General features: G+C 73.9%; 210 protein-coding genes and 3 pseudogenes (1 of these 213 cut by a window edge). 131 read left to right on the forward strand and 82 right to left on the reverse strand.

Annotation, left to right across the window (positions count from 1 at the left end):
• Positions 1-894 carry the 3' portion of an RNB domain-containing ribonuclease gene (locus IRY44_RS15475; RefSeq protein WP_194801102.1) on the forward strand. The gene continues 543 nt to the left of window position 1, outside the view, so only the last 894 of its 1,437 coding nucleotides appear in the window; its start codon lies off the left edge, out of view; its stop codon occupies positions 892-894.
• A 66-nt stretch (positions 895-960) separates the two neighbouring features.
• Positions 961-1,659, forward strand: a complete 699-nt coding sequence (npdG, locus tag IRY44_RS15480) for an NADPH-dependent F420 reductase (protein WP_194801103.1) — start codon at positions 961-963, stop codon at positions 1,657-1,659.
• Between the two features lie 46 nt (positions 1,660-1,705).
• On the opposite strand, the gene panB is transcribed toward npdG, so the two are convergent.
• Complete coding sequence (panB, locus tag IRY44_RS15485; protein WP_194801104.1) at positions 1,706-2,551, reverse strand: 3-methyl-2-oxobutanoate hydroxymethyltransferase; 846 nt, start codon at positions 2,549-2,551, stop codon at positions 1,706-1,708.
• Positions 2,552-2,670: 119 nt separating this feature from the next.
• Positions 2,671-4,431 (reverse strand): NAD+ synthase, encoded by a 1,761-nt coding sequence (locus IRY44_RS15490; RefSeq protein WP_194801105.1) that lies wholly within the window; start codon positions 4,429-4,431, stop codon positions 2,671-2,673.
• Positions 4,432-4,637: 206 nt separating this feature from the next.
• Here IRY44_RS15490 and glnA (IRY44_RS15495) point away from each other — a divergent pair, with 206 nt between their 5' ends.
• The 4 genes from glnA (IRY44_RS15495) to IRY44_RS15510 all read left to right on the forward strand — a co-directional run bounded on the left by glnA (IRY44_RS15495) (position 4,638) and on the right by IRY44_RS15510 (position 7,677).
• Entirely contained in the window at positions 4,638-5,987 is a 1,350-nt protein-coding gene (glnA, locus tag IRY44_RS15495) for a type I glutamate--ammonia ligase (protein ID WP_194801106.1), read from the forward strand.
• 81 nt (positions 5,988-6,068) lie between these two features.
• Positions 6,069-6,494: a DUF350 domain-containing protein gene (locus IRY44_RS15500; protein ID WP_194801107.1), complete on the forward strand. Its 426-nt coding sequence runs from the start codon at positions 6,069-6,071 to the stop codon at positions 6,492-6,494.
• 32 nt (positions 6,495-6,526) lie between these two features.
• Positions 6,527-7,219, forward strand: coding sequence for a WYL domain-containing protein (locus IRY44_RS15505; RefSeq protein WP_194801108.1), 693 nt, complete (start codon positions 6,527-6,529; stop codon positions 7,217-7,219).
• 95 nt (positions 7,220-7,314) lie between these two features.
• Positions 7,315-7,677, forward strand: coding sequence for a VOC family protein (locus tag IRY44_RS15510; protein ID WP_194801109.1), 363 nt, complete (start codon positions 7,315-7,317; stop codon positions 7,675-7,677).
• Positions 7,678-7,824: 147 nt separating this feature from the next.
• On the opposite strand, the gene IRY44_RS15515 is transcribed toward IRY44_RS15510, so the two are convergent.
• Positions 7,825-8,355 (reverse strand): hypothetical protein, encoded by a 531-nt coding sequence (locus IRY44_RS15515; RefSeq protein WP_194801110.1) that lies wholly within the window; start codon positions 8,353-8,355, stop codon positions 7,825-7,827.
• 181 nt (positions 8,356-8,536) lie between these two features.
• Here IRY44_RS15515 and IRY44_RS15520 point away from each other — a divergent pair, with 181 nt between their 5' ends.
• Positions 8,537-9,442: a virginiamycin B lyase gene (locus tag IRY44_RS15520; RefSeq protein WP_194801111.1), complete on the forward strand. Its 906-nt coding sequence runs from the start codon at positions 8,537-8,539 to the stop codon at positions 9,440-9,442.
• A 146-nt stretch (positions 9,443-9,588) separates the two neighbouring features.
• Here IRY44_RS15520 and IRY44_RS15525 read toward each other — a convergent pair whose 3' ends face one another.
• Entirely contained in the window at positions 9,589-10,464 is an 876-nt protein-coding gene (locus IRY44_RS15525) for an LD-carboxypeptidase (protein WP_228532215.1), read from the reverse strand.
• A 112-nt stretch (positions 10,465-10,576) separates the two neighbouring features.
• On the opposite strand from IRY44_RS15525, the gene IRY44_RS15530 reads away from it, so the two are divergent.
• Positions 10,577-11,344, forward strand: a complete 768-nt coding sequence (locus IRY44_RS15530) for a type 1 glutamine amidotransferase (RefSeq protein WP_194801112.1) — start codon at positions 10,577-10,579, stop codon at positions 11,342-11,344.
• Positions 11,345-11,346: 2 nt separating this feature from the next.
• Positions 11,347-14,370: a bifunctional [glutamine synthetase] adenylyltransferase/[glutamine synthetase]-adenylyl-L-tyrosine phosphorylase gene (locus tag IRY44_RS15535; protein WP_194801113.1), complete on the forward strand. Its 3,024-nt coding sequence runs from the start codon at positions 11,347-11,349 to the stop codon at positions 14,368-14,370.
• A 216-nt stretch (positions 14,371-14,586) separates the two neighbouring features.
• Here the strand turns inward: IRY44_RS15535 and IRY44_RS15540 are convergent, their stop codons facing one another.
• On the reverse strand, positions 14,587-16,221 hold the full coding sequence (locus IRY44_RS15540; RefSeq protein WP_194801114.1) for a hypothetical protein: 1,635 nt from the start codon (positions 16,219-16,221) through the stop codon (positions 14,587-14,589).
• A 36-nt stretch (positions 16,222-16,257) separates the two neighbouring features.
• Between IRY44_RS15540 and mptB (IRY44_RS15545) the strand changes: the two genes are divergently transcribed.
• A complete protein-coding gene (mptB, locus tag IRY44_RS15545) occupies positions 16,258-17,670 on the forward strand; it encodes a polyprenol phosphomannose-dependent alpha 1,6 mannosyltransferase MptB (RefSeq protein WP_228532180.1) in 1,413 nt (470 codons plus the stop codon).
• 11 nt (positions 17,671-17,681) lie between these two features.
• Positions 17,682-19,169 (forward strand): polyprenol phosphomannose-dependent alpha 1,6 mannosyltransferase MptB, encoded by a 1,488-nt coding sequence (gene mptB, locus IRY44_RS15550; protein WP_194801116.1) that lies wholly within the window; start codon positions 17,682-17,684, stop codon positions 19,167-19,169.
• An 80-nt stretch (positions 19,170-19,249) separates the two neighbouring features.
• Here mptB (IRY44_RS15550) and glnA (IRY44_RS15555) read toward each other — a convergent pair whose 3' ends face one another.
• On the reverse strand, positions 19,250-20,674 hold the full coding sequence (gene glnA, locus IRY44_RS15555) for a type I glutamate--ammonia ligase (protein WP_013287749.1): 1,425 nt from the start codon (positions 20,672-20,674) through the stop codon (positions 19,250-19,252).
• A gap of 129 nt (positions 20,675-20,803) precedes the next feature.
• Between glnA (IRY44_RS15555) and IRY44_RS15560 the strand changes: the two genes are divergently transcribed.
• Positions 20,804-21,259, forward strand: a complete 456-nt coding sequence (locus IRY44_RS15560; protein ID WP_228532181.1) for an RDD family protein — start codon at positions 20,804-20,806, stop codon at positions 21,257-21,259.
• A gap of 61 nt (positions 21,260-21,320) precedes the next feature.
• Here IRY44_RS15560 and IRY44_RS15565 read toward each other — a convergent pair whose 3' ends face one another.
• Positions 21,321-22,010 (reverse strand): DUF4191 domain-containing protein, encoded by a 690-nt coding sequence (locus IRY44_RS15565; protein ID WP_013287747.1) that lies wholly within the window; start codon positions 22,008-22,010, stop codon positions 21,321-21,323.
• A 213-nt stretch (positions 22,011-22,223) separates the two neighbouring features.
• Here IRY44_RS15565 and IRY44_RS15570 point away from each other — a divergent pair, with 213 nt between their 5' ends.
• Positions 22,224-22,394: a hypothetical protein gene (locus tag IRY44_RS15570; RefSeq protein WP_194801117.1), complete on the forward strand. Its 171-nt coding sequence runs from the start codon at positions 22,224-22,226 to the stop codon at positions 22,392-22,394.
• Between the two features lie 152 nt (positions 22,395-22,546).
• Complete coding sequence (locus IRY44_RS15575; RefSeq protein WP_370584955.1) at positions 22,547-25,471, forward strand: AAA family ATPase; 2,925 nt, start codon at positions 22,547-22,549, stop codon at positions 25,469-25,471.
• A gap of 58 nt (positions 25,472-25,529) precedes the next feature.
• On the opposite strand, the gene IRY44_RS15580 is transcribed toward IRY44_RS15575, so the two are convergent.
• Both IRY44_RS15580 and lipA read right to left on the reverse strand, forming a co-directional pair.
• The gene (locus IRY44_RS15580; RefSeq protein ID WP_228532182.1) at positions 25,530-27,224 is read right to left on the reverse strand and encodes a DUF423 domain-containing protein; all 1,695 of its coding nucleotides are present in this window, start codon (positions 27,222-27,224) and stop codon (positions 25,530-25,532) included.
• Positions 27,225-27,284: 60 nt separating this feature from the next.
• Positions 27,285-28,274 (reverse strand): lipoyl synthase, encoded by a 990-nt coding sequence (gene lipA / locus IRY44_RS15585; RefSeq protein ID WP_194801120.1) that lies wholly within the window; start codon positions 28,272-28,274, stop codon positions 27,285-27,287.
• 412 nt (positions 28,275-28,686) lie between these two features.
• Here lipA and aspS point away from each other — a divergent pair, with 412 nt between their 5' ends.
• Positions 28,687-29,973, forward strand: coding sequence for an aspartate--tRNA(Asn) ligase (gene aspS, locus IRY44_RS15590; protein ID WP_194801121.1), 1,287 nt, complete (start codon positions 28,687-28,689; stop codon positions 29,971-29,973).
• A 456-nt stretch (positions 29,974-30,429) separates the two neighbouring features.
• Here aspS and IRY44_RS15595 read toward each other — a convergent pair whose 3' ends face one another.
• Genes IRY44_RS15595 through IRY44_RS15605 form a run of 3 tightly spaced genes read right to left on the reverse strand, consistent with a single transcriptional unit; the run spans position 30,430 to position 33,333 of the window.
• Positions 30,430-30,822, reverse strand: a complete 393-nt coding sequence (locus IRY44_RS15595) for a VOC family protein (RefSeq protein WP_194801122.1) — start codon at positions 30,820-30,822, stop codon at positions 30,430-30,432.
• Between the two features lie 5 nt (positions 30,823-30,827).
• The gene (gene lipB / locus IRY44_RS15600) at positions 30,828-31,469 is read right to left on the reverse strand and encodes a lipoyl(octanoyl) transferase LipB (RefSeq protein WP_194801123.1); all 642 of its coding nucleotides are present in this window, start codon (positions 31,467-31,469) and stop codon (positions 30,828-30,830) included.
• Positions 31,470-31,521: 52 nt separating this feature from the next.
• Positions 31,522-33,333 (reverse strand): DUF2079 domain-containing protein, encoded by a 1,812-nt coding sequence (locus IRY44_RS15605; protein WP_194801124.1) that lies wholly within the window; start codon positions 33,331-33,333, stop codon positions 31,522-31,524.
• Positions 33,334-33,506: 173 nt separating this feature from the next.
• Between IRY44_RS15605 and IRY44_RS15610 the strand changes: the two genes are divergently transcribed.
• Positions 33,507-34,742: a PHB depolymerase family esterase gene (locus IRY44_RS15610; RefSeq protein WP_194801125.1), complete on the forward strand. Its 1,236-nt coding sequence runs from the start codon at positions 33,507-33,509 to the stop codon at positions 34,740-34,742.
• Positions 34,743-34,770: 28 nt separating this feature from the next.
• On the opposite strand, the gene IRY44_RS15615 is transcribed toward IRY44_RS15610, so the two are convergent.
• From IRY44_RS15615 to IRY44_RS15650, 8 genes are all read right to left on the reverse strand, one after another.
• Positions 34,771-35,670 carry a TIGR01777 family oxidoreductase gene (locus tag IRY44_RS15615; RefSeq protein ID WP_194801126.1) on the reverse strand — a complete coding sequence of 300 codons (900 nt, stop codon included), beginning with the start codon at positions 35,668-35,670 and terminating at the stop codon, positions 34,771-34,773.
• Positions 35,671-35,762: 92 nt separating this feature from the next.
• The gene (locus tag IRY44_RS15620; protein WP_194801127.1) at positions 35,763-36,185 is read right to left on the reverse strand and encodes a type II toxin-antitoxin system VapC family toxin; all 423 of its coding nucleotides are present in this window, start codon (positions 36,183-36,185) and stop codon (positions 35,763-35,765) included.
• Positions 36,175-36,444, reverse strand: coding sequence for a type II toxin-antitoxin system Phd/YefM family antitoxin (locus IRY44_RS15625; RefSeq protein ID WP_194801128.1), 270 nt, complete (start codon positions 36,442-36,444; stop codon positions 36,175-36,177). Before IRY44_RS15625 ends, IRY44_RS15620 begins: the two co-directional genes overlap by 11 nt.
• A 74-nt stretch (positions 36,445-36,518) precedes the next feature.
• Complete coding sequence (locus tag IRY44_RS15630; protein WP_194801129.1) at positions 36,519-37,529, reverse strand: aldo/keto reductase; 1,011 nt, start codon at positions 37,527-37,529, stop codon at positions 36,519-36,521.
• 11 nt (positions 37,530-37,540) lie between these two features.
• On the reverse strand, positions 37,541-38,488 hold the full coding sequence (locus IRY44_RS15635; RefSeq protein ID WP_194801130.1) for an LLM class flavin-dependent oxidoreductase: 948 nt from the start codon (positions 38,486-38,488) through the stop codon (positions 37,541-37,543).
• A gap of 69 nt (positions 38,489-38,557) precedes the next feature.
• Complete coding sequence (locus IRY44_RS15640; RefSeq protein ID WP_194801131.1) at positions 38,558-39,436, reverse strand: oxidoreductase; 879 nt, start codon at positions 39,434-39,436, stop codon at positions 38,558-38,560.
• Between the two features lie 73 nt (positions 39,437-39,509).
• On the reverse strand, positions 39,510-40,844 hold the full coding sequence (locus IRY44_RS15645) for a low temperature requirement protein A (RefSeq protein WP_194801132.1): 1,335 nt from the start codon (positions 40,842-40,844) through the stop codon (positions 39,510-39,512).
• A gap of 44 nt (positions 40,845-40,888) precedes the next feature.
• Positions 40,889-41,455: a TetR/AcrR family transcriptional regulator gene (locus IRY44_RS15650; protein WP_194801133.1), complete on the reverse strand. Its 567-nt coding sequence runs from the start codon at positions 41,453-41,455 to the stop codon at positions 40,889-40,891.
• Between the two features lie 147 nt (positions 41,456-41,602).
• Here IRY44_RS15650 and IRY44_RS15655 point away from each other — a divergent pair, with 147 nt between their 5' ends.
• Positions 41,603-42,547 carry an SDR family NAD(P)-dependent oxidoreductase gene (locus tag IRY44_RS15655; RefSeq protein WP_194801134.1) on the forward strand — a complete coding sequence of 315 codons (945 nt, stop codon included), beginning with the start codon at positions 41,603-41,605 and terminating at the stop codon, positions 42,545-42,547.
• A 61-nt stretch (positions 42,548-42,608) separates the two neighbouring features.
• Here the strand turns inward: IRY44_RS15655 and sucB are convergent, their stop codons facing one another.
• Positions 42,609-44,447, reverse strand: coding sequence for a 2-oxoglutarate dehydrogenase, E2 component, dihydrolipoamide succinyltransferase (gene sucB, locus IRY44_RS15660; RefSeq protein ID WP_194801135.1), 1,839 nt, complete (start codon positions 44,445-44,447; stop codon positions 42,609-42,611).
• A 66-nt stretch (positions 44,448-44,513) separates the two neighbouring features.
• Positions 44,514-45,905, reverse strand: coding sequence for a dihydrolipoyl dehydrogenase (gene lpdA, locus IRY44_RS15665; protein ID WP_194801136.1), 1,392 nt, complete (start codon positions 45,903-45,905; stop codon positions 44,514-44,516).
• A 178-nt stretch (positions 45,906-46,083) separates the two neighbouring features.
• Between lpdA and IRY44_RS15670 the strand changes: the two genes are divergently transcribed.
• Positions 46,084-46,413 carry a hypothetical protein gene (locus IRY44_RS15670; protein WP_064448299.1) on the forward strand — a complete coding sequence of 110 codons (330 nt, stop codon included), beginning with the start codon at positions 46,084-46,086 and terminating at the stop codon, positions 46,411-46,413.
• Between the two features lie 55 nt (positions 46,414-46,468).
• Here IRY44_RS15670 and IRY44_RS15675 read toward each other — a convergent pair whose 3' ends face one another.
• Positions 46,469-48,037 carry a leucyl aminopeptidase gene (locus IRY44_RS15675; protein ID WP_194801137.1) on the reverse strand — a complete coding sequence of 523 codons (1,569 nt, stop codon included), beginning with the start codon at positions 48,035-48,037 and terminating at the stop codon, positions 46,469-46,471.
• A 166-nt stretch (positions 48,038-48,203) separates the two neighbouring features.
• Between IRY44_RS15675 and gcvT the strand changes: the two genes are divergently transcribed.
• Complete coding sequence (gene gcvT, locus IRY44_RS15680; RefSeq protein WP_194801138.1) at positions 48,204-49,328, forward strand: glycine cleavage system aminomethyltransferase GcvT; 1,125 nt, start codon at positions 48,204-48,206, stop codon at positions 49,326-49,328.
• Between the two features lie 43 nt (positions 49,329-49,371).
• Here gcvT and IRY44_RS15685 read toward each other — a convergent pair whose 3' ends face one another.
• The 3 genes from IRY44_RS15685 to IRY44_RS15695 all read right to left on the reverse strand — a co-directional run bounded on the left by IRY44_RS15685 (position 49,372) and on the right by IRY44_RS15695 (position 53,539).
• On the reverse strand, positions 49,372-50,661 hold the full coding sequence (locus IRY44_RS15685; protein ID WP_194801139.1) for a DUF2314 domain-containing protein: 1,290 nt from the start codon (positions 50,659-50,661) through the stop codon (positions 49,372-49,374).
• A gap of 63 nt (positions 50,662-50,724) precedes the next feature.
• On the reverse strand, positions 50,725-51,498 hold the full coding sequence (gene cobS, locus IRY44_RS15690) for an adenosylcobinamide-GDP ribazoletransferase (RefSeq protein WP_194801140.1): 774 nt from the start codon (positions 51,496-51,498) through the stop codon (positions 50,725-50,727).
• The gene (locus tag IRY44_RS15695; protein ID WP_194801141.1) at positions 51,488-53,539 is read right to left on the reverse strand and encodes a bifunctional adenosylcobinamide kinase/adenosylcobinamide-phosphate guanylyltransferase; all 2,052 of its coding nucleotides are present in this window, start codon (positions 53,537-53,539) and stop codon (positions 51,488-51,490) included. Before IRY44_RS15695 ends, cobS begins: the two co-directional genes overlap by 11 nt.
• 302 nt (positions 53,540-53,841) lie before the next feature.
• Between IRY44_RS15695 and IRY44_RS15700 the strand changes: the two genes are divergently transcribed.
• Positions 53,842-54,042 (forward strand): hypothetical protein, encoded by a 201-nt coding sequence (locus IRY44_RS15700; protein ID WP_194801142.1) that lies wholly within the window; start codon positions 53,842-53,844, stop codon positions 54,040-54,042.
• Positions 54,039-54,833 (forward strand): site-2 protease family protein, encoded by a 795-nt coding sequence (locus tag IRY44_RS15705; protein ID WP_194801143.1) that lies wholly within the window; start codon positions 54,039-54,041, stop codon positions 54,831-54,833. Before IRY44_RS15700 ends, IRY44_RS15705 begins: the two co-directional genes overlap by 4 nt.
• Positions 54,834-54,885: 52 nt before the next feature.
• On the opposite strand, the gene IRY44_RS15710 is transcribed toward IRY44_RS15705, so the two are convergent.
• Together IRY44_RS15710 and IRY44_RS15715 are read right to left on the reverse strand one after the other, a co-directional pair.
• Positions 54,886-55,884 carry an aldo/keto reductase family protein gene (locus IRY44_RS15710; protein WP_194801144.1) on the reverse strand — a complete coding sequence of 333 codons (999 nt, stop codon included), beginning with the start codon at positions 55,882-55,884 and terminating at the stop codon, positions 54,886-54,888.
• Between the two features lie 25 nt (positions 55,885-55,909).
• Positions 55,910-57,787 (reverse strand): WG repeat-containing protein, encoded by a 1,878-nt coding sequence (locus IRY44_RS15715; protein WP_194801145.1) that lies wholly within the window; start codon positions 57,785-57,787, stop codon positions 55,910-55,912.
• Between the two features lie 3,576 nt (positions 57,788-61,363).
• Between IRY44_RS15715 and IRY44_RS15720 the strand changes: the two genes are divergently transcribed.
• Genes IRY44_RS15720 through IRY44_RS15730 form a run of 3 tightly spaced genes read left to right on the forward strand, consistent with a single transcriptional unit; the run spans position 61,364 to position 64,045 of the window.
• On the forward strand, positions 61,364-62,215 hold the full coding sequence (locus tag IRY44_RS15720; RefSeq protein ID WP_194801146.1) for an ABC-2 family transporter protein: 852 nt from the start codon (positions 61,364-61,366) through the stop codon (positions 62,213-62,215).
• 55 nt (positions 62,216-62,270) lie between these two features.
• Positions 62,271-63,071 carry an ABC transporter permease gene (locus IRY44_RS15725; protein WP_194801295.1) on the forward strand — a complete coding sequence of 267 codons (801 nt, stop codon included), beginning with the start codon at positions 62,271-62,273 and terminating at the stop codon, positions 63,069-63,071.
• A complete protein-coding gene (locus IRY44_RS15730; RefSeq protein ID WP_194801147.1) occupies positions 63,068-64,045 on the forward strand; it encodes an ATP-binding cassette domain-containing protein in 978 nt (325 codons plus the stop codon). Before IRY44_RS15725 ends, IRY44_RS15730 begins: the two co-directional genes overlap by 4 nt.
• On the opposite strand, the gene IRY44_RS15735 is transcribed toward IRY44_RS15730, so the two are convergent.
• Positions 64,029-64,589 carry a helix-turn-helix domain-containing protein gene (locus tag IRY44_RS15735; protein ID WP_194801148.1) on the reverse strand — a complete coding sequence of 187 codons (561 nt, stop codon included), beginning with the start codon at positions 64,587-64,589 and terminating at the stop codon, positions 64,029-64,031. The genes IRY44_RS15730 and IRY44_RS15735 overlap by 17 nt on opposite strands.
• A 67-nt stretch (positions 64,590-64,656) precedes the next feature.
• Here IRY44_RS15735 and IRY44_RS15740 point away from each other — a divergent pair, with 67 nt between their 5' ends.
• Positions 64,657-65,505 (forward strand): AzlC family ABC transporter permease, encoded by an 849-nt coding sequence (locus IRY44_RS15740; RefSeq protein ID WP_228532185.1) that lies wholly within the window; start codon positions 64,657-64,659, stop codon positions 65,503-65,505.
• Positions 65,499-65,807 (forward strand): AzlD domain-containing protein, encoded by a 309-nt coding sequence (locus IRY44_RS15745; protein ID WP_194801149.1) that lies wholly within the window; start codon positions 65,499-65,501, stop codon positions 65,805-65,807. The genes IRY44_RS15740 and IRY44_RS15745 overlap by 7 nt, the downstream gene beginning before the upstream one ends.
• Positions 65,808-65,814: 7 nt before the next feature.
• On the opposite strand, the gene IRY44_RS15750 is transcribed toward IRY44_RS15745, so the two are convergent.
• The 3 genes from IRY44_RS15750 to nadA form a co-directional block, all read right to left on the reverse strand.
• Positions 65,815-66,420, reverse strand: coding sequence for a DUF3043 domain-containing protein (locus tag IRY44_RS15750; RefSeq protein ID WP_194801150.1), 606 nt, complete (start codon positions 66,418-66,420; stop codon positions 65,815-65,817).
• Between the two features lie 79 nt (positions 66,421-66,499).
• On the reverse strand, positions 66,500-67,855 hold the full coding sequence (murA, locus tag IRY44_RS15755; RefSeq protein WP_135241354.1) for a UDP-N-acetylglucosamine 1-carboxyvinyltransferase: 1,356 nt from the start codon (positions 67,853-67,855) through the stop codon (positions 66,500-66,502).
• 214 nt (positions 67,856-68,069) lie between these two features.
• Entirely contained in the window at positions 68,070-69,245 is a 1,176-nt protein-coding gene (gene nadA, locus IRY44_RS15760; RefSeq protein ID WP_194801151.1) for a quinolinate synthase NadA, read from the reverse strand.
• A gap of 43 nt (positions 69,246-69,288) precedes the next feature.
• On the opposite strand from nadA, the gene IRY44_RS15765 reads away from it, so the two are divergent.
• From IRY44_RS15765 to IRY44_RS15780, 4 genes are all read left to right on the forward strand, one after another.
• Positions 69,289-70,449 (forward strand): glycerate kinase, encoded by a 1,161-nt coding sequence (locus IRY44_RS15765; protein WP_194801152.1) that lies wholly within the window; start codon positions 69,289-69,291, stop codon positions 70,447-70,449.
• A gap of 140 nt (positions 70,450-70,589) precedes the next feature.
• Positions 70,590-70,958 carry an iron-sulfur cluster insertion protein ErpA gene (gene erpA / locus IRY44_RS15770; RefSeq protein ID WP_013287705.1) on the forward strand — a complete coding sequence of 123 codons (369 nt, stop codon included), beginning with the start codon at positions 70,590-70,592 and terminating at the stop codon, positions 70,956-70,958.
• A gap of 178 nt (positions 70,959-71,136) precedes the next feature.
• On the forward strand, positions 71,137-72,111 hold the full coding sequence (locus IRY44_RS15775) for a carbohydrate kinase family protein (RefSeq protein WP_194801153.1): 975 nt from the start codon (positions 71,137-71,139) through the stop codon (positions 72,109-72,111).
• Positions 72,108-72,650: an ATP-binding protein gene (locus tag IRY44_RS15780; protein ID WP_135241351.1), complete on the forward strand. Its 543-nt coding sequence runs from the start codon at positions 72,108-72,110 to the stop codon at positions 72,648-72,650. The genes IRY44_RS15775 and IRY44_RS15780 overlap by 4 nt, the downstream gene beginning before the upstream one ends.
• Here the strand turns inward: IRY44_RS15780 and IRY44_RS15785 are convergent.
• Both IRY44_RS15785 and IRY44_RS15790 read right to left on the reverse strand, forming a co-directional pair.
• Positions 72,647-72,871 carry a sulfurtransferase TusA family protein gene (locus IRY44_RS15785; protein WP_194801154.1) on the reverse strand — a complete coding sequence of 75 codons (225 nt, stop codon included), beginning with the start codon at positions 72,869-72,871 and terminating at the stop codon, positions 72,647-72,649. The genes IRY44_RS15780 and IRY44_RS15785 overlap by 4 nt on opposite strands.
• 55 nt (positions 72,872-72,926) lie before the next feature.
• Positions 72,927-74,078 (reverse strand): cysteine desulfurase family protein, encoded by a 1,152-nt coding sequence (locus IRY44_RS15790; RefSeq protein ID WP_194801155.1) that lies wholly within the window; start codon positions 74,076-74,078, stop codon positions 72,927-72,929.
• 171 nt (positions 74,079-74,249) lie between these two features.
• Here IRY44_RS15790 and coxB point away from each other — a divergent pair, with 171 nt between their 5' ends.
• Both coxB and IRY44_RS15800 read left to right on the forward strand, forming a co-directional pair.
• Entirely contained in the window at positions 74,250-75,221 is a 972-nt protein-coding gene (gene coxB / locus IRY44_RS15795; protein WP_194801156.1) for a cytochrome c oxidase subunit II, read from the forward strand.
• A gap of 10 nt (positions 75,222-75,231) precedes the next feature.
• Positions 75,232-75,660: a cytochrome c oxidase subunit 4 gene (locus tag IRY44_RS15800; protein WP_013287699.1), complete on the forward strand. Its 429-nt coding sequence runs from the start codon at positions 75,232-75,234 to the stop codon at positions 75,658-75,660.
• Between the two features lie 416 nt (positions 75,661-76,076).
• On the opposite strand, the gene IRY44_RS15805 is transcribed toward IRY44_RS15800, so the two are convergent.
• From IRY44_RS15805 to IRY44_RS15820, 4 genes are all read right to left on the reverse strand, one after another.
• A complete protein-coding gene (locus IRY44_RS15805) occupies positions 76,077-76,286 on the reverse strand; it encodes a hypothetical protein (protein ID WP_194801157.1) in 210 nt (69 codons plus the stop codon).
• 135 nt (positions 76,287-76,421) lie between these two features.
• Complete coding sequence (gene trpD / locus IRY44_RS15810) at positions 76,422-77,468, reverse strand: anthranilate phosphoribosyltransferase (RefSeq protein WP_194801158.1); 1,047 nt, start codon at positions 77,466-77,468, stop codon at positions 76,422-76,424.
• A gap of 81 nt (positions 77,469-77,549) precedes the next feature.
• On the reverse strand, positions 77,550-77,948 hold the full coding sequence (locus IRY44_RS15815) for a hypothetical protein (RefSeq protein WP_194801159.1): 399 nt from the start codon (positions 77,946-77,948) through the stop codon (positions 77,550-77,552).
• 104 nt (positions 77,949-78,052) lie between these two features.
• Entirely contained in the window at positions 78,053-79,006 is a 954-nt protein-coding gene (locus IRY44_RS15820) for a cytochrome c oxidase assembly protein (protein ID WP_194801160.1), read from the reverse strand.
• Positions 79,007-79,114: 108 nt separating this feature from the next.
• Here IRY44_RS15820 and IRY44_RS15825 point away from each other — a divergent pair, with 108 nt between their 5' ends.
• From IRY44_RS15825 to IRY44_RS15845, 5 genes are all read left to right on the forward strand, one after another.
• Positions 79,115-79,714, forward strand: a complete 600-nt coding sequence (locus IRY44_RS15825; protein WP_013287694.1) for a heme-copper oxidase subunit III — start codon at positions 79,115-79,117, stop codon at positions 79,712-79,714.
• A gap of 72 nt (positions 79,715-79,786) precedes the next feature.
• Positions 79,787-80,620, forward strand: a complete 834-nt coding sequence (locus tag IRY44_RS15830) for a cytochrome c (protein WP_013287693.1) — start codon at positions 79,787-79,789, stop codon at positions 80,618-80,620.
• A 67-nt stretch (positions 80,621-80,687) separates the two neighbouring features.
• Positions 80,688-81,776: a ubiquinol-cytochrome c reductase iron-sulfur subunit gene (locus tag IRY44_RS15835; protein WP_194801161.1), complete on the forward strand. Its 1,089-nt coding sequence runs from the start codon at positions 80,688-80,690 to the stop codon at positions 81,774-81,776.
• Positions 81,773-83,404: a cytochrome b N-terminal domain-containing protein gene (locus IRY44_RS15840; RefSeq protein ID WP_194801162.1), complete on the forward strand. Its 1,632-nt coding sequence runs from the start codon at positions 81,773-81,775 to the stop codon at positions 83,402-83,404. The genes IRY44_RS15835 and IRY44_RS15840 overlap by 4 nt, the downstream gene beginning before the upstream one ends.
• Before the next feature lie 207 nt (positions 83,405-83,611).
• Positions 83,612-84,280, forward strand: a complete 669-nt coding sequence (locus tag IRY44_RS15845; RefSeq protein WP_120568762.1) for a DUF4142 domain-containing protein — start codon at positions 83,612-83,614, stop codon at positions 84,278-84,280.
• Between the two features lie 61 nt (positions 84,281-84,341).
• Here IRY44_RS15845 and IRY44_RS15850 read toward each other — a convergent pair whose 3' ends face one another.
• From IRY44_RS15850 to IRY44_RS15870, 5 genes are all read right to left on the reverse strand, one after another.
• Positions 84,342-84,629: an Lrp/AsnC family transcriptional regulator gene (locus IRY44_RS15850; protein WP_013287689.1), complete on the reverse strand. Its 288-nt coding sequence runs from the start codon at positions 84,627-84,629 to the stop codon at positions 84,342-84,344.
• Between the two features lie 52 nt (positions 84,630-84,681).
• Positions 84,682-85,557 (reverse strand): NTP transferase domain-containing protein, encoded by an 876-nt coding sequence (locus IRY44_RS15855; RefSeq protein ID WP_194801163.1) that lies wholly within the window; start codon positions 85,555-85,557, stop codon positions 84,682-84,684.
• Complete coding sequence (locus IRY44_RS15860) at positions 85,554-86,081, reverse strand: NUDIX hydrolase (protein ID WP_194801164.1); 528 nt, start codon at positions 86,079-86,081, stop codon at positions 85,554-85,556. The genes IRY44_RS15855 and IRY44_RS15860 overlap by 4 nt, the downstream gene beginning before the upstream one ends.
• A 39-nt stretch (positions 86,082-86,120) precedes the next feature.
• On the reverse strand, positions 86,121-87,908 hold the full coding sequence (locus IRY44_RS15865; RefSeq protein ID WP_194801296.1) for a bifunctional (p)ppGpp synthetase/guanosine-3',5'-bis(diphosphate) 3'-pyrophosphohydrolase: 1,788 nt from the start codon (positions 87,906-87,908) through the stop codon (positions 86,121-86,123).
• Between the two features lie 129 nt (positions 87,909-88,037).
• On the reverse strand, positions 88,038-89,792 hold the full coding sequence (locus IRY44_RS15870; protein ID WP_145823167.1) for a DEDD exonuclease domain-containing protein: 1,755 nt from the start codon (positions 89,790-89,792) through the stop codon (positions 88,038-88,040).
• Positions 89,793-89,919: 127 nt separating this feature from the next.
• Between IRY44_RS15870 and IRY44_RS15875 the strand changes: the two genes are divergently transcribed.
• From IRY44_RS15875 to IRY44_RS15890, 4 genes are all read left to right on the forward strand, one after another.
• Positions 89,920-91,317 (forward strand): NYN domain-containing protein, encoded by a 1,398-nt coding sequence (locus tag IRY44_RS15875; protein WP_194801165.1) that lies wholly within the window; start codon positions 89,920-89,922, stop codon positions 91,315-91,317.
• 208 nt (positions 91,318-91,525) lie between these two features.
• A complete protein-coding gene (locus tag IRY44_RS15880; protein ID WP_194801166.1) occupies positions 91,526-91,750 on the forward strand; it encodes a hypothetical protein in 225 nt (74 codons plus the stop codon).
• A gap of 344 nt (positions 91,751-92,094) precedes the next feature.
• Positions 92,095-93,354, forward strand: coding sequence for a M48 family metallopeptidase (locus tag IRY44_RS15885; protein ID WP_194801167.1), 1,260 nt, complete (start codon positions 92,095-92,097; stop codon positions 93,352-93,354).
• Positions 93,351-94,475 (forward strand): glycosyltransferase family 4 protein, encoded by a 1,125-nt coding sequence (locus tag IRY44_RS15890; protein ID WP_194801168.1) that lies wholly within the window; start codon positions 93,351-93,353, stop codon positions 94,473-94,475. Before IRY44_RS15885 ends, IRY44_RS15890 begins: the two co-directional genes overlap by 4 nt.
• Before the next feature lie 96 nt (positions 94,476-94,571).
• Here the strand turns inward: IRY44_RS15890 and IRY44_RS15895 are convergent, their stop codons facing one another.
• The 5 genes from IRY44_RS15895 to IRY44_RS15915 form a co-directional block, all read right to left on the reverse strand.
• On the reverse strand, positions 94,572-96,248 hold the full coding sequence (locus IRY44_RS15895; protein WP_228532242.1) for a bifunctional diguanylate cyclase/phosphodiesterase: 1,677 nt from the start codon (positions 96,246-96,248) through the stop codon (positions 94,572-94,574).
• Between the two features lie 76 nt (positions 96,249-96,324).
• Positions 96,325-97,137, reverse strand: a complete 813-nt coding sequence (locus IRY44_RS15900; protein ID WP_194801297.1) for an SAM-dependent methyltransferase — start codon at positions 97,135-97,137, stop codon at positions 96,325-96,327.
• Between the two features lie 195 nt (positions 97,138-97,332).
• Positions 97,333-98,001 carry a response regulator transcription factor gene (locus tag IRY44_RS15905; protein WP_013287678.1) on the reverse strand — a complete coding sequence of 223 codons (669 nt, stop codon included), beginning with the start codon at positions 97,999-98,001 and terminating at the stop codon, positions 97,333-97,335.
• Between the two features lie 7 nt (positions 98,002-98,008).
• A complete protein-coding gene (locus IRY44_RS15910) occupies positions 98,009-99,703 on the reverse strand; it encodes a GAF domain-containing sensor histidine kinase (RefSeq protein WP_194801170.1) in 1,695 nt (564 codons plus the stop codon).
• Between the two features lie 14 nt (positions 99,704-99,717).
• A complete protein-coding gene (locus IRY44_RS15915) occupies positions 99,718-101,520 on the reverse strand; it encodes an AMP-dependent synthetase/ligase (RefSeq protein WP_194801171.1) in 1,803 nt (600 codons plus the stop codon).
• A gap of 166 nt (positions 101,521-101,686) precedes the next feature.
• Here IRY44_RS15915 and IRY44_RS15920 point away from each other — a divergent pair, with 166 nt between their 5' ends.
• From IRY44_RS15920 to IRY44_RS15945, 6 genes are all read left to right on the forward strand, one after another.
• On the forward strand, positions 101,687-102,163 hold the full coding sequence (locus IRY44_RS15920) for an SRPBCC family protein (RefSeq protein WP_194801172.1): 477 nt from the start codon (positions 101,687-101,689) through the stop codon (positions 102,161-102,163).
• A gap of 21 nt (positions 102,164-102,184) precedes the next feature.
• Positions 102,185-102,820 (forward strand): hypothetical protein, encoded by a 636-nt coding sequence (locus tag IRY44_RS15925; protein WP_194801173.1) that lies wholly within the window; start codon positions 102,185-102,187, stop codon positions 102,818-102,820.
• 73 nt (positions 102,821-102,893) lie between these two features.
• Positions 102,894-103,841, forward strand: coding sequence for an ROK family glucokinase (locus tag IRY44_RS15930; protein WP_013287673.1), 948 nt, complete (start codon positions 102,894-102,896; stop codon positions 103,839-103,841).
• Position 103,842: 1 nt separating this feature from the next.
• Positions 103,843-104,541 (forward strand): endonuclease/exonuclease/phosphatase family protein, encoded by a 699-nt coding sequence (locus tag IRY44_RS15935; protein WP_194801174.1) that lies wholly within the window; start codon positions 103,843-103,845, stop codon positions 104,539-104,541.
• A 380-nt stretch (positions 104,542-104,921) separates the two neighbouring features.
• Complete coding sequence (locus tag IRY44_RS15940) at positions 104,922-106,328, forward strand: NAD(P)/FAD-dependent oxidoreductase (protein WP_194801175.1); 1,407 nt, start codon at positions 104,922-104,924, stop codon at positions 106,326-106,328.
• Entirely contained in the window at positions 106,325-107,152 is an 828-nt protein-coding gene (locus tag IRY44_RS15945; protein WP_194801176.1) for an alpha/beta hydrolase, read from the forward strand. The genes IRY44_RS15940 and IRY44_RS15945 overlap by 4 nt, the downstream gene beginning before the upstream one ends.
• Before the next feature lie 15 nt (positions 107,153-107,167).
• On the opposite strand, the gene IRY44_RS15950 is transcribed toward IRY44_RS15945, so the two are convergent.
• Positions 107,168-108,586 carry a trehalose-6-phosphate synthase gene (locus tag IRY44_RS15950; protein WP_194801177.1) on the reverse strand — a complete coding sequence of 473 codons (1,419 nt, stop codon included), beginning with the start codon at positions 108,584-108,586 and terminating at the stop codon, positions 107,168-107,170.
• Between the two features lie 174 nt (positions 108,587-108,760).
• Positions 108,761-109,600, reverse strand: a complete 840-nt coding sequence (locus IRY44_RS15955; RefSeq protein ID WP_194801178.1) for a DUF308 domain-containing protein — start codon at positions 109,598-109,600, stop codon at positions 108,761-108,763.
• Between the two features lie 187 nt (positions 109,601-109,787).
• Here IRY44_RS15955 and IRY44_RS15960 point away from each other — a divergent pair, with 187 nt between their 5' ends.
• Complete coding sequence (locus IRY44_RS15960; protein WP_194801179.1) at positions 109,788-110,483, forward strand: 1-acyl-sn-glycerol-3-phosphate acyltransferase; 696 nt, start codon at positions 109,788-109,790, stop codon at positions 110,481-110,483.
• 3 nt (positions 110,484-110,486) lie between these two features.
• Here IRY44_RS15960 and IRY44_RS15965 read toward each other — a convergent pair whose 3' ends face one another.
• A complete protein-coding gene (locus IRY44_RS15965; protein WP_194801298.1) occupies positions 110,487-113,954 on the reverse strand; it encodes an adenylate/guanylate cyclase domain-containing protein in 3,468 nt (1,155 codons plus the stop codon).
• A 139-nt stretch (positions 113,955-114,093) separates the two neighbouring features.
• Between IRY44_RS15965 and IRY44_RS15970 the strand changes: the two genes are divergently transcribed.
• Positions 114,094-114,336, forward strand: a complete 243-nt coding sequence (locus tag IRY44_RS15970; RefSeq protein ID WP_194801180.1) for a hypothetical protein — start codon at positions 114,094-114,096, stop codon at positions 114,334-114,336.
• 78 nt (positions 114,337-114,414) lie between these two features.
• Here IRY44_RS15970 and IRY44_RS15975 read toward each other — a convergent pair whose 3' ends face one another.
• A complete protein-coding gene (locus IRY44_RS15975) occupies positions 114,415-115,107 on the reverse strand; it encodes a Crp/Fnr family transcriptional regulator (RefSeq protein ID WP_013287664.1) in 693 nt (230 codons plus the stop codon).
• 247 nt (positions 115,108-115,354) lie between these two features.
• Here IRY44_RS15975 and IRY44_RS15980 point away from each other — a divergent pair, with 247 nt between their 5' ends.
• The 4 genes from IRY44_RS15980 to proC all read left to right on the forward strand — a co-directional run bounded on the left by IRY44_RS15980 (position 115,355) and on the right by proC (position 118,525).
• Positions 115,355-115,858 (forward strand): polyadenylate-specific 3'-exoribonuclease AS, encoded by a 504-nt coding sequence (locus IRY44_RS15980; protein ID WP_013287663.1) that lies wholly within the window; start codon positions 115,355-115,357, stop codon positions 115,856-115,858.
• Positions 115,859-115,916: 58 nt separating this feature from the next.
• Positions 115,917-116,420 (forward strand): pyridoxamine 5'-phosphate oxidase family protein, encoded by a 504-nt coding sequence (locus tag IRY44_RS15985; RefSeq protein ID WP_194801181.1) that lies wholly within the window; start codon positions 115,917-115,919, stop codon positions 116,418-116,420.
• Positions 116,421-116,598: 178 nt separating this feature from the next.
• Positions 116,599-117,627 carry a 6-phosphofructokinase gene (locus IRY44_RS15990; RefSeq protein WP_030273929.1) on the forward strand — a complete coding sequence of 343 codons (1,029 nt, stop codon included), beginning with the start codon at positions 116,599-116,601 and terminating at the stop codon, positions 117,625-117,627.
• A 79-nt stretch (positions 117,628-117,706) separates the two neighbouring features.
• On the forward strand, positions 117,707-118,525 hold the full coding sequence (gene proC / locus IRY44_RS15995; protein ID WP_194801182.1) for a pyrroline-5-carboxylate reductase: 819 nt from the start codon (positions 117,707-117,709) through the stop codon (positions 118,523-118,525).
• Positions 118,526-118,528: 3 nt separating this feature from the next.
• Here the strand turns inward: proC and IRY44_RS16000 are convergent, their stop codons facing one another.
• The gene (locus IRY44_RS16000) at positions 118,529-118,939 is read right to left on the reverse strand and encodes a DUF1275 family protein (RefSeq protein ID WP_228532188.1); all 411 of its coding nucleotides are present in this window, start codon (positions 118,937-118,939) and stop codon (positions 118,529-118,531) included.
• 38 nt (positions 118,940-118,977) lie between these two features.
• Here IRY44_RS16000 and IRY44_RS16005 point away from each other — a divergent pair, with 38 nt between their 5' ends.
• The 10 genes and pseudogenes from IRY44_RS16005 to IRY44_RS16050 all read left to right on the forward strand — a co-directional run bounded on the left by IRY44_RS16005 (position 118,978) and on the right by IRY44_RS16050 (position 128,682).
• Entirely contained in the window at positions 118,978-120,393 is a 1,416-nt protein-coding gene (locus tag IRY44_RS16005; protein WP_194801183.1) for a sugar porter family MFS transporter, read from the forward strand.
• A gap of 93 nt (positions 120,394-120,486) precedes the next feature.
• Positions 120,487-120,789: an urease subunit gamma gene (locus tag IRY44_RS16010; RefSeq protein WP_013287657.1), complete on the forward strand. Its 303-nt coding sequence runs from the start codon at positions 120,487-120,489 to the stop codon at positions 120,787-120,789.
• Between the two features lie 43 nt (positions 120,790-120,832).
• Positions 120,833-121,168, forward strand: a pseudogene (locus tag IRY44_RS16015) (urease subunit beta); the annotation flags it as partial.
• Between the two features lie 197 nt (positions 121,169-121,365).
• On the forward strand, positions 121,366-123,084 hold the full coding sequence (locus IRY44_RS16020) for an urease subunit alpha (protein ID WP_194801185.1): 1,719 nt from the start codon (positions 121,366-121,368) through the stop codon (positions 123,082-123,084).
• Between the two features lie 59 nt (positions 123,085-123,143).
• Positions 123,144-123,707 (forward strand): urease accessory protein UreE, encoded by a 564-nt coding sequence (ureE, locus tag IRY44_RS16025; RefSeq protein ID WP_013475749.1) that lies wholly within the window; start codon positions 123,144-123,146, stop codon positions 123,705-123,707.
• Between the two features lie 16 nt (positions 123,708-123,723).
• Positions 123,724-124,401, forward strand: coding sequence for an urease accessory protein UreF (locus IRY44_RS16030; RefSeq protein WP_223201363.1), 678 nt, complete (start codon positions 123,724-123,726; stop codon positions 124,399-124,401).
• 30 nt (positions 124,402-124,431) lie between these two features.
• Positions 124,432-125,061 (forward strand): urease accessory protein UreG, encoded by a 630-nt coding sequence (gene ureG / locus IRY44_RS16035; protein ID WP_013287653.1) that lies wholly within the window; start codon positions 124,432-124,434, stop codon positions 125,059-125,061.
• A complete protein-coding gene (locus tag IRY44_RS16040) occupies positions 125,058-125,975 on the forward strand; it encodes an urease accessory protein UreD (RefSeq protein WP_194801186.1) in 918 nt (305 codons plus the stop codon). Before ureG ends, IRY44_RS16040 begins: the two co-directional genes overlap by 4 nt.
• 18 nt (positions 125,976-125,993) lie before the next feature.
• A complete protein-coding gene (yut, locus tag IRY44_RS16045; RefSeq protein ID WP_194801187.1) occupies positions 125,994-127,064 on the forward strand; it encodes an urea transporter in 1,071 nt (356 codons plus the stop codon).
• Positions 127,042-128,682 carry an ammonium transporter gene (locus IRY44_RS16050; RefSeq protein WP_194801188.1) on the forward strand — a complete coding sequence of 547 codons (1,641 nt, stop codon included), beginning with the start codon at positions 127,042-127,044 and terminating at the stop codon, positions 128,680-128,682. The genes yut and IRY44_RS16050 overlap by 23 nt, the downstream gene beginning before the upstream one ends.
• 431 nt (positions 128,683-129,113) lie before the next feature.
• On the opposite strand, the gene IRY44_RS16055 is transcribed toward IRY44_RS16050, so the two are convergent.
• Positions 129,114-129,905 carry an inositol monophosphatase family protein gene (locus IRY44_RS16055; protein ID WP_356987660.1) on the reverse strand — a complete coding sequence of 264 codons (792 nt, stop codon included), beginning with the start codon at positions 129,903-129,905 and terminating at the stop codon, positions 129,114-129,116.
• The gene (locus IRY44_RS16060; RefSeq protein ID WP_051611420.1) at positions 129,902-130,735 is read right to left on the reverse strand and encodes a DUF5919 domain-containing protein; all 834 of its coding nucleotides are present in this window, start codon (positions 130,733-130,735) and stop codon (positions 129,902-129,904) included. The genes IRY44_RS16055 and IRY44_RS16060 overlap by 4 nt, the downstream gene beginning before the upstream one ends.
• A 228-nt stretch (positions 130,736-130,963) precedes the next feature.
• On the opposite strand from IRY44_RS16060, the gene IRY44_RS16065 reads away from it, so the two are divergent.
• From IRY44_RS16065 to IRY44_RS16095, 7 genes are all read left to right on the forward strand, one after another.
• A complete protein-coding gene (locus IRY44_RS16065) occupies positions 130,964-131,218 on the forward strand; it encodes a hypothetical protein (protein WP_194801189.1) in 255 nt (84 codons plus the stop codon).
• The gene (locus tag IRY44_RS16070) at positions 131,215-131,571 is read left to right on the forward strand and encodes a hypothetical protein (RefSeq protein WP_113972722.1); all 357 of its coding nucleotides are present in this window, start codon (positions 131,215-131,217) and stop codon (positions 131,569-131,571) included. Before IRY44_RS16065 ends, IRY44_RS16070 begins: the two co-directional genes overlap by 4 nt.
• On the forward strand, positions 131,568-132,641 hold the full coding sequence (locus tag IRY44_RS16075; RefSeq protein WP_370584960.1) for an FAD-binding oxidoreductase: 1,074 nt from the start codon (positions 131,568-131,570) through the stop codon (positions 132,639-132,641). The genes IRY44_RS16070 and IRY44_RS16075 overlap by 4 nt, the downstream gene beginning before the upstream one ends.
• Positions 132,641-132,967, forward strand: a complete 327-nt coding sequence (locus tag IRY44_RS16080; RefSeq protein ID WP_104114577.1) for a DivIVA domain-containing protein — start codon at positions 132,641-132,643, stop codon at positions 132,965-132,967. Before IRY44_RS16075 ends, IRY44_RS16080 begins: the two co-directional genes overlap by 1 nt.
• Before the next feature lie 35 nt (positions 132,968-133,002).
• The gene (locus IRY44_RS16085; protein ID WP_018785307.1) at positions 133,003-133,353 is read left to right on the forward strand and encodes a DUF2203 domain-containing protein; all 351 of its coding nucleotides are present in this window, start codon (positions 133,003-133,005) and stop codon (positions 133,351-133,353) included.
• A 167-nt stretch (positions 133,354-133,520) separates the two neighbouring features.
• The gene (locus IRY44_RS30710) at positions 133,521-133,715 is read left to right on the forward strand and encodes a hypothetical protein (protein WP_228532189.1); all 195 of its coding nucleotides are present in this window, start codon (positions 133,521-133,523) and stop codon (positions 133,713-133,715) included.
• Between the two features lie 106 nt (positions 133,716-133,821).
• A complete protein-coding gene (locus tag IRY44_RS16095) occupies positions 133,822-134,625 on the forward strand; it encodes an SGNH/GDSL hydrolase family protein (protein WP_043329427.1) in 804 nt (267 codons plus the stop codon).
• A gap of 72 nt (positions 134,626-134,697) precedes the next feature.
• Here the strand turns inward: IRY44_RS16095 and IRY44_RS16100 are convergent, their stop codons facing one another.
• Positions 134,698-135,186 carry a glutathione peroxidase gene (locus IRY44_RS16100; RefSeq protein ID WP_194801190.1) on the reverse strand — a complete coding sequence of 163 codons (489 nt, stop codon included), beginning with the start codon at positions 135,184-135,186 and terminating at the stop codon, positions 134,698-134,700.
• Positions 135,187-135,329: 143 nt separating this feature from the next.
• Between IRY44_RS16100 and IRY44_RS16105 the strand changes: the two genes are divergently transcribed.
• From IRY44_RS16105 to IRY44_RS16120, 4 genes are all read left to right on the forward strand, one after another.
• A complete protein-coding gene (locus IRY44_RS16105; RefSeq protein ID WP_194801191.1) occupies positions 135,330-136,964 on the forward strand; it encodes a glycosyl hydrolase family 18 protein in 1,635 nt (544 codons plus the stop codon).
• A 173-nt stretch (positions 136,965-137,137) separates the two neighbouring features.
• The gene (locus IRY44_RS16110; RefSeq protein WP_194801192.1) at positions 137,138-137,671 is read left to right on the forward strand and encodes a hypothetical protein; all 534 of its coding nucleotides are present in this window, start codon (positions 137,138-137,140) and stop codon (positions 137,669-137,671) included.
• 57 nt (positions 137,672-137,728) lie between these two features.
• Positions 137,729-139,135, forward strand: a complete 1,407-nt coding sequence (locus IRY44_RS16115) for a class II 3-deoxy-7-phosphoheptulonate synthase (protein WP_013475760.1) — start codon at positions 137,729-137,731, stop codon at positions 139,133-139,135.
• Positions 139,136-139,145: 10 nt separating this feature from the next.
• Positions 139,146-140,165 carry a low specificity L-threonine aldolase gene (locus tag IRY44_RS16120; RefSeq protein WP_194801301.1) on the forward strand — a complete coding sequence of 340 codons (1,020 nt, stop codon included), beginning with the start codon at positions 139,146-139,148 and terminating at the stop codon, positions 140,163-140,165.
• Between the two features lie 71 nt (positions 140,166-140,236).
• On the opposite strand, the gene IRY44_RS16125 is transcribed toward IRY44_RS16120, so the two are convergent.
• Together IRY44_RS16125 and pknB are read right to left on the reverse strand one after the other, a co-directional pair.
• The gene (locus IRY44_RS16125) at positions 140,237-141,106 is read right to left on the reverse strand and encodes a deoxyribonuclease IV (protein ID WP_194801193.1); all 870 of its coding nucleotides are present in this window, start codon (positions 141,104-141,106) and stop codon (positions 140,237-140,239) included.
• On the reverse strand, positions 141,103-143,088 hold the full coding sequence (gene pknB / locus IRY44_RS16130; protein ID WP_194801194.1) for a Stk1 family PASTA domain-containing Ser/Thr kinase: 1,986 nt from the start codon (positions 143,086-143,088) through the stop codon (positions 141,103-141,105). Before pknB ends, IRY44_RS16125 begins: the two co-directional genes overlap by 4 nt.
• 130 nt (positions 143,089-143,218) lie before the next feature.
• Between pknB and IRY44_RS16135 the strand changes: the two genes are divergently transcribed.
• Entirely contained in the window at positions 143,219-143,599 is a 381-nt protein-coding gene (locus IRY44_RS16135; protein ID WP_135241310.1) for an Rv2175c family DNA-binding protein, read from the forward strand.
• 179 nt (positions 143,600-143,778) lie between these two features.
• On the opposite strand, the gene IRY44_RS16140 is transcribed toward IRY44_RS16135, so the two are convergent.
• The gene (locus tag IRY44_RS16140) at positions 143,779-144,861 is read right to left on the reverse strand and encodes a polyprenyl synthetase family protein (RefSeq protein WP_194801195.1); all 1,083 of its coding nucleotides are present in this window, start codon (positions 144,859-144,861) and stop codon (positions 143,779-143,781) included.
• A 63-nt stretch (positions 144,862-144,924) separates the two neighbouring features.
• A complete protein-coding gene (locus IRY44_RS16145; RefSeq protein ID WP_194801196.1) occupies positions 144,925-146,328 on the reverse strand; it encodes a helix-turn-helix transcriptional regulator in 1,404 nt (467 codons plus the stop codon).
• Positions 146,329-146,555: 227 nt separating this feature from the next.
• Here IRY44_RS16145 and metF point away from each other — a divergent pair, with 227 nt between their 5' ends.
• Both metF and IRY44_RS16155 read left to right on the forward strand, forming a co-directional pair.
• A complete protein-coding gene (gene metF / locus IRY44_RS16150; protein ID WP_194801197.1) occupies positions 146,556-147,473 on the forward strand; it encodes a methylenetetrahydrofolate reductase [NAD(P)H] in 918 nt (305 codons plus the stop codon).
• A 44-nt stretch (positions 147,474-147,517) separates the two neighbouring features.
• Positions 147,518-148,207 carry a CDP-alcohol phosphatidyltransferase family protein gene (locus IRY44_RS16155; RefSeq protein ID WP_194801198.1) on the forward strand — a complete coding sequence of 230 codons (690 nt, stop codon included), beginning with the start codon at positions 147,518-147,520 and terminating at the stop codon, positions 148,205-148,207.
• A 33-nt stretch (positions 148,208-148,240) separates the two neighbouring features.
• Here the strand turns inward: IRY44_RS16155 and IRY44_RS16160 are convergent, their stop codons facing one another.
• From IRY44_RS16160 to IRY44_RS16185, 6 genes are read right to left on the reverse strand one after another with little or no spacing between them, the layout of a single operon-like run.
• Positions 148,241-149,728: an NAD(P)/FAD-dependent oxidoreductase gene (locus IRY44_RS16160; protein WP_194801199.1), complete on the reverse strand. Its 1,488-nt coding sequence runs from the start codon at positions 149,726-149,728 to the stop codon at positions 148,241-148,243.
• Between the two features lie 12 nt (positions 149,729-149,740).
• Positions 149,741-150,868: a glycosyltransferase family 2 protein gene (locus IRY44_RS16165; protein WP_194801200.1), complete on the reverse strand. Its 1,128-nt coding sequence runs from the start codon at positions 150,866-150,868 to the stop codon at positions 149,741-149,743.
• Positions 150,865-151,674, reverse strand: coding sequence for a carotenoid biosynthesis protein (locus IRY44_RS16170; RefSeq protein ID WP_194801302.1), 810 nt, complete (start codon positions 151,672-151,674; stop codon positions 150,865-150,867). Before IRY44_RS16170 ends, IRY44_RS16165 begins: the two co-directional genes overlap by 4 nt.
• A 5-nt stretch (positions 151,675-151,679) precedes the next feature.
• Positions 151,680-152,234, reverse strand: coding sequence for a GNAT family N-acetyltransferase (locus IRY44_RS16175; protein WP_120568805.1), 555 nt, complete (start codon positions 152,232-152,234; stop codon positions 151,680-151,682).
• On the reverse strand, positions 152,231-152,962 hold the full coding sequence (locus tag IRY44_RS16180) for a monooxygenase (RefSeq protein ID WP_194801201.1): 732 nt from the start codon (positions 152,960-152,962) through the stop codon (positions 152,231-152,233). Before IRY44_RS16180 ends, IRY44_RS16175 begins: the two co-directional genes overlap by 4 nt.
• Positions 152,959-153,447 (reverse strand): YbaK/EbsC family protein, encoded by a 489-nt coding sequence (locus IRY44_RS16185; protein ID WP_135241301.1) that lies wholly within the window; start codon positions 153,445-153,447, stop codon positions 152,959-152,961. Before IRY44_RS16185 ends, IRY44_RS16180 begins: the two co-directional genes overlap by 4 nt.
• A 512-nt stretch (positions 153,448-153,959) precedes the next feature.
• Between IRY44_RS16185 and IRY44_RS16190 the strand changes: the two genes are divergently transcribed.
• The 9 genes from IRY44_RS16190 to IRY44_RS16230 all read left to right on the forward strand — a co-directional run bounded on the left by IRY44_RS16190 (position 153,960) and on the right by IRY44_RS16230 (position 164,620).
• Positions 153,960-154,463 carry an SAV_6107 family HEPN domain-containing protein gene (locus IRY44_RS16190; RefSeq protein WP_194801202.1) on the forward strand — a complete coding sequence of 168 codons (504 nt, stop codon included), beginning with the start codon at positions 153,960-153,962 and terminating at the stop codon, positions 154,461-154,463.
• A 139-nt stretch (positions 154,464-154,602) separates the two neighbouring features.
• On the forward strand, positions 154,603-155,364 hold the full coding sequence (locus tag IRY44_RS16195) for a hypothetical protein (RefSeq protein ID WP_194801203.1): 762 nt from the start codon (positions 154,603-154,605) through the stop codon (positions 155,362-155,364).
• The gene (locus tag IRY44_RS16200) at positions 155,361-157,085 is read left to right on the forward strand and encodes a DNA polymerase Y family protein (protein WP_194801204.1); all 1,725 of its coding nucleotides are present in this window, start codon (positions 155,361-155,363) and stop codon (positions 157,083-157,085) included. Before IRY44_RS16195 ends, IRY44_RS16200 begins: the two co-directional genes overlap by 4 nt.
• Positions 157,086-157,178: 93 nt before the next feature.
• A complete protein-coding gene (locus IRY44_RS16205) occupies positions 157,179-160,529 on the forward strand; it encodes an error-prone DNA polymerase (RefSeq protein ID WP_194801205.1) in 3,351 nt (1,116 codons plus the stop codon).
• 96 nt (positions 160,530-160,625) lie between these two features.
• Entirely contained in the window at positions 160,626-160,805 is a 180-nt protein-coding gene (locus IRY44_RS16210; RefSeq protein ID WP_013287622.1) for a hypothetical protein, read from the forward strand.
• Positions 160,806-160,836: 31 nt separating this feature from the next.
• Entirely contained in the window at positions 160,837-161,568 is a 732-nt protein-coding gene (locus IRY44_RS16215; RefSeq protein ID WP_194801206.1) for a methyltransferase domain-containing protein, read from the forward strand.
• Positions 161,565-162,752 (forward strand): alkaline phosphatase family protein, encoded by a 1,188-nt coding sequence (locus tag IRY44_RS16220; protein ID WP_194801207.1) that lies wholly within the window; start codon positions 161,565-161,567, stop codon positions 162,750-162,752. The genes IRY44_RS16215 and IRY44_RS16220 overlap by 4 nt, the downstream gene beginning before the upstream one ends.
• A 91-nt stretch (positions 162,753-162,843) precedes the next feature.
• The gene (locus IRY44_RS16225; RefSeq protein ID WP_194801208.1) at positions 162,844-164,103 is read left to right on the forward strand and encodes a DNA polymerase IV; all 1,260 of its coding nucleotides are present in this window, start codon (positions 162,844-162,846) and stop codon (positions 164,101-164,103) included.
• A 115-nt stretch (positions 164,104-164,218) separates the two neighbouring features.
• Entirely contained in the window at positions 164,219-164,620 is a 402-nt protein-coding gene (locus IRY44_RS16230) for a DUF3040 domain-containing protein (RefSeq protein WP_128139017.1), read from the forward strand.
• Positions 164,621-165,436: 816 nt separating this feature from the next.
• Here IRY44_RS16230 and IRY44_RS16235 read toward each other — a convergent pair.
• The 3 genes from IRY44_RS16235 to IRY44_RS16245 are packed head-to-tail and all read right to left on the reverse strand — an operon-like array spanning position 165,437 to position 170,274.
• The gene (locus IRY44_RS16235) at positions 165,437-167,902 is read right to left on the reverse strand and encodes a DUF3488 and transglutaminase-like domain-containing protein (protein ID WP_194801209.1); all 2,466 of its coding nucleotides are present in this window, start codon (positions 167,900-167,902) and stop codon (positions 165,437-165,439) included.
• Positions 167,903-167,918: 16 nt separating this feature from the next.
• Positions 167,919-169,217 (reverse strand): DUF58 domain-containing protein, encoded by a 1,299-nt coding sequence (locus IRY44_RS16240; RefSeq protein ID WP_194801210.1) that lies wholly within the window; start codon positions 169,215-169,217, stop codon positions 167,919-167,921.
• Position 169,218: 1 nt separating this feature from the next.
• Complete coding sequence (locus IRY44_RS16245; RefSeq protein ID WP_013287615.1) at positions 169,219-170,274, reverse strand: MoxR family ATPase; 1,056 nt, start codon at positions 170,272-170,274, stop codon at positions 169,219-169,221.
• Between the two features lie 397 nt (positions 170,275-170,671).
• On the opposite strand from IRY44_RS16245, the gene leuS reads away from it, so the two are divergent.
• On the forward strand, positions 170,672-173,512 hold the full coding sequence (gene leuS, locus IRY44_RS16250) for a leucine--tRNA ligase (protein WP_194801211.1): 2,841 nt from the start codon (positions 170,672-170,674) through the stop codon (positions 173,510-173,512).
• Positions 173,513-173,600: 88 nt separating this feature from the next.
• On the opposite strand, the gene IRY44_RS16255 is transcribed toward leuS, so the two are convergent.
• From IRY44_RS16255 to IRY44_RS16265, 3 genes are read right to left on the reverse strand one after another with little or no spacing between them, the layout of a single operon-like run.
• Positions 173,601-174,287 (reverse strand): TVP38/TMEM64 family protein, encoded by a 687-nt coding sequence (locus IRY44_RS16255; RefSeq protein WP_370584961.1) that lies wholly within the window; start codon positions 174,285-174,287, stop codon positions 173,601-173,603.
• Between the two features lie 29 nt (positions 174,288-174,316).
• Positions 174,317-175,039 carry a type 1 glutamine amidotransferase gene (locus tag IRY44_RS16260; protein WP_013287612.1) on the reverse strand — a complete coding sequence of 241 codons (723 nt, stop codon included), beginning with the start codon at positions 175,037-175,039 and terminating at the stop codon, positions 174,317-174,319.
• Entirely contained in the window at positions 175,029-176,276 is a 1,248-nt protein-coding gene (locus tag IRY44_RS16265; RefSeq protein WP_128138608.1) for a MurT ligase domain-containing protein, read from the reverse strand. Before IRY44_RS16265 ends, IRY44_RS16260 begins: the two co-directional genes overlap by 11 nt.
• A 355-nt stretch (positions 176,277-176,631) precedes the next feature.
• On the opposite strand from IRY44_RS16265, the gene mraZ reads away from it, so the two are divergent.
• From mraZ to IRY44_RS16390, 25 genes and pseudogenes are all read left to right on the forward strand, one after another.
• Positions 176,632-177,063, forward strand: a complete 432-nt coding sequence (gene mraZ / locus IRY44_RS16270; protein WP_073831045.1) for a division/cell wall cluster transcriptional repressor MraZ — start codon at positions 176,632-176,634, stop codon at positions 177,061-177,063.
• Between the two features lie 204 nt (positions 177,064-177,267).
• Complete coding sequence (gene rsmH / locus IRY44_RS16275; protein ID WP_194801303.1) at positions 177,268-178,377, forward strand: 16S rRNA (cytosine(1402)-N(4))-methyltransferase RsmH; 1,110 nt, start codon at positions 177,268-177,270, stop codon at positions 178,375-178,377.
• Positions 178,374-178,955: a hypothetical protein gene (locus tag IRY44_RS16280; protein WP_194801213.1), complete on the forward strand. Its 582-nt coding sequence runs from the start codon at positions 178,374-178,376 to the stop codon at positions 178,953-178,955. Before rsmH ends, IRY44_RS16280 begins: the two co-directional genes overlap by 4 nt.
• A 3-nt stretch (positions 178,956-178,958) precedes the next feature.
• Complete coding sequence (locus IRY44_RS16285; protein ID WP_194801214.1) at positions 178,959-181,172, forward strand: penicillin-binding protein 2; 2,214 nt, start codon at positions 178,959-178,961, stop codon at positions 181,170-181,172.
• A gap of 52 nt (positions 181,173-181,224) precedes the next feature.
• Positions 181,225-182,787: a UDP-N-acetylmuramoyl-L-alanyl-D-glutamate--2,6-diaminopimelate ligase gene (locus tag IRY44_RS16290; protein WP_194801215.1), complete on the forward strand. Its 1,563-nt coding sequence runs from the start codon at positions 181,225-181,227 to the stop codon at positions 182,785-182,787.
• On the forward strand, positions 182,784-184,193 hold the full coding sequence (gene murF / locus IRY44_RS16295; protein ID WP_194801216.1) for a UDP-N-acetylmuramoyl-tripeptide--D-alanyl-D-alanine ligase: 1,410 nt from the start codon (positions 182,784-182,786) through the stop codon (positions 184,191-184,193). The genes IRY44_RS16290 and murF overlap by 4 nt, the downstream gene beginning before the upstream one ends.
• A complete protein-coding gene (gene mraY / locus IRY44_RS16300; protein ID WP_091420798.1) occupies positions 184,190-185,317 on the forward strand; it encodes a phospho-N-acetylmuramoyl-pentapeptide-transferase in 1,128 nt (375 codons plus the stop codon). The genes murF and mraY overlap by 4 nt, the downstream gene beginning before the upstream one ends.
• Before the next feature lie 152 nt (positions 185,318-185,469).
• Positions 185,470-186,972 carry an FtsW/RodA/SpoVE family cell cycle protein gene (locus IRY44_RS16305; protein ID WP_370584962.1) on the forward strand — a complete coding sequence of 501 codons (1,503 nt, stop codon included), beginning with the start codon at positions 185,470-185,472 and terminating at the stop codon, positions 186,970-186,972.
• Complete coding sequence (murG, locus tag IRY44_RS16310; protein ID WP_120568825.1) at positions 186,972-188,078, forward strand: undecaprenyldiphospho-muramoylpentapeptide beta-N-acetylglucosaminyltransferase; 1,107 nt, start codon at positions 186,972-186,974, stop codon at positions 188,076-188,078. The genes IRY44_RS16305 and murG overlap by 1 nt, the downstream gene beginning before the upstream one ends.
• A 31-nt stretch (positions 188,079-188,109) precedes the next feature.
• Positions 188,110-189,591 carry a UDP-N-acetylmuramate--L-alanine ligase gene (murC, locus tag IRY44_RS16315; protein WP_194801217.1) on the forward strand — a complete coding sequence of 494 codons (1,482 nt, stop codon included), beginning with the start codon at positions 188,110-188,112 and terminating at the stop codon, positions 189,589-189,591.
• Entirely contained in the window at positions 189,588-190,406 is an 819-nt protein-coding gene (locus tag IRY44_RS16320) for a cell division protein FtsQ/DivIB (protein WP_194801218.1), read from the forward strand. Before murC ends, IRY44_RS16320 begins: the two co-directional genes overlap by 4 nt.
• Before the next feature lie 247 nt (positions 190,407-190,653).
• On the forward strand, positions 190,654-191,769 hold the full coding sequence (gene ftsZ / locus IRY44_RS16325; RefSeq protein ID WP_030500246.1) for a cell division protein FtsZ: 1,116 nt from the start codon (positions 190,654-190,656) through the stop codon (positions 191,767-191,769).
• A gap of 9 nt (positions 191,770-191,778) precedes the next feature.
• Positions 191,779-192,525, forward strand: a complete 747-nt coding sequence (locus IRY44_RS16330) for a YggS family pyridoxal phosphate-dependent enzyme (RefSeq protein WP_194801219.1) — start codon at positions 191,779-191,781, stop codon at positions 192,523-192,525.
• 193 nt (positions 192,526-192,718) lie between these two features.
• Positions 192,719-193,420 carry a cell division protein SepF gene (locus tag IRY44_RS16335; protein ID WP_194801220.1) on the forward strand — a complete coding sequence of 234 codons (702 nt, stop codon included), beginning with the start codon at positions 192,719-192,721 and terminating at the stop codon, positions 193,418-193,420.
• Positions 193,421-193,448: 28 nt separating this feature from the next.
• Complete coding sequence (locus tag IRY44_RS16340) at positions 193,449-193,754, forward strand: YggT family protein (protein ID WP_013287596.1); 306 nt, start codon at positions 193,449-193,451, stop codon at positions 193,752-193,754.
• Between the two features lie 41 nt (positions 193,755-193,795).
• Positions 193,796-194,602, forward strand: a complete 807-nt coding sequence (locus IRY44_RS16345) for a DivIVA domain-containing protein (protein WP_194801221.1) — start codon at positions 193,796-193,798, stop codon at positions 194,600-194,602.
• 498 nt (positions 194,603-195,100) lie between these two features.
• Positions 195,101-195,523 (forward strand): annotated as a pseudogene (locus IRY44_RS31290) (hypothetical protein); the annotation flags it as partial.
• Between the two features lie 2 nt (positions 195,524-195,525).
• A complete protein-coding gene (locus IRY44_RS16355; RefSeq protein WP_194801223.1) occupies positions 195,526-195,834 on the forward strand; it encodes a DUF167 domain-containing protein in 309 nt (102 codons plus the stop codon).
• Between the two features lie 22 nt (positions 195,835-195,856).
• Complete coding sequence (locus tag IRY44_RS16360) at positions 195,857-197,362, forward strand: potassium/proton antiporter (protein WP_194801224.1); 1,506 nt, start codon at positions 195,857-195,859, stop codon at positions 197,360-197,362.
• Between the two features lie 224 nt (positions 197,363-197,586).
• A complete protein-coding gene (locus IRY44_RS16365) occupies positions 197,587-198,006 on the forward strand; it encodes a TraR/DksA C4-type zinc finger protein (RefSeq protein WP_018785248.1) in 420 nt (139 codons plus the stop codon).
• Between the two features lie 68 nt (positions 198,007-198,074).
• Positions 198,075-198,677, forward strand: a complete 603-nt coding sequence (gene lspA, locus IRY44_RS16370) for a signal peptidase II (protein ID WP_194801225.1) — start codon at positions 198,075-198,077, stop codon at positions 198,675-198,677.
• Positions 198,674-199,618: an RluA family pseudouridine synthase gene (locus IRY44_RS16375; protein ID WP_194801226.1), complete on the forward strand. Its 945-nt coding sequence runs from the start codon at positions 198,674-198,676 to the stop codon at positions 199,616-199,618. Before lspA ends, IRY44_RS16375 begins: the two co-directional genes overlap by 4 nt.
• Before the next feature lies 1 nt (position 199,619).
• Entirely contained in the window at positions 199,620-200,468 is an 849-nt protein-coding gene (locus IRY44_RS16380; RefSeq protein ID WP_194801227.1) for a hypothetical protein, read from the forward strand.
• Between the two features lie 140 nt (positions 200,469-200,608).
• Positions 200,609-202,138, forward strand: coding sequence for an ATPase (locus tag IRY44_RS16385; protein ID WP_194801228.1), 1,530 nt, complete (start codon positions 200,609-200,611; stop codon positions 202,136-202,138).
• 48 nt (positions 202,139-202,186) lie between these two features.
• On the forward strand, positions 202,187-203,026 hold the full coding sequence (locus IRY44_RS16390) for a DUF2567 domain-containing protein (protein WP_194801229.1): 840 nt from the start codon (positions 202,187-202,189) through the stop codon (positions 203,024-203,026).
• Here IRY44_RS16390 and IRY44_RS16395 read toward each other — a convergent pair.
• The gene (locus tag IRY44_RS16395) at positions 202,992-203,696 is read right to left on the reverse strand and encodes an LON peptidase substrate-binding domain-containing protein (protein ID WP_194801230.1); all 705 of its coding nucleotides are present in this window, start codon (positions 203,694-203,696) and stop codon (positions 202,992-202,994) included. The two genes, IRY44_RS16390 and IRY44_RS16395, sit on opposite strands and share 35 nt — an antisense overlap.
• Before the next feature lie 108 nt (positions 203,697-203,804).
• Here IRY44_RS16395 and hisD point away from each other — a divergent pair, with 108 nt between their 5' ends.
• The 12 genes from hisD (at position 203,805) to hisF (ending at position 212,031) form a co-directional block, all read left to right on the forward strand.
• Positions 203,805-205,130 (forward strand): histidinol dehydrogenase, encoded by a 1,326-nt coding sequence (gene hisD, locus IRY44_RS16400; RefSeq protein WP_194801231.1) that lies wholly within the window; start codon positions 203,805-203,807, stop codon positions 205,128-205,130.
• The gene (locus IRY44_RS16405; RefSeq protein WP_194801232.1) at positions 205,127-206,200 is read left to right on the forward strand and encodes a histidinol-phosphate transaminase; all 1,074 of its coding nucleotides are present in this window, start codon (positions 205,127-205,129) and stop codon (positions 206,198-206,200) included. Before hisD ends, IRY44_RS16405 begins: the two co-directional genes overlap by 4 nt.
• A complete protein-coding gene (gene hisB, locus IRY44_RS16410; protein WP_013287582.1) occupies positions 206,197-206,808 on the forward strand; it encodes an imidazoleglycerol-phosphate dehydratase HisB in 612 nt (203 codons plus the stop codon). The genes IRY44_RS16405 and hisB overlap by 4 nt, the downstream gene beginning before the upstream one ends.
• A gap of 117 nt (positions 206,809-206,925) precedes the next feature.
• The gene (locus tag IRY44_RS16415) at positions 206,926-207,093 is read left to right on the forward strand and encodes a hypothetical protein (protein WP_167796924.1); all 168 of its coding nucleotides are present in this window, start codon (positions 206,926-206,928) and stop codon (positions 207,091-207,093) included.
• On the forward strand, positions 207,093-207,713 hold the full coding sequence (gene hisH / locus IRY44_RS16420; protein WP_194801233.1) for an imidazole glycerol phosphate synthase subunit HisH: 621 nt from the start codon (positions 207,093-207,095) through the stop codon (positions 207,711-207,713). Before IRY44_RS16415 ends, hisH begins: the two co-directional genes overlap by 1 nt.
• Before the next feature lie 31 nt (positions 207,714-207,744).
• Positions 207,745-208,065: a hypothetical protein gene (locus IRY44_RS16425; RefSeq protein WP_194801234.1), complete on the forward strand. Its 321-nt coding sequence runs from the start codon at positions 207,745-207,747 to the stop codon at positions 208,063-208,065.
• A 19-nt stretch (positions 208,066-208,084) separates the two neighbouring features.
• A complete protein-coding gene (gene priA, locus IRY44_RS16430) occupies positions 208,085-208,813 on the forward strand; it encodes a bifunctional 1-(5-phosphoribosyl)-5-((5-phosphoribosylamino)methylideneamino)imidazole-4-carboxamide isomerase/phosphoribosylanthranilate isomerase PriA (RefSeq protein WP_018785235.1) in 729 nt (242 codons plus the stop codon).
• A complete protein-coding gene (locus IRY44_RS16435; protein WP_194801235.1) occupies positions 208,810-209,226 on the forward strand; it encodes a RidA family protein in 417 nt (138 codons plus the stop codon). Before priA ends, IRY44_RS16435 begins: the two co-directional genes overlap by 4 nt.
• Positions 209,227-209,308: 82 nt before the next feature.
• Positions 209,309-209,752 carry a MarR family winged helix-turn-helix transcriptional regulator gene (locus tag IRY44_RS16440; protein WP_194801236.1) on the forward strand — a complete coding sequence of 148 codons (444 nt, stop codon included), beginning with the start codon at positions 209,309-209,311 and terminating at the stop codon, positions 209,750-209,752.
• Position 209,753: 1 nt separating this feature from the next.
• Positions 209,754-210,179, forward strand: a complete 426-nt coding sequence (locus tag IRY44_RS16445; protein ID WP_091045350.1) for an organic hydroperoxide resistance protein — start codon at positions 209,754-209,756, stop codon at positions 210,177-210,179.
• Positions 210,176-211,177, forward strand: coding sequence for an NADP-dependent oxidoreductase (locus IRY44_RS16450; protein ID WP_194801237.1), 1,002 nt, complete (start codon positions 210,176-210,178; stop codon positions 211,175-211,177). The genes IRY44_RS16445 and IRY44_RS16450 overlap by 4 nt, the downstream gene beginning before the upstream one ends.
• Before the next feature lie 86 nt (positions 211,178-211,263).
• Complete coding sequence (gene hisF / locus IRY44_RS16455; protein ID WP_194801238.1) at positions 211,264-212,031, forward strand: imidazole glycerol phosphate synthase subunit HisF; 768 nt, start codon at positions 211,264-211,266, stop codon at positions 212,029-212,031.
• Between the two features lie 8 nt (positions 212,032-212,039).
• Here the strand turns inward: hisF and IRY44_RS16460 are convergent, their stop codons facing one another.
• Both IRY44_RS16460 and IRY44_RS16465 read right to left on the reverse strand, forming a co-directional pair.
• Positions 212,040-212,501 (reverse strand): hypothetical protein, encoded by a 462-nt coding sequence (locus tag IRY44_RS16460; protein WP_128137455.1) that lies wholly within the window; start codon positions 212,499-212,501, stop codon positions 212,040-212,042.
• Positions 212,502-212,617: 116 nt separating this feature from the next.
• A complete protein-coding gene (locus IRY44_RS16465) occupies positions 212,618-213,253 on the reverse strand; it encodes a YitT family protein (protein WP_194801239.1) in 636 nt (211 codons plus the stop codon).
• Positions 213,254-213,312: 59 nt separating this feature from the next.
• On the opposite strand from IRY44_RS16465, the gene IRY44_RS16470 reads away from it, so the two are divergent.
• Together IRY44_RS16470 and IRY44_RS16475 are read left to right on the forward strand one after the other, a co-directional pair.
• Positions 213,313-214,764 (forward strand): PLP-dependent aminotransferase family protein, encoded by a 1,452-nt coding sequence (locus IRY44_RS16470; protein ID WP_135241258.1) that lies wholly within the window; start codon positions 213,313-213,315, stop codon positions 214,762-214,764.
• A 111-nt stretch (positions 214,765-214,875) separates the two neighbouring features.
• The gene (locus tag IRY44_RS16475; RefSeq protein WP_194801240.1) at positions 214,876-216,147 is read left to right on the forward strand and encodes a low temperature requirement protein A; all 1,272 of its coding nucleotides are present in this window, start codon (positions 214,876-214,878) and stop codon (positions 216,145-216,147) included.
• Positions 216,148-216,210: 63 nt separating this feature from the next.
• Here the strand turns inward: IRY44_RS16475 and IRY44_RS16480 are convergent, their stop codons facing one another.
• The 3 genes from IRY44_RS16480 to IRY44_RS16490 form a co-directional block, all read right to left on the reverse strand.
• Positions 216,211-218,037, reverse strand: coding sequence for a long-chain fatty acid--CoA ligase (locus IRY44_RS16480; RefSeq protein ID WP_194801241.1), 1,827 nt, complete (start codon positions 218,035-218,037; stop codon positions 216,211-216,213).
• A gap of 139 nt (positions 218,038-218,176) precedes the next feature.
• A complete protein-coding gene (locus IRY44_RS16485) occupies positions 218,177-219,127 on the reverse strand; it encodes a terpene synthase (protein WP_194801242.1) in 951 nt (316 codons plus the stop codon).
• Between the two features lie 128 nt (positions 219,128-219,255).
• Positions 219,256-219,885 carry a TIGR03085 family metal-binding protein gene (locus tag IRY44_RS16490; RefSeq protein WP_194801243.1) on the reverse strand — a complete coding sequence of 210 codons (630 nt, stop codon included), beginning with the start codon at positions 219,883-219,885 and terminating at the stop codon, positions 219,256-219,258.
• Between the two features lie 193 nt (positions 219,886-220,078).
• Between IRY44_RS16490 and IRY44_RS16495 the strand changes: the two genes are divergently transcribed.
• Together IRY44_RS16495 and IRY44_RS16500 are read left to right on the forward strand one after the other, a co-directional pair.
• The gene (locus tag IRY44_RS16495) at positions 220,079-221,947 is read left to right on the forward strand and encodes an ABC transporter ATP-binding protein (RefSeq protein WP_194801244.1); all 1,869 of its coding nucleotides are present in this window, start codon (positions 220,079-220,081) and stop codon (positions 221,945-221,947) included.
• The gene (locus IRY44_RS16500) at positions 221,944-223,734 is read left to right on the forward strand and encodes an ABC transporter ATP-binding protein (protein ID WP_194801245.1); all 1,791 of its coding nucleotides are present in this window, start codon (positions 221,944-221,946) and stop codon (positions 223,732-223,734) included. Before IRY44_RS16495 ends, IRY44_RS16500 begins: the two co-directional genes overlap by 4 nt.
• Positions 223,735-223,775: 41 nt before the next feature.
• Here IRY44_RS16500 and rpsD read toward each other — a convergent pair whose 3' ends face one another.
• The gene (rpsD, locus tag IRY44_RS16505) at positions 223,776-224,384 is read right to left on the reverse strand and encodes a 30S ribosomal protein S4 (protein ID WP_194801246.1); all 609 of its coding nucleotides are present in this window, start codon (positions 224,382-224,384) and stop codon (positions 223,776-223,778) included.
• A 67-nt stretch (positions 224,385-224,451) separates the two neighbouring features.
• Between rpsD and IRY44_RS16510 the strand changes: the two genes are divergently transcribed.
• The gene (locus IRY44_RS16510) at positions 224,452-225,183 is read left to right on the forward strand and encodes a DUF2470 domain-containing protein (protein ID WP_194801247.1); all 732 of its coding nucleotides are present in this window, start codon (positions 224,452-224,454) and stop codon (positions 225,181-225,183) included.
• A 16-nt stretch (positions 225,184-225,199) separates the two neighbouring features.
• Here the strand turns inward: IRY44_RS16510 and IRY44_RS16515 are convergent, their stop codons facing one another.
• Genes IRY44_RS16515 through IRY44_RS16525 form a run of 3 tightly spaced genes read right to left on the reverse strand, consistent with a single transcriptional unit; the run spans position 225,200 to position 227,267 of the window.
• The gene (locus IRY44_RS16515; protein ID WP_194801248.1) at positions 225,200-225,796 is read right to left on the reverse strand and encodes a TetR family transcriptional regulator; all 597 of its coding nucleotides are present in this window, start codon (positions 225,794-225,796) and stop codon (positions 225,200-225,202) included.
• Positions 225,793-226,548 (reverse strand): ABC transporter permease, encoded by a 756-nt coding sequence (locus tag IRY44_RS16520; RefSeq protein WP_194801249.1) that lies wholly within the window; start codon positions 226,546-226,548, stop codon positions 225,793-225,795. The genes IRY44_RS16515 and IRY44_RS16520 overlap by 4 nt, the downstream gene beginning before the upstream one ends.
• The gene (locus IRY44_RS16525) at positions 226,545-227,267 is read right to left on the reverse strand and encodes an ABC transporter ATP-binding protein (RefSeq protein WP_194801250.1); all 723 of its coding nucleotides are present in this window, start codon (positions 227,265-227,267) and stop codon (positions 226,545-226,547) included. The genes IRY44_RS16520 and IRY44_RS16525 overlap by 4 nt, the downstream gene beginning before the upstream one ends.
• A 110-nt stretch (positions 227,268-227,377) precedes the next feature.
• On the opposite strand from IRY44_RS16525, the gene IRY44_RS16530 reads away from it, so the two are divergent.
• Together IRY44_RS16530 and IRY44_RS30715 are read left to right on the forward strand one after the other, a co-directional pair.
• Positions 227,378-227,767, forward strand: coding sequence for a MerR family transcriptional regulator (locus tag IRY44_RS16530; protein ID WP_064445250.1), 390 nt, complete (start codon positions 227,378-227,380; stop codon positions 227,765-227,767).
• A 152-nt stretch (positions 227,768-227,919) separates the two neighbouring features.
• A pseudogene (locus tag IRY44_RS30715) lies at positions 227,920-228,567 on the forward strand (phosphoribosyl-AMP cyclohydrolase); the annotation flags it as partial.
• Positions 228,568-228,647 lie beyond the last annotated feature (80 nt).

The following is a 228,647-nucleotide window of genomic DNA, read 5'->3' on the forward strand; positions in this document are numbered from 1 at the left end:
GAGCCGATCGCCCTGCTGCCCGAGGTCGGCGCGCTGCTCACCGCGCGGGGCCTGAGCCGGGGCGCGATCAACCTGCCGCTGCCGGAGCAGGACGTCGAGCCCGACGGCGACGGGTGGCGGCTGGTGCTGCGCGGCCCCGGCCCGATGGAGGAGCACAACGCGCAGATCTCGCTGCTGACCGGGATGGCCGCCGCCGACATCATGCTGGCCGGCCGGATCGGGCTGCTCCGCACCATGCCCCGGCCCCGGCCCGAGGCGGTCGAGCGGCTGCGGCTCGCCGCCGACCCGCTCGGCGTGCCCTGGCCGGACGGCACCCCGGTGGGTCAGGTGCTCGACGGGCTGGACACCTCCCAGCCCCGGGTCGCGGCCTTCGTCGACCAGGCCGCCGAGCTGATGCGCGGCGCCGCGTACACCGCATTCGACGGGGAGCTGCCCGAGCAGCCCGGGCACGGCGGGGTGGCGGCCGCGTACGCGCACGTCACGGCACCGCTGCGCCGGCTGGCCGACCGCTACGCCACCGAGGTCTGCCTGGCGCTGCACGAGGGCCGCGAGGTGCCCGAGCAGGTCCGGGCCGCGCTGCCGAAACTGCCCGAGGTGATGGCCGCGACCGACCGCACCGCGGGCGCCGCCACCCGTGGCGCGGTGGAGCTGGCCGAGGCGGTGCTGCTCGCGCACCGGGTGGGGGAGACGTTCGAGGCGGCCGTGCTCGACGTGGACGAACCGCGCCCGGCGGGCAACGGCCGCCCCGGCCGTCCGCCCGGCGGCACGATCGCGCTCGACGAGCCGCCGGTGCGCGCCCGCTGCACCGGTGAGCTGCCGCTTGGCGAACGCGTCCGGGTACGCCTCACCGCCGCCGACCCGGCCCAGCGCCGGGTCGCCTTCGAACGGGCGTGACCAGCGCGGCGATTGTCACAGCATCGGGATGCACCGCACGCGGTCCCGCTTTGCGAGGATGAGCGCATGGCTTACGACGCGACCACGCTGCCCGACGTCTCCGGGCTGACCGTCGGCATCATCGGTGGCACCGGCGACCAGGGGCGGGGTCTCGCCTACCGGTTCGCCCGGGCCGGGCAGACCGTGCTGATCGGCTCCCGCACCGCCGAGCGGGCCACCCAGGCCGCCGCCGAGATCGCCGCGCTGCCCGGGATCCCGGACGGCGCTCTGGTCTCCGGCGGGGACAACGAGGACGTCGCCCGGCGCAGCGACGTGGTGATCGTCGCGGTGCCGTGGGACGGGCACGCGGCCACCGTCGCCGCGCTCGCCGGACCGCTGGCCGGCAAGATCGTGGTGGACTGCGTCAACCCGCTCGGCTTCGACAAGCAGGGCCCGTACGCGCTCGCCGTCGCCGAGGGCAGCGCCGTGCAGCAGGCCGCCGCGCTGCTGCCCGAGTCCCGGGTCTGCGCCGCGTTCAACCACGTCAGCGCGCCGCTGCTGGCCGACCCGGAGATCGACCGGATCGACCTGGACGTGCTGATCTGCACCGAGGACCGGGAACTCGTGGGCGTGGTCGGCGCGCTGGCCGCGCGGATCCCCGGCATGCGGGGCATCTACGCCGGGCGGCTGCGCAACGCCCACCAGATCGAGGCGTTCACCGCGAACCTGATCGCGATCAACAAGCGCTACAAGGCGCACGCCGGCATCCGGGTCACCGACCTCTGACGAGCGCGGCGGGAACCGGCCGGCGCCGGCTCCCGCCGTACCCGCCTCAGAACGTGTGCTCGGCCGCCGGGAACTCGCCGTCGCGCACCTCGTCGGCGAACCGCCGGGTGGCGTCGGTCAGCGCGCCCGCCAGGTCGGCGTACCGCTTCACGAAGCGCGGCGCCCGGCCGGTCCGCAACCCGGCCATGTCCTGCCAGACCAGCACCTGCCCGTCGGTGTCCGGGCCGGCCCCGATGCCGACGGTGGGGATGGGCAGCTCGGCGGTGACCCGCTTGGCCACCTCGCCCGGCACCATCTCCAGCACCACCGCGAACGCGCCCGCCTCGGCCACCGCCCGCGCGTCGGCGAGCACCTCCTCGGCGGCCTCGCCCCGGCCCTGCACCCGGTAGCCGCCGAGCGTGTGCTCGCTCTGCGGGGTGAAGCCGATGTGCGCCATCACCGGGATGCCGGCGCCGGTGATCGCCTCGATCTGGGCGGCGCAGCGCCGCCCGCCCTCCAGCTTCACCGCGTGGCAGCCGCCCTCCTTCATGAACCGCACCGCGGTGCGCAGCGCCTGCGCCGGCCCCTCCTCGTACGAGCCGAACGGCAGGTCACCGACGATCAGCGAGTGCTTCGTGGCGCGGACCACGGCGCGCACCAGCGGCAGCAGCTCCTCGGCGGTCACCGGCAGCGTGGTCTCGTAGCCGAAGACGTTGTTCGCCGCCGAGTCGCCGACCAGCAGCACCGGGATCCCCGCCTGGTCGAAGATCGAGGCCGTGTACTGGTCGTACGAGGTCAGCATCGCCCACCGCTCGCCGCGCTCCTTGGCGGCGATCAGGTCGCGGGTGCGTACCCGCCGGGTGGCCGGCCCGCCGTAGAGGGCGGTCACCTCGGCCGGGGTGGACTCCACCATGACAATCTCCTTCCTCGAGGCCGCGCACGCGGTCCCCGGGTTCCCCGCGATCGTCGCACCGGGCGGCGGGCCGCGGGCAGGTCGGAGTGGAGGATGTCACTCCCCGGCCGGGGAAGGGGTCAGCCGTCCTCGCGCCACCGGTTGGTGATCGGCAGCCGCCGGTCCCGCCCGAACGCCTTCATGGAGATCTTGGTGCCGGGCGCGGACTGCCGCCGCTTGTACTCGGCGGTATCCACCATCCGCAGCACCTTGTCCACCACGGCCGGGTCGTGGCCGGACTCGACCAGGCCGTCGCGGCCCAGGTCGCCGTCGACGTAGCCGATCAGGATCGGGTCGAGCACGTCGTAGTCGGGCAGCGTGTCGCTGTCGAGCTGGCCGGGGCTCAGCTCGGCCGACGGCGGCTTGCCGATCGAGTTCTCCGGGATCGGCGGCGTCTGCCCGCGCCGCGCCGCGTCCGCGTTGCGCCACTTCGCCAGCCGCCACACCAGCGTCTTCCAGACGTCCTTGACCGGGTTGTAGCCGCCCACCGAGTCGCCGTAGAGCGTCGAGTAGCCCACCGCCAGCTCGCTCTTGTTGCCGGTGGTGAGCACCAGGTGGCCCTCCTGGTTCGACAGCGCCATCAGGATCACGCCGCGTACCCGGGCCTGGAGGTTCTCCACCGCCACCCCGGACAGCGACATGTTCGCCAGGAACGTGTCCACCATCGGCTGGATCGGCTCGACCCGGTAGTCCAGGCCGGTGCGCTTCGCCAGGTCCTCGGCGTCGGTGCGGGAGTGCTCGGATGAGTGCTGGCTGGGCATCGAGACGCCGACGACCCGCTCCGGGCCGACCGCGTCCACCGCGATGGCCGCCGCCACCGCCGAGTCGATGCCGCCGGACAGGCCGAGCACCACCGAGGGGAAGCGGTTCTTGTCGACGTAGTCGCGCAGGCCCAGCACCAGCGCGTGCCACACCTCGGCCTCGTCGGCGACCGGCTCGATGATGCCGCCGTCCGCAGCCGGTCCGGCGGGCGCGGCCGGGATCGCCGGGATGTCGTGGCGGGCCACGCGCATCCCGTCGCTCAGCGCGCCGGTCCCGCCGGGCGCACCTGCCGCCGCCGGCAGCTCCAGGTCGTGCACCAGCAGGTGCTCGACGAACTGCGGCGCCCGGGTCAGCAGCGTGCCGTCCGCGGCGACGATCATCGAGTCGCCGTCGTAGACCAGCTCGTCCTGGCCGCCGACCATGTTCACGTACGCGATGGCGGCCCCGGCCTCGGCGGCGCGCCGGCGGACCAGCGGCAGCCGCACGTCGTCCTTGTTCAGCTCGTACGGCGAGCCGTTGATGCTCAGCACCAGCCCGACGCCGGCCTCCCGGGCCACCGCGAACGGGCCGCCGGCCTGCCACAGGTCCTCGCAGATGGTCAGCGCCACGTCCACCCCGCCGACGCGCACCACTGTCAGCGTGTCGCCGGGGACGAAGTAGCGGTCCTCGTCGAAGACGCCGTAGTTGGGCAGGTGGTGCTTGAAGTAGGTCGCCACCACCTCGCCCCGGTGCAGTACCGCCGCCGCGTTGCGGGCGCCCTTGCCCGGCTGGGCGTCGGAGCTGACCTGCGGGGGGCCGTCCGCGTCCAGGTAGCCGACCACCACTGGCAGCTCACCGAGACCGTCGGCGGCCAGGTCGGCGGCGAGCCGGTGCAGCGCGGCGCGGGACGCGGCCACGAACGAGCGGCGGAACACCAGGTCCTCGACCGGGTAACCGGTGAGCATCAGCTCGGGGAACAGGACGAGCTGGGCGCCGGCCTCGGCGGCCTGACGGGTCCACGAACGGACCAGGCCGGCGTTGCCGGCGAGATCGCCTACCGTCGGGTTGACCTGGCACAGGGCGAGACGCAGGGTGGGCATGCCTCCATCTTCCCCCAGCCGTCCGGGCCGAATCCGACAGGTCGCGGGATACCGGGGGCGGCCCCCGAGCGCATCCCGGCGGGCCGGACACGGCGGGACGGCCGGCCGGGGAGGGCGTAACGTCGGCGTAACGAGCCCGGTGGAGACTGGGCGGTCAGGCCGGGCCGGCCCGACCGGTGCGGACGTACGTGTCACGAGGGGTGGAAGTGGACCGTCAGCAGGAGTTCGTCCTCCGCACGCTGGAAGAGCGGGACATCCGTTTCGTCCGGCTGTGGTTCACCGATGTGCTCGGCACGCTCAAGAGCGTCTCGGTGGCCCCGGCGGAGCTGGAGGCGGCCTTCGACGAGGGCATCGGGTTCGACGGCTCCGCGATCGAGGGCTTCGCCCGGGTCTTCGAGTCGGACATGGTGGCCATGCCGGACCCGACCACGTTCCAGGTCTTCCCGTTCGAGGGCGGCGTCAGCGGCGAGAGCGCCCGGATGTTCTGCGACATCTCGCTGCCCGACGGCAGCCCTTCCTGGGCCGACCCGCGGCACGTGCTGCGCCGGATGCTCTCCCGCGCCGCCGACAAGGGCTTCACCTTCTACACCCACCCGGAGATCGAGTTCTTCCTGCTGGAGAACGGTCCGCAGGACGGCTCGGTGCCCGTCCCGGTGGACACCGGCGGCTACTTCGAGCACACCACGCACGCCGTCGCGCGGGACTTCCGCCGCCAGGCCGTGCTGGCGCTCGAGCGGATCGGCATCTCGGTGGAGTACAGCCACCACGAGGTCGCCCCCGGCCAGCAGGAGATCGACCTGCGCTACGCCGACGCGCTCACCACCGCCGACAACATCATGACGTTCCGGCACGTGGTGAAGGAGGTCGCGCTCTCCACCGGCGTGCAGGCCAGCTTCATGCCGAAGCCGTTCACCGACCAGCCGGGCAGTGGCATGCACACGCACCTGTCGCTGTTCGAGGGGGAGCGCAACGCGTTCCACGACGCCGGCGACCCGATGAAGCTGTCCAAGGTCGCGAAGTCGTTCATCGCCGGGCTGCTCACCCACGCCCGGGAGTACACCGCCGTCACCAACCAGTGGGTCAACTCGTACAAGCGGCTGTTCCCGCAGGCGCTGCCGGACCGGATCACCGAGAGCCCCGCGTACGTCTGCTGGGGTCACCTGAACCGGTCCGCGCTGGTGCGGGTGCCCGCTTACGGCAAGCCGAACTCGGCCCGGGTCGAGGTCCGCTCGCTGGACTCCGCGACCAACCCCTACCTCGCGTTCGCGGTGATGCTCGGCGCCGGCCTCAAGGGCATCGAGGAGGGCTACGAGCTGCCCCCGGGCGCCGAGGACGACGTCTGGTCGCTGAGCAGCGCCGAGCGCCGGGCCATGGGGTACGAGGCGCTGCCGGAGAACCTGGCCGAGGCGATCGACGTGATGGCCGGTTCCGAGCTGGTGGCCGAGGTGCTCGGCGAGCACGTCTTCGACTTCTTCCTGCGCAACAAGCGCTCCGAGTGGGAGCAGTACCGCCGCGAGGTCACCCCGTACGAGCGGCAGCGCTACCTCTCGCTCTAGATCACGCTGGCGCGGTGCCGCTATCGTCTGCGGCACCGCCCCGGCACCACCGCCGGGCGGGCGTGAGCCGGGGAGGCGTTGGTGCTGGGAGATCTGCTCGACGGGGCGTGGCAGAGCATCGTGTTCGGGATGGTCGGGGTCGCCCTGATGGCCGCCGGATTCCTGCTCGTCGACCTGCTCACCCCGGGCAAGCTGCGGGAGCTGATCTGGGTGCGCCGCAACGGCAACGCCGCGCTGCTGCTCGCCGCCAACCAGCTCGGCATCGCCGGCATCGTCTTCACCGCCGTGCTGACCAGCTACAGCTCGTTCACCAAGGGGCTCGCGTCCACCGTGGTGTTCGGGCTGGTCGGCCTGCTGGTGATGGCGGTGGCCTTCCTGGTGCTGGACCTGCTCACGCCGGGCAAGCTGGGCGACGTCATCGCCGCCGACGAGCCGCACCCGGCCGCCAAGGTCAGCGCCGCCACCCACTTCGGCGCCGCGCTGATCGTCTGCGCCTGCATCGCCTGAGGGGTGTCGTACCCCCGGGTTAGCGTCCGGGGGTGAACCGCACCGACCGCCTCTACGCCCTGGTCGAGGAGCTGCGGGCGGTCTCGCCGCGCCCGCGCAGCGCGACCTGGCTGGCCCGCCGCTTCGAAGTGAGCACCCGCACCGTCGAGCGCGACATCTCCGCGTTGCAGGGCGCCGGGGTGCCGATCTGGGCCGAGCCGGGCCGCACCGGCGGTTACGTGGTCGACCGGGCCCGCACGTTGCCGCCGGTCAACCTGACACCGGCCGAGGCGGTGGCGATGGCCGTCGCGCTGCACCGGCTCGGCGGCTCACCGTTCGCCCCGGCGGCGGGCGCCGCGCTGCGCAAGCTGGTCGCGGTGATGCCGCCGGCCGCTGTCGCCGAGGCGCACCAGCTCGCCGGCCGGGTGCACCTGGTCGGGGACGGGCCGGGCACGCCCGTCCCGGCCGCCGTCGCCGACGCGGTCGCCGCCGGGCGGGTGCTGCGCCTGCGGTACGCCGACCGCGGCGGCGCCGATTCGGCGCGCGACGTGGAGCCGCTGGCCTACCTGGGCAACTCGGTGCACTGGTACCTGGTCGCCTGGTGCCGGCTGCGCGACGGTGTGCGCTGCTTCCGCACCGACCGGATTCTGTCGGTGCACCCGCTGGCCGAGCCGGTGACCCGGGAGTGGCGTCCCGGCGACCTCGACGTGCCGGTCGACCGGGTGCGCCCGCTCACCCTGGTCTGATCCGGGTGGAAACACCGACAGGACGTTGTCGTGGCCCGGTACGAGGCTGAATCCTGACGACGCCGGCCGACCGCCGGCGCGAATGAGGAGGAAGCATGTCCAGCACGCCCGTGACCTGGTTCGAGATCGGCTCCGACCGCCCGGACGAGGCGCAGCGGTTCTACACCGAACTGTTCGGCTGGAGTTTCGAGCAGGGCGGCCCGGGCGGGTCGTACCGGCAGACGACGGCCGGTGGTGAGCCGGGGATCGGCGGCGCGATCCGGGGCACCGACGACGGCAACTACGCGACCTTCTACGCCCAGGTGGCCGACGTGGCGGAGACCTGCCGCCGGGCCGAGGAGGCCGGCGGCGCCGTACTGACCGCACCGATGACCACGCCGGCCGGCCTGGTGCGCGCCACGCTGCGTGACCCGTCGGGCAATCTGTTCGGCGTCTTCACCCCGCCCGCCGAGGGCTGACAGTACGTCGGGTGTGGTCGTCGTCGGGACTGCCGTACCGGAACGGCTTGGTGGCGGTGCCCGTTCGGGCACCGCCACCGGGGGTGGCCCCGCTCAGCTCCGGCCAGGAGGAGGGAACGGCCGGTGAGGGGCGGCGGGGCCACCGCGTCACTTGCCGCCCTGGCCCTCCTGCTCGGCCTCGGCGCCCTGGTCGGCCTTGTCGCCGCCCTTGCCGTGGTGGCCGGGCCGGCCGTCGTGGCCGCCCTTGCCCGGGCCCGGGAACACGCCCGCCTCGGCGGCCTTGAGCACCGCGTCGGCCTGCTCCTGGGTGAGCTTGCCGTCGGTGACGGCCTGGTCCAGCCGCTCCTTCAGCGCGGCCTGCCGGTCCTCGGTCGACGGCCGCTCCGGCCGCTCCGGACGGTCGCCCTGGCGCTGCTCGTGCAGCTTCTCCAGCGCCGCGGTGACCTTGTCGGTCGGGACGCCCAGCTCCTCGGCGAGCGCCTCGGCGAACTCGGCCTGCCGGTCGGCGTGCTTCTGGCGGCGGTCGTCACCCTGGTCGGTGGTGCTGCTGGCGCTCGAAGACGGGTTCGGGCTCTTGTCGTCGGCGAGCGCCACCGTCGGGGCGGCGATCCCGACGCCGAGCACACCGGCGGCGGCCAGGCCGGCCAGCAGGTGCTTCTTCGACATCGTGCGGATCATGCGATTCTCCTGTTCGGTGGTGGTGCGATGACGTCACCGACAGTGGTCGCCGGAACTGAGGGCAACCCGTGGCGAACCTGTCAGCGAGCTGGCAATCCCGTCCGAAAGGCCCGAATTATTCGTGTTGCCGGTGCGCCGTAGCGCCCGCGAGGCTGGGCGAAACCCGACGAAAGGCCACTCGATGACACAGCCCGCCATCCGTGAGATCCCGCTCACCGGACCGGGCTCCGGCCCGTACTCGATCACGGTCGGGTCCGACGGCGCGCTCTGGCTGGCGCTGGCCGGCTCCGGCGGCGTCGCCCGGCTCGGTCTCGACGGTGCGGTACGGACCTACCGCGACGACCCGCCCGGCAGCCGCCCGCTGATCATCGTCGGCGGCCCCGACGGCGCGCTCTGGTACACCCGCTCGGGCGACGACCGGCTCGGCCGGATCACCGTCGACGGCGAGACCGGCTCGGTGCCGCTGCCGCCCGGCTGCGGCCCCTGCGGGCTGGCGGTGGGCGCGGACGGCGCGCTCTGGTACGCCGGGATGAGCGACGACACGGTCGGCCGGGTGAGCGTCGACGGGGAGGTGGCGTCCTTCCCGCTGCCGGTCGACAAGGGTTTCCCGTCGATGCTGGCGGCCGGCCCGGACGACGCGCTCTGGCTCACGCTCAACCAGGCGAACGCGGTCGCCCGGGTGGACCTGGACGGGAAGGTGGCAGTGCATCCGCTGCCCACCGAGGCGGCCGGGCCGGTCGGCATCACCCGCGGTGGCGACGGCGCGCTCTGGTTCGTCGAGATCGTCGCCGGGCAGCTCGGCCGGATCACGCCGGACGGGCGGATCGACGAGTTCCCGCTGCCGGATCGGGCGGCGCGCCCGCACGCGATCGTCGCCGACCCGGCCGGTGGCTGCTGGTTCACCGAGTGGGGCGCCAACCGCATCGGCCACATCGACCCCGACGGCCACATCACCGCCCACGCCCTGCCGACCCCGGCGTCCGAACCCCACGGCCTCACGGTCACCCCCGACGGCGCGGTCTGGGTCGCCCTGGAGATCGGCGCCGTGGCCCACCTGACCCCGCCCGCCTCGCTCACGCCGCGCTGATCACGCCGCCCCGGCCGCGTTGATCATGAAGTTAGTGGCAGTTGTGGATCTCCAGACCGCCGCTAACTTCATGATCGTCGGGTCGGGTCGGGTCGGGTCGGGTGGGGTGGGGTGGGGCGGTGCCGGGCCGGGTGGGGCGGCGGGCGTCAGCTGACGGCGGCGGTGGCCGTCAGGGTGCCTGTGGTGGCGTCGAGCAGGGCGGGGGTGCCTACCGGGACGGTGAGCTGGTTGGGGCCGTGGCCGATCGGCAGGCCGCCCAGGACCGGCACGCCCAGGTCGCCCAGCCGGTCGGTGAGCACGTCCACGACTGTGGTGTCCCAGCCGTCCGCGCACTCGGTGAACTGGCCGACCGCCACCCCGGCGATACCGTCCAGCGCACCGCAGCGGCGCAGGTGGGTGAGCATCCGGTCGATCTTGTACGGCGGTTCCTGCACCTCCTCGACCAGCAGGATCGCCCCGGTCAGGTCGGGCATGTCCGGCGTGCCGACGGAGGCGGTGATCAGGCACAGGTTGCCACCGATCAGCCGGCCCTCGGCCCGCCCGGGCACCCGCACCGGGTACGTCTCCTCCGCCTCGGCCGCCGCCACCGTGACCGGTTCAGTGCTGGTCAGCGCGGCGTGCAGCGACTCCGCCGAGCGGACCGGCGTGCGCTCGTCCCGCCACGCGGCGCCCGGCCCGTGCACCCCGGCCAGGCGGGCGCCCCGCCACAGCGCGAACTGCAACGCGGTGATGTCGGAGAACCCGGCCACCACCTTCGGATCCCGGCGTACCGCGGCCATGTCGATCAGGTCGACCACCCGCTGCGCGCCGTAGCCGCCCCGGGTGCAGATCACCCCGCGGATCTCCGGGTCGGCGAACGCCGCGTTCAGGTCCGCGGCCCGCAGCGCGTCGTCGCCGGCCAGGTAACCCCGCCTGGCGTACGCGTTGGGCGCGGGCACCGGCCGCAGCCCCCACCCGGTGAGCAGCTCGATGCCGCGGGCCACCCGTTCGGGACGGGTCGGCCCGGACGGGGACACCAGCATCACCGCGTCGCCGGGACGCAGGGCCGGTGGGCGCAGGCAGTCGTCAGGCACGATCGGAGCCTAGGGCCTGCCGGACCGTGCTCTGTCGGCCGCACCGGTTAGCCTCGACGTCGTGGCGACCGCGCTGGTGATCGAGAACGACCCGACCGACGACCTCCGCCGCCTGGGGGAGTGGCTCACCGAAGGGGGCCTTGAGCTGCGCGTGCTGCGTCCGCACGCCGGTGACCCGCTCCCCGACGACCTGGAGGGGTACGCCGCGCTCGTGGTGCTCGGCGGCGACCAGCAGGCATACCCGGGGTCCGACGGCGCTCCGGGCGCACCCTGGTTCCCGGCGCTGGAAGGGCTGCTGCGCAAGGCGGTCCGCAAGCGCGTGCCCACGCTGGCGGTCTGCCTCGGCGCGCAACTGCTCGCCACCGCGCACGCCGGCCGGGTCGAACGCAGCCCGTCCGGCCCGGAGGTCGGGCCGGCGCTCGTCGGGCGGCGCGACGCCGCCGAGGACGACCCCCTGTTCCGGTACGTGCCGCTGATGCCCGACGTGCTCCAGTGGCACGCCGACGAGATCACCGAGCTGCCGCACGGCGCGACGCTGCTCGCCGCGTCCACCCGCTACCCGCACCAGGCGTTCCGCCTCGGCGACCGGGCCTGGGGGCTGCAGTTCCACATCGAGTGCGACACCGCGATGATCGCCGAGTGGTCCCGCGACTCGGCCGTGCTGGCCGAGCTGGGCTACGACCCCGAGCTGGTGGTGGCCGCCTGCGACCGGGTGATGGCCGACGTCGAGGAGGCGTGGCAGCCGTTCGCGATCCGGTTCGCCGCACTCGCGCTCGGCGAACTCGGCGACGACAACCCGCGCCGCAGCCTGCCGCTGCTCGGGGCCTGACGGTGACCCGGCCGGCCCGCGGGCGCCTGGCCCGCTACGGATTCGCCGAGGGTGACGGCGCCACCCGCGCCGCCGACCTGCTCGGCCCGGACGGGCTCGCCCTGTGGCGGCCCGACACCCAGGAACCCGCCGACGAACGCGCCGCCGAGCTGCTCGGCGCGCTGTCCCGGGCCGCCGACCCGGACCTGGCCCTGCGTCAGCTGCACCGGCTGGTCGAGTCCGAGCGGCGCTCCGGCGACGAGGTGGCCGTACGCGACGCCCTGGCCGCCGACCCCGGGCTGCGCCGCCGGCTGATCGCGGTGCTCGGCGCGTCCTCCGCGCTCGGTGACCACCTGGTCGCCAATCCCGGGCAGTGGGCGGTGCTGGCGACCGAGCCGGACGGGCTCGCCCCCACCGCGGACGGCCGGCTCGACCTGAGTGTCGCCGCCCGGCTCACCACCATGACCGGCGCGGTTCCGCTGCTGCGGCAGGCGTACCGACTCGCGCTGCTGCGGATCGCGGCGGCCGACCTGACCGGCGGGCGTGGCCTGGAACAGACCATGGCGGCGCTGTCCGGGCTGGCCGACGCCACGTTGGCCGCCGCCTACGACATCGCCGCCGACGAACTCCCAGAGGGCACGCCGCGTCCCCGCCTGGCAGTCGTGGCGATGGGCAAGTGCGGTGGCGACGAGCTGAACTACGTCTCCGACGTCGACGTCATCTTCGTCTCCGCCACCGACGACGACCTGCCCGCCGCGACCCAGATCGCCACCCGGCTGATCCAGATCTGCGGGCTGGTGGCCTGGCCGGTCGACGCGGCGCTGCGGCCCGAGGGCAACCGGGGGCCGCTGGTCCGCACGCTCGCCAGCCACCTCGCCTACTACAAGCGCTGGGCGCGCACCTGGGAGTTCCAGGCGCTGCTCAAGGCCCGCCCGGCCGCCGGTGACCTGGAGCTCGCAAAGGAGTGGATCGACGAGCTGGCCCCGCTCGTGTGGACCGCCGCCGAACGCCCCGAGGCGGTCGAGGACGTCCGGTCCATGCGCCGCAAGATCCTCGACAACGTGCCGCCCAAGGAGCTGGAACGCGAGATCAAGCGCGGTCCGGGCGGGCTGCGCGACATCGAGTTCGCCGTCCAGCTGCTCCAGCTCGTGCACGGCCGGGGCGACGAGTCGCTGCGGGTGCCCGGCACCGTGCCGGCGCTGCGCGCGCTCGTCGCCGGCGGCTACGTGGGCCGCGCCGACGGGGAGGCGTTGCTGCGCGGCTACCGCTTCCTGCGCGCCGTCGAGCACCGGCTCCAGCTCCAGGCTCTGCGCCGCACCCACACCGTGCCGACCGAACCGGCCGCGCTGCGCTGGCTCGCCGCCGCGCTCGGCTACGTGGCCACGCCGGGCCGCAGCGCCGTCGAGGAGTTCCGCGCCGAGTGGGTCACCCACGCCACCGAGGTACGCCGGCTGCACGCCAAACTGCTCTACCGGCCGCTGCTCGAATCCGTGGCCCGCGTACCGGCCGAAGGGTTGCGCCTCACGCCCGAGGCGGCCCGGCACCGGCTGGAGGTGCTCGGCTTCGCCGACCCGGCCGGCGCGCTGCGGCACCTGCAGGCGCTCACCGGCGGCGTCAGCCGTACCGCCGCCATCCAGCGCACGCTGCTGCCGGTGCTGCTCGACGAGTTCGCCGACGCCCCCGAGCCGGACCGCGGTCTGCTCAACTACCGGCAGGTCTCCGACAAGCTCGGCAGCACCCCCTGGTACCTGCGCCTGCTGCGCGACTCCGGCCCGGTGGCGCGCCGGCTGGCCCGGGTGCTGTCCTCGTCCCGGTACGCGGCCGACATGCTGGCCCGCGAACCGGAGGCGCTGCGGCTGCTCGCCGAGGACAGCGAACTGACCCCGCGTCCACGGGAGACCCTCGTCGAGGGCTTCGCCGCCGCTGCCGCCCGCCACGACGACCCGGTCGAGGCGATCCGGGCGGTCCGCGCGCTGCGCCGCCGGGAACTGGTCCGGATCGCCGCCGCCGACGTGCTCAGCCACGCCGGCTCGCTCGCACCGCTCACCTCGCGCCCGGTCGGCGGCGGGGAACGCCGGCCCACTGTGGTGGACGTGACTGCCGTCGGCACCGCGTTGTCGCACGTCGCCGACGCCACGCTGGCCGCCGCGCTGCGCGCCGCCCGTACCGTCCACCCCGGACCGCCCGGCCTGCGCTTCGCGGTGATCGGCATGGGCCGGCTCGGCGGGTACGAGTCGAACTACCTCTCCGACGCCGACGTGCTGTTCGTCTACGACCCGCCGCCCGGGGTGGAGGAGAGCGCGGCGAGCGCCGCCGCACAGGCCATCGCCGAGGAACTGCGCCGGCTGCTGTCCGCACCCGCCCCCGACCCGCCGCTCGGCGTCGACGCCGACCTGCGCCCCGAGGGCCGGCAGGGTCCGCTGGTTCGCAGCCTGGCCGCGTACGCGCAGTACTACGCGCGCTGGTCCCGGGTGTGGGAGGCGCAGGCGCTGCTGCGGGCCCGGTTCGTCTGCGGCGACGCCGACCTGGGCGCCGAGTTCGAGGCCATGATCGAGCCGGTGCGCTACCCGGCCGAAGGGCTGAGCCGCGAGCAGGTGGTGGAGATCCGCCGGATCAAGGCGCGGGTGGAGACCGAGCGGCTGCCCCGCGGTGCCGACCCGGCCACCCACACCAAGCTCGGCCGGGGCGGGCTGGCCGACGTCGAGTGGGCGGTGCAGTTGCTCCAGCTGCGGTACGCCGGTCAGGTGCCCGCCCTGCGCGGCACCCGTACGCTGGACGCCCTCGCCGCCGCCCGCGACGCCGGGCTGCTCGACCCGTCAGACGCCGCCGAGCTGGCGGCCGGCTGGACGCTCGCCGCCGAGGTGCGCGACGCGTTGATGCTGGTACGCGGCCGGGCCGGGGACCAGTTGCCCCGGCACGGGGTGGAGCTGGCCGGTGTGGTGCGGCTGCTGGGGCGCGAGGACCAGGGCGAGTTCCTCGACGAGTACCTGCGCACCGGCCGCCACTCCCGCACAGTCGTCCAGCGAATCCTGGAGTCCCCCCTCTAGCCCACGCCGCCCCCTCCCGCCGCGCCCTCCCACCCCGCCCTCCGCGCCCCGCACACCGCGCCGCGCGGCGATCTTGCAGTTACGGCCCCGCGCAGGCCGGATAGGCCCGATTTGCCGGGGCGGAAAGCGCAAGATCGCCGCGCTCACGCCGCGCCGCTGAATGCTCATCTCGGCGGGATCGGGATCGGGATCGGGATCGGGGGAGGGGACGGTGGGTCAGCTTGTGACGGTGTAGGTGCCGGGTCGGGGGACCGTCACCGTTGTCCACTTGCCGTCTCGGGTGACCTTGGCGTTGTTGGAGGCCGTGAGCCAGGGGGTGTGGCGGACGCGGATCGGGATCGGGCCGGGGGTGGGGGCGCGGAACGTGATCGAGGCGCCGTCCTGGCGGACCAGCTCACCAGGTGCGCCGACCAGCGGGGTGGGGTCGGCGACCGCGTACAGCTTCCAGTGCCGGTCGGACCAGACCTCGGTCAGGTACGGCTGGCCCGTCTCCACCAGCTTCGCCTCCGACGCGCCCACCCAGGAGAACTCGGCGTCGGGCACCGCCACGTACTGCACCGCGTTGTCGGCCAGCCAGTCCCGGTAGGTGATCGGGGTCAGCGGGATGCCGGTGCCGTCCGCGCCGGGCACCGTGGTGAAGAACAGCGGATTGCGGTCGATGTCTGCCTGCCGAAGCCAGCCCCGCGCGAGCGGCACCTCGCCCATGTGGGCCGCCTCCCAGTAGTTGCGGGTCGGCGGCACCTCCACCCGCCCGGTGAGCCCGCGCCGGGCCAGCTCCGCGCGCAGCGGCGCGAAGTACGCCGGGTCGGCCGTCGGGTCGTCGGCGCTGCGCAGGTCGGCGGTGACCACCGGCGGCTGCCACCAGCACACCACCGCCAGCAGCGCGGCAAGCCCGACCGCCCCGGCGACCCGGGAGCGCCGACCGGCGGCGCGAAGCCGACCGGACAGCGGGGTGGGGAGCGGCGCGGCGGCGGCCAGCACCGGCAGCGCGAACATCACCACCAGGCGGGTGGCGTTCAGGCCGACCGGCGTGTGCAGCAGCGCCGACGCCAGCACCCCGGCCGCGGACAGCAGCGCGCCCACCCGCACCGGCCGGTACGCGACGAGAGCCGTCACGACCAGGCTCGTCACCACGGCGTGCACGGTGTCGGCAGTGCTGATGTTCATCCAGCCGCCCTCGCCGAACAGCAGTCCGGTCACGGCGAGCGGCGCGGCGGCCGGTACGGCGAGCAGCAGGCCGTCGGCGTACCGGCGGGTCAGCAGCAGCGCGACGCCGGCGAGCCCGACGAACAGCCCGGCCACCGGACTGGCCGCGGAGGCGAGCATCGCGGCGGCACCGGCGGCGACGGCCGCCCAGACGTTCCGGCCGCCACCCGCTGCACCGGCCGGGTCGGCAGCGGCACCGGCGGCGAGGCGGGCGCGGCGGGCGGGGACGGTGAGCGCGAGCAGCGCGGCCAGGCCGAACGCGACGCCCAGGGCGTACGTGACCCGGCCGGACACCAGGTTGCCGGCGATCGTGACCACACCGACCAGGCTGCCCAGCAGTGGTCGGGGCACCCGGGTCCGCACCAGCAGGGCGGCGAACGCGGTGGCGGAGGCGAGTAGGGCGAGCGCGCCGGTGACGCGTACCCCGAGCAGCGCCATCAGCGGCGGCGAGACGAGGCTGTAGCCCCACGGGTGCACGCCGCCGTACCAGCGCAGGTCGACCAGGGCGGCCCCGTGGTCGGCGAAGAAGCCGGCGCGGGCGGCCTGCGCGGACAGGTCCGAGCCGGTGGCCGGCAGCGTGAGGTAGAGCACGCATAGGACGAGCGCCGACACGGCGGAGACCGCCACCACCCGACCGCCCCGCATGCCCACCTCCTGATCGCGAACCACCGTACTGGCAGCATGTCGGACGTGCCTCACCACCTCTCGCGCTGGATCGGCCTGGCGGGTTCGGTGCTGCTCGCCGTGGCCGCGTACCTCGGTGGCGCCCTGCCCGACGGCGAGTTGCGTCCCACCCCGGTCAGCATCTGGCAGGGCCCGAACGGGCCGCTGATCATCGGGTTGTGGCTGGTCGGCACCGGGCTGCTGGCGTGGGCCTGGTGGTCGCTGCGGGACAGCGTGCCGTCGGCCCGCTGGGTGCTGGTCACCGTGGCCCTGTGGCTGCTGCCGATGCTCGTCGCGCCGCCGCTGGGCAGCCGGGACGTGTACGCGTACGCGTGTCAGGGCGCCAGCTTCTCGGCCGGGATCAACCCCTACGAGCAGGGCGTGTCCGCGCTGCCCTGCCCCTGGCTGGACACCATCTCCTACATCTGGCGGGACACCCCGGCACCGTACGGGCCGCTGTTCGTGCTGCTCGCCGGCGCGGTGGTGGAGGCCACCGGCTCGCTGCTCGCCGCCGTCGCGCTGTTCCGGGTGCTCGCCGTGGCCGGGGTGGCGCTCACCGCGTGGGCGCTGCCGGTGCTGGCCCGCCGCTGCGGGGTGCCGCCGCGCCGCGCGCTCTGGCTGGCGCTGGCGAGCCCGCTGGTGCCCGTGCACCTGGTGTCCGGCGCGCACAACGACGCGCTGATGATCGGCCTGCTCGTGGCCGGGCTGGCGGTGGTGGCGGCCCGTCCGGGCCGGCCCGGACCGCTGCTCGCCGGTGGGGCGCTGCTCGGACTGGCCGCCGCCGTCAAGGTCACCGCGCTGGTCGTGATGCCGTTCGCCGCGCTGGCCGCGATCGTCGGGGCGTACCGGATCAGGACGCTGGTGCGCGACGGCGGGTGGGTGGTCGGCGGCTCGCTCGCCGCGCTCACCGCCGTGACAGTCGCCTCCGGGCTGGGGCTGGGGTTCGTCAGCGGGCTGGAACAGGGCGGGCTGGTGGTGGCCTGGACGTCGCCGCCGACGGCGGTGGGGCAGACCGTCGGCTACCTGCTCGCGCCGTTCGGTGTGCACGTCGACGCGCTGCCGGTGACCCGGGCGATCGGCATGGTCGTGCTGGTCGCCGTGCTGATCTGGCTCTGGTTCCGGTCGTTCCGTCGCGGTGAACCGTTCTGGCACGCCGGGCTGGCGCTGACCGCCACCGTCGCGCTCTCTCCGCTGTTCCACCCCTGGTACTGGCTGTGGCCGCTGGCCGTGCTCGCCGCCACCGCGCACCGCACGCTCTGGTTCTCGATCGTCACAGTGGTGTCGTCGTTCCTGGTGCTGGCCGACGGCACCGGGTTGGCCCGGTATTCCAAGATGCCCGGTGCGCCCTTGATGACCCTGTTCGTGATCGGGGTGGTCGTGTGGTTGGTACGGTCGGCTCGCAAGGGCCGGCAGCCGGTTCCCGTGGACTGAGGAGTGTGCCGGTGAGCGAGCCCGACGGACCCGTCCGGCCGATCGCCGCCGGTCTCGCCCGCTACACCGGCCTCGCCGGGGCCGTGCTGCTCACCGTCGCCGGATGGCTCGGCGGCGCGCTACCAGGCACGCCCCCGCGCGGCACGCTCGCCGCGATCTGGGCCGCACCGCACGGGCCGGTGACGCTCGGCTGCTGGCTGGCCGGGACGCTGCTGCTGGTGGGCGCCTGGTGGTCGCTGCGGTGGGGCGCACCGTCCGGCCGGTGGGCGTACGTGACCGCCGGGCTCTGGTCGCTGCCGCTGCTCGCCGCGCCGCCGATCGGCAGCCGCGACGTCTACTCGTACGCCTGCCAGGGCTGGACGTGGACGCAGGGGCTCAGCCCGTACCGGGTGGGGGTCGCGGCGGCCGGCTGTCCGTGGACCGACTCGGTGTCGCCGATCTGGCGGGACACCCCGGCGCCGTACGGGCCGTTCTTCGTCCTGCTGGCCGGGCTCGCGGTCCTCGCCGGTGGCGGCCTGATCGGGACGGTCGTGGCGCTGCGGCTGGTAGCGGTGGCCGGTGTGCTGCTGGCCGCGCTCTGCCTGCCCGGCCTGGCCCGCGCCGCCGGGGTACCCACCCGCCGGGCCGCCTGGCTGGTGCTCGCCTGCCCGCTCGTCGGGATCCACCTGGTGGCGGGCGCGCACAACGACGCGCTCGCGCTCGGGCTGCTCCTGCTGGGCCTGCTGGTGCTGGTCCGCCTGCCGGGTAAGCCGCGCGCGCTGCTGGTGGCCGGGGTGGTGCTGGGCCTGGCGGTGGCGGTGAAGGCGGTCGCGGTGGTGGCGCTGCCGTTCGCGGCCCTCGCCGCCGTGCTCGGCCGCTACACCTGGCGGGCGCTGCTACGCGACGGCGGGCAGCTGGCTGCGTCGGTGCTCGGCACGCTGCTGGTCGTCTCGCTCGCCACCGGCCTCGGGCTGGGCTGGGTGGGAGGGCTCGGCCACAGCGGCGACTCGCAGCAGTGGACGTCCCCGCCCACCGCCGTCGGATTCGTGATCGACTACGCCGGTGAGCTGGCCGGCCTGCGGCCGGCGGCGGTGCCGGTGGCCCGGGCGGTCGCGCTGGTGCTGCTGGCCGGGACGCTGGTGGCGCTCTGGTGGCGGGCGTGGACGACGCTGCGGCGGCTCAACGACGCCCGGCAGCGGGTGGCCCGGCTGACGCTGGCCCGCCCCCGGGTGGCGCTGCTCGGCGCGGGGCTGGCGCTCGCCGCCACGGTGCTGCTCGCCCCGGTCTTCCACCCCTGGTACGCGATCTGGCCGCTGACAGTGCTCGCGGTCGCGGCGGTGCCGCTGGCCCGGCAGGTCTGGTTCGTGGCGCCCTGCGCGGTCGCCTCGGCGCTCACCCTGCCCGACGGATCCAACCTGGCCCGGTTCAGCAAGGCGCCGGGCGCGGTGCTGATGACGGCGCTGGTGGTGGTCGTCGCGGTGGCCGGTGTCCGGGCCGCGTTGCGCCGCCGTACCGCGTGAACGGCCGAACCGCGCCGCGCGAAACGGCCGGGCCGGCTCCGCCATCGCGGAGCCGGCCCGGCCGGTGCTGACGAGCGTGCTCAGCAGTCGAAGTACATCGCGAACTCGTGCGGGGTCGGGCGCAGACGCACCGGGTCGACCTCGTTGGCCCGCTTCCAGTCGACCCAGGTGGAGATCAGGTCCGGCGTGAACACGCCGCCGTCGAGCAGGTAGTCGTGGTCGGCCTCGAGCGCGTTGAGCACCTCCGGCAGCGAACCCGGGACCTGCTTGACGTCGCCCCACTCCTCCGGCGGCAGGTCGTACAGGTCCTTGTCGATCGGCGCCGGCGGCTCGATCTTGTTCTTGATGCCGTCCAGGCCGGCCATCATCATGGCCGAGAACGCCAGGTACGGGTTGCTGGACGGGTCCGGCACCCGGAACTCGACGCGCTTGGCCTTGGGGTTGCTGCCGGTGACCGGGATGCGGGTGCAGGCGGAGCGGTTGCGCTGCGAGTAGACCAGGTTGACCGGCGCCTCGAAGCCCGGCACCAGACGACGGTAGGAGTTCACCGTCGGGTTGGTGAAGGCCAGCAGCGACGGGGCGTGGTGCAGCAGGCCGCCGATGTACCAGCGGGCGGTGTCGGACAGGCCGGCGTAGCCGGTCTCGTCGTAGAACAGCGGTTCGCCGCCGCGCCAGAGGCTCTGGTGGGTGTGCATGCCGGAGCCGTTGTCACCGAACAGCGGCTTGGGCATGAACGTCGCGGTCTTGCCGGCGGCCCAGGTCTCGTTCTTGACGATGTACTTGAACAGCTGGAGCTGGTCGGCGGCGTGCAGCAGGGTGGAGAACTTGTAGTTGATCTCCGACTGGCCGGCGGTGCCGACCTCGTGGTGCGAGCGCTCGACGGTGAAGCCGCCGTCGACGAGGCGCCGCACGATCCGGTCACGCAGGTCGGCGTAGTGGTCCACCGGCGGCACCGGGAAGTAGCCGCCCTTGTAGGCGGTCTTGTAGCCGCGGTTGCCGCCCTCCTCGATCCGGCCGCTGTTCCAGGCGCCCTCGATCGAGTCGATGTAGTAGAACGACTGGTGCGCCGAGGTCTCGTGACGGATCGAGTCGAAGATGTAGAACTCCGCCTCGGCGCCGAAGTAGGCGGTGTCGGCGATGCCGCTGGCGGCGAGGTACGCCTCCGCCTTCTTCGCCACGTTGCGCGGGTCGCGGGAGTACGCCTCGCGGGTGAACGGGTCGTGGATGAAGAAGTTGAGCGCGAGCGTCTTCTGGGCCCGGAACGGGTCGATGAAGGCGGTGGCGACGTCCGGCAGCAGGAGCATGTCGGACTCGTGGATGGCCTGGAAGCCGCGGATCGAGGATCCGTCGAAGGCGAGGCCGTCGGTGAAGACGCTGTCGTCGAACGACTCGACCGGCAGGTTGAAGTGCTGCATCACGCCGGGCAGGTCACAGAAACGTACGTCGACGAACTTCACGTCCTCGTTGGCGAGGTATCGCAGGAGTTCCTCGGAATTGGCGAACACACGTCCTCCTGGCAGGTCCACTCCGGTAGCTGGCTACTGGCGACGCTATGGCCGGGGGGTTGCCCTGCCGTGTCTCGTCTGTTTCCGCCGTGTTACGTCGCTTGCGGAGCGTCATCTCGGCACGCTGTGATGCTGAATGTCGTATTTTCCGTCAGAGGTCGAGGCGGCGCTACCCTGGCCGCTGTGACCGATACCGCCGCCACACCGGTGCCGCCCGCCACCGACCCCGCCTTCACCCCGCCCAGCCTCGGCCGCCGCTTCGGCGCCCTGATCATCGACTGGGTGCTGTGCCTGATGGTCGCCCGGGCCTTCTCCGACCCGGTCCGCGACGGCTGGCCGCCGGTCCTGGTACTGATTCTGGAGTACGGCTTCTTCCTCGGCCTGTTCGCCCAGACCCCCGGCATGTTCCTCACCCGGCTGCGCTGCGTGTCCTGGGCCGACGGCGGCCGGATCGGGCTGCTCCGCGGACTGCTGCGCGGCTTCCTGCTGGCCCTCGTGGTGCCGGCGCTGCTGATGGACGAGCACCGGCGCGGCCTGCACGACCGGCTCTCCGGGTCGGTCGTCACCGACGCCCCGCGCCGCTGACCCGCACGACGAAGGAGCCGGCCCCGCACGGGGACCGGCTCCTTCTCGCGTACGCCGGAAGTCAGCGACCCCGGGTCTGCCGGAACGCGCCACGCGCCGGCCGCATGTTCTTCGGGATCGCGCCCTTGGGCATCTGCGGCCGCGCGGTGAGCGCCTTGAGCCGCTTGTCGAGCGCGTTGACGTCCTTCGGGGAGAGGGCACGCGGCAGCCGCATCAGCGTCATCCGCAGCTTGCGGACGGGCAACTCACCCTCGCCCTGCCCGATCACGTAGTCGTGCAGCGGGGCGGTGCCGATCACCTTCGCCAGGCGGCGCTTCTCCTGGCCGAGCAGGCCGCGGACGCGCTGCGGGTTGCCCTCGGCCAGCAGGATCACGCCCTGCCGGCCCACCACCAGGTGCACCATGTCCATCTGGGTGGTGGAGCTGACCGCCGGGGTGACCCGCCAGTCGCCGCGCATGCTCTCCATGATCTGTGCCGCCGCGCCCGGCTGCCCCTCGGCGGCGTTCATCATCGCCTTGTTCGAGCGCAGGTTGAGCACGATCAGCACGGCCAGCAGGGCGAGCAGGATGCCGATCGGCAACCAGATCCAGCCCCAGGCGATCACCGCGACCACGGTGAGCGCGAGCGGGATCAGCACCGCCGCCGCGGTCAGCGGCGCGAACCACTTGTCCTGCTTGGCGGTGAACCGGAACACCATCCCGATCTGCTTCAGCCGCTGGCCGAACGAGACCTTCTCCTGGGGCTTTGCCATACCGCAGAGTCTAGTGGTCGGCGCGCACCCCGTTGATCCGTGGCCGCCCCCTGCGCCGAGGGCTGAGTACCTTACCGCCGCTCCGTCCCGGACCGGCCCGCCGGTAAGGAGGCCGGACGGCCGAAGATCAGGCGGCGTACCCATGCCCCGGGGGCACCTTCGCGCGGAGAGTCGATCTCGACAGGGAGACACCGCACGACAGGGAGATCCGAGATGTTCGGCAACGACGCAGACCTCATCCTCAGCATCCACCGCAGCCACGCCGCCGAGCTGCAGGCCGACGCGGCTCAGGACCGGCTCGCCCGGTCGCTGCCACGCCGGCACCCGCGCGGCTGGCTCAGCCGCCGCCGGCACAACGCCCGCCCCGCCGACGCCCGCCGGTGACCGCACCGGCGGCCGTCGCCGGGATCGTGGGCGCGGCCGGTGCCGCAGGGAAGGTCGCCGGTCCGGCCGTCACGGGGGCGGCCGGACCGGCGGCTACGCGCGGTCCGATCGGCCCGGTTGGGCCGTCGGGGGCGCGTGGCATGCTCGACGGCGTGACCGTACGCGCTGCCAGCACCGTCCTCGTCGGCCGCCGGCCCGAGCTGACGGCGCTCGGCGACGCGCTGACCCGGTCCCGGTCCGGCGAGCCGACGACGGTGCTCGTCGGCGGCGAGGCGGGTGTCGGCAAGACCCGGCTGCTGGAGGAGTTCGGCACGCAGGTGGACGCCGCCGGCGCGCGCCTGCTCGTCGGCCAGTGCCTGGAGCTGGGCGAGGCCGGTCTGCCGTTCGCCCCGTTCGCCGCCGCGCTGCGCGACGTGCTGCGCCACGACGGGCCGGCCGCCTTCGCCGGTTACGAGGCGGAGTTCGCCCGGCTGCTGCCCGAACTGGCCCGGATGCCCGCAGGCGTCGCCGCGCCCGCCGGGCCGGCCCTCGCCGACACCCCGCGCGGCTACCTGTTCGACCTGGTCGCCGACCTGTTCCGGCGGATCGCCGAGGAACGCCCGCTGGTGCTGGTGATCGAGGACCTGCACTGGGCCGACCGGTCCACCCGGGATCTGATCGGCTTCCTGGTGCGGGCCGCCCGCGCCACCCGCCTGCTGGTCGTCTGCACGTACCGCACCGACGAACTGCACCGCGGGCACCCGCTGCGGCCGTTCCTCGCCGAGCTGGACCGCGTCCGCGGCGTGGACCGGATCGAGCTGGGCCGCCTCGACCGCGACGGCACCGCCGCCGTACTGGCCGACCTGCTCGGCATCGAACAGATCGCCCGGACCGTCGACGAGGTGCACGAACGCACCCAGGGCAACCCGTTCTTCATCGAGGAACTGGCCGCCGCCGGAGGGCCGGTCGGCTGCGCGGCCATCCCGGAGACGCTGCGCGACCTGCTGCTGGCCCGCGTCGACCGGCTGCCCGAGCCGGCCCAGCGGGTGCTGCGGATCGCCGCCGCCGGCGGGACCCGCTTCGCCCACCAGCTGCTCGCCGAGGTGGCCGGCCTGCCCGAGGCCGAACTGGAGGACGCGCTGCGCGCCGCCGTCGCCGGGCAGCTCGTGGTGGCCGACCCGGACGGCGACTACGAGTTCCGGCACGCGCTGGTCCGCGAGGCCGTGCACGACGACCTGCTGCCCGGCGAGCACGCGCGGCTGCACGCCCGCTACGCCGCCGCGATCGAGGCCAATCCGCACCTGGTCGCCGCCGGCCGCGCGCCGGCCGAGATCGCCCACCACTGGTACGCGGCACACGACCACCCCCGCGCGCTCACCGCCGCCCGGGTCGCCGCCGAGGCGGCGGCCGAACGGTACGCGTACGCCGAGCAGAGCCGGCTGCTGGAGCGCGTCCTCGAACTGTGGGAGCAGGTGCCCGACGCCGCCAACCGGCTCGGCATGGACCACCTGCGGGTGCTGGAGGACACGCTCACCGCGGCGGTGACCGCCGGAGACCTCAGCCGGGCGCTCACCCTCACCCGGGCGGCGCTGGCCGAGGTCGACTCCGACGCCGAACCGCTGCGCGCCGCGCGCCTGCTCGACCATCGGGGCCGGTTGTTCGCGCTGCTCGGCAAGAGCGACGGCGCGACCGAGCTGCGCGAGGCGTACCGGCTGGCGGCGGGCGCGCCGCACGGCCCGGAACGGCTCGGTGTGCTCGCCGACATCGCGTCGCACCTGATGAAGGTCGACCCTCGGGAGGCCGCCTCGGTCGCCACCGAGGCCGCGGCCGGCGCGTCCGAGGTCGGCACCGAACTGGTGCTGCTGCCCACCCGGATCGCCCTGCTGCACCGCATCGACGGCACGCCGGAGGTGGGACTGGCCGAGCTGCGCCGGGTGGAGGCGCGAGCCCGGGCGGCAGACGACTCGTGGGCCCTGGTCAGCGCGCTGGTCTTCCTCTCCGACGTGCTCTACGAACTGGGCCGCTACGACGAGTCCGAACAAGCCGCCGCGGCCGGGGTGACCGAGGCGCGCCGGGTCGGCATCAGCCGCTCGATCGGGGCGTACCTGCTGTCGAACCGGGCCGAGGCACTGATCGCGCTGGGCCGCTGGGACGAGGCGGACGCCACCTGCGCCGAGGCGGCCCGCATCGACCCGCCCGGCGTGTCCGGGCTGCACTGGCTGCAACTGCGCGCCGGGCTCCACCTCGCCCGCGCCCATCCGGGCGCGGACGAGGTCGTCGGGCGGGCGCTGGCGTTCCTCGGCCGCCCGTACCTCTGGCCGAACCACCGGCTGCCGCTGCACGAGCTGCGCGTGGAGGCGGCGCTCGCCGCCGACGACAAGCCCGAGGCGGTACGCGCGGCGCGCGCCGCCCTGGCCGACGCGCACCTGGCGGACCTGCCCCGCGAGGGCTGGCCGGTGTTGAACGCGCTGGCGCGTACCGCCGCGCTGACCGGGGACGCGATGCTCGCTGCCGAGGTGTCGGCGGTGGCCGCCGCGCTGCCGGCCCGGCACCCGGCCGAGCACGCCCACGCCGCCCACGTCACCGCGATCCTCGGCGGTACGGCGCCCACCGCTCCCGCCGAGGCGCTCGCCGCCTGGCGGGTGGCCGTGGCGGCGTGGCGGGCGGCCGGGCAGCCGTACCCGCTGGGCCGGGCGTTGCTCGGGCTGGCCGAGGCGGCCGCGGCGGCGGGCGAGCGGGACGAGGTGGCCGCCGCGGTACGGGAGACGGCCGAGCTGGCCGCCCGGCTGGGCGCCACCCCGCTGGGCGAGCAGGCGGCGACGCTTGCCCGCCGGGTCGGGCTGCGCGGCACCGGGCGACCCGGGCCGGACCTGCTGACCAGCCGGGAACAGGAGGTGCTGCGGCTGGTCGCCGAGGGGCACAGCAACAGCCGGATCGCCGAGCGCCTGTTCATCTCGCCGAAGACGGCGAGCGTGCACGTGTCCCGGATCATCGCCAAGCTCGATGTGACCAACCGGGTGGAGGCCGCCGCGCTGGCGCACCGCCTGGGCCTGCTCGACCGGCCGTCACCCGCCCCGGCCCAGCGCCGCGTCCGGTAGCGCGCCGGTCCGTGCCGCGTCGGCCGGGCGCCGGGCCGGTAACCGCGCCGGGTCCGGGTCAGCGGCGCGGCAGGTAGATCCGCCAGCCGGCCACCGTGACGACGTCGAGCGCGCCCGACTCGGCGCCGACGCGTTCGTCCAGCCGCGCGGCCAGCGGCGAGCCGGCCGGTGCCACCCACGCCGCGTCCGGGTCGGCGGCCACCTCCCGCCGGTACGCGGGCAGCCTGTCGAAACCGGGGCTCAGGTCGTCGTCGACCACGGCGCAGAGCACGTTCTCGCCGGTCGCGTAGGTGAGCCGGTTGCACGTCCAGTAGCCGCCGCGGACGTTCCGCACGTCGAGCGCGCCGAGCGTGTCCACGAGCGACCGGTGCCGGTCGGCCTCGGCGTGCACGGCCGGCGCGGTCCGCACCACGTCCACAGTGGCCGCCGCGCCGGTGCCGAGCACCCCCGCGAGCACCGCCAGTGCCCCCGCCCCCGCCACTCGGGCCCTCCTCCCGGCCGCCCGCCCGCCGGTCGCCTTGATCGACTCCACTTCGGGGAGATGGCGGTATCCGCTCTCCTCCGATACCGCCACCTCGGCGAACTTGCGGAGCCCCGTCAGCCGGCGGGCGGCCTGCCACAGTGGCCAGAACAGGGCGGGCACGGCGACCGCCAGGCACGACAGGTAACGGCTGCTCTCGATCGGCGTCTGCCCGGCCGCGTTGCTCACCGCGTACGCCCCGAGCACGCCCGCCGCCCCGCCGAGCAGCGCCAGCCGCACCCCGGCCGACACCCGCTCCGCCGAGCCCGGCCCGCCGGGGCGGAGGGCGTGCCACGCGGTGAGGGCGGCGAGCACCAGCAGCACCGGGAACGCGACGGCCCACCAGAGCTGCCAGGTGGCACACCGGCCGGGGGAGCAGAAGCCCATCGCCAGCGGCGGCCCGAGCACCAGTGCGCCGTGCAGCCGGTCCGCCCAGTCCGCCGGCGCACCCGTGCCACCTGCGGCCAGCACCGCGGCCACCGGGTTGCGGCCGTGCCGGATGCTGTCGGCGAGCATCGGCGCCGCACCCAGCAGCAGCGTGCCCGCCAGCACCACCCCGGCCCGGCCGGCCAGTTCCCGCCACCGCCACGCCACGAGCAGCACGCCGAGCGTCAGCACGTACGGCAGGATCAGCGGGTCCACCCAGAGCAGCACCCCCGAGACCAGTCCCCAGGCCGCCCAGCGGGGCAGCCGCGCGCCCGCCCCGGTCACGCAGAGCCCGACGGTGAGCAGCGCCAGCGCGGCGCCGGCCGGGTTCAGCTCCGGATAGCCGCCACCGGCGATGAGCTGGTTCTTCACCACCCGGTCCGAGCCGAGCGCCAGCACGGCCACGACGAGCAGGGCGTACCAGCGGTCACCGCCGAGCCGCCGGGTCAGCCGCCAGGACAGCAGCAGGAACAACGCGTACAGCGCCAGCGTGGGCAGCCGCAGCACGAGCACCGACGGCCCGGCCAGCGCGACCAGCGGCGCGGCCAGGTACGCCTCGAGCGTGCCCATGTAGGCCTGGCCGTAGAACCACACCGGGAAGCCGTCACCGCGGGCGACGTGCAGGGCGGCCAGCCCCATCGTCGCCTCGTCGCTGTTTGTGGGCGGTACGTCGGCGAACAGCAGCGCCAGCCGGTGGCCCACACCGGCGAACCCGACGAGCAGGGCGAGCAGCGTCGGCAACGGCAGCCGCCGGGGCGTACGAGGGCGCACGGATTCGCGTGGCTTCTCGCGTACCCCGGCGGTCATGCCTGTGATCATGGCATCCGGCGGGCGGCCGGCGGACGGTGACGCGGTCGACGGCCGGCCTCAGCCGGCGACGGCGACCTCCTGGCGGGCGGCGAGCGCCTGCTGGTAGAGGCGGCCCGCGCGGTACGACGAGCGGACCAGCGGGCCGCTCATCACGCCCGCGAAGCCGATCTCCTCGGCCTCCTCGCGCAGCTCGACGAACTCCTCCGGCTTGACCCAGCGGGTCACCGGGTGGTGCCGGGGGGAGGGGCGCAGGTACTGCGTGATGGTGATCAGCTCGCAGCCCGCCTCGTGCAGGTCGCGCAGCGCCTGGGACACCTCGGCACGCTCCTCGCCCATGCCGAGGATCAGGTTGCTCTTGGTGACCAGGCCGTCGGCCCGCGCCTGGCGGATCACGTCCAGCGAACGCTCGTAGCGGAACGCCGGGCGGATCCGCTTGAAGATGCGCGGCACCGTCTCCACGTTGTGCGCCAGCACCTCGGGCCGCGAGCCGAAGACCTCGGCCAGCTGCTCGGGGACGGCGTTGAAGTCGGGGATCAGCAGCTCGACACCGCAGCCGGACTGCAGGGCGTGGATCTGCCGGACCGTCTCGGCGTACAGCCAGGCGCCGCCGTCGGGCAGGTCGTCGCGGGCGACGCCGGTGATGGTCGCGTAGCGCAGGCCCATCGCGGCGACCGACTCGGCGACGCGCCGCGGCTCGTCGGCGTCGAACTCGGCCGGCTTGCCGGTGTCGATCTGACAGAAGTCGCAGCGCCGGGTGCACTGGTCACCACCGATGAGGAAGGTGGCCTCCCGGTCCTCCCAGCACTCGTAGATGTTGGGACAGCCGGCCTCCTGGCACACGGTGTGCAGCCCTTCGCGCGAGACGAGCCCGCGCAACTGGGTGTACTCCGGGCCCATCTTGGCCTTGACCTTGATCCACGGCGGCTTGCGCTCGATCGGCGTCTCGGCGTTGCGCGCCTCGATCCGCAGCATCCGCCGCCCCTCCGGGGCGACAGTCGCGGTGCGCGCTGGCTGCTCAGTCGTCGGCGCGGATTGCTCGATCGTCACAAAACCGAGCGTACGCCGGTCGGTGCCGGTCGATGAACGAGGGCGACGGCCGTCACGCCGGAATGGCTGTGACACCGGACACCAGGGGCGAAAAAACCCGGTCACAGCGCGGCGCGTGCAGTGCTAGCGTGCCGGGCAGAGCTGTGACGGAGCCGAGTAACGGACCGATCCGCCAGTCGAGAGAGCCGCCGGTTGCTGCGAGGCGGTCTGGCGCCGGTCCGCGAAGACCCTCCCGAGCTGCGGGAAGAACGGCGCGTCGCGCCCAGTAGAGCCCGCCCGGCCGGCCCCGGTGAAAAGGCGACGAACGAGGCTCCCGCCCAGGCGGGGGCGAAGGTGTGGTGGCACCGCGAGGCTCCCGCTCGCCCACACCTCCCTGGGGATCGCGTTGCGATTGGTCAAGGAGGTAGTCGTCGTGCAACGCATCCTGTCCACGGAACTCCCCGCCCATGTGGGCGCCACCGTGCGGCTCGCCGGCTGGGTCCACCGCCGCCGGCTGCTCAAGTCGGTGGCCTTCCTGATCCTGCGGGACGCCGCCGGGCTCGCCCAGGTGGTGGTCGCCGCGCCCGCCGTGCGCGAGCAGGTCGAGGCGCTCACCGAGGAGACTGTCGTCGAGGTGGCCGGCACGGTGGTCGCGAACGCCACCGCGCCCGCCGGGGTCGAGGTCGTCGAGCCGACGGTACGTCCGCTCGGGCCGCCCGCCGTCCCGCCCCCGTTCGACCTGTACCGGCCGGTGCTCACCGCCGGCCTGCACACTCAGCTCGACCACGCACCGGTCGCGCTGCGGCACCCGGCCCGCTCCGCCGCGCTGCGGATCTCGGCGGCGGCCGTGTCCGGCTTCCGGGCCACGCTCGACGGGCAGGACTTCGTCGAGGTGCACACGCCGAAGGTTGTCGCCTCGTCCACCGAGAGCGGGGCGAACGTCTTCGCGCTGGACTGGTTCGGGCGGCCCGCCTACCTGGCCCAGTCGCCGCAGTTCTACAAGCAGCTCATGGTCGGCGTCTTCGAGCGGGTGTACGAGGTGGGGCCGGTGTTCCGCGCCGAGCCGCACGACACGGTGCGCCACCTGGCCCAGTACACGTCGCTCGACGTCGAGCTGGGGTTCGTGGCCGACCACCGGGACGTGATGGCGGTGCTGCGGGAGACCCTGGCCGGGATGGTGGCGACCGTGGCCGACCGGGCCGGCGGCGCGCTGGCCACGCTCGGCGTGACGGTGCCTGGGGTGCCGGCCGAGATCCCGGCGGTGCACTTCACCGACGCGCTGACGATCGCCGGCGCGCCGCCCTCCGAACCCGACCTGGCCCCGGCGCACGAGCGGGCGCTGGGGGAGTGGGCGCTCCGCGAGCACGGCAGCGACTTCCTCTTCGTCACCGGCTACCCGATGGCGAAGCGCCCGTTCTACACCCATCCGGACCCGGCCCGGCCGGCGTACTCGAATGGTTTCGACCTGCTGTTCCGAGGCGTGGAGCTGGTGACCGGCGGGCAGCGGCTGCACCGGCACGCCGACTACCTGGCCGCCCTCGCCGCGCGGGGCGAGCCGGTGGAGCCGTACGCGGGGTACGTGGACGCGTTCCGGCACGGCATGCCGCCGCACGGCGGTTTCGCGATCGGGCTGGAGCGGTTCGTCGCCCGGCTCACGGGCGCGGCGAACGTCCGCGAGGTGACCGCCTTCCCGCGCGACCTGCACCGCCTCACGCCCTGACGGCCGCGGTGGCGGGGCGCGGCTCGCCGGAGCCGTCGGTCGAGCCGCCGGCCTCCGCAACCGGCTCGGATCGGTCGCAGAGAGTGATGGAAGGTCGCGCAGGCTTTGCGGTGACGCTCGGTGATGGGGCATCCGGAGTCGTCGAGATGCCCTTTGCCGCGGCGAATCCCGCTGAGCAGGTGTTATGGCGAACGACCGTCGGGCGGGAGGGAAGGGCGTCTGCGCACTTTGCTCTGCAGCCACGGGCGCAACGATCAACCGTGAGTGACCGTTGCGGATCCGGCTGCAGAGCAAAGTCGGCGAGAGGTCACATACCGCGGATTCAGGTTTGTCACTTACCGTGACCGATGGCGAGGCGGTCCTGGGCGGGTGGCGACCCGGACCGGTCGGCCACCGCGCACCGAGCGGATGCGCGATGGCCGGGGGCGGGAGCACGCGGAGGGGAAGGGGGAGCGGTCAGGCCGGGCCGAGCAGGTCCCAGGGGTTGCCGGCGATGTCGCGGAAGACCGCGACCCGGCCGTACGGCTCGGTGCGGGGCGGCCGGACGAACTCGACGCCCGCGTCGGCCATCCGGCGGTACACCGCCTCGAAGTCGTCGACCTGGAGGAAGAAACCCACCCGGCCGTGGGTCTGGTCGCCCACCGCACCGGCCTGGTGCTCACCGTCGGCACGGGCCAGCAGCAGGCCGGTGCCGCCGCCCGGCGGGCGTACGACCACCCAGCGCTTGGGCCGGCCGTCGTTCGTCAGCGAGGGCTTGTCCTCGGCCAGCTCGAACCCGAGCACCTCGGTGAAGAAGGTGATCGCCGGGTCGTACTCGGCCACCACGAGCGTGACCAGGTCGAGCCGCACCGGGCTCAGACCTGCGTCAGCGTCGGCAGGTGCCGCTCGACCACCGGCAGCACGTCGGCGACGGTGATCGGCCGGCCCAGCTCGGCGGTCAGCGAGGTGACCCCGGCGTCGCGGATGCCGCAGGGCACGATCCGGTCGAAGAAGCCCAGGTCGCAGTCGCAGTTGATGGAGAAGCCGTGCAGCGTGACGCCGCGCGCCACCCGGATGCCGATGGCTGCGACCTTGCGGGCCGGGCCCCGGTCGTCCTCCGGCACCCACACGCCGCTGCGCCCCTCGACCCGGCCGGCGGTCAGCCCGAACTCGGCGCAGACGTCGATCAGCAGCTGCTCGGTGCGCCGGACGTACGCGACCACGTCGACCGGGTCGGGTAGCCGGACGATCGGGTAGCCGACGAGCTGCCCCGGACCGTGCCAGGTGATCTTTCCGCCGCGGTCCACGTCCACCACCGGGGTGCCGTCCATCGGGCGGTCCCACGGCTCGGTGCGCTTGCCGGCGGTGTAGACGCTGGGATGCTCCAGCAGCAGCACCGTGTCGCCCTGTTCGCCGGCCACCACCGCCTCGTGCAGCCGGCGCTGCTCGTCCCAGGCGGCCTGGTAGTCGAGCAGGCCGGCGCGGACGGCGGTCAGCCCGGAAGTCGTCACGCTCACCCGTCCAGCCTAGTCCCGCCCTCCGGGAACCGGACCCGTGAGCCTCGTCGCGTCAGTCCGGCACCCGCCACAGCCAGACGTCCTCCACCCGCTCGGGCGGGCCGAGCAGAGCGGTGGCGGTGCGCCGCAGCGCCTCCTCGTCGACGTCGAACTTCGCGCCGTGCACCCGGTCGGGAAGCACCACCGCCTGGACGCCCCAGTAGCGCAGGTCCGCCCGGGACTCGCGGATGCTGCCGTCGGTGATGATCGGCACCAGCCCGGTCCGGCCCGCCTGGTCCATCAGCGAGTCGAAGGTGCGCGGCACCGGGCCGATCCGGCCCCGGCCCTCCGGGCCGCCCGGCCCGAGGAAGAAGCCGGACGGGATCCGGAACTCACCCTGCCGGTGGGCGAGCGCGTACGCCTGCCACCGCTGCCCGTCCGGGTAGACGTCGACGGTCAGCGGCAGCGGGGTCAGCACCCCGTCGGGCGGGACGTAGCGCTGCCAGGCGCCGCTGGTGATGAACGCCGGGATCGGCTCGCGGACGCTTGTCAGCAGCGGAATCGGCACCAGCGGCAGCAGCGCGGCGGCGAAGCCCAGCGCCCAGGCGAGCCCGCTCACCCGGTGCCGGGGCGGCCGGGCGCGCAGCGAGTCGATCGCGTACGCCAGCAGCAGGCCGATGACCGGCGCGACGACGAGCGCCAGCCGGGACGGCAACGCCGCGTTGATCACCGGCAGGTTGTCCAGCACCCCGAACGGCAGCGTCTGGTCGAAACGCCGGCCGTTCCACTTCACCGTCGGCCCCCACGACAGCACCGCGAAGACCACTGCGGTCACGCCGAGGGCGGCCAGCGTGGCCCGGAACGCGCGGTCCGCGCGCCGCCACAGCAGCGCGAAGCAGGCGACGGCGAGCAGGAGCAGCGGTACGCCGAAGAACGAGTTCTCCTCCGTCGGGTTGGGCGCCAGCGACGTGCCCCACCCGGCCCAGCCGGCGAGCGACCGGCGCGGGTACGAGCCGTACGCGGCGATGTCCTCGGAGTGGATCAGCGGGTCGAACCCGGTGCCGTGGAACCGTTGCGGTCCGAGGAAGTGCAGCCAGAGCGGGTACGCCAGCAGCGCCCCGGCGACGAGGGCTGTCACGCCCAGCCCGGCCGCCATCCGGGGCAGCGCGGCGCGTACCTCGGACCGGCGGGCCGGGTGCAGCGCCCACACGGCGAGGAAGACGCCGAGCGCCAGCGCGGTGAAGAACAGCCCCTCGGCGGCGATCGAGAACGCGACAGCCACCAGCAGCCCGAGCACGATCCCGCCGGTGACCGCCCGGCCCGGACGGCGCAGCCGGAACACGCCCCAGATCAGCAGCGGCACCAGCCAGCCCGCGGTCCAGTTCAGGTGCGCGTTGGCGTGCGACACCATCGCCGGGCAGAAGGCGATGAACAGCGCGCCCACACCGGCGGCCAGCCGGCTGCGGACCAGGTGCCGGCTGAGCAGCCAGTACCAGGCCACCGCCGTCGCGGCCAGGTTGAGCGTGAGGATGACCAGGAACGTCGCGGGCGGCCCGATCAGGTACGTGAGCGGCGCGAAGACCGCCGCGTACACGGTGATCGAGGTGTTCACCGCGAGGTTCACCCCGTCCGGGACATTGATCAAGGTGGTGTACAGCGGGTTCTGCCCGTGGGTCAGCGCGTGCCCGCCGAACGCCAGCAGCCATTCGAACAGCGCCTGGTCGCTGGAGTTGACGGTGATCGCGCGGCTGTTCGGATCCCGCCACATGCCACTCGTCACCCAGAGGGCCAGGGCCAGCGCGGCGAGCGTGACCAGCAGGTCGGCGCGCCGGTCGCGGACGCGTGTCGGCGCCGGGCCGGCGGCCGGGGACGGGGAGGAGGGCACGCAGCGGACGTTACCAACCGGACCTGGGCAGACCGCCCGGACACGGAACTCGCCGCACACTTCGGTGGTCGTGAATGTGTGAGTGGCGGCCATTCCGGTGTGACGAAACGCGGCCGTAACGTCGCGGCAACTCGGAGGTGACTCAGTTCACATTCCACGATCGGGAGGTCTCCGTGCCCCGCTCCTCTTCTCTCATCGCCCGCGTCGCCGGGGCGGCGGCCGGGGTCGTGCTGGCCGCGGCCACCGCGCTGGTAGCCGCCCTTCCCGCCCAGGCCGCCTCGCTGACCCAGGTCACCGGGTTCGGCTCCAACCCCGGCAACCTGGCCATGTACGCGTACCGCCCGGACGGCCTGGCCGCCGGCGCGCCCGCCGTGGTGCTGCTGCACGGCTGCGTGCAGAACGCCTCGACGTACGTCGCCAACTCCGGCTGGCAGAAGTACGCCGACCAGTGGAAGTTCACGCTCATCGCGCCGCAGCAGCCCAGCGCCAACAACGCCAACTCCTGCTTCAACTGGTTCGAGACCGGTGACACCGCGCGCGGCCAGGGCGAGGCGCTGTCGATCAAGCAGATGGTCGACTACGCCAAGACCACCTACGGCACCGACGGCGCCCGGGTCTACGTCAGCGGGCTGTCCGCAGGCGGCGCGATGAGCGCGGCCATGCTCGCCGCCTACCCGGACGTCTTCGCCGGCGGCTCGATCGTCGCCGGCATCCCGTACCGCTGCGCCACCAGCACCGTCACCGCGTTCAGCTGCATGAACCCGGGCGTGGACAAGACCCCGGCGCAGTGGGGCGACCTGGTCCGCGGCGCGTACGCCGGATACACCGGGAAGCGCCCGCGGGTGGCGATCTGGCACGGCACCAGCGACACCACTGTGGCGACCGCGAACGCCGCCGAGTCGCGGGACCAGTGGACGAACGTGCTGGGCGTGTCGACCACCCCGGCCAGCACGTCCACGCTGCCGGCCGGCACCAGCCTGGAGGTCTACGGCAACGACCAGGTCCGCCTCTACCGGGTCTCCGGGATGGGCCACGGCACCCCCGTCGACCCGGGTACGGGCGCGGACCAGTGCGGCACCGCCGGGGCGTACTTCCTGGACACCATCTGTTCGACGTACCGGGACGCGGTCTTCTTCGGGCTCGGCGGTGGCGGCGCCTCGCCGAGCCCGACCCCGACGGCCACCGCGTCACCCACCCCGACCGCGTCACCGACCGTGTCGCCCACGCCGACCGGCGCACCGGTCTGCGTCACCGCGAGCAACTACGCGCACGTGGTGGCCGGGCGGGCCTACCAGTCCGGCGGGTACGCCTACGCGCTCGGCAGCGGGCAGCGGATGGGCCTCTACAACACCTTCTACACGAGCACGCTGAAGCAGACCGGGCCCGCGTACTGGGTGATCGGCTGCTGATCCGCCGCGTCGCGCCGCCCTCGCCCGCTCACTCGGTCAGGGCGGCGCGCAACGCGCCCGCCAGGTCCGGGTGTGCCCACGGGAACCCGGCCCTGTCGAGCACGGCGGGCAGCACCCGCGCGCTGGTCAGCGCCTCCTGTGCGAAACCGCCGAGTGCCACCTTCAGCGCCACCGCCGGGATCGGCATGATCGCCGGGCGGTGCAGCTGGCGGGCCAGCTCCTTGGTGAACTCGGCGTTTGTGACCGGCGCCGGGCCGACCACGTTCACCGCGCCGGCGATGCCGTCGCGGGCCAGCAGGAACTTCGCGGCGTCGAGCCAGTCCCGCATCGAGATCCACGGCAGCCACTGCCGCCCGTTGCCCAGCTTGCCGCCGACACCGAGGCGGAACGGCAGCAGCTGCGGCTTGAGCAGGCCGCCGTCGCGGTGCAGCGGCAGTCCGGTACGCAGGCGCACCACCCGTACGCCCGCGTCCTCGGCCGGGCGGGTCGCGGCCTCCCAGACCCGGCAGACGTCGGCGAGGAACCCCTCACCCGCAGGCGCCTCCTCGGTGACCGTCCGGTCGCCGGTGTTGCCGTACCAGCCGACCGCGGAGGAGTTCAGCAGCACCGCGGGCCGGTCGGCGGCGGGTAGGCCGGCGATCGTGATGGCGAGCGTGGTGGTGCTGTCCACCCGGCTGGTCCGGATCAGCTTCCGGTACTCGTCGTTCCAGCGTTTGTCGCCCACCCCGGCGCCGGCCAGGTTCACCACCGCGTCCGCGTCGGCGACGCACTGCGGGTCCAGTTGCGCGGCGGACGGGTTCCACTGCCGTTCGGCGGGGGTGCGTGGCGGGCGGCGGACCAGGCGGGTGACCTGGTGGCCGTCCGCGGTGAGGCAGTCGACCAGTCGGGTGCCGAGGAAACCGGACGCGCCGGCCATGAGGATCCGCATGCTCACATCTTCGAGTACGCGGCGCGATTCGGATGCGTTGAGCGAAATCACTCACTCGTCACGCCCCACCCGTCACGCGCCGACGGCCGGCCTCAGCCGGTCGGCCTGCTGACCGGATGCACGGTGATCAGACCGTCGAGCCCGCGGAAGTCGGCGGGGTTCGTGGTGTAGAGGGGAAGCGCGTTTGCGTGTGCGACGGAGGCGATCATCAGATCCGCTACCCGGCGCCGCGTTCCCCGCCCGGCGGCGAGCACCGCCGCCGAGACCAGACCGAAGGCCCGCGCCGCCTCGGCGTCGAACGGAAGCGGCTCGAAGGTGGCCTCGACGTGCTGCAGGACGCTCATCCGGCGGGCGCGCTCGCGCGGATCGTCGGTGTGATGTGGACCGGCCGAGAGTTCGGCAAGCGTGACCGCGCTGATGACCATCTCGTCGGGCAGTTCCGCCCCGTCGAGTCCGCCCAGATGGATGACGATGTTGGTGTCGATCAGACCGCGGACGGGGAGGTCACCAGTCACGGCTGGCCAGCTCCTGGTCGATCCCGCCGTCGAGGTCGGCCCGGAAGCGTGCCTCGTCCAACCGGGGCGCGCTGGCGAAGGCCGCGAGAACCTCGGCTCGCGGGACGAACGTGCGCCGCCGGATCGGGATCAAGCGTCCGATCGGCGTGCCGTTGCGGGTGATGGTGAAGGACTCTCCGCGCTCGACTCCGCGCATGATGGCGCCGGAGTCGTTGCGCAGCTCACGTTGGGTGATCTCGCGATGAGCGTGCTCGGCCACACCGGCAGCCTACCGCCTGTGTGCTACGAAGTGCTACACACCTTGCGGTGTGGCTGCCGGTGCGGTCGAGCGGGTCAGGCGTCGGCCGGGGCGGTACGCAGCTCGGCGAGCAGGCGTTCCACCTCGGCGAACGCGTCCTGCGGCAGCGGCCCGTACGCCAGCGCTCCCAGGTTCTCCTCGGCCTGCGCGACGGTGCGGCAGCCGGGGATGGGCAGCGTGTGCGGGCTGCGGGCGAGAAGCCAGCCCAGCGCACCCTGGGCCAGCGTGCGGCCGTCGGCGGTCAGCGCCTCACGGACCCGGGCCACCCGCTGCGCCCACTCGGCGCGCGGTACGCCGCCGGCGAACCAGTCCAGCCACTCCGGTGCCACACCGCGTACGTCGTCGCCGCCCCGGGCGGTCGGCGCGTCCTGGTACTTCGCGGTGAGCAGGCCCATCGCCAGCGGCCCTCGATTGAGGCTCGCCAGGTCGAACTCCGCGCACACCGCGAGCATGGCGGCGTTGTCCCGCAGCACCGACTGGTCGTGCTGGATCGCCGCGCAGTGCGGTCCGGCCTCGGCGAAGGCGCGTGCCGAGGCGGGGTCGTCGGTGCTCCAGCCGTACGCCCGGATCTTCCCCTCCGCGACCAGGTCCTCCAGCGTGCCGACGAGGTCCAGCGCCCGTGGCACCGGCAGACCGCCCAGGTGGAGCTGGTAGAGGTCGACGTGGTCGGTGCCGAGCCGGCGCAGCGAACCCTCCAGGCTGCGCCGCGCGTACTCGGGACTGGCGTCCTCGCCGAGCGCCTGGCGGGTCTCCTCGTCGGTGGGGTAGCCGAACTTGGTCGCGATGACCGCCCGGTCCCGGCGGCCCGCCAGCGCGCGCCCGAGTACCCGCTCGCTGTGCCCGGCGCCGTAGTTGCTGGAGGTGTCGAACAGCGTCGCGCCCAGGTCGAGAGCCCGGTGGACGGTACGCACCGACTCGTCGTCGTCCACCTCGCCCCAGCCGAGCGGTTGGGTGCCGTCCCAGAGCGGGCCGCCGATCGCCCAGCAACCCATGCCGATCGCGCTGACCTCGATGCCGCTGCGGCCCAGCCGTCGTGTCGTCGTCATGCGCCAAGTGTTCACTTTCGAGTGTGCTCGAAGTCCAGCTCTTTTTCCGCCAGCCGGGGCAGGAGCGGGGCGAGCGCGTCGACGGCTCCGGCGCGTACCACGAAGCGGGTGACGCCCCAGCGGCGCCGGTGCCCGGCGACCGCCGAGACGATCTCGTCGGGCGTGCCGGCCAGTACGAACGGGGTGGCCAGCACCTCCGCCGGGGTGAGTCCGGTCTCGGCGGCCGTCTCGGCGGCGGCCGCCTCGGCGTCGTCGGTGACGGCGACGTGCTGGACCAGCGCCTCCAGGACCGGCGGTGTGTCCCGGCCGGCCGCCCCGGCCGCCACGTGCGCGAGCTGCGCCTCGATCTGGTCGGCCCGCCAGCGGACGGTGTGCTGGTGGCCGTCGGGCAGCGTCCGGCCCAGGCCGGCCAGGCCGACCACGTCGGCGTGCCTTCCGGCCCAGCGCAGCAGCGTCGAGTTGGAGGCGCCGACGGTCAGCGGGATCCGGTCCTGCACCGGGCGGGGCCGGTCGAGCCGTGCCGCGTACGTCGCCAGGTCCTCGGTGTCCACAGTGACCTCGTCGCCGGCCAGCAGTGCCCGTACCGTCTCGGTCACCGCGACGCAGCGGCGGACCCGGCCGGCGACGTCCGGGCGCTCGCGCCCGACGGCCCGCCACTCGGCCGGCGTGTGGCCGGCGCCGACGCCGAACCGGGCCCGCCCGCCGGAGACCACGTCCAGTGTGGCGACGTCGGCGGCGAGCAGGATCGGCTCGCGGACGCCGGCGTTGGAGACGTACGAACCGAGGCCCAGCGTGCTGGTCACCGCCGCCGCGGCGGCCAGCGCGACGAACGGCGACGCGCAGGAGCCGGGGTGGTCGGCCGCGAACAGCGCGTCGAAACCGGCCGCCTCGACGGTACGGGCCAGCTCGGTCCAGCTCGCCGCGTCGGTGGGCTGGGCCTGTACGGAGAAAGTCGCCATCGCCTCAGCATCGGCGCGCGCCGGGCCGCAGGCCACCCCGCACGCGCCGATTCTGCCGACGGCCGAACGTCACACCGCGTCGAGGCGGGCCAGGTCGGCGGGGGACAGGCGCAGCGCGGCGGCGGCGACGTTCTGCTCCAGGTGCGCCGGGTCGCCGGTGCCCGGGATGGCCAGCACGTTCGGGCCCCGGGCCAGCGTCCAGGCCAGCCGGACCTGAGTAGCCGTCACGCCGTGCTCCCGGGCCACCGCGAGCACCTCCGGGTGCTCCTCGCCGGTGGCGCCGGCCTCCCGGCCGCTGGTGACGAGGGAGAAGAACGGTACGAAAGCGGTGCCGTGCGCCGCGCAGTCGCGGATCAGCTCGTCGTGCTGACGGCGGTAGCCCAGGCCGTACGAGTTCTGCACGCACACCACCGGGGCGATGGCGCGCGCCTCGGCGACCTGGTGCGGGCGTACGGCGGAGACGCCGAGGTGCCGGATCAACCCGGCGTCGCGCAGCTCGGCGAGCGCGCCGAAGTGCTCGGACAGCGGCTCCGGGCCGTGCACCCGCAGGTTCACCACGTCCAGGTGGTCGCGGCCGAGCTGACGCAGGTTCTCCTCCACCTGCCCGCGCAGCTGGTCCGGGCGGGCCGCCGGCAGCCACTGCCCGGACGGGTCCTTGCCCGGCCCGACCTTGGTCACGACTACCAGATCCTCCGGGTACGGCCACAGCGCCCGGTTGATCAGCTCGTTGGCCGAGCGCAGCGGCGAGAAGTAGAACGCGGCCGTGTCGATGTGGTTGACGCCCAGCTCGACGGCGCGGCGCAGTACGGCGACGGCCCGGTCCCTGTCGCTCGGGCTGCCGTCGGCGTTCGCGGTCAGCCGCATCGCGCCCAGGCCCATCCGGTTTACGGTCAGGTCGCCGAGCTGCCAGGTGCCGGCCGCGCCGGCGTGGACGGTGTCGATGGTCATGTGGCCCCCGTATCCCTCGTCTGCGGCCCCACTGCGGGGCCGACAGGTACCACGGGGGCGAGGGGCAGCCGGTTCACTCGCCTTCGTCGCGGTCCTCGGGCTTCTCGAGCCAGCGGGCCCGCCAGGCCGCCTCGTGCTTCTCGTGGCTGGTGCGTTCCTCGAAGACCAGCTTGCGCAGCGCCTGCCGGCCCTCGGCGAAGACGATCACCTCGACGGCCACCATACCCACGGTGACGGCGGTCAGCATGCCCAGCGCGGCCAGCCCCGGCACGCGCTCCGCGACCGGGATGAGCACGCCCAGCAGCAGCGCCGCGCCGATCCGGGTCCAGCTCAGCGTGCGCAAGGTACGCAGCTGGAACAGCATGTTGCCGCAGAGGTAGCAGATGACGCCGCCGTAGAGCAGCGGTACGCCGGGGCCGTGTGCCGGCTCGCTCGGCGGCACGTTCGGGTCGGCGATGCCGTGCACGATCGTCTCGGCGCCGAGCGCGAACAGGATGATGCCCGCGATCATCGGCAGGAACAGGTACGCGTACGCGTCCCGGGCCATCGCCACCCGGGGGCCGTCCTGCGCGACGTGCAGGGCGATCCGGGCGGCCGGCCCGACCATGTCGTAGTGCGCCCACCAGAGCGCGGCGGTGAAGAAGATGCCGAGTACCGCCGCGGCCACGGCCGGCCAGGTGGGCGGCTGGCCGAGCAGGTTGCTGCCGACGCCGACCGAGATCACGGACTCGCCCAGCGCGATGATCAGGATGAGGTCGTACCGCTCGGTCCAGTGTTCGGCGGACGCGACGCCCCAGCCCCAGGTGCCGGCGATCATGCCGCTGCCGTACTGGAGCAGGACGACCCCGCCCCACAGCACGTCGCGGAGCACCGCTGCGGAGAACAGGTCGTCGATCCTCGGCGGCAGCAGCGCGGCGACCAGCAGCAGCGCGGTGCTGCCGAGCAGTTCCGGAGCGAACCGGAGGAGTTGCCGGCGCTCGTTCGGGCTGTCCCGGACGGCGTGCCGGTAGAGCAGCAGGTGCACCAGCCGTAGGACGGTGTAGCTGAGCGCCGCGACCATCGGCCCGGCCGCGTTGCCGCGCGGGTCGCGGAACGCGTTCGGCAGCGAGAGCGCGAACGTGAACAGCGCGGCCATGCCGACGGTCATGAGCACCGGGACGAAGCCCTCGCCGAGGCGTACCCGGGTGGCGACCACGCTGTGCACCACCCACGACCACCACAGCACGGCGAGGACCAGCAGCGCGTGCAGCAGCGCCCCGCCGGTCACCTGGAGGGCGGTGGCCCGGGTGATGATGAAGAACGAGAAGACGAAGACCAGGTCGAAGAAGATCTCGAACCGGTCGACCCGGGCGCCCGGGGCCACCGGCACCGCCGGCCCCAGGCGTCCCCGCCACCGGTTCGAGCCCACCGGCCGAGTCTGTCAGCGCAGGTCGGGCCGGGTGGCCGATTCGGTCAGCCCGGCCGGTGGCGCAGGCCGTCCATCAGCAGGTCGAGCAGGCGGCCGGCCTGGGCGCGCTGGTCCGGTTCGCCCGCCACCAGGGAGACCCCGCTGAGGCTGGCGAGCACGTCGGCGGCGGCCACGTCGGCGCGCAGGACACCGGCCGCCGCGCCGGCCGCGAGCAGTTCGCCGAGTGCGGCCAGCAGCCGGTCACGGCTCTGCGCGTACGGGTTGGCGCCGGAGGCGATCACCAGCCGCAGCGCGTCGGCCATGCCCCGCTTGGTGGCGAGGTAGTCGACGAACCGGTCCATCCAGGCGCGCAGCGCCGCGTCGGCGGGTTCGGTCGCGAGCAGCGCCGGGGCGGCGTCGCAGAGCTTCTCCAGCTCGTTGCGGTACGCCGCCTCGATCAGCGCCTCCCGGCTCGGGAAGTGGCGGTAGAGCGTGCCGATGCCGACGCCGGCCTCCTTGGCGACCCGGTCCAGCGTTACCTCGGGGCCGTCCTGGGAAAACGCCTGGACCGCGGCGTCCAGCAGCCGCTGCCGGTTGCGCAGCGCGTCCGCGCGCAGCGGTCGGTCGGGCACGGGCTCTCCTCCCTCGACCGGGTCGCCGGCCCGGCACGATGGTAACCGGAGTGTCCTCCGGTTATGCTGGCGGAGTAACGGAGGATCCTCCGCTTCTCATCGTAGCGGGCGGACATCGGTCCGCGTCGCCGTCGACAAGGATGGACCATGACAACCCCGACACCAGTCACCACCCCGTTCTCCGCCGAGACCACAGCCCTGGAGGTGGTCCGCGACCTGGACCTGACCGGCCGGCGGGCCGTCGTCACCGGCGGCGCGTCCGGGATCGGCGTGGAGACCGCCCGGGCGCTCGCCGCCGCCGGGGCGGACGTCACACTCGCCGTCCGCAACACCGAGGCCGGGCAGCGTGCCGCCGCCGAGATCACCGGCGCCACCGGCAACGACCGGATCCTGGTCGCCCCGCTCGACCTGGACGATCTCGCGTCGGTCGCCGCGTTCGTCCGGAACTGGGACGGGCCGCTGCACATGCTCGTCAACAACGCCGGGATCATGGCGTCGCCCGAGATGCGTACCGAGCAGGGCTGGGAGATGCAGTTCGCGACGAACCACCTCGGCCACTTCGCGCTCGCCACCGGGCTGCGCCCGGCGCTCGCCGCGGCCGACGGGGCGCGGATCGTCTCGGTCAGCTCGGCCGCGCACCTGCGCTCACCTGTGGTGTTCTCCGACATCCACTTCCGGCAGCGGCCGTACGACCCGTGGCTGGCGTACGGGCAGTCCAAGACCGCGAACGTGCTGTTCGCGGTGGAGGCGACCCGTCGCTGGGCCGACGACGGCATCTGGACCAACGCGCTGATGCCCGGCGCGATCCGGACCAACCTGCAGCGCTACATCACCGAGGAGGAACTGGTCCGGATGCGCGCGCAGAGCGGTGGCGGCGCGGCCTCGTTCAAGACCCCCGAGCAGGGCGCGGCGACCTCGGTGCTGGTCGCCGCCTCACCGCTGCTCGACGGCGTCGGCGGCCGGTACTTCGAGGACTGCCAGGAGGCCGGGCCGAACCAGCCGGGCACGCGGACCGGCTGGGCCCCGTACGCCCGGGACCCGGAGGCCGCCGAGCAGCTCTGGACCGTATCCGAGGAGCACCTGAAGGGCTGAGGCCGCACACGACGAAGGGGGCGCGCGGCATGTCGCCGCGCGCCCCCTCGCCGTACGGGATCTACAGACCCAGCTCGGCCTCGAAGTTGCCGCCCTCCAGCCGCTGCTTCACAGCGGTGAGGAAGCGGGCCGCGTCGGCGCCGTCGATCAGCCGGTGGTCGTACGACATGGCCAGGTAGACCATCGACCGGATCGCGACGACCTCACCCAGCTCCGGGTCGTTGACCACGACCGGGCGCTTCACCACGGCACCCGTGCCGAGCATCGCCGACTGCGGCGACGGCACGATCGGGGTGTCGAACAGCGCGCCCCGGCTGCCGGTGTTGGTGATCGTGAAGGTCGCCCCGGCCATCTCGTCCGGAGTGATCTTGTTGGCCCGGGTGCGCTCGGCCAGATCGGCGATCCGCTTGGCGATGCCGCCCATGTTGAGGTCGCCGGCGTTGTGGATGACCGGCACGAGCAGGCCGCGCTCGGTGTCCACCGCGATGCCCAGGTGCTCGGCGGCCGGGTAGGTGATCGTGCCGCCGTCCAGGTCCATGCTGGCCTGGACGATCGGGTACGTCTGGAGCGCCTCGATCGCGGCCAGCGCGAAGAACGGCAGGAAGGACAGCTTCACGCCGTGCTTGGCCTGGAACGAGTCCTTGGCCCGCGCCCGCAGCTTGGCGACCTTGGTGACGTCGACCTCGACGACGGTGGTCAGCTGCGCCGTCTCGTGCAGCGACTGCTGCATCCGCTTGGCGATGGTGGCCCGGATGCGCGGCAGCTTCTCCGTGGTGCCCCGCTTGGCGCTCGGCTCCGGCTTGGCGGCCGGCTTTGCCGGGGCCTCGGTCTTGGCGGCCGGCGCGGCGGCGGCCGGCTCCGGCTTGGCGGCCTTCGCCTTCTCGGCCGCCTCCAGCACGTCCTGCTTGCGGATGCGACCACCCACGCCCGTGCCCTTGAGCGAGCCCAGGTCCACGCCGTGCTCGGCGGCGAGCTTGCGCACCAGCGGCGTCACGTACCCGGCGGAGTCCTCGCCGAACTCGGCCGGAACGCTCGGACGCTGCGCGGCGGCCGGCGCGGACGGCTGGGCCGCCGCCTCGGCCTTGGCCGGCTGCGCTGCCTTCTCCGCCTCAGCGGCCGGCTCGTTGTAGGACGCGCCCGGCGTCGGCTCCTCGACCTTCGGCTCCGGCTTCGGCTCGGGCTTCGCCTCGGCCTTGGGCTCCGGCTTGGGCTCGGGCTTCGGCTCCGCCTTCGCGGGGGCGGCACCGGCCACCCCGACGATCGCCAGCACGGCGCCGACGTCGGCGGTCTCGTCCTCGGCGACCTTGATCTCCTGCAGCGTGCCGGCGACCGGCGACGGGATCTCGGTGTCGACCTTGTCGGTGGAGACCTCCAGCAGCGGCTCGTCCACCTCGACGGTCTCGCCGACCTGCTTGAGCCAGCGGGTGACCGTACCCTCGGTGACGCTCTCGCCCAGGGCCGGCATGGTCACCGGCGTGCCCTCGCCCGACGACGCGGCGGGCTGGGCCGGCTCCTCGACGGCCGGCTGCTCGGCCTCGGCGCCCGGCTCGGCGGCGGCCTGCTCGGCCTCCTGCTCCGGCTCGGGGCCGGTGCCCTCGGCGGCGGCCGTCGGCTCGGTGGCCGGCTCGGCCTTCTCCGTGGGAGCCGCGCCCGCGTCCTCGCCCTCGCCGGCGATGACCGCCAGCTCGCTGCCGACCTCGGCGGTCTCGTCCTCGCCGACCACGATCCGGCTCAGCACGCCCGCCGCGGGGGACGGGATCTCGGTGTCGACCTTGTCGGTCGACACCTCGAGCAGGGGCTCGTCGACCTCGACGGTGTCACCCTCCTGCTTGAGCCAGCGCGTGACGGTGCCCTCGGTGACGCTCTCGCCGAGCCGGGGCATGGTGACCGATACCGGCATGTTCTCCAGACTCCTTCATTCCCCTGGTGGGATCATCGCCCGTCGCCGGACGCCGCGGTTGTCGTGTCAGGCGTGCGCGTGCAGCGGCTTGCCGGCCAGGGCCAGGTGCGCCTCGCCCAGAGCCTCGTTCTGCGTCGGGTGGGCGTGCACGAGCTGCGCCACCTCGGCCGGGTACGCCTCCCAGTTGTAGATGAGCTGCGCCTCGCCGATCAGCTCACCGACCCGGGCGCCGACCATGTGCACGCCGACCACCGGGCCGTCGTCCACCCGGACCAGCTTCACGTGGCCGGCGGTCTTGAGGATCTGGCTCTTGCCGTTGCCGCCCAGGTTGTAGTTGTAGGTCTTGATCTTGTCGGCGCCGTACTGCTCCTTGGCCTTCGCCTCGGTCAGGCCGACCGACGCCAGCTCCGGGTCGCAGTAGGTGACGCGCGGGATGCCGGCCTCGTCGATCACGGCCGGGTTCTTCCCGGCGATCTCCTCGGCGACGAAGATGCCCTGCTGGAAGCCGCGGTGCGCGAGCTGCAGGCCGGGCACGATGTCGCCGACCGCGTAGACGTTCGGCACGCTGGTGCGCAGCCGCTCGTCGGTCAGCACGTAGCCGCGGTCCATCTTGACGCCCTGCTCCTCGTAGCCGAGGCCGGCGGTGTTCGGGCCGCGGCCCACGGCGACCAGCAGCAGCTCGGCCTCGACCGTGTCGCCGCCCTGAATGGTCAGCTTCACGCCCTTGTCGGTCTTCTCGACCTTCTCGAACGGCTTGCCGACCTTGAAGTTGATCTTCCGCTTGCGGAATGCCCGCTCCAGCGCCTTCGACGACTCCTCGTCCTCGGCGGCGACCAGGCGGGGCAGCGCCTCGACGATGGTCACGTCCACGCCGAAGGACTTCCAGACGCTGGCGAACTCGACGCCGATCACGCCGCCGCCGAGGACGATCGCCGACGACGGGACGCGGTCCAGGGTCAGGGCGTGGTCGCTGGTGATGATCCGCTCACCGTCGACGTCCAGGCCGGGCAGGCTCTTCGCGTACGAGCCGGAGGCCAGCACGACGTTGCGGCCGGTGTAGCGCTTGCCGTCCACCTCGACGACGTTCTTGCCGACCAGCTTGCCCGCGCCGGCCACGAAGGTGATCTTCTTGCTGTTGCCCACCAGGCCCTGGAGACCCTTGTACAGGCGGGAGATCACGCCGTCCTTGTACGAGTTGACCGCCTTCATGTCGATGCCGACCAGTTCGGCCTTCACGCCGAACTGCTCGGACTCGCGGGTCTGGTCGGCGATCTCGGCGGCGTGCAGCAGCGCCTTGGTCGGGATGCACCCGTTGTGCAGGCAGGTCCCGCCCAGCTTGCTCTTCTCGATGAGGGCGACGGAGAGGTCCAGCTGGGCGGCACGCAGCGCCGCCGCGTAGCCGCCGCTACCACCTCCGAGGATGACGATGTCGAAGGTCGTGTCGTTCGGCTCGCTCACATCCAACTCCCAGGTCGCGTCACTGCATCGGGGGTTACGGCGGAGTAACAGGCACACCCCACCTCGGTCATCTTGTCACCACCACGGACCGAGCGCGTACCGAGGTGCCCAACGACACGTCGGTGACACGTACCCTTGGCACCGTCTTCGATGACGGCTTGGGGGAGGAGTGGATTCGGTGGGGCTGTTCCGACGACGCAAGCGGGCGGCCCCGGCGAGCCGCGACCGCGCCGCCGACCGCGCCGATCTGGACCATCTGGAGAACTTCGTCCGGACCCGCAAGGGCGTCGAGGCGTACATCGAGCCTCGTACGACTGTCACCGAGACCACGATCATGCTGATCGCCGACGACGGCGAGTGGACCCGGCGGCGTGTCGGCGGGCCGGACGAGGCCCGCCGCTGGGCGCACCGGATCGCCATTCCGATTTACGACGTGCGGCTGATGGGCTATCCGCAGCGCATGCGCGACTACAACGAGCGCCGCAAGCGCCGCCCCGAGCTGTACTGAGACCACGCGAAAGGGGCCCCCGGCGACGCCGGGAGCCCCTTGTCGTACACGTCGGTCAGCCGTTGGTGGCGACGTCCTCGACCAGGTGCACGAGCGTACGCACCGGCACGCCGGTGCCACCCTTGGTCCAGTAGCCGGTCGCCTCGCCCGAGTGGTAACCCGGACCGGCGATGTCGATGTGCGCCCACGCCACGTCGTCGGTGACGAACTCGCGCAGGAACACGCCGCCCTGCAGCATGTGCCCGGCCCGGTCCATCCCGGCGTTGACCTGCGAGATGTCCGCGACGTCCGACTCCATGCCCTTGCGCACGTCGTCCGGCAGCGGCATCGGCCAGGCCGGCTCGCCGGTCGCGTCACCTGCCACCCGTACCCGCTCGCACAGCTCCGGGGTGCCCATCACACCGGCGATCCGCTTGCCCAGCGCGATCACCTGGCCGCCGGTCAGCGTGGAGGTCTCGAACAGGTAGTCCGCGCCGTCCGCGCAGGCCCGCGCCATCGCGTCGGCCAGCACCATCCGGCCCTCGGCGTCGGTGTTGAGCACCTCCACCTTCTTGCCGTTGAACATGCTGATCACGTCGCCCGGCCGGTAGCTGGTGCCCGACGGCATGTTCTCCGCCATCGGCAGGTAGCCGGTGACGGTGACCGACGGCTTGAGCGCCGCGACCGCCAGCATGGCCGCGCCGACCGCCGCCGCGCCGGCCATGTCCGACTTCATCTCCCACATGCCCTGCGCCGGCTTGATCGAGATGCCGCCGGTGTCGAACGTGATGCCCTTGCCGACAAGCGCGACCCGCTTGCCGTTGCCGCCGCCGGCGGGCGTCCAGGTGAGCTTCACCAGCCGCGGCGGGGCCTCGGAGCCCTGTCCGACGGCGAGGATGCCGCCGTAGCCGCCGGCCTTCAGCGCCGCCTCGTCCAGCACCTCGACCTCCAGCCCCGCCTCGCGGGCGGCGGCGGAGACGACGTCGGCGAACGCCGGGGGACGCAGCTCGTTCGGCGCGGTGTTGACCCAGTCCCGGCTGGTCCGCACCGCGCCGGCCACGGCCTGCGCCCGCGCGATCTCGGCCTGGGCGGTCGCGTCCGCCGCGTCCGGCACCGCCACCAGCACCTCGGCCACCGGCTCACGCCGGGCCGGCTGCGGCTTGGTCTTGTAGCCGGCGAACCGGTAGCCGCCCAGCAGCGCGCCCTCGGCGACCGCGCGCAGCGCGGCCGGGGCGTCGGCGTCGTCGGGCAGCGGCAGGGCCAGCGCGACGCGCGGGGCTCCCGCCAGCGCCCGCACCGCGGCACCGGCGGCCCGGCGCAGCGACTCCGGCGCCGGAGCGGCGCCCGAGGGCTCGGGGCCGAGGCCGACGGCGACGACCAGCGGCGCGGTCACGGTGCCCAGCGTGGCCAGCTTGATCACCTCGCCCGGGCCACCTGTCGCGCCGAGCAGGGCCAGCGTCTCGGTCAGCTTTCCGTCGAACGCGGCGGCGATGCTCTCCCCGCCGGTGGCCAGCAGCAGGGCGTGGGCGGGTGCGCCGCTGCCCGGCTCGGTGGTCTGGCTGTGCACGCCGATCACGATCGCGTCGACGGCGAGTTCGGCGGGGTCGGTGTCGACCAGGCTGAGGGTGGTGCGGGGCGATGTCACGAAAGCTACTCCGGGCGGGCCGGGCCGGCCGCGTAGTCGCGTACCGGCGATGAAGGTCTCTCCGGCGGCAACCTACCCGCCGGGAGGCGTGGCTGTCCCGCCGATGCGTGCCGACGGGATCCCGCCGATGCTAACCACAGCGGTCCGGGCCGGTAAGTTGCCACCCATGACCGAGGTGACCTCCGACGCCGCCGAGACCCGGCTGCGCCGCTCCCCGCTGCACGAGCGGCACACCGCGCTCGGCGCGAAGTTCGCCCCCTTCGGGGGCTGGCAGATGCCGCTGGAGTACGCCGGTGGCGGCGTGCTCAAGGAGCACACGGCCGTCCGCGAGGGCGTCGGCGTGTTCGACGTCTCGCACCTGGGCAAGATCCGGGTCACCGGGCCGGGCGCGGCGGACTTCGTCAACGCCTGCCTCACCAACGACCTCGGCCGGATCGCCCCCGGCCAGGCGCAGTACACGCTCTGCTGCGACGACGCCACCGGCGGCGTGGTGGACGACATCATCGCCTACCTGCACGCCGACGACCACGTCTTCCTGATCCCCAACGCCGCGAACACCGCCGAGGTGGCCCGCCGGCTGCGCGCCGCCGCGCCCGCCGGCGTCACCGTCACCGACGAGCACGAGGCGTACGCGGTGCTCGCCGTCCAGGGACCGCGCTCGGCGGACCTGCTGGGCGCGCTCGGCCTGCCCACCGGCCACGACTACATGAGCTTCTCCACCGCCACGCTCGACGGGGTGGAGCTGACCGTGTGCCGCACCGGCTACACCGGCGAGCTGGGCTACGAGCTGGTCGTACCGGCCGAGCACGCGGTCGCCGTCTGGGACGCGCTCTTCGCCGCGGCAGGCGACGTACGCGCCTGCGGCCTGGCCGCCCGGGACACGCTGCGCACCGAGATGGGCTACCCGCTGCACGGGCAGGACCTGTCCCCGGAGATCACCCCGGTGCAGGGCCGCTCCGGCTGGGCGGTGGGCTGGGACAAGCCGGCGTTCTGGGGCCGCGACGCGCTGCGCGCCGAGAAGGCCGCCGGCCCGGCCCGTACGCTGCGCGGCCTCACCGCCGTCGACCGGGCCATCCCGCGCCCCGGCATGGCCGTGTACGCGGGCGACCGCCAGGTCGGCACCGTCACCAGCGGCACGTTCAGCCCGACGCTCAAGCACGGCGTCGCGCTGGCGCTGGTCGACACCGACCCGAAGCTTGCCGACGGCGACGCGCTGGAGGTGGACATCCGTGGCCGCCGCGCCCGGATGCGCCTGACCCGGCCGCCGTTCGTCAAGCCCTCGGTGCGCTGAGCCCCGAGGCGGACCCCCCCCTCGGTGCGCTGAGCCGCGCGGGTCAGTCCTCGCCGCGCTCCCCGGCGTCGAGGACTGCCTGCGTCCAGCCGCCCTCCAGCACGCCGGTGCCGTCCAGCACGGCCCAGTCGACGACGTCCGTCGCCTCCACCACCACCGGCGAGCCGATCCGCACGCTCGGGTCGGTGTTGGCGTCGCTGGCGCTGGCGCCGACGATCCGTTCCGGGGTGTCCCACGAGGTCACCCCGGCCCAGACGTACTCGGGGCCGTCGTCGCCGGGCAGGCCGTACTTGACCACGAGCTGGCTCTCCTCGGGCAGCCGCCCGGCCAGGAACCGGGCCCGGATGTCGCCGAGCGCCTCCCGGGCCGTCTCCACCGCGCGGCTCATCGCGTCGCCGGTGCGGGTGTAGCGCACGTCCGGCTGGATGCCGTTGAACAGCGTCGCGCAGGCGGCGGCGAAGTAGCGGCCGGGCGGACCCGGATGCCCGGGCGGCGGGTTCAGGCTCAGGAACGAGTCGGCGTCCGGGTCGGTGGCCGGGTCCAGCTCCAGCCGCAGCAGCACCGGTGCGGTCGCGCCGTGCTGCTCCGGATTGCCGTACGCCACGGCGATGTCGTGCCCGGTCACCGTGGCCAGCACCGGAAGCTGCACGAACGCCGGCACCTCCTCACCGGTGAGCCCGTCGGTCCAGTCCCGCAGCAGCCGCCGGGCCGCGCCGGTCATCACCGCGCCCCACGCCCGGGTCAGGTGGTCCGGCACGCCCTGGGCCTGCAACTCCAGCAGCCCGAACCGGCGCAGCCCCTTCGTGGTGAACCAGAGCCCGTCGGAGTCCGAGGAGTAGGGCACCAGCACCCAGTCGACGAGCCGGATCCGGCCCTGCTCGTCGGGCAGCGAGCGCAGCGCCGCCGCCGGGTCGAGGAATTGGAGCCCGAAGACGTCCACCACGTCCCCGCCGACGGTCTCGGCGACCGCGGCGGCCACCGCGCGGGCGGCCCACTCGTGCGCCGGCGGCCAGCCCGGCCGGTACTCGGCCTGCACCACCACGAGGTGGGTGGCGGCGGCCAGCCGGGCCAGCTGCTCCTCGGTGGCGCCGAACGCGGTGAGCAGGTCCGGCGGCAGCTCGGGGAACTCGTCGACGGTGCGGGTGTCCACCGTCATCAGCGGGCTGTCGAGCATCTGCCGGGCCAGCCCGTGCACCGGTTCGGCGAGCCGGCCGGCCAGCCCTTCCACTGCTGTCTTCGGGCTCACCTTCGGCAGCCCCGTGATCGGTACCAGGTACGTCGCGTCGAGCGACTCGGGCACCGGTACCGGCAGGAAGTCGTCCGTGATGAGCATGCCGTCCCCCTCGACCGCGCCGGTGCACTCGCCCCGAACGCTACCCGCCCGGACCGGTGGCGCTCAGCCGGTCAGCACCAGTCCCAGGTAGGACAGCGTGGTGACGATCTCCACGAGCGCCCCGAGCACGTCGCCGGTGATGCCGCCGAAGCGGCGTACCAGGTGCCGCAGCAGCCCGGCCGCGACGGCGAGCGCGGCGAGGACGGCGAGCGGACCCTGCCACGGACGGTCCGGCACCGCGGGCACCGCCGCCAGCGCGACGGCGACCGCGCCGAGCGCCGGCGCGGCCCACCCGACCGTGCCGGCGACGAGCGCGCCCAGGCCCTCCGGCCGGGCCGCCGGCACGCCGCGCCGGCAGGCCAGGCCCACGGCGAGCCGCCCGGCCGCGGTGGCCGCGACCACGGCGGCGAGCGCGGCGAGCGCGTCCCGGCCGGCCAGCTCCGCGAGCACCGCGCTCTGCAGCAGGAGTACGACCACCAGCGCGACCACCCCGAACGGGCCGACGTCCGGCTGCTTCATGATCTCCAGCGCGGCCGGACCACGCCGGTACGAGCCGAGCGCGTCCACGGTGTCGGCCAGCCCGTCCAGGTGCAGGCCCCGGGTGAGCAGCGCGCCCAGCCCCACGGTGACCACCGCGGCGACGAGCGGTGGCGCGAGCGCCCCGGTGAGCAGCAGCACCCCGCCGAGTACGGCGCCGAGCAGCGCCCCGACCAGCGGCGCGAGCGCCATCGCGGTACCGGCGGCGGCCCGGTCGACCCGGCCGGCGCGTACCGGGAGGGTGGTGAACGTGGTGAACGCCAGCCGGATGCCGTCGGCGAGCCGCGCCTCAGTCGGCACGTCGGCCGGGGAAGACCGGCTCGTCGGACCCGATCGTGGTCGGTCCCGGCCCGGCCGGCTCCGGCTCGGTGAAGTCCGGTTCGGCCCCGCCGCCGGTCCAGTCGTCGTCGCCGGTGGGCTCGCCGATACCGGGGCTGGTGCGGTCGCCGACGGCGTCGTCGGTGTCGCTGTCGCCGGGGCCGCCCAGCGACGGGTGCACCGGCAGCGTGGCGGCGAGCGTCAGCGCGGAGCGCAGCAGCGGCAGCGCGGCCAGCGCGGTCGCCCCCTCGCCCAGGTCGAGCCGCAGGTCCACCAGCGGCGTCAGGCCGAGCACGTCGGCGGCGAGCCGCACGCCCGGACGGCCGCCGTGGTCGGGCAGCAGGCACCAGTGCCGCGCCTGCCCGGCCAGGTCGCGGCTGACCATCGCGGCGGCGGTGCCGACTGGCCCGTCCAGCAGTACCGGCACCTTGCGGGCGGTGGCGCCCAGCAGCACGCCGGTGGCCAGCGCGATGTCGCCGCCGCCCAGCTCGGCCAGCACGTCCTTGGCCTCCCGGGCGGAGCGCCGGGTGCGGTGCAGCGCGTCCCGCACCGCCGCGCAGCGGACCATCCAGGCGGTGTCGTCGATCTCGCCCTGCTCGGTGATCACCCGGCCGAGCACCGTCGGCGGCTCCGCGCCGGCGGTGGCCGCGAGCACCGCCGCGGCGGCGGCCTCGGCGCCCGCGCCGCACGCGGCGAGCACCAGTAGCTGCACCCCGGCGTCGGCGGCCTGCTCGGCGAGCCGCCAGCCGTAGCGCAGCGCCGCCTCGACCTCGTCGGCGGGCAGGGCGGGGCCGTCCTCCATCGGCGCCGAGACGGGCGCCTCGACGATCTGCAGCCCGGCCCGGTTCTCGGCGGCGAGCCGGGCCAGCGCGCCCCGGCCGGCCCGGGCCTGCCGGGCACGGCGGGCCGACTCACCGGGCGTCGCGCCGGCCGACGCGCCGCCCTCGTGGTCGCCCTGGATCAGCAGTACGCGCACCGAGTCCCACGGACGCGGCGTGGAGGTGCCCTGGGTGGCGGCGGCGAAGCCGACCACCTGCTCCAGCACGCCGAGACCGGCACCGGGGATGTCGAGGGTGGCGAGCCGGTCGACCGCCTGCGGTCCGGTGTAGTCGTCGGGCATCGGCAGTTCCATGCCCGGCTGGATCACCAGGCCGGTGGCGATCATCGGCAACGCCATCGTGGGTGCGGCCCAGTCGCCCGTACTCGACGAGTCGTGTGCGGCCGGGGCGGGCACCGGGGCGGCGGCGGGGGTGAGCACCTCGGGCAGCGTCACGTCCCCGGCGCCGAAGTCGGCCCGGCCGGACGTGGTCCGGGAGGGCGCGGTCTCGGGCGCTGCGGTCTGGGCCGGCGTGGCCTCGGGGGCCCCGGCCCAGGGCGCCGGGGCGTGGCCGCGATCTGTCCTGGGCGTCGTGGCGCGGCCCGGCTCGGCCTCGGGCGACGTGGCGGCGGGCGGCACGGCGTGCGCGGGGGCCGGGGTGGCCGGCTTCAGCCAGGCGGTCTGACCGGCGACGACGAGCGCGACCGCGTCGCAGGCGTCGGCGACCGCGCGGTTCGTGGCGCCCAGCGCGTCGGTGAACGCCCGGCCCAGCGGCGTGGTGGGCACCAGCGACAGGCCCACCTCGGGGCTGACCAGCACCAGCCGGGCCGTGCTGGACCGCACCGCCCCGGCCAGCTCGGCGATCGTCGCGGTGTCGTCAGCGGGCTGGTGGGCCGGGTCGAGCAGCACTGTCACCCAGCCGCCCAGATCGTCCACGAGCAGCGTCTCGTTCGGCCCGGCGGCGGCGATCACCTCGACCAGCCGGCCCGGGTCCGCAGCGGTCTCCTCGGTGCTCCAGCTCCCCGGCCGCCGGGCGCGGTGCGCCGCGAGGCGGGTCGCCCACTCGGTGTCCTCCGGATCGCCGGCCGGGGCGGTGGCCACGTACCGGACCGTGGGCGCGTCGGCGACCAGTGACTCGGCGAACTCGGACTTGCCGGAGCGGATACCGCCGAGCACCAGGAGGGTGTGCCACCCGTCAACGGACATGCCCGTACCTTAGTTCGCCCGCCCGCGTTCCGGGCAGCTCGCCCCTCCCCACCCCCGCCCCGCCCGCGCCCCACCCTCTCCCCGCCCGCGCCCCACCCTCTCCCCGCCGCCGATCTTGCACTTGCGGCCCCCGGGATGCCGGGAATGACCGCTCTGCCGGGGCACCAACCGCAAGATCGACGGTGCGGTGGGCGGGGCAGGTCGGCATGATCCATGTGGTGACGGGCCGTCGTCGGCGGGGCCGACTAGGCTTGCGGAGGTTTGGCGTCCCACGGGACGACGGCGGCGAGGGGAGACGCGGCATGGCGTGGAGCTGGCGGTACGAGGGCACGAACGGCGACGCGGCCGACGGGCCGGCCGAGTCGTTCACGAGCCAGGCGGACGCCGAGTCGTGGATCGGCCAGACCTGGCGGGAGCTCGCGGCATCCGGCGTCACCACGGTCGTGCTGGTCGAGGACGACCGGGTGGACTACCGGATGAGCCTGCAACCCCCGGCCGAATGACGGGCTACGACCGCCCGGGCGAGCCGCTGATCCTCGGCGTGCCCCGGGCGGCGTTCCGGCCCAGCCCGATCTTCCTGGCCCTGGTGGCGCTGTTCGTCGCCGCCGGGGTGATGACGTGGAACCGGTACGGCAACGTCGGCTTCGACGTGTTCCTCTTCGTCGTGTCCGGCTGGCTGGTCTCGCTGTGCCTGCACGAGTACGCGCACGCCGTGGTCGCGTACCGGTCCGGTGACCGGGACACCGCGCACCGCGGCTACCTCACGCTGAACCCACTGAAGTACACCAGCCCGCTGCTGTCGATCGTCCTGCCGGTGGTCGTGGTGCTGCTCGGCGGCATCGGCCTGCCCGGCGGCGCGGTCTGGGTGGACCGGCACGCGATCCCCGGCCGGCTGCGGCACACGCTGGTCAGCCTGGCCGGTCCGGCGACCAACGTGCTGTTCACGCTGGTGCTGGTCGCGGCGGTGGCGTGGGGGCCGGAGCTGGGCGGGCCGCTGGAGTTCTGGGCCGGCGTCGGGCTGCTCGCGTTCCTCCAGCTCACCGCCAGCGTGCTCAACCTGCTGCCGGTGCCCGGTCTGGACGGCGGCAACATGCTCCAGCCCTGGCTCAGCCCCGCCTACCGGCGGATGTACGACCTGTTCGCCCCGTACGGCTTCATTCTGCTCTTCGCGCTGCTGTGGAGCCCGCAGATCAACCGGGCGTTCTTCGGCGCGGTCTTCGCCGTCGGCGACGCGCTCGGCCTGCCGCGCGAGCTGTACCAGATCGGCTACGCCCTGATCCGCTTCTGGGAGTAGCCGGCCCGGTCGTTCCCGGGCCGGTGCGAGCCGGCCCGGGAACGACGCGAGGTCACGGGCGCTGAGCCGGGCTCTCGGTCTTCGCCGGGTCCCGCTCGGTGACCGGCTCGACGATCTCGTCGATCGCCTTGAGCAGGTCGGCGTCGAGCTTCACGCCCGCCGCCTTCACGTTGTCGTGCACCTGCTCCGGCCGGGACGCGCCGATGATCGCCGAGGAGACGTTCGGGTTCTGCAGCACCCAGGCGACGGCGAGCTGCGGCATGGTCAGCCCGGCCTGCTCGGCCAGCGGCTTGAGCCGCTGCACGCGGGTGAGCACGTCGTCGGTCATGAACCGGGCGATGAACCCGGCACCGGACTTCTCGTCGGTGGCGCGGGAGCCGGCGGGCGGCGGCTGGCCCGGCAGGTACTTGCCGGACAGCACACCCTGGGCCATCGGCGACCAGACGATCTGGCCGATGCCCAGCTCCTCGCTGGTGGGGACCACCTCGGTCTCGATGACCCGCCACAGCATCGAGTACTGCGGCTGGTTCGAGATCAGCGGGATGCGCAGCTCACGGGCCAGCGCGTGCGCCTCACGCAGCTGGGACGCCTTCCACTCGGAGACGCCGATGTAGTGCGCCTTGCCGGAGCGGACGACGTCGGCGAAGGCCTCCATCGTCTCCTCCAGCGGGGTGCTGTAGTCGTAGCGGTGGGCCTGGTAGAGGTCCACGTGGTCGGTCTGGAGGCGACGCAGCGAGCCGTCGATCGACTCCATGATGTGCTTGCGGGACAGACCCCGGTCGTTGCGGCCGGGACCGGTCGGCCAGTAGACCTTGGTGAAGACCTCCAGCCCTTCGCGACGCTCGCCCTTGAGCGCGCGGCCGAGCACCGACTCGGCGCGGGTGCCCGCGTACACGTCGGCGGTGTCGAAGGTGGTGATGCCGCTGTCGATCGCGGCGCGGACGCACGCGACCGCCGCGTCCTCCTCGACCTGCGAGCCGTGGGTGATCCAGTTGCCGTACGAGATCTCGCTGACCATCAGGCCGGAACGGCCCAGGTGACGGAATTCCATGCTCCCGACCCTAGACCTGCCCGGGTCAGAGCACCGGGCTGGCGTCGGCGAGCAGCCGGTCGATCTCCGCGACCACCGCCGCGCGCCCCGGGTGCACCGGGTCGATGAGCGGCTCGCCGCGCCGGTCCAGCGCGCCCCACCGGCCCGACTCGGCGGCGACCAGGAACGCCACCGGGTGCACCACCACCGTCGGGTACGCCGGTGGCACCACCACCCGGCCGGTCCGGTCCACCACGCCCCGGCGGCCGGCCAGCTCGACCACCGCCAGTCCGTCGGCGGTGAACCCGTCGACCTCACGCCCGTCCGCGAGCGGCGTGCCGAGACGGTGGTAGCGGGTCGGCACCACCACCTCGCCGGTCAGGTCCACCGCGCCCCAGCCGCCGTTCTGCCGTACCGCCGCCAGGCCGTTGCGGAACGGCCTGGCCTCCTCGTACCCGGGTGGGATCTTCACGATGTTCATCCGGTCGACGGCCATCCACCGGCTCTTGCCGTCCATCGACACCCAGGACAGCCCGTCCGAGAAGGGCACCACCGCCCGGTAGCCGTTGTTCGCCTCGATCAGCGCCGCGCCGGACGGGTCGATCAGCGCCCACCGGGACGCCTCCGGCCGCCGTACCCAGGCCAGTCCCTCGTGGAACGGCTGCGCCTCGGCGTACCGGTGCGCGATGACCATCTCGCCGTCGGCGTCCGCGTACCCCCAGAGCTCCTGCTCCTCGTCGAACGTCGGCATCGGCGGACGCGGCGTGCCGAGCACCTCCTCGGGCCGGCGCGGCGCGGGCCCGAAGCCGTCGGCGGCGGCCCGCGTCGCGACCGCGTCCAGCGCGACCTCGACCCGGGCGTTGAGCTGCGCGTCCTCGCCGTGACGCAGGTCCAGCGCCCGCTCGAAGTGCAGGCACGCCTCGGTCAGCCGGCCCTGGTCGAAGCAGCACCGCCCGGCGTGCTCGTGCAGCAGCGCGCGCAGCCGGTCCGGCAGCTCCGGCGAGTTGGCCTCGGCGAAGAGCCGGTCCGCCTCCGCGTGGTCGCCCCGCCACCGCAGCGCCTCGGCGAGACGCGCGCGGGCCAGCGCGGTCCGCCGGAACTCGCCGGTGGCCTCCGCGTACGTGACGGCCAGCCGCGCGTCCCCGAGCGCGTCGTCCAGGTCACCGAGGATCCGCGACGCCACCGCGCGCAGGCTGAGCAGCCGGGCCCGGCTGCGGTTGTCGAGTGTGGTGTCCAGCTTGCCGGTGAGCCCGTCCCGGATCACCCGCAGGTGCGCCGGGTCGGGGGCCCGCTCGCGCAGCGTCAGCGGATCCAGTTCCCAGCCGACCGCCGCGAGGGCCTGCTCCGGGTCGACGGAAGGCGGCGGTTCGGCGTCCACCGCAGGTTCGGCGTCCGCCGCCGGTTCGGCGCCGTCGTGGGCTCCGACTTCGGGGGTACGCGGATCCTGCGCGTCGCCTTCGTCTTCGCCGTTGGTGTGCTCGGCGCTGCCGGCGTGTTCGGCGTCGTGCTCGGTGCCGGCCGGGGTCGGTTCGGTGTCTTCGGCCTGTGCTTGCGCCTGTTGCGGGAGCGCGGCGGCGGTGGCGTCCGCATCAGCGGCCGTGGCGACCGGCTCCGGGGTGGACGGTGTGGGCGGGGAGTGGCCGGTGCCGTCGGCCGCCGCTGGTTCCCGGGCTGTGCGGTCGGCGATGGTCTCCCGCGTCGTCTCGTCGGCAGTGGTCTCCGGTGCCGCGCCGTCCTGCCGGGCCTCGGTGGTGCCGGAGGTGGCGACATCGTTCGGATTGCGCTCCGGCGGAGGGCTGGACTGCTCGGGTGCCGTAGCAATCGCGTCGTGCGGCTCGGGCTCGGCAGGCGGGCCGTCGGGTGCGGGGACGCTGGTGTCCGCCGTCGTCGGCTCGGCCGGCGGCGGGGTGATCGGCGCGGGCACGGGTTCGGCCGGTGGGCCGGTGGTCGTTGTGGCATCGGCCGGTGCGCCGGCAGTTGACGCGGTAGCTCCTCCGGACCGGGCACGGCGGGCATCGGCGTCGTCCAGGGCGGACGCGGTGACGACCGGTGCGGGGTCCGGCGCCGGTTCAGGCGCGGGTGTGGGTGCGGTCGAGTCGGCAGTGGACGCCGGTGCTGGAGGCACCACGGCATCGAGTTCCGGAGACTTCCTCCCGTCCGTTGTGTTCGTCTCCGCCGAAGCCTCCGCCGGCACGATCGACTCCTGGCCGGCTAGAGATCTTGGTACGAAAGGGCCCCCAGAGGGGCCGAAATCGTCCAAGATCTCCGGCTTCGGAGCTTCGGCGGGCTGGTTCGGGCGGAACCATGCCTCGGCGCCGGGAGACGGCGGAGGTGTCTTCTCCGCCGGTCGGCCGTTCTCCGACGGCTTGTCACTCCGGCCGGAGGACGCCTCGGCTCCGAGCCGGTCCGCGCCCTGTGCGGGCCGGGTGTCGGCGTCGGCTTCCGGAGAGACGATGTCCGTAGTGGACGCGGCTTTCACGTCCGCTTCGGCATCGGGCCGGCCTCCGTCTGAGCGGGACTCGGGCCGGGTGACTGCACCGGCCTGCCGGTCGCCGTCCTCGACCGGGACGTGCACATCGGTCTCGGGCTGGCCGGTGCCGGCGGTCGGCGTGGCCTGGGTGACCGTCCGGGGCTGCGTCGTCTCGGCGTGCGCGTCGACCGCCCGACGGTCGGTGTCCGTGCCAGGCGTAGTCGGGGTGCCGGGCGAGGTTCGGGGACGCGGGTCGGCTACCGGGCGATCGGCCCTCATGTCCGGGACCGCGCGGGCGCTCGTGTCGGGCGTCGCGCCGGAGTACGCGCCGGATCCCGGACCGCCAGTGCCTGTCCCGGTGCCCGTGCCCGTCCCCGTCCCGGTGCCCGTGCCGGTGCCCGTGGCCGGCTCGGGTCGGGTGCCCACTCCGGGGGTCGCTCCGGCGTCGGCTTCGAGGCGGTCGGCGTCCGTGTGCGGAACGGGACGGGCGCTCGTGCCTGCCGTGGGCCGAGCCGCCTGTGCTTCCGGTTCGGCGGGGCGCGGCGCCGGTTCGGCGGGGCGCGGCGCCGGTTCGGCGGGGCGCGTCTGTGGGACAACCGGTGGTGGCGCGGTCGGACCGGCCTGGGCGGGGCCCGGATAGGTGGGCGGCGCGGGACGAGCCGGCGTGGCCTGGGTCGGCTGGGCGGGACCGGCCGGAGGAAGTCCCTGACGTTCCTCGGTCCGGCCCGGCGCCGGCGTCCGGTGCTGCTCGTCCGAACCGGCTGGTGGCACGGGCCGCAGCGGGGCCGGGCCGGTCGACGGCGAGCCGTCGCCGGGGCGCGCGGGCGTACGCGGTGCCGACAGTGAATCCGGTACCGCCGGGGCAGGGCGGGCACGGTCGTCGGAACGCGCGGCCGCCTGGTCCGGGGTGTCCGGACGGCGCTCGTCGGGCCGTACCGGCCACTGCTGCGGCCGGGACTCGGAACGCGCGGCGACCTCGCCCGGCCGGTGACGGTCCTGCTCCGGCTGCGACCGCCCGGTCTCGGGGCGGGTCGGGGCGGTGGGCGGCCGGGTGGCGTGGGTACGCGGACCGGTGCCGTCGGGCTGCGCGCCCGTACCGGCAGGCCGAGCGTCGCGTGGGTCCGGACGGACGGGACCGTCCTGCCCGGGACGCCGCGCGTCGGGGCGTGGACCGTCGGCGGGCGGCATCGGGTGCCGGGGCGGTACGGGCCGCTCCGCGGGTGGGCGGTGCCGCTCGTCCGGCCGGTACGCGTCGGGCTCCGGCCGGGGGCGGGGCTCGATGACGGGCCACTCGCCCTGGTGCGGGCGCGGCCGACGCTGGTCGGCGCCCGGTCGCGCCGGGGCGGACGCTTGCGGGTCGGCCGGGCGGTGTCCCTGCGCGCCGTACCGGTCGGGCTCGCTCTGCGGCGCGGGCCGCCCGTTCCCGGGTGCCCGGCGCTGGGTCTCTGGGTACGCGGCGGCCTCGCGGCCCGGCGCACGGTCGTCCCACCGGCCACCGGCCGGGTCGCGCCGGTCCGCCGGGAGACGTGGGCCGGGCTCGCGCCAGCCGTCACGCGCGGACTCGCGCCGGCCGTCGTGGCCCGAACCGCCCCAACCAGGGCCGCCGTGGCCCGGCTCGCTCCAGCCTGGTTCGCGCCGGCCGTCACGAGCCGGATCGGCCCAGCCCGGTTCGCGCCGACCCGGCTCGACCCGGCCGGCAGCGCTGCGCTCCGAGGGCGGCACGGCCTCGTCCCGCCCCTCCACGCCGGGACCGCGCCCCCCACGGGCGGGATCGACCTGTGACGGCTCCGGGAAGGGGCCGCGACGCCCGTCGGGCAGGGGACCGCCACGCGCGGCGGGGGAGTGGTCACGACGAGCGTCGGGCGCTTTGCCCCACCGGTCGCCGGAAGCCGCCGGACGGCCGTCGGCCGGGGTGCGCCCGCCGTCCGCCGGGCGATCGGCCCGGTGCGGAGCCTCGTTCGGCTCCGGCATCCAGCCCGGCTGGGCGACCCGACGGGGCGGGCCGTCGGGGTGCACCCAGCGTTGGTCGAGCCGCTCCGGCGGCGGACCGGGACGGTGGGGCCGGCGGCCGTCCGCGCCGGGGCCGTCGGGATACCCGCGCCGCTCGTCCGGCCCCGCGGCGCGCTGCCCGCCGGGACCGGCGGAACCGATCGGGTACGCCCCGCGCGAGGCACCCGGCCCGTCCAGGTACGTGCCGCGTGGTCCCGCCGATCCGTCCGAGTGCCCGCCGCGCGGTACCGCATTGTTCGGGTGCGCGCCGCCTGGACCTGCCGGTCCGTCCGGGTGCGCGCCGCGTGGCCCGGCGGGGCTTGTCGGGTGCACGCCGGGCGGGACCGCGGGACTGATCGGGTACGCCTCGCGCGGCGCCGCCGGACTGGTCGGGTACGCGCCGTGCGGACCGGCCGGGCTGACCGGGTACGCGTCCGGGCCCGCGCGGTGCGCCTCGCGCGGGCCGGCCGGGCTGACCGGGTCCGCCCACCGTGGACGAGCGGAGCCGGTCGGAGACGCATCGCGCGGACCGGCACCGACGGGGTGTGCGCCGCGCGGACCGGCCGGACTGACCGGCTCACCGCCGCGCGGGGCGGCCGGGCTGACCGGATGACCACCGGCCGGACTCACCGGGCGCCCGCCCTCGTACCCGGAGGGCCGGGAACCGGCGGGACTCACCGGGTACGTCTCCTCGTCCGGCGCGGGACTGACCGGGCGTACCTCGGCCCGGCCGATCACGGCGCGCGGACGCGGCGTCAGGTTCTCGATGCCGATGTCACCCGGGTAGCGCTGCCCGGGGAACTGCGGCTGCCACTCGTGGGTGGGCTCGGCGGCCCAGGCCGGTTCGGCCGGCTCGCGCCAGCTCCCCCAGCCGCTCATCGGCAACCCCTCCGGCCGCTCGCGCGGGACGGCCCCGGGGCCGGCTCGCGTCGCTCGCTCACGGCGGTGTCACCTCATTGGAAATTCTCGCGCTGGGGCGCCGGACGTGCCGGTACAGTCGCCCGGTCCAGCACGTCATGGCTGCGGAAGGAGGGTAACGGCGTGGGCTCGGTCACCGCCACTGTGGCACCACCCACCGGCGCACACGTTACCCCATGGTTTCGGACATTCGGCGCGATCGCGGCGGCCGGGTTCCGGCGGCACGCGACCTACCGTCAGGCCGCCCTGGCGGGGTTGTGCACCAACACCGTGTTCGGCTTCCTGCGGTGCTACATCTTCCTCGCGGCGACGGGTGCGGCGGGCACCGTGGCCGGCTACGACGGGGCGCAGCTCGCCACGTTCGTCTGGGCCGGCCAGGGTCTGCTGGCGGTGATCGCGATCTGGGGCTGGACCGATCTGGCCGACCGGATCCGTACCGGCGAGGTCGCCGCCGACCTGTTGCGGCCGGTGCATCCGGTGACCAGCTACCTCGCCACCGACCTGGGCCGGGCCGGGTTCGCGTCGCTGGCCCGGCTGGTGCCGCCGCTGGTGGTCGGCCCGTTCTTCTTCGCCGTGTACGTACCCCGGCACTGGGCCACGGTGCCGCTGTTCCTGCTCTCCGCGCTGCTCGCGGTGGTGGTCTGCTTCGGCTGCCGCTACCTGGTCAACGCGACCGCGTACTGGTTGCAGGACGTCCGGGGCCCGATGATCCTGTGGACGCTCGGTTCGGGCGTGCTGGCCGGGCTCTACTTCCCGCTCGGGTTCCTGCCCGGCCCGCTGGAGGCGGTCCTGCGGTACGCCACCCCGTTCCCCAGCATCCTCCAGGTGCCGCTGGACGTGCTCGTCGAGCGGGAGCCGATGGCCACCGGTCTCACCCTGGTCGGGGTGCAGGCCGGCTGGGCGGTGCTGCTGCTGGCGCTGTGCCGGCTGGTGCAGCGCCGAGCCGAGCGCCGCCTGGTGGTCCAGGGTGGCTGAGCGCGGCAGCGCCCCCAGGGTGGCTGAGCGCGGCAGCGCGCCCAGGGTGGCTGACCTGGCTGAACTGCGCGCGTACCGGGCGCTGCTCGGTGCGCAGGCGCGCTCGCAGGCGGCGTACCGCACGTCGTTCGTGGTGGACCTGGTCGGCAACGTGGGCGCCACCGTGTTCGACGTGGTCACCGTCCTGGTGATCTTCGGCGTGACGCGGGAGCTGGGCGGCTTCACGCTGCGCGAGACGCTCGTCGTGGTCGGCCTGTCGTCGTGCGGCTTCGCCACCGCCGACCTGCTGGTCGGCAACATCGAACGGCTTCCCCGGTACGTGCGCACCGGCCTCTTCGACGCGGTGCTGGTCCGCCCGCTCGGGGCGCTGCCGCAACTGCTGCTGATGGATCTGCCACTGCGCAAGCTGTCCCGGGCCGTGTTCGGGCTCGCCGTGCTGCTGTTCGCGCTCATCTCGGCCGGCATCGACTGGACGCCGGGGCGGATCGCGCTGGCGGTGGTCGCCCCGGCGGCCGCGGTGGTCTTCTTCGGCTCGGTCTTCGTGCTGACCGCGACCGTGTCGTTCTACTGGGTCGACTCGGGCGAGCTGGCGAACGCGGTCACCTACGGCGGGCGCGACTTCACCTCGTACCCGGTCACCGTGTACGGCGGGTGGTTCCGCGCGCTGTTCGCGTACGGGATGGGGTTCGCCTTCGTCAGTTACCACCCGGCGCTGGCGCTGCTGGGCCGCGCCGACCCGCTCGGCCTGCCGCAGTGGACGGGCTGGGCCGCGCCGGGCGTCGCGGTGGTCGCCGCGGCGCTGGCCGCCCTGGCCTGGCGCGTCGGGGTCCGTCACTACCGGAGTACGGGGTCATGAGCGTCATCGAGATGGACGGCCTGCGCAAGGAGTTCACGGTCCGGGTGAAGGCCGGTCCGCTGCGGCGCGAGAAGCGGACGGTGACCGCCGTCGACGGGGTCGACCTGCGGGTGGAGCGCGGCGAGATGCTCGGCTACATCGGCCCGAACGGCGCCGGGAAGTCGACCACGCTGAAGATGCTCACCGGTGTGCTGACGCCGTCGTCCGGGCGGGCCCGGGTGTGCGGGCTGCGCCCGGTGGCCGACCGGACGCGGTTGGCGCTGCGTATCGGGGTGGTGTTCGGGCAGCGCTCGCAGCTCTGGTGGGACCTGCCGCTGCGGGACTCGTTCGACCTGCTGCGGCACGTCTACCGGGTGCCGGCCGGCGAGCACGCGGCCCGGCTGGCCCGCTGCCGGGACCTGCTCGACCTGGACGGGTTCCTGGACACTCCGGTCCGGCAGCTCTCGCTGGGTCAGCGGATGCGCGGTGAGCTGACCGCGGCGCTGCTGCACGGCCCGGAGGTGTTGTTCCTGGACGAGCCGACGATCGGCCTGGACGTGGTCAGCAAGCAGGCGGTACGCGGTTTCCTGGCCGAGCTGGGCCGGGCCGGGGACACCACGCTCGTGCTGACCACGCACGACCTGGCCGACATCGAGCGGCTGTGCCGGCGGCTCGTGGTGATCGACCACGGGCGGGTGGTGCACGACGGGTCGATCGCGGAGCTGCACCGCCGGTACGGCTCGCGCCGGATGGTGGTCGCCGAGCTGGACGCGGCGCTGCCCGAGCCGCCGGTGCTGCCCGGCGCGCCGGTGCAGCGGGTGGAGGCGGACGGGCGGCGGCTGGTCTTCGCGCTGGAACGGGCGAGCGTCGCCGAGGTGGTGGCCGGGCTGGCCGGCCTGACCACGCTGCGGGACATCTCGATCGTGGAGCCGGACATCGAGGAGGTGGTGACCCGGCTCTATCGGGCGCCGGCCGCGGTCACGGGTGCTCCATGACGAGTACGGCGAAGGTGCCCGGGGCCAGCGCCTCGTAGCGGTGCGGGGTGTCGCCCGGGAAGGTGGCGTAGTCGCCCGGTTCCAGCTCGACCAGGTCGCTCTCGGGGCCCACGCGCATCCGCCCGGCGGCTACCACGACGTGCTCGACGCTGCGCGGGGTGTGCGCCTCGGCGATCCGTACCGCGCCGGGTTCCAGCTCCATCACGTAGACGTCCCGGCGGGCGTGCGGCGCTCCGGCGGCGAGCAGGGTGGCCGAGAAGTCGGCGTGCTCGGAGCGGATCCGGGGCCCCTGCCCGGCCCGGACCACCCGGACGGCGGCGGTGGGTGGTTCGACCAGGCGGCTGAACGGTACGTCGAGCGCCACGCCGAGCGCCCAGAGCGTCTCGACGCTGGGGTTGCCGGACCCGGACTCCAGCTGGGACAGGGTGGACTTGGCGATGCCGGCGCGGCGGGCCAGTTCGGTGAGCGACAGCCCCGCCCGCTCGCGCTCGCGGCGCAGCGCGGCGGCGATGGTGGCGAGTGGGGGAGCGGGGTCGATCGCCATGTGTTCGCTCCATCGGTCGTTTTGTTCGGTTTGACGAACCAGCGGGCTCCCGTTCAGGATAATGGACATGCGTACGGCAGATCGAACGGGCGACGCCCGGGTGCTCCGCGACGTCGCCGCCATCGGCGCGGCGATGTTCGCCGTGGGCGCCTCGTTCGGTGCCGTGGCGGTGGCCGCCGGCCTGCCCGTCTGGGCCACGCTCGCCATGTCCGCTGTCGTCTACGCCGGTGGCGCCCAGTTCATGGCCGTCGGGCTCGTCGCGGCCGGCAGCCCGTTCGCTGCGGTCCTCGCCGGCCTGCTCCTCAACGCCCGGCACCTGCCGTTCGGCCTGGCCCTCGGCGGTGCGCTCGGCACCCGGCGCGCGCAGCGGCTGCTCGGCAGCCACCTGATGACCGACGAGGCGACCGCGTTCGCGCTGGCCCGCCCGGCCGGTCCGCAGCGGCGGCGGGCGTTCTGGCTCGCCGGGGTGCTGCTGTTCCTGGCCTGGAACGCCGGCACCGCGCTCGGCGTGCTCGCCGGTGGCGCGGCCGGCGACCCGGCAACGCTGGGACTCGATGCCGCGTTCCCCGCGGGGCTGGCCGCCCTGCTGCTGCCCAGCCTGCGCGACCGGGAGACCCGCCGGGTGGCGGTCCTCGGCGCCGGCCTGGCCGTGCTGGCCACCCCGCTGCTGCCGGCCGGGCTGCCGGTGCTGCTCGCGCTCGCCGCGCTGGTCCTGCCGCTGCTGGCCCGCCGCCGCCCACCCGCTTCGCCGGCCGCCGACCCGAACCCCGCGTCCGCCGACCGGTCCGTCGTGCCGTCCGACCCGGACGCCGCGCCGGGCGGCGGTCCCGTCGCCGTGCCGGACGCGGCCGGCGGCGGACCGGTGGACGACGGCGGGGCTCGGCGGAGTGCGCGGGCCGGGGAGGTCTCGTGCTGATCGCCGTGATCCTGGCGCTGGCCGCCGGCACCTACGGTTTCCGGGTCGCCGGGGTGCTGCTGCGGGACCGGCTGGACCTGCCCGAGTGGTCCCGTCACCTGCTGCCGGTCGGCGCCGCCACGTTGCTGGCCGCGCTCGCCGCCACCGCGGCGCTCACCGAGGCCGGCGGCTTCGCCGGTTACGCCCGGCCCGCCGGGGTGCTGGTCGGCCTGGTGCTCGCCTGGCGGCGGGCGCCGTTCGTGCTGGTCGTGGTCGCGGCGGCGGCCACCACCGCGGTGCTGCGCCTGCTCGGCGTGGCCTGACGCCGGGTCAGACCTTGTCGCCGATGTTCACCCGGGGCGCGGGAGCGCGCATCCGGCGGAACGTGATCGACCGCATGATCGCGTAGAAGTAGAGCGAGCCGAGCTTCTCGGTGCTCTTCGGGAAGCGCTCGCGGACCAGCCGCTTGATCTTCCGGGAGATCAGGATCGAGTCGATCAGCACGCCGAGTGCCAGCGCGCCCCAGAGCACGTTCGACAGCAGCCGCACGATCGGCGGCATGGCCTGGTTGGAGCCGAACAGCACGATCAGCGCGCCGCCGAAGAACCAGGTGCCGATCGTACGGCGGGAGTCGACCACGTTGCGGGCCAGCAGCCGCTCGGGGCCGCGGTCACGCGGGCCGCCCTCGCGGCGGAACTCGGCGGCGGCCTCGGCGCGGGCGGCGCGGCGCTGCGCGCGGGCCTCCTCCTTGGTCAGCGGCTTCGCCGGCGCGGTCGGCCGGCGACCGGCGACCGGGCGCTTCGGCGTGACCTGCCCGAGTTCCTTCTTGCTGGGCGTGTAGCCCCGGGGGCGGGCGGCGGACTCCTCGTCGGTCGTCACCGTGGTGACGGACTCCTCGACGAGGTCGGCGGGCTTGCGGCGAAACAGCGACGGCACGCGGCAAGGGTAGCCAACCGGCCGCGCCCGGTGCACATCACGGGTGCACCGGGCGCGGCCGGACGAGTGAACGGGACGGTCAGGGACGCTCGACGTGCGCGCCGAGGTCGGCCAGCTTGGCCTCGAAGTCCTCGTAGCCACGGTTGATCAGGTCCACGCCGTACACCCGGGAGGTGCCCTCGGCGGCCAGCGCCGCGATCAGGTGGCTGAACCCGGCACGCAGGTCCGGGATGACCAGGTCGGCGGCGTGCAGCTTGCTCGGCCCGGCGATCACCGCGGAGTGCTTGAAGTTGCGCCGGCCGAAGCGGCACGGGGTGCCGCCGAGGCAGTCCCGGTAGACCTGGATGTTGGCGCCCATCGTGTTCAGCGCCTCGGTGTAGCCGAGCCGCTGCTCGTAGACCGTCTCGTGGACGATCGACAGGCCCCGGGCCTGGGTGAGCGCGACCACCAGCGGCTGCTGCCAGTCGGTCATGAAACCGGGGTGCACGTCGGTCTCCAGCGCCACCGCGTTCAGCTCGCCGCCCGGGTGCCAGAACCGGATGCCGCCCTCCTGGCCCGGGCTGCCGCCGCGGGGCGGGCGCAGGTCGGTGACCTCGTACTCGCCGCCGACCGACCGGAAGATGTTCAGGAAGGTCATCATGTCGGCCTGCTGGGCACCAAGCACCTCGACGTGACCGCGGGTGGCCAGCGCCGCCGCCGCCCAGCTGGCCGCCTCGATCCGGTCCGGGATCGGCCGGTGGGTGTAGCCGTGCAGCTTCTTGACGCCCTGGATCTCGATCACCCGGTCGGTGTGCACCTTGATGATCGCGCCCATCTTCTGCAGCACGCAGATGAGGTCGATGATCTCCGGCTCGACCGCCGCGTTGCGCAGCTCGGTGACGCCCTCGGCCATCACCGCGGTGAGCAGCACCTGCTCGGTGGCGCCCACGCTCGGGTACGGCAGCGCGAACTTCGTGCCGTGCAGCCCGTTGGGCGCGGACAGGTGCAGGCCCTCCGGCGTCTTCTCGACGGTGGCGCCGAACTCGCGCAGCGCCTGGAGGTGGAAGTCGATCGGGCGCGGGCCGATGTGGCAGCCGCCCAGGTCGGGGATGAAGGCGTGGCCGAGCCGGTGCAGCAGCGGGCCGCAGAACAGGATCGGGATCCGGCTGGACCCGGCGTGCACGTTGATCTGGTCGGTGCTGGCGCTCTCGACGTTCGAGGGGTCGAAGACGAGTTCGCCCTCCTCCACGCCGTCGCTGACCTTGACGCCGTGCAGGCCGAGCAGACCGCGGACCACCTCGACGTCACGGATACGCGGCACGTCGAACAGCCGGCTCGGTGTGTCGCCCAGCAGGGCGGCCACCATCGCCTTGGACACCAGGTTCTTCGCGCCGCGCACGCGGATCCGCCCTTCAAGCGGAGTGCCTCCGTGTACGACCAGGACGTCGTCGGTCAACGCAACCTCCAGCGCGTTGGGTGCTGCCGTGTCTAGTGATGGGTGCACGAAGTTCATCGCTACCCGGAACGCGGTCATGGAAAAACGGGCCGCGTGTGTCGTCGCCCCGGCAGCATAGCCCTCCGTGACGGGAATGGAATCGGTCACATCGCCAGCGAGGGCACGAACCGGGGTGTCCGGTGCGTTTCCGTGCCAGCGGGGTCACCGACGGTGATCAGGCTCCCGGAAGGGCGAGCATCTGGTCCAGCGCCGACCGGGCGTGTCGGGCGGTCTCCGGGTCCACCGTTATCTGGTTGACCACGCGCCCGGCGACTAGTTCCTCCAACGCCCAGACCAGGTGCGGCAGGTCGATCCGGTTCATCGTCGAGCAGTAGCAGACCGCCCGGTCGAGGAACATGATCTGCTTGTCCGGGTGGGCCAGGGCGAGCCGGCGCACCAGGTTCAGCTCGGTGCCGACCGCCCACGCCGAGCCGGCCGGGGCCGCCTCGATCGTCCTGATGATGAACTCGGTCGAGCCGACCAGGTCGGCGGCGTTCACCACCTCGTGGCGGCACTCCGGGTGCACCAGCACGTTCACACCCGGCACCCGCTCGCGGACGTCCTTGACGCTGTCGAGCGTGAACCGGCCGTGCACCGAGCAGTGGCCGCGCCACAGGATCATCTTCGCGTCCCGCAGCTGCTCCGGGGTCAGCCCGCCGTTCGGCTTGTGCGGGTCGTAGAGCACGCAGTCGTCCAGCGAGAAGCCCATCTCCAGCACGGCGGTGTTGCGGCCGAGGTGCTGGTCGGGCAGGAACAGCACCTTGCGGCCCTGCTCGAAGGCCCAGTCCAGGGCCCGCTTGGCGTTCGACGAGGTGCAGACCACGCCGCCGTTGCGGCCGACGAAGCCCTTGATGTCCGCCGAGGAGTTCATGTACGTCACCGGCACGGTCTCGGCCGCGATGCCCAGGTCGGTGAGCGTGTCCCACGCGGCCTCGACCTGCGACAGCACCGCCATGTCGGCCATCGAGCAGCCGGCGGCGAGATCGGGCAGGATCACCTTCTGCGCGTCCGAGGTGAGGATGTCCGCGCTCTCCGCCATGAAGTGCACGCCGCAGAAGACGATGTACTCCGCGTCCGGGCGCGCCGCCGCCTCCCGGGCCAGCTTGAACGAGTCGCCCGTCACGTCGGCGAACTGGATCACCTCGTCGCGCTGGTAGTGGTGGCCCAGGACGAACACCTTCGTGCCGAGCGCGGCCTTCGCGGCGGCGGCGCGGGCCACCAGGTCGGGGTCGCTCGGCGCGGGGAGATCACCCGGACACTCCACGCCACGTTCGGTGGCGGGGTCGCTGCCGCGGCCGAGGAGCAGCAGCGCCGTGGCGGTGTTGGACGGCTCAACCCAGGTCGAAGTCACGACCCCATGGTCCCACAGCGCGCCCGCGCCGCAGCCGCCTCGGATGTGGCCTGCCACACTGCTGCGCATGCGCGTGCTGCTCTGTCCGGACAAGTTCGCCGGCACGCTGCCGGCCCCCGACGTGGCCGCCGCGGTGGCCGACGGCTGGCGTGACGTGGCCCCCGGCGACGACCTGCTGGCCCGGCCACTCGCCGACGGCGGACCGGGGTTCGTCGACGTGCTCGCCGGAGCGCTGGGCGGGCGCCGGGTGCCGGTGCCCACCGTCGACCCGCTGGGCCGCCCGGCCGCCGGTGAGATCCTGCTCACCGACGACGGCACGGCGTACCTGGAGAGCGCCCAGGCGTGCGGACTGCACCTGCTCACCGCCGCCGAACGCGACCCGAAGGCGACCACCTCGTACGGGCTGGGGCTGCTCGTGGCCGCCGCGGTCGAGGCGGGCGCGCGGACCGTGGTGGTGGGGCTGGGCGGCTCGGCCACGAACGACGGCGGCGCCGGGATGCTCGTCCCGCTGGGCGTCACGCCGCTCGACGGCGCCGGCTGGGCCCTGCCGTACGGCGGCGCGGCGCTGGCCGAGGTGGCCGCGCTCGACGGGGAGCCCCGGCTGCGCGGCACGACGCTCGTCGCCGCCACCGACGTCGACAACCCGCTGCTCGGGCTGCACGGCGCGAGCAGCGTCTTCGGCCCCCAGAAGGGCGCCGACCGGGCGGACGTGCTGCTGCTGGACGCCGCGCTGACCCGCTGGGCGGAGGTGCTGACCGAACGCCTGCCCGGCTGCCCGTCCGGGCTGGGCGCGCTGCCCGGCGGCGGCGCCGCAGGCGGCCTCGGCGCGGCGGTGCTGGCGCTCGGCGGCCGGTGCGAATCGGGCATCGGCCTGGTCACCCGCGCGGTGAAACTGGACGCCGCGCTCGACGCCGCCGACCTGGTGATCACCGGCGAGGGCTCGTTCGACCACCAGTCGCTGCGCGGCAAGGTGGTCGCCGGAGTGGCCGGGGCCGCCCGGGACCGGGGCGTGCCCTGCGTGGTGCTGGCAGGACGGGTGAGCACCGGGCGACGGGAGGCCGCGGCAGCAGGCGTCACCGAGGCGTACAGCCTGGTCGAGCACTTCGGCGGCGAGGAACACGGGGGAGTGGACGCGGCGATGACCCGCCCGGCCGAGGGGCTGCGCGCACTCGGCGCCCGCCTTGCCCGGCAGTGGAGCCGCTGACCGGTTCCGCTGGTCACGCCGCCGGGTGGCGGCGCCGGAGGCGGCGTACGATCGAAAGACGGACCACACCGGGAATCACTGGCGGACGTGCGGCGTTGGCCAGGACGTCCGGACCTCATACCGCGCAGGGAGACTTCCACGTGACCACGCCAGCGCAGACCGAGTCGACCGAGGCCAAGGCCCCCAGCACCGTCGTCCTCACCGACGTCGCGGCGCAGAAGGTCAAGGCCCTGATCGAGCAGGAGGGCCGCGACGACCTGCGGCTCCGGGTCGCCGTGCAGCCGGGTGGCTGCTCCGGCCTGCGGTACCAGCTGTTCTTCGACGAGCGCTCGCTCGACGGTGACGTCGTCACCGACTTCGACGGTGTCGAGGTCGTCGTCGACCGGATGAGCGCCCCCTACCTGGCCGGCGCCACCATCGACTTCGCCGACCGGATCGACGCCCAGGGCTTCACCATCGACAACCCGAACGCGGGCAACTCCTGCGCCTGCGGCGACTCCTTCAGCTGAGTCGACGACCGACCGGCAGCGGCGGGCCGTCCCGGGTGGGGCGGTCCGCCGCTTCGTCGTACCCCGGGGGTGTGACGCCCGGATGTGCGCTGATCGACCGGTTGGTGACCGACCGCCGTCCGTCCGGTCCGGGGGCCGGTAGGCTGACCGCGCCGTGCTCCCGACCCCGAGGGTTGACATGAAGATCGCCGTGACCGGCTCGATCGCGACCGACCACCTGATGAGCTTCCCCGGCCGCTTCGCCGATCAGCTCATCGCCGACCAGCTCGACAAGGTCTCGCTGTCCTTCCTCGTCGACGAACTGGTGCTCCGGCGTGGCGGCACCGCGGCGAACATCGCCTTCGGCATGGCCCAGCTCGGCCTGCGCCCGGTGCTGCTCGGCGCGGTCGGCGCCGACTTCGCCGACTACCGCTCCTGGCTGGAGCGCCACGGCGTCGACTGCGACTCGGTGCACGTCAGCGAGATCGCGCACACGGCACGCTTCGTCTGCACCACCGACACCGACATGTGCCAGATCGCCTCCTTCTACGCCGGGGCGATGAGCGAGGCCCGCAACATCGAGCTGGCCCCGGTGGCGCAGCGCCTCGGCGGGCTGGACCTGGTGCTGGTCAGCGCCAACGACCCGGCCGCGATGATCCGGCACTCCGGCGAGTGCCGGGACCGCGGCTACGCCTTCGTCGCCGACCCGTCGCAGCAGCTCGCCCGGATGGACGGCGCGGACGTGCTCGGCCTGATCGACGGCGCCGACTACCTGATGACAAACGAGTACGAGAAGTCCCTGCTGCAGAGCAAGGCCGGCCTCTCCGACGAGCAGCTGCTGGACCGGGTCAAGGTGCGGGTCACCACGCTGGGCAAGCAGGGCGTGGAGATCGCCGGTCGGGAGGTCGGCACGATCCGGGTGCCGATCGCGCGGGAGATCCAGGCGGTCGACCCGACCGGTGTCGGCGACGGCTTCCGGGCCGGCTTCTTCGCCGCGCTCGACTGGGGCGTCGGCCTGGAGCGCGCGGCCCAGGTCGGCTGTCTGCTGGCCACGCTCGTGCTGGAGAACTTCGGCGGCCAGGAGTACGAGGTCCGCCGCGACCTGTTCGTGAAGCGACTCGCCGAGTCGTACGGTGACGCGGCCGCCGAGGACGTCCGGCCGCACCTGCTGTGACCGGCCCGGCCGGCGGGGTGGACCCGGAGGTCCGCCCCGGCACCGGCGGCCCGGTCCTCGTCGCGTTCGCCGGGCTGCCCGGTGTGGGCAAGACCACCCTGGCCGCCCGGGTCGGCGCCGCCCTGCGCGCCCCGGTCCTGCCGGTCGACCCGGTCGAGCGGGCCCTGCACCGCTACGGCCTCACCGGCGACGTACCCGGCATGGCCGCCTACGGCGCGGTCGCCGGGCTGGCCGAGGTGCAGCTCGGCCTGGGGCTCAGCGTGGTGGTCGACGCGGTGAACCCGGTCGCCAGCGCCCGAGGGCTCTGGCACGACGTGGCCGAGCGGGCCGGTGTGCCGCTGCGGGTGATCGAGGTGCACTGCGGCGACGAGGAGGAGCACCGCCGCCGCGTCGAGGCCCGCCCGCCCGAGGAGCACGGCACCTGGGAGCAGACGCTGCGCCGCCGGGCCGAGTACGAGCCGCTGATCGGCCCGCGCCTGGTGGTCGACACCGCCGTGGCGGCCGACCCGTTGCCGGGCATCCTCGCGTACCTGCGCTAACCGCTCACCCGGACGTCGTAGGCGGGGCCGGGGTGCGCGTCGAGGAACTCGTGGCCGCGCATCCGGCACCACGCCGGGATGTCGACGGCCGCCGCCGGGTCGTCGGCCAGCACCCGCACCACCGCGCCGGCCGGCAGGCCGGGCACCAGCCGGGCGAGATTGATCACTGGCAGCGGGCAGCGCTGCCCCCGGCAGTCCAGCACCTCGTCCGGCTCGCTCACAGTGCCGTCTCCGTTCCCGACTGCGGGGCTCGCAGGAGCGGCTCACTCCTCGCGCTCACAGGTCCGTCACCCCTGCTTCCACCCGCAGGTCCGCCACGATCCCGGGCAGCTCGGCCAGGAACCGCTCCACGTCCGCCTCGGTGGTCTCCCGGTGCAGCGACACCCGTACGTTGCCGTGCGACAGCACCCCCATCGCCTCCAGCACGTGTGACGGGCGCACCGTCGACGACGTGCACGACGAGCCGGAGGACACCGCGAACCCGCGCCGGTCCAGCGCGTGCAGCAACGCCTCGCCGTCCACGTACAGGCAGGAGAACGTCACCAGGTGCGGCAACCGGTCCACCGGGTCGCCGACCACCTCCACGTCCGGCACCTCGGCCGCCACCCGCGCCCGGATCCGGTCGACAAGCGGACCCAGCCGGGCCGCCTCGGCCGCCGCGTCGGCCGCCGCCGCGCGCAGGCTCGCCGCCGCCGCCACCACCGCCGGCAGGTTCACCACCCCGGGGGTACGTCCCGACTCCCGCTCGTCGGCCGGGTAGGGCGACTCCCACCGGGTGCCCTTGCGCACCACGAGCAGCCCGACGCCGGGCGGCCCGCCCCACTTGTGCGCGCTGGCGCTCAGCACCGACCAGCCCGCCGGCAGCGGTGCCCGGCCGGCCAGCTGCGCCGCGTCCACGTACAGCGGTACGCCCGCCTCGGTGCACGACTCCGCCGCGGCGGGCACCGGCTGCACCGTGCCCACCTCGTGACTGGCAGCGATCAGCGCGGCGAGGGCCACGCCGGGCGCGGCCACCGCCGCCGACCAGGCGTCCAGGTCCAGCCGGCCCGACCGGTCCACGGGTACGGACACCGCCGTGCCGCCGGCCGCCGTGTGCCGCTGGGCGGCGTGCAGCACCGCCGAGTGTTCGATCGCCGAGTGCACAAGCGTCGCCCCGGCCCGCCGGCGCCCGGCCAGGCCACCGAGTACTGCGGCGTGCGCTGCCGTCGTACCGCTGGGGGTGAAGGACAGCTCGTCGGCGCGGACGCCGAGCGTCTGCGCGGCGGCCTCCCGCGCGGCGTCGAGGAGCTGGCGGGCCCGGCGGGCCGCCGAGTAGAGCCGGGCCGGGTCGGCCCAGCCGTCGTCCAGGGCGGCCAGCATCGCCTGCCGCGCGACCGGATGCAGCGGCGCCGCGGTGGCGGCGTCCAGGTAGACCGGGGAGGCGCTCATGGGGTTCCACGCTATCGCCCGGTTACGCCCAAGATCCCCCCGATGGGGGTGGACAGCGACCCCAAGACGGCCTGGCCGGTCATGGTCGAGTAATCTGCGACCGTCGGTGACGCCTTTGCCGTCGGTGTCAAGGAGAACAACCGCCGCGGCGCGCTAGGGAGGCAGGACCAGGTGGTCGCAAGGAGTTCGGAGGTACGGCGCTCGGCCGTACGGCACAGCGCTTCCCCGGGGGCCGGTGGACGCCGGCGGCGTGGTGCTGGTCGAATCGCCGGGCTCGGTCTCGGCGCGGCGGCGCTGCTGGTCTCGCTCACCGGCTGTGACGTCGGCAAGACGTTCGGCGGGTTCGGCTGGCCGCAGGGCGGCATCACGCCAGAGTCGCACCGCATGTACGACCTGTGGATCGCGTCCTGCATCGCGGCGCTCGCCGTCGGCGTGTTCGTGTGGGGCCTGATCTTCTGGTGCGTGGTCCGCTACCGCAAGCGCGGCAACGAGCTGCCGGTGCAGACCCGCTACAACCTGCCGATGGAGTTCCTCTACACCATCGCGCCGATCCTCGTGGTCTCCGTGCTCTTCTACTACACGGCGGTCGTGCAGACCGACGTGAACAAGGAGTCGAAGAACCCGGACGTCACCGTCGAGGTCGTCGCGTTCAAGTGGAACTGGCAGTTCAACTACCGCGACGGTCAGGGCCCGGAGGCCAACACCGTCGCCTCGGTGCTCGGCACCAGCGAGGTCATCCCGGTGCTGGTGCTGCCCAGCGGCCGCTCGATCCGCTTCGAGGAGACCAGCCGCGACGTCATCCACTCGTTCTGGGTGCCGGAGCTGCTGTTCAAGCGGGACGTCATGCCGGGCAACGTGCGCAACACGTTCGAGGTCTCCAGCATCGACCAGGAGGGCGCGTTCGTCGGCCGCTGCGCCGAGCTGTGCGGCAGCTACCACGCCTTCATGAACTTCGAACTGCGGGTCGTGTCGCCGGAGAAGTACGACCAGTTCCTGGCGGCCAAGAAGGCCGGCAAGTCGACCCAGGAGGCGCTCGGCGCGATCGGTGAGCCGGAGTACGCCACCGAGACGAAGCCGTTCGACACCCGGCGCGACGTGAACAACTTCAACCCGTCCGACGCGTCGGCCGGCGCGGGAAGCTGAGGGGTTCGGCATGAAGACCGAGTGGAAGATCTTCCTGACCATCGCCACGTTCCTCCTCGGCGCGACGATCCTCTACGGCGCCTGGACGTACGCCGACAGCGGCGGCCACGTCGAGTGGATCGGCACTGTGGCGCTGCTGCTGTCCTTCCTGCTCTGCGCCATGTGCGGCGGCTTCTTCTGGTTCGTCTCCCGCCGTATCGACCTGCGCCCCGAGGACCGGCCGGACGGCGAGATCGCCGACGGCGCCGGTGAGGTCGGCTTCTTCAGCCCGGGTAGCTACTGGCCGTTCGGGCTGGCGCTGGCCGCCGCGATCGCCGGTCTCGGCCTGGTGTTCTGGCAGTTCTGGCTGCTGGGACTGGGCCTGGTGGCGGTCGTCCTCGCCACCTGCGGGCTGCTGTTCGAGTACTACTCGGGCACCCGCCGCACCGCCGAGCACTGACCCGAAGCACAGTCGCAGGCCCGCACCCCCTCCCGGGGTAGCGGGCCTGTCGCTTTCCCCCCGTGCCTGCCCCGCGCGCCGTCCCCGCGCGCTGCCTGCGTCGATCATGAAGTTGACGGCACCGGCGGTCCCTTTTGTCCCCGCCAACTTCATGGTCACCGCCTGATGCGGTCAGCCTGGCGCTCTCCCGCTCACCTCCGACGCGCACTGCCTGGCTCACGCTGCGCTGTTCCATTCGCCGAAGAGCACCGTTCCACTCACCAGGACCACACGAGATCTTGGAAGGAAACGGCCTCCATGAGGGCCGTTTCCTTCCAAGATCTCGCCGCGCGCCGTGGCCCGAAGGGGCACGGCGCGGCTCGGGAGGAGCGTGGGCGGCTCGGGAAGGGCGAAGACGGGCGCCGAAGGGGTGGAGGTCAGGCGGCCTGGGGGTGGGATGGGCGGCGGGAAGCGCGGCGGCTCGCCAGGCGGGTCTCGCGGAACGTGAACGTGGCGATCACCACTGCCGCGCCGCAACCGGTGCAGATCAGCTCCGGGCAGTCGGCGCCGTGCCCGTCGCCGCACGGCGGCGCCTCGAACAGCACGACGCCCTCGCAGGTGTCACAGTGCAGCTCGCGGTCAGACACGGGTGGCTCCTCTCGCTCCGGGCATCGGCCGGGGCGGGAAGCCGCCGGTCGGTGGACCGAAGACCGAAAACGGATAGACCGAAAACGGAGAATAACTCCCGTGTAGTTTGGCACGCGGGTACGACACCAACGGCATCAGGCCGCGCGTGCCACCTCGAGCCAGCGGTCCAGCGCTGCCGCCGCGGCACCGGAGTCGACCGCCTCGGCGGCCCGGTCCAGGTTGGCCCGCAGCACCTCGTGCAGATCGCCGTCGAGCGGCCCCTGGGTGGCAAGCGCGACGGCGGCGTTGACCAGCACCGCGTCCCGTACCGGCCCGGTCTCGCCGGCGAGCAGGCGCCGGACCACGTCGGCGTTGTAGACCGCGTCCCCGCCGCGCAGGTCGGCCAGGGTGGCCCGGGGCACACCGAGGTCCGTAGCGTCCAGCACGGCCTCCGTGACGGTGCCCTGCTGCGCCACCCAGACCCGGGTGGGGGCGCCGGTGCTGAACTCGTCCAGGCCGTCCTCGCCGCGTACCACGATCGCGGAGTCACCCCGGGCCGCGAACACGGCGGCCATCACCGGGGCCATCCGCTTGTCGAAGCAGCCCACCGCGCCCGCACGGGGCCGCGCCGGGTTGGTCAGCGGGCCGAGGAAGTTGAACGCGGTGGGTACGCCGATCTCGCGCCGGACCGGGCCGGTGTGGCGCATGCCGGGGTGGAAGCGGGCGGCGAAGCAGAAGCCGATGCCGGCCTCGGTCACGCAGCGGGCCACCTGCTCGGGTGCCAGGTCGAGGGGTACGCCGAGCTGCTCCAGCACGTCGGCGGTGCCACACGAGGAGGAGGCGGCCCGGTTGCCGTGCTTGACCACGCGGACCCCGGCCCCGGCGACCACCAGCGCGGCCATGGTGGAGATGTTCACCGTGTGGGCGAGGTCGCCGCCGGTGCCGACCACGTCCAGCGCGCTCGCGCGTACGTCCTCGGGCAGGTGCACCGGCACCGCGCGGGTCAGCATGGTCTCGACCAGGCCGCCCAGCTCGGCGGGGGTCTCACCCTTGGTGCGCAGCGCCACGGCGAACCCGGCGATCTGCGCCGGGGTGGCCGAGCCGGCCATGATCTCGCCCATCGCCCACGCGGTGTCGGCGGTGGAGAGCTCCTCGCCGCGCAGCAGCGCGTTGAGCAGAAGCGGCCAGGTCCGTTCGCCCATGACGGGCCTCCCGAGCGGCGTGAGGAATGCGGTTGGGGCGCGCCACGGCCGCGTCGCCGTGGCGCGCGAAGACCGGCGGGGTCAGGCTGCGGCGTGGGTGCGGCGCAGCAGCTCCGCCACGGTGCTGCCGGCGACCACCGGGTCCAGCGGGTGGGTCAGCGTGGCGTCGACCTCGGCGTACGCGGCCAGCCAGCGGTCGGCGGCGCGGGCGAGCACCACGCAGGTGGGCGGCGCGTCGTCCCGGTCGTCCTTGATCTGGCGGGCGATGCCGATGCCGCCGCCCGGGGTCGCCTCGCCGTCGAGCAGGAGCAGGTCGATCTCGTAGTCGTCGACCAGCCGGATGCAGGCGTTGTAGTCGTCGGCCTCGACGAACTCGATCTCGAGCCCGGGCGCCGGCCGGGTGCCCACGGCGAGCCGCATCCGGTCGCGGACCTTCGGGTCGTCGCTGTAGAGCAGGACGGTGCAAAGACGATCGCTCATCGTGACGTGGCTCCCACCTCGTAGCTGCCCGCTGATCGTAGCGGTCGTCACATCCGGGCTGTCGCCCCGCCCGGCGGGCTCGGGGCGTACCCCGGAACGGGCCGTCAGGCGCTCGTCTCCGCGGCGCGCTGGCGGGCCTCCTGGCGGTCCAGCTCGCGGTCGAGCCGCCGGGCCTCGCGCTCGGACTGCTTGACCCACTGGACGACCAGGACGGCGAGCATGGTGACGCTGACGAACTCGCCGCCGGCCCACAGGATCCCGCCCGCGACCACCTGGTCGTTCCAGGGGTCGGACCAGGACAGGTTGAGCGACGGGTACCAGTCGCCGCCGAACAGCGTGGTGCTCTGCATGATGGTCAGGCCGAGGACGGTGTGGAACGGCACCGAGAGCAGCATGAGCAGCGCGCGGCCCGGGTACGGCCAGCGGCCGGGCAGCGGGTCGAGGCCGAGCAGCGGCCAGAAGAAGACGCAGCCGGTGGCGATGAAGTGCGCGTGGACCAGCTCGTGCGCCCACTCGTGGCGCAGGGTGAACTCGTAGAGGTCGGTGAAGTACAGCGCGAACGGGTTCACCACGAAGATGGCGAACGCCACAAGCGGGAAGCTGTAGATCCGGATCACCTTGCTGTGCACGATCGCGAGCAGCCGCTTGCGGGGCCGTGCCGGCAGCGTGCGCAGCGCCAGCGTCATCGGGGCGCCGAGCGCCAGGAAGATCGGCGCGATCATGGACAGCACCATGTGCTGCACCATGTGCACCGAGAGCAGCGCGGTGTCGTACGCGCCGAGGCCGGTGAGCGTGACCAGGGCGATGCCGCCGAGGCCCGGGCCGAGGAACGACACGGTACGGATGACCGGCCAGCGGTCGCCGCGCAGCCGCAGCCGGTGCACCCCGTAGAGGTAGAGGCCGGCGGCCAGGACGATGCCCAGCGTGAGCCAGCTGTCCAGCCGGGTCTCCGTGAACACCCGGGTCACGGTGAACGGCGGCGGGGCGCCCTCGCCTCCCGCCGCCAGCGTCGCCGGAACAGCCGAGGTGACGGCGCGGATCTGATCGACGTGCAGCACGCTTTTCAGGGTAGGTCAGGCGAAGCGGACCACCACGATCGGGCCACGGAAGGGCCGGGTTTGCCACCCCGCTGATCGTCGGTCCCGGTCAGGGGCAATAATGACCGCGTGACTGCGGCCCCAGCCATTGACAAGAGCCGGATCCACTCCCTGACCCGACCCAACATGGTCAGCGTCGGGACGATCGTGTGGCTCTCCAGCGAACTCATGTTCTTCGCGGCGCTGTTCGCGATGTACTTCTCCATCCGCGCGGCGGCGCCGGAGCAGTGGGAGAAGCACACCGAGGTGCTGAACATCCCGTACGCGACCACGTTCACGGTGATCCTGGTGCTCTCCTCGATCACCTGCCAGATCGGCGTGTTCGCGGCCGAGCGCGGTGACGTCCACGCTCTGCGCCGGTGGTTCACGATCACCTTCGTGATGGGTCTGATCTTCGTGCTCGGTCAGCTGAACGAGTACCGGACCCTGGTGCACGAGGGTGTGAAGATCAACGAAGACGGTTACGGGTCGATGTTCTACCTCACCACCGGCTTCCACGGTCTGCACGTGACCGGCGGTCTCATCGCCTTCGTGATCTTCATGATCCGTACCACGATGGGCCGGTTCACCCCCGCCCAGGCGACCTCGGCGATCGTCGTGTCCTACTACTGGCACTTCGTGGACGTCGTGTGGATCGGGCTCTACGCCATGATCTACTGGCTCCAGTGATCTTGGCGCGTCACGAACCGCGCCGCTGCTCCGTCCCCTGAGACAAGGTCCAACCGGTTAAGGACACAGGTCATGACTTCTGACAACGACCGCCGACGCGGTCTGCTCGCGCGGCTGCGCGGGCGGCCCGTAGCGCGCAGCAGGGGCCGCCGCCGGCTGGGTGCCGCGGTCCGGCTGTTCGCCGCGCTGATGCTGGCCGGCGGTGCCTACACCGTCTTCGCCCCCGGCGTGCAGGCGCAGGACAACCCTCCGTTGACCGCCGCAGGCAACGAGGGCAAGGCGCTGTTCGACGTGAGCTGTGTGACCTGTCACGGTCGCAACGCCCAGGGCGTCGAGGGCCGCGGTCCGAGCCTGATCGGCGTCGGAGCGGCCTCGGTGGAGTTCCAGGTCAGCAGCGGTCGCATGCCGATGGCCCGGCAGGAGGCCCAGGCCATGCGCAAGCCGCCGCAGTTCACCGACGAGCAGGTGCGCCAGCTCGGGCAGTACATCCAGGAGCTCGGCGGCGGCCCGGAGGTCCCCAACGGCGACCTGCGTGAGGGCGCCAACCTGTCCACCGGTGGTGAGCTGTTCCGGATCAACTGCTCGCAGTGCCACGCCTTCAGCGGCGGCGGCGGTGCGCTGTCCTCCGGCAAGTACGCGCCGAGCCTGGCGCCGGCCAGTGACCGGCAGATCTACGCCGCGATGCTGAGCGGCCCGCAGAACATGCCGGTGTTCGGCGACAACCAGATCACGCCCGAGGAGAAGGCGGACATCATCGCCTACATCCAGGAGACGCTGAAGCACGACGGCGACCCGGGCGGCTTCAACCTGGGCCGCTACGGCCCGTCGACCGAGGGTCTCGCGATCTTCCTGGTCGGCATCGTCGCGCTGGTCTTCGCGAGCCTGTGGATCGCGGGCAAGTCGTGACCGGACGGATCAATGCTTCCAGTGCTGTGGCGCCGGCCCCCGGCGTCACCCGTAGCGAGGTGACGGCATGAGCACCCACACCGAGCACCAGGCCCAGCAGGGCCCGGAGCCGCTCGACGTGAACGACCCCCGGCTCTCCCGGTTCGACATCGTCCAGGAGGGCGCGCGGCGGGACGACATCGAGATCGTCCACTACGAGCCGCAGGTGGTCCCGGGCAGCAAGGCCGAGCGCCGGCTGACCCGCACGGTCGCCCTGATGTTCCTGCTGACCGGCGTCTTCGCGACGGCCTTCCTGGTGGTCTACATCTGGTGGCCGTGGCAGTGGGAGCCGGGTACCGGCGGCGACAAGCTCTACACGCCGCTGCTCGGCCTGACCCTCGGCCTCGCGCTGCTGGGCATCGGCTTCGGCATCCTGACCTGGGGCAAGAAGCTGCTGCCCAAGGAGGTCTCGATCCAGGACCGGCACGACCAGGCCGACGACCCGGAGGGTCGCAAGATCACCGGCGAGACCATGCTCTACCTGGCCGACGAGATGGGCGTACGCCGCCGGCCGCTGCTGGGCATCTCGCTGCTCGCCGGCCTGGCGCCGGTGGGCGCGGTGGCCGCGGCACCGCTGATCGGTGGCCTGATCGAGCAGCCGCACAAGAACAACCAGATGTTCACCACCGGCTTCCAGCCGGGCGAGGGCGGCAAGAAGATCCGGCTGATCCGTGAGGACGGCCGCCCGATCCGCCCGGCCGACGTCAGCGTCGGCGGCCAGCTGACCGTGTTCCCAGGCATCGACGGCGGCGTGAGCAACCTGCACGCCGACTCGCCCACCCTGCTCATCCACCTGCGGGAGGACGACGCGCAGAAGTCGCGCGCCGCGAACGAGCGCAAGGGCCACGGCGACTACATGTGGGGCAACTACGTCGCGTTCTCCAAGATCTGCACGCACGCGGGCTGCCCGGCCAGCCTCTACGAGCAGCAGACCAACCGCCTGCTCTGCCCCTGCCACCAGTCGCAGTTCCTCATCACCGACAACGCCAAGCCGATCTTCGGCCCGGCGAACCGGCCGCTTCCGCAGCTGCCGATCGAGGTGGACGAGGAGGGCTTCTTCGTGGCGAAGTCCGACTACACCGAGACCATCGGTCCCGACTTCTGGGAGCGGCCATGAAGCGCCGAAAGTTTGATGCGGCCGCGCTGCCGGCCAAGAGCGCGCGGGCGGTGGACGACCGCTTCCAGGTGGCCACGCCCCTGCGCAAGCTGCTGAACAAGGTCTTCCCCGACCACTGGTCCTTCCTGCTCGGCGAGATCGCGCTGTTCTCGTTCATCGTCCTGCTGCTCACCGGCGTCTTCCTGACGTTCTTCTTCGAGCCGGCTATGACCGAGGTCATCTACAACGGCAGCTACGCGCCGCTGCGGGGCACCCCGATGTCGGCCGCCTACGCCTCCAGCCTGGACATCTCGTTCGATGTCCGGGGTGGTCTGATCATGCGGCAGATGCACCACTGGTCGGCCCTGCTGTTCATGGCCGCCATCGTGGTCCACATGCTGCGGGTCTTCTTCACCGGCGCGTTCCGCAAGCCGCGTGAGACCAACTGGATCATCGGCTCGCTGCTGTTCTGGGTCGGCTTCCTGGCCGGCTTCACCGGCTACTCGCTGCCGGACGACGGCCTGTCCGGCACCGGTCTGCGGATCGCCTCCGCGATCATCCTGTCGATCCCGGTGATCGGCTCCTGGGTCAGCTCGTCGATCTTCGGCGGGGAGTTCCCCGGCACCATCATCATCAGCCGCTTCTTCATCGCCCACGTGCTGCTCGTCCCGGGTCTGCTGGTGGCGCTGATCAGCGTGCACCTCGGCCTGGTGTTCAAGCAGAAGCACACCCAGTGGCCCGGCCCCGGCCGGACCAACTCCAACGTGGTCGGCGAGCGGATGTTCCCGCGCTACGCGCTCAAGCAGGGCGGCTTCTTCATGGTCGTCTTCGGCGTGATCGCGCTGATGGGTGGCCTGTTCCAGATCAACCCGATCTGGCTGTTCGGCCCGTACGAGGCGTGGGTGGTCTCGGCCGCCAGCCAGCCCGACTGGTACGTCATGTTCCTCGACGGCTCGACCCGGCTCATGCCGGGCTGGGAGATCCACATCCCGATCGGCAACGGGTACGTCATCCCACCGTTGTTCTGGCCGACTGTGGTGCTACCCGGAATCCTGGTCGGCCTGTCGACGATGTATCCGTTCCTGGAGGCGCGCCGCCTCAAGGACTACAAGCACCACAACCTGCTCCAGCGGCCCCGGGACGTTCCGGCCCGGACCGCCGTGGGCGCCATGGCGCTCGCCTTCTACATCGTGCTGACCCTCTCCGGCGCCAACGACGTCATCGCGGACAAGTTCCACATCAGCCTGAACGCGATGACCTGGGCCGGCCGGATCGGCCTGCTGATCCTGCCGCCGATCGCGTACTACGTCACGTACCGGATCTGCCTGGGTCTGCAGCAGCACGACCGGGAGGTGCTGGCGCACGGCGTGGAGACCGGCATCATCAAGCGGCTGCCCGACGGCCGGTTCGTCGAGGTCCACCAGCCGCTCACCTCGGCCGACGGCCACGACGGTCACCCGCCGGCGCTGGACTACGTCGGCTGGGTGGTGCCGAAGAAGATGAACCGGCTCGGTGCCCTCGGCCCGGCGATCCGGGGCTTCTTCTACCCGATCGAGAAGCCGGCCGAGGCGCCGGTCTCGCCGGGGCACCCGCCGGTCGAGGCCCGGCCGGAGCGGGAGGAGATCGGCAGCGGCGAGAGCCGTCGCTGACCTCCCCGTACGACTGACAGTGGCGCCCGCCGGATCATCCGGCGGGCGCCACTGCCGTTTCCGCCCGGTCGTCCCGTTCCCTCCCGCGCACGCCGGGAGGCCGGTGCGCGGACGGCCGTCGCCCCCGACACGGACGGGTGGAATCGCAGGAATAACCCCGGTCAGCCGGGTATCCGTGCGGTCCGACGTCTCATGGGGGAGGAACGAATGTTGGGAATCAAACGCCTGGGCCTGCTGGCCGCGCTGGTGGTCGTGGGGCTGGCGCCCGCCGCCGCGTCGCAGGCTGCGGCGCAGCCGTCGACGCAGGACACGCAGTACCTGCAGGCGGTGCACCAGGTCAACCTGTTCGAGATCACCGCCGGTAACCTGGCCCAGCAGAAGGGTCAGAACCAGCAGGTCAAGGACCTGGGCAAGATGTTCGTGACGGACCACACCCAGCTGGACCAGACGGTGCAGTCGACCGCGCAGCAGCTCAACGTGCAGTTGCCGGCCGACCCGACCGCCGACCAGCAGAAGGTCCTGGACAAGCTGAACAACCTCAGCGGGGCCGAGTTCGACAAGGCGTGGGTGACCGCGCAGCTCGCCGGCCACGTCCAGGCGATCCAGGCCACCCAGACCGAGATCTCGCAGGGCTCGGAGCAGTCGGTGGTGCAGATCGCGCAGGACGCGCTGCCGGTCCTCCAGGCGCACTACGACGCGCTCGTGGCCCTGGCCCAGACCTTGGGCGTCCCGGTTCCGCAGACCAGCGCCAGCGGCACGCCCAGCCCGGGCGGCACCACGTCCCCGGGTGGCACCGAGTCGCCGGCTCCGGGCGGCACCGAGACCGAGGAGCCCGCTCCGGGCACCACGGAGACCCCGGTGCCCAGCCAGAGCTGACGTACCGCACGGTCCACGGTGGCCGGTCCGCCCGCGAGGGTGGGCCGGTCACCGGCTCGTGTCAGTCGGCGTTCGCCAGCCCGATCGCGAACGCCTCCTCCAGGTCGTGCTGGGAGTAGGCGCGGAACGCGATGTGCGACTCGGTGTTCAGCACGCCCGGCACCTTCGAGATGCTGCCGGCGATGACCTGGGCGATCTGCTCGAACTCCCGGACCCGGACCATGGCGATCAGGTCGACGTGCCCCGCCACCGAGTAGACCTCGCTGACGCCGGGCAGGTTGGCCAGGGTCTCGGCCACCTCGGGGATGGAGTCGGTGGCGCAGTCGATCAGCACGATCGCGGTGATCACGGGACGGTTCTCCGTTCGTCGGCGACGAGGCCCATGCTAGAGCCCGCGCCCCTCACCGCGCCGCCGGGACGGTCAGGTCGTCACCGGCCCGGATCACCTCGCGCAGGCGTTCCCCGGCCGCGACGCTCGCGCCGGGCCACACCACCGACCGGTCCACGTCGCCGTGCACCAGCGCCCCGGCGCCGACCACCGAGCCGGTGACCCGGCCGGTCACCGTCGCCGCCGGGTCCACCAGCCCGTCCGGGCCGGCCGCGTGCAGGTTGGCGGCCAGGTAGTCGGCCGGGGTGCCGGTGTCGTAGAACGTGCCTCGGTAGGGCACGACGGTGAGCGCCCCGGCGGCCTCCGCGGGCCGCCACACCGCCCGGACCAGGTCGCCGAACGTGGCCGGCAGGTCGCGGACCAGCCGCCACGGCAGCAGCGAGAAACCCACGAACTCGTGGCCGTCGAAGGTTCCGGGGGCGTGCGGGTCGTCGGCGGGCCGGCCGAGCAGGCGTACGCCGTGCCCGTCCCACCCGTCCAGCAGCGCGGCGATGTCCGGGCCGGGCGGGGCCTGCGGGTCGGACAGGTACGCGTCGGCGTTGCCGACCAGCACGCCCCGGCCGTCGATCCAGTCCCGCAGCCGGCCCACGCCCCCGGCGGTGCCCAGCGGGGCGTCCGGCTCGACCGACAGGTGGGCCCGTCCGCCGACCCGCGCGACCACCTGGTCGCCCAGGTAGCAGGCGTTCACCGCGACCCGCTCCGGGCCGGTCAGACCCAGCCCGGCCAGCCGGGCCAGCGCCCGGTCCAGCAACGGGACGTTCCCGACCGGGCAGAGCGCCTTGGGTACCCGCTCGGTGAGCGGGCGCAGCCGGGTGCCCTCACCCGCTGCAAGCACCACCGCGCACACCTCGACCCCCGGTGCCGCGGTGCCCGCGTACGGGGTGCTCACGCGGCCGGTGGGTGTTCGCCGGCGCGCGGGCCGATGCCGTAGTAGCCGAGCAGGTTGGCGGTGGCGCGGCTGAGCCGGGGCAGGTCGTCGAGCGGATGGAAGGCGGCCTCGAACACCTCGGCGCCGTCCACCTTCAGCTCGGTGGTCGACGCCGGCACCTCGGCCTCGAAGACGACGTCGACCCAGCCCTTGGCGTGCACCACCGCGTTCGGCACCGCCGGGCGCAGCGCGTCGGGGGACAGGCGGACGCCTGATTCCTCGTACAGCTCGCGGGCGGCGCCCACCACCGGGGCCTCGCCGCGTTGCAGCAGCCCGGCCGGGAGCGTCCAGCTGTAGCCGGGCGGCTGGCGCAGCAGCAGGATCCGGCCCGCGCCGGTGGCCTCCGTGTCCTTGACCAGCGTGACCGCGCCGACGACGTACTTCGGTACGGCCAGCCGGACCAGCCGCCGCCGCAGCGGGACCGGAAGCCGGTAGAAGATCTGGTAGCCGAGGGCCCGTCCGGTGGCACGCGCGCGGGGGATCATGTCGTCCAGGCTAGTGGTCCCGGCGCGGACCGGCTCCGTCTACTGCCTGTGGTCGACCAGATCGATCAACTGCTGGACCACCGTGTCCGGCTCGACGGTGCGGTCGAAGACCGCCACCAGCAGCGTCTCCAGGTCGGGGTAGCCCAGTTCCTCGGACAGCCGCAGCAGCGGCAGGTCGCTGGCCAGGCCCCGGTTGTGCTTGCGCAACGCCAGGCCGATCGAGGCCCGGCCGAGCCGGACCTTGTCGGCGATCGAGATGCCCGGCTCGGTGTGCTCGGCGAACCAGCGGTTGATCTGCATCTGGGCGTGCGGGGACTTCACGAAGCCCAGCCACTCCCGGCGCGGGCCGCGCGGGGCCACGTCCGCCTCGAAGCCGCTCTCCGCGTCGTTCTCGGTGAAGATCTCCACCACGTCGCCCTCCTCCAGTTCCGAGGAGAGCGGTGCCAGCCGGCCGTTGATCCGGGCGGCCAGGCAGTGGTCGCCGCGCTCGGTGCCCAGCTCGTACGCGAGGTCGACCGGCGTGGCCCCGGCCGGCAGCACGACCTGCCGCCCGTCGGCCACCACCTGGATCTGCGCCTCGGACAGGTCGCAGCGCAGCGACTCCATGAACTGGGTCGGGTCGACCGTCTCCTGCTCCCAGTCGAGCACCCGGCGCAGCCAGGCCAGCTCGTCCGCCCGGTCGGCGCCCCGGCCCGCGGCCCGGGGGAACCGGTAGTGGGCGGCTACGCCGTACTCCGCGGAGCGGTGCATCTCGGTGGTGCGGATCAGCACCTCGACGGTGCGGTCCTGCGGGCCGCAGACACTCGTGTGCAGGGATCGGTAGAGGTTGTTCTTCGGGGAGGCGATGAAGTCCTTGAACCGGCCCGGCACCGGCCGCCACAGCCCGTGCACGGCGCCCAGAGCGGCGTAACAGTCGGTCGCCGGACCGTCCACCACGATCGCGATGCGGGGCAGGTCGAACGGGGCGGCGTGGTCGCCGGCGACGGTGTCCTTCCAGATCGAGTAGAGGTGCCGGGGGCGGGGGGAGACGTCGGCGTCGACCCGGTTGCGGCGCAACGCCGCCCGGGTGCGCGCCACCACGTCGGCCAGGTAGGCGTCCCAGCCGGGCCGGTCGTGCACGAACCGGGCGATCCGCGCGTGCTCCTCCGGCCGCAGGTGCAGCAGCACCACGTCGTCCAGTTCGCGTTTGAGGGTCTGGATGCCCAGCCGGTCGCAGAGCGGGACCAGCACCTCCTGGGTCTTGCGGGCGATCCGCTCCCGGGAGGCGGCCGAGCGTACGCCGAGCGTCCGCATGTTGTGCAGCCGGTCCGCCAGCTTGATCACCAGCACCCGGACGTCCTTGCCGGCCGCCACGATCATCTTGCGGACGGTCTCCGCCTCGGCGGCCTTGCCGTAGAACGCCTTGTCGAACTTGGTCACGCCGTCGACCAGGTGGGCGACCTCGCGGCCGAAGTCCTCCTGGAGCGCCTGGAGCGTGTAGCGGGTGTCCTCCACCGTGTCGTGCAGCAGCGCGGCGACCAGCGTGATGGTGTCCATGCCGAGGTCGGCGCAGATCTGCGCCACCGCCAGCGGGTGGGTGATGTACGGCTCGCCGCTCTTGCGGAACTGGCCGCGGTGCATGTTCTCGGCGATCGTGTAGGCCCGGCGCAGTACCGAGGCGTCGGCGCTCGCGTGGATGCCGCGATGGGCGCGGACCAGTGTGGTGACCGGGTCGCCGTCGGCAGTGGGCCAGGTGAGCAGGGAACGCAGGCGGCGGGTGAGCGGTAGTTCGCCCTGGGCAGGGAGCGCGCCACCCAGGGCGGCGCCGTGTCCGGCGTCGACGTCCACCTGGGACACCTCCTCACCCCGGCCCTCGGCCACCGGGGACCGGCGGCCGGGAGCAGAGCCCGCGAATCGGGCAGGTCTGCACTCCTTTAACAGACTAAGGGAGTCGAGGTAGTCCGATCGGTCAGTTGGTCATGAGCGTTCGGTCGAGAGTTTGGCGGATCCGCCGTTCTCCGCCTTCGTCAGCAGGTCGCGGAAACGCCCCGCGCCGGCCACCGGCGAGGCCCACCCGTCTGTCGTCTCGACCAGCCGGGTCTCCGGTCGTTCCAACCAGGACAGGATCCGCTCGGTCTCCTCGGCGGTGGCGGCCGGCACCGGGCCGTGCCCGGGCAGCACCGTCTCGGCGGTGGCCCGGATCGCCGCGATCGTGGGTCGCGGATGGACACCCGGCGGGGACACCCCGGCCCCGGCGAGCCGGCCGTGCCGCACCAGCGCCAGCTCCCAGCCACCCCGGGCGGCCGGGCGGGCGGCGGCCAGCTCGGCGATGCCGGTCAACGCGGCCAGCCGCTGCATCCGGACCGCCGCGCGCAGCACCGCCACCAGCCGGCCGCGCACCACCGCCGCCTCCTCGTACCGCCGGGCGGCCGACAGCACCTCGATGCGGGCGAGCAGCGCGTCCACCACCACACCGGGGTCGTCGCTGGTGGCGGTGCGGAACGGGGTCGCCGCCGCGTCGTCGTACTCCTCGGGGGTGATCCGGTGCTCGCAGGGCGCCGGGCAGCGACCCAGCTCGGCCAGCGCGCAGGCCGGCATGGTGGTGCGCCGGGAGAGCCGGTGCGTGCACTGCCGCAGCGGCACCGCGTCGTGGAAGCCGGCGGCGGCCAGCTCCGCCGCCTGCCGGGACCGGAACGGCCCCAGGTAGGCGGTGTCGGTGGGCGCGATGTCGCGCACGATCGACAACCGGGGGTACGCCTCGTCGGTGAGCTTCAGCCACACCTGGCGCTCCGGATACTTCGACCGGCGGTTGTACGGCGGCGCGTGCGCCGCGATCAGCCGCAGCTCGCGGACCTCGGCCTCCAGCGAGTGGGCGCACTCGACCGCCTCCACCCGCTCGGCGGCGGCGAGCATCTCGGAGATCCGGGCCCGCTTCTCCGCGGCGGTGAAGTAGCTGCGGACCCGGGTGGCGATGTCACCGGACGTGCCGACGTAGAGCGGCCGGTCGTCGGCGGCCCGGAAGATGTAGACGCCCGGCACCTTCGGCAGCCCGTCGGCGAGGTGCCGCTTGCGGCGCTGGGTGGGGGTGACCGCGCGGGCGAACTCGATCGCCTCGCCGACCGTGCCGACCCGGTGCCCACCGAGGCGGCCGATCAGCCCGTGCAGCACGTCGACGGTGGCCTTGGCGTCGTCGAGCGCCCGGTGGGTGGGCTGGGTCGCGGTGCGGAAGTAGGCGGCGAGCGTGCCCAGCTTGCGGTTGGGCACCTCGTCGCGGGTGAGCACCCGCCGGGCCAGCGCGGCCGTGTCCAGCACGCGGGGGTTGGGCCAGCGGTAGCCGTGCTTCGCGCAGGCCGCCTTGAGGAAGCCCACGTCGTACGGCGCGTTGTGGGCGACGAGCACGGCGTCGCTGATGAACTCCAGGAAGCTCGGGAGCACCTGCTCGATCGGCGGGGCGGGCAGCAGCATGGCCTGGGTGATGCCGGTGAGCACGGTGATGAACGGCGGGATCGGCACGCCCGGGTTGACGAGCGTGGCGAGCACGCCCAGCTCCTCGCCGCCGCGCACCTTCACCGCGCCGATCTCGGTGATCCCGCCGCCGTCCGGAGCGCCGCCGGTGGTCTCCAGGTCGACCACCACGAAGGTGGTCGCGTAGAGCGGCAGCGCCGGGTCGACGCCGCTGCCCGCCGGGTCCAGGCCGGCCAGCGACTCCTGGACGTACTCCGCTCGTGTCACCCGCGGGACGCTAGCGGCACGGTCCGACACTCCCGTCACTGCGGCCCCAGGAGATACCACGGGGGTACGATGAGAGATCGGCTCACTCACCGGGCGGTGGGCCCGTTCGGGGTGGGAGACTTGCCTCATGCCCCTCAGCGAGCCGTACGACGACCACTCCTCCGTGGAGGAGCCGGTGGTCGGCGTGCCCGCCGATGAGGACGCGCCACCGGCGATCGAGCCCGAGCCGGTGCTGCCCGAGCCGGTCCGGCAACGGATCGTCACGCTGACCGCCGCCGTGCTGCCCGGCCTGCCCGCCGACGAGGTGCCGGTGCCGCTGCGGCGGGTCGCCAAGTTCGCCCCCAACCGTCGTGCCCGCCTCGGCGCGCCCGCGATCGCCGCCCAGCTCACCGCCGACCCGCTGTTCCGGCAGCGGATCACCGCCCGGGTGCTCGCCGACGCCGGCGACCTCGGTGCGGCGGTGGTCGACGGCACCGCACCGGCCGCCGCCGACCCGGTCGAGGTGGCCGCCCTGGCCTACCTGGCCCGGCCCCGCGGCTGGCGGGACCTGATCGAGGCCAGCGGCGAGGCGGTACGCGCCGAGGCGGACAGCGCGGTCGTGGCCGAACTGGTCCGCGAGGCCGAACAGCGGGCCGCCCGCGCCGAGCACGACCGCGCGGTGGCCCGGGTCGAGGCGGAGAAGCTGCGCGACGAGCTGGCCCGGGTCCGGGAGGAGCTGGGTCAGCTCCGCGAGGAGGCCCGCCAGCTGACCCGTACCCTGCGGGAGACCCAGGCCCGCGAGCGCAAGGCCACCGAGATGCTCGCCACCGAGCGGGGACGGGCGGCCCGTGCCGCCGCCGACGCGGACGCCGAGCTGCGCCGCGCCCGGGCCCGGCTGGCCGAGGCGGAGGCCGCCGCAGGCGTGGCCCGGGCCAGCGCCAAGGAGGCCCGCTCGGTCGACGACGCGCGGCTGTGGCTGCTGCTGGAGACGATCGGCCAGGCCGCCGTGGGGCTGCGCCGCGAGCTGGCGCTCGACCCGGTGGACAAGCTCCCCGCCGACTTCGTCGCCGACGCGTTCGCCGAGCAGCCGGGTGCCGCCCAGGCCGGCCCGTCGACGCGGGCCCGTGACACCGACGACCCGGCCCGCCTCGACCAGTTGCTCGCGCTGCCGCGGGCGCACCTCGTCGTGGACGGCTACAACGTGACGAAGCGAGGCTTCGGCGAGATGTCGCTGGAGCAGCAGCGCAAGCGGCTGATCACCGGGCTGGGCGGGATCGCCGCGCAGACCGGGGACGAGGTCACAGTCGTGTTCGACGGCGCCGAGCGGATCCACGGACTGCCCCCGGCGCCGCGCGGCGTGCGGGTGCTGTTCTCCCGCAAGGGCGAGACCGCCGACGAGCTGATCCGCCGGCTGGTCCGCGCCGAGCCGGCCGGCCGGCCGGTGGTGGTGGTCTCCTCGGACCGCGAGGTCGCCGACGGGGTACGCCGGCACGGTGCGTACCCGCTGGGCGCCGACTCGCTGCTGCGGCGCCTGGCCCGGTCCTGAGCCTTCTCTCTCCCCCTTGATCGACTCCAGATCGGGGGAGTGGTGGGGTCGGACGCGTGCTGATCGCGCCACTTCGGCGTACTGGTTCTGCTTCGCGGCGGCTGCTGCCTCGTTGTCCGGTTCTGTCGTACCGGGGCGTTAGCGTCCTGGTGACCGACGGTGGTGGTTCCTTCCCCGAGCGCCACCGGCGACCCGTCAGGAGGCGTTGATGCTGATCGACTGCGACACCTGCGGCAACCGCGGCGCCGGCTGCTCCGGCTGCCTGGTGACCGCACTGCTCGACTCCGACCCGGCCGACCTGGGCCCGGCCGAGCACCGGGCGATCGAGGTGTTCGCGCGGGCCGGCTTCGAGGTGGACGTGCTGCCGTCGGCGCCCGCCGAGGCGCCGGCGCCGATGCCCCGCCGCCCCGGCCGTCGTCGCCGGGTCGCCTGACGCTGCCCGCTGCCCGCCGGCTTCCGCCTGCCGCTGAAGGAGGGCCGCCCCGGGGTGCTCGAGGCGTCCGTCGGGATCACCCCGTCCACCTTCTCGTCCCCAGCCCGGCAAGGGCCATCGATCTTGGAGTTGTGGTGCCCAGGATGTCCGGGTAGTCACGTTTGTCAGCCGCCACAACTCCGAGATCGGCGCGCGGGTGGGCTGGGGCCGCGCGCGCGGGGCGGGGCGGGCGGGACCGCGTGGCGGGCACGGCGGTCCCGCTTGCGCGGCCGGGCAATAGGATGAGCGGTCACGGCGGGAGGGGGCGGGATGACGCGGACCGGGCACGACGGCGGGATGGGGCGGTGACCCCGCGCGCCTGGGCGCTGCTGACCCTGGGCGGCCTGGTGGTCGCGCTGCTCGTGGCGGTGGTGCTGCTGGTGCCGTGGAGCCGCCCGCCGGCGCCCCGCGCCGACCAGCTCGCGGCACTGCGTGACCTCCCGGCCGAGCAGGTGACCCGGGGCCGGGCCTTCCACGGCGCGCTGCGCCCGGCGGCCTGGTCGGCGCTTGCGGTCGGGCTGGTGGTGGCGTTGCTGCTCGGGCTGACCCCGCTGGGCGGGCGCCTGGTCGAACTGGTCGGCCGGCCCTTCGGCGGGCACTGGGTCGCGCAGGCAGTGCTCGGCGGGCTGGCCGTCATGTTCCTCGCCGACCTGCTCACGCTGCCGTTCGCGGCCTGGCGCCGCACCGTGCTTGTCCGCTACGGGCTGAGCACCCAGAGCTGGGGCGGCTGGGCCGTCGACCTGCTCAAGTCGTACGCGGTCAGCGCGGTGATCGGCGCGCTGGTCCTGCTCGGCTTCTACACGGTGGTGCGGCTCGCCCCGCGCTGGTGGTGGGCGTTCGGCGCGGCCGGAGCGGCGGCCCTTGTGGTGGTGCTGTCGTTCGTGCTGCCGGTGCTGGTCGAGCCGGTGTTCAACCGGTTCACCCCGATGGAGCCGGGTCCGCTGCGCACCGAGCTGACCGCGATGGCCGCCCGGGACGGCGTGCCGGTGCGCGACGTGCTCGTCGCCGACGCGTCCCGGCGTACCAGTGCGGTGAACGCGTACGTCTCCGGGCTCGGCCCGACCCGGCGGGTGGTCGTCTACGACACGCTGCTGCGCGAGGCGGAACCGGCCGAGGTGACGAGCGTGGTCGCCCACGAGCTGGGGCACGCCAAGGACCGGGACGTGTGGACCGGCACGGTGCTCGGCGCGCTCGGCGCCGCCGCCGCCGTGGTGGCGCTCTACCTGATCGGCTCGTGGACGCCGCTGCTGCGGCTCGCCGGCGTCGACTCGATCGCCCATCCGCGGGCGTTCCCGCTGCTGATCGCGCTGGTCACGGTCGCCGGGCTGCTCGCCACCCCGGCGCAGGCGCTGGTCTCGCGCCGGATCGAGGCCCGCGCCGACGCCCACGCGCTGGCACTCACCGGCGACCCGGCGACGTTCGAGGCGATGCAGCGACGACTGGCCGGGGTCAACCTGGCCGACCCGGACCCGCCGCGCTGGGAGCGCCTCTGGTCGGCGACCCACCCGTCCACCGTGGAGCGGATGGCCGCCGCCCGCGCCTACGCCAGGGAGTCCGGCCGATGAGCCGCACCTTGCTGATCACCAACGACTTCCCGCCGCGCCCCGGCGGCATCCAGTCGTTCGTCCACAACCTCGCCGTGCGCCAGCAGCCCGGCTCGGTGGTGGTGTACGCGTCGAGCTGGCGCGGGGCGGAGAAGTTCGACGCCGACCAGCCGTTCGAGGTGGTCCGGGAGCGGACCCGGGTGCTGCTGCCCACGCCGCTGATCGCCCGGCGGGCGGCGCGGCTGGCGCGCGCGTACGACTGCGACACCGTGTGGTTCGGCGCGGCGGCCCCGCTGGGGCTGCTCGCCGCTGGCCTGCGGCGGCGGGCCGGGATCCGCCGGGCGGTGGCGCTGACCCACGGGCACGAGGTCGGCTGGGCGGCGCTCCCAGGCGCCCGGTCGGCGCTGCGCCGGATCGGGCGGGGCGTGGACGTGACCACCTACCTCGGCGAGTACACCAGGGCGCGGCTGACCCGCGTGCTGGACGGGCTGACCGAGCTGCGGCGGCTCGCGCCCGGCGTGGACGTGGACACCTACCACCCGGACGTCGACGGCGGGCGCGTCCGGTCGCGGCTCGGGCTGGCCGACCGGCCGGTGGTGGTGTGCGTGTCGCGGCTGGTGCCCCGTAAGGGCCAGGACATGCTGATCCGCGCGCTGCCGGAGATCCGCCGCCGGGTGCCCGACGCCGCGCTGCTCGTGGTGGGCGGCGGCCCGTACCGCTCGACGCTGGAGAAGCTGGCCCGGCAGACCGGGCTGGAACGCGACGTGGTCTTCACCGGCTCGGTGCCCTCGGCCGAACTGCCCGCGCACTACGCGGCCGGCGACGTCTACGCGATGCCGTGCCGCACCCGCAACCGGGGCCTGGACGTGGAGGGCCTCGGGATCGTCTACCTGGAGGCGAGCGCGACCGGGCTGCCGGTGGTGGCCGGGGACTCCGGCGGGGCCCCGGACGCGGTCCGCGAGGGGGAGACCGGGTACGTGGTCGGCGGCCGGGACGTGGCCCAGCTCGCCGACCGGGTGGCCACGCTGCTCGCCGACCGGGATCTGGCCCGGCAGTTCGGCGCGGCCGGCCGCGCCTGGGTGGAGCGGGAGTGGCGCTGGGAGACGCAGGCGCAGCGGATGGCCGCCCTGCTGGCCGGCTGACCGCATGCCAGCCGGACCAGGAGCCCGCGTGCCAGCCGGATCAGGGCACCGCGGGCCGGCCCGGTCAGGCGGCGGCCGGGTCAGGCGACGGCCGCGTCAGGAGGCCGCGTCGACGTGGGCGGGCACCCGGCCCAGGTGCGGCGCGGCCGGTCCGGGGCGGCCGAAGTGCCAGCCCTGGCCGGCGTCGCAGCCGATCGTGCGCAGCCGGTCGGCCTGGTCGGCCGTCTCCACGCCCTCGGCGGTGACCGTCAGGTCCAGCGCGTGCGCCAGCGAGACGAGCGAGGCGAGGATCCGCTCGTCGGTACGACTGCCCGGGGCGCGCAGGCCGGTCACGAACTCGCCCGCCACCTTCAGCTCGTCGACCGGCAGGTCCCGCAGGTACGCGAGGTTGCAGTAACCGGTGCCGAAGTCGTCGATGGCGACCCGGACCCCGAGGTCACCGAGCACCCGTAGCGCGCGTACCGGCTCGACCACGGTGCTCATCATGGTGCTCTCGGTGATCTCCAGTTGCAGCCGGTGCGGCGGCAGGCCGGTGCGCCCGAGCACACCGCGTACCTCGGTCACCAGGTCGGTGCGGTGCAACTGCCGTACGGCGAGGTTGACGCTGACGAACGGCGCGTCGCCGTCCACGCCGGGCCAGGTGCCCGCCTCGCGGCACGCCTCGGCCAGCACCCAGCTGCCGAGCCGGACGATCAGCCCGGTCTCCTCGGCCAGCGGGATGAAGCTGTCCGGCCGCAGCACGCCCAGTTCCGGGTGACGCCACCGCACCAGCGCCTCCATGCCGAGCACCCGCCCGTCGCGCAGCGACGTCAGCGGCTGGTAGTCGAGGTAGAACTCGCCCCGGTCCAGCGCGGCGGGGATCGCCGCGGACAGCGCGTACCGGGCCAGCTCGCGGCGGTTGCGGTCGGCGTCGAACAGCGACCAGCGGGCTCCGCCGGCGGCCTTGGCCCAGTGCAGGGTGCTGTCGGCCGCGCGCATCAGGTCCATCGGCGAGGTGCCCGCGACCGGGCGCTCCACGATGCCGATGCTCGCGGACACGGCCAGCTCGTGGCCGTCGACGAGCGCCGGCTCGCGTACCGCGGCGAGCGCCGTCTCGGCGACCTTCACCGCGTCGTCGGTGCCGGCGCTGCGCTCGACCAGGATCACGAACTCGTCGCCGCCGAGCCGGGCCACCAGGTGTTCGCCGAGCGCCCGGTGCAGGCGCTGGGCCACCGTCACCAGCAGCGAGTCGCCGATCTGGTGGCCGAGGGAGTCGTTCACGACCTTGAACCGGTCCAGGTCGAGGAAGCAGACGCCGACCCGGTCGGCGCCCCGTCCGGGCGCGGTGATCGCGGCGGTCAGCCGTTCGGTGAACAGCGTGCGGTTCGGCAGGCCGGTGAGCGGGTCGTGGGTGGCCTGGTGCCGGAACCGGGCCTCGCTGTCGCGCAGCGCCCGTTCCGCCTGCGCCCGGGCCATCATGGCGGCCCGGCGGATGGACTCCTGCTCGTCCAGCGTGCGGTCGCGCAGGGCGCGGGCGTACCCGGTGGCGACGGTGGCGAGCAGCCGCGCCATCCGGTCCTCGACGTCGTCGACGACCAGGTCGAGGTCGCGGACCAGGCGCAGCTGGATGACCTCGACGGTGCGGCCCAGCCCCTCCGCGGAGGCGATGTGCGCCTGCACCAGCTCCGCGCCGACCTGCTGGCCGATCCGCAGGTCGAACGGCTCGGCGCGCAGCGCCTGGGCCAGCCGGTCGGTGAGCCGTTGCAGCATCTCCTCCAGCTGCGACTGGGTCATCGGCAGGTAGCTGGTGCCGGACACCGCCTTGGCCCAGGCCCGGGCGAAAACGCCGGGCCTGCTGCGGGTCGCGTCGTCACCCACCGAGCCGCCCGACCCCGCCCATGAACACGGCCCGTTCGGCGTTCTCCGCCTGGTCGGGGGAGTCCGGCCGCCACTGCGGCACCCACACCACACCCGGGTCGACCAGCTCGAAGCCGTCGAACAGCGCGGTCATCTCGGCCCGGCTGCGGATCCAGAGCTGGCTGTCGGTACGCCGGTAGACCCGCTCCGCCTCGGCCCGCTCGCCGGTGCCGTCGCGGCCCTCCTCGCTGGCCTGGGAGAGCACCAGGTGGCTGCCGGGTGCCAGCGCTCCGCGCAGCGTCCGCAGGATCTCCTCGGGGCGGTCGGCGTCCGGGACGAAGTGCAGCACCGCCACGATCATCACGGCGACCGGCCGGGTGAAGTCCAGCAGCCGGGTGACCTCCGGGTGGGACAGGATCGCCTCCGGGTTGCGCAGGTCCTCCTGCAGCACTGTGGCGTTCTCGTTTCCGGCCAGGATCTCCTGGCTGTGCGCCACCGCCACCGGGTCCACGTCGACGTAGACCACGCGCGAGTCCCTGTCGATCCGCTGGGCGATCTCGTGCACGTTGCCGACGGTCGGGATGCCGGAGCCGATGTCGAGGAACTGGCGGATGCCGGCCTGGGCGAGGTACTGCACCGCCCGGCGCAGGAACGCGCGGTTGGCCTGCGCCATCAGCGGCGCCTCCGGCACCGCCTCCACCATCGCGCGGGCGGCCGCCCGGTCGGCCGCGAAGTTGTGCGAGCCGCCGAGGTAGTAGTCGTACATGCGGGCGACGCTGGGGCGCTCGATGTCGATCGTCTCGGGTGCCCAGTCCGGCCGCTGCATGTCCTGCCCCTCGGGTGTCGGCGACACGCGGTCGTCACCGCCGCGCGGATCACCCGGGTATTCTGCCCCTCCGCCGTCGCGCTGCAAAGACCGCCGTCACTGCGCGTCCGGCCGGTCACCGTCAGCGACCAGCCGGGACCGGAAACGCCGAGAGGCCCGCGTCCGTGGCGGACGGGGCCTCTTCGGCGGTACGTGTCAGAACTTCGGCGCGTCGGGGGCCTCCAGCAGCCCCAGCCGCAGCGCCGTCATCAGTGCCTGCGCCCGGTTGGCGGCGCCCAGCTTCTCGTAGAGCTTGGAGATGTGGGTCTTGGCGGTCGACTCGCTGACGAACAGCTGCTTGGCGATGCCGGCCACGCTCATGCCGTCGGCGAGCAGCCGCAGCACCTGGCCCTCACGGGGGGACAGCTGCGGACCGGACGGCGCCAGCCGGCGCTTCATCGCCTCGGCCAGGTCGGCCGCGGTGAACGCGCTGGGGGAGGAGGCGGCGTGCCGGGCGGCGGCCACCACCTCGTCGGCCGGGGCGGTCTTCGGCACGAATGCGCTCGCGCCCGCCTCCAGGGCACCGAAGAGCTGGTCGTCACCGGCGTACATGGTGAGCACGACGATGCCCATGGACGCGCTGGACTTGCGCAGGGCGCGGGTGGCCTCCAGGCCGCTGCCGTCGGGCAGGCGGAGGTCCATGATCACCACGTCGGGCTGGAGCGCGCCGGCCTGGCGCACGCCCTCCGCCGCGGTGGCCGCCTCGCCCACGACCTCGAACTGACGGTCGCGCTCGAACGCGTGACGCAGCCCCTTGCGGATGAGGTCGTGGTCGTCGACCAGGAGAACCTTGGTACGGGTGGCCGGTGTCGGACTGCTGGTCATCCTCGGGTTACTCCCCTTCTGCTGCTGCGGCGCTGCCGCGCACCTTATCGCGCCGGGGCGACGAACCGAGCACCACCGCCACAGTCGTCCCACTCGGCTGCCGCGGCCTGATCTCCAACCGGCCTCGGATACGTTCCGCCCTCTCGGCCATGATCGCAAGGCCATAGTGCCCGTCCGGGCGCTGGTCACCGATGCCGTGACCGTCATCCGACACTTCGATTCGGGTGTACGGGGGATCCACCTCGCACGTGACCCACAGGTTCGACGCGCCGGCGTGCTTGCGCGCGTTCGTCACCGCCTCCTGCGCGATGCGCAGCAACTCGGCCTCGGTGGCGGCGGGCAGCCGGGCGGTGGACTCGTCCAGCGACAGGTGCACCCGCAGGCCACCGGACGCGCCGACGGTGCGGGCGTACTCGGCGATGGCGGCGGCCAGGCCACCGTGCCGGTCCACCTCGCTGCGCAGCTCGAACAGGCTCAGCCGCAGCTCGGTGATCACCCGGGTGACCTCCTGGCGCAGCGTGCGCAGCGAGTCGGCGGTCTCCTCGGCGTCCTCGTGCACGGTGGCGAGCGCGTTGTCGATGCCGTACCCGACCATGACCAGTTCCTGGGCGACCCCGTCGTGGATCTCCCGGGCCAGCCGCTGCCGCTCCTCGTTCGTCGCCAGCGAGCGCACCTCGTCGAAGAGCAGCGCCGCCTCCAGCCGCAGCGCCGCCGGGCCGGTCAGCGCCGTCACCCGGGACACCACCGGCGGCGGGTACGCGGCGGCGGTGTCCGCCTCGATCACCACCAGGCCGACCGTGCGCACGCCCGCCACCAGCGGGACGATCAGCGCGGAGACCTCCCCGGAGTGCCGGGACCGGGCCTGCGAGCGGGCCGAGACGGTCGGCTGCTGGGTGGCCCAGGCGTCGGCGATGGCCGAGTCGGCGTCGAGCGTGGTCTCCCAGTCGACCCGGTCCGCGCCGATCTGCGCGAGCACCACGAGTCGGCCGCCGCCGCTGGCGGACAGCACCGCGCCCCGGTCGGTCTTGGCGACCACCCGCAGCTCCTCCAGCAGGTGCTCGGAGATGCCGCCCGGGTCCAGGGTGGCGCCGGGCAGCTGGCGGGCGACCGTACGGAGCTGGGTGAGCAGGCGGGTCGCCTCGGCGTACGGCTGGGGTTTGCCCTCGCCGCGCACCCGCATGACGCGCTGGAGCGTGCCGGCGGTGTAGAGGCCGAGCCCGGCGAGGATCAGCCACTGCGCGCAGACCGCGAGGTAGCCGACCTGGCCGAGCTGCGGCCCGCCGTCGACCTGGGTGAACGCGGCGCTGGCCAGCAGCGTCGCCGCCGCCACCGCGAGCAGCGCGGCGCCCTCGCGGAAGCGGCGGCTGAGCGCGGTGACGGTGACCGGCACGGCGAGGTACGGCAGCACCGCCGAGGCCCCCACCCCGCCGGTCACGCCGGACAGGTGGGTGTCGGCGGCGACCTGGCTGGCGGCCAGCCCGAGCACCACCACCTCGGCGAAGCGGCTGATCGGGGCGAGCAGCCGGTGTTGGGGGGCGAGCACGGCGGGCAGGCCGGCGACGCCCAGCAGCGCGATCCACCAGAGCTGGGTGGCGTCGCGGGTGGCGAACAGGGTCAGGGCGGCGACCAGCGCGAGGAGGACCGCGCGAGCCGCCGCCGCGAGGGGCTGCGTCGACGGCTGGCGGGATGTGGAGGCGGGCACGTGACGGATGGTAGTCAGCCCCGGTAGATCTCGGCGATCTCCGAGGCGTACGTCTTGTGCACGACCTGACGCTTGACCTTCAGCGACGGGGTCAGCTCGCCGGTGGTCTCGGTGAAGTCCTGCGGCAGGATCCGGAACACCTTGATCGCCTCGGCCTTGGACACCGCCTGGTTGGCCTGGTCGACCGCGGACTGCACCTCGGCGCGCAGCGCCGCGTCGTCGCGCAGCTCGGCCATGCTCGTGGTCTCCGGGCGCCCCTGCCCGGCCAGCCACTTCGGCAGCGCCTCCTCGTCGATGGTGACCAGCGCGGCGATGAACGGCTTTCGGTCGCCGACCACCACGCACTGGCTGATCAGCGGGTGCGCCCGTACCTGGTCCTCCAGCACCGCCGGGGCGACGTTCTTGCCGCCGGCGGTCACGATGATCTCCTTCTTGCGGCCGGTGATGCTCAGGTAGCCGTCGTCGTCGAGGTGCCCGAGGTCGCCGGTGCGGAACCAGCCGTCGGTGCTGATCGCCTCGGCGGTGGCCGCGTCGTTGTGCCAGTAGCCCTGGAAGACGATGTCGCCGGCGATCAGGACCTCGCCGTCGTCGTCGATCCGGATGGTGACGCCGGGCAGCGGGCGGCCGACGGTGCCGATCCGGGTGCCGGTGGGCAGGTTGGCGGCGGCGGCCGGCGAGGTCTCGGTGAGGCCGTAGCCCTCGCAGATGGTCACCCCGACGCCGCGGAAGAAGTGCCCGAGCCGCGCGCCCAGCGGCGCGCCGCCGGAGATGGCGTCGCGGCACCGGCCGCCCATCGCCGCCCGCAGCTTGCGGTAGACCAGCTTGTCGAAGAGGGCGTGCTGCGCGCGCAGCCCCAGGCCCGGACCGCCGGGCAGTTCCTGCGCCTCGCTCCACGCGATGGCGACCTTCTCCGCCCGGTCGAAGATCTTGCCCTTGCCCTCGGCCTCGGCCTTCTGCCGCGCGCCGTTGTAGACCTTCTCGAAGACCCGGGGTACGGAGAGCACGAACGTCGGCTTGAAGTCCTGCAGCTCGGCGACCAGGTTCTTCGTGTCCGCGCAGTGCGACATGGTGGCCCGGGCGTGCACCACGCCGACCTGGATGAGCCGGGCGAAGGCGTGCGCGAGCGGCAGGAACAGCAGGGTGGAGGCGCCCTGGCGGAACAGGTTCGGCAGCACCGGCACCGCGTTGGCGATGTCGGAGTAGATGTTGCGGTGGGTCAGCACGCAGCCCTTGGGCCGACCGGTGGTGCCGCTGGTGTAGATGATCGTGGCGACGTCGTCGGCCTTGAGCAGCGAGCGGCGGGTCTCCACCTCGGCCCGGTCCACCGACGCCCCGGCGGCGACCAGGTCGTCGACGGCGCCCAGGTCGATCTGCCAGACCTCGCGCAGCTCGGGCAGGCGGTCGCGGACGCCGGCGACCAGGGTGGCGTGCGCGGTGCTCTCCACCACGACGGCGACGGCGCCGGAGTCGCCGAGGATCCAGGCGGCCTGCTCGGCGCTGGACGTCTCGTAGATCGGCACGGTCACCGCGCCGGCCGCCCAGATCGCGTAGTCGAACAGGGTCCACTCGTAGCGGGTGCGGCTCATCAGGCCGACCCGGTCGCCGGGGGAGACGCCGGCGGCGATCAGGCCCTGCGCCACCGCCACGACCTCGTCGCGGAACTGGCGGCAGGTGACATCCTCACGCGCGTCCGTCCCCGCGCCGGGGCGGACGAACTGCACGGTGTCCGGGGCGACCTCGGCGTTTTCCCAGACCGGGTCGGTCAGGTTGGCCGCGTCGCCGACGGTGACGATCGGCGGGACGGAGAACTCGCGCACCTGCACTCCCTCGTGCTCTACCGGCGGGGGCCGGCCTGGTCGGCTCTGTCGAAACCTACCCGCACACCCCGGGGGGTCTGCCAGGGAGGTTGCCCGCCCGGCTGGTGGGACGCCGTCCGGCGGGTGGAGCGGGACCGGCCGGGAGCCGGCCGGGTAGCCTCCCCCCATGGCGGACTCCTCCACCCAGTCGATCATCATCGGCGCGTCACCGGACCGGGTGGCGGCCGTCATCTGCGACTTCCCGAGCTATCCCGAGTGGGCCGAGGCGGTACGCCGGGCCGAGGTGATCGAGGAGTACGAGGACGGCTACGCCAGCCAGGTCCGGTTCACGCTCGACGCGGGCGTGATGGCCGACGAGTACGTGCTGGCCTACGAGTACGCCGAGGACATCTCCCGGATCGAGTGGCACCTGGTCGCCCCGTCGAAGATGCAGCGCTCCCAGCGCGGGTCGTACGACCTGGTGGGCAACCCGGACGGGACGACCACGGTGACGTACACCCTCGAGGTGGAGCTGTCCGTGGCGATGCTCGGCATGTTCCGCCGCAAGGCCGAGAAAATGATCATGGACGCGGCGTTGAAGCAGCTCAAGCGCCGGGTAGAAGCACCCGGTGCGGCGCAGGAGAACCGACCGTCGTCCCGGTAGTCACGCTGGAGGAGCCGAACCATGGGCACCACTGATCCGGGTTCGGCCCGGGAAGAGGCCGAGCGCCTCGTCGCCACACTGCTCGCCGGCGCGAAGATGGCCGCCGCCGCACCCGGCTCCGGTGCCTGGGGTCCGCTCGGTGGGATCCTCTCCGGTGTCCTCGGTCACACCCCGCCCGGCGCCGGGCCCGCTCCGGAGACACCCGCGCCCGCCGGTTTCGCCACCGGCTCGCCGGAATGCTGCGTCTGCCCCGTCTGTCGCGGTATCGCCGCCTTGCGCGACCCGAGTCCGGAATTCGCCGAGCGGCTCGCCACCGGCGCCGGGGACCTGGCGGCCGGGGTGGCGAGCCTGCTGCGCGCGTTCACCCCCGCCGAGCCGGCGCGAACCGCCGGCGACGGCACCGCCGCCCCGGACGGATCCGGGGACCACGTGTGGCGCGAGGCGACCCGTACCGGGCATGATTCTCAGCCGGCACCCGAGCAGGACGTGTGGTCCGCCGCCACCCGTGGGGAGGGCGCGGCCGATTCGGGTGCCACCGCCGACGCCGCCGGGCCGCCGGAGCCGGACACGAGCCGGACACCGGCCGGCCGTCCCGTGGTGCCCGCCTCGCGGGCGTCCGGAGAGGTGGGCGCGGACGCACCAGGCGACGGGGCCTGACCACCGGACATCCCGGGACCGTACGGCCGGTTCGGCCGGTCCCCGGGCAGCACAGCAGAGGGGAGTGGCAGCGGTGACGCTGACCATCGGAGTCGACGTCGGTGGCACGAAGGTGGCCGGCGGTGTCGTGGACGACGCCGGCACGGTACTCGTGCAGACGCGACGGGACACCCCCGCCGACGACGTGGCCAAGACCCGCGACGTCATCATCGAGGTGGTCACCGAACTGGCCGCCGGTCACGCCGTGGAGGCGGTCGGCATCGGCGCGGCCGGCTGGATCGACGCCTCCCGCTCCACCGTGCTGTTCGCCCCGAACCTGGCCTGGCGGGACGAGCCGCTGCGCACGTACGTCGGCGACGCCACCGGCCTGCCGGTGATCGTGGAGAACGACGGGAACGTGGCCGCCTGGGCGGAGTTCCGCTACGGCGCGGCCCGCGACGCCGACGACTCGATGGTCATGTTCACCATCGGCACCGGCGTCGGTGGCGGCATCGTGCTCGGCGGTGGCCTGGTCCGCGGCGCCAACGGCATCGCCGCCGAACTGGGCCACATGCTCACCGTGCCGGACGGCCACCAGTGCGGCTGCGGCCGGCTGGGCTGCATCGAGCAGTACGCCAGCGGCAGCGCCCTGGTCCGCTTCGCCCGCGCCGCCGCCCGGCAGGAGCCGCACCGCGCGGCCGCACTGCTGGAGCTGGCCGGGGGCGAGGCCGAGACGATCACCGGTCCGATGGTGACCGCCGCCGCGAAGGGCGGCGACCCGGTCTCCACCGAGGCGTTCGCCCAGGTCGGCCGCTGGCTCGGCACCAGCCTCGCCGACATGGCGCAGATCCTCGACCCGCAGGTGCTGGTGGTGGGCGGCGGCGTGATCGACGCCGGTGACCTGCTGCTCGGCCCGACCCGGCGGTCCTTCGCCGACGCGCTGGCCCAGCGCAGCCGCCTGCCCGTCGCCGAGGTGCGCCCGGCCGAGCTGGGCAACACCGCCGGCGTGATCGGCGCCGCCGACCTGGCCCGGCGGATCTGACATGACTGACGCGGGTGTGCCGCTGCGGGTCGTGTCGTACAACATCCACAGCCAGCGCGACGACACCGCCGCGCTGGCCGAGGTGGTCCGTGCGGTCGCGCCGGACGTGGTGATCGTCCAGGAGGGACCACGCCGGTTCCGGTGGCGGCAGAAGACCGCCGCGCTGGCCGAGTCGTTCGGCATGGTGGTGGCGGCCGGTGGCCTGCCGTCGCTGGGCAACGTGCTGCTGACCAGCCTGCGGCTGCGGGTCGTCGACACCAGCTGCCAGCGGTACCCGCTGACGCCGGGACGGCACATGCGCGGCGCCGCCTATGCGCACTGCCGGGTCGGCGGCGTCGACGTGCTGCTGGCCGGCTCGCACCTGTCCACCGACCCGGCCGAGCGGCCGGCCCAGGCGGCGGCGTTCAAGCGTGAGCTGGACGCGTCCAAACTGCCCGTGGTGGCCGGTGCCGACGTCAACGAGGGCCCGGACGGGCCGGCCTGGCAGACGCTCGCCGAAGGGCTCACCGACACGGCGCTCGCCGCCGACCGGGCCGACCGGCACACGTTCTCCTGCGCCGACCCGCGCCGCCGCATCGACGCGCTCTTCGTCGACCCCCGGATCACCGTGGTCGACTACGACGTGGTGGACACCCCGGCGGCCCGCCGGGCCAGCGACCACTTCCCGGTCCTGGTCGACCTGCTGCTGCCCACCGCCTGACCGGCCCGGACCGCCGGGCCGGTGACGCACGGTCAGGTCCCGGCCGCCGGCGGGCCAACCGCTTCGCCGCCTTTGCTCTGCCGCCACATACGCACCAGCTACCCGCCGTGACCGCCGGGCCGCGTCCCGGCCGGACGGCCGCGAGACGTCGGCGCAGCTCCCGGCGGTGCTGCGTCCGTGGCGGCAGAGCAAAGGGCGAAAGAGGGTACGCCTCCGGCGCGGCCGGTCCACTCACGCTCGGTGACCGGCGCGCCGGTGACGCTGTGTCAAGGCAGCCGGGCGGGTGGGCGGCGCCGGATCCGGTGGCTGGACAACGGCGGGCATTCTCGGCAGGATTTCGCTCCGACCCGGCACGCGTGCCGCACAAAGGAGATTTCCCGGTGTCCTCCTCCACCGACCTCGGCCGCCCCGATCCGGACCGGACGGACGTCCCGGTCCGCGACGACCGCCCGGTCTCCGACCGGGGTGACACGGTCTGCGTCATCGGCGCCGGCGCCAGCGGCCTGACCGCCGTGAAGAACCTCCGCGAGGCCGGCTTCGGCGTCGACTGCTACGAGCGGGAGACGGGCGTCGGCGGCGCCTGGAACTGGCGGCATGACCGCAGCCCGGTGTACGGCAGCACGCACCTGATCTCGTCCCGGCCGTTCACCCAGTTCCCCGACTTCCCGATGCCGGACGACTGGCCGGACTACCCGCACCACAGCCGGTTGCTGTCCTACTTCGAGCGGTACGCCGACCACTTCGACCTGCGCCAGCACGTCTGGTTCGGCACCGAGGTGGTCCGCGTCGAGCCGGTCGAGGGGGACCGCTGGGACGTGACCACGCGCAGCACCGGCGGCTACGGTCCCGAGCGCACCTCGAGGTACGCCGCCGTGGTGCTCGCCAACGGCCACAACTGGTCGCCCAAGCTGCCCCGCTACGAAGGGCTGGAGGAGTTCCGCGGCGAGGTCATGCACGCCTCGTCCTACAAGGACCCGGCGCAGTTGCGCGGCAAGCGGGTGCTCGTGGTCGGCGCCGGGAACACCGGCTGCGACATCGCGGTCGAGGCGGCGCAGCAGGCGTCGCACTGCTGGCACTCCACCCGCCGCGGCTACTGGTACGCCCCGAAGTACGTCCTCGGCCGCCCCGCCGATCAGGTCAACGACACGCTGCTGGCGTTGCGGGTGCCGCTGCGCGTCCGGCAGTGGCTCTACCACTGGACGCTGCGGCTGACCGTCGGTGACCTGACCCGGTTCGGCATGCCCAAGCCGGACCACCGGGTCTACGAGACGCACCCGATCGCCAACAGCCAGCTCGTCTACTACGTCGGCCACGGGGAGATCACCCCGGTGCCGGACGTGGCCCGGTTCGACGACCGCGCGGTGGAGCTGACCGACGGCCGGCGCATCGACCCGGAGCTGGTCGTCTTCGCCACCGGCTACCTGCCGCGCTTCGAGTTCCTCAAGGGCCGGGTGCTCGGCGACGAGGACGGATCCGGGCGGCCCCGGCTGTGGCTCAACGCGTTCACCGCCGGTCATCCCACGCTCGCCGTGGTCGGCCTGGTGCAGCCGGACTCCGGCATCTTCCCGATCTCGCACTGGCAGAGCGTGCTGTTCGCCCGGCTGCTCACGCTGCGCGCCGCCCGGCCGGAGCGGGCCGCCGCGTTCGACCGCAAGGTCCGGGAAGGGCTGGGCGAGCGGTACTCGGCGAAGGTCAAGGACAGCACCCGGCACTGGTTCGAGGTCGGGCACGCCGACTACCTGCGCGCGCTCCAGCGGGCGCTGCACGAGCTGGAGGAGGGTAAATGACGGCGGCCGAGCGGGTGCGGGTGGTCCGGTCCTGGGAGTGGGCCCGGCCGGAACGGCCCGCCCGCCGGGAGGTGCTCGCCGCCCTGCCGGAGCGGGAGGAGGCGAAGCCGCCGCTGCTGTTCGTGCCCGGGTTCGGGCACGGGGCGTGGGCGTTCGCCGAGCACTGGCTGGGGCACGCCGCCGGTCGCGGCTTCCCGGCGTACGCGCTGAGCCTGCGCGGGCACGGCGGCAGCGAGCCGGCGCCGGAGGCGACGCTGCGGTCGTACACCCATGACGTGACGCAGGTGGCGGCGAGCCTGCCGCGGCAGGCGGTGCTGGTGGGGCACGGCGCGGGCGCCCGGGTCGTGGCGCACGCGATGGCCCGCTACCCGGCGCGGGCCGCGGTGCTGGTGGCGCCGGTGCTCGGCGGCTGGGCGACGTTCGGCACGGCGTTGCGGCGCAACCCGGTGGGCACGGTGCCGGCGGTCTTCGGCGCCGGGCTGCGGCTCAACCGGCGGCAGTTGTTCAGCCGGGAGCTGCCGGACGCCGACGCGCGGCGGCACCTGGCCCGGCTGGGCCGGGCCGGACGGCGGGCGCAGTGGCAACTGCTGACCGGCCGGTCCCCGGAGCCGGCGGTGGGCCGCCCGCCGGTGCTGGTGCTCGGCAGCCCGGACGACCGGGTGCTGCCGGCGACGGCGCTGACCAGGGCCGCCCGGCGGTACGACTCGGCGCCGCTGCTGTTCCCCGGCATGGGGCACGACCTGATGCTCGACGCGCGCTGGCGCGAGCCGATCGACGCGATCCTGGACTGGCTGGACAAGGACCCGGCGCCCGCCCTCGGGTGAGCGCCGGGGTGCCGGTCAGCGGGCGGCCGGGCGGCGGCCGACGAGCGTCCCGCTCTCCTCCAGCGCACTGAGGTAGGACGCCGCCCAGGCGTGGATGTCGTTGTGGGCCAGGTGGTCGCGCATCGCGCGCATCCGGGCCTCGACGTCCTCCGGGCCGGCGCGCAGCGCGGCCAGCAACCCCTGCTTGAGGCCGTCGAGGTCGTGCGGGTTGACCAGGTACGCCTGCTCCAGCTCGGAGGCGGCGCCGGCGAACTCGCTCAGCAGCAGCGCGCCGGTGCCGTCGACCCGGGCCGCCACGTACTCCTTCGCGACCAGGTTCATGCCGTCGCGCAGCGGCGTCACCGCCATCACGTCCGCGACGCGGTAGAGCGCGACCAGTTCGGCGCGGTCGAACGGCTGGGTGAGGTAGTGGATCGCGGGCTCGCCGACCCGGCCGAACTCGCCGTTGATCCGGCCGACCTGGTGCTCCACCCGGTCGCGCAGGATCTGGTATTGCGCGACCCGGTCGCGGCTGGGCACCGCCACCTGGACCAGCACCGTGTCGCGGACCTTGATGTCACCGTTGGCGAGCAGCTCCCGGTACGCCTTGAGGCGCTGCTCGATGCCCTTCGTGTAGTCCATCCGGTCGACGCTGAGGATCACGTGCTCGGGCCGGCCGAGGTCCTGCCGCAGCCGCCGGGCCCGCTCGGCGACCTCGGGGCGGGCGGCGAGCGCGGACACCTCGGCGGTGTCGATGGCGACCGGGAAGGCGCCGATGCGGACCACCCGGCCGTCCACGCCGATCCGCCGGTCGGTGGCGGGCAGGCCGAGCACCTTGGTGGCGAGCTGGGCGAAGTTGTGCGCGGCCTGGGCACGCTGGAAACCGACCAGGTCGGCGCCGAGCATGCCGCGCAGCAGCTCGGCGCGGCGGGGCAGCTGCATGAACAGTTCCGGCGGCGGGAACGGCACGTGCAGGAAGAACCCGATCCGCAGGTCGGGGCGCAGCTCGCGGAGCAGGCCCGGCACCAGCTGGAGGTGGTAGTCCTGCACCCAGACCAGGCCGCCCGGCTCGGCCACCTGGGCCGCGGCCTCGGCGAACCGCTGGTTGACCCGCTGGTACGCCTCCCACCAGCGGCGGTGGTACTCCGGCTGCTCGACGGCGTCGTGGTAGAGCGGCCAGAGGGTGGCGTTGGCGAAGCCCTCGTAGTGGTCGCGGAAGTCCTCGGCGCTCAGCGGCACGGTGTGCATGCGCACGCCGTCCACGTCCGGCAGTTCGGGCGCGGGACCGGTGCCGCCGGCCCAGCCCACCCAGGTGGCGGGTGTCTGCCGTAGCAGCGGGTGCAGGGCGCTCACCAGGCCGCCGGGGCTGCGGCGCCACTCGAAGGCGCCGTCGGGCGCCACGCTGTCGTCGATGGGGAGGCGGTTGGCCACCACCACGAGGGGGCTCTGTCGCATCTCGGGCAATCCGCTCAGCAGGGGACCGGCGACCCGGAAGGAGACGCAAGCCGGACAGCCGGTGCGGGACGTGACGTTCAGCCTATTCCTACTGACTGTAAGTTACACGCTTGTTACGCCTCGGCCCAGGGGCTGCGGCGTCCCGGCATCCGGGCAGCGCCCGGCGGCGGGGTGTCAGACGACCGCGCCGTCGTCCGGGTCGTGGTCGTCCCGGTCGCCCGGACGCAGCCGCCAGATCAGCATCACGAAACCGGCCAGGATGCCGGTGAAGCCGAGCAGCGTGACCACCGACGGGTCGACCAGCGACACCACGGTGGGGGACAGGAACAGCAGGAAGCCGAGCACGATGCAGGCCACGCCGAGCACCGCGTACTTGGAGAAGCGGGGCAGCGGGGGCGGCGGGGGCGGGGTGTAGTGATCCTCGTCCGACGCCTCGTCGGGCAGGTTCGCGCCGAACGTGTCCAGGCCGTCGAGCAGCGAGGGCTCGTCGTGGCGGTCCCGGCTGAGCGAGACGCCGGAGACGTCGGCGGCGTACGGCAGCCGGCGCACGTCGGTGGCGGTCGGCCCGGCGGGCTCCTCGGCCCGGCCGCCCGCGGCGGTGCCCGGCGCGGCCGGGTCGTCCACGTCCTCGGCGGCGGGCCAGGGGTGGCTGCCGGTGCTCGGCGTGGTGTGGAAACCGGCGACGATCTTCGCCCACTCGGCCTCGATGTCCGGCTCGTCGGCGCGCGGCGGGTCGCCCGCGCCCTCGTCGGCGAGCTGGGTCAGGTAGTCGCGGGCGGTGGTCAGGTGCGACCTGTCGACGTAGAGCCGGTCGACCGGGCGGGCCGGGACGGTGGTGGTGCGGGTCACCGGGTTCAGGTCGGCCGAGGGCTGGAGGTAGGCCGCGATGCCACCGGCGGCGAGCACGTCGAGCAGGTGCTCGCCGACGCGTGGATCGACGTCGCCCGCGACCGCGTACTCGGCCGCGTCGAGCCCGTTGTCCCGTCGTCCCCGACGGGGCCCGCCCCCTGACACCGGACACCCCCCTTCGCCGTTCCCTGCCCGTGCCCTGAATCGTGACACGTCGGCACCCGGTTCCGGGAGTGCGTTGTGGCGTGCCGCTCGTCGTTCGTACCCTCTTCCCGGACTCCCGTGGGCGCCGCCGGCGCCCGCGGGGCCACGCGGCGACCCGTCCGCCGCCACCGACACGGGAAGGACGCCGGTGCTGTACTGGCTGCTGAAGTACGTCGTTCTCGGCCCGCTGCTGAGGTTGATCTTCCGTCCGCAGGTGGAGGGACTGGAGCACGTTCCGGCCACCGGCCCGGTGATCCTGGCCAGCAACCACCTCTCCTTCTCGGATTCGATCTTCACACCGCTGATCGTCAAGCGAAAAGTCACCTTCATCGCGAAAGCCGAATACTTCACCGGTAAGGGCCTCAAGGGCCGGCTCACCAAGATGTTCTTCGTCGGCTCCGGCACCATCCCGGTCGACCGCTCCGGCGGCCGGGCCGCCCGCGCCGCCCTCGACACCCAGCTCTCCGTGCTGCGTGCCGGTGGCATCGCCGGCATCTACCCGGAGGGCACCCGCTCGCCGGACGGCCGGCTCTACCGGGGCAAGACCGGCGTGGCGCGGCTGGCGCTGGAGAGCGGCGCCCCGGTCGTACCGATGGCCATGCTCAACTCCGACGCGATCCAGCCCACCGGCCAGATCATCCCGAACCTGGGCCGGGTGCGGATCCGCTTCGGCCCGCCGCTGGACTTCTCCCGCTACGCCGGGATGGCCGGTGACCGGTTCGTCGAGCGGGCGGTCACCGACGAGATCATGTACGAGCTGATGGAGCTGTCCGGTCGCGAGTACGTCGACACGTACGCGCAGAAGGCCAAGAGCGCCGCGGCCCGGCAGCCGCTCCCGGCCTGACCCTCAGCCCGCCCCGGCGATCCGGAGCAGCCCAGTGGCGGCGTGCCGGCCGGCGAACGCGCGTACCCGGTCCAGGGTCGCCGCCGCGGCCGGCGGATCCGCCTCGGTGAGCGGCCCGACCGCCAGCGCGGACGCGATCATCTGGTCGGTGACGTCGGTCATCTCCGCGTACCCCTCGGCCGCTGTGGTGAGCAGCCGGCCCGCCCGCGCGGCGTCGCCGTCGCCCCGGGCCAGCGCCGCCTCGGCCGACCGTCCGGCGGCCCGCGCCCAGCGGGTGGCCCGCGGCGAGCGCGCCAGCAGGTCGCGCACCAGCACCGCGGCGTCGCCGCCGAGCAGCGCGGCCACGTGGCCGACCGCCGGCACCCACTCGGCGAACGGGATCATCCGGGTCTGCCGCCAGTCCTCGTCCAGCTCGGACAGCAGCGCCACCGCCTCGTCCCGGCGGCCCTGCACCGCGCGGCAGAGCGCGGCGTGCGCCAGCGTGGAGCGCAGCACGCGCTGGAAGCCGCTGCGGCGGGCCGCCACGAGCGCCTGGTCCACCAGGTCCTCGCCGGTGCCCGGGCCGGCCGGGTCGTCGCCGAGCGCGCGGATCCAGCCGGACACCGCCACGATGTGCAGGTCCCACTCGTCGGTCGGGCGCCGCGTCGACCCCTCGGCCATCCGCAGCGCCGACGTCCAGTCCCCGCTGTAGTACGACCGGGCCCACTGGTCGCTGAAGCTCACCGTCAGGGCGTGCTCGCCGGCCAGGTCCAGTGAGCGCTGCTCGTCGACCAGCCGTGCCGAGCCGGCCAGGTCACCCTCCTCCTGCAGCACCCAGGCCAGGTTGTGCACCGCGCGGCGGCGGCTGGTCAGCCGCTCCACCCGGCACTCCTCGGTCACCTCGGCCAGTTCGGCGTACGCCTCCTCGGCGCCGGCCTGGTAGCGGACCACGGCGAGCGTGATGCGCGCGTTCGCCCGGGCCTCGCGCAGCCCCAGCCGCTCGGCCAGCTCGGCGGCGGTACGGGCGGCCGCGCACGCCGGCTCCGTCTCCGCGTCCAGCATGTGCGCCCGGGCCAGCTCCAGCAGCACACCCACCTTGTCCTCGCTGTCCGGCAGCGTGGCGTGCAGCCCGATCGCCCGGTCCAGGCAGCGCATCAGCTCCGAACGGTCAGCCCGCGCGAAGGCCGCAGTGGCCAGTAGCCGCCACGCCTTCGCCGCGCCGGGCCGGTCACCGGCGTCGGTCAGCCGGTCGGCCAGCGTGGTGAGCAGCGCCGTACCGCCACCGTCGAGGAAGCCGTCGCGGTCCCGGTAGAACGCCAGCTCGGCCCGGAACAGTTCGAGTGCCGGGTCCGGCCCGCACTCCACGCTCAGCGCGCGGTCCACGAGCGTGGCAGCGGTCTCCAGCGCGTGCAGGTCGTACGCCCGGCGTGCCGCCCGGTGCAGCGCGGACCGGGTCGCGGCGGCGTGCGGGGCCTGGTCCAGCCCGACGGTACGGGCGATCTCGTGTGCCGCCCACCTGTGGTTGGCGAGCACCTCGGCCAGGTCGTGCAGTCGGCCGTCGGCGAGCTGCTCGAGCCAGTCGGCGGTGCGCTGGTGCCGGGCGACCCGCTCGGCCCGGGGCAGCCGCTGGTAGCAGACGTCCCGGACCAGCACGTGCCGGAACCGGTACTCCGCCTGGCCGGGCATGGCCGAGACGGGCAGCTCGTAGACGAGGTCACGCCGCTGGAGGTGGTGCAGCGCGCGCTCGACCCACTCCGTCGGGCGGCCCAGCGCCAGCGCGACCGGCGCCGCCCAGAACTGCACGCCGACCACCGAGGCGGCCTGGAGCACCGCGCGGTCGGCCGGGTCGAGCAGGTCCAGCCGGTTGGCGATGACGGCCTGCACGGTACGCGGCATCCCGGCGCTGCCGACCGGGTCGAGGAGCGCGAGCGCGGCGGTCCGCTCGGCCAGCCCGCCGTCGAGCAGCATCCGCGCGTACTCCTGGGCGTAGAGCGGGTTGCCGTCGGCGAACTCGATGAGCGGCGCGCGCGCCTCCTGCGGCAGCGTGGCCTGGCCGAGCAGCAGCGAGTAGAGCGTGTCGATGTCCCCGTCGTGCATCGGCGGCACCGAGATGGACATCGCCCCGCTGATCGTGCCGGTCCAGGCCGGGTGCCGCTCGCGCAGCTCCGGCCGGGCGGTGGCGACGACGAGCAGCGGCACGTTGCGGGCCGCCGCGCCGAGCTGCTCGACGAAGGACAGCATCGCCTCGTCGGCCCAGTGCATGTCCTCGAAGACGAGCACCGTGGGGCCGGTCGACGCCAGGGTGAGCAGGAACCGCCGCCACGCCGCCTCGGTCTCGGCCGAGGTGAGTCGTTCACCGGAGACGCCGACCAGCGGGCCCAGCGCCTCGGCCAGCCGTACCGCGTGCGGATCGGCGAGGTGGCCCAGTCGCTCGCGCAGCCGGTCCCGGATGGTGGCCGGGTCGTCGGCGCCGGTCAGCCCGGCCCAGCTCCGGACGATGTCCGCCAGCGCCGCGTAGGTGACGTTCTCGCCGAACGGCGGGCACTGGCCGGTCAGCCAGGTGACCCGGGCGCCGGGCAGGCTGGCGGCGTGCCGGGCCAGTTCGCGCAGCAGCCGGCTCTTGCCGACCCCGGCCGGGCCGAAGACGGTGAGCAGCTGCGAGGTGCGCTCGGTGAGCGTGCGGTGCAACGCGCTGACCAGCAGGCCCCGCTCGTGGTCCCGGTCGACCATCGGGGTCAGCTCGGCGGTCTGCCCGTCGCGCCGGGGCCGCGCCCGCACGGCCAGCCAGATCCGGCTCACCGTCGACCGGCCGCGCAGGGTCACCGGTGGCTGGTCGTCGTACTCCATCTCGCGCCGGGTGGCCGCCCAGGTGCTCTCGTCGACCACCACGCCGCCCACCGGAGCGAGCCCCTGCAACCGGCTGGCGGTGTTCACCACGTCGCCGGTGACGAACGCCTGGCCGCCGTCGCGGGCCGCGGACAGGTCGACCAGGGCCTCGCCGGTGGCGATGCCGACCCGGAACCCGAGCGGCGGATGCGGGCCGGCCGGCTGCCGGGCCAGGCTGCGTTGCAGCTCCAGCCCGGCGCGTACGCAGCGCAGCGCGTCGTTGTCGGTGGCGACCGGCGCGCCGAACAACGCCATGACGGCGTCGCCGATGTACTTCTCCACCACGCCGCCGTACTGGTGCACCAGCCGGCGCACCGTGGCGAAGTACGCCTGTTGCAGGCCGCGGGCCTGCTCCGGGTCGGCCCGCTCGGCGTATGTCGTGAAGTCGACGATGTCGATGAAGAGCACGCTCACCTGGCGGCGGTCCTCCTGCACGGCGACCGCGTGGTCGCGCAGCGGCTGACCGCAGTTCGTGCAGAAGTTGGCGCCGGTGTCGTTGGCGTGGCCGCAGCCAGGGCAGGCAGCCGCCAGCGGACGGCCGCACCCACCGCAGAAACGGTCGTCCGGCCCGGCAGTCCGGGCGCAGTGTCCACAGGTGAGGTCGATGTCCGGCTCCGTACGCGTGAGGTCCCCAGTGTCCCGCGCGGCCGCGCAGTCGGGTACCCGACGGGTCGGCGGGACGTCACGGCTGTTCGGCCGGGTCTAGTCTCCCCTAGCAGGAAGTCCCGTCGACAGGGAGTTTGCCGTGCACGTCCGGCTGTCCGCCGCATGGACCGATCCACGGGGGACGGTGTGGGCCGTCGGCGACACGGTCGACGTGGACGCCGTGACCCTCGCCGAACTGGAGGAAAAAGGCATGGTGGAGCAGCCCGCGGGTAGCGGATCGACCGAGACCACGACCACCACGACGACCCCGCCGAAGAAGACCGACCCGTCGAAGATCGGCCCGGGCCCGAGCTCGCCCCCGGCCGACACCGACAACGACTGACCGGGCGTACGACGAACGGGCGTACGACGAACGCGGCGGGGGCCGGCGGGACGACCGCCGGCCCCCGCCGTCGTCGTGTCAGCGGTCGTTCATGCCGGCCCGGCGGCGCAGCGCGGCCACGTCGGTGACCACGATGCGGCGTCCCTCGGTGCGCAGCCAGCCCCGGCTGGCGAACGAGCCGATGGCCTGGTTGACGCTCTGCCGGGAACCGCCCGCCATCTCGGCCAGCTGACTCTGGTTCAGCTCGATGGTGATCATCGGGGCCTGGCTCTCACCGGCGAGCCGGACCAGCGTCTTTGCGACCCGGCCGGGCAGGTCGAGGAAGACGTGGTCGGCGTTCTGCTCGGTGAGCCGGCGGATCAACTGGCCCAGCGAGCGCATCACCGCGTCCAGGATGCGCGGGTTGGAGTGCACCAGCTCCATGAATGCCGGCCGGGACAGCGCCAGCGCGGCGCAGTCCTCGATCGCCTCGGCCGACGCCGAGCGGGTGGAGGCGTCCAACAGGGACACCTCGCCGAGCACGTCCGGGGGTCGGATCACCGACAGCACCGCGCGTTCACCGGTCGGCGCGGTGCGGAACACCGCCACCGCGCCGCGGCGCAGCACGATCAGCGACTCACCGGGATCGTTCTCGACGAAGAGCAGCTGGCCCTTGCGGTAGGTGCGCGGTACGGCCGCGGCGATGACACGCTGCCGCACCTCCGGCTCGAGCCCGGCGAACATCTCCACACCCGTGAGCGCGTCACCCGGCTCCGGCAGGCGAGACTCCACGGCTCAACCCCTCCCCGGTCAGAAGTCACGACTCGCACACCGGGTGAAGCTGTCATTCCCGGTACGAGGCAGCTCAACCGGTTCGGCGCCCGACGGCGGTACACATCAGATCATGACGCTCTCGTCGCGTGCTGTACACCCCCGGAAACACTTCCGTGACCATGCCCGCCCGCCGCCGGCACACGCGCCGACCTCGGCGGACGCCCCGGCGACCGGTCCGTGCCGGTGATGGGCGAGGATGGGGGCGATGGTCTACCGCTATTTCTACGACTGCGAATTCATCGAGGACGGCCGCATCGTCGACCTGGTGTCGATCGGCGTCGTCGACGAGTACGGCCGCGAGTTCTACGCGGTCTCCACCGAGTTCGACGACTCCCGGGCGGTGCCCTGGGTGCGGCGCAACGTGCTGGACAAGCTCCCGTCGCCGGCCGACCGGGCCTGGCGCTCCCGCGCGCGCATCCGGGACGACCTGCACGAGTTCCTGCTGGAGCCGGTGCGGGACCGGCCGGGCGAGCAGCTGGAGCTGTGGGCCTGGTACGCCGCCTACGACCACGTCGTGCTGGCCCAGCTCTGGGGCGCGATGCCGGCGCTGCCCCGGGAGATCCCCCGCTTCACCAAGGAGCTGCGCCAGCTCTGGGACGACCGGGGTCGCCCCCGGCTGCCGGACGCCGAGGCCGACCGGCACGACGCGCTCGTGGACGCGCGGCACAACCTGGCGCGGTGGCGGGCGATGACGGCGCGGGAGGTTTGACCGGTTCCGCCCAGGGCACGGGAGCGGCATCTACGCCGATCCGAGACAGGAGTGCCCCATGAGCAATGAGCCGACAAACGCCGCGGACGCCCGCCGCCGGGTCACCGAGCTGATCAGGGACGCCCGGATCTGCCTGCTCACCACCACCGGCGTGGACGGGCGTCTGATCAGCCGCCCGATGGGGTTGCAGGAGGCGGACTTCGACGGCGACCTGTGGTTCTTCGCGTACGCCGACTCGGCGAAGGTGCGGCAGATCCGGGTCAACCCGCAGGTGAACGTCGGTTTCTCCGACCAGCGCCACCACGCCTGGGTGTCGGTCGCCGGCACCGCCACCGAGGAGTGGGACCCCGACCGGGCGAAGGAGCTGTGGAGTCCGGTGCTGAAGGCGTGGTTCCCGGACGGGCTGGACACGCCCGGGATCACGTTGATCAAGGTGCACGCCGGGTCGGCGGAGTACTGGGACTCGCCCGGCAGCACCGTGGTCAACCTGCTCGGCTTCGCGAAGGCGGCGGTGACCGGCAAGCCGCCGAAGGCGGGGGAGAACCACGAGGTCAGCTACTGACGGGTAGCCCGTCCGCCGTCCGGAACGGCCCGGGGTGCGGTGTCGGCGTACACCTGTGCCGACTACAGTGCGCAGTGACGGCCCGCCCCGGGCCGGCAACGGCGCCGATGGTCTGATCTGACACATATCCTGGGGCTTATCCGGGCTTCACCTGATGCTCCAGGAGGATGAGCAGATCATGCGTATCGGCGTGCTCACCGGCGGCGGCGACTGCCCAGGTCTCAACGCGGTGATTCGGGCGGTGGTCCGCAAGGGCGTCGCCACCTACGGTCACGAGTTCGTGGGCTTCCGGGACGGCTGGAAGGGCCCGCTCGAGGGCCTGACCAAGCCGCTCGGCATCGCCGAGGTGCGTGGCATCCTGCCGCGCGGCGGCACCATCCTCGGCTCGTCCCGCACCAACCCGTTCAAGATCGAGAACGGCGTGGAGCGGATCAAGGACAACCTCGCCGCCCAGGGCGTGGACGCGCTGATCGCGATCGGCGGCGAGGACACGCTCGGCGTCGCCACCAAGCTGCACGAGCTGGGCGTCAACGTCATCGGTGTGCCGAAGACGATCGACAACGACCTCGGTGCGACCGACTACACGTTCGGCTTCGACACCGCCGTCAACATCGCCATGGAGGCGATCGACCGGCTGCACACCACCGCGGAGAGCCACCACCGCACCCTGGTGGTCGAGGTCATGGGCCGGCACGCCGGCTGGATCGCCCTGCACGCCGGCCTCGCCGGTGGCGCCAACGTGATCCTGCTGCCGGAGCGGCAGTTCGACGTCGAGCAGGTCGCCGGCTACGTCGAGAAGCGCTTCCAGCACCAGTACGCCCCGATCGTCGTGGTCGCCGAGGGCGCCCAGCCGCTGGACGGCCAGATGGTCCTGCACAACCAGGAGCTGGACGCGTTCGGTCACGTCCGTCTCGGCGGCATCGGCCAGTGGCTGGCCGAGCAGCTGGAGGCGAAGACCGGCAAGGAGGCCCGCACCGTGGTGCTCGGCCACATCCAGCGCGGTGGCACTCCGACCGCGTTCGACCGGGTGCTGGCGACCCGGCTCGGCCTGCACGCGATCGACGCCGCGCACGAGGGCGACTGGGGCAAGATGGTCGCGATGCAGAGCACGGACATCGTCCGCGTCCCGCTCGCCGACGCCACCCGCGAGCTGAAGACCGTGCCGCTGGAGCGGTACGCCGAGGCCGAGGTCTTCTTCGGCAGCTGATCGACGGCGCACGGGCGTGGCGGGCCGGCGATCCGGCCCGCCACGCCCTGCCCACGTGACCCGGGAAGGGGTACGGCTGATGGCACGCCAGGTGCACACGGTCGCGGTGATCGGCGCCGGCAAGATCGGTGAGCTGATGCTCTCCGGGCTGCTGCGTTCCGGCTGGCCGGTGGAGCGGCTGCTCGCCACCGCGCGGCGGCCGGCGCGGGCGCGGGAGCTGGCCGACCGCTACGGCGTACGGGTGGTGGACAACCTCACCGCCGTGACCGAGGCCGAGGTGCTGGCCGTGTCGGTCAAGCCGCAGGACGCCGCCGCGCTGCTGGACGAGATCGGCCCGAAGGTGCCGGCCGACAAGCTGGTCATCTCGCTCTGCGCCGGCCTGCCGACCGCCTTCTTCAACCGCCGGCTACCAGAGGGCACCCCCGTGGTCCGGGTGATGACGAACACCCCGGCGCTTGTCGACGAGGCGATGAGCGCGATCTCGGCGGGCGCGTACGCCACCGGCGAGCATCTGGCCCTGGCGGAGGAGATGTTCTCCCCGCTCGGCGCCACCGTCCGGGTGCCCGAGTCGCAGCAGGACGCGGTCACCGCGCTCTCCGGCTCCGGCCCGGCCTACTTCTACCTGCTGGTCGAGGCGATGATCGACGCGGGCATCCTGCTCGGCCTGCCGCGCCAGGTGGCGCACGAGCTGATCGTGCAGACCGCGATCGGCTCGGCGGTGATGCTGCGCGACTCCGGTGAACACCCGGTGAAGCTGCGCGAGGCGGTCACCTCGCCCGCGGGCACCACCATCTCGGCGATCCGCGAGCTGGAGAACCACGGCGTACGCGCGGCCATGCTGGCGGCGCTGGAGGCGGCCCGGGACCGGGCCCGGGAACTCGCCGCCCAGGCGGACTGACGCTCAGCCGGGCCGCGCCGCCGGTCCCGGTCGCCGGTGCCGGCGGAGCAGCAGGATCAGCACGGCCAGCGCGAGCGTCCCCCACAGTGGCACCCAGCGGGGCTGGTGCTGGGCGAGCGTGCCGACTGCGCCGCCGACGCTGTAGCTGACCAGGGCGAGCAGCCCGAGCAGGGTGCCCCGCCGGGCCCGGCCCCGGCCGGCGGCGGGACCGAGCAGCCAGCGGGCGGCGCGCTCACCGGTCTTGGTCGTGGTGTCCGACTGGTAGGTGATCGGCGTCGCGATGCCCGCGGTCCGGCTCGCCACAGTGGTCAGGCTGCCCATGGCGACCGCTCCGGCGGCGGCGAGCAGCACCCGGGACGCTGTGCCGTCCCGGCCGTACGCGAGCGTCAGGTTGAGCACCGTCCAGACGATCATGGCGGCTTCGGGGGTCGGTCGTCGGCGGACGGGGTGACATGGCGGCGAGCGGACGCGCGACCGGCCGGCCGGCCCGCCACAGTCTCGTGGCGATCGTGTCGATCGTCGTGCTCTCCGGCGCGTTCTTCGGCTACAACCAGGGCGTCATCAGCGGCGCGCTGCACGACATCCGGCACACGTTCGACGTGGACACCTTCGAGGTGGAGGTGGCGGCGAGCTGGGTGACGCTCGGCGCGCTGGCCGGCGCGCTCGCCGGTGGTCACCTCGCCGACCGGATCGGCCGGCGGGGCGCGCTGTGGGTCGCCGCCGGGGCGTACGTCGTCGGCACGATCGTGCAGGCCGCGGCGCCGGCCATCGGCGCACTGCTCGGCGCGCGGCTGCTGCTCGGCGTGGGTATCGGCGTGGCCTCGGTCGCCGGGCCGATGTTCGCGGCCGAGGCGGCGCCGGAACGGATCCGCGGCGGCCTGCTCGCGGTCTACCAGTTCTCGACCACCTTCGCGATCTTCATCGGCTACCTGGCGGACGAGCTGTTCACCGGCGGCGAGTCGTGGCGCTACCTGCTCGGCGCGGCGATCGTGCTGGGCGTGGCGCTGATCCTGGTGACAGTGGTGGTGCCGGACTCGGCGGTCTGGTACCTCAAGCGGGGCGACGGGCGCCGGGCCCGGGAGTCGCTGTGCCGGACCGTTCCCGAGCAGCGGGTGGAGCAGCGCCTCGGCGAGATCGAGAAGAGTCTGCACGGCCGCAGGGCGAGCTGGCGGGAGTTGCTGTCACCGCAGTGGCGGCGCCCACTCGCGCTCGGCGTCGGGCTGGCGCTGTTCCAGCAGACGACAGGGATCAACGGCATCATCTACTACGCCGACTCGATCTTCTCGGCGGCCGGATTCCGTACTCCGGAGGCGCAGCTCTCCGCGACCACCTGGGCGATCGGCGCGGTGGACGCGGCGTTCGCGCTCGTCGCCGTGGGCCTGCTCGACCGCGTCGGCCGCCGGCCGCTGCTGCTTGTCGGCCTGGCCGGGATGGCGGTCTCGCTCGCCGTGGTGAGCGTCAGCTTCCTCGGTGCGGGCGGCGGGCGCGGCGACGGGCGGATCACCACCTCGGGTCTGTTCCTGCTGGTCGGCGTGGTCTTCTTCGTCGCGTTCTACGCGGTGTCCATCGGCCCGGGCGCGTGGACCGTGATCAACGAGATCTATCCCGGTCCGATCCGCGGCCGGTGCGTGGCGATCGCGTCGGCGACCCACTGGGGCACCGAGTACCTGATCACGCAGTTCTTCCTGAGCCTGCTCGACGCGCTCGGCCGGTCGGGCGTGTTCGCGCTCTTCGCCGGGCTGTGCGTGCTCGGCTTCCTGTTCGTCCGGCGGTACCTGCCGGAGACCAAGGGCCGGACGCTCGAGCAGATCCAGCAGATGTGGGTCGCCGACTACGACCGGCGCAAGCGGGCGTACACCGGTTCCTGAAATCCCCCAGAACGGCTGCGGGCGGACTAAAGCACTCTTAACGTGACGGAGTAGCTGAAACCGTACAGACGGTGCGGACGAAGGGATCGCGAAGTGCATCTCACGCCGAAGGAATTCGACAAGCTGACGATCCACTCGTTGGCGATGGTCGCGAACGCCCGCAAGGCGCGCGGGGTCAAGCTCAACCACCCCGAGGCCGTGGCGGTGATCTGTGCCGCGGCGCTCGAAGGCGCGCGCGAGGGCAAGACCGTCGAGGAGGTCATGAACGACGCGAGCCACGTGCTCACCGCCGACGACGTGATCCCCGGCGTGGCGGACATGATCCCGATGCTCCAGGTCGAAGCGGTCTTCACCGACGGGTCACGGCTGATCACCGTCCACTCACCCATTCAGTAGAGCAGCGACCGGAGGCCACGGTCTCCGGCAGAGCGGGGGCGACATGGCGAAGCAACACCCGGGACCGAACTCCAAGCACCTTCGGCCCATCGGCGGCTACAAGCTCAGCGACCAACCTCTGGAACTCAACGCCGGGCGGCCGGTGACCGAGGTGGTCGTGCACAACACCGGTGACCGCCCCATCCAGGTCGGTTCCCACTTCCACTTCTTCGAGGCCAACCGCTTCCTGGAGTTCGACCGCCCGTCGGCGTTCGGCAAACGGCTGAACATCCCGGCCACGACCTCGATCCGGTTCGAGCCCGGCGACCGCAAGACCGTCCAGCTCGTCCCGTACGGCGGCTCCCAGCGGGTGTACGGCTTCAACGGCCTGGTCCAGGGCTGGACCGGCGACGGGCCGATCCCCGGCTACCGGCCGGACCGGGCCGAGGCGCTCCACCAGGCCCAGACGCGCGGCTTCAAGACCACGTCGCAGCAGCAGGACCAGGGCAAGGGCCAGGACCAAGGCAAGGGCAAGGGCAAGGGCAAGGGCAAGTAGCCCGGCCACTCTCAGATGCGCCAGAGCTGGAGCGACAACGCATGAGTCAGATCTCACGGCAGGAATATGCCGGAATGTACGGCCCGACCACGGGCGACCAGATCCGTCTGGGTGACACCGACCTCTACATCGAGATCGAGAAGGACCTGCGGGTCCTCGGTGACGAGGTCATGTACGGCGGTGGCAAGACCCTGCGCGACGGCATGGGCAGTGCCAGCCAGGCCACCAGCGCCGAAGGCGTGGTGGACCTGGTGATCACGAACGTGACCATCGTGGACGCGCTGCTCGGCGTGGTCAAGGCGGACGTGGGGATCAAGGACGGAAGGATCGCCGGGATCGGCAAGGCCGGCAACCCCAACATCATGGACGGGGTGACCCCGGGCCTGGTGACCGGGCCGGGCACGGACGCGATCTCCGGCGAGCACCTGATCCTGACCGCCGGCGGCATCGACGCGCACGTCCACCTGGTCACCCCGCAGCAGGTGTACGCCGCGCTCAGCAACGGCGTCACCACCCTGTGGGGCGGCGGTACCGGTCCCAGCGACAGCACCAACGGCGTCACCATCACGCCCGGCCCCTGGAACATCCACAACATGATGCGGGCCTTCGAGAACCTGCCGATCAACATCGGCCTGCTGGGCAAGGGCAACAGCAGCGGCCGGGCGCCGCTCGTCGAGCAGATCATGGCCGGGGTGCCCAGCTTCAAGATCCACGAGGACTGGGGCGCGCCGCCGGCGGTGATCCGGTCCTGCCTGGCCGTCGCCGACGAGTACGACGTCCAGATCAGCATCCACACCGACACGCTCAACGAGAGCGGCTACATCGAGGACAGCATCGCCGCGTTCGAGGGCCGCACCATCCACACCTTCCACACCGAGGGCGCCGGCGGCGGGCACGCACCGGACATCATCAAGGTCGCCGGCCAGATGAACGTGCTGCCCGCCTCGACCACGCCGACGGTGCCGTACGGCATCAACAGCCAGTCCGAGCTGTACGACATGATCATGGTCTGCCACAACTTCAACCCGAAGGTGCCCTCGGACGTCGCCTTCGTGGAGAGCCGCATCCGCACCGAGACCATCGCCGCCGAGGACGTGCTCCTCGACGAGGGCGTCATCTCGATGATGCAGAGCGACTCGCAGGCCATGGGCCGGGTGGGCGAGACCTGGCTGCGCACCGTCCAGCTCGCCGGGCAGATGAAGAACGTCCGTGGCAAGCTGGCCGAGGACTCCGACGCCAACGACAACTTCCGCGTCCTGCGCTACGTCGCCAAGATGACCATCAACCCGGCGATCACCCAGGGCGTCTCGCACGTCATCGGCTCGGTCAGCCCCGGCAAGCTCGCCGACCTGGTGCTCTGGGAGCCCGCGTTCTTCGGCACGAAGCCGAAGATGGTGCTCAAGGGCGGCATGATCGCCTGGTCGATCATGGGTGACCCGAACGCCTCGCTGCCCACCCCGCAGCCGGTCTACTACCGGCCCATGTTCGGCGCCACCGGTTCGCAGGTCGCCAAGAACTGCGTGACGTTCGTGTCCCGCGCCGCGCACGAGTCGGGTGTGGCCGAACAGCTCGGCCTGCAACGGCAGGTCATCCCGGTCTACGGCTGCCGCAACCTGACCAAGCGCGACATGGTGCGCAACGACCGTACGCCGAAGCTCGAGGTCGACCCGGAGACCTTCGCCGTGAAGATGGACGGCGTGCACGCGACAGTGCCGGCGGCCAAGAACCTCCCCCTCAGCCAGCTCTACTTCTTCAGCTGACCCGGCGCGGCGCCCGCTCCCGGCCGGGCCGGCGGCGGGGTCGCGTGAAAGGAGAACACATGCTCGTCGAAACGGTACTCGGCAACGTGAACGAGCCGGCCTGGACCGAGCGGCTCCGGGAGGCCAAGGTCGACGACCTGGTCCTCGACCAGTGGGACGCCCAGAAGAGCCGGCTGCGCCGGACCACGAGCCTCGGCACCGAACTGGCGCTGTCCCTGGCCCGCGGCGTACGGCTGCGCGACGGTGACGTGCTCGCGTGGGACGACGCCACCGCGACCGCCGTGGTGGCCCGGATCGCGCTCGGCGAGGTCATGGTCGTGCACCTCGACACGCTGCACGGCGAGTCGCTGGACATGGTGATCCGCTCCGCCGTCGAACTCGGCCACGCGATCGGCAACCAGCACTGGCCGGCGGTGGTGAAGGGCACCAAGATGTACGTCCCGCTCACCGTGGACCGCAAGGTGATGGACTCGGTGATGCGCACGCACGCGTTCACCGGCCTCACCCACGAGTTCATCCCCGGCACCGAGATCATCGCGTACCTGGCCCCGCACGAGTCGCGGCGCCTGTTCGGCGGGGCCGACTCGACCCCGCACACGCACCTGCCCGCCGACCTGAACTGAGGGCCGGGTGTCCACGGTGACCGAGGCCCTGAAGCTGCTCCAGTTCGGCGACTCGGTCTTCCCGGTCGGCGCGTTCTCCTTCTCCAACGGGCTGGAGACGGCGGTCGAACAGGGGGCGGTGCACGACCGGACCACGTTGCAGGAGTTCGTGCGTACCGTCACGCGCGCCGCCGCCACCGGAGACGGAGTGGCGCTGCTCGTGGCGCACCGCGCCGCCCGCGCCGGTGACCTCGACCGGATCCGGGCGGCCGACGAGGCCGTACACCTGCGCAAGATCAACGAAGAGACGCGGACCATGACCGTCCGCATGGGGCGCAAGCTGGCCGAGGCCGCCGAACGGGTGGTGGGGGAGTCCCTCCTGCGCAAGCGCGTCGCGGAGAGCGGTGGCGGCGTCCCGGTCACCTACCCGGTCGCGCTCGGCGTGCTCTTCGCCGAACTCGGCGTGGGCGAGGCGGACGCGTTCGCCGCCCACCAGTACGGCGCGGCCTCCATGGTGCTCGGCGCGGCGGTCCGGCTGATGCGGGTGGACCACCTCGACACCCAGTCGATCCTCTTCGCGGTGAACGAGCGGGTCGGCGAGGACTACGAGGAGGTGCGCACCGCCGGGCTCGACGACATGCAGAGCTTCGCGCCGCACCTCGACGTGCTGGCCGGCGCGCACCAGCACGCACACGTACGCATGTTCATGAGCTGAGCGCTCACCCACCTGAAGGGCTTTCCAGAGATGAAATCAGCGAGTCGGATCGGCGTCGGCGGCCCGGTGGGCAGCGGCAAGACGGCCATCATCGAGGCCGTCGTGCCCCGCCTGGTCGAGCAGGGCCTGCGCATCCTGGTCATCACCAACGACGTGGTCACCACCGAGGACGCCAAGCACGTCCGCCGCGCCCTGACCGGCGTGCTGGTGGAGGAGCGCATCGTCGGCGTCGAGACCGGCGCCTGCCCGCACACCGCGGTACGCGAGGACCCCAGCATGAACCTCGCCGCGGTGGAGGACATGGAGGCGCGGTTCCCGGACAGCGACGTCGTGCTCATCGAGAGCGGCGGGGACAACCTCACGCTCACCTTCAGCCCCGCCCTCGTCGACTACTTCATCTACGTGATCGACGTGGCGGCCGGCGACAAGATCCCGCGCAAGAACGGCCCGGGTATCTCCAAGTCCGACATCCTCGTGATCAACAAGACCGACCTGGCCCCGTACGTCGACGCCGACCTGGACGTGATGGCCCGCGACGCCGAGCTGATGCGCGGCGGCAAGCCGTTCGTGTTCACCAACTGCAAGACCGGCGAGGGCATCGACGACCTGGTGGACCTGGTCCGCCGCAACGCGCTGTTCGACGCCGAAGTGCTCGCATGACCACTCTGGACTCCGTCCGGGAACTCGCGCCGTACCAGGACCAGCCGGCGCAGCTGCCGGCCGCCGCGAACGGCAAGGTGGGCATCCTCCGGCTGGGGTTCGAGCGGCGCGAGGACCGGACCATCCTGCGCGACGTCTTCCGGCAGTCGCCGCTGCTGGTGCAGCGCGCGCTGTACTGGGACGAGGAGATGCCGGGCCTGCCCTGCGTCATGATCCTCACCACCTCCGGTGGCGTGCTCCAGGGCGACCGGCTGCGCATCGACGTCGACCTGGGGCCGGGCGCGCAGGCGCACCTGGTCACCCAGGCCGCCACCAAGATCCAGGAAATGGACGCCAACTACGGCACCCAGACCCAGAGCTTCACCCTGGCCGACGACGCCTACCTGGAGTTCCTGCCCGAACCGGTGATCCCGTTCCGGCGCAGCCGGTTCGTCTCCGACACGCTGGTCCGGCTGCCGGAGACCGCGACGATGCTGTACGCGGAGGTGCTCCAGCCCGGCCGCAAGTACTACCGCGACGGCGAGATCTTCGCGTACGACCTGTTCTCCACCACGTTGCGGGCGCAGCGGCCCGACGGACGGCCGCTGTTCGTCGAGAAGTTCGTCATCACTCCCGGGCGGTTCCCGGTGTCGCGGATCGGGATGATGGACCGCTTCCACGTCTTCGGCAACGTCGTGCTGCTCACCGACCCGGACCGGGCGGCAAGGGTGTTCGAGCGGACCGCGACGCCGGTGTGGGACGAGCAGACACCGCTGGCCACCGCCGTCAGCCGGCTGCCGAACGACGCCGGCCTGGTGTTCAAGGTGCTGGGTCAGGAGACCGAACCGGTCCGCGCCGCGGTACGCGCGTTCTGCACTGCCGCCCGCGAAGAGGTGACCGGCTGCACCTTCCCGCCGGTCTTCAGCTGGCGTTGAGGCGAGGAGAACAGCGACATGGCCGACATCGGACGTGGCTGGCGCCATCTGGCCGATCGGAACCCGGCGGCCGGGTTCGTCGACGCCAGCCTGCGCGGCGCCGCGCAGGTGGTGCTCCAGAACAATCCGCTCAGCGGCCTGCTCATCCTGATCGCGCTCGCCTGGGGCGCGTTCGAGAACGGGACGCCCCGGGTGTTCGGCGGCGGCGTGCTCGGCCTGGTCGTCGGCACCGCTACCGCGCTGGCGCTGCGGGTCGACATGTCCAGCTGGCGCAAGGGCCTGTTCGGCTTCAGTCCGCTGCTGACCGGCCTCGCGGTGCCCACGTTCCTCGACCAGCGTCCGCTGATGTGGCTTTACCTCGTGCTCGGCGCGATCGGCACGGTGGTGGTCACGCTCGCCCTCAACGCCGTCTTCAAACGCTGGAACCTGACCGCCTACACGTTCCCGTTCGTGCTCACGACCTGGTTCCTGCTGATGGCGGCGTACCAGTTCGACAGGTTCACGGTGCTCACCAAGCTGACCCCGAAGTTCCCCGGCGAGGGATCGCTGACCGGCGGCACGTTCGACTGGGGCCTCATCCCGGTCTTCTTCAAGGGCGTGTCCCAGGTCTACCTGATCGAGAGCTGGGTCACCGGCCTGCTCATCCTCATCGCCCTGCTGATCAACTCCCGGTGGTCGGCGCTGTTCGCGGTGATCGGCGCCGTCGGCGCGACACTGCTGGCGCTCTGGTTCGGCGCCGACGGTGCGTCCCTGGACAAGGGCCTGTTCGCCTTCAACGCGGTGCTGACCGCGATCGTGGTGGGCGCTGTGGCGCACCGCCCCGGCGCGCTGGTCACCGTCTACACGCTGTTCGGCATCGCGCTGACGCTGTTCGTGCAGATGGCGCTGACCACCATGCTCACGCCGCTCGGCATCCCGGTGCTGACCGGGCCGTTCAACATCGCCACCTGGCTGTTGCTGCTGCCGGACCGGCACTTCGCGCCGGTGCCCAACCACGATCGGGTCAAGGACACCGTGATGCACACCGTCCGCGACTCCGTCCACCTGCGAGAGAAGGAGGGAAACCGTGTCCGCTCCGAACGCGGGTGACACCGCCTGGGTGCTGGTCTGCGCCGGCCTCGTCCTGTTCATGACGCCGGGACTCGCCGCGTTCTACGGCGGCATGGTCCGCACCCGCAACGTCCTGGCGATGCTGCAACAGAACATGATCGCGCTGGGCGTGGTCAGCCTGACCTGGGTGCTCGTCGGCTACACCATCGCCTTCGGCGACGACGCCGGCAGCGGACTCTTCGGCAACCTGGAACTGTTCGGGCTCACCGACCTGAAGGTGCCGCCCGCACCCAACCTGCACGTGGTCGACGGCCGGATCACCATCCCGACGCTGGCGTTCGTCCTGTTCCAGATGATGTTCGCGGTGATCACACCGGCGCTCGTCACCGGCGCCACCGCCGGCCGGCTGCGCTTCGGCGGCTGGGTGCTGTTCCTCGCGGTCTGGTCGATAGTGGTCTACGCGCCGATCGCGCACTGGCTCTGGCACCCCGGCGGATGGCTCGCCAAGTTCGGCACCCAGGACTGGGCCGGCGGGCTGGTCGTGCACGCCAGCGCCGGCGCCGCCGTCCTCGCCGTCCTGCTCGTCGTCGGCCGGCGCCGGGACTGGCCGCACACCGCCGCACCACCGAACTCGATCCCGTTGACCATCGTCGGCGCCGGCATCCTCTGGTTCGGCTGGTTCGGCTTCAACGGCGGCGACGGCCTCCAGGCCAACGGCCTCGCCGCCCAGGCCGTCCTCAACACGCACCTGGCCGCCGCTGCGGCGATGCTCGTCTGGCTGGCGCTGGAACGCGTCACTGACGGACACAGCACCGTCGTGGGCGCGGTCTCCGGCGCGGTCGCGGGCCTCGCCACTGTCACGCCGACCGCCGGGTACGTCAACGCGGCGTCGGCCGTCGCGATCGGCGCGCTGGCCGGCCTGGTCTGCCACTTCGCGCTGAAACTGAAGTACCTGCTGCGCCTCGACGACGCGCTCGACGTGCTCGCCGTGCACTTCGTCGGCGGCATGCTCGGCACGCTCCTGCTCGGCCTGTTCGGCAACCGCGGCGTCAACCCGCTCGGCGCCGACGGGCTGTTCCTCGGCGGCGGAGGCGGCCTGCTGTGGCGCCAGCTCGTCGGCGTGGTCAGCGTGGTCGCGTTCTCCTTCGTCCTGACCTGGCTGATCGCCGCCGGGGTGCAGGCGCTCATCGGCCTGCGCGTGCCGCCGGCTGACCAGGAACGCCTGGACCAGGCGCAACAGGGCGCCGACGCCTACCACCTCGGCGGCGTCACCAGCCTGACCGCGCCCGGCGCACCCCGCCGTCGTACCGGAGCGGCGCCGGCCGGCGAACCGGCCGTGCCGCCCGGCCAGCGGGTACGGCTGGTCACCGCGCTGCTGGAACCGGACCCGGCCGCGAACAGCGCCGACCTGCGCGACGCGCTGCTGCGCGCGGGCGCGATCTCGGTCATCGTCAGCGACGCCGCCGTGGCGACGACGACGCCGCAGGCGAGCCTGCTGCCGCGTGGTTACTGGCAGGACCAGCCGTTGTCGGCCCGGTTGCGCGTCACCGTGCTGGTGGGTGCGGACGGGGTGGGGGCGGTGCTGGACGAGCTGGACCGGATGGGGGCCAGGCGGAGCGACACGTTCGTGCAGGAGGCGGAACGCGTCCAGTCCTGACGGTCCGTCGACCGATGCCGGCGGACAGCTCACCGGAGAAAGTCACGACAGGCCCTCGTGACCTGTGTGGGATCGTTCTGGTGCCACTCAATCAACAGCGGCTGATGCCCTGAGGACCGGAATGGAGCCGATCTTCTGGGAGCTGAGGCTTTCCCAGCCTCACCGGAAGTTGAGCCTTGTCCGGGTTGGACTTGATGACGCGGGCGCTGCGCCAAGCGTCATGCGCCGTAAGCCGTTCTGCGGCCCGCTTGGCTCCAACGAAGTCGGGGATGCGCCCGTACGCGCCAGGGGGTAGCGCCTGGGCAGCCTGTTCCAACCGTGACCAAATGGTCTCACGCACCTCGCATTTCGCCTCATCGATGTCCATGTGGCCCTCTCATGACGAGTCAGAGCGAGCGCCCCGGGCGACCTCTGCCACAGTCGTCATCGGCTCACGCCGTCTCGTTCTCCCGCAGGTGCGGCAACATCTGACCGACCAGCCCAGGGGTGATCGCGAGGGTAGTCGTCGACTCGGCGCTGTACTCGGCCCCACTGATGTCGACGACGACGGCTCCCGCCTCACGGGCGATGGCCACCCCGGCTGTCATGTCCCAGGTGTGGTTGGAGAGGGTGATGGCGGCGTCGATCTTCCCCTCCGCCAACCAGACGAGATCCACTGCGGCTGATCCACTCATCCGCACGCGCTGCACGGTCTCGGCGAGCCGCGCCATAAGTGCCAGCCGGATCCGATTCTTGTTCGCGGCATCCGCTCCGACGGCGAAATCGCCGATCCCTACGACGGCTTCGTCCAGGCTGGTGGTGTCGCTCACCTTGACCGGATCGCCGTTCGCGAATGCCCCACAACCTTCGGCGGCCCAGTATCGAGCACCGAGGAAGGGTAGGTCCACGACGCCGAGGGCTGGACGTGTTCCGTGGAGTAAGCCGAGGGAGATGCCGCACAAGGGGATACCGCGCACGAAATTGATCGTTCCGTCGACCGGATCAAGCGTCCACTGCAAATCCCCGGTGCCGCTGACTCCCTCCTCCTCCCCGAGAAAGGCGATGCCGGGTGTCGCATCGCGCAGGAACGATCGAAGGTCTCGCTCAATCGCGTAGTCGACATCCGAGACGAGATCGCGGTCGCCTTTACTGGTAGAGGTGACCGGTGCCTGGCGGCGCATGAAGGTGGCTGCCCGACCAACAGCATCGAGGGCGACCGGCAGCAGCTCACGGTACGAGGTCACAGTTGCCGGCTCCGCTCCCACTGAGAGTCGAAAATCTGCTCATACACCGGGTACAACCCCGTCGTGGGTTCTCGGCGTCGCATCACGAAGGTCGGAGAGTCGACCCCTCGGCTCGCGGGCAGGTATGCCTGGGCAAGGCAGAGGTCGTCGATGAGGAGCACGTTGAACCGAAGCGTCTCGTCGTAGAGGGCGAGCTGCACGTTGCCGTACAGGTCGCCCGACAGGCGGTCACGCACCCGCAACATCGTCTCGATGTTGAGCTTCGTCAGTGCCGCGAGCTGGCCGGCCGGGAAGCTCTCCTCACGTTCCCTGGCTTGGATCGCCGAGCCGTCAGGATCCAGGAACAGGCATCGGACCTGTGCGCCGCCTTCGATGAGCTGACGCCAGCGGTGATCGGGGTAGTGCTGGCACAGCAGGTTCAGGGAGAGTCCCATCGCTCGAACCTTTCGGGCGCCGTCCAGGATGCGATCCGCAGGCAGGTGCGCAGAGAGCTCCGCCCGATTGCGGAAAACCGCCGTGACGTCCGCTATTGAGGTGCCACCGTTCCCTTCCGCCTGGATATCGGCAGCACCTTGCCGCAGCTCGGCGGCATCTGCCAATCCCAAGCCTGACCGGAATCGCCGATGAACCTCGTTCCCCGCCCGCGCGAGCGCGGTGTCGAGCGCGGCCTGGATCTCCGGTCGAGGTTGCACCGCCTCCCGGCCGGCCTCCCACTTCGAGACGGTGCGCTCGCTGACGCCGAGGTGTTCGGCGAAGTCGCGGATGCTCATTCGCAGCGCGTGGCGCAGCATCCGGGTCTCCCGGCCGGTCCACTTCTGCACGGTCGTCATCGGCTCGCCTCCGAGTGCGTCGAGACCGGCTGCCAGCAGCTTAGCGGCTCGACTTCAGAGCTGGTACAGCGCAAGTGCAGAGCGTAGTCGTACCCGATGAGCCGCAAGCTGGCGAGGGTGGACGCATGGCCCGGGGCGGGTGCTGGGCTCCGGCGGGGCGTCACCCGAGCGCGTCCGCCGTCCCCGCCCGCCCCGGCGCCGCTCCGACTCTCGACGGAAGGGCTCTTCATGGCGGCGGTGCTGGACGACTTCCCGGTGTTCACCCCGGTCAGCGACGAGGACGTGGTGTTGGCCGTACGCGCGGTGGCGGTGCATGTGCCGGAGCGGTGGCCGGCGGGTCCACTGTGTCGCAGTGAGCGGGTGCCGCATCCGTGCCGGCTGGCCCGCTGGGGCCGCAGCACGTTGCAGGCGGCCGGGCTCACCGAGGAGCGCGTGGACGAGTTGGTCGCCGCCGGCGACCCGGGCGCCTGGCCGTGGGCGTGACCGGGCTCGGGGCGTACCCGACGGAGAGCTGGCCCGGGTCGGCGGCGGTGCGTGAGGCGGTGGCCCGGTGGCTGCGGCTGGTGGCGGCGGACGCGGAGCTGGCGCCGTACCTCGTCGGGGTTGATCGGGCCCGGCTCGCCGGACACCTGGCGCTCACCCTCACGGTGGCGCTCGGCGGACCGGCGGGCGACATCGCCCGGCCAACGGCCGAGGCATGGCGCGGCCTGGGCCTGACCGAGGCGCAGCACCACCGCGTGGTCGACTACCTGGCCGGGGTGCTCTGGGCGCTCGACGTGCCGGCAGGCTCGGTGACAGCGGCCCGGCGGGCCTTCTCGGACGAGGCCGGCTCGTGACCGCCGCCCTCGCTGCGTCGTGGTCCGTCACCATGCGGTACGCCCGCGAGGCGGCCGACCACTTCTGGTGCGCGGTCGAGGAGCGCTGCCCCGGGACGCTGCCGGAGCGGGAGGCGGCGGTGTTCCTCGCCGCATTCGGACGGCTGGTCAGCGGTGGCGACGACCCGGCCGGGCGGGCGGCGTTGTTGACCGTGCTCGGCCGGGCCTGTCGCCGCTACCGGCTGCTGCCGCACCAGCTCACCGTCGTGGCCGCGCTCGTCGCGACGGTGTCCCGGCAGGTGAGGTTGACACCGGAACTGGTGGCGGCCTGGGCAGGGGCCGCCCGGCGGGCCACGGCGGCGGTGAGCCGTGCGGTCGAGCAGGCCGACGACGGCCCGCCCTGGTGGCCGGCGCAGGTCGTCGACCACGACCGGGCCGCCGACGGCATCGCCGTGGTGACCGTGCGCCCCTGGCGCCGCCTGACGTTCCGGCCCGGCCAGGCGCTGCCCGTCTGCGCCGAGCGCCGGCCCGGCCGGTGGCGCTGGTACTCGCCGGCCAACGCTCCGCGCGCCGACGGCACCGTCGAACTCCACGTCCGTGCCGTCGCCGCCGTCTCCCGCACGCTCGTGCACCGGGTACGCCCCGGTGACCGGATCTGGCTCGGCCCGCCCCGGTCGACCGGCCTGACCCTCGACCCGGCGTCGAAGGCGGACCTGCTGCTCGTCGCCGGGGGGACCGGGCTGGCGCCGCTGCGCGCCCTGGTCGAGCAGGTCGCCGCCGCGCCGGCCGGTCGCCGGGTCACAGTGGTGGTCGGCGCCCGTACCCTCGCCGACCTCTACGACCCGATCAGCCTCGACAAGCTTCAGAGCAGCAACGACTGGCTGACCGTCGTGCCCGCGTTCTCGCACGATCCGGTGGCGGAGGCGGGAGAGCAGGGTGATGCGCTCACCGTCGCGCTCGACCACTGGCGACCCGGTCAGGAGGTCTACCTGTGCGGGCCACCGTTGATGGTGGCCGGGTCGCGGCTGCGCTTGCTCGCCGGTGGGGTGCCGGCCGAGCGGATCCACCTGCCGGACGGGTTCGGCGTCTGATGGGCGTCTATCACAGCCGCAACGCGCTGGCCGGCCCGCTCACCGCGGACCGGCTCAGCGCGGTCGAGCTGCCCCGCACGTCACTGGGGCGGCGCGGTTACCGGACCGACGACGTCGACGCGCTGTTGCACCGGCTCGTCTACGAACTGGGGGAGCGGACCCGGCTGCTCGACGACGCCCGGGACGAGAACGACCGCATCAAGCGGGCCCTGCGCGCCTGGCAGGCCGAGGTGCGGGAGGCTGCCGGTGTCGTCTGGTCTCCCGCGGCCATTCCAGGCGCACCGTCCCGTCCCGGCCCCGACGGTCGACGTGCGGGTGAGCGGTGACCCGGACGACACCGGTCGTGCCGCATACTGGCCCGGTGTTCACTCTCGCCCAGGCGCGACACCTGGTGGCCACGCTGCGGCCGCGCGTCGACGAGCTGATCCGGCTGCGGGCCGACCTGGCCGAGCTGCGTGTCGATCTGGCCGACCACGGCGTCAGCGCGCTCGGCGGGCTCGCCGAGGTGAAGGCCCTGGAGGCGCGGCTGCACGTGGTGGTGGACGAGTTCCACCAGCACGACATCGCGGTCAAGGGGATCGCCCCGGTGCTGCTCGACTTCCCCGGTGAGCGCGACGGCCGGGCGGTGCTGTGGTGCTGGCTGGAGGGGGACACCGACATCAGGTGGTACCACCGGGTCGAGTGCGGATTCGCCGGCCGCCGCCCGGTCTGACCCCGCACAGTGGGTGACGCGCGCCGCGCCGTGCCGTCGGACGCCGGGGAACTGGTCCGGTTGCGAGGGCTGATGCTCGCCGGCATGAGCGGCGCGCCGACGCCGCCGGGCCGCTGGCAGGACGTGGCCCGGGACAATCTGCGCGCCTGGTTGGCCGAGCCGGACCCGTGGCTGGCCGCAGCGCACTGCTGGCCTGGTTCCGGGACCGGGGCGTGCGCCGGATCGACCTGCGGGCCTCGGCGGCCGGTCGGCCGCTCTACCGTGCCCTGGGTTTCCGGGAGACCGCCGACCCGGCGATGCGGCTGACGATCCCGGCGGAACAATCCTTCAGCCCGCTCCGCGAAACCGGCAACGATTTGTAGGCGTAAGTCGCTATACGCGCCCGGCCGCAAATCGGTGATCTTCCATGCGCTGTGATCTTATTGATATCTATCTCTCACCACCACTTCACGCCCCCAGGAGTGCGACGTGCGGAGATCCCGTCTTGCCACCCTCGCCCTGACCCTGGCCGCCTCGGTCGGGGTCACCCTGTCTCTGGCCGCCCCCGCCCAGGCGGCCCCGTCCGACCGCTACGTCGCGCTCGGCGACTCGTACGCCTCCGGCGTCGGCGCCGACAGCTACACGTCCGAGAGCGGTAACTGCCTACGCAGTACGAACGCCTATCCGGCGCTCTACAACGCCAACATCAAGCCCGCGTCGTACCGTTCGGTCGCCTGCTCCGGCGCCACCACGGCGGACGTCATCAACAGCCAGCTCTCCGCGCTCTCCTCCACCACCACGCTGGTCAGCGTCACGGTGGGCGGCAACGACGTCGGCTTCGCCAACATCATGAGCACCTGCGTGCTCCAGGGGGAGACCCAGTGCGTGGCGGCCGTGCAGTCCGCCATGAACGTGGCCCGCACCTCGATGCCGGGCCGCCTCGCCAACGTCTACAACGGCATCAAGAGCCGCTCGCCCTCGGCCCGCGTCGTGGTGGTCGGCTACCCGGTCTTCTACCAGCTCGGCACCACCTGCGTCGGGCTCAGCGCGACGTCCCGGGCGAAGATCAACGAGGGCATCAACCTGCTCGACGACATCACCCGTACGGCCGCCGTCTCGGCCGGCTTCAAATTCGCCGACGTCCGCTCCATCTTCGTCGGCCACCAGCTGTGCAGCGGCGGGACCAAGTGGCTGCACGCGCTGAACGTGCTGAGCCTGAGCAAGTCGTACCACCCGACGGCCGCGGGGCAGTCCGGCGGCTACTACCCGGTCTTCCGGTCCGCCGCCGGCTGACCCGGTCCGCGGCAGCGGCACGCCTCCCCGCGGGAGCGTGCCGCTTCGCCGTGCCCGGCGGCGGTGTGCCCGTCAGGCCGGCAGGACCTTCTCGATCGCCGCGCGCAGCTCAGGATCCTCGGGCGTGACCTGCGGGCCGAACCGGGCGGCCACCGTGCCGTCCGGCGCGACGAGGAACTTCTCGAAGTTCCAGCGCACGTCGCCGGTGTGCCCCTCGGCGTCCGGCGTGGACACCAGCTCCGCGTAGAGCGGGTGCCGGTCGGGCCCGTTGACGTCGACCTTCTCCGTCAGCGGAAACGTCACGCCGTAGTTGACCTGGCAGAACTCCTCGATCTCAGCGGCGCTGCCCGGCTCCTGGCCGGCGAACTGGTTGCACGGCACCCCGAGCACGGTCAGCCCGCGTCCGGCGTACGTGTCGGCGAGTTCCTGAAGGCCCGTGTACTGCGGGGTGAGGCCGCAGCGGGAGGCCACGTTGACCACGAGCAGGGCGCGGCCGCGGTAGCCGCCGAGGTCGGCCGGGCCGCCGGTGAGGGCGTCGATCTGGACGTCGAAAACGGTCATGGGACGAGGCTACGGGCCTTGGCGCCCACCGTCCCGCGCCACCCGTGAAATCGATGCATCGACATCTTGACTAAGTGGTGACGGCGTGAGTAGCGTCTCAGCAATCAATTTGGAAAGTTTCCTAACTATTGGAGGGACGCCGTATGAAGAGATCGCTCCGCCGGGCCCTGTGGGCCACCGGCGCCGTGGTCGCGCTCGCGGTCGCCGCGGTGCCCATGACCACCGCGTCGGCCGCCGGCAGCGTCACCGCCACGTTCGCCAAGGTGCAGGACTGGGGGACCGGCCACGAGGGACGGGTGACAGTCACCAACGGCACCAGCTCCACCGTCAACGGCTGGCGCATCGAGTTCACGCTGCCCTCCGGCACCTCGATCAGCAGCTCCTGGGACGCCGACATCACCCGCAGCGGTGACCGCTACGTGGCGGTCAACAAGAGCTGGGCGTCGACGCTCGCCCCCGGCGCCAGCTTCAGCTGGGGCTACAACGGCACCGGCGCGTACAAGGCGCCGGTGAGCTGCACGATCAACGGCGGCTCCTGCACCGGCGGCGGCACGCCGACGACCACCGCGCCCACCACGGCGCCGCCGACCACCGCGCCGCCCACCACGGCACCGCCGACGACCGCCCCGCCGACCACGCAGCCGCCCACCACGCCGCCGCCCGGCGGCAAGAAGATCGTCGGCTACTTCGCCGAGTGGGGCGTCTACGCCCGCAACTACCACGTCAAGAACATCCACACCAGCGGCTCGGCCGCGAAGCTGACCCACATCCTGTACGCCTTCGGCAACACCACCGGCGGCCGCTGCAGCATCGGGGACAGCTACGCCGACTACGAGAAGGCGTACACCGCGGCGGACAGCGTCGACGGCGTCGCCGACACCTGGGACCAGCCGCTGCGCGGCAGCTTCAACCAGCTGCGCAAGCTCAAGAAGATGTACCCGAACCTGAAGGTGCTCTGGTCCTTCGGCGGCTGGACCTGGTCCGGCGGCTTCACCCAGGCCGCGCAGAACCCGGCCGCGTTCGCCGACTCCTGCTACTCCCTGGTCAAGGACCCGCGCTGGGCGGACGTCTTCGACGGCATCGACGTCGACTGGGAGTACCCGAACGCCTGCGGCCTCCAGTGCGACAGCAGCGGCCCGAACGCGTTCAAGAACGTGGTCTCGGCCCTGCGGAGCAAGTTCGGCTCCAGCTTCCTGGTCACCGCGGCGATCACCGCCGACGGCAGCAACGGCGGCAAGATCGACGCCACCGACTACGCCGGCGCCGCGAACAACCTCAACTGGCTGATGCCGATGACGTACGACTACTTCGGCGCCTTCAACGCCCAGGGGCCGACCGCGCCGCACTCGCCGCTCTACTCCTACGCCGGCATCCCGCAGCAGGGCTTCTGGTCGGACGCGGCGATCCAGAAGCTCAAGTCCAAGGGCGTACCGTCCAGCAAGCTGCTGCTCGGCGTCGGGTTCTACGGACGCGGCTGGACCGGCGTGACCCAGGCCGCACCCGGCGGCAGCGCCACCGGCGCGGCACCTGGTACCTACGAGGCCGGCATCGAGGACTACAAGGTGCTCAAGAACAGCTGCCCGGCCACCGGCACCGTCGGCGGCACCGCGTACGCCAAGTGCGGCAGCAACTGGTGGAGCTACGACACCCCGTCGACCATCGGCGGGAAGATGAGCTACGCCAACAGCCAGGGCCTCGGTGGCGCGTTCTTCTGGGAGCTCTCCGGTGACACCAGCAACGGTGAGCTGATCGGCGCCATCAAGGGCGGTCTCGGCTGAGCCGAGGGCCGACGCACCACCCACCCGGCGGGGAGGGGCCGCACCGGCCCCTCCCCGCCCGCGTGCCGTCCTGGCCGAGCGCGCCGATCCGGGTCAGGATGGGGAGTCACCCGGCCACGCGGGCCGGGTGTGGCACACTCGCCGCTCGACGAGTCAACGCGACGGGAGGACAGATGGGTCGCAGCCACCGGGACCGGTTCGCCGGGCTCGCTCTCCTCGCGCTCCTGCCGGCGGCGCTGGCCGCCTGCGGCTCGGGCGGCCAGGACGGCGGAGACACCCCGCCCAGCGGGAAGGCGCCGGCCGAGGAGGCGGCGGCCAAGAGCCGCGAACGTGTGCAGGCGTACCTGGACGCGCTCACCGCCCGCGACGCCGCCGCCGGCCGCAGCCAGCTCTGCGCGCCCATGCACGCCGCCTTCGACTCCGCCGCCACCGGCCCGAACGGCGACTTCGCCGACCACTTCACGGTGCCCGAGGCGACGATCACCGAGGTCCGCTCCGGCCCGAACGGCCAGGAGGTCAGCGCCTCGATCACCGTTGCCGCCGGCTCGCGCAAGGCCGCCCGGTCGTTGCTGTTCACCGTCACCCGTAACGGGGCGGACTGGTGCATCTCCGGCGAGGTGCCCGGCGAGCGCGCGGTCGAGGCGACCGCCGACCCGGCGGAGCCGGCGCCGCCGGCGACGGCGCCCTCACCGGTTCCCTCCCAGTGACCGGAACCATCCCCCTCGGCGGCGAGTGATCGCGACGGTCGCCGTACGCTTTCCTTCATGCGCCATGAGTGGCATCAGCTGAGTCACCCCGCCGTGGGCAGCCCTGGTCTGCAGACCAGCCGCCCGACCGCCGACTCCGCCGAGGACGCGGCCCTCGGCCTCGACCGATGGCGGGAGCTGCCGCGCGCGCAGACCCCGCCCTGGGACGACCCGGCCCAGGTCGCCGAGGTCTGCCGGGTGCTGGACACGGTGCCGTCGGTGGTCGCGCCCTACGAGGTCGACCAGTTGCGGCAGCGGCTCGCGCTGGTCTGCGAGGGCAAGGCGTTCCTGCTCCAGGGCGGTGACTGCGCGGAGACCTTCGCCGACAACACCGAGAGCCACCTGCTCGCCAACGCCCGCACGCTGCTCCAGATGGCCATCGTGCTCACCTACGGCGCGTCGCTGCCCGTGGTCAAGGTCGCCCGGGTCGCCGGCCAGTACACCAAGCCCCGGTCCCTGCCGACCGACGCCCGGGGCCTGCCCGCCTACCGCGGCGACATGATCAATTCCCTTGAGGCCACGCCGGAGGCGCGGGTCGCCGACCCGCAGCGCATGATCCGGGCGTACGCCAACTCGGCCGCCGCGATGAACATGCTCCGGGCGTACCTGGCCGGCGGGCTGGCCGACCTGCACGCCGTGCACGACTGGAACAAGGACTTCGTCCGGCGGTCCCCGGCCGGCGAACGCTACGACGCGATCGCCCGCGAGATCGACCGGGCGCTGGCCTTCATCCGGGCCTGCGGAATGACCGACGACGAGGCGCTGCGCACCGTCACGCTGCACTGCTCGCACGAGGCGCTGGCGCTGGAGTACGACCGGGCGCTGACCCGGATCTCCAACGGCAAGGCGTACGGCCTGTCCGGGCATTTCCTCTGGATCGGTGAGCGGACCCGGCAGATCGACGGCGCGCACATCGACTTCATCTCCCGCATCGCCAACCCGATCGGCGTCAAGCTCGGCCCGACGACCACCCCCGACGAGGCGATCGAGCTCTGCGAGAAGCTCAACCCGGACAACATCCCCGGCCGGCTCACGCTGATCAGCCGGATGGGCAACCACCGGGTACGCGACGCACTGCCCCCGATCGTCGCCAAGGTCACCGCGGCGGGCGCCAAGGTCGTCTGGCAGTGCGACCCGATGCACGGCAACACGCACGAGTCCTCGAACGGCTACAAGACCCGGCACTTCGACCGGATCGTGGACGAGGTGCTCGGCTACTTCGAGGTGCACCGCGGCCTGGACACCCACCCGGGTGGCCTGCACGTCGAGCTGACCGGCGAGGACGTCACCGAGTGTCTCGGCGGCGCCCAGGGCATCGAGGACCTCGACCTGCCCGACCGGTACGAGACCGCCTGCGACCCCCGGCTGAACACCCAGCAGTCACTGGAGTTGGCGTTCCTGGTGGCGGAGATGCTCCGTGGGTGATGTGAGGAATCTGATCGATCTGCGGACGGACACCGTGACCCGGCCGACGCCGGGGATGCGGGAGGCGATGACCGCCGCCGAGGTGGGCGACGACGTCTACGGCGAGGACCCGACGGTCACCGCGCTGGAGACCGAGGTGGCCGCGCTGTTCGACCACGAGGCGGCGCTGTTCGCCCCGAGCGGCTCGATGGCCAACCAGATCGCGCTCCAGCTGCACGTACCGCCGGGCGACGAGCTGCTCTGCGACGCCGACGCGCACGTGGTCACGTACGAGGTGGGCGCCGCCGCCGCGTACGGTGGGATCTCCTCGCGGACCTGGCCGGCGGTGGGCGCGGAGCTGGACCCCGACGTGGTGGCCGGGATGATCCGGCCGGACGGCTACTTCGCGGTGCCCACGCGGGCGATCGCGGTGGAGCAGACCCACAACCGGGGCGGCGGCGGGGTGATCCCGCTGCCGACGCTGCGGCGGATGCGTGAGGTCGCCGACGAGCACGGGGTGGCCCTGCACTGCGACGGCGCGCGGATCTGGCATGCGCATGTGGCCGACGGGGTGCCGCTGGCCGAGTACGGCGTGTTGTTCGACACGCTCTCGGTCTGCCTCTCCAAGGGCCTCGGCGCGCCGGTCGGCTCGCTGATCGTGGGTAGCGCGGAGAAGATCGCCCGGGCGCGGTTCCTGCGCAAGCGGATGGGCGGCGGCATGCGGCAGGTCGGCATCCTGGCCGCCGCCGGCCGGTACGCGCTGGCGCACCACGTCGAGCGGCTCGCCGACGACCACGTGAAGGCGGCCCGGCTGGCCGAGGCGATCGCCCCGCACGGGGTGCTCGCGGCGGCGGTGCGGACCAACATCGTGCCGCTGGACCTGACCAAGCACCCGCTGGACGCGCACGCGCTGGCGGCGGCCGCGCGGGCGGAGGGGCTGCTGATCTCGGTGCTCGGCCCGCGTACCGCCCGGCTGGTCACCCACCTGGACGTCACCGACACGCAGATCGACCGCGCCGCCACCATCCTGAACACCGCCCTGCGCGCCTGACCCGCCCTCACCCTGCCGCGCCCCGCGCCCCTGCCGGAGTCCGGCGGGGGAGGGGCGCGTGGGCGGAACCGTCAGGGGTGGAGGCGCTTCAGGGTGGCTATGTCAGCGGCGTGGCCGACGTGCTTCTCCGTGGGGGTCTCCACCAGTACGGGCACACCGGCCGTCGCCGGATGGCGCATCAGCTCGGCGAACGCCGGCTCACCGATGGTGCCCTTGCCGATGTTCTCGTGCCGGTCCCGGGTGGAACCGCACAGGTCCTTCGAGTCGTTCGCGTGCACCAGCCGTAGCCGGTCCGCGCCCACTGTCGCGACCAGCGTGTCGAGCGTGGCGGTCATGCCGCCCTCGGCGGCAAGGTCGTGGCCGGCCGCCCAGGCGTGACAGGTGTCGAAGCAGACCCCGAGCATCGGGTGCCTGTCGACCGTGTCCAGGTAGGGGCCGAGGTGTTCGACCCGGGACGCCAGTGACCGGCCGCCCCCGGCGCTCGGCTCGACCAGCAGCATCGGTCCGCCGGTGGCCGCGACCTCGTCGAGCAGCGGGAGCAGTGCCTCCCGGACCTGCCGCAGGGCCGCCTCGGCGTGACCGGCGTCGACCGAGCTGCCGGCGTGGAACACCACGCCCTCGGCACCGATCGCCCGGCCCCGCCGCAGCGCGTGCGCCAGCGTCTCGGCCGACCGGGTCACAGTCGCCGGGGTGGGGGAGCCGAGGTTCACCAGCAGCGACGCGTGGATGAACACGGGCAGGCCGCGCTCGCCGCACCCGTCGCGGAACGACGCGTCCTGCGCCGGGTCCCCGGCCGGCAGCGCCCAGCCCCGCGAGTTCGAGACGTAGACCTGCACCACCTCGGACCCGGCCGCGTCCGCGTACGGCAGGGCCGCCCGGGCCAGGCCGCCGGAGGTGGGGGTGTGCGACCCCACCCGGCGGCGGCCGTCGCATCCGCTCACAGGCACGTCACCGTGATCGTCGTACCCGGCGGCACCGGCGTGTTCTCGGCCGGGTTCTGGATCCGGACGATGCCGTTCGGGTTGAGCTGGACGTTGACCGGGAAGCCCTGGCTCTCCAGCGTCTGCTTGGCCTGCTGGCACGGCATGTCGATCACCCGGGGCACGGCCACCTGCGGCGGGCCCTTGCTGATCTCCAGCTTGACCTGGGTGCCCTTCTCCACACCGGTGCCGTCGGCCGGGCTCTGGCCGAGGATCTCGTCCTTCGGCTTGTCGGAGTCCTTGACGTTCTCCACCGGCTTCAGCCCGAGCTGCGCGAGGATGGCGCGCGCCTCGGTGAGGCTCTTGCCGACCAGGTTGGGCACCGTCACCGGCGCGCGACCCTTGCTGAGGATCACCGTCACCTTCGCCCCGGGCTTGACCTCTGTGCCCACCTTCGGATCGGTGGCCAGCACCACACCCGCCGGCAGGGCGTCGTCGTACCGGGAGGAGCCCTTGGCCACGACCAGGTTGACGCCCTCCAGTTCGGCCTGGGCCAGCGCGTAGTCCTTGCCCACCACGTCCGGCACCGGCAGCCGCTCCGGACCGAGCGACAGGGTCAGCGTGATCGTGCCGCCCTTGACGATCCGCGCGGCCGAGCCGGGATCCTGCCCGAGCACCGTGTCCTTCGGGACGTTCTCGTCGTAGCGCGGTGCGGCGTACCGCAGCGTGAAGCCGCCGCGCTCGGCCCGCGCCTCCGCGTCGGCCTTGGTCAGGCTCACCAGCTGCGGCGCGACCGTGTAGCGGCCCACGCCGAACCACCAGCCACCCCCGGCGGCGACCAGGCCGAGCACGACGACCACCGCGGCGACGGCCAGCCGCCCGCGCGGTGAGCCCATGATCCGGGTACGCAGAGCGGCGAACCCGGTCCCCGGAACGTCCTCCTCGACGGCGCGGCGCCGGTGCGGGCGCTGCGCGGCGCCGCTCTCGGGCAGCCGGGCCCACGCCGGGCGCTCGACCGGCTGGAGCGCGGCCACCATCTGGGTCGGCTGGCTCAGCACCGCGGTGTCGTCGCTGAGCTGCGGCAGCACGGTGGTGTGCGCCTGCGGGTCGCCGAGCTGGTCGCGGACCGCCTGCACCTCGCTCAGCAGCGCCGCGGCGTCGGCCGGGCGGCCGGCCGGATCCCGCCGGGTGGCCCGGGCGACGAGCGCGTCGAGGGCCGGCGGCAGCGTCGGCACCAGCGTCGACGGCGCCGGTACGTCCCGGTCGACGTGCTGCCAGGCGACCTCCACCGGACGGTCGCCGTCGTAGGGCACCCGGCCGGTGAGCATCTCGAACAGCACGATGCCGGCCGAGTAGACGTCGGTCCGCGGGTCCGCGTGGCCCTGGGTGACCAGCTCCGGCGCCACGTACGCCACGGTCGCCATGAGCTGGTTGCCGTTCTCGTCCTCGGCGCTGGCCTCCACGGCCCGGGCCAGCCCGAAGTCGGCCACCTTGACCACGCTGTCGACAAGGTTGCGGCTGCCGCCGGTGGGCACCTCGGCGACCAGCACGTTCTCCGGCTTGACGTCGCGGTGCACCAGGCCGGCCCGGTGCGCGGCGGCGAGCGCGGCGAGCATCTGCTCGGTGATCGCCAGTGCCTCGTCCGGGTTCAGCCGGCGGCGCTCGGCGAGCACGTCGCGCAGCGTGCGCCCGCGGACGTACTCCATCACCAGGTACGGCAGGCCGGCGTGGATGCCCTGGTCGTAGACCGCCACCACGTTCGGGTGGGTGAGCCGGGCGATCGTCTTCGCCTCGTCGGTGAAGCGCTCGACGAACCCGGCCATCCGGGCCCGGGCCTGCGGCGCCTGGGTCGGGTGAATGATCTTGACCGCCACGGTGCGCTCCAGGCGCTCGTCGGTGGCGGTGTACACGGTCGCCATGCCGCCACGGGCGACGCGCCCGCGGATGCGGTAGCGCCCCTCGATCAGCGAGCCCAGCAACGTGTCGGCGACCTGTGTGTCCATCGGTAGGCAGTCTATGTGTCGGAAGGGTGAAGGTAGAACAGGATGCTACCGCCGGGTTGCGACACGGGGGGACCGCCACGGTGCGGGGTGCCGTGCGCCGCGTCCGGCGGGCACGTGGCAGGGTGGTCGGGTGACCGATTCCGTACCCGCCGAGACCGGCCCCGACCTGGCCGGACCGGCCGACCCGGCCGGCTGGCTGACGCTGCCCGACGTGGCCGAGCGCCTGGACCTGTCGATCAGCAAGGTGCACCAGATGATCCGCGACCGCGAACTGATCGCGGTGCGCCGCGACGGCGTCCGCCGGATCCCGGCCGACCTGGTGGCCAACCGCACCGTGCTCAAGCACCTGCCCGGCGTGCTCAACCTGCTCGCCGACGCCGGGTACGACGACGAGGAGGCGCTGCGCTGGCTCTACCGGGAGGACCCCAGTCTTCCCGGTACCCCCGCCGTGGCCCTCGGCGGCGACCTGGCCCGCGAGGTCAAACGCCGAGCCCAGGCCGTCGCCTTCTAGCCCTCACCCACCCGGACCCACCCCACCCCACCCCACCCCACCCCTCCCCTCCCGCCCGCCCTCGTCGATCATGAAGTTGACGGCGAAGTCGATCTCCGAAAGTGCCGCCAACTTCATGATCGACCGCTTCGGGGGCGGGTGGGGAGGGGGGAGGGGGTGGGGGTGGGGTGGGGTGGCGGTCAGGCGGGGCGGCGGGTGGCGGCGATGGCCAGGTCGACCAGGGCCTGGCGGGCCTCGGTGTCCAGGTCGACAGCGGTCAGCGCGGCCAGGGCGCTCTCGGTCAGCGCGGTGATGTGCCGCTCGGCCCGCTCCAGCGCGCCGCTCGTGGTGATCAGCTCGCGCAGCCGGTCCACCCCGGCCGCGTCCAGGTCCGGTGCGCCGAGCCCGGCCAGCAGCGCCTCCCGGCCGGACGGGTCGAGCGTCTCCAGGGCCGCCGCCACCAGGTACGTCCGCTTGCCCTCGCGCAGGTCGTCGCCGGCCGGCTTGCCGGTGCGCTCCGGATCGCCGAACACCCCCAGCACGTCGTCGCGGAGCTGGAACGCCTCACCCAGCGGCAGCCCGTACGCCGAGTACGCGGCGTGCACCTCCGGCGGCGCGCCGGCCAGCGCGGCGCCCAGCAGCAGCGGGCGCTCGACCGTGTACTTCGCCGACTTGTACCGGGCCACCTTCGCCGCCCGGTCCAGCGAGGTGTCCCCGGTGGCCTGGGTCAGCACGTCCAGGTACTGCCCGACGGTCACCTCGGTGCGCATCTCGTCGAAGACCGGCCGGGCTCGGGCCACCGTGGCCGGCGGCAGGCCGGAGGAGTGCAGCAGCTCGTCGGACCAGACCAGGCACAGGTCGCCCAGCAGGATCGCCGCGGCGTCGCCGAAGGAGTCCGCGTCGCCGCCCCAGCCGGCCGTACGGTGCCGGGCGGCGAACCGCCTGTGCATCGCCGGCTCGCCCCGCCGGGTGTCCGACCGGTCCATCAGGTCGTCATGGATCAGTGCGCTGGCCTGCACGAACTCCAGCGCCGCCAGGGTGGCGACGACCTGGTCGGAGTCGACCCCGCCGGCGCCCCGGTAACCCCAGTAGCCGAACGCCGGGCGCAGCCGCTTGCCGCCGCCCAGCACGAACGCCTCGATCGCCTCGGCGACGGGCAGCAGGCCGTCGTCGACGGCGGTCAGCCAGCCGCGCTGGCCGGCGAGGAACTCGGTGAGCGCCTTGTCGATCCGCTGGCGCAGGCCGGCACGGTCGACGGGGGATACGGGAGCAGCGTGGGTCACGCCACGACGCTAGCGGTTCACACCCGTTCCCGCCGTGCCCGGCGCCCCGGCGTGCCTCGTGGCTCACCTGCCCGGACGGTCGCGCAGGTGGCGCGGCACGCCGGACGGCAGGTACGGGCGGGCCGCGGTGACCAGTCGCGCGTACCCCCGGGTGGCCGGCGCGGGCGGCGCCTGGGCCAGGCCGCGCCGGAACGCGGTGAGCTGGCCGGTGGCCCGGGCGGACCCGGACCGGACCGCGTCGAGCAGCGCCTCGCCGGCCACCGCGCACGCCTCGGGCACCGCGCCCAGGCCCAGATGACCGCGGGCCAGCCAGCCGCCGTAGACGGCCGACCGGCGCGGGCGGCCCGGCGCGCCCACCACCGGCGTCAGCAGCGGCACGGCGGCGGCCGGGCGGCCCAGCGCGACGAGCGTGCGCCCGGTCATCGCCGCCAGTTCGGCCGCGTCGAGCCAGTACAGCCAGGGCGGCTCCCGGCCGGGCTCCGGCGTGCCCGCCCGGTCCGCCCCGGCCAGCGCCTGCCCGGCGGCGCGGGCACGCCCGGCGAGCGCGGCGGCGAGCGCCATCCGGTGCAGCAGCAGCGCCCGCAGACCGGGCGTGGCGTCGGCGCGGGCGGCGGCGTACCCGATCCGGGCCAGGACCAGCGCGCCGGCCGGGTCGCCGGCGTCGGCCAGCAGGTGACTGGCCGACGCGAGCACGTGCCCGGCCAGCGGCGGCTGCCCGGCGGCCACCGCCGCCCGCAGCGCCAGCCGGTACGCGACCAGGCCCCCGCCGGGGTCCCCGGCGTCGGCGGCCAGCCAGCCGGCGAGCTGCGCCGACTCGGCGAGCGCGGGCAGTAACCCGCGCCGGCCGGCGGGCCCGGCGCGCCGGTAGCCGCGGACCGCGTGCCGCAGCCGGCGGGCGCCGTGCCCGGCGAGGTCGCCGCCGCCGAGCAGGTCGTCCCAGCGCCGCAGCGTGGCGAGCGTCACCCGGTCCGCCGGGTGACCACGACCGGCGGGCTCGTCCGGCCCGCCCGGTACGCCGAGCGACAAGGCCTCGTCCGCCGGCGTGCCCCCGTCGTCCCGCCCGGGACGGCCGTGCCGCGGCGGCGCGGCGGCGAACGGACCGGTCAGCGTGCGGCCGCCCGGCTCGGCCGCCCAGCGGTACGCGAGCGTGAGCAGGGCCAGCCGGGCCCGGGAGCCGGCCGGGTCGACCATCGCGGGCGCCACGCCCAGCCGGCGGCTGCGGGCGGCGGCCTCGGCCAGCACCTCGCCCGGCAGCCGCAGAACGGTCGCCAGCCAGGCGGACCAGAAGTCGCCGGGAAGCCGCAGCTGGCGCTCCCAGCGGGACACCTCGTTGCGGGTCAGCGTGGGCACGCCGGAGGCGGCGCAGAGCTCGTCGGCCAGCCGCTGCTGGCTCCAGCCACGGGCGGCCCGCAACTCGGCCAGCAGCGGCCCGAGCAGGCGTGGGCCCGGCAGCGGGGACGGGATCATCGGAACCTCCGGGGCGACGGCGCGGATGGCGACGCGGACGCCCGGCCAGGTGGTGGCGCCGGCGCGTCGCCGTCGTGGCGACCCCCGCGCGGGCCCCCGGAACGGCCGTCGGCCGCCCCACCGCGCTGCCGCAGTTCTACCCCCGGGGTACGACGTCGCGCCGGGACAGGTGTTCGCGGGCTGGGAAGATTCCCGGTGCGGCGTGCCGTCCCGGTTACAGTCGGTCCGTGGCGCTCGGTCTTCCCTCGGTCCTTCCCAATCCCCAGCCGGCCATCGGGGAGCTGATCCGTGACGGCCGCCCCACGTTCTCCTTCGAGTTCTTCCCGCCGAAGACTCCGGCCGGGGAGAAGCTGCTCTGGCAGGCCATCCGCGAGCTGGAGTCGCTGCGGCCCTCGTTCGTGTCGATCACCTACGGCGCGGGCGGCTCGACCCGCGACACCACGGTGGCGGTGACCGAACGCATCGCCACCGAGACGACGCTGCTGCCGATGGCGCACCTGACCGCGGTGAACCACTCGGTCGCCGAGCTGCGGCACGTGATCGGCCGGCTGGCCTCGGTCGGGGTCCGCAACGTGCTCGCAGTGCGGGGCGACCCGCCGGGCGACCCGGGCGGCGAGTGGATCGCCCACCCCGAGGGCGTCCGGTACGCCGAGGACCTGGTCCGGCTGGTCCGCGACAGCGGCGACTTCAGCGTCGGCGTGGCCGCGTTCCCGTACAAGCACCCGCGCTCGCCGGACGTGGACAGCGACACCGCGCACTTCGTCCGCAAGTGCCGGGCCGGCGCGGAGTTCGCGATCACCCAGATGTTCTTCGACGCCGACGACTACCTGCGCCTGCGCGACCGGGTCGCCGCCGCCGGCTGCGACACCCCGATCCTGGCCGGGGTGATGCCGGTGACCCAGATCGGCACCATCGAACGCTCGGTGCAGCTGTCCGGCGCGCCGTTCCCGCCCGCCCTGGCGGAGCGGTTCGAGCGGGTGGCCGACGACCCGGAGGCGGTCCGCCGCCTCGGCGTCGAACAGGCGAGCGAGATGTGCGAGAAGCTGCTCGACGAGGGCGTGCCGGGGATCCACTTCATCACGCTCAACCGGTCCCCCGCGACCCGGGAGGTGTGGCAGCGGCTGCGCGCCGCCGCACGGGTGTGACCACCCGCCACACGACACCCGCGCCGTGCTTCTACGGTTGATCCGTGGTGGGCACACAGCTGAACTGGGACCAGTACGCGACCGCGTGGGCGCGGCTGCACGGCGGCTTCGATCCGCGTACCGCCGCGCCGGTGGTGCGCGCCTGGCTGCGCTTCGCCTACCACGTGGGCTACGTGCTGGGCCGGCTGCGCGTCGGCCCCACCCCGGTGACCGTGTTCGGGGTGCTGCTCTGCTTCTGCGTACCCCTGTTCGTGGAGCGGTCCGGCAACGGGCCGTTCCTGGGCGCGTTGTTCGTGCTGCTGGCGGCGGTGGCCGACAGCGTCGACGGCGCGGTGGCGGTCGCGACCGGCCGCACCACCCGGCTGGGCTACGTGTACGACTCGGTCGCCGACCGGCTCGGCGAGGTGGCCTGGCTGATCGCGTTCTGGCTGCTCGGCGCGCCGGGCGCGCTGGTCGCGGCGGCCGGTGGGCTGTCCTGGCTGCACGAGTACGTGCGGGCGCGCGCGGTCTCGGCGGGGATGCGGGAGATCGGCGCGGTGACGGTGGGGGAGCGGCCCACCCGGGTCTGCGTGGCGCTGGTCGGGCTGCTGGTCGCCGGGCTCACCGGGCTGATCGACGCCGACCTGACCGCCGGCACGATCACCATGGCCACCACGGTCTGGGTGCTGCTCGCCGGGTTCGGCCTCGGTCAGTTGCTCTCCGCCGTCCGCCGCGCCCTGGTCGACGCCGGCTGACCGCCGCGCGCCCGTGCGGCGGTCGTCGACCCCTCACCAGGCCGGGCCGACCGCCTCGGCGACGATCTCCGCGGACAACGTCACCATCGGCAGCCCGCCACCCGGGTGACTGGAACCGCCGACCAGCCAGAGCCCGGCCACCGGCCCCCGGTTGGCCGGGCGCAGCAGCCCGCCCGCGGTGCCGTAGATCGCACCGCCCGGCGCGCCGGTGGCCGCGTCCAGGTCGGCCGGGGTACGGATCTCCCGGAACACCAGCCGGTCCCGCACGTCGGCGCCGCGCTCGGCCAGCACGTCCAGGATCCGGTCCGCGTACGCCTCGGCCAGGCCCGGCCGCCGCCAGTCCACAGCGCTCGCGGCGGTGCCGTGGCGGGGCGCGTTGACGAGCACGAACCACGCCTCGTGGCCGTCGGGGCGGACCGCCGGGTCGTCGGCCGCGGTGACGAACACGGTCGGGTCGGGCGCCGGGCGGGCCCGTACCCCGCGACCCGGGTCGCCGAACACGGCGTCGAACTCGGCGTCGTAGTCGCGGGGGAAGAACACGGTGTGGTGGGCCAGCCCGGAGTCGCCGCGTACGCCCAGCAGCAGCACGAAACCGGCCAGGCTGCGGTCGGTGAGCGCGGCCAGCCGGCGCGGGTCGGGCAGCAGGTCCCGGTAGACGGTGAGCGCGTCCACGTTCGCCACCACCACGTCGGCGGGCACCGGTGCGGCGGCCCCGGCCACGCGTACCCCGTGCACCCGCCCGCCCGCGGCGTCGATGCGGGTGACTGTGGCGTCGGTGCGTACCACCACGCCGAGGTCGAGGCAGCGCGACAGCAGCGCGTCGGCGAGCGTGCCCAGTCCGCCGCGCAGGTACCAGCCGCCGTACGCCAGTTCGGCGTAGGGCACGGCGACGAGCGCGGCCGGGGCGCGGCGCGGGTCGGCGCCGGTGTACGTGGCGTACCGGTCCAGCAGCATCCGCAGCCGCGGGTCGGACAGGTGGCGGCGGCCCAGCCCGCGCAGGCTTCGGCCGGGGCCGATGGCGGCCAGGTCGCCCAGCCGCCAGGCCAGCGCGGCCAGGTCGCGGGGCGAGTCGACGGTACGGCGCAGGATGTCCCGGTGCGAGGCCGCCCACACCCGGTCGGCGCGCCGCCACAGCCCGCGCCAGTCGGCGGCGGACCGGTCCCCGAACGCGGCGCCGATCCGGGCGGCGAACTCGTCCGGGTCGGCGCAGGAGTCGAGTGCCTGCCCGCCGCCGGGGAAGACGTGCCGCACGATCGGGTCCAGCGGGACCAGGTCGAGGTATTCGTCGAGCTTCGCCCCGGTCGCCTCGAACAGGTCGTGGAAGACCTGCGGCAGGGTGAACAGGCTCGGCCCGGTGTCGAAGTGCCACACCCCCTCCGGGGTGTGGTGGGCGTACCGGCCGAGCTTCCCCCCGACCGTGCCGGCCCGTTCGAGGACGGTGACCTCGTGCCCGGTGACCGCGAGCCGGGCGGCGGTGGCTAGCCCGCCCACCCCGGCGCCGATGACCACGATGCGCGCCATGGCGTGCCCCTCCTAGGTGACCGGGCGACCCCGCCAGGTGAGCCGGTGTCGCTTCCGCAGATGGTACGACCGGACGGTCAGCCAACCGAGGACCACGACCGATACGGGGTGGCCCAGCGCGTCGGGCCACGCCCGTCCGCCGGTCGCGCGGGCGCTGACCACCCGCCCGGCGACGCCGGCCAGGTAGGCCAGGAACGCCACCGCGGCCACCGCCGGCGCGCCGGCGAGCAGCGCCCCGAGCGCCAGCAGCGGCGGCGCGACGTAGAGCGCGGCCAGCAGCGCCAGCACGGCCGCCGCGGCGGTGGGGTGCCCGAACGTCGCCCACAGCGACTTCGTGTAGCCGTCGCGCAGCTGCGGCCAGGTGTCGTACATCCGGCAGGACGCCAGCCGGGAGCCGTCGGCCAGCGCGATCCGCCCGCCGGCCCGTTTCACCGCCCGGGCCAGCTCGATGTCCTCCAGCACCTTGTCGGCCACCGCCGCGTGCCCGCCGGCCCGCAGGTAGCCGGCCCGGTCCACGACCAGGAACTGCCCGCCCGCCGCGGCCAGCGACGGCCGTCGCGAGCGTTCCATCGCGCGCAGCGGCAGGAACGTCAGCCACAACCACTGCAGCAACGGCTGCACCAGCCGGTCGGCCACCGTCCGCACCACGATCCGGGGGTACGGCGACAGCAGCGCCGCGCCGGCCGCGCGCAACTCGGTCACCGCCGCCGCCACCGCGTACGGGGTGAGCACCACGTCCGCGTCGACGAAGACCAGCACCGCCGGTTCCGGGGCGGTACGGGTGGCGAGCTGCCAGCAGGCGTGCGGCTTGCCCAGCCAGCCCGGCGGCGGGGCGACGCCGGTGAGCAGCGTGACCCGGGGATCGTCGCCGGCCACCGCGCGGACCACGTCGGCGGTGCCGTCGGTCGAGCCGTCGTCGAGCACCACGATCCGCAGGTCCGGCACGCCGCGCTGGGCGAGCAGCGCGCGCAGGCACGGGGTGACCCGCTCGGCCTCGTCGCGCAGCGGCAGCAGCACCGCCACCGGCTCGGTCACCTCGGCCGGGCCGGCGGTGGGACGGCGCAGCCAGGCGTACGCGTTGACCAGCGTGTGCCCGGTGAGCGCGGCGACCGCCACGGCCAGCGCGAGGACGGCGATCATGCCGGGGCGTCGACGCGCGGCGCCGGCTCCGGCGTGCCGGTCCGGTCCCGCCGGCGGGCCCGCCACAGCGTGACCGCCAGCGGCACCGCCGCCACCGCCATTCCGGCCGCGCCCCACAGCGCCGACGCCGGCAGCCGCAGGAACACCGCGTGCGCCAGCACGCTGGAGGCGTACGTCCAGAGGTAGAGCGCGAACATCGGGGCGTCCCGGCCGTCGACCCGGTCCACCGACGGGCCGGCGAGCGGGCGCAGCGCGACGGCGAGCAGTACCGCGAAGCCCAGCCAGCCCAGGTAGTTGCTGACCGGGATGCCGGGTAGCCCGGGCAGCGCCGGGGTGGCGTCGAGCCAGGTCCAGTAGCCCTCGGCCACCATCTGCGGGTCGAGGAACAGGTCCCAGGCGGCCAGCCCGACCGCCGAGAGCGCGATCCGGGCGACCCGGGAACGGACCAGCCGGACCGCGGTGAGCCATGCCGGCCAGGCCATCCAGGTCCAGGCGAGCGGGATGATCAGCGGCACCCCGGCCAGCTTCGGGCCCAGCTCGCCGGAGTAGTCGTAGCTGCCGAACGGGAACCCGGTGGCCACACCGATCGCCTCGACCGCGAACCCGCCGCCGGTGACGACCGCGACCAGCGCGACGGCGGTACGGACGCCCCGGGTGAGCAGCGCGTGACCGACCGAGAGCAGCCAGCCGAGCACCACTGTGGCCACCGTGAGCCCGGCCCGGGTCGCGCCGCCGGTGAGCGGGTAGCAGATCTGGGCGAGTACCAGCACGGCCAGCAGCGCCCAGGGCAGCCGGGCGCGGATCACCGCGCTCACGGGGCGTCCGGCGGGGGCAGCGGCAGGTCCCGGCCGAGCACGCCGAACGGCCGTTCGTCGCCGGGGAAGTGGAAGTGCCGCAGGACGTCGACGAAGCCGAACCGGCGGTACAGCCGCCAGGCCCGGGACTTCTCCTCGTCGGCCTCCGGCGTGGACAGCAGCGTGGTGTCGCCCTCGGCCACGGCGAGCAGTGCGCGCAACTGGCGGGCGCCCAGGCCGTGCCCCTGCGCGGGCGGCCGGACGTGCAGCTCCACCACCTCGAACGGGTGGGCCAGCCAGCGCTGCCGGTCCTGCGCGTTCAGCGCCCGGTGCACCTGGTCGTGCCACCACTGCCCGGTGGCGCCCCGGTAGCCGTACCCGAAACCGGCCAGGTGTCCCTCGCTGGTCAGGCTGGCGACGGCGCGGAAACCGGGCCGTCGGACGTGGGTGGCGATGTAGCCGCGGCGGGCCTCCAGCAGGTCGGGCCGGTAGCCCATCGCCTCGCCGTAGACGGCCACCACGTCGTCCAGCCGCCGGACCAGGTCGTCCGGTGTCCACCGCACCAGCCTCATGCGTGCCCTCTCGATGTTTCCGGGTCGCCTTCGGCGGCGGCCCAGCCCAGCACCGTACGGTCGCCGACCACGTCGCCCACCGCGAACCGCGCGAACAGTTCCTCCGCGTACCAGCCCTCGGTGGGGGTACGGGTGATCGCGGCGCGGTGCTCCGGGGAACGGTACGCGAACGCGACCAGGTCCGCCGGGTCGCGCCACACGCTCACCGTGCCCTGCCAGCCCAGCGGCGCCTCACCGACGCCGAAGCGGGCGAGCAGGCCGGGCGCGGCGTGCAGCTCGGTGGCGACCGGCGGGATCGCGCGCCAGAACGTGGCCGCCCGGCGGGCCCGCAGCCGGGCCCGGGTCAGCGCCAGCACCGGCCCGGTGACCCGGCCGCCGGCCGGCGCGCCGAACGGTTCCCGGCCGGACCACCGGCCGCGGCTGGTCAGCGGGCGCAGGTCGACCCGTACCGCGGCGTCGGCGATCCGGGCCCAGGAGCGGGCGACCGGGGAGGCGTCGAAGCCGGCCGCGTCGGCGGGGGAGTCCCACACCACGAGCGCGGCCCACCGGGTCAGGTCGGCGTCGCCGGGGCCGAAGCCGGTGCCGGTCCCGGTGCCGAGCAGCTTGGCGAAGCGGACCCCGGGCAGCCGGCGCAGCCGCGCCGGGTGGGTGGCCATCCGGCCCAGCACACCGGGTACGGCCCGGCGGGGCACACGCCACACGTGCAGCGTGACGAGTCCGGGGTTCACGCCACCTCGGCCGGGGTGCCGGCGGTGATCCGCAGCAGTTCCGCGTACGTGGTGGGGAACACCGCCCGGGGTACGCCGCCGGCGGCCCACACCTCGTCGTACCCGGCCAGGGCGGTGTCCACGACGGTGCGCAGCGGCGCGGGGTGGCCGACCGGTGCGACGCCGCCGATGACCTGCCCGGTGTGCCGCTTGACGAACTCCGGGGTGGCCCGGCGCAGGTGGGTCACGCCCAGCGTGGCGGCCAGCCCGGCGGTGTCCACCCGGTGCGCGCCGGAGGTGAGCACCAGCAGCGGCGCGTCGTCCGCGTCGAAGATCAGCGAGTTGGCGATGGCGCCGACGGCGACACCGAGCGCCTCGGCCGCCGCGGCGGCGGTGTGCACCGCGTCGGGCAGCAGTCGGACGAGGCTGGCCTCGCCCGATCCGTTCCGCGCGCCCGCGTCGTCGAGCGCGCGCTGCACCGCCTGCACGTTCGGGTGTGGCTGCATGCACCCATTCTTCCCCCACCCCGGTACGCCCCCGCCGGGGGCCGTCGCCCTCCCGTGCGTCCCCGGCGCGTCACACGTTGCGTTTTCGTCGGAGGGGAGGTGTACTGTCAGGGTAGTTAGAACGAGTGTTCGATTCGGCTCACACGGCAAGCGGCTCAGCTCCCCGGCTGGCCCGGCCTGATCCGAGCCGGTTGCGCACCCGTCGAACGCTCCGGAAGCGGTGTTTCGCGGCACCGGCTTCCGGGAGGTGCGGCACCGCGGGCCGCACCGGGTCTCGGACAGTCGCGAGTCCGGGCCCGTCAGGCAGGTCGTCGCCCGCCGCCCACGACCCCCGGGCGGCGGGCGACGGACCCGCCGGCACGCCGGCCGGGTGTGGGTGTGGGGAAGCGTCCACATCCGGCCGGCCGCCACCTGAAAGGGTGCGTCTTCCTCCGCACCGACCGCTCCGGGCGACCGGGCGACGTTCCCCGTCGCGCGACCGCCCGCCCCGGCCACACGCGGAGGAGAGACCCATGCCGACCAGTCCGGCCCAGGCGCCCACGGTGCCCGCGCACGTGCTGCCGCACCGCACCCCCGCCCAGTTGCTCGCGGTGGCCCGCGACGGGCTGGCCGAGGCCGCCCGCACCCGACCCGACGGCCTCCGGTACGCCGCCGCCCACCTCGCGGCGCTGCGCGCCGCCGCCGCCGTGCTCGCCGCCCGGGCCCGTCCCGCGCCCACCCGCCGGCACCGGATCACCAGCGTCTGGGTGCTGCTCGCCACCGTCGCCCCCGAGCTGGACGAGTGGGCCGCCTACTTCGCCGCCGGCGCGAGCAAGCGGGCCGCCGCCGAGGCCGGCATCCCCCGCGTGGTCACCGCCCGCGAGGCCGACGACCTGCTGCGCGCCGCCGAGGAGTTCGTGACGGTGGTGGAGACCGCGCTCGGCCTGGCCCACCAGCCGGCGCTCGACGGACTGCCCCGCCCGCTGCGGCCCGGCGCCTCCGGCTCCCCGCCCCGGCCCGGAGCAGCCGCCGCCTGATTCGTGGCGCCCGGCCGCCACCGGCGGGACCCCGGGTGGCCGGGCGCCGCACCCACGGCACACGCGTGCCGCGCACGACACGATCCACAGCACCATCCACGGGCGGGCCCGTGGCGAAACACGACGGGGGGTTGGTCCGATGGCGGGCCGCATGGTGGTCGGTTCCGCCGCCCTGGCCGATCTGGTCCGTCCGGCGAGCGCGCCCGACCCGGCCGGCGGCCACCGGGTGCTGCCCGTCCGGGCCGAGCTGACCGGGCTGCTGCCCAACCGTGGCCTGCGGCGTGGCAGCACCGTCGCGGTCGGCGCCGGCCAGCCCCGGCGCAGCGGCGCCACCTCGCTGATCCTCGCGTTGCTCGCCGAGGCGTCCCGGGCCGGCTCGTGGTGCGCGGTGGTCGGCGTACCCACCTTCGGGGCCGGCGCCGCCGCCGAGGCGGGCATCGCCCTGGAGCGGCTGGCCCTGGTGCCCGACCCCGGGCCGGAGTGGCCCACAGTGGTCGCCGCGCTCATCGACGGGGTCGACGTGGTGGTCACCGCCGTGCCGGCCACTGTCTCCGCCTCGGTCGCCACCCGGCTGGCCGCCCGCGCCCGGCAACGCGGAAGCGTGCTCGTCCCGTACGGGCGGTGGGACGGTGCGGACGTCACGCTCCAGGTGGTCCGGGGCGTCTGGCAGGGGCTCGGCGCCGGTCGCGGGCGGCTGCGCCGCCGTGAGGTGACCGTCTCGGCCCGGGGCCGGGGCGCCGCTGCCCGCCCCAAGGAGATCAAGGTCTGGCTGCCCGGCGACGAGCTGACCCGGGTGATCCCCCGCTCGGCGGGGCTCGGCGTCCCGTCCGCCGCGCCGTCGCGCCGGCTGCGCGTGGTCGCCCCACCCGCCCGTACGCTCGTCGCGGCCGGTCCGGCGTGAGCGGCGGACCGCAGCGGACGCTGCTGCTCTGGTGCCCGGACTGGCCGGTCCTCGCCGCCGAGATCGTCGACGGGGTGCCCGCCACCGACCCGGTCGTGGTGCTGCACGCCAACCGGGTGATCGCCTGCTCCGAGCGGGCCCGCGCCGAGGGCATCCGGCGTGGGCTGCGCCGCCGCGAGGCGCAGGGGCGCTGCCCGCACCTGACGGTGGTCGACCACGATCCCGGCCGGGACGTGCGCGCGTTCGAGCCGGTGGTGGCCGCCGTGGAGGAGGTGGTCGCCGGCGTCGAGGTGATCCGGCCCGGCGCCTGCGCCACGGCGGCCCGGGGGCCGAGCCGCTACCTCGGCGGCGAGGAGGCGGCGGCCGAGCGGATCGTGGAGCACGTCGCGCAGAGCTGCGCGGTGGAGAGCCAGGCCGGCATCGCCGACGGGGTGTTCGCGGCCGGGCTGGCCGCCCGGGAGGGCCGGATCGTGGCCCCCGGCGGCACCCGCGAGTTCCTGGCCGCCCGGCCGGTCGAGGCGCTCGGCCGGCCCGCGCTGGCCGACCTGCTGCGCCGGCTCGGCGTCCGTACCCTCGGCGACTTCGCGGCGCTGCCGGCCGGGGACGTGCTGGCCCGGTTCGGTTTCGACGGGGCGCTGGCGCACCGGCTCGCCGGCGGCCGGGACGACCGTCCGCTGGCGGTCCGGCAGCCGCCCGCCGACCTCACCGTCACCGCCGACTACGACGAGCCGGTCGACCGGGTCGACGCCGCCGCGTTCGCCGCCCGCATGCTCGCCGAGCGGCTGCACGAGCGGCTGGCCGGGTACGGCCTGGCCTGCACCCGCCTCGGCATCGAGGCGGTCACCGCACACGGCCAGGAACTGCACCGCGTCTGGCGGCACGACGGCCTGCTCACCGCAGCGGCCGTCGCCGACCGGGTCCGTTGGCAGCTCGACGGCTGGCTCTCCGGCAGCAACGGCCGGGGCGGGACACGTCCGGCCCGCCCCACCGCCGGGATCGTCCGGTTGCGGCTGGTGCCGGACGGGGTGCTCGCCCAGGCGGGCCTGCAAGCCGGGCTGTGGGGGGAGACCGGCGAGGAGCGGGAGCGGGCGCACCGCGCGCTGAACCGGGTGCAGGGCATCCTCGGTCCCGAGGCGGTGGTCACCGCCGTGCTCGGCGGCGGACGGTCCCCGGCCGACCAGGTGCGCCTGGTCCCGTGGGGCGACGAGCGGGTGCCCGCCCGCCCCGGCCCGCCACCCGCCGTAGCGCCTCCGGTCCCGGCGTCCCCGGCTCCGGCCGCATCGCCCGTCCCGGGTGTCGGGGCCGCTCCTGGTGCCGCGTCCGCCTCGGTCGTCGTACCGGCTGCGGGTGTGCGTGCCGGGCTGCGTGCCGGGCGGGGCCGGGCGGTGGCCGAGCCGCCGTGGCCGGGGCGGATTCCGCCGCCGTCGCCGGCCGTGGTGCTGCCCACCCCGCTGCCGGCCGACGTGCGTGACGCCGCGGGGGAGCCGGTCGTGGTGAGCGCGCGGCTGGCGGTCAGCGCGGCGCCGGCCCGGATCATCGTCGGCGACGGGCGCCCGGCCGAGATCACCGGCTGGGCCGGGCCGTGGCCGGTGGACGAACGCTGGTGGGCGCCGGTCGAGGCGCGCCGCCGGGCCCGGTTCCAGGTGAGCCTGGCCGACGGTGCCGCCCTGCTGCTCGCGGTCGAGGGCGGCCGGTGGCTGGTGGAGGCGATCTATGACTGAGAGCCAGGCGAGATCTTGGTACGAAAGCGCCCCTCCAGGGGCCGTCTCGTACCAAGATCTCGGGCGGTCGGGTGGTGGGCGAGGCGGGCGCCGGTGAGCTTCCACAACCCGAAGATGCCGTGGTCCAAGCTGGAGCAGGTGCTCTCCGGCCGGGCCGGGGGCGAGCGGCACCTGCACGTGGTCGACCCGCTCGCGGTCGACGCCGACGGCGGCGACTCACCGGCCTGGAGCCGCAAGCGCCAGGAATACCGGCCGCCGGAGCTGGCCCGCCCGGACGGCGTGGTGCCCTACGCGGAGCTGCACGCGCACTCCAACTTCAGCTTCCTCGACGGTGCCAGCCACCCGGAGGAACTGGCCGAGGAGGCGGCTCGGCTCGGGCTGACCGCGCTCGCCGTCACCGACCACGACGGCTTCTACGGCGTGGTGCGCTTCGCCGAGGCGGCCCGCGCGCTGCGGCTGCCGACGATCTTCGGCGCGGAGCTGTCCCTCGGGCTGCCCGGCCCGCAGAACGGCGAGCCCGACCCGCTCGGCCGGCACCTGCTGGTGCTCGCGCACGGGCACGAGGGGTACGCGCGCCTGGCCGCCACCATCTCCCGGGCCCAGTTGCGCGGCGGGGAGAAGGGCCGTCCGGTCTACGGCGAGCTGGAGGAGATCGCCGCCGAGCTGCGCGACCACGTGCTGGTGCTCACCGGCTGCCGCAAGGGGCACGTGCCCGCGGCGCTGCTCACCGAGGGGGTCGACGCGGCGGCCCGGGAACTGGACCGGCTCACCGCGCTGTTCGGCGCGGAGACGGTGGCGGTGGAGCTGACCGACCACGGCCACCCGGTCGACGCCGACCGCAACGACGCGCTCGCCGACCTGGCCGCCGCGGCCGGGCTGCCCACCGTCGCCACGAACAACGTGCACTACGCCACCCCGGGACGGCGTCGGCTGGCCACCACCGTCGCGGCGGTCCGGGCCCGGCGCAGCCTCGACGAGATCGACGGCTGGCTGCCCGCCGCGGCCACCGCCCACCTGCGCAGCGGCGCGGAGATGGCGGCGCGGTTCGCCGCGTACCCGGGCGCTGTGGCACGGGCCGCCGAGTACGGCGCGGAACTCGCCTTCGACCTGCAGCTCGTGGCGCCGCAGCTGCCGGCGTACCCGGTGCCGCCCGGGCACACCGAGATGAGCTGGCTGCGCCGGCTGACCATGGACGGCGCCCGCGAGCGCTACGGCCCGCCCGAGGCGCACCCGGAGGCGTACGCGCAGCTGGAACACGAGCTGCGGATGATCGAAGACCTCGGTTTCCCCGGCTACTTCCTGGTGGTCTACGACATCGTCGCGTTCTGCCGTGCGCAGGACATCTACTGCCAGGGCCGGGGATCGGCGGCCAACTCGGCGGTCTGCTACGCGCTGCGCATCACAAACGTGGACGCGGTCCGGCACCGGCTGCTGTTCGAACGGTTCCTCGCCCCGGAACGCGACGGCCCGCCCGACATCGACGTGGACATCGAGTCCGACCGCCGGGAGGAGGTGATCCAGCACGTCTACGCCCGCTACGGCCGGGAGCACACCGCCCAGGTCGCCAACGTCATCTCGTACCGGCCCCGGTCGGCGGTGCGGGACGTGGCGAAGGCGTTCGGCTTCTCGCCCGGCCAGCAGGACGCCTGGAGCAAGCAGATCGACAGGTGGGGCTCGGTCGCCGCGGTCGACGTGGCGGACATCCCCGAGCAGGTGGTCGCGTACGCCAACGAGCTGCAGACCTTCCCCCGGCACCTGGGCATCCACTCCGGCGGCATGGTGATCTGCGACCGGCCGGTGATCGAGGTGTGCCCGGTGGAGTGGGGCCGGATGCCCGGCCGCAGCGTGCTCCAGTGGGACAAGGACGACTGCGCCGCCGTCGGCCTGGTCAAGTTCGACCTGCTCGGCCTCGGCATGCTCTCGGCGCTGCACTACGGCTACGACCTGATCGGCTCCCGCCTCGACCTGGGCGACATGACGCTGGACGACCCCGAGGTCTACGACATGCTCTGCCGGGCCGACTCGGTGGGCGTGTTCCAGGTGGAGAGCCGCGCCCAGATGGCCACGCTGCCCCGGCTCAAGCCGCGCGAGTTCTACGACCTGGTGGTGGAGGTGGCGCTGATCCGGCCCGGCCCGATCCAGGGCGGCTCGGTGCACCCGTACATCAGGCGCAAGAACGGCCAGGAGCCGGTCACGTACGCGCACCCGCTGATGCGCAACGCGCTGGAGAAGACGCTCGGCGTGCCGCTGTTCCAGGAGCAGCTCATGCAGCTCGCCATCGACCTGGCCGGGTTCGACGCGGCGGGTGCCGACCAGCTGCGCCGGGCCATGGGGGCGAAGCGGTCGGTGGAGCGGATGGCGCAGATCGCCGACCGGCTCTACGCCGGGATGGCCGAGCGGGGCATCACCGGCGAGCTGGCCGACGACGTGTACCGCAAGCTCACCGCGTTCGCCAGCTACGGCTTCCCGGAGAGCCACGCGATGAGCTTCGCCTACCTGGTGTACGCCAGCTCGTGGCTCAAGCGCTACCACCCGGGCCCGTTCCTGGCCGCGCTGCTCAACGCCCAGCCGATGGGCTTCTACTCGCCGCAGACACTCGCCGACGACGCCCGCCGGCACGGCGTGGAGGTGCGCCGGCCGGACATCAACGCCAGCGGCGCCAAGGCGGTGCTGGAGTCCACGCCGGAAACCCGGTGGGGCAGCGTGCCGGGGGAGCCGCCGCACGCCTGGGGGCTGGGCGGCCCGGCGGTACGGCTCGGGCTGGGCAGCGTCCGTACCCTCGGCGAGGACGTGGCCGAGCGGATCGAGGCGGAACGCGCCGCGCACGGGGCGTACCGGGACATGCCGGACCTGGCCCGCCGCGTCGGTCTCACCGCCACGCAGCTGGAGGCGCTGGCCACCGCCGACGCGTTCGCCTGTTTCGGGCTGACCCGGCGGCAGGCCCTCTGGGCCGCCGGCGCGGCGGCCCAGGACCGGCCCGGCCGGCTGCCCGGCACGGTGACCGGCGCGGACCCGCCCACCCTGCCCGGCATGGCCGCGGTGGACCGCCTGGTCGCCGACGTCTGGGCCACCGGCCTGTCCCCGGAGAGCCACCCGGCCCGGTTCATCCGGGACCGCCTCGACGAACTGGGCGCGGTGCCGATCGCCCGCCTCGGCCAGGTGCCACCCGGGCAGCGGATCCGGGTCGGCGGGATCGTCACCCACCGGCAGCGCCCGGCGACCGCCGGCGGCGTCACGTTCCTCAACCTGGAGGACGAGACCGGGATGCTCAATGTCACTTGCTCCCCCGGGCTGTGGCAGAGATACCGTCGAATCGCCCGCACCAGCGGAGCACTCGTGGTGCGGGGCCGGCTGCAGCGGCACGAGGGCGTCACGAACCTCACCGCGGACCGGCTGGACGCGATCGAGCCCCCCGTCACACCGGCATCCAGGGATTTCCGTTGATGGAGTGATCCACATTACGGTTTCCGTGAGCCGGAGGCGGGAGACTCCCGACGCGGGTGGGCAGAGTGGCCCACCCGGGGTATGGGGGATGAACAGATGACCTTTCACCGCACGAACGCCGGTGGCGTGGCGAACGCCCGACGGACCCGCCTCGGCGCCGACTGGGCGCCCACCCACGAGGCCGAGCCGCGGGAATACCAGGTGACCGACGGCCCGGTGGCCAACCACCAGCGTTCCCGCGCCGAGGACGACCCCGCCGGCGGCGGCGAGTCCTGAACCCGGGCCGGGGGGTGACTAGGCTCGGCGCGTGGAGCAGATCCGAACCCTCACCCCCCGCACCGCCGTCATCTGGTCGGTGCTCCGGGCCGAGCTGGACCGGCGGGCCGGCGAACGACTCTCCGTGCTCGACGTCGGCGGCGGGACCGGCGGCTTCGCCGTCCCGCTCGCCGAGGCCGGTCACCGGGTCACAGTGGTCGACGCCAGCCCCGACGCGCTCGCCGCGCTGACCCGCCGGGCCGCCGAGGCCGGGGTCGCCGATCGGGTACGCGCGACGCAGGGCGACGCCGACGCGCTCACCGGACTCGTCGAACCGGCCACCGTGGACCTGGTGCTCTGCCACTCCGTCCTCGAGGTGGTCGACGACCCGGAACCGGTGATGTCCGCGCTGGTCACCGCGTTGCGGCCAGGTGGCGCGGCGAGCGTGCTCGTCGCCGGCCGGGCCGCCGCCGTGTTCGGCCGGGCGATGAACGGGCAACTGGACGCCGCCGCCGCGCTCGCCGCCGACCCGCACGGCACCACCGGCAGCCGGGACACGCTGCGCCGCCGCTACGACGCCACCGACGCGACCGCGCTGCTCACCGCCGCCGGCCTCGTCGTGGAGGAGATCCACGGGGTACGCGTGCTCGCCGACCTTCTCCCGGCCGCGGTGGCCGACGGCCAGCAGGCCGCCCTGGTGGAGCTGGAGCGCGCCCTCGCAGCCCGGTCCCCGTACCGGGATCTCGCCGCCCAGCTGCACCTGTTCGCCCGCCGCCCGGCATGACCGGTCCGGCTCCCGATCCGACGCCCGGCCCGGCTCCCGGCCCGCTGGACCGGGTGGCGCCGCGCTACGACGGCGGCGCCCTGACCGACGTGCTGCCCAGCGCGCTGGCGCTGCTCGGCGTACCGGGCGCGGCCGACCGGCTCGGCCTGACCCCGCGCCTGGCCGGGGTACGCCGGATCGCGGTACTGCTCATCGACGGCCTCGGCTGGTACCAGATCCCCACCGCCGCCCCGTACGCCCCGACGCTCGCCGGCCTGGCCGCCACCGCCGGCCGGCCGCTCACCACCGGCTTCCCGTCCACCACCCCGACCAGCCTGGTCAGCCTCGGCACCGGCACCCCGTCGGGCGCGCACGGCGTACTCGGCTTCACGGTCCGGGTGCCCGGCACCGACCGGGTGCTCAACCACGTCGACTGGGCCGGCGACCCCGATCCGGTGAGCTGGCAGCCGGTGCCCACCTGGTACCAGCGGGCGCGCGCCGCCGGGGTCGCGGTGACTGTGGTCAGCCGTCCCGAGTTCGCCGGCAGCGGCCTCACGCTCGCCGCCAACCGGGGCGGCGACTACCGGGGCGCGGCAGGCGTGGACGCGCTCGCCGCCCGGATGCTGGCGGCGCTCGCCGCCGGGAACGGGCCCGCACTCGTCTCCGGCTACCACCCCGACCTGGACCGGCACGGGCACCTCAGCGGCGTCGACTCCGCGCCCTGGCGGACCGCCGCCGCCGAGGTGGACATCCTGCTGGCCCGGCTCGTCGACGGGCTGCCGCCGGACGCCGCGTTGCTGGTCACCGCCGACCACGGCCAGCTCGACGTGCCCGCCGGGCACCGGATCGACCTGGACACCGACCCCCGGCTGCGGGCCGGGGTACGGGTCGTCGCCGGTGAGCCCCGGGTCCGCTACCTGCACGTCGAGCCGGGCGCCGAGGCCGACGTGGTGGCCGCCTGGACCGAGGTGCTGGGCCCGGCCGCGCAGGTGCTGACCCGCGCCGAGGCGGTGGCGACCGGCTGGTTCGGGCCGGTGCCCGAGGCACACCTGACCCGCATCGGCGACGTGGTGGTGGTCTGCCGGGACACGTACGCGGTGGTCGCCACCCGCTCCGAACCGCCGATGGCGTCGCGGCTGGTGGCGTACCACGGCGCGGACACCGCCGCCGAGATGACAGTCCCGCTGCTTGTGGTCCGGGGCTAACGGGCCCGGTCCTGGCCGGTGCGTGGGGTGGCGCCTCGGTGGCCGTGGGCTGGGCGGTGGGGTTGTCGGACCGGCGGGCTAGCCTGCTGGCATGGGCCGCAGCCAGTCGTTGCCCCGAGGCGGTGACCCCCGCTTCGGGCCGGACGCCGACGACACCGGCTGCACCATCCTGCACGTCGACATGGACGCGTTCTACGCCTCCGTGGAGGTGCGCCGCCGCCCCGAGCTGCGCGGCCGGCCGGTGGTGGTGGGCGGCGTCGGCCCGCGCGGCGTGGTCAGCTCCGCCAGCTACGAGGCCCGGCGGTACGGCGTCCGCAGCGCCATGCCCACCGCCCGCGCCCGTGCGCTCTGCCCCGGCGCGGTCTACCTGCCGCCCGACTTCACCGCCTACACCGCGGCGTCGCGGGCGGTCATGCGGATCTTCCGGGATGTCACGCCGCTGGTCGAGCCGCTGTCGCTGGACGAGGCGTTCCTCGACGTGGCGGGCGCCCGACGGCTGTTCGGCCGGCCCGCCGACATCGCCGCGCTGATCCGCCGCCGGGTCGCCGAGGAGCAACAGCTGACCTGTTCGGTGGGCGTGGGGCCGAGCAAGTTCGTGGCGAAGCTCGGCTCCACCCGGGCCAAACCCGACGGCCTGCTCGTGGTCCCGGCCGCGCAGGTGCTGGAGTTCCTGCACCCGCTGCCGGTGTCCGCGCTGTGGGGCGTGGGGGAGCGTTCCGCGGACGCGCTGCGCCGCCTCGGCCTGCGCACCGTGCGCGACCTCGCCGAGGCGCCGGCCGGCCTGCTGCGCCGGGCCGTGGGCGAGGCGTCCGCCGCCCACCTGCACGAGCTGGCCTGGGGGCGTGACCCGCGTGGCGTCACGCCCGACCAGGTGGAGAAGTCGATCGGCGCGGAGGTCACGTTCGACACCGACGTGACCGACGCGGACGAGATCCGGCGGTCCCTGCTCGCGCTCGCCGACAAGGCCGGCGCTCGGCTACGGGCGGCCGGGCAGGTGGGCCGTACGGTGTCGCTCAAGGTCCGTTTCGCCGACTTCCGGACGATCAGCCGCTCCCGCACGCTCGCCGTGCCCACCGACACCGCCCGGGAGATGTTCGACACGGCCTGGGCGCTGTGGGGCGCGCTCGCCCCGGGCGAGCCGGTTCGGCTGGTCGGGGTCCGGATGGAAGGTCTCGCCCCTGCCGGGGAGACCCCGCAGCAGCTCACCCTCGGTGCGCCCGAGCGCGGCTGGCGCGAGGCGGAGGCGGCGGCCGACGCGGCGGCCGCCCGATTCGGGCGGTCCGTCATAGGTCCGGCCAGTCTTCTCGGCCGTCGTGATACACGACAAGTCGAAAAACCGACCCGGCCGTAGGTCGTCCCGCTTTCCGACGCGCGGGGGCCCTCGTAGACTTGCGGGTAAGCAGCCGGTTGGCTGCCACGGTCTGTCGGCCCGCCCGGGCCGACCAACGTGACCGGGGAGGAGTGCCGTGCCGCTCTCGGAGCACGAGCAGCGGCTGTTCGAGCAGATCGAGCGGTCGCTTGCCGAGGACCCCAAGTTCGCCTCGGCCGTGCGCGCCAGCGACCCGCGTTTCCACGCGCGGCGTCGCGTGCTCGTCGCTGCCGGCGTGGTCGTCGCTGGTCTGGCCCTGTTGATCTACGGTGCCGTGATCAAGATTCCCGCGGTGGCCGTGGCGGGTTTCGTCGTCATGCTGGCCTCGTTGGGCTACGCGGTGCAGTCGCACCGCCGATCCCAGTCGCCCGACCTGCACGTGGTCGGCGGCACGACGAGCCGGCGTCGTCCCCGTGGCCGCAGTGGTGGTGGTCGCCGGGGCTCCTTCCTCGATCGGATGGAGGACCGCTGGCGGCAGCGCCCGGAGGGCCACCGCTGACCGCGTCCCGCCCCTGACCCGGGGCGGGAACCGGCGGCGCCTCCGTAACCGGCCGGCCAGCGCCGCCGGGGCGTATTGCTGCCGGTCGCCGGGCAGCGCGGGCGAGGGCCCGCGCTCCGTCATGCCCGCGATCGACCCACCCACCGTCCCCGCCACTCGACGCACCCCCGCGGCCCGCCGCCTCTGCACACCCTCGGACGTCTCCAGCCGGCACGTGCTGCCGGGTCCGCCCCACACATGAGCGTGTGCACCGCGCCCGGAACGCCCCGCACGTGAGCGTGCGCACCGCGCCCCGGTCGCCCCGCACGTGAGCATGCGCACCGCGCCCGGGTCGCGGCAGGGCAGCTCCCCGTCGTGCCCAAACCTCCCCGCCTCAGCGCCACGCCAAGCGCCTCCTCGCGCCCGCCAGCAGGCGCCACACCCGCCCTCACCCGCGATCTTGCACTTTCGGTCCGAGCGGTGCCCCGAATGTCCCCTTCACCCGGGCGCAAACTGCAAGATCGCCGGGCCGGGCCGGGCCGGGGCGGGCCGGGCGGGCCGGGGCGTCCAGCTCACCTGATCAGCCATGCGCGCCCGGCAGGCGGGATGCGCTGCCCGTAATCCGGGAGCCGCCGTAGATCTTGGTAGGAAAGGGCCCCTATGGGGGCCGTTTCCTACCAAGATCTACGGCGCGTCCGGGCCAGAAGCGGTGATCAAGGAGGTTGTGTCTTCAGCGGGGCTCGATTCGGACACAAACTCCTTGATCACCGCCGAAGGGCGGGCGGGCCGCGCGGGAGGGGAGGGCCGGGGGCGGGTGGGAGGGGCAGGGCGGGTGGGTCAGCGGGTGGGACGGTGGGCCAGGAGGCGGCGCGGGCTCCAGCGGGTCATGTGCTGCCGGACCTGACCGCTCGTGGTCACCACCATCGCCGACCGCTCGGCCAGGGCGGTACGCCAGCGTTGCAGCACCGACGGGGGCAGCAGCGCGGCCAGCAGCCGGGTACGGCGGCCGGCACCCGCCGCCAGCGCGCCCCTGACCGTACGCAGCGCCGGCTGCAACTCCGCGTCGGTCAGCGGGTCACGGGCGTAGCGGGCGCGTTCCTCGGCGCGGCCGAGCAGGCGTACCCCGGTCGCAGCGTCCCCGCGCTCGGCGAGTGCCTCCCGGGCCAGCCGCTCGGCGGTGGCCCGCGGGGTCTCCGTGCGGTCCACCTGGACGTGGAAGTCGACGAGCGTGTCGAGCAGCTCGTCCCAGGCGGCGTGCGCGTCGGCGCGGGCCGCCTCGGCGTCCACACCGACGACGACCGGCCGCGTCTCGCCGCGCTGGCCCGGCACCGGCAGCGCGGCGGCCGCGGGCGGGACCGCCCGGACGCGCCGGCGTCGGCGCAGCGCGGAGCGGCGCAGGGCCGGTACGGCGAGCAGCGCCAGCAGCGCCAGCGCACCGGCCAGCCACCACGGCCAGACGGGGCTCTCCTCGGCCGGGCCGCCCTGGTCCAGCGTCAGGCCCTGATCGGTGTCCTTGTCCAGCCGGTCCGCCTCGTTCGGCCCGGCCGACGGGCCGGCCGCGTCGGGCGCGCTGGTGCTGCCGGCCGACGGGGTGACCTCCTCGGGGGCATCGATGTCCGGCGCCCAGGCGGAGCGGACCGAGCCGGGCACGGCCGCCGCCGGGGTGGCGTCGAAGGGCACCCAGCCGATGCCGTTGAAGTTGACCTCGGTCCAGGCGTGCAGGTTGCGGTTGGTCAGCACGTACGTGCCGTTGTCGGCCTTGCTGCCGTTGGTGAAGCCGACGGCGACCCGGGCGGGGATGCCGGCGGCCCGGACCAGCCAGGCCATCGCCGCGGCGTACTGCTGGCAGTAGCCGACCTTGGTGGCGAGGAAGTCGGTGATGTCCTCGCCGCTGCTGCCGTTGCGGGTGGACAGCGCGTAGGCGAAGCCGTTGTCCACGGAGAAGTAGTCGTAGATCGCCCGGACCTTGTCGTAGTCGTTCGACTTGTCCTTCACCAGCTCGGCGACGAGTTCCTCGACGGCCGGGACGGACGGCCGCTCGGTCTGCTGCCGCATCACCGGACTGTCCGAGGGCAGCGAGCGGGCCGCCCGCAGCGCCGCCGGGCTGAAGGTGGACCGGACGTAGTCGAACGAGTAGCTCTTGCCACGGGCGCTGTCCCGGTTGGAGAAGACGACCTGCTGATTCGTGTCGTACAGCCAGTTGCCGTTGAGGTCTTCGGTCTTGACCGGCTCGGTGTAGACCGGCAGCAACGGCATGTTCAGGTTCTTCGTCACCTCGACCGTGGCGCGGTAGCGCTGCCGGTCGACACCGCGCGGGGCGTCGTCCCCCGGGTCGGGCAGGGAACGGGCGACCGACTTCCCGGTCGGCACACGTGCCTGGAAGCCGCTCGGCCGCAGGTCGTCCACCACGCCCAGGCGCAGGTAGAACGGGGTCGTCTCGTTGGTACTGACCTTGACCAGCTCGATTTCCTCGCTCTGGTTGAGCTGGCCGCTGAGCGCCGCGAACAGGTCGACCCTGCCCGAGCTGCCGCCCTGGCCCGGGCGCCCGTTGCCCTCGCCGGGCCCGGCGCCGACGTTGTTCAGCAGCCCGCCGGTCATGCCGGGCACTGCGAGCGGCAGCGCCACCGCCACGATCACGCCGACCACGGCGAGCCGCCGTCCGGCCGCGGCGAGCGGGGACGCCTCCCAGACGTCCACGTCACGGCCCTCGCCGGTGAACCGGCGGCCGAACCGGCGCACCCGGTCGACGTTGTCGGTGACCAGCAGCCAGAGGTAACCGGCGGCGCCCACAACGAACGGGGTGGCCGGGACGCTGTCCACGTAGACCGCGACCGGCACCGAGTAGATGGCGAGCATCGGCAGGCCGGCCAGCGCCGGACGGCGCAACCCGACCGCGAGCACGTCCACCACCACCGCGACCGCGCCGATGCCGAGCACCGCGAGGAACAGCAGCGAGTCGACGTCCGGCACCTTCACGCCGTACGAGCGCATGTCCTGCAACGACGTCTGCAGCAGGTCGCCGAAGTGCCCGAACGTCGCAGGGGTCGGCACGAACGCGAGCAGTTCGGTGCCGCCGGGGAAGACCCACGTCAGGCCCAGGGTCAGCCCGGCCAGCATGGCCAGCACCTGTCCCCACAGCGGCATCCGGCCCAGCCGGCTCAACGCGGCCGATCCGGCCACCACGGCGACCACGACGGCGGCCTGGATCAGCCAGGTCCAGCGTTCGAAGATCGCCGACAGCGGGGCCGCCGCCAGCAGCGTCGCCGCCGCGGCGACGAACCCGATGTTGCGGTGCGGGGTCACAGGACCATCCCTCCGGTCATCGTCGTCCGCCGGCCACCGTCTCGGCCATGGCCGCCCGCAGCGCGAAGCCCTGCGAGCCCCGTCCGGCCTGCGGCCACAGCATCGGCAGCCGGGTGCCGTGCTCCACCCCGATGACCCGCCAGCCGCTCTGCAGCAGCGTGAGCGCGGCGGCGCCGTGTGCCCGCTCCGCCTCGGCCCGGGCGTTCGGCGGCAGGTTGAGCCAGGTGTTGCTGTCGAGCAGGAACGCCACGCAGGTGGCCCCGTTGCCGCGCAACCCGGCCAGCAGTTCCGCCTCGGCGGTGCCGAGCGTGCCGAGCAGCGCGATGATCAGGCCGCCGTCGGCCCGCTGCCGGACCTGCTGCACCAGCGTGGTGATCTCACCGCGCCGGTCCAGGTGCACGTCGGCGAGGTGGTCGAGAAGCAGTCCCTCGCCGCCCGCCTCGGTGGCACCGACGTCGGCGCCGTTGCCGGTGACCAGCCGCAGCTTGTAGCCGGCCTCGCGCAGGTGCACGGCGATGCTGGCGGCGGCCGAGACCGCCCACTCGAAGCTGGCCGTCGGGCCCTCGCCCCGGTGCCCGGCGGCGCGGGTGTCCAGCACCACCGTGGCCCGGCTCTCCCACGGCTGCTCCTCGCGGCGCACCATCAGCTCACCGGTGCGGGCGGTGGACTTCCAGTGCACCCGGCGCAGGTCGTCGCCCATCCGGTACTCCCGGGTGGCGGCGTCGTCCTCGCCGTGCACCGCCACCGAGCGGGCCCGGCTGTCGCCGCTGCCGGCGTACTCGCCTGGTAGCCGGACCGACGGCAGCGGGGTGACCTGCGGGATCACCGTGAGGTGGTCGGTGCTGGGGAACGACCGGGTCAGCTCGCACAGGCCGAACGGGTCGGTCAGCCGGATCACCAGCGGCCCCACCTCGTAGCGGCCGCGCACGTCCGCGCGGACCGTGTACGCCACGGAGCTGGCCTGGTGCGCGCCCAGCCGCTCCAGCACCACCCGGGGCCGGCTACCGAGCGCGTACGGCAGGCGGTCCTCCAGCAGCAGCGTGCCGGTGGGCAGCCGGGACAGGTTCTGCAGCCGCAGCACCACCCGGGAGCTGGCACCGACCGGCACGCGGTGCGGCTCCAGCGACCTGTTGCAGGCCAGCTTGTACCGGCTGCGTCCGACGTACGCGGCGGCCAGCAGCGGCAGCACGGCGAGCAGGACCGCCACCCGGAGCAGGTCCTTCTCGCCGAGGATGCCGGCGGAGATCGCGGCGGCCACCGCGGCCGCCAGGAAGGATCGGCCGCGGGTGGTCAGCCCACGCAGGCCGTCGCGCACGTCACGGCCTCCGCGGCTCGTACGGCCCGCGGCCGTTGTTGCCGCCGCCGGGCCGGGTGTCGTACGGCGAGCGCTGCCGGTCGTGCGGGAGCGGCAGGCGGTGCACCAGTTCGGAGACGATCGCGTCGGTGGTGCGCCGGGCCAGCTGCGCGTCGGCGGTCGGGATGATCCGGTGCGCCAGCACCGGCACCGCGAGCACCTGGAGGTCGTCCGGCAGGACGTAGTCGCGGCCCTCCAGGGCGGCCACCGCGCGGGCGGTGCGCAACAGCTGGAGCGTGGCCCGCGGGGACGCGCCCAGGCGCAGGTCGGGTGCCTCCCGGGTGGCGGTGACCAGGTCGATCGCGTACTGCTTGACGGCGTCGGCGACGTGCACCTGCCGGACGTGGCCGATCAGCCGGCGGACGGTGGCCGCGTCGGAGACCGGCCGCAGCCCCGGCAGCGGGTCGGTGGCGCCGTGCCCGTCGAGCATGGCCAGCTCGGCGCGCGGGTCCGGGTAGCCCATGGCGATGCGGGCGGTGAACCGGTCGCGCTGCGCCTCGGGCAGCGGGTAGGTGCCTTCCATCTCGATCGGGTTCTGCGTCGCGATCACCATGAACGGCGTCTGCAACTGGTAGGTGACCCCGTCGACGGTGACCTGCCGCTCCTCCATGCACTCCAGCAGCGCCGACTGGGTCTTCGGCGAGGCCCGGTTGATCTCGTCGCCGACCACCAGGTTGGCGAAGACCGCGCCGGGGCGGAACTCGAAGTCGTGCGTCTCCTGGTTGTAGACGCTGACGCCGGTGACGTCGCTGGGAAGCAGGTCGGGGGTGAACTGGATCCGCCGGACCGAGCAGTCGATGGACCGGGCCATCGCCTTGGCGAGCTTGGTCTTGCCGACGCCGGGCACGTCCTCGATGAGCAGGTGGCCCTCGGCCAGCAGCACCGCCAGGGCGAGCCGGACGGTGGCGGTCTTGCCCTCGATGACCTGCTCGATGTTGGCCACGATGGCCTCGCTGGCGGCGCGGAACTCGTCGTGCGGCAGCAGACCGCCCACCTCGTCCCAGGTCTGTTGTGTCACGGGCCTCCTCCTCGTCGCCTGGACGGCAGCTCTTTATAGAGCACCTGGACCCGCCGTTGGGTTCGCGACGCCGAGCCTCGTCTGCCGCAGAAATCTCATTGGCCTCTCAGGCTAACCATGTTTGTCGTTACTGCCGACTCCCGCAGGTGGTCGGTCGGTTACGCCCGGAATATTCGCCGGACCGGGGGACCGGCTGCCGCGGGTGGAACGGGCGCGCCACCGCCGAGGGGTGCGAGGTACACTGCCTGCATGGCCGGGTTCTTCCTGCTTCTTACCGAGCCGTGTTGATGCGCTGAAAGCGCGACAGCACGGCCGCCCCTCCTGCGCGAGGGGCTTTTTTGTGCCCGCAGCAGACCGCCCACAATTTTTTCGAATCGATCCGCGCCGAGGAGACGCCATGAGTGAGGCAGCCGCACCGGCGACCGACATCCCCCCGTTCCGGTACACCGCCGCCCTGGCCGACGAGATCGAGCACCGCTGGCAGGACACCTGGGCGCGGGAGGGCACCTTCCACGCGCCGAACCCGGTCGGCCCGCTGGCCGACCCGGACCACCCGCGGGCGGGCGCCGAGAAGATGTACGTGCTGGACATGTTCCCGTACCCGTCCGGTGCCGGCCTGCACGTCGGTCACCCGCTGGGCTACATCGGCACCGACTGCTACGCCCGTTACCAGCGGATGGCCGGGCGCAACGTGCTGCACGCGATGGGCTTCGACGCGTTCGGCCTGCCCGCCGAGCAGTATGCGGTGCAGACCGGCACCCACCCGCGGACCACCACCGAGGCCAACATCGAGCGGTTCAAGGCGCAGCTGCGCCGGCTGGGGCTGGCCCACGACGAGCGGCGCTCGGTGGCGACCATCGACACCGACTTCTACCGCTGGACCCAGTGGATCTTCCTGCAGATCTTCAACTCCTGGTACGACGCGGACGCGAAGAAGGCCCGGCCGATCGCCGAGCTGATCGCCGAGTTCGAGGGCGGCACCCGCGCCACCCCGGACGGGCGTCCGTGGGCCGAGCTGACCGTGGGGGAGCGGCGGCGCGTCGTCGACGACCACCGGCTGGCGTACGTCTCGGAGGCGCCGGTGAACTGGTGCCCGGGCCTGGGCACCGTGGTGGCCAACGAGGAGGTCACCGCCGACGGCCGCTCCGAGCGCGGCAACTTCCCGGTCTTCAAGCGCAACCTGAAGCAGTGGATGATGCGGATCACCGCGTACGGGGACCGGCTGCTGGAGGATCTGGACACACTGGACTGGCCGGAGCCGATCAAGCTGCAGCAGCGCAACTGGATCGGCCGGTCGACCGGCGCGCACATCGACTTCCCGACCGACGCCGCCCCGGTGCGGGTGTTCACGACCCGGCCGGACACCGTCTTCGGTGCCACCTACATGGTGCTGGCGCCCGAGCACGAGCTGGTCGACGTGCTGACGCCGGCCGCCTGGCCGGAGGGCACCCGGGACGCCTGGACCGGCGGCCACGCCGGCCCGCGTGAGGCCGTCGAGGCGTACCGGAAGGCCGCCTCGGCCAAGACGGACGTGGAGCGGCAGGCGGACAGCAAGGAGAAGACCGGCGTCTTCGTCGGCGCCTACGCCACCAACCCGGTGACCGGCGGGCAGATCCCGATCTTCATCGCCGACTACGTGCTGGCCGGGTACGGCACCGGCGCGATCATGGCGGTGCCGGCCCAGGACGAGCGGGACTGGGCCTTCGCCGAGGTGTTCGAGCTGCCGATCGTGCGGACCGTGCAGCCGCCGGAGGGCTTCGACGGCAAGGCGTACACCGGTGACGGCCCGGCGATCAACAGCGCCGCGCCGGAGCGCGGCATCGACCTGGACGGTCTGGGCGTGGCCGACGCGAAGGCGCGCATCATCGAGTGGCTGGAGGCGAACGGGCACGGCGCCGGCGCGGTCACCTGGCGGCTGCGCGACTGGCTGTTCTCCCGGCAGCGCTACTGGGGCGAGCCGTTCCCGATCGTGTACGACGAGACCGGGGCGCCGATCGCGCTGCCCGAGTCGATGCTGCCGGTCGAGCTGCCCGAGGTGGAGGACTTCTCGCCGAAGACGTTCGACCCGGAGGACGCCGACAGCACCCCGGAGACCCCGCTGTCGCGGCGGCGCGACTGGGTGGAGGTGGAGCTGGACCTGGGCGACGGGCCGAAGCGCTACACCCGTGAGACGAACGTGATGCCGCAGTGGGCCGGCTCCTGCTGGTACGAGCTGCGCTACCTGGACCCGGCCGACTCGCAGCGCTTCGCCGACCCGGAGAACGAGGCGTACTGGATGGGGCCGCAGCGTCCGGGCGACTGCGGTGGCACCGACCTGTACGTCGGCGGCGCCGAGCACGCGGTGCTGCACCTGCTGTACGCGCGCTTCTGGCACAAGGTGCTGTACGACCTGGGCCACGTCTCGTCGTACGAGCCGTTCCGCCGCCTGTTCAACCAGGGCATGATCCAGGCGTACGCGTTCGTCGACCCGCGCGGCGCCTACGTGCCCGCCGAGGAGGTCGTCGAGGTCGACGGCCGCTGGTTCCACGGCGAGACCGAGGTCCGGCGCGAGTACGGCAAGATGGGCAAGTCGCTGAAGAACGTGGTCACCCCGGACGACATGTGCGCGGCGTACGGCGCCGACACGTTCCGGGTGTACGAGATGTCGATGGGCCCGCTGGAGGTGTCCCGCCCGTGGGACACCCGGGCCGTCGTCGGCTCGTACCGGTTCCTGCAGCGGGTCTGGCGCACCGTCGTCGACGAGCAGACCGGCGAGCTGCGGATCACCGACGAGCCGGCCGACGAGGCGACCCGGCGGCTGCTGCACAAGACGATCGACGGGGTCCGCGCCGACATGGACGGGATCCGCTTCAACACCGCCATCGCCAAGCTGATCGAGCTGACCAACGGCCTGACCCGGCTGACGCGTACCCCGCGCGAGGTGGCCGAGCCGCTGGTGCTGATGGTCGCCCCGTTCGCCCCGCACATGGCCGAGGAGCTGTGGCGCAAGCTGGGCCACGACACCTCCCTGGCGTACGCGGACTTCCCGGTCGCCGACCCGGCCCTGCTGGTGGCCGAGTCGGTCACCTACCCGGTGCAGGTCAACGGCAAGGTCCGGGGCCGAATCGAGGTGCCGGCCGACGCGACCGAGGAGACCGTCCGCGCGGCGGCGCTGGAGGCGGTCACCGGCGCGCTGGGCGGCAAGGAGCCGCGCAAGGTGATCGTGGTGAAGGGCCGGATGGTCTCGGTCGTCGCCTGACCGTCCACCGTGTGCTTGAGGCGCGTCCCGTTCGCGGGACGCGCCTCAACCCGCCGGCCGGACCGTGTCGGCCGCCTTCGCCGCCGGGTCAGCCGGCCGGTCCGGCAGACCGGCGCCGTTCGGCCCGCCACCAGCGGTGGATGATCAGCAGACTGGCGATCAGGCCGAGGCTCGCAGGCGCGGCCGCGTACCAGTTGATCGAACCGGGCGTGGTCACCGCCGCACCGATCGCCGCGTAGCCGATCGCGGTCGGGGCGGAGGCGATCACGCTGCCGGCCAGGAACGGCGCCACCCGGGCGGCGGTGGTGCCGTAGCCGTAGCTGACCAGGCCGAACCCGGCGATCGGCAGCAGCCGTACGGTGATCACGCCGAAGACGCTCTGCCGGGCGAACCAGCCGTCGAGGCGGGCCAGCCGGCCGCGTACCCGCTCGGCGACGAAGTCGCGGCCGAGCACCCGGCCCACTGTGAAGCCGATGGCCGCCGCGAGCAGCGCCGCGCCGAGCGCGTACGCGGCGCCCTGCACCGGGCCGAAGATCGCGCCCGCGGCAAGCGTGACGAATGTCCGCGGCACCAGCGCCACCAGCAGCAGCGCACCGCCGATCACCGCCGCGGGCGGGCCGTAGCCGCCGAGCGAGTCGGCGAACCGGGGCAGGTCGGCCGGGTCCGGCCGGGGCACCAGCAGCAGCGTCACGCCGAACCCGGCGAGCAGCAGCAGAAGCAGCCCGAACCGGCGCGCCGAGGGCTGCCGCAGCAACCCGGCGAGCCGGCGGGCCACCGGTCGCCGCCCCGGCCGGGCGGCGCCGGTCACGGCCTCGGGGCGGCGGCCACCGCGGTGCGGCGCTCGGAGCGGAGGCGGTCGGCCCAGGTGTCGTCGAGCGGCGGGAGCTGGTGGATGCCGGTCGCCCAGCGCAGCAGCAGGTCCGCCAGGTCGGGGTTGCGCGCCAGCGCCGGGCCGTGCGAGTAGGTGCCGAGCAGCTTGCCCCGCCAGGCGCCCTCGGTGGCGCCGTCGTTGCCGACGCCGGTGGTGACGCGGGCCAGCGGGGACACGCCCGGGCCGAGGTGGGTACGGCCGCCGTGGTTCTCGAACCCGGACAGGTGCGGGATGCCCAGCCGCGGGTCGACCTCGCCGGCCAGCTCGCCGACGGCCCGGGTGGGCCCGCGGTCGGAGGAGAGGTCGAGCAGCTCCAGGCCGGCGCAGCGGGTGCCCTTGGCGAAGAAGGAGGTGCCGAGCAGCTGGTAGCCGGCGCAGACGCCGAACACCACCGAACCCTGGGCCACCGCCCGGTGCAGGCCGCCGTCGGCGATCAGGCGCTGGGCGCCGAGCGCCTGCGGACCGTCCTCACCGCCACCGAGCAGGTAGATGTCGGCGGTGGCGGGCAGCCGCTGGTCGGAGCGGACCTCCAGCACCTCGACCGGCATGCCGCGCAGCTGGGCCCGGCGGGCCAGGATCAGCGCGTTGCCCCGGTCGCCGTAGGTGGACAGCAGGTCGGGATAGATCCAGACGATGCGCAGGCTCTCAGTTGACACGGTCCAGCTCCGCTCGGATGTCCTGGAAGGCGGTGTAGTTGGCGATGACCTCCAGCCGGCCCGGCGGCACCGCGCGGACGGCCTCGTCGAAGCTGCGGACGTGCTGGAACGGCACGCCGTTCACCTCCAGCCGCACCGCCAGGTCGTACGCCCGGTCGCCGGTGATCAGCACCTGCCGGCCGGTCAGCGGGGAGAAGTCCACGTCGAACAGCCAGGAGGTGTCCAGCCCGTCGGGGTCGCGGGCGTTGATGGACAGCAGTGTCGGCGCGACGTCGGCCATGTCGAACGCCTCCAGCCAGCTCGCCGGGTTCTTCGCCAGCAGCAGCCGGATGTTGCGCCCGTCGCGGTCGACCTGGGCGTAGCGGCCGGCCACCGAGGTGACGGTGCCGAGCCGGGACACCGCGTCCACCGGGCGTACGCCGAACTCGGCGGCTACGGCCAGCGCGGTGGCCGCGTTGCCGAGGTTGACCTTGCCGGGGAGCTGGAGCTGGATCTTGTGCCAGGCGCCGGTGGGGTCGAGCACGCCGTCGTCCTCGACCGTCCAGTTCGGCTCGGGACGGCGCAGCGGGCAGCCGGTGCACCACCACTGCTCGCCGGAGCGCTGGATGGTGGAGCCGCACTCGGGGCAGACCCAGGAGTCGTCGTGCCAGCGCTGCCCGGCGCTGAACCAGGTGACGTGCGGCGGCACGTGGCCCTGGGCCGGGTCGGCCGGCGGGCAGGCGGCCCACACCACCATCGGGTCGTCGGCGTTGGCGACCACCCGTACCCGCGGGTGCCGGACCAGGGCGGCGCGCCAGAGCTGCGCCATCATGGCGACCTCCTTGGCGCGGTCGAGCTGGTCGCGGGAGAGGTTGAGCAGCGCCACCACGTGCGGCTCGGTCGCCTCCAGCACCTGGGCCAGGTAGTGCTCGTCCACCTCCAGCACCGCGTACGGCGTGCTGCCGGCCTTTGCCAGCGCCGAGGTGTGGCCGGTGGGCATGTTCGCGCCGAAGGAGTTGGTGGCGACCCGGCCCAGCACGCCGACCGCGGCGGTGGTGAGCCGGGTGGTGGTGGTCTTGCCGTTGGTGCCGGACACCAGGGCGATGGCCCGCCCGGCCGAGAGGTGGGCGAGCAGGTCCGGGTCGATCTTGAGGCCGATCCAGCCGCCGATCACCGAGCCGTCGCCACGGCCCGCGGCCCGCGACAGCGCCGCGGCGGTGCGCGACACGGAGCTGGCCACCTTTGCCCGCAAGGGCATCTTCGCGTCCGTCACGCGAGCGAGGTTACCGGACCGCCACCTCCACCAGATCGCCGCCGACGGCGAACCGTTCGGCCGGGGACGGCCCGGCGGACGGGCGGAGCGCGTGGGGCCGGACGGCGGCGGTCGATGTCGGGTAGCGGACGGTGTGGGGCGCGCCCCACCCCCTCCACTCCGCCCCACCCGCGTTGACGTGCGGTTTTGCGCGCGGAAACGCCACGCCACGCGGGCGATTCTGGTTGCAGGTGGAGGGAAGTGGAGTAGAGTGGGGCGCGATGGTGAGGCCGGGAGGGCCACACCGGCCCGGGGGGTCAGCGGCGCCGCGAACGCCGCTCAGGGCGAGGGGGTTGGGCCGATGTTCCTCGGCACCCACACTCCGCGCCTGGACGACAAAGGCCGGTTGATCCTGCCGGCGAAGTTCCGGGACGAACTGGCGGGGGGTGTCGTGATCACCAAAGGGCAGGAGCGCTGCCTCTACGTCTTCCCGATGCCCGAGTTCCAGCGGATCGCGGACCAGTTGCGCGCGCAGCCGATGACGAGCAAGGCGGCCCGGGCCTACAGCCGGGTCTTCTTCGCCAGCGCACACGACGAGGTGCCGGACAAGCAGGGGCGGGTCACGATTCCCGGCCACCTGCGGTCGTACGCGGCACTGGACCGGGATCTGGTCGTGATCGGAGCGAGCACCCGGGTGGAGATCTGGGACAGGGCGGCCTGGGAGGCCTACCTCGCGGAGAGCGAAGACGACTTCGCCGACATCGAGGAGGGGGTGCTGCCCGGCGGTCTGTAGGGCGTGACGGCGCCCGACGTACTGCGAGATCTCCAGCCGCTTTCGAGTTCCTGGCACCCCTTCCCCGGTGCCAGGCGCACGATCCGACACGGAGGGCCGCGGCCTCCGGCGGGCGGGAGCGGATGGGGATCTGGCGGTATGGCGAGGCGTCGTGGCGACGACGGACACGTGACGGAACGGTTGGCGAACGGGGTGGGGGTCGAGATGGGGGAGCTACGCGGCACGCACGTGCCGGTGCTGCTCGAGCGGTGTCTCGAGCTGCTGGCCCCCGCACTGGGCCGGCCCGGTCGCACCGTGCACGTCGACGCCACGCTCGGCCTGGCCGGGCACGCCGAGGCGGTGCTCTCGGCGCATCCGGACACGGTGCTGATCGGCCTGGACCGGGACACCGAGGCGCTCGCCCACGCGCGGGTCCGCCTGGCCCGGTTCGCCGACCGGATCCACCTGGAGCACGCCGTCTACGACGAGCTGCCCGAGGTGCTCGACCGGCTCGGTTACCCGGCGATCGACGGGGTGCTGTTCGACCTCGGCGTCTCGTCCCTGCAACTGGACGCGCCCGACCGCGGGTTCGCGTACGCGCAGGACGCGCCGCTGGACATGCGGATGGACCAGACCCGGGGGGTGACCGCCGAAGAGGTGGTCAACACGTACTCCCACCCGGACCTGGCCCGCCTGCTGCGGGTGTACGGCGAGGAGAAGTTCGCCGGGAAGATCGCCTCGGCGATCATCCGGGAACGGGAGCGCAACCGGATCACGTCCTCGGCCCGGCTGGCCGAGCTGGTCCGCGACGCCATTCCGGCACCGGCCCGACGAACCGGTGGACACCCGGCAAAGAGAACGTTTCAGGCTTTACGGATCGAGGTAAACAGAGAACTGGCAGCGCTGGAGACGGCGCTGCCGGCTGCTCTGGACAAGCTCACAGTGGGCGGCCGCATGGTGGTCCTGTCCTACCACTCGCTGGAGGACCGGCTCACCAAGCAGGCGCTCGCCGATCGGGTCCGCAGTAAGGGCCCGATCGACCTCCCGGTCGAACTGCCCGGGTCGGGCCCGACGTTCCGGCTGTTGAGCCGGGGCGCCGAGCTGCCCGGGGAGGCAGAGGTGGCCGCGAACCCGCGTGCCGCCTCGGTGCGGCTGCGGGCCGCGGAACGGCTCGACCCGGAGGCGGCCCGGCAGGGGCGTACCGACCGCGAACGGTACCGCCGCCGGGTGAAGGCGATGCACCAACCGGGGACGGGGTCACCGGGGTCCGGCGAGGACCCGCGGTCGGCCCCGGGGGACGCGAACGGGACGGACGAGGAGGGGGAGGGGACATGAACGTCGAGAAGCGCGACGGCCGGGGAGCCGTCGGGCAGCGCGCACCGCGGTCGGGGGGCCGGACCGCGGCGCAGCGCACCACGCGGGACACGACCGCGACCGACCGCCGGGAGCAGGCTCGCGCCCGGGGGGCGCGCGAGTTTCCGACGCAGGGCAGCGCCGCGCTGCGGCCGGCCGAGCGTACCCGGGTCACCGGTGCGCCCGCGCCGCGCCTGCGGGTCGCCCCGCCGGCGCCGATCCGGGTGCCCCGGGCCCCGTTCGTCGCGCTGATCCTGGTGCTGGTGGTCGGCGGGGTGCTGGGCATCCTGGCGGTCAACACCAAGATCAACGAGAACGCGTTCAAGCTGGAGAAGCTCCAGCAGCAGCAGGCCAAGCTGGACGTGGACGAGCAGGAGCTGCGCAAGGAGATCGCCAAGCAGGAGGCGCCCGGCAACCTGACCGCCAACGCCCGGCGGCTCGGCCTGGTCGAGTCCGAGGACCCGGCCTACATCCGGCTGCCGGACGGCCAGACCATCGGGGTGCCGCACCCCGCGCAGGGCGACCCGTCGGTCACCAGCCGGCAGGGCAACGGAGGCTGAGTCATGCCGCCGAGATCGGATGATCCGCGCCGGGACGCCACGGGCTCCCGGCGCGGATCGTCGCGGGGGTCGGAGCCGCGCGAGCCGGGCCTCGGGGGGATCTCCGACGCCCGGGCGTACACCCCGCGCGGGCGGACCGTGCGCGAGGGCGGCGGCGCCGAGCAACGGCGTACCCCCCGCAGCACCCGGTCCGGCGACCCGTTCCGGCCCGCGTTGCAGGTGCTCGACGGCGGCCGGGCCGGGCGGGCCGGCACGCGTGAGCCCGCCACCGACGGCGCCCGGTCCGGCCGCCGGTCCACCGCCGCGGGCGGCCGGGCCGGCGTGGTGCGGACCGTCTCGTCCCGGCCGGTGCGTGAACCGTTCGACGACGAGGAGGACGCGCCGCCACCGCGCCGCCGGTCCCAGCCGCGCCGCCCGGCCGCGCAACCCCGCCGGCCGGTACGCAAGCCGCGCCGGCCGCCGCGACTCGGCGACCCGCGCCGGCGGCTGCGGCTCGGCACCGTGCTGGCGCTGGCGCTGTTCGCCAGCATCGGTGTGCGGCTGGTCTACCTCCAGACCGTGGACACCCCGGCGTACGCCGACGGCGGCCTGCCCGACCGGCTCGCCGTGGTCGAGCTGCCGGCCCCGCGCGGGGCGATCCTCGACCGCGACGGCGAGCCGCTGGCGCACAGCGTCGAGGCCCGGTACGTGTTCGCCGACCCGACCCTGGTCAAGGACCGCGCCGCCACCGCGCGGGAGCTGTCCCCGCTGCTCGGTGTGCCCGCCTCCGATCTGGAGGAGAAGATGCGCCCGCGCACCCTGCCCGGCACCGACACGCAGTCGCGGTTCGTCTACCTGGCCCGCGGCGTCGAGATCAGCACTGCGAAGAAGATCATGGCGCTCGACCTGGCCGGCATCAACGTGCACCGCGACGAGCGGCGCGAGGTGCCCGGCGGCGACCTGGCCGCCAATCTCCTCGGGTTCGTCAGCCAGGACATGAACGGCCTGGAAGGGCTGGAGGCCAAGTACGACGACGTGCTGCGCGGACAGGCCGGCAAGCGGACCTACGAGGTGGGCCTCGGTGACCTGGCCGCGCCCATCCCGGGCGGCTACAGCCGCACCACCCAGCCGCAGCCGGGCAGCTCGCTGAAGCTCACCGTCGACCGGGACCTCCAGTTCATGACGCAGCGGATCCTGGCCAAGCAGACGGCCAAGGTGAAGGGCAGCGTCGGCGCCGCGGTGATCATCGAGGTGCCGAGCGGTGAGGTGCTGGCGCAGGCCAGCCAGCCGACGTACGACGCGGCGAACCCCACCAAGGTCGGCTCCCCGGCGGACCGGGACGACGCGGCCACCACGTTCGTGGTCGACCCCGGCTCGATCCACAAGGCGATCACGTACGGCGCGGCGCTCCAGGAGGGCGTGATCACGCCGGACACCAAGTTCCCGGTCTCCGACACGATCGTCCGGGGCGGCGTCACCTTCCGCGACACCCACCCGGCCGGCGGCCGCACCATGAGCATCCCCGGCATGCTCGCCTTCTCGTCGAACGTCGGCACCATCGAGATCGCCGAGAAGCTGGGCAAGGACCGGCTGTTCGACTACCAGAAGCGGTTCGGGCTGGGCGCGGCGACCGGCGAGGGTATGCCCGGCGAGGCCTCCGGCCGGCTGCTCCCGCCGGACCAGTGGAGCGGCTCGGCGTACGGGTCGGTGCCGATCGGGCACAGCGTGGACGCCACGCCGCTGCAGATGGCCGCCGCGTACGCCACCATCGCCAACAACGGCACGTACGTGCAGCCGCACCTGGTCAAGGAGACCATCGGCGCGGACGGCAAGCGCAGCCCCGCCGCCGCGCCCACCACCCGCTCGGTGCTCAGCCCCGACAACGCGGCGGCGCTGCGCCGGATGATGGAGGCGGTCACCACTGTCGACGGCCCGGACGGCCAGGCCACCGGACTGGCCGCCGCCGTGCCCGGCTACCGGGTGGCCGGCAAGACCGGCACCGGGCTGCGATACGAGAACGGCAAGGAACAGCCCGGGCCGGTCGGCTCGTTCATCGGCATGGCCCCGGCGGAGAACCCCCGGTACGTGGTGGCGGTGTTCGTCTGGAGCCCCGGCGGCGAGGGCGGCGCGGTTGCCGCGCCCGCGTTCCGGGAGATGATGGGCTTCACTCTCCGCCACTACCGGGTGCCGCCGTCGCTGACCAACAAGTCCCCGAAGTTCGAGGTCTTTCCGCGCTGAGCGGGGGCGGCGGGACATCATCGGTGAGTGGCGACGAACCACCGGGGCGGCTGTGCGGTCGGAACCGGACGACCGGGTAGGGTCTGACGCCGTGCCCGGCAATCCACGTCCCACAACCGTGCGTCCCGTACGGCTCGGCGACCTCGCCGCCCGCGTGGCGGCGACTCTGCCGGAGGAGGCCGACGAATCGGCCGTCACCGGCGTGACCCACGCCAGCCAGGAGGTACGCCCCGGCGACCTGTACGCCGCCCTGCCCGGTGCCCGCCGCCACGGCGCGGAGTTCGCCGCCGCGGCGGCGGAGGCGGGCGCGGTGGCCCTGCTGACTGACCCGGCCGGCGCGGCGCTCGCCGCCGGCACCGACCTGCCCGTGCTCGTCGTCGACGACCCGCGCGACGCGCTCGGCGAGGTGGCCGCGATCGTCTACGGCGACCCGACCGCCGGCCTGACCGTGATCGGGGTGACCGGCACCGCCGGCAAGACCTCCACCAGCTACCTGGTCGAGTCCGGGCTGCGCGCCGCCGGGCACGTCACCGGGCTGGTCGGCACCGTGGAGACCCGCCTCGGCGACCTGGTGATCGACAGCGTCCGGACCACCCCGGAGGCCACCGACCTGCACGCCATGCTCGCCGTGGCCCGCGAGCAGGGGGTGGACACGGTGGTGATGGAGGTGTCCAGCCACGCGCTGGCGATGGGCCGGGTCGGCGGCGTCCGGTTCGACGTCGGCGGCTACACCAACTTCGGCTCCGACCACCTGGACTTCCACGCCGACGAGGCGGACTACTTCGCGGCCAAGGCCAAGCTGTTCGACGGCCGCTGCCGGGTCGAGGTGCTCAACCACGACGACCCGGCGCTGCGCCCGCTGGACAAGCCCGGCACCGTCACCTACTCGGCGGCCGGTGACCCGGACGCGACCTGGTGGGCCGAGGGCATCGACGGCGAGGGGTACGCCCAGCGGTTCACCCTGCACGGCCCGGACGGGCTGACGCTGCCCACCGGCGTGGCGCTGCCCGGCCGGCACAACGTGGCGAACGCGCTGCTCGCGGTCGCCCTGCTGGTCGCCGCCGGGGTGGACCCGGAGACCGCGGCGCGCGGCGTGGCCGCCTGCGGCGGCGTGCCCGGCCGGCTGGAACTGGTCAGCGGCGACGCCCCGGTACGCGGGGTGGTCGACTACGCGCACAAGGCCAACGCGATCGAGGCGGTGCTCACCGCGCTGCGCGGCCTGACCGAGGGCCGGCTGATCTGCGTGCTCGGCGCGGGCGGCGACCGGGACCGGGGCAAGCGGCCGGTGATGGGCGGCGTGGCCGCGCGCGGCGCCGACGTGGTGCTGGTGACCGACGACAACCCGCGGACCGAGGACCCGGCCGCGATCCGGGCCGAGGTGCTGGCCGGCGCGTACGCCGCCGCGACCCCGGCCCGCGTCATCGAGGTGCCCGGGCGGCGGGCGGCGATCGAGGAGGCGGTCCGGGTGGCCGAACCGGGTGACGTGGTGGCGGTGCTTGGTAAGGGCCAGGAACGCGGCCAGGAGATCGGCGGCGAGGTGCTGCCGTTCGACGACCGGGTGGAGCTGGCGGCGGCGCTGCGCGCCCGCTTCGGTGACCTGGTGGGGCAGCGGTGATCCCGCTGACGCTGGCCGAGGTGGCCACCGCCGTCGACGGCCGGCTCGTCGGCGCCGACCCGGACGCCCGGGTCACCGGCACCGTCGAGTTCGACTCCCGCAAGGTGAACCGGGGCGGGCTGTTCGTCGCCTTCCCCGGCGAGCACGTCGACGGCCACGACTACGCGGCCGGCGCGGCCTCGGCCGGCGCGGTGGCGGTGCTCGGCACCCGGGAGCTGCCGGGCGTGCCGATGGTGCTCGTCGGCGACGCGCTCGACGCGATGGGCCGGCTGGCCCGCGCGGTGGTGGACCGGCTGCCCGGGCTGACGGTGATCGGGCTGACCGGCTCGTCCGGCAAGACCACCACCAAGGACCTGATCGCCCAGCTCGCGGTCCGGCTCGGCCCGACCGTGGCGCCGCCCGGCTCGTTCAACAACGAGCTGGGGCACCCGTACACCGCGCTGCAGGCCACGCCGGAGACCCGCTACCTGGTGATGGAGAAGGGCGCCCGCGGGGTCGGGCACGTCCGCTACCTGTGCGACGTGGTGCCGCCGCGGATCTCCGTGGTGCTCAACGTCGGCGTGGCGCACCTGGGCGAGTTCGGCTCGGTGGAGACCATCGCGCTCGCCAAGGGGGAGCTGGTCGAGGCGCTGCCGGAGGACGGGCTGGCGGTGCTCAACGCCGACGACCCGCGGGTCGACGCGATGGCGTCGCGTACCCGGGCCCGGGTGGTGCGCTACGGCGAGTCGGAGCGGGCCGATGTGCGCGCCGTGGACGTGACGCTCGACGGCCGGGGACGGCCCTCGTACACCCTTGTCACCCCGGAGGGCAGCGCGCCGGTACGGCTCGGGCTGACCGGCCGGCACCAGGTCTCCAACTCGCTCGCCGCCGCGGCGGTCGGCCGGGAGCTGGGCCTGCCGCTGCCCGAGCTGGCGGCGGCGCTGAACGAGCTGGGCCTGGTCTCGACCCGGCGGATGGACGTCTTCGAACGCCCCGACGGGGTGACCGTGATCGACGACTCGTACAACGCCAACCCGGCCTCCACCGGCGTGGCGCTGCGGGCGTTGGCCAGCATGCGCGGCGACGGGCGTACCGTCGCGGTGCTCGGCTACATGGCCGAGCTGGGTGACTTTGAACGGGAGGGCCATCAGCAGGTCGGCCGGCTCGCGGCCGAACTGGGAGTGGACCGGCTGCTCGTGGTGGGCGAGCCGGCGGCGCCGATCCACGAGGGCGCGACAGCGGTAGGCAATTGGGGAGGAGAGTCGGTGCTGCTCACCGATCAGGCGGCGGCCGTCGAGGTGCTGCGGAGCGAGCTGCGTCCGGGAGACGTGGTGCTGGTGAAGGGCTCCCGGTACCGGACCTGGGAGGTGGCCGACGCGCTGCGCGCGGACGCCCGGGAGGGTGCGACGGAGGGCGGCGCCGCATGAGGGCGGTCATCGTCGCCATCGGGGTCGCGTTCCTGATCTCGCTGTTCTGCACGCCGATCGCGATCAAGGTGTTCGCCCGGCTGAAGGCCGGCCAGCCGATCCGATCGAACCTCGGGCTCGCCAGCAACGAGGGAAAGAAGGGCACGCCGACGATGGGCGGCGTGGTCTTCATCCTGGCCACCGTCATCGCGTACGTCGCCGGGCACCTGGCCCTGACCACGCTGCCGGACGCGCAGATCGCGCAGGTCGAGCCGACCATCACGGCGCTGGTGCTGCTGGGGCTGATGGTGTTCTCCGGCGCGGTCGGCTTCATCGACGACTTCCTGAAGGTGCGCAAGCGGCACAGCGGCGGTCTCAACAAGCGGGGCAAGCTGGCCGGGCAGATCCTGGTCGGCGCGGTCTTCGGCGCGGTGGCCGTCTACTTCCCGTCGAGCATGACCGACGCCGGCGGCAACGCGACGAACACCGAGACCGTGGGCAGCACCACGCTGAGCTTCATCCGGGACATCCCGGCGCTGGAGATCGGCAAGATCGGCGCGGTGATCGTCATCATCATGGTGGTCATGGCGGCCACCAACGGCGTCAACCTCACCGACGGCCTGGACGGCCTGGCCACCGGCGCCTCGGTGATGGTGCTGGCGGCGTACGCGCTGATCGCGTTCTGGCAGTACCGGCACTGGTGCGCCGACCCGAACTACACCGAGTCGTACTGCTACGCCGTGCGCGACCCGCTGGAGATCGCGCTGATCGCCGGCGCGGCGGCCGGCGCCTGCGTGGGCTTCCTGTGGTGGAACACGTCCCCGGCGCGGATCTTCATGGGCGACACCGGCGCGCTCGGACTGGGCGGCCTGATCGCCGGCATGGCGATGTCCACCCGCACCATCCTGCTGCTGCCGATCCTGGGCGGCCTCTTCGTGATCATCACGATGTCCGTGGTCATCCAGATCATCTCCTTCCGTACCACCGGCAAGCGTGTGTTCCGGATGTCGCCGTTGCAGCACCACTTCGAGCTGGCCGGCTGGAGCGAGGTCAACATCGTGGTCCGGTTCTGGATCATCGCCGGTATCGGGGTGGCCATCGCGCTGGGCCTGTTCTACAGCGAGTTCCTTGCCGCGGTCAGCTGACGGCTCGGGTGTAAGGAAGGGCCCCTCATCAACAGACGTCTGTTGATAAGGGGCCCTTGCTTCAGATCCGACACGCCGACCGGGCGGTTGCGCCACGGGCGGGCGGGTCGACCGGCCATGATGGGCCTGTGGGGGAGGGACGAGACATCCAGGTGACCAGCGACCCGCCGGCCCGCCGTGCCCCGGCGGCCACGCCACCGGCCGAACCGCCGGCCGCACGCTGGGATCCGGCCGGTGGCCTGGCCGCGCTGCGCGGCCTGCTGGCCCGGCCGCTGGCCTCGTACTACCTGCTGCTGTCCAGCGCCGGCCTGCTGCTGCTGATCGGCCTCACCATGGTCTTCTCCGCCACGAGCGTGAAGGACTTCGCCGAGGGCGGCGACGCGTCCGCGTCCCTGACCAAGCAGGCCGTGTTCGCGGTGATCGGCATCGGCGCGTTCTGGGCCTGCCAGCGGCTGCCCGCGCGCACGTTCCGGGCGGTCAGCCGCCCGGCGCTCGGCGTTGCGGTGGCGCTGCTGCTCACGCTCAACCTGCTCGTCGCGCTGAACTCGCTGTTCGGGGTGACCTCGATCGGGCCGCTGAAGGCCGAACTGCTGTGGCTCTCCCTCGGCCCGATCTCGCTGCAACCGGTCGAGGTGGCGAAGTTCGCGCTGGTGCTGTGGGCGGCGCACGTGCTGGCCCGCAAGGGCGCCGCGCTGGGCTGGTGGAAGGAACTGGCCACGCCGCTGTTCCCGGTGGTGGGCCTGCTGTTCGTGCTCGTCGGCTACAACGACCTGGGCAGCATGCTCTGCCTGCTGGCGCTGGTGGTCGGGATGCTCTGGGCGGCGGGCGTACGGGCCCGCGTCTTCGCCGCGCTGTCCACGATCGGCCTGGCCGGCGTCGGCCTGCTGGTGGCCGCCGCCTCGCTCGGCGCCGGCTCCGGCTCCCGGGACGCCGACAACTACCGGCTGGGCCGCCTCACCATGTGGCTCGACCCGCCGGACCCGAAGACCTGCTTCGAGCAGCAGCTCGACTACTGCTACCAGCTCGTGCAGGCCCGCTACGCGATCGGCAACGGCGGCTGGTTCGGCGTCGGCCTCGGGCAGAGCTCGCTGAAGTGGAACTACCTGCCCGAGGCGCACAACGACTTCATCTTCGCCATCGTCGCCGAGGAACTGGGCGTGGTCGGCTGCACAGTGGTCCTGACGCTGTTCGCCGTGCTCGCGTACACCGGGATGCGGATCGCCCGCCGGGTCGAGGACCCGTTCCGCCGGCTCGCCGCCGCCGGCGTGACCGCCTGGCTGGTCGGCCAGGCCGTCATCAACATCGGTGGCGTGACCGGACTGCTGCCGCTGACCGGCGTACCGCTGCCGTTCATCTCCGACGGCGGCAGCGCCCTGGTGGTGACGCTCGCCGCGATCGGCATGCTCGCCTCGTTCGCCCGCGCCGAGCCGGATGCGGCGCGAGCGCTGCACGCCCGTCCGCCCGCCCGATGGGTCCGACTAGTGTGGGCCCCGTTGCCGCCGCTTCCCGGCCGGCGCCGCCGACCGGCGCCGCCCCCGGCCGACCGAGGGTCCGTGCCCCGGTCCCGTCAGCGGCGGCAGGACGACCAGGCCGCGCCCCGCGGCGCCCGGTCCGACCGGGCGCGCGCCGGCGCGGCGAGCGAGAGGAGACGCTGATGGGTCCGCTGCGTTCGGTGGTGCTCTGCGGAGGGGGTACGGGCGGGCACATCTACCCGCTGCTCGCCTTCGCCGACTGCCTGCGCCGACACGACCCGAGCGTCCGGATCACCTGTCTGGGCACACCCAAGGGGCTGGAGAACGAGCTGATCCCGCCGGCCGGCTACGACCTGCGGCAGATCCCGGCCTACCAGCTGCCCCGGTCGGTGAACATGAGCCTGGTGCGTACCCCGGACCGGATGTGGAAGGCGGCGCGCGCGGCGGGCAAGGTGATCGACGAGGTCCAGGCCGACGCCGTGGTCGGCTTCGGCGGGTACGTCTCGGTGCCCGGTTACCTGGCCGCGTGGCGGCGGGAGCTGCCCATCGTCATCCACGAGGTGAACGTGCCGCCGGGCGTGGCGAACCGGCTCGGGATGAAGTTCACCAAGAACGTCGCGGTGGGCTTCCCGCACCAGCCGGCCCAGGCCGAGGCGCTGCGCGACGCCCGGGTGGTCGGTGTGCCGCTGCGCCGGGGCATCGCCGGGCTGGACCGGGCCGCGCTGCGGGACGCCGCGCGCGCCCACTTCGGACTCCGCCCCGACCTGCCGGTGCTGTTCGTCGCCGGTGGTTCGCAGGGTGCCCGCTCGATCAACCTGGCCGTCTCCGGCGCGGCGAAGGAGCTGGCCCGCAACGGTGTGCAGGTGTTGCACGTCATCGGCGCCCGTAACGAGCCGGTCTCCGTGCCGACCGACCTGCCGGTGCCGTACGTCACGCTGCCGTACCTGTCCGAGATGGAGCTGGGCTACGCCGCGGCCGACCTGATGCTTGCCCGGGGCGGCGCGATGACCTGCGCCGAGGTGGCCGCGATCGGCCTGCCCACCGTCTACGTGCCCTACCCGCACAGCAACCAGGAGCAGAAGCGCAACGCGCTGCCGGTGGTGGAGGCGGGCGGTGGCCTGCTCGTCGACGACGCCGAGATGACCCCGGCCTGGGTGGAGCGGACGGTGATCCCGCTGATCCGGGACCCGCAGCGGCTGTACGCGATGAGCCACGCCGCAGCCGGCTACGGCCGCCGCGACGGCGACGTGGCGTTGCTGAACTTCGTCTACGAGGCGGTCTCCCGCTGATGAGGGACACCGCGACGGGAAGGTACGTCTGATGAACACCGCGCAGTTCACGCCCGCCGGCACCATGACGGCGGAGGACCTGGGCCGGATCCACCTGATCGGGGTGGGCGGGGTCGGGATGGCCGGGCTGGCCCGGCTGTTCCTCACCCGGGGCCTGCCGGTCTCCGGCAGCGAGCTGCGGGAGTGGCCGTCGCTGGCCGGTCTGCGGGCGCTGGGCGGCACGATCCACTCCACGCACGAGGCGTCCAACCTCGACGGGGTGGACACGGTGGTCTACTCCTCGGCGATCCCGCAGGACCACCTGGAGATGGTCGAGGCGCGCCGGCGCGGGCTGCGGGTGCTGCACCGCTCCGAGGCGCTCGCCGCGGCGATGACCGGCCGCCGCACGGTGGCGGTGGCCGGCACCCACGGCAAGACGTCCACCACGTCGATGGTCACCATGGTGCTCCAGCAGGCCGGTACCGACCCGTCGTTCGTGATCGGCGGCGAGATCTCCGAGGTGGGTTCCGGCGCGCACCACGGCACCGGCGAGCACTTCGTGGTCGAGGCGGACGAGAGCGACCGCTCCTTCCTCATCTACCGCCCGTTCGTGTCGATCATCACGAACATCGAGGCGGACCACCTCAACACCTACGGTGACCTGGCCACCCTGGAGGCGGCGTTCGCCGAGTTCGCCCGGCTCACCGACCCGGCCGGCTTCGTGATCACCTGCGCCGACGACGCGGGCGGGCGCCGGCTGGCCGAGACGCTGCGGGCCGAGGGCCGCCGGGTCTGGACGTACGGCGAGTCCGCCGACGCCGACCTGCGGATGAGCGAGGTCGTCTCGTCCGCGCACGGGGTGCGCTACCAGGCCGAGGTCGAGGGCCGGCCGCTGGGCGAGATCCGGCTGCCCGTACCGGGCCGGCACATGGCGCTCAACAGCGCCGCCGCGGTGCTCGCCGCGTACCTGTTGGAACTGCCGGTGGCCGCGGCGGAGGCTGCGCTCGGCGCGTTCCCCGGCGTGCGGCGGCGCTTCGAGCGCAAGGGCGTGGCTGACGGCGTGCTGGTCTACGACGAGTACGCCTACCACCCGACCTCGATGACGCTGGCGTTGCAGACGCTGCGCGAGGTCGCCGGCGACGGCCGGCTGATCGTGGTGTTCCAGCCGTACCGGCTCTACCGCACCCGGGACAACCAGGCGGAGATCGCCGCCGCGCTCGGCATCGCCGATGAGGTGGTGCTGCTGGAGGTCTTCGGCCCCGGCGAGACGCGCCGCCCCGGCGAGGGCTCGGCCGCACTGATCCAGGAGGTGTCGCTGCCGGCCGAACGCAAGGTGTTCGTCGAGTCGTGGGACGACGTGCCGGCCGAGGTGGCCCGGCGGGCGCGGACGGGCGACGTGGTGGTGACCATGGGCGCGCCGCCGATCTCGCTGATGGGTGACCAGTTGCTCGACGCCCTGCTCGCCCGCTCCGCCGGGGGCACGGGGCTCGGCGCCGGCGTCGACCCGGACGGCGCGGCGACCCGGGCCGGATGAGTCCCGGTCCGGCCCGCGGCCGTACCCCTGGACCGGACGGTGGCGGCGGGCGGCGCAGCCCGGCCCGGCGCTGGCAGCTCGTGCGGGCGAACGCGGACGCGGTGCCGCCGTCGACCCGCCGGTTCATGGCCCGGGCCCGGCAGCGGCGGATGCGCGCGGCGCTGCCGTGGGCGGTCGCGGCGGCGGTGCTCGCCGTGGTGGGCCTGGTGGCGTGGACGGTGCTGGGCACCGGCCTGTTCGGCGTCCGTGAGGTGCGGGTGGTCGGCGCGCGGCTGGTCACCCCGGTGCAGATCCGCGACGCCGCGGCGGTGCCGGACAACGCGCCGCTGGCCCGGGTGGACCTGGACGCGACCGCCCGCAAGGTCGGCACGCTGCCGCCGGTGGCGGACGCCACTGTGGAACGGGAGTGGCCGGGCACGCTGGTGATCCGAGTGCGGGAGCGCACCCCGGTGGCGGCGGTGCCGCAGGGCGAGGGCTTCGTGGTCGTCGACGGTTCGGGCGTGGTGTTCCAGCGCCTGGACCGGGCGCCGGACGGGTTGCCGCAGGTCCGGGTGGCCCGGCCCGGCCCGGACGACCCGGGTACGCGGGCCGGGCTGGCGGTGCTCGCCGCGCTGGGGGAGAAGCTGCGCGCGGAGCTGGTCGCGGTGGATGTGGCCGGGCTGGCCCGGATCACGCTGCTGCTGCGCGGCGAGCGTCAGGTGTTCTGGGGCGACGCCTCCCGTGGCACCGACAAGTCGACGGTGGCGACCGCTCTGCTGAGCCGCAAGGCGGACCGGATCGACGTCAGCGCGCCGGACGTGGTCACGTTCGAGTGACCCGCGGCTCAGCGAGCGGGCGATGTGTCCCCTGTCGCTCGGTCGGCGACACGCCGGAACAGGTCCTTGGCTCCTGGCGCGGCGGCGCATACGTTGCCCCGAAGAGATCAGTGGTTGACATAACTCTAAGCCTCTAGTAGAGGGTGAGGGTTCAGCCGTTCGGAGCCACCGGGGGAGTGTCCGGCCGCTGATCCGGCCAAGCCGTGTGGGGTCGGCCCATGCCAATCTCGAAGGGAAAGGACCGGAGATGACACCTCCGCACAACTACCTGGCGGTCATCAAGGTCGTCGGCATCGGGGGCGGCGGCGTCAACGCCGTCAACCGGATGATCGAGGTTGGGCTCAAGGGCGTCGAGTTCATCGCGATCAACACCGACGCGCAGGCGTTGCTGATGAGCGACGCCGACGTCAAGCTCGACGTGGGCCGGGAGCTGACCCGGGGGCTCGGCGCGGGCGCCAACCCGGACGTCGGCAAGAACGCCGCCGAGGACCACCGCGACGAGATCGAAGAGGTACTCAAGGGCGCCGACATGGTGTTCGTGACCTGCGGCGAGGGCGGCGGCACCGGCACCGGCGGCGCGCCGGTCGTGGCGAACATCGCCCGCAAGCTCGGCGCGCTCACCATCGGTGTGGTCACCCGGCCGTTCTCGTTCGAGGGCAAGCGCCGGCAGGTCCAGGCCGAGGCGGGCATCGAGGAGCTGCGCAACCAGTGCGACACGCTCATCGTGATCCCGAACGACCGCCTGCTCGCGCTCGGCGACCGCAACATCTCCATGATGGACGCGTTCCGCACCGCCGACCAGGTGCTCCTCTCCGGTGTCCAGGGCATCACCGACCTGATCACCACGCCGGGTCTGATCAACCTGGACTTCGCCGACGTGAAGAGCGTGATGAGCGGCGCCGGCAGCGCGCTCATGGGCATCGGGAGCGCCCGGGGCGAGAACCGCGCCGTCGAGGCGGCCGAGGCGGCCATCTCCAGCCCGCTGCTGGAGCAGAGCATGGACGGCGCGCGCGGCGTGCTGCTCTCCATCGCCGGCGGGTCGGATCTCGGCCTGTTCGAGATCAACGACGCGGCGCAACTGGTCACCGACGCGGCGCACCCGGACGCGAACATCATCTTCGGCGCGGTCATCGACGACGCGCTCGGCGACGAGGTGCGTGTGACGGTGATCGCGGCGGGCTTCGACGGGGGCGCGCCGGCGTACAAGGCGGTCGAGCCGCCGCGCAAGAGCAACCAGAACCCGCCGGCCCAGCCGAACGCTCCGGTGAGCCCGCCGGCCACCATGCCGGCGCCGCAGCAGCCGTCGCGCCGGGTGCTGTTCGACGACGTCGACGTGCCCGACTTCCTCAAGAACGGGTCCTGAGCCGCGCCGATGACGGAGTCACAGACGGCGGTGCGGCCCGAGCGGCGCGCCGAGCTCGCGGCCGGACTGGCCCGGGTCCGGGCCCGCATCGCCGACGCCTGTGCGGCGGCCGGGCGGCCGCGCGACGAGGTCACCCTGGTCGCGGTGACCAAGACGTACCCGGCGGCGGACGTGGTCGCGCTGGCCGGGCTCGGCGTGACCGACGTCGGGGAGAACCGCGACCAGGAGGCGGCGCCGAAGGCGGAGGCCGTGGCAGAGACCGGGGCCGCACCGCGCTGGCACTTCATCGGCCAGTTGCAGCGCAACAAGGCCCGCTCGGTGGTCCGGTACGCCGACGTGGTCCAGTCGGTGGACAGCGTCCGGCTGGCCGCCGCGCTGGACGCCGCCGCCGGGGCGGTCCGGGACCGGCCGCTGGACGTGCTGGTGCAGGTGAGCATCGACGGCGACCCGGCCCGGGGCGGCGCGCTGCCGGGCGTGGCCGATCCGCAGCGCGGGCTCGACCCGGTGGCCGCGGCGGTGGCCGGGGCCACCGGGCTGCGGCTGGCGGGCCTGATGGCGGTGGCACCGCTGGGCTGGGAGCCGGACCGGGCGTTCGCCCGGCTGGCCGAGGTGGCGGAGGCGCTGCGGGCCGACCATCCGGGCGCGACGGTGCTGTCGGCGGGGATGAGCGGCGACCTGGAGAGCGCGATCGGTCACGGCGCGACACATGTCCGTGTCGGCAGCGCGTTGCTCGGAATGCGCCCTGCGCTGCGGTAGCCTCACCACGACGGAAGCAAATTACATCAGTGTTGTTCAGGACGGCGTTCCCGTAGCCGGGGGCCGTGACGGGCGGACCGCGAACCGCACGTCAGGGGATTGCCGATCCGGTCCGGTGGGCATGATCGTCCACTCGTGATCAAGCGACACGGCACGGGGGCGCGTGCCGCACGGCGGACGGAAGGGCGCGGGGATGGGTGCACTGCGCAAGGCGGGGGTCTGGCTCGGTCTCGTCGAGGAGGACGACGAGCGGGCGTACGAGGACGGTGGCTACGACAAGGGTGGCTACCGGGACTCGTCGCGCTACCGGTCGAGCCGGTACGCCGAGGAGTTCGCCGACGAGGACGACGACGAGGCCGAGGAGCCGCCGACGACGCGTAGCCGGCTCGGCGAGCGGGGCCGGCTGTCCGAGCGCGCCTCCAGCCGCGCCGCCGACGTCGACCGGGCTGAGACCGAGCGCCCGGAGCGGGCCGAGCGGTCCAGCGTGCGGTCGATCACCCGGTCCTCCGGCGGTGACACCTCTGGTGCCCTGAGCTACCACACCCGGGACAATCTCGCGCTCGCGCCGCAGGCCCAGCCGCGCGAGCGGGAGCGTGTGGCGCCGGAGGACGAGCAGCGCTACCAGATCACCACGCTGCACCCGACCACGTACCGCGAGGCGCGGACCATCGGCGAGCACTTCCGCGACGGCGTACCGGTGATCATCAACCTCACCGAGATGGACGAGGCGGACGCCCGCCGGCTCGTCGACTTCGCCGCCGGGCTCGCGTTCGGTCTGCGCGGTACGATCGAGCGCGTGACCAACCGGGTGTTCCTGCTCTCACCGGCCAACGTCCAGGTCACCGCGGAGGACAAGGCCAAGATCGCTGAGGGCGGCTTCTTCAGCCTGAGCTGAGCCGCACGACCGAGGGACGTCGCCTGCCGTGTTGTCGATCCTGTTCCAGGTGCTCTACCTGCTGCTGTACATCTTCCTGATTGTCCTATTGGCGCGATTTGTTCTCGGGGCGGTGCTGGCCTATGGTCGCCGCTGGCAACCGGGACGGGGAGCGTCGGCGGGACTGGAAGTCGTGTGGAGCGTCACTGATCCGCCCCTGCGAGCGTTGAGGCGTGTGATCCCACCACTGCGAATTGGTACCGTGAGCATCGACCTGGCCTCCCTTGTGCTCCTGGTTATCCTGTTCGTGCTGATGGAGTTCGTGTTTAGGCGCCTGATCTTCGCGTTTGCCTGACCAGAGCGCTTTCGCGGCCGCAACTGACCCGAGGAGTTTCGATGCCGCTGACCCCGGCCGACGTCCACAACGTCGCCTTCAAAAAGCCGCCGATCGGCAAGCGGGGGTATGACGAGGAGGAGGTCGACGCCTTCCTGGACGAGGTCGAGCGCGAGCTGGCCCGTCTGATCGAGGAGAACAACGAGCTGCGCGCCCAGGTGGAGCGCGGCGGTCGGGGTGGCGCTCCCGCCGGCCCCGGCGGTGACGCCCGCCTCGCGGCGGAGCTCAACGACGTCAAGGCCCAGCTCGACCGGGTGCAGCGCGACAAGGCAGCCGCCGAGCAGGCGGCCCGCGCGATGCAGGCCGAGCTGGAGCAGGTCCGCACGCAGGGCGGCCCGGCCGGCGGCGTGACCGGTGACGGCGAGCAGCAGGCGCTGCGGGTGCTCATGATGGCCCAGCGCACCGCCGACGACCACGTCTCCGACGCCCGTCGCGAGGCCGACCAGCTGCTCTCCGAGGCCCGTTCGAAGGCCGAGGAGGTCACCCGGGAGGCGCGCGCCAAGGCCGACGCCCTGGAGCGGGACGCCCGCCAGCGGCACCAGGAGGCCATGGGCGGCCTGGACGCCAAGCGCACCGCGCTGCAGAAGCACATCGAGGAGCTCAAGCAGTTCGAGCGCGAGTACCGCACCCGCCTCAAGGCGTACCTGGAGAGCCAGCTGCGTGACCTCGACGGTCGCGGCCAGGGTCTCGAGGTGGAGATGAACCGCTCCGAGGGCAACCGTGCCACCGGCAGCAACGGTCTCGCCGCGGCCGGCCTCGCCGGCTCCTACGGCGGTGGCCGCGCGGGCTCGCTCGAGTCCGGCCGCTGATCCCGCGTCGGTGGCCGTCCCCGTGACGGCCACCGACCGCCCAGACCGACACGACGCGGCCGGGGGTGAGCCGTGGTAGCCGCCAGCATCCTGCTCATCCTCGTCGCGGTCGTGCTGCTGATCGCCGGTCTCGCCGGCGGGTCCAGCCTCCTGCTCATCGTCTCGATCGCGGCCAGCCTGTTGTCCGCCGTCGCCTTCGTCGCGTTCGCCCGCCAGGCTGCCGCGGCACGGGCCACGGCCGGCCGGGAGACCGGACCGCGACCACGGACCACGCACACCGTCCCGTCCCCGGACGAGCCGGTGAGCCCGGTCCCGCACCACACGTCCACGGTCGGCGCCGGCGGATCCGGGTGGCGGCAACCGCCCGGATCGCCGGTGACCGAGCCGGACGACGCCCCGCCGCCGGCCGCGTACTCGCCGCCGGCCGAGCCCTCCGACGCCGGGCCGTACGCGCCCGCCGCCGGGCCGTACGAGGCCGGGCCGTACACGCCGGCGTCCGACGCCGAAGCCGGGTCGTACACACACGCGTTCGATGCCGAGCCCGCCGGGCCGTACGCGGCACCGCTGGACACGGATCCGGCGTACGCGGACCCGGTCGTCGCGGACGCGACGCCCTACTCGCCGCCCGGCCCGCGCGTGGCGGAGACCGCCCGGCCCACCTCGCCCGCGCCGGGCGAGGCGTTCGACGGCGACCCGCCCGCCGAGTACCTCTCCACCGGCGACGTCGCCCGGCTGGTCCGGCTACCGGGCGACGTGCTGGTGGTCGACGGTCATCCCCGCTTCCACCTGCCCGGCTGCTCGCACCTGGTGGGCCGGGAGGACGAACCGCTGCCGGTCGCCGAGGCGGTCGCGCTGGGCTTCACCCCGTGCGCGCACTGCGAGGCCGCCACCACCCTGCTCGCCGAGGGCCGGCCGCGCTGACCATGACGATCGCGGACGACACACTCACCGTCGCGGTGCGGGTGAAGCCCGGGGCGGCCCGCGCCCGGGTGGGCGGGCGGTTCGACGGGCCGTACGGTCCCGCGCTCGTCGTCGCGGTGCACGCGCCGGCGGTGGACGGCCGCGCCACCGAGGCGGCCCGGCGCGCGCTCGCCGACGCGCTCGGCGTCCGGCCGGCGACCGTGTCGCTGCGCTCCGGCTCGTCCAGCCGGGACAAGCTGTTCCTGGTCGAGCGCCCGCACGACGGGCTGCCCGAGGTGCTGCGCCGGCTGCGCGACGGCAGCACGGCGTGAGGTCCGGTCGGGCCGGACGGCGATGACCCACGGGCTCGACGTCGCGCTGCTCGTGGGCGCCGCCGTGCTGCTGGTCGCGGTGGGCGCGGTGCGGTTCTCCACCCGGCTCGGCGTACCGAGCCTGCTGGTCTACCTGGCTCTCGGCGTGCTGCTCGGCGAGGCCGGCCTGGGCATCCGGTTCGACGACGTCGAGCTGACCCGGGTGCTGGGGTTCTGCGCGCTCATCGTGATCATCGCGGAGGGCGGCCTGACCGCGCGGTGGACCACGTTGCGGCCGGTGCTCGGCCTGGCCGCGGCGCTGTCCACGGTCGGTGTCGTGGTCAGCATCGTGGTCGTCGGCGTGGTGGTGCACCTGCTGCTCGGCCTGGACTGGCGGCTGTCGCTGCTCTACGGCGCGGTGCTCTCCTCCACCGACGCGGCGGCCGTGTTCGCCACGCTGCGCCGGCTGCGCCTGCCGCCCCGGCTGGTGGCCGCGCTGGAGGCCGAGTCCGGGGTGAACGACGCCCCGGTCGTGCTGCTGGTGCTGCTGCTGTCCCGCGCCGGGGTCGAGGCCGCCCACCCCTGGTGGTACGAGGTGCTGCTGCTCGGCTACGAGCTGAGCGCCGGCGCGGCGGTCGGGGTCGGCGCGGGCCTGGCCGGCCGGTACGCGCTGCGCCGGGCCGCGCTGCCGTCGGCCGGCCTGTACCCGATCGCGGTGGTCGGCTTCACCGTGCTGGCGTACGCGGCCGGCTCGGTGATGCACGCCTCGGGCTTCCTCGCCGTGTACGTCGCGGGCGTGCTGCTCGGCAACTCCCGGCTGCCGCACCGCCAGGCGATCCTCGGGTTCGCCGACGGGCTGGCCTGGCTGGCCCAGATCGGCCTGTTCGTGCTGCTCGGGCTGCTGGTCTCGCCGAGCCGGCTGGACTCGGCGGTGCTGCCGGCCGTGATCACCGGGCTGGCGCTGCTGCTGCTAGCCCGGCCGCTGTCGGTGGCGGTCTCCGCGCTGCCGTTCCGGGTGAACCTGCGCGAGCAGGTGTTCCTGTCCTGGGCCGGGCTGCGCGGCGCGGTGCCGGTCGTGCTGGCGACCATCCCGCTGTCGCTGCACGTGCCGGGGGCGGACCGCCTGTTCGACGCCGTCTTCGTCCTGGTGGTGATCTTCACGTTGCTCCAGGCCGGGACGCTGGCGCCGGCGGCCCGGCGGCTGGGTGTGACCGCGCCGGCCGAGGCGAGCGAGATCCTGCTGGAGACGGCCCCGCTGGAACGGATGCGCGCCGACCTGCTCCAGCTGGAGGTGCCGGCCGGGTCGCGGCTGGCCGGGGTGCACGTGGACGAGCTGCGGCTGCCGGTCGGCGCCGCGGTGACGCTGGTGCTGCGTGACGGGGTCGGCTTCGTGCCGGGCGCTGACACCCGGCTCAAGGTCGGGGACAGCCTGCTCATCGTCGCCACCGCCGGAGTACGGGACGAGACCGAGCGGCGGCTGCGGGCGGTGAGTCGCCGGGGGCGGTTGGCGAGGTGGTTCGGGGAGTACGGCGAGGAGAGGGCCCGCTGATCTGCTACCGTTCCTTTTGCCCCGATTGATGGCAGTCCGGGGCGGATACGTGGGACGACGGTGCGGCACGTTGTCGGACGCCTGTACGTTCCGTATTCTTGCCAACCTCCGGAGTGCACGGCGGGCCCGCTCGCCGTGCACCCTTCCGTACGCGGACGACGCCGACGACGGCGTCCCGCCCACGCACCGCTGACCGCCGCTCCGCGCGGCTGAGGGAGCTGACGATGGCGAAGCCAGCCGACACCAGGACCGCCGGTCGCAAGCCGGTGGCGAAGGCCACCCGCAGCGCGGCGGAGACCGAGAAGATCCGGGCCGCCCTGGCGGCACGGCGGGACGAGCTGAACGCCGAGTACGATCAGACGCTGAGCGAGATCACCGAGCTGCAGCGCGACCGGCTGACCGACTCGGCCGGGGACGACCAGGCCGACACCGGGACCAAGACGTTCGAGCGGGAGCAGGAGATCTCTCTCGCCAACAGCATCAAGGAACGGATCACGCAGGTCGAGCGCGCGCTGGAGCGCCTCGACGAGGGTGGCTACGGCTGGTGCGAGCGGTGCGGCAACCCGATCCCGGTGGAGCGGCTCGCCGCGTTCCCGTCGGCCACCCTCTGCGTGACGTGCAAGCAGCTGGAGGAGCGGCGCTGATCACCGCTCCCCGGCGGCCGTACGGCAGACGGTGACCGCACCGTCTCGCGAGCGTCGATGGGGAGCAGATGACCGCAGCACCGCCCGCCGGGGCCGGCACCACCGAGTCGGGCGCCGGCGCGCCTCGCCGTAAGGCCGTCGGCCTGCTGCTCGGCGTGTCCCTGTTCTCGCTGCTGGCGGATCTCGGCACGAAGCAGCTCGCGCTCGCCGAGCTGACCGGCCGGGAGCCGGTGTCGCTGCTCGGCGGCACCGTCTACTTCAGCCTCACCCGCAACAGCGGCGCGGCCTGGAGCATCGGCTCGGACCACACCTGGGTCTTCCCGATCATCACGTTCGTGGTGATCGGGTGGATCACCTGGATGGCGCTGCGGCTGCGCTCGCTGCCGTGGGCGGTGTCGCTGGGTCTGGTGCTGGGCGGCGCGCTGGGCAACCTGATCGACCGGATCTTCCGCGCGCCCGGCCATTTCGTCGGCCACGTGGTCGACATGATCAGCCTGTTCGACCCGTACGGCCAGGTCTGGCCGGTGTTCAACCTGGCCGACAGCTCGCTGGTGTGCGGCGTGGTGCTCGCGGTCTTCCTGGAGCTGACCGGCCGGCAGCGAGACGGCTCCCGGCTGCGCGACGAGAAGCGCGACGACACCGCCCCGGCCGAGCAGCGGGAGAGCGCATGACCTCCGCCTTCGCCGCCGGCGGCGACACCCGTTCCCTGCCCGTGCCCGACGGTCTCGACGGTATGCGCCTGGACCAGGCCGTGTCCCGCCTGTTCGGGCTCTCCCGCACCGCCGCCGCCGGCCTGATCGACGCCGGGGACGCGCTCGTCGACGGCGTGGCCCGGCCCAACTCGCACAAGGTCAAGGCGGGCTCGTGGCTGGAGGTCACGCTGCCCGCGCCGGCCGCGCCGCCCGTCGTGGTGCCGCAGGCCGTACCCGGCCTGACCGTGGTGTACGCCGACGACGACATCGTGGTGGTGGACAAGCCGGTCGGGGTGGCGGCGCACCCGAGCCCGGGCTGGACCGGCCCGACTGTGATCGGCGGCCTGGCCGGCATCGGCCACCGGATCTCCACCAGCGGCGCCGCCGAGCGGCAGGGCGTGGTGCACCGGCTCGACGTCGGCACCACCGGGATCATGGCGGTGGCCAAGAGTGAGCGCGCCTACACCGCGCTGAAGCGGGCGTTCAAGTACCGCGAGGTGGAGAAGCGCTACCACGCCGTGGTGCAGGGCCACCCGGACCCGCTGCGCGGCACCATCGACGCGCCGATCGACAGGCACCCGCACCACGACTACCGCTGGGCGGTGGTCTCCGGCGGCAAGCCGAGCATCACCCACTACGACACGCTCGAGGCGTTCCCCGCCGCCAGCCTGCTCGACGTGCGGCTGGAGACCGGGCGTACGCACCAGATCCGGGTGCACTTCTCCAGCATGCGGCACCCCTGTGTGGGCGACCTGACCTACGGCGCGGACCCGACGCTGTCGGCCCGGCTGGGGCTGTCCCGGCAGTGGCTGCACGCCCGCTCGCTGAGCTTCGCGCATCCGGGCACCGGCGACGAGGTGACGTTCGTCAGCGAGTACCCGGACGACCTGGCCCGGGCGCTGGAGATCCTGCGCGACTGACGTGAGCGACGATCCCGCGCCGCCGCGCCGGTCCCGGTCCGCCGCGCTGACCTGGGTCGCGCTGGCCTGCGCGCTCGTGGTGCTGATGGTCGCGGTGGCGCAGCGGCGGGACCGGCCGGTGAGCGACCGCACCGTGGGCGAGGTGACCCGGGTCGGCGTGACCGACGGCGCGAGCATCCCGGCGTACCTGCGCGCCGCCGGGGACGAACTGGCCGGCCTCGACGCTCCCGACGGCTACGCGCTCGTCTCGTTCGACGGCTACCTGACCCCGGCGCGGGCGGCCGCCGCGCTGGACGGCACGCGGGTCTCGGCGGTGGTGGCGCGGGTGCCGCTGCCCGGCCGGCAGACCGAGATCGTCCGGATCGCGGCGCTGCGCCTGCCGCAGGACGTGGTGGCCGGGATGGCCGGCGTCGCGACGCGCAAGGACCGGGAGGCCGTTGACTACCGCTCGCGCGCCGCCGCGACCACCGCGGATCCGGAACTGCGCCGGGTGTACGACAGCGGCGCGGAGGTCGCCGCCCGCGAGGCCGAGGCGTACCGGACCGGCTGCGCCTGCGTCTACGCCGCGGTCGTGAGCGCCGCGCCGGACGCCCTGCGCGCGCTCGCCGGGCGTCCGGGCGTCCGGGTGGTGGACCCGGCGCCGGAGGTGCGCCGCCTGGACCGGACCGTGTTCACCCCGCCGCTGCCCGAGCAGCGCGACGTGGTCCGGCCGCCGTCCGACACCGGACCGGCCGAGGCAGGCGGAATGGGCGATTCGTCGGAAGCCGCACGGACGGTGAGCGGACCTTCACCCACCGCCCCCGCGCCCGCCGCCGGCTCCGGGACGCCCAATCCCGCTCCCACCTCCTGAGACATCGGGGTACGCGGCGACCCGGCCGATCCCACGGTGCGGCGGACCACCGGGCGATGTGCGGCGCGGGGAGTGGTCCGAATAGGGTTTCGTTCGTAGCCTGTCAGGCGGAGATCGATGGGCTGGGGGAGGGCGAATCCTTGGACGGCAGCGAGACCGGCTGGGGTCGGCAGGGCGAGCCGGCACCGCGGTGGCGGGCGCTGCTCGACCGGGCCCGGCTCGGCGGTCGCGGCGCGGAGCACGCCGACGCCGACCGGCACGTCGAGGAGCAACCGGCGCCGCCGCCCGACCCGCTGCCCCGTCGTGGCGCGGGCGCCGGGTGGACCGGGCGCGCCACCGCCGTCGGCCGCGCCCCCGACGGGTCGTACGGCGCCGAGCCCGGCTACCGGGCCGAGGCCACGTTCCGGGTCGACCCGGCCTTCCGCGCCGATCCCCGGCACGACGGCGAGCCCGCGTACCGGGCCGAACCGGCCTACCGCAGCGATCCGGAGCCGTCCTGGCGCGCCGGGCAGCCCTACCCGCCCGACCCGTCCTGGCGCGCCGACCCGTCGTTCGCGCCCGAGCAGCCCCTCACCGCCGAGCCGCGCCCGGAGCCGTCCTGGCGGCCCGACCCGGCCCGTCCGGAGCCGCGCGGCCGGGCCGAGGCGCCGGCCGAGTCCCGGTACTCCCTTCTGGACGGCGGCTATCGGCCCGCGCCGCCCCCGCCCGAGTCCCGCTACGCGCTGCTCGACCGGGGCCGCTACCGGCCGGACACGCCGCCCGCCCCGGAGCCGGTGGTGCCCGCGCCCCGCCGCCCGCTGGACGGCCGCTCCGGCCGGGTCGACGCGGCCCAGGTGCAGTGGCGCGCCCCGGAGCCGGACCCGGAACTGGAACGGGCGACCAGCGTGCTGCGGCGCGAGCTGGGCACCCCGCGGGTGCTCGCCTTCGCCAACCCCAAGGGCGGGGTGCACAAGACCACGGCGACGGTGCTCGCCGCCGCGACGGTGGGCAGCGTGCGCGGACGCGGCGTGCTCGCCTGGGACGACAACGAGCTGCGCGGCACGCTCGGTCTGCGGGCCGGCAGCGCCCGGCACGCCCGTACCATCCGGCACCTGATCCACGACCTGGCGCAGATCGAGATCCTCGAGGGCAACACGCTGCTGTCGCACCTCGACGACTACCTGCGGCACGCCTCCGACGGCTCGTACGACGTACTGGCCGGCGAGGAGAGCCCGCGCTTCGCGCAGCGGCTCGACCAGTTCACCGTCAAGCGGGTGCTGGAGCTGCTGCGCCGCACCCACGAGGTGGTCTGCGTGGACACCGGCAACAACGTGGAGAGCCCGAACTGGCGCACCGTCATGCAGGCCGCCGACCAGCTCGTGGTGACCACCGTGCCGCGCGAGGACGCGGCGTTCAGCGCGGACTGGATGCTCGACCTGCTGCACGAGGTGGGCATGGGCGAGCTGGCCGACAACGCGGTCACGCTGATCTCCTGCCCGACGCCGGGGCGTACCTCGTTGCAGGACGACCTGGAACGGCACTTCGCCACCCGGACCCGGGCGGTCGCCGTGGTGCCCTACGACCCGGCGCTGGAGACCGGCTCCTCGATCGAGTACCACCAGCTCCAGGCCGAGACCCGCAACGCCTGGCTTAAGGCGGCAGCGGTGATGCTGGAACCGTTCGCGCGCTGAGCGGCGACCACCGCCCCGCGCCGTGCCCGGGCCTGAGAGGATCAACGGGTGAGTCCGGACACCCCTGAGCCCGAGCGGGCGCGCGAGCGCACCGACGGCACCGACGCGCGTACCGGCGAGGCCCCGCGGCCCGGCGGCGACGTGTGGCCCGAGCACGCTCAGCCGCCCGGCTGGCCCGGCGGCCTGCCGGTACCCACCGGCACGCCGGTCACCGCGCCCGGCGCCGACCCGCTCGCCGGATACCCGGGCGTGGTGGCGGAACTGCCCGGCGCCGGCGTCGACCGGTCCCGCCGCCCGCTGCTCACCGCGCTCGGCGTGATCGCGCTGCTCACCGCGCTCGGCGCGCCACTGGGCCTGCTGTGGGCGTGGGCGGCGCCCGCCACCCCGGTCCGGCAGACCCCCGCCGGCACGGTCTACGCGACCACGCAGCCGGAGCAGCCGATCGCCGCGGACGGCTGGTTCAGCCTCCTGACGCTCGGCTTCGGCGTGCTCGCCGCGATCGCCCTGTGGGTGCTGCTGCGGCGTCGGCGCGGCCCGGCCGGCCTGCTCGCGGTGACGCTCGGCGGTCTCGGCGCGGCGGTGGTGGCCTGGCAGGTCGGCCGCCGGATCGGGCTGTCGACGTTCCAGCGGCTGGTGGACACCGCGCCGCCGGGCACCGCCTTCACCAAGCCCGTCGACCTGCGCGCCGGCGGCGTCGACTGGTACGGCCCGCTGCCGGTGCCGCACGGGAACCTGCTGCTCGCCGCGTTCGGCGCCGCCGTCACGTACACGCTGCTGGCGGGCTGGTCGCGGTGGCCGTCACTGCGGCCGGAGCCGGAGCCCGACGCGGCCTGGCCGCCGCCCCCGCCCGGGTTCAGTTCGGCGCCGGGGGACCAGCCAGCTCGCTGAGCGGCACCGGCACCGCGCGCACCTGCCGCAGCAACGCCGTCTCCCGGTTGAGCAGGCGCAGCTCGGCGCGTAGCCGCCCGGCCGTGTCGTCGGCGGCGAGCAGCCGCTGCCGGTCGGCGACGGTCAGCGCGGCGGTCGCGGCGACCAGGTGCGACAGGACCGTCGGATCCTCCGGCAGCTGCTCGGTGATCTCCTGCTGGTCCGGCCGGATCAGGCCGAGATATTGCCGGAACACCGAGATCACCCGGGCCGCCAGCAGGTCGGAGACCTCGTCCGGGCCGTCCGGCTCCGGCAGCCACTCCACCTCGGCGGTCAGGTACGGCGTGGCGGAGGCGTCCACCTCGGCGACCCGGAACCGCCGCCGCCCGACCGTGACGATGTCGAAGCCGCCGTCGGCCAGCTCGGTGACCTGCCGCAGCTCGGCGGTGCAGCCGACCTCGTGCAGCGTGACGTCGCCGCCGGCCGGCCCGGAACGACCCGGCGGCCCGGCCGGCGCGACCTCCCAGCCGGCCTGGATCGCCACCACGCCGAACTCGCGCGGCACGCCCTCGGGCAGCCCCACGAGGTGGCGCACCAGCGCCTTGTAGCGCTCCTCGAAGATGTGCAGCGGAAGGACCAGCCCGGGGAAGAGGACGGTCCCGAGCGGGAACACCGGCAGCCGTGCGCTCACGTGATCGAGCGTATCGCCAACCCGCCCGCCCGCGCGTGTCCCGGCTCACCGTCCCGGCGTGCGGGCGGGCCCGGCCGGCGACACCGGCGGCGGCCTAGACTCGCAGGCGTGCTGAATCGGATCGACCTGCGCGGCGGGAACCGTGACCCGCGCCGCCTGCTGCCCCGTGCCCAGCTCGACGTCTCCGTGGCGGTCGAGCGGATCCGCCCGCTCGTGGAGGCGGTCCGGGACCATGGGTACCCGGCGATCCGGGAGGCGAGCGAACGGTTCGACGGCGTCTCGCCGGAGCGGCTGCGGGTGCCGGTCGAGACGATCCGCGCCGCCGAGGACGAGCTGGACCCGCAGGTCCGCGCCGCGCTGCTGGAGTCGATCACCCGGGCCCGCAAGGTCCACGCCGACCAGCGGCGTACCGACCACACCACGACCGTGGTGCCGGGTGGCACGGTGACCGAGCGGTGGGTGCCGGTCGACCGGGTCGGTCTGTACGTCCCCGGCGGCCTGGCCATGTACCCGTCGACGGTGGTGATGAACGTGGTCCCGGCCCAGGCGGCCGGGGTGCGCTCCCTGGTGGTGGTGAGCCCGCCGCAGAAGGACAACGACGGCCTGCCGGACCGCCGGGTCCTGGCGGCCTGCGCGCTGCTCGGCGTGGACGAGGTGTACGCGGTCGGCGGCGCCCAGGCGGTCGCCATGCTCGCGTACGGCGCGGGCGTCGACCCGGCCGGCGACGAGCGCTGCGAGCCGGTCGACATGATCACCGGCCCGGGCAACATCTGGGTCACCGCCGCGAAGCGGCTGCTGCGCGGCGTGGTCGGCATCGATGCCGAGGCCGGCCCGACCGAGATCGCGATCCTGGCCGACGACACCGCCGACCCGGCGCACGTGGCCGCCGACCTGATCAGCCAGGCCGAGCACGACCCCCTCGCGGCGAGCGTGCTGGTCACCCCGTCCACCGCGCTGGCCGATGCGGTCGACGCGGAGCTGGCCCGGCAGGCGCCGGCGGCCAAGCACGCCGAGCGGATCGGCACCGCGCTGCGCGGCGAGCAGAGCGGCGTGGTCCTGGTCGACGACCTGGAGGCGGGTCTGCGGGTGGTCGACGCGTACGCGGCCGAGCACCTGGAGATCCAGACCGAGAACGCCCGGGAGTGGGCGCTGCGGGTGCGCAACGCCGGTGCGGTGTTCGTGGGCGCCTGGTCGCCGGTGTCGCTCGGCGACTACTGCGCGGGCTCCAACCACGTGCTGCCCACCGGCGGCTGCGCGCGGCACTCCTCCGGGCTGTCCGTGCAGTCGTTCCTGCGCGGCGTGCACCTGGTCGAATACACGCAGGACGCGCTGCGCGAGGTGGCGCCGCACGTGGTCACGCTGGCGACCGTGGAGGACCTGCCCGCACACGGCCAGGCGGTCAGCGTCCGGTTCGGCGAGGGCGGCGCGTCGTGACCACGCTCGACGACCTGCCGATCCGCGACGACCTGCGCGGGCGGACGCCGTACGGGGCGCCGCAGCTCGACGTGCCGGTGCGGCTGAACACCAACGAGAACTCCTACCCGGTGCCCGAGCCGGTGGTGGAGGCGATCGGCAAGGCGGTCGCCGCCGAGCTGCGCGACCTCAACCGCTACCCGGACCGGGACGCGGTGGCGCTGCGCGCCGACCTCGCCGCGTACCTGGGACACGGGCTCACCGCCGACCACGTGTGGGCGGCGAACGGCTCCAACGAGATCCAGCAGCAGCTGCTCCAGGCGTTCGCCGGTCCCGGGCGTACCGCGCTCGGCTTCACCCCGGCGTACTCGATGCACCCGCTGCTGGCGCTCGGCACCGGCACCCGGTGGGTGCCCGCCCGGCGCGGCGCGGACTTCGGTCTCACCGCCGGCGAGGCGGTGGCCCAGGTCCGCGAGCACCGGCCGGACGTGGTGTTCCTCTGCTCGCCGAACAACCCGACCGGCACCGCGCTCGACCCGGCGGTGGTCGCCGCCGTGCTGGACGAGGCGCCCGGCATGGTGATCGTCGACGAGGCGTACGCCGAGTTCGCCCGGCCCGGCACGGTGAGTGCGCTCGCCGTGCTGCCCGGCCACCCGCGGCTGGTGGTGACCCGCACCATGAGCAAGGCGTTCGGGTTCGCCGGCGGCCGGCTCGGCTACCTGGCCGCCGACCCGGCGGTGGTGGACGCGGTGCAGTTGGTCCGGCTGCCGTACCACCTGTCCGCGCTCACCCAGGCCGCCGCCCGCGCGGCGCTGGCGCACCGCGACGCCCTGCTCGGCACCGTGACCGCGATCATGGAGCAGCGGGACCGGATCGTCGCCGAGCTGCGCGCCCGGGGCCACCGCGTGGCTGACAGCGACGCCAACTTCGTGCTGTTCGCCGTCGAGGGGGACCAGGCGGTGGCCTGGCGTACCCTGCTCGATGCCGGCGTGCTGGTGCGCGACGTCGGCCTGCCCGGCTGGCTGCGCGTCACCGCCGGAACCCCGACCGAGACCGACGCCTTCCTCACCGCGATGGAGACAGTTTCATGAGCCGGATCGCCCGGATCGAGCGGGTCACAAACGAGACGAAGGTGCTCGTCGAGATCGACCTCGACGGCACCGGCAAGGCCGACATCGAGACCGGCGTCGGCTTCTACGACCACATGCTCAACCAGATCGCCCGGCACGGCGGCTTCGACCTGACCGTGCACACCGTCGGCGACCTGGAGATCGACGCGCACCACACGATGGAGGACACCGCGCTCGCGCTGGGCGCCGCGTTCGACCGGGCGCTGGGCGACAAGGCCGGCATCCGGCGGTACGGCTCGGCCACCGTCCCGATGGACGAGGTGCTGGTCCGCGCCGCCGTCGACCTGTCCGGCCGCCCGTACGTGGTACACGACGAGCCGGCGCTGGCCCCGTACATCGGGCCGGTCTACCCGACGAGCATGACCCGGCACATCTGGGAGTCGTTCGGTCAGTCGGCCCGGATCACGCTGCACGTGGACGTGCTGCGCGCGGCCCGGCCCGGCGGCCACCCGGACGCCCACCACGTGGTCGAGGCGCAGTTCAAGGCCGTCTCCCGCGCGCTGCGCGAGGCCACCGCGATCGACCCGCGTAACGCGGGCGTGGTGCCGTCCACGAAGGGCGCTCTCTGATGAGCGCGAGGAACGCAGCGCAGCGGAGTCCCGCAGTCGCGAATGAAAGGCGGCTCTGATGAGCGCGAGGAACGCAGCGCAGCGGAGTCCCGCAGTCGCGAATGAAAGGCGGCTCTGATGAAGGTGCTGCCCACTCTTCTGTTGATCGTGGCCGGCCTGTTGGTCGGCGGGACGTGGTCGCTGCTCAAGCAGGGCGCGCCCCGCGCGGCCGTGGTGATCACCGGCCTGCTGGCCCTGCTGGCGACCGCCGCCGGCGTGCTCTGGCTGCTGCCGGGGGAGAGCTGATGGCACGGGTGGTGGTGCTCGACTACGGCTCGGGCAACCTGCGGTCGGCCGAGCGCGCGGTGGCGCGGGCCGGTGCCGACGTGACAGTCACCGACGACCTGGACGCCGCCGCGTCCGCCGACGGCCTGGTGGTGCCGGGCGTCGGCGCGTTCGCCGCGTGCATGGCCGGGATCGAGGCGCTGGGCGCCGGGCCGGTCATCGCCGACCGGGTCGCCGCCGGGCGGCCGGTGCTGGGCATCTGCGTCGGCATGCAGATCCTCTTCGGGCACGGCGAGGAGCACGGGGTGGTCACCAAGGGGCTCGGGCTGCTGCCGGGCGGCGTGACCCGGCTGCCCGCGCGGCGGTTGCCGCACATGGGCTGGAACACCGTGCGCCCGCCGGCCGGCTCGGCGTTGTTCGCCGGGCTGCCCGAGGGCACGCGGTTCTACTTCGTCCACTCCTACGGGGTGACCGACCCGGCGGCGCTGGCGGAGGCGGGTGCCACGGTGACCACCGCGCACCACGGTGCGGACTTCGTCGCGGCGGTGGAGCGGGGGCCGCTCTCGGCCGCGCAGTTCCACCCGGAGAAGTCGGCCGACGCCGGGGCCGCGTTGCTGCGTAACTGGCTCGGCACGCTGTGACCGGCCCGCTGCCGGGCACGCGGGCGTCCGCGTGAGCAAGGAGCGGGCCCGCCGTCGCGCGGCGCGCGAGGCCGAGCAGGAGCGGGCGCGCGCCGTCCGCGCCCGCCGGGTGGCACGCCGGGAGCGGCGTCGTTCCCTGGTACGCCGGTTGACGCCGTCGCTGCGGCGTGGCCGTACCGGGCGGCTGCGCCGGCACACCCGCCGCGAGCGGGCGACGATCCTGGTGCTCACCGCCGTGGCGGTGGTGGCCATCTGGACTCTGGTGGACGACCTCGCACTGCGGCTGGTGCTGGTCGCGTTGTTGTTGCTGGTCCTGCCCGCGATCGTGGTGATCGCGCTGGACCGTCGTTGAGGATCCGAGGAGAGAAGCGTTGAGCCTCACCCTGTTGCCCGCCGTGGACGTCGCCGACGGCCAGGCCGTCCGGCTCGTGCAGGGCGCCGCCGGTAGCGAGACCGCGTACGGCGACCCGCTGGACGCGGCTCTGGCCTGGCAGTCCGACGGCGCGGAGTGGATCCACCTGGTCGACCTGGACGCCGCGTTCGGGCGGGGCTCCAACGCCGCGCTGCTCGCCGAGGTGGTCGGCAAGCTGGACGTGAAGGTGGAGCTGTCCGGCGGTATCCGCGACGACGAGTCGCTGCGGGCGGCGCTCGGCACCGGAGCGGCCCGGGTCAACATCGGCACCGCCGCGCTGGAGGACCCGCAGTGGTGCGACCGGATCTGCGGCGAGTACGGCGACCGGGTGGCGATCGGGCTGGACGTGCGCGGCCGTACCCTGTCGGCGCGCGGCTGGACCCGCGACGGCGGTGACCTGTACGAGGTGCTGGCCCGGCTCGACGCCGCGGGCGCGGCGCGGTACGTGGTCACCGACATCACCAAGGACGGCACGATGCGCGGGCCGAACCTGGATCTGCTGCGCGAGGTGTGCGCCCGCACCGACGCCCCGGTGATCGCCTCCGGTGGTGTGTCCACGCTTGACGACCTGCGGGCGCTCGCCACGCTGGAGCCGGTGGGGGTGGAGGGCGTGATCGCCGGCAAGGCGCTCTACGCAGGCGCGTTCACAGTCGCCGAGGCGCTGGCGACGCTGCGGGCCGGCGCGTGACGGCCGAGCCGTCCCCCGACGCCGGGGTGGTGACCCGGCTCGGCTCGGGCGGCCCGTGGGAGGCGCTCTACGGCTACTCGCGGGTGGTCCGGGCGGGTTCGCTGGCGATCACGGCCGGCTGCACCTCCACTGTGGACGGCCGAGTGGCGCACGCCGGTGACGCGGCGGCGCAGACCGCGCAGGCGATCCGGATCGGCCTGGACGCGCTGGCCGAGGTCGGCGCCGGGCCGGGGGACGTGGTGCGGACCCGGATGTACGTGACGGACCGGATCTTCGCCGACGAGGTGGGCCGGGCGCACAACGCGGTGTTCGGCCCGGTGCGCCCGGTCGCCACGATGGTGGTGGTGGCCGGGCTGATCGACCCGGATCTCCTGGTCGAGGTCGAGCTGGAGGCGTACCTCCCGGAGCGCTGACCGGTGCCCGGGTGACCGGCGCCGCACCGTTCCACGGCCCGATAAGTTGTGCACAACTTAATTGCGCGCTACCGTTCTGGGCGTGACCGATGATCTGGTACTTCGCCGGCAGGTGTGCTTCGCCCTCTACGCGGCGTCGCGCGCCCTGACCGACGTCTACCGGCCCATCCTCGACGAGCACGGCCTGACCTACCCGCAGTACCTGGTGCTGCTGGTGCTCTGGGAGCACGACGACGCCCCCACGGTCTCCGAGCTCGGCGCCGCGCTCCGGCTCGACTCCGGCACGCTCTCCCCGCTGCTCAAGCGGCTGGAGGCGGCCGGCCTGGTGGTGCGTACCCGATCGGCGGCGGATGAGCGCCGGGTCGAGGTGGGCCTCACCGACCGGGGCCGGGCGCTGCGGGAGCGGATGGGTGACGTGCCGCGCCGGGTGGCCACCGCCACCGGGCTCTCCGAGGAGGAGCTGGTCTTCCTCCACGGCATCCTCACCCGGGTCACCGAGACGATCCACCGACAGAAGGAGCAGTGACATGCAGGTGCTCTACACCGCCTCCGCCCGCGCCACCGGCGACGGCCGCGACGGTCACGTCCGGACCTCCGACGGCACGGTCGAGCTGGACCTCGCCGTACCGAAGGAGATGGGTGGCGCCGGTGGCGCGGCCAACCCGGAGCAGCTCTTCGCGGCCGGCTACGCGGCCTGCTTCCACTCCGCGCTGCGCGTGGTGGCCCGCCAGGCCAAGGCGGACGTCTCCGGCTCCGTCGTCGAGGCCGAGGTGGGCATCGGCCCGAACGGCAGCGGCGGTTACGGCCTGGCTGTGACGCTCGTGGTGGACCTGCCCGCGGTCGAGCGCGCGGCCGCCGAGCAGCTCGTCGACGCGGCCCACCAGGTCTGCCCCTACTCGAACGCGACCCGTGGCAACGTCGAGGTGACCCGCACGGTCCGCGAGGCCCGATGAGCGGGACGAACCGGGAGATCCATCTGGCGTCCCGGCCGCAGGGCTGGCCGACGCCGGAGAACTTCCGGCTGGTCACCACCGAGGTGCCGACCCCGGGCCCGGGACAGGTGGTGGTCCGCAACCGGTTCATGTCCGTCGACCCGTACATGCGCGGGCGGATGAACGACGTCAAGTCGTACGTGCCGCCGTTCGCGCTCGACGCCCCGCTGGACGGCGGCGCGATCGGTGAGGTCGTGGCCGGCGAGGCCGGTGGCGTCAAGCCCGGCGACACCGTGCTGCACGGGCTCGGCTGGCGCGAGTACGCGCTGGTGGACGCCAAGGGCGTACGCAAGGTCGATCCCGGCCTGGCGCCGGTCACCGCGTACCTGGGCGTGCTCGGCATGACCGGGCTGACCGCGTACGCCGGGTTGCTGGACGTGGCGGCGATGAAGCCGGGGGAGACGGTGTTCGTCTCCGGCGCGGCCGGTGCGGTCGGCAGCATGGTCGGCCAGATCGCGAAGCTGCGCGGCGCCGGCCGGGTGATCGGCAGCGCCGGCTCCGCGGCGAAGGTGGAACGGCTCACCGCGCTGGGCTTCGACGCCGCCTTCGACTACCACGACGGCCCGGTGTCCAAGCAGCTGCGGGCCGCCGCCCCGGACGGCGTCGACGTGTACTTCGACAACGTCGGCGGCGACCACCTGGAGGCCGCGATCGGGGCGATGAACCTGCACGGCCGGGCCGCCATCTGCGGCATGATCGCGCAGTACAACGCCACCGAGCCGCCCGCCGCGCCGCGCAACCTGGCGCTGGTGATCGGCAAGCGGCTGACGCTGCGCGGCTTCCTCGTCGGTGACCACGGTCACCTGCGGGAGCAGTTCGTGCAGGAGGTCGCGGGCTGGCTGCGCGAGGGCCGGCTGTCGTACGACGAGACGATCGTCGACGGCATCGAGCAGGCCCCGGAGGCGTTCCTCGGCCTGCTGCGCGGCGAGAACCTCGGCAAGATGCTGGTCCGTCTCTGACCGGCGCGAGCGCGCACCACAGCGGGCGGTGGTGACCGGCCTCACCGGCGGGTCACCACCGCCCGCGCGTTCGTTAGGCTCGGGGCATGACGGTGGCGGTACGGGTCATCCCGTGTCTGGACGTGGACGCCGGGCGCGTGGTCAAGGGGGTCAACTTCCTCGACCTGCGCGACGCCGGCGACCCGGTGGAGCTGGCGGCGGCGTACGACCGGGCCGGCGCGGACGAGCTGACCTTCCTCGACGTCACCGCCTCGTCCAGCGACCGGGGCACCATGCTCGACGTGGTGCGGCGCACCGCCGAGTCGGTCTTCATCCCGCTCACCGTCGGCGGCGGCGTCCGCCGGGTCGCCGACGTCGACACGCTGCTGCGCGCCGGGGCGGACAAGGTCGGCGTGAACACCGCCGCCATCGCCCGGCCGGAGCTGATCGCCGAGATCGCCGACCGGTTCGGCCGGCAGGTCCTGGTGCTCTCGCTCGACGTGCGCCGCGCGCCGGACGGCACGACCCCGAGCGGCTTCGAGGTGACCACGCACGGCGGCCGCCGGGGCACCGGGCTGGACGCGGTCGAGTGGGCGGCGCGCGGCGCCGAACTGGGCGCGGGCGAGATCCTGCTCAACTCGATGGACGCCGACGGCACCAAGGCCGGGTTCGACCTGCCGCTGATCCAGGCGGTCCGCGAGGTGGTCGACGTGCCGGTGATCGCCAGCGGCGGCGCGGGCGCTGTGGCCCACTTCCCGCCGGCCGTCGGCGCCGGGGCGGACGCGGTGCTCGCGGCGAGCGTCTTCCACTTCGGCGAACTGACGGTCGGCGAGGTCAAGGACGCGCTGCGCGGCGCCGGGCACCCGGTGCGCTGAGCCGGCGCTCACTGCCGGCCGGAGTGCCCCTCGGGGGAGCGGCGCGGCATCGGGATCGACCGGACCACGTACTCCTGCACGGCGGCGGCGTGGTCGTCCTCTGCGAGCTGCCACTCGGACTCGGCGGGCGGGTGCCGCCGGGTCAGCACGCCCTGCACCGTGTCCACTGTGGTGCCGAGCCCGGCGCTGGGCCGGGTGCGCCAGAGCCGCTCACCGTCCGGGGTGACCCGGAACCAGCCGTCGGCGACGCTGACCAGGCCCGCCCCGACCAGCCGCCGGACCGCGCCCTCCACCTCGTGCCGTTCCGGGATGGCCTGGTTGAGGTGGTCGGCGGTGGAGAGGACGTCGGCCAGCCGTACGCCTTCGGGGCGACGTGTGGCGGCGGCCCGCCGGTGCCGGCCGGCGCCACTGGCGATGACAAGCGCGACGAAGATCCAGGCGTCGCTCCAACGCCATCCGTTCTCCCCCATGCAGGAATGATGCCCGGCCGCGACGGCAGAGGAAACACCTGGTTTCCCTGTTGTGCGTCGTCGCAGCTCAGCGCGTTGCGGATCGAACCGGTCCGTGGCGGTCGGCCCGACTGCGCTCACGTAGCGTAGGCACCGGCCGCCGGCCTTGCGGGCAGCGCGAAGACCGGGATGAAGAACTGGGCCAGCGGGCCGATGGTCAGCGCGTACGCCACGGTGCCGAGGCCGACGGTGCCGCCGAGCAGCCAGCCGAGCGCCAGCACGGTGACCTCGATGACGGTGCGGACCAGCCGGACCGAGAACCGGGGGTGGCGGGCGACGAAGCCGGTCATCAGCCCGTCGCGTGGGCCGGGGCCGAGCCCGGCGCCCAGGTAGAGGCCGGTGGCGGCCCCGTTGGCGACGATCCCGGCGACGAGCAGCGCGACCCGGACCGGCATGTCCTCCCCGGGCGGCAGCACGGCCAGGGTGGCGTCGACGACCAGTCCGATCACCACGACGTTGCTGACCGTGCCGAGGCCGGGCCGCTGCCGCAGCGGGATCCAGAGCAGCAGTACGAGGGCGCCGACGGCGATGGTGACGGTCCCGAAGGACAGGCCGGTCTGCCGGGCCAGCCCCTGGTGGAACACGTCCCACGGGTCCAGCCCCAGCTCCGAGCGGATCATCAGCGCCATGCTCACGCCGTAGAGGACCAGCCCGGCGTAGAGCTGGGTGAGCCGTCGCGCCGGCCGGTGCCGGAGATTGCCAAGCTGTGCCATGCATGCCACCCTAGGGGCCAATCGTGGACCTCAAGCGTGCCAATTTCGGGGGTGTGGCTATGACCAGTCAGGTGCGCGGTGTCCAATTGGCGCGGCTCCTCGGCCAGTGGCACGCCCTGCCGGGCCGCCGGCGCAGCCCCGACTACGCCGCGCTCGCCGGCGCCGTCCGCGGCTTGCTCGCCGACGGGCGGCTCCCACTCGGGGTACGCCTGCCGGCCGAGCGGGAACTGGCCGAAGCGCTGCGGATCAGCCGGACCACAGTCACCGCCGCGTACCGGGAACTGCGGGAGAGCGGCCACCTGGCCAGCCGCCGGGGAGCGGGAAGCTGGACCATGCTGCCCGGCGGGCACCGGGTGGCCAGCACCGGGCTGTGGACGCCGCTGGACGACCGTGACATGATCGACCTCGGCGTGGCCGCGCTGTCCGCGCCCCCGCAGCTCGTCCCGGCCGCCCGGGCCGCGGCCGAGGACCTGCCCCGCTACCTCGGCGGCGCCGGCTACCACCCGACCGGCATCATCGAGCTACGCGAGGCGGTGGCCCGCGCGTACACCGACCGGGGACTGCCCACCAGCCCGGAGCAGATCATGGTCACCAGCGGCACCCAGCACGCGCTGGACCTGGTGCTGCGGCTGGCCCTGTCGCCCGGCGGCGGCGTGCTCGTCGAGTCGCCCACCTACCCCAACGCGTTGGCCGCGCTGTCCGCCCGCCGGGCCCGGATCGCCACCCACGGCCTGTCCGACGAGGGCTGGGACGCCGAACTGCTGCTCGGCAGCCTCCGGCAGACCCGGCCGAAGCTCGCGTACGTGATCCCCGAGTTCCAGAACCCGACCGGCCACCTGATGGCCGCCGACCTGCGCGAGCGGCTGGTCGGCACGGCCCACGCGGCCGGCACCGACCTGGTGGTCGACGAGTCCTTCGTCGACCTGCCGCTGGACGACACCACGCTGCCGCCGCCGGTGGCCGTCTTCGACAGGCACTCCCGGGTGATCAGCATCGGCGGCATGAGCAAGCCCTACTGGGGCGGGCTGCGGATCGGCTGGGTCCGCGCCTCCGCGCCCCAGGTCCAGCGGCTGGCCGCGGCCCGGGTCGGGGTGGACATGGCCAGCCCGGTGCTCGACCAGCTCGTCGCCGTGCACCTGCTCACCGAGGCGCCGGCCATCGTGGCCGCCCGCCGGGCCCAGCTCGTCGCCCAGCGGGACGCCCTGGTCGCGGCGCTCGCCGACCGGCTGCCCGACTGGCGGGTACGGGTGCCGAGCGGCGGCGTCACGCTCTGGGCCGAGCTGGACGGGCCGATCTCCAGCGCGCTGGCCCGGGCGGCCGAGGAGGTCGGCGTACGGCTGGCGCCCGGACCCCGGTTCGGCCTGGACGGGACGCTGGAGCGTTTCCTGCGGCTGCCCTTCACGCTGCCCGCCGACGAGCTGGTGGAGGCGGTGGGCCGACTCGCGGCGGTCCGCTACGACCTGGACCGGACCAGCCGGCCGCAGTGGCGGGAGCCGAGCGTCATCGCCTGAGCGGGCGGTGCCCGTTCCGGTGGTGAATGGGCCGAACGGCGGCTGCGGGACGGCCCGTGCCCGCAGACTGCCCGGGTGGGGAACGGGAGGGGAGTCCGGCGGTCGTGGAGCGTGCGGTCCGCCGCCCCGGGATCCCGCACCACCCGGCTGGAGCTCTTCTACGATCTGGTCTTCGTCTTCGCGTTCCTGAACGTCACCACGCTCACCGCCTCGGAGCTCACGCCGGCCAACCTCTACCGCTTCCTGCTGGTGCTGGCGCTGCTCTGGTGGTCGTGGACCGGCTTCGCCCGGATGGGCAACTTCTTCCGCGCCGACCAGGGCGTGCTGCCGCTGGTCGGCTTCGTCACCGTGGCGGCGACGTTCCTGCTGGTGCTCAGCGAGCCCAGCGCGTTCGAGGACCTCCCCGGCGGGTTGCCCGGCCCGCTGGTCTTCGCCGGCTGCTACTTCGTGATCCGGATGGCCCAGCTCACCGTCTTCGGCTGGGTGGACCGGGCCGACCCGGTCCGGCACCGCCGGCTGCTGCTGCGCGCCGCGTTCCCGGCCGCCGCCACGGTGCTGCTGGTGATCGCCGGAACCGTGCCGACGCGGCTGCCGCAGGAGCGGTTCGCGATCCCGTTGCAACTGGCGCTCTGGACGCTGGCGCTGCTCGTCGAGTACATCGGCGGCGTGACGCTCGCCCGCCAGTGGTGGGTGGTGGTCTCCGCCGGGCACTGGGCCGAACGGCACGCGCTGATCGTGCTGGTCGCGCTCGGTGAGTCGATCATCGCGCTCGGCTTCGGTCCGAAGCACGGGCTGCCGCTGACCGGGCCGGTGGCGGTGTCGGCGCTGCTCGGCATCGTGGTCGTCGCGGCGCTGTGGTGGGCCTACTTCGACACGCTCGCCTTCGCGATGGAGCAGGCGCTGCACCACGCCCGGGACGAGGCCACCCGGGTCCGGATGACGCGCGACGTGTACACGTTCATGCACCTGCCGATGGTGGCCGGAATCATCCTCTACGCGCTCGGCCTCAAGGACCTGCTGGCCGAGGCCGCCGACCCGAACACGCCTTCCTGGGGACTGCCGCTGGGCGACTTCTGGGGCGCGATCCTGTTCGGCGGGGTGGCGTTGCACCTGCTCAGCCTCGCCGGGTGCTGGTGGCTCGCGCTGCGCGAGGTGCACCGGCCGCTGCTGCTCACTGTGGTGGCGCTGGCGGTCGTCGGCCCGTTCGTCTTCCGTGTCCCGGAGCTGATCGCGCTCGGCGTGCTCGCGGTGATCACCGGCGCCGGTGTCGCCTGGGAGACGCGCTCCGAGGACGGCCACCGGCGCCGGGTACGCCAGCTCGCGCTGGAGGAGCAGATCGCCGCCGAGGCCGAGCAGAGCCACTGGCGGCAGCAGCATCTGTGAACGGCACGCGGCCGTGCCCCGGGACGGTGGGGCACGGCCGGCGCGACCGTACGGCGGTGCGGGTCACAGCTCGGCGAGCGTGCCCTCGTACATCTTGTCGATCTCGGAGGCGAAGTTCGTCTCCACGCTGCGGCGCTTGATCTTCAGCGACGGCGTGACCTCGCCGTCCTCGATGGTCAGGTCACGGGGGAGGATGGCCACCTTCTTGATCGTCTCCCAGCGGTTGAGCTTGGCGTTCAGCTCGGCCACGTACGCCTCGACCATCTCCCGCGCCTGCGGCGAGGTGACGATCGTGGTGTAGTCGCTGCCCTCCAACGGGGTGCCGGCGGCCCAGCCCTTGATCGCGTCCGGGTCCAGCGTGACGAGCATGGTGCAGTAGTTGCGCGCCTGCCCGATCACCACCGCCTGCGAGGTGTACGGGCACACCGCCTTGAACATGCCCTCGATGTGCGACGGCGCCACGTACTTGCCGCCGGACGTCTTGACCAGGTCCTTCTTCCGGTCGGTGATGCGCAGGTAGCCGTCGGCGTCGAGCGTGCCGATGTCACCGGTGCGGAAGAAGCCGTCCTCGGTGAACGCCGCGGCGGTCTCCTCGGGCAGGTTGTGGTAGCCGCGCATGACCGGCTTGCCGCGCAGCAGGACCTCACCGTCGGTGTCGATCCGGCACTCCAGGTCGCCCATGGCCCGGCCCACGCTGCCGATCTTCAGCCCGTCGGGCGGGTTCACGAACGCGCCGGCGCTGGTCTCGGTCAGGCCGTAGCCCTCGGAGATGGGCAGGTTGGCGGCGGCGAAGAAGGTGGCGATCTCCTTGCTCAGCGGCGCCGCGCCGGAGACCAGCACCCGCATCCGGCCGCCGAGCCGGGCCTGGAGCTTGCTGAACACGAGCTTCTCGGCCAGCGCGTACTTCATCCGCAGCCCGGCCGGGACCGGCTTGCCGGCCTGCTCCAGCGCGACCTTCTCCTTGCCGACCCCGACGCCCCAGGCGAAGATCTTGGCCTTGGCCCCGCCCGCGCCCTGCGCGGTGGTGACCGCCTTGTTGTAGACCTTCTCGAAGACCCGGGGTGCGCCGCACATGAGCGTCGGCTGCACCACGCCGAGCAGGTCGACGAGCTTGTCCACCCGGCCGTCGACGTACGTGGGCAGGCCGACGTGGGTGGCGCCGCAGAGCAGCGTCTTGCCGAACGAGTGCGACAGCGGCAGCCACAGGTACTGCAGGTCGTCGACGCGCAGCAGGCCCAGCTCAGCCTGCGCCACGCCCTCCCAGCACCAGCCGCCGTGCAGCAGCTCCACGCCCTTCGGGCGGCCGGTGGTCCCCGAGGTGTAGATCAGCGTGGCCAGGTGGTCCGGGCCGATGCCGGCGACGAGCATGTCGATCAGGTCCGGCTCGGCGCTCAGCGCGGCGGCGCCGCGTTCCTCCAGCTCGGCCAGGGTGAGCTGCGGGACGGCCGCCGCCGGGTCGGGCGTGCCGTCGAAGAGCACGACGTGGGTCAGCGCGGGCAGGTCCGCCCCGGCGATCTTCGCCGCCTGGGCCGGGTTCTCCGCGAACAGCACCTTCGAGCCGGAGTCGGCGATGATGTAGACCGCGTCCTCGGGCTCGGTGGTGGGGTAGACGGTGGTGGTGGCACCACCGGCGCACATGATGCCGAAGTCGGCGAGCACCCAGTCCAGGCGCGTGTTGGCCAGGATCGCCACCGGGTTCTCCAGGCCGACACCGAGCCCGTGCAGCCCGGCGGCGATCGCCTTGGCGCGCTGCCCGACCTGCTCCCACGTCAGCCAGACCGGGCCCGAGTCGTCGGGTGCGGGGTGGGCGAAGGCGTGCCGGTCGGGGGAGTCCGCCACGCGCTTGAGGAACATGTCGGGTACGGAACGGTACGGTACATCGAGAGCCATCGCTGTAGCCGCCTTCAGGGGTGGAGGGACGTGACGGGGGTCACGCCGGTCTGCGGTTACCGAAGGGTATTGCGTGCACCCGGCCAGCGGCTAGCCCCGATCGGCCGAGTCGCCGGCGGTCCCGCCCTGCTGGAACCGGTCAGGCGTACCGGCCGGCCGCGCGGGACCAGTCGTAGGTGGCCCGGATCCAGTCCCGGCGGGTGTCCAGGAAGACCCGCATCCCCTCGTCGGCCACCGCGCTCAGCGCCGCGTCCCGCTCCGCGTACGTGGCGAGGGCCGTGTTGAACCGGTCCGCCGCCGCGTACAGCGCCGCCGTCTCGTCCCGACCGGTCTCGCCCGCGATCGTGGTGACCAGGTTGTGCGCCTCCGGGGCGGCGCCCCGCTCCTTGCCGTAGGAGAACAGGTCGTTGCACCAGCAGACCAGGTCCGTGGCCAGCGCGTCCAGCGCGGTGAGCGCCGGCGCGACCCGCTGGTCGGCCCGGGGCGCGGACGGGCGGGCCAGGTCGGTCACCGTGAAGCTGGGGCGCACGCCGCCGGTGTGGCGGCGCATCTGCGTGTACTCGGCCACCCCCGGCACCCGGTGGCGCTCCCGGTTGGCGGCCTCCCAGAGCAGCGCCAGCAGGTACTCCCGCAACTGGCTGACCAGGCGCAGCAGGTGAGCCGGGCGGCCCCGGTCGCGGGCCCGGCGGCACAGGTCGTGCAGCGCGAGGGCGATCGGACCGCCCTCGGTGGGTGCGGGCGCCTCCGGGTCGCCGTGCCGGTCGAGCACCGCCAGCAGCGCGGCCAGCGTGGGCGCCAGCAGCGTGGGCGTCGCGCCGAGCCCGTCGTCGTCGCAGGCGTCGTCCACCACGAACAGCCAGTTGATCAGGTCGGTGAGCATCCGCAGCCCGGACGGCGACGCCTCGGGGCAGGCGCGTGCGGCCAGCTCCGCGGCGTGCGCGCCTTCCAGGCGCCGGCGCCCGGCCTGGTCCTTCACCAGGCCGAAGTCTCGTACCCAGGCGGCGCTCTCCGCGGCCGCCACGTCGACGGCGGGGTGGCGCCGGGAGGGAAAGGGCGGCTCGTGCAGTGCCGAGAGGGCGAAGTCGCGCATCGTCGTCCCCTGTCCGCCGCCCCGCGGGGTCGGGCCGGTGCGCAGGAGCGTACGGGAGTTCGTAACCGTTATCGAAGTCCGGGTGTCCACTTTCCACTGTCGGCGAGCGAGTGGCTACCCGACCTCGGTCACAGACCCAGCTCGGCGGTGCGCAGGCGCTCGGCGCGGTCGGCCGGACCGTCCACCTGGACCCGGGCCACCCGCTGCCGTCCGGTGAGGAACAGCACCAGCTCGCCCGGCGCACCGACCAGCCGCAGCCGTTCGCCGCCGGCGCCGGCCCGCAGTTCGCCGTACCCCGGCGCCTGCACCAGCACCTCGGCCGGGAACCGCCGCAGCGCCATCCGGGCCAGCAGGGACACCCGCTTCCACAGCACCGCCTGCTGCCCGGCCGGCAGGTCACGCGGGTGCCAGCCCGGGCGGGCGCGCCGCACGTCCTCGTGGTGGATGAAGAACTCCATCCCGTTCGCCAGTTCGTCGGTGAGCGGGTTGCTCACCGGGCTCCACACCGGGGGACGGCGCACCCGGGCGATCAGGTCGGCGTACGGCCCGGCGGCGACCCGCTTACGGACCGACTCGCCGTAGCCGCGCAACGGCGGCAGCAGGATCCCGCCCGCCGCGTCCGGCCGGCGCTCCCGCACCAGCAGGTGCGCCGCCAGGTCACGGGTCGACCACCCCTCGTTCACAGTCGGTGCGTCCGGTCCCAGTTCCAGCATCAGGTCGGCGAGCGCCTCGCGCTCCGCTCGGGCGTACCGCGGCATGGCCCGATCGTAGGCCGGTCCCGGCCGATCGGCGCGCCACGCCCGGCGGGATCCGGCCGCCGGATCGGTCCCGGCCGTCGTCCGCGCAGCTCCGGTGGGAACGTGACGGCGGACATATCCCGGCCGGGTCGGCGGAGTCGGCGCCGAGCGGTAAGGATGGGGGAGAAAACTGCGGCTTACGGCGGGGGAGAGCGTGGCGAGCGGGACAAGTCGGGACGTCCTCGGCAGAGGGCTGCGGGTGCTCGGCCGGGCCATCCGGGAACAGCCACGGATCTTCGCGGTCGCGGTCAGCGGCAGCGTGCTGTTCGGCCTCCTGGTGATCGCGAGCGCGTACGTGGTCGGCGCGGTGGTCGGCGACGTGGTCGTGCCGGCCGTGGAGCGCGGCGAGGTGGCCGGCGGGGCGCTGGCGCTCGCCGCGGCGGCGCTGTTCGGCATCAGCGTGCTGCGGGTGGTCGGCATCTTCGGCCGCCGGCTCGGCGCCGGATACATGCAGTACCGGCTCCAGGCCGCCTACCGCCGCCGGGTCACCCGCCGCTACCTGGACCTGCCGCTTTCCTGGCACCACCGCAACTCCACCGGCACGCTGCTGTCGAACGCCAACTCCGACGTGGAGGCGGCCTGGTACCCGATCGCCCCACTGCCGTTCGCGGTCGGCACGCTGGTGATGCTCGTCGGCGCGGTGGCCTCGCTGTTCTTCACCGACTGGGCGCTGGCCCTGGTCGGCCTCGCGGTGTTCCCCGCGCTGTTCGCGCTCAACGTCGTCTACTCCCGCCGGATGGCGCCCCGGCAGGCCCGGGCGCAGCGTCTGCGGGCCGAGGTCAGCGGCATCGCGCACGAGAGCTTCGACGGCGCGCTGGTGGTCAAGACGATGGGCCGCGAGGCCCAGGAGACGGCCCGCTTCGCGTCCCGCGCCGGTGAACTGCGCGACGCGCTGATCTCGGTCGGCCGGCTGCGCGGCGTGTTCGACCCGATGCTGGAGACGCTGCCCAGCCTCGGCACGCTCGCCGTGCTGGTGGTCGGCGCGATCCGGCTGCGGCAGGGCGCGATCAGCGTGACCGAGCTGGTCAGCGTCGCGTTCCTGTTCACCGTGCTGGCCTTCCCGGTACGCGCCATCGGCTGGGTGCTGGCCGAACTGCCGCGCAGCGTCGCCGGCTGGGACCGGGTCCGCCGGGTGCTCGACGCGACAGGTGAGATGCCGTACGGCACCACGACGCTCGACCCGGCCACCCGCGAGCCGGCCACGCTCGGCTTCGACGACGTGCACTTCGCGTACGAGCCGGCCGAGGCACACCTGCCCGGTGCCAAGGTGCTCGGCGAGGTGACGTTCACCGTGCCCGCCGGGAAGACGGTCGCGCTGGTCGGCCCCACCGGCGCGGGCAAGTCGACGATCGCGTCGCTCGCCGTGCGCCTGGTCGACCCGGGCGCCGGGCGGGTCACGCTGGACGGCGTGGACGTGCGGGAGCTGACCGCCGCCTCGCTCGCCGGCAACGTGGCGCTGGTGGCGCAGGTGCCGTTCGTCTTCGACGACACGGTCCGGGCCAACATCGCGCTCGACCGGGCCGGCATCGGCGACGACGAGGTGTGGGCGGCGCTGCGGCTCGCCGAGGCGGACGGGTTCGTGGCCGCGCTGCCGGACGGGCTGGACACGATGGTCGGCGAGCGGGGCACGTCGCTGTCCGGCGGTCAGCGCCAGCGGCTCACGCTGGCCCGGGCGCTCGCCGGGCGGCCCCGGCTGCTGGTGCTCGACGACGCCACCAGCGCCGTCGACCCGCGGGTCGAGGCGGCCATCCTGGCCGGGCTGCGCGCGCCCACCGATGGCGGTGCCCCGGCGTCGATCCTGGTGGTGGCGTACCGCCGGGCCACCATCGCGCTCGCCGACGAGGTGATCTACGTGGAGCAGGGCCGGGTGGTGGCCCGCGGCACCCACACCGAGCTGCTGACCACCGTGCCCGGCTACGCCGACCTGGTCACCGCGTACGAGCAGGCCGAGCAGGAACGCGAGCAGAAGCAGACGTACGACGAGGTCACGCCGCTGGCCTCCGGCCTGGAGGTGGAGCGGTGAGTACGGCCACGGGGGAGAGCACCGGGACCACAGAGACCACCGAGTCGACCTGGCAGACGCTGCGGCGCGGGCTGGCGCTCTCCCCGGAGTTGCGCACCGGCCTCGCCGGCACGCTGGCGCTGGCACTGGTCTACATGATCGGCCGGGTCGCCGTGCCGGTGGCGGTGCAGCGCGGCATCGACCACGGCATCGTCGGCGGGCTCGACCTGAACGTCATCTCGCTCACCGTGGCGATCACCGCCGGGGTGCTGGTGGTCACCACCGCCTGCGGCTACCTGATGATGCGCCGCCTGTTCACGGTCAGCGAGACCGCGCTGGCCGGGGTGCGCACCCGGGCGTTCCGGCACGTGCACGACCTGTCCATGCTGCACCAGCAGTCCGAGCGGCGCGGCTCGCTCGTCTCCCGGGTGACCAGCGACGTCGACCAGATCACCCAGTTCCTGCAGTGGGGCGGCGTGATCCTGATCGTCAACCTGGGCCAGTTGCTGGTGACCACAGCGGTGATGCTCGCGTACTCCTGGCAGTTGACGCTCGTGGTGCTCGTCGCGTTCGCACCCGCGGTGCTGGTGATCCGGCAGTTGCAGCGCCGCCTCGCCGGGGCGTACGGGCTGGTGCGGCAGCGCACCGGCACGCTGCTCGGCGCGATCGGCGAGAGCGTGGTGGGCGCGCCGGTGATCCGGGCGTACGGCATCGCCGGGCGCACCGCGCGGCGGCTGGACACGGCCATCGACGGGCAGCGGGTGGCCCAGCAGCGGGCCATCCGGATCAGCATCATGGGCAGCTCGGTGGGGGAGCTGGCAGCCGGGCTGGCGCTGGCCGGCGTGGTGGTGGTCGGGGTCAGCCTGGGTGTCGACGGCACGCTGTCGATCGGCCAGCTCACCGCGTTCCTGTTCCTGGTCACGCTGTTCATCCAGCCGGTGCAGATCGCCACCGAGGTGCTCAACGAGGCGCAGAACGCGATCGCCGGCTGGCGCCGGGTGCTGGACGTGCTGGACGTCTCCCCGGACGTGGCCGACCCGGGCGAGCAGGGCCGGGAGCTGCCGTCCGGGCCGCTGGACGCCCGGTTCGCCGGCGTGACGTTCGCCTATCCGGGCGGGCCGCCGGTGCTGCACGACGTGACGCTGGACATCCCGGCGAAGAGCCGGGTGGCGGTGGTGGGCGAGACCGGAAGCGGCAAGACCACGTTCGCCAAGCTGCTCACCCGGCTGATGGACCCGACCGAGGGCGCGGTACTGCTCTCCGGCGTCGACCTGCGGCAGGTGCGCTTCGACTCGCTGCGCTCCCGGGTGGTGATGGTGCCGCAGGACGGCTTCCTGTTCGAAGCCACGGTCGGGGAGAACGTCCGCTTCGCCCGCCCCGACCTGACCGACGAGCGGCTCACCGCCGCCTTCGCCGAGCTGGGCCTCTCCGACTGGCTGGACGGGCTGCCGTCCGGGCTGGACACGCCGGTCGGTGAGCGCGGGGAGGCGCTGAGCGTCGGCGAGCGGCAGCTCGTGGCGCTGGCCCGGGCGTACGTCGCGGACCCGGACCTGCTGGTGCTGGACGAGGCGACGAGCGCTGTCGACCCGGCCACCGAGGTCCGCCTGCAACGGACCCTGGACGCGGTGACCCGGGGCCGGACCACGCTCGCCATCGCGCACCGGCTGTCCACCGCGCAGGCGGCGGACGAGGTGATCGTGGTGGACCGGGGCCGGATCGTGCAGCGCGGCCCGCACGACGAGCTGGTCCGCGACGCCGACTCGGTGTACGCCCTGCTGTACGCCTCCTGGTTGGAACAGACCCGCTGATCTTGCGGGTCCACCAGGGTTGGAGCAGACCCGGTGACCGGTCAGCGCGAGTAGAACTCCACCACCAGCTGCTCGTCGCAGACCACCGGCACCTCGTGCCGGGCCGGTTCGCGTACCAGCGTGGCGCGCAGCTCGGCCGGCTGCGCCGACAGGTACGGCCGCGGCTGCGCGTCGGCGTGCGCCCCGGCGGCGGCGAGCTGGAACGGCGGCAGCGTGCGGCTGCGCTCGCGTACGCCGACCACCTGGCCGGGCCGCAGCCGGTACGACGGCCGGTCGACCTTGCGCCCGTCCACTGTGATGTGGCCGTGTGCGACGAGCTGGCGGGCCTGGTAGACGCTGCGCGCCAGCCCGGCCCGCAGCACCACCGCGTCGAGGCGGCGCTCCAGCAGCGCGACGAGTGTCTCGCCGGTCTTGCCGGCGCCCCGGGCGGCCTCGTCGAACAGGCGGCGCAGCTGGGCCTCGCTGACGTTGTACTGGTGGCGCAGCCGCTGCTTCTCCAGCAGCCGCACCTGGTAGTCGGAGGTGGTGCGGCGGGACCGGCCGTGCACGCCCGGGGGATAGGGGCGCCGCTCGAAGTACCGCACGCACTTGCGGGTCAGCGGGATGCCGAGGGCGCGGGAGAGCCGTGCCTTGGGCCGGGGGTGGTTCACGTCGACGTCTCCGATCGTCTAGCCTGCTTCTTAGGTAAGCCTAACCTATATTGAGGAGGTCGGGATCATGCGGCCCAGCCCGGCGGAGATCGTGCGAACCCTTGTCGCGGGCCGGTTGCCCGCCCTCGTCCACCTGGCCCGGCACCCCGGCCCGCACCAGGTCCGGCACGCCGTCGACCCGGACGGGCGGGTGCTGCTGCTCGTACCCGTGGTCAGTGACCTCGCCGCGGCGCTCGTGCCGCCGGCGGGCGACGCCGACGTGGCCACCGTGCTCGACGTGCTCGACCTGCCGCCCGCGGCCGGGGCGCCCTCGCTCGGCCGGGCCTGGGTCTCCGGCTGGGCGACGCGGCTGGACGGCGACGAGGCCCGCGACGCGGCAGTCGACTTCGCCGCCACCGACCCGACCGGCGACCTGCTCGACGTGGGCAGCCGGTTCCACCTGCACCGCTTCGAGGTGGCCGAGGCCCGCTGGGAACGCGCCGGGCGCGTGCGCCGGGTCGACCCCGAGGCGTACGCGGAGGCCGAGCCGGACCCGCTGCACCCGGTCGAGGCCGACCTCCTCGCGGACCTGGCCGACCACCACGCCGAGCAGGTCGGCGACTACCTGCGGCGGCGGCTGGACCTGACCGGCGACCAGGTGCCGCGGGTGGTCCGGATCGACAGGTACGGCCTGCTGGTCGCGCACGGGCGGCCCGGCGCGACCCGGCGGGCCCGGCTCGCCTTCCCCCGGCCGGTCGCCGACGTGGCGGAGCTGTCCCGCCTGCTGCACCCGATGCTGTGCCCCCGGGCGGCGGCCTGAGCCGGGTGTGGGCGTCTCAGGTGATGTCGCCGGTGAGGTACCGCTGGACCGTGGGACCGATGGCCGCCACCAGCGTCGCCGGCTCGGCGGTGGCGACCGCGTCGAGGCGGAGCACGTACCGCATCATGGCCAGCCCGGCGAGCTGCGTGGCGACCAGCCCGCCGCGCAGCGCGCGCTGCGCCGGGTCGACGTCGAGCTGGTCGAGCACCCGCCGCAGCACCTGCGTGACCAGGAACTCGCGCAGCAGGCGCGCGGTCCAGTCGTTGCTGACGGCCGAGCGCAGCAGCGCCACCGCGGCGGTGCCGGTGGGGGAGTCCCAGACCTCCAGGAACACCCGGACCATCCGCTCGCCGGCCGCGTCCGGGCCGCCGGCGAGCACCGCCGGCAGCAGCCGGCCCGGGTCGGCCGGGAACGCCGTCGCGGCGCGGAACAGCACCTCCTTGCCGCCGAAGTAGTGGTGCACGAGCGCCGGGTCCACGCCGGCCGCCGCAGCGATGGCCCGGATGGACGCGGCGTCGAACCCGCGCTCGGCGAACGCCTGCCGGGCCGCGGCGAGGATCGCCTCGCGGGTGTCCGGGGTGCCGGGCCGCCGCCCGGTGCGCCGCGCGTTCACCCGCTGCGCCGGCGCAGCGTCGCGGCGGCCAGCACCAGCGCCGCCACCGCCGCCCCGGCCACGACCGCGACGTCCCGCCACATCGTCCCGGTCGGTTCGGCGTGCGCGCCGACCTCCTGCAACGCCTCGACCGCGTACGACAGCGGCAGCGCGTCGCTGATCGCCTGGAGCCAACCGGCCATCTGGTCGCGCGGCACGAACAGGCCGCACAGCAGCAGTTGCGGCGCCACCACCACCGGCATGAACTGGACCGCCTGGAACTCGGTGCGGGCGAACGCCGAGCAGAACAACCCGAGCGCCACCGCGAGCACCGCGTTCACCCCGGCGATCAGCACGACCAGCCACGCGCTGCCCGCGGTCTCCAGCCCGAACACCCGGTACGCGACGAGCGAGGCGACAGTGGACTGGAGCACCCCGGCCAGGCCGAACGCGATGCCGTACCCGAACAGCAGGTCGAGCTTGCCCAGCGGCGTGGTGAGCAGACGCTCCAGCGTGCCGGTGGTGCGCTCGCGGAGCATGGCGATGCTGGTCACGAGGAACATGATGATGAACGGGAAGAAGCCCAGCATGATCAGGGCCACCCGGTCGAACGTGCTCGGCCCGCCGGGCGGGGCGGGCTGGTCGACGTACATGTAGTAGACGAGCGTGAGCAGCACCGACGGCACCACGACGAGCAGCGCCACGGTCCGCCGGTCGTGGCGGAGCTGGCGCAGGATGCGCCCGGTGGTGGCGGCCAGGATCCGTCCGTTCATCGCGCCTCTCCCTCGGCGTCGCGGATCAGGCGCAGGAACGCCTCTTCCAGGTCGTCGGTCCCGGTGGCGGCGCGGACCGCGGCCGGGGTGTCGTCGGCGACCAGCCGGCCCTCGCGGATCAGCAGCAGCCGGTCGCAGCGGGCGGCCTCGTCCATCACGTGGCTGGAGACCAGCAGCGTGGTGCCGTTCGCGGCCATCGCGTGGAACCGGGCCCACAGGTCGGCCCGCAGCACCGGGTCCTGGCCGACAGTGGGTTCGTCGAGGACGACGAGTTCCGGTTCGCCGACGAGCGCGCAGGCGAGCGAGGCGCGGCTGCGCTGACCGCCGGAGAGCGTGCCGACGAGCTGGTCGGCCGCCTCGGCGAGGCCGACGTCGGCCACCGCACGGTCGGCCTCGGCGCGGCCCCGGCCCTGGAGTACCGCGAAGTAGCGGGCGTTCTCCCGCACCGTCAGGTCGGCGTAGACGCTCGGCGCCTGGGTCAGGTAGCCCACCCGGCGGCGCAGGTCGGCCGAACCGGCCGGGCGGCCGAGCACGTCGACGGCACCGGAGCCGACCGTCTGCACGCCGACCACCGCGCGCATCAGCGTGGTCTTGCCGCTGCCGCTGGGCCCGAGCAACCCGGTCACCGTGCCCCGGGGCACCGCGCAGCTGATGCCGTGCAGCACCCGCCGTCCGCCCCGGTCGACCACCAGCTCGCGGACCGACACCGCGTCGTCCATGCTCGCCTCCATCAATTCATCACCCGTTGAACTCAACGGTAGGTGAATTCCGTCGGCAGGGCAATGAGGGACTTGACTTCGAGTGCGCTCGAACTGGAAGCCTGGAGGGCGTGGACATCAGCACGCGGGAGACGAGCCTCACCGTGGGTGAGGCGGCGGAACGGGTCGGCCTGACCACCTACACGCTGCGCTGGTACGAGCAGGAGGGCCTGGTGGGCCGCGTCGGGCGGGACTCGTCCGGTCGCCGGCGCTACACCGAGTCCGACGTCAACTGGCTGTTCCTGCTCACCCGGCTGCGGCGGACCGGGATGCCGGTACGCGACATGCGCCGCTACGCCGAGCTGGCCCGGCACGGGGACAGCACGCTCGGCGCGCGGCGGGCGCTGTTCGAGGCACACCGGGCCCGCGTACTGGCCCGGATGGCCGAGCTGGAGGAGGACCTGAAGGTCCTCGAACACAAGATCGACGCGTACCGCCGGGCGGAGGAGGAGTCGGGCTGACCGCGCCCGACGGCGGACAGGGAGTCCGGCACCGGAGGATCGGAGCTCGGCACCATGACGCGGTGGGTCCAGCTCCGTTGCCCGGAACCGGGTTCCTCGACGACTGGGCCGCCCGACTCCGGCAGGTCGCGGACCGGCCGGTCGTCGGGATCATGCTGCGCGGCAGCCACGCCCGGCGGGCCGCCACCGAGCACAGCGACGTCGACGTGGACGTGCTCGTCGCCGCCGACGACGGACGCCCCGCCGGCGGAGCCCGGCAGCCCACGTCCCGCCGCGGCACCCCGTACGCGGCCCGGCGGGCGTACCTGGCCGAGTTCGGCGGCCGCCTCGTGCACGTCTCGGTGGCCGCCCGCGACATCCGCTCCTGGGTGCGCCGCCTGGGCCAGCCCGCCGACTGGGCGTTCGGGCTCCCGGTCACCGCGCCCGCCCGGCTGCTCTGGGCCGCGCCGGAATGGCGCCGCCGGATCGACCTGCCGGTGCTCTGCCAGCCCGCCGACGATCCGCGCCTGGAGGAGCTGATCGCGACGCTGGGCAAGGTCGCCGCGGCCCGGGCGGCCGACGACCCGGCCGGGGTCCGGCTCGCCGCGGCCGACCTGGCGCGGCTCTGTCCGTCGGTGCTGCGGCCGGCCAACCCGTCGGTACGCGTGGTGTCCCGCCGGGCCGCCCTGACCGCCGCGCTGGACCTGCCGGTCGCCCCGCCCGGCTACCGCGACGACATGCTGCTCTGCCTCGGCTCGCGCCCCGGCGACCCGGCCGAGGTCGGCGCCGCCGCCGGACGGCTGGTCACCGGCATCCTCCCGCTGATCCGCCCGTACGCCGACGAGATCGCCGCCACCCACGGCGCGGACCTGGCCGAGGCGCTCGCCGACGGCCGGGTGGA

It is taken from the genome of Micromonospora sp. ANENR4, assembly GCF_015354395.1.
In the GTDB taxonomy this organism is placed as follows: domain Bacteria; phylum Actinomycetota; class Actinomycetes; order Mycobacteriales; family Micromonosporaceae; genus Micromonospora; species Micromonospora aurantiaca.

Bases quoted from the DNA above. Each gene is read 5' to 3' on its own strand.
- npdG (WP_194801103.1), top strand. From the start codon at position 961: ATGGCTTACGACGCGACCACGCTGCCCGACGTCTCCGGGCTGACCGTC.
- panB (WP_194801104.1), bottom strand. From the start codon at position 2,551: ATGGTGGAGTCCACCCCGGCCGAGGTGACCGCCCTCTACGGCGGGCCG.
- IRY44_RS15490 (WP_194801105.1), bottom strand. From the start codon at position 4,431: ATGCCCACCCTGCGTCTCGCCCTGTGCCAGGTCAACCCGACGGTAGGC.
- IRY44_RS15510 (WP_194801109.1), top strand. From the start codon at position 7,315: ATGTCCAGCACGCCCGTGACCTGGTTCGAGATCGGCTCCGACCGCCCG.
- IRY44_RS15515 (WP_194801110.1), bottom strand. From the start codon at position 8,355: ATGATCCGCACGATGTCGAAGAAGCACCTGCTGGCCGGCCTGGCCGCC.
- IRY44_RS15520 (WP_194801111.1), top strand. From the start codon at position 8,537: ATGACACAGCCCGCCATCCGTGAGATCCCGCTCACCGGACCGGGCTCC.
- IRY44_RS15525 (WP_228532215.1), bottom strand. From the start codon at position 10,464: ATGCTGGTGTCCCCGTCCGGGCCGACCCGTCCCGAACGGGTGGCCCGC.
- IRY44_RS15540 (WP_194801114.1), bottom strand. From the start codon at position 16,221: ATGCGGGGCGGTCGGGTGGTGGCGGTCTCCGCCGTGTCGGCGCTCGTC.
- mptB (WP_228532180.1), top strand. From the start codon at position 16,258: ATGTCGGACGTGCCTCACCACCTCTCGCGCTGGATCGGCCTGGCGGGT.
- IRY44_RS15560 (WP_228532181.1), top strand. From the start codon at position 20,804: ATGCTGAATGTCGTATTTTCCGTCAGAGGTCGAGGCGGCGCTACCCTG.
- IRY44_RS15565 (WP_013287747.1), bottom strand. From the start codon at position 22,010: ATGGCAAAGCCCCAGGAGAAGGTCTCGTTCGGCCAGCGGCTGAAGCAG.
- IRY44_RS15570 (WP_194801117.1), top strand. From the start codon at position 22,224: ATGTTCGGCAACGACGCAGACCTCATCCTCAGCATCCACCGCAGCCAC.
- IRY44_RS15580 (WP_228532182.1), bottom strand. From the start codon at position 27,224: ATGACCGCCGGGGTACGCGAGAAGCCACGCGAATCCGTGCGCCCTCGT.
- IRY44_RS15615 (WP_194801126.1), bottom strand. From the start codon at position 35,670: ATGCGGATCCTCATGGCCGGCGCGTCCGGTTTCCTCGGCACCCGACTG.
- IRY44_RS15630 (WP_194801129.1), bottom strand. From the start codon at position 37,529: ATGACGACGACACGACGGCTGGGCCGCAGCGGCATCGAGGTCAGCGCG.
- IRY44_RS15635 (WP_194801130.1), bottom strand. From the start codon at position 38,488: ATGGCGACTTTCTCCGTACAGGCCCAGCCCACCGACGCGGCGAGCTGG.
- IRY44_RS15640 (WP_194801131.1), bottom strand. From the start codon at position 39,436: ATGACCATCGACACCGTCCACGCCGGCGCGGCCGGCACCTGGCAGCTC.
- IRY44_RS15655 (WP_194801134.1), top strand. From the start codon at position 41,603: ATGACAACCCCGACACCAGTCACCACCCCGTTCTCCGCCGAGACCACA.
- sucB (WP_194801135.1), bottom strand. From the start codon at position 44,447: ATGCCGGTATCGGTCACCATGCCCCGGCTCGGCGAGAGCGTCACCGAG.
- gcvT (WP_194801138.1), top strand. From the start codon at position 48,204: ATGACCGAGGTGACCTCCGACGCCGCCGAGACCCGGCTGCGCCGCTCC.
- IRY44_RS15685 (WP_194801139.1), bottom strand. From the start codon at position 50,661: ATGCTCATCACGGACGACTTCCTGCCGGTACCGGTGCCCGAGTCGCTC.
- IRY44_RS15695 (WP_194801141.1), bottom strand. From the start codon at position 53,539: ATGTCCGTTGACGGGTGGCACACCCTCCTGGTGCTCGGCGGTATCCGC.
- IRY44_RS15700 (WP_194801142.1), top strand. From the start codon at position 53,842: ATGGCGTGGAGCTGGCGGTACGAGGGCACGAACGGCGACGCGGCCGAC.
- IRY44_RS15705 (WP_194801143.1), top strand. From the start codon at position 54,039: ATGACGGGCTACGACCGCCCGGGCGAGCCGCTGATCCTCGGCGTGCCC.
- IRY44_RS15710 (WP_194801144.1), bottom strand. From the start codon at position 55,884: ATGGAATTCCGTCACCTGGGCCGTTCCGGCCTGATGGTCAGCGAGATC.
- IRY44_RS15730 (WP_194801147.1), top strand. From the start codon at position 63,068: ATGAGCGTCATCGAGATGGACGGCCTGCGCAAGGAGTTCACGGTCCGG.
- IRY44_RS15735 (WP_194801148.1), bottom strand. From the start codon at position 64,589: ATGGCGATCGACCCCGCTCCCCCACTCGCCACCATCGCCGCCGCGCTG.
- IRY44_RS15740 (WP_228532185.1), top strand. From the start codon at position 64,657: ATGCGTACGGCAGATCGAACGGGCGACGCCCGGGTGCTCCGCGACGTC.
- IRY44_RS15765 (WP_194801152.1), top strand. From the start codon at position 69,289: ATGTGGCCTGCCACACTGCTGCGCATGCGCGTGCTGCTCTGTCCGGAC.
- IRY44_RS15775 (WP_194801153.1), top strand. From the start codon at position 71,137: ATGAAGATCGCCGTGACCGGCTCGATCGCGACCGACCACCTGATGAGC.
- IRY44_RS15790 (WP_194801155.1), bottom strand. From the start codon at position 74,078: ATGAGCGCCTCCCCGGTCTACCTGGACGCCGCCACCGCGGCGCCGCTG.
- IRY44_RS15800 (WP_013287699.1), top strand. From the start codon at position 75,232: ATGAAGACCGAGTGGAAGATCTTCCTGACCATCGCCACGTTCCTCCTC.
- trpD (WP_194801158.1), bottom strand. From the start codon at position 77,468: ATGGGCGAACGGACCTGGCCGCTTCTGCTCAACGCGCTGCTGCGCGGC.
- IRY44_RS15815 (WP_194801159.1), bottom strand. From the start codon at position 77,948: ATGAGCGATCGTCTTTGCACCGTCCTGCTCTACAGCGACGACCCGAAG.
- IRY44_RS15830 (WP_013287693.1), top strand. From the start codon at position 79,787: ATGACTTCTGACAACGACCGCCGACGCGGTCTGCTCGCGCGGCTGCGC.
- IRY44_RS15835 (WP_194801161.1), top strand. From the start codon at position 80,688: ATGAGCACCCACACCGAGCACCAGGCCCAGCAGGGCCCGGAGCCGCTC.
- IRY44_RS15840 (WP_194801162.1), top strand. From the start codon at position 81,773: ATGAAGCGCCGAAAGTTTGATGCGGCCGCGCTGCCGGCCAAGAGCGCG.
- IRY44_RS15845 (WP_120568762.1), top strand. From the start codon at position 83,612: ATGTTGGGAATCAAACGCCTGGGCCTGCTGGCCGCGCTGGTGGTCGTG.
- IRY44_RS15860 (WP_194801164.1), bottom strand. From the start codon at position 86,081: ATGATCCCCCGCGCGCGTGCCACCGGACGGGCCCTCGGCTACCAGATC.
- IRY44_RS15875 (WP_194801165.1), top strand. From the start codon at position 89,920: ATGCCCCTCAGCGAGCCGTACGACGACCACTCCTCCGTGGAGGAGCCG.
- IRY44_RS15880 (WP_194801166.1), top strand. From the start codon at position 91,526: ATGCTGATCGACTGCGACACCTGCGGCAACCGCGGCGCCGGCTGCTCC.
- IRY44_RS15890 (WP_194801168.1), top strand. From the start codon at position 93,351: ATGAGCCGCACCTTGCTGATCACCAACGACTTCCCGCCGCGCCCCGGC.
- IRY44_RS15895 (WP_228532242.1), bottom strand. From the start codon at position 96,248: ATGACCCAGTCGCAGCTGGAGGAGATGCTGCAACGGCTCACCGACCGG.
- IRY44_RS15900 (WP_194801297.1), bottom strand. From the start codon at position 97,137: ATGCAGCGGCCGGACTGGGCACCCGAGACGATCGACATCGAGCGCCCC.
- IRY44_RS15905 (WP_013287678.1), bottom strand. From the start codon at position 98,001: ATGACCAGCAGTCCGACACCGGCCACCCGTACCAAGGTTCTCCTGGTC.
- IRY44_RS15920 (WP_194801172.1), top strand. From the start codon at position 101,687: ATGGCGGACTCCTCCACCCAGTCGATCATCATCGGCGCGTCACCGGAC.
- IRY44_RS15925 (WP_194801173.1), top strand. From the start codon at position 102,185: ATGGGCACCACTGATCCGGGTTCGGCCCGGGAAGAGGCCGAGCGCCTC.
- IRY44_RS15935 (WP_194801174.1), top strand. From the start codon at position 103,843: ATGACTGACGCGGGTGTGCCGCTGCGGGTCGTGTCGTACAACATCCAC.
- IRY44_RS15945 (WP_194801176.1), top strand. From the start codon at position 106,325: ATGACGGCGGCCGAGCGGGTGCGGGTGGTCCGGTCCTGGGAGTGGGCC.
- IRY44_RS15950 (WP_194801177.1), bottom strand. From the start codon at position 108,586: ATGCGACAGAGCCCCCTCGTGGTGGTGGCCAACCGCCTCCCCATCGAC.
- IRY44_RS15980 (WP_013287663.1), top strand. From the start codon at position 115,355: ATGGTCTACCGCTATTTCTACGACTGCGAATTCATCGAGGACGGCCGC.
- IRY44_RS15985 (WP_194801181.1), top strand. From the start codon at position 115,917: ATGAGCAATGAGCCGACAAACGCCGCGGACGCCCGCCGCCGGGTCACC.
- IRY44_RS15990 (WP_030273929.1), top strand. From the start codon at position 116,599: ATGCGTATCGGCGTGCTCACCGGCGGCGGCGACTGCCCAGGTCTCAAC.
- proC (WP_194801182.1), top strand. From the start codon at position 117,707: ATGGCACGCCAGGTGCACACGGTCGCGGTGATCGGCGCCGGCAAGATC.
- IRY44_RS16000 (WP_228532188.1), bottom strand. From the start codon at position 118,939: ATGATCGTCTGGACGGTGCTCAACCTGACGCTCGCGTACGGCCGGGAC.
- IRY44_RS16005 (WP_194801183.1), top strand. From the start codon at position 118,978: ATGGCGGCGAGCGGACGCGCGACCGGCCGGCCGGCCCGCCACAGTCTC.
- IRY44_RS16020 (WP_194801185.1), top strand. From the start codon at position 121,366: ATGAGTCAGATCTCACGGCAGGAATATGCCGGAATGTACGGCCCGACC.
- ureE (WP_013475749.1), top strand. From the start codon at position 123,144: ATGCTCGTCGAAACGGTACTCGGCAACGTGAACGAGCCGGCCTGGACC.
- ureG (WP_013287653.1), top strand. From the start codon at position 124,432: ATGAAATCAGCGAGTCGGATCGGCGTCGGCGGCCCGGTGGGCAGCGGC.
- IRY44_RS16040 (WP_194801186.1), top strand. From the start codon at position 125,058: ATGACCACTCTGGACTCCGTCCGGGAACTCGCGCCGTACCAGGACCAG.
- yut (WP_194801187.1), top strand. From the start codon at position 125,994: ATGGCCGACATCGGACGTGGCTGGCGCCATCTGGCCGATCGGAACCCG.
- IRY44_RS16060 (WP_051611420.1), bottom strand. From the start codon at position 130,735: ATGACGACCGTGCAGAAGTGGACCGGCCGGGAGACCCGGATGCTGCGC.
- IRY44_RS16065 (WP_194801189.1), top strand. From the start codon at position 130,964: ATGGCGGCGGTGCTGGACGACTTCCCGGTGTTCACCCCGGTCAGCGAC.
- IRY44_RS16080 (WP_104114577.1), top strand. From the start codon at position 132,641: ATGGGCGTCTATCACAGCCGCAACGCGCTGGCCGGCCCGCTCACCGCG.
- IRY44_RS16100 (WP_194801190.1), bottom strand. From the start codon at position 135,186: ATGACCGTTTTCGACGTCCAGATCGACGCCCTCACCGGCGGCCCGGCC.
- IRY44_RS16105 (WP_194801191.1), top strand. From the start codon at position 135,330: ATGAAGAGATCGCTCCGCCGGGCCCTGTGGGCCACCGGCGCCGTGGTC.
- IRY44_RS16110 (WP_194801192.1), top strand. From the start codon at position 137,138: ATGGGTCGCAGCCACCGGGACCGGTTCGCCGGGCTCGCTCTCCTCGCG.
- IRY44_RS16115 (WP_013475760.1), top strand. From the start codon at position 137,729: ATGCGCCATGAGTGGCATCAGCTGAGTCACCCCGCCGTGGGCAGCCCT.
- pknB (WP_194801194.1), bottom strand. From the start codon at position 143,088: ATGGACACACAGGTCGCCGACACGTTGCTGGGCTCGCTGATCGAGGGG.
- IRY44_RS16145 (WP_194801196.1), bottom strand. From the start codon at position 146,328: ATGATCCCGTCCCCGCTGCCGGGCCCACGCCTGCTCGGGCCGCTGCTG.
- IRY44_RS16160 (WP_194801199.1), bottom strand. From the start codon at position 149,728: ATGGCGCGCATCGTGGTCATCGGCGCCGGGGTGGGCGGGCTAGCCACC.
- IRY44_RS16165 (WP_194801200.1), bottom strand. From the start codon at position 150,868: ATGATCGCCGTCCTCGCGCTGGCCGTGGCGGTCGCCGCGCTCACCGGG.
- IRY44_RS16175 (WP_120568805.1), bottom strand. From the start codon at position 152,234: ATGAGGCTGGTGCGGTGGACACCGGACGACCTGGTCCGGCGGCTGGAC.
- IRY44_RS16185 (WP_135241301.1), bottom strand. From the start codon at position 153,447: ATGCAGCCACACCCGAACGTGCAGGCGGTGCAGCGCGCGCTCGACGAC.
- IRY44_RS16190 (WP_194801202.1), top strand. From the start codon at position 153,960: ATGCCGACCAGTCCGGCCCAGGCGCCCACGGTGCCCGCGCACGTGCTG.
- IRY44_RS16195 (WP_194801203.1), top strand. From the start codon at position 154,603: ATGGCGGGCCGCATGGTGGTCGGTTCCGCCGCCCTGGCCGATCTGGTC.
- IRY44_RS16210 (WP_013287622.1), top strand. From the start codon at position 160,626: ATGACCTTTCACCGCACGAACGCCGGTGGCGTGGCGAACGCCCGACGG.
- IRY44_RS16220 (WP_194801207.1), top strand. From the start codon at position 161,565: ATGACCGGTCCGGCTCCCGATCCGACGCCCGGCCCGGCTCCCGGCCCG.
- IRY44_RS16225 (WP_194801208.1), top strand. From the start codon at position 162,844: ATGGGCCGCAGCCAGTCGTTGCCCCGAGGCGGTGACCCCCGCTTCGGG.
- leuS (WP_194801211.1), top strand. From the start codon at position 170,672: ATGAGTGAGGCAGCCGCACCGGCGACCGACATCCCCCCGTTCCGGTAC.
- IRY44_RS16265 (WP_128138608.1), bottom strand. From the start codon at position 176,276: ATGCCCTTGCGGGCAAAGGTGGCCAGCTCCGTGTCGCGCACCGCCGCG.
- mraZ (WP_073831045.1), top strand. From the start codon at position 176,632: ATGTTCCTCGGCACCCACACTCCGCGCCTGGACGACAAAGGCCGGTTG.
- rsmH (WP_194801303.1), top strand. From the start codon at position 177,268: ATGGGGGAGCTACGCGGCACGCACGTGCCGGTGCTGCTCGAGCGGTGT.
- IRY44_RS16280 (WP_194801213.1), top strand. From the start codon at position 178,374: ATGAACGTCGAGAAGCGCGACGGCCGGGGAGCCGTCGGGCAGCGCGCA.
- IRY44_RS16285 (WP_194801214.1), top strand. From the start codon at position 178,959: ATGCCGCCGAGATCGGATGATCCGCGCCGGGACGCCACGGGCTCCCGG.
- mraY (WP_091420798.1), top strand. From the start codon at position 184,190: ATGAGGGCGGTCATCGTCGCCATCGGGGTCGCGTTCCTGATCTCGCTG.
- murG (WP_120568825.1), top strand. From the start codon at position 186,972: ATGGGTCCGCTGCGTTCGGTGGTGCTCTGCGGAGGGGGTACGGGCGGG.
- murC (WP_194801217.1), top strand. From the start codon at position 188,110: ATGAACACCGCGCAGTTCACGCCCGCCGGCACCATGACGGCGGAGGAC.
- IRY44_RS16320 (WP_194801218.1), top strand. From the start codon at position 189,588: ATGAGTCCCGGTCCGGCCCGCGGCCGTACCCCTGGACCGGACGGTGGC.
- ftsZ (WP_030500246.1), top strand. From the start codon at position 190,654: ATGACACCTCCGCACAACTACCTGGCGGTCATCAAGGTCGTCGGCATC.
- IRY44_RS16330 (WP_194801219.1), top strand. From the start codon at position 191,779: ATGACGGAGTCACAGACGGCGGTGCGGCCCGAGCGGCGCGCCGAGCTC.
- IRY44_RS16335 (WP_194801220.1), top strand. From the start codon at position 192,719: ATGGGTGCACTGCGCAAGGCGGGGGTCTGGCTCGGTCTCGTCGAGGAG.
- IRY44_RS16345 (WP_194801221.1), top strand. From the start codon at position 193,796: ATGCCGCTGACCCCGGCCGACGTCCACAACGTCGCCTTCAAAAAGCCG.
- IRY44_RS16355 (WP_194801223.1), top strand. From the start codon at position 195,526: ATGACGATCGCGGACGACACACTCACCGTCGCGGTGCGGGTGAAGCCC.
- IRY44_RS16360 (WP_194801224.1), top strand. From the start codon at position 195,857: ATGACCCACGGGCTCGACGTCGCGCTGCTCGTGGGCGCCGCCGTGCTG.
- IRY44_RS16365 (WP_018785248.1), top strand. From the start codon at position 197,587: ATGGCGAAGCCAGCCGACACCAGGACCGCCGGTCGCAAGCCGGTGGCG.
- lspA (WP_194801225.1), top strand. From the start codon at position 198,075: ATGACCGCAGCACCGCCCGCCGGGGCCGGCACCACCGAGTCGGGCGCC.
- IRY44_RS16375 (WP_194801226.1), top strand. From the start codon at position 198,674: ATGACCTCCGCCTTCGCCGCCGGCGGCGACACCCGTTCCCTGCCCGTG.
- hisB (WP_013287582.1), top strand. From the start codon at position 206,197: ATGAGCCGGATCGCCCGGATCGAGCGGGTCACAAACGAGACGAAGGTG.
- IRY44_RS16415 (WP_167796924.1), top strand. From the start codon at position 206,926: ATGAAGGTGCTGCCCACTCTTCTGTTGATCGTGGCCGGCCTGTTGGTC.
- hisH (WP_194801233.1), top strand. From the start codon at position 207,093: ATGGCACGGGTGGTGGTGCTCGACTACGGCTCGGGCAACCTGCGGTCG.
- IRY44_RS16445 (WP_091045350.1), top strand. From the start codon at position 209,754: ATGCAGGTGCTCTACACCGCCTCCGCCCGCGCCACCGGCGACGGCCGC.
- IRY44_RS16450 (WP_194801237.1), top strand. From the start codon at position 210,176: ATGAGCGGGACGAACCGGGAGATCCATCTGGCGTCCCGGCCGCAGGGC.
- hisF (WP_194801238.1), top strand. From the start codon at position 211,264: ATGACGGTGGCGGTACGGGTCATCCCGTGTCTGGACGTGGACGCCGGG.
- IRY44_RS16460 (WP_128137455.1), bottom strand. From the start codon at position 212,501: ATGGGGGAGAACGGATGGCGTTGGAGCGACGCCTGGATCTTCGTCGCG.
- IRY44_RS16465 (WP_194801239.1), bottom strand. From the start codon at position 213,253: ATGGCACAGCTTGGCAATCTCCGGCACCGGCCGGCGCGACGGCTCACC.
- IRY44_RS16470 (WP_135241258.1), top strand. From the start codon at position 213,313: ATGACCAGTCAGGTGCGCGGTGTCCAATTGGCGCGGCTCCTCGGCCAG.
- IRY44_RS16480 (WP_194801241.1), bottom strand. From the start codon at position 218,037: ATGGCTCTCGATGTACCGTACCGTTCCGTACCCGACATGTTCCTCAAG.
- IRY44_RS16485 (WP_194801242.1), bottom strand. From the start codon at position 219,127: ATGCGCGACTTCGCCCTCTCGGCACTGCACGAGCCGCCCTTTCCCTCC.
- IRY44_RS16490 (WP_194801243.1), bottom strand. From the start codon at position 219,885: ATGCCGCGGTACGCCCGAGCGGAGCGCGAGGCGCTCGCCGACCTGATG.
- IRY44_RS16510 (WP_194801247.1), top strand. From the start codon at position 224,452: ATGCGGCCCAGCCCGGCGGAGATCGTGCGAACCCTTGTCGCGGGCCGG.
- IRY44_RS16520 (WP_194801249.1), bottom strand. From the start codon at position 226,548: ATGAACGGACGGATCCTGGCCGCCACCACCGGGCGCATCCTGCGCCAG.
- IRY44_RS16525 (WP_194801250.1), bottom strand. From the start codon at position 227,267: ATGGACGACGCGGTGTCGGTCCGCGAGCTGGTGGTCGACCGGGGCGGA.